Source organism: Streptomyces sp. 135 (assembly GCF_020026305.1).
In the GTDB taxonomy this organism is placed as follows: Bacteria; Actinomycetota; Actinomycetes; order Streptomycetales; family Streptomycetaceae; genus Streptomyces.
This window is the reverse complement of the sequence record NZ_CP075691.1, coordinates 7,277,656-7,508,341: the sequence shown is the minus strand read 5'-3', so window position 1 is coordinate 7,508,341 and position 230,686 is coordinate 7,277,656. Positions and strand designations below refer to the sequence as shown.

At 72.2% G+C, this 230,686-nt stretch carries 184 protein-coding genes, 1 tRNA gene and 15 pseudogenes (2 of these 200 running past the window's edge); 86 read left to right on the top strand and 114 right to left on the bottom strand.

From position 1 onward, the window contains the following. On the bottom strand, positions 1-671 hold the 5' portion of the coding sequence (locus KKZ08_RS33670; protein ID WP_223778025.1) for a 6-phospho-beta-glucosidase. It extends 676 nt beyond the left edge of the window; only the first 671 of its 1,347 coding nucleotides appear in the window; its start codon is at positions 669-671; its stop codon lies beyond the left edge, outside the window. 149 nt (positions 672-820) lie between these two features. On the opposite strand from KKZ08_RS33670, the gene KKZ08_RS33665 reads away from it, so the two are divergent. Beyond that, positions 821-1,627 carry a hypothetical protein gene (locus KKZ08_RS33665; RefSeq protein WP_223779295.1) on the top strand — a complete coding sequence of 269 codons (807 nt, stop codon included), beginning with the start codon at positions 821-823 and terminating at the stop codon, positions 1,625-1,627. A gap of 73 nt (positions 1,628-1,700) precedes the next feature. Beyond that, positions 1,701-2,999: an MFS transporter gene (locus KKZ08_RS33660; RefSeq protein ID WP_223778024.1), complete on the top strand. Its 1,299-nt coding sequence runs from the start codon at positions 1,701-1,703 to the stop codon at positions 2,997-2,999. Between the two features lie 201 nt (positions 3,000-3,200). Here the strand turns inward: KKZ08_RS33660 and KKZ08_RS33655 are convergent, their stop codons facing one another. From KKZ08_RS33655 to KKZ08_RS33640, 4 genes are all read right to left on the bottom strand, one after another. Continuing rightward, positions 3,201-3,701, bottom strand: a complete 501-nt coding sequence (locus KKZ08_RS33655; RefSeq protein WP_223778023.1) for a thioesterase family protein — start codon at positions 3,699-3,701, stop codon at positions 3,201-3,203. Continuing rightward, a complete protein-coding gene (locus KKZ08_RS33650; RefSeq protein WP_223778022.1) occupies positions 3,698-4,663 on the bottom strand; it encodes a 3-hydroxyacyl-CoA dehydrogenase NAD-binding domain-containing protein in 966 nt (321 codons plus the stop codon). The genes KKZ08_RS33655 and KKZ08_RS33650 overlap by 4 nt, the downstream gene beginning before the upstream one ends. A 122-nt stretch (positions 4,664-4,785) precedes the next feature. Then, positions 4,786-5,682 (bottom strand): 3-keto-5-aminohexanoate cleavage protein, encoded by an 897-nt coding sequence (locus KKZ08_RS33645; RefSeq protein ID WP_223779294.1) that lies wholly within the window; start codon positions 5,680-5,682, stop codon positions 4,786-4,788. Positions 5,683-5,772: 90 nt separating this feature from the next. Continuing rightward, positions 5,773-6,621 (bottom strand): TetR family transcriptional regulator C-terminal domain-containing protein, encoded by an 849-nt coding sequence (locus tag KKZ08_RS33640; protein ID WP_223778021.1) that lies wholly within the window; start codon positions 6,619-6,621, stop codon positions 5,773-5,775. A 224-nt stretch (positions 6,622-6,845) separates the two neighbouring features. Between KKZ08_RS33640 and KKZ08_RS33635 the strand changes: the two genes are divergently transcribed. Beyond that, positions 6,846-8,705: an NAD(P)-binding protein gene (locus KKZ08_RS33635; protein WP_223779293.1), complete on the top strand. Its 1,860-nt coding sequence runs from the start codon at positions 6,846-6,848 to the stop codon at positions 8,703-8,705. Between the two features lie 34 nt (positions 8,706-8,739). Here the strand turns inward: KKZ08_RS33635 and KKZ08_RS33630 are convergent, their stop codons facing one another. Both KKZ08_RS33630 and KKZ08_RS33625 read right to left on the bottom strand, forming a co-directional pair. Continuing rightward, the gene (locus KKZ08_RS33630; protein ID WP_223779292.1) at positions 8,740-9,591 is read right to left on the bottom strand and encodes a metallophosphoesterase; all 852 of its coding nucleotides are present in this window, start codon (positions 9,589-9,591) and stop codon (positions 8,740-8,742) included. Positions 9,592-9,620: 29 nt separating this feature from the next. Beyond that, positions 9,621-11,276: a cytochrome bc complex cytochrome b subunit gene (locus KKZ08_RS33625; protein ID WP_223778020.1), complete on the bottom strand. Its 1,656-nt coding sequence runs from the start codon at positions 11,274-11,276 to the stop codon at positions 9,621-9,623. A gap of 613 nt (positions 11,277-11,889) precedes the next feature. Here KKZ08_RS33625 and KKZ08_RS39060 point away from each other — a divergent pair. Further along, positions 11,890-12,387, top strand: a pseudogene (locus KKZ08_RS39060) (LysR substrate-binding domain-containing protein); the annotation flags it as partial. Between the two features lie 76 nt (positions 12,388-12,463). Further along, positions 12,464-12,709, top strand: a complete 246-nt coding sequence (locus tag KKZ08_RS39055; protein WP_346657925.1) for a LysR family transcriptional regulator substrate-binding protein — start codon at positions 12,464-12,466, stop codon at positions 12,707-12,709. Between the two features lie 104 nt (positions 12,710-12,813). On the opposite strand, the pseudogene KKZ08_RS33615 reads toward KKZ08_RS39055, so the two are convergent. After that, positions 12,814-14,716 (bottom strand): annotated as a pseudogene (locus KKZ08_RS33615) (GAF domain-containing protein). A 347-nt stretch (positions 14,717-15,063) separates the two neighbouring features. On the opposite strand from KKZ08_RS33615, the gene KKZ08_RS33610 reads away from it, so the two are divergent. The 7 genes from KKZ08_RS33610 (at position 15,064) to KKZ08_RS33580 (ending at position 25,741) form a co-directional block, all read left to right on the top strand. Next, positions 15,064-17,838: a LuxR family transcriptional regulator gene (locus KKZ08_RS33610; protein ID WP_223778019.1), complete on the top strand. Its 2,775-nt coding sequence runs from the start codon at positions 15,064-15,066 to the stop codon at positions 17,836-17,838. Between the two features lie 502 nt (positions 17,839-18,340). Then, entirely contained in the window at positions 18,341-19,051 is a 711-nt protein-coding gene (locus KKZ08_RS33605; RefSeq protein ID WP_223778018.1) for a Clp protease N-terminal domain-containing protein, read from the top strand. Between the two features lie 159 nt (positions 19,052-19,210). Continuing rightward, positions 19,211-20,416 (top strand): radical SAM protein, encoded by a 1,206-nt coding sequence (locus KKZ08_RS33600; protein ID WP_223778017.1) that lies wholly within the window; start codon positions 19,211-19,213, stop codon positions 20,414-20,416. A gap of 7 nt (positions 20,417-20,423) precedes the next feature. Beyond that, positions 20,424-22,550: a DegT/DnrJ/EryC1/StrS family aminotransferase gene (locus tag KKZ08_RS33595; RefSeq protein WP_223778016.1), complete on the top strand. Its 2,127-nt coding sequence runs from the start codon at positions 20,424-20,426 to the stop codon at positions 22,548-22,550. Further along, positions 22,547-23,728: a hypothetical protein gene (locus tag KKZ08_RS33590; protein ID WP_223778015.1), complete on the top strand. Its 1,182-nt coding sequence runs from the start codon at positions 22,547-22,549 to the stop codon at positions 23,726-23,728. Before KKZ08_RS33595 ends, KKZ08_RS33590 begins: the two co-directional genes overlap by 4 nt. Beyond that, positions 23,725-24,864, top strand: a complete 1,140-nt coding sequence (locus KKZ08_RS33585) for a hypothetical protein (protein ID WP_223778014.1) — start codon at positions 23,725-23,727, stop codon at positions 24,862-24,864. Before KKZ08_RS33590 ends, KKZ08_RS33585 begins: the two co-directional genes overlap by 4 nt. A gap of 16 nt (positions 24,865-24,880) precedes the next feature. Beyond that, positions 24,881-25,741: a phytanoyl-CoA dioxygenase family protein gene (locus KKZ08_RS33580; protein WP_223778013.1), complete on the top strand. Its 861-nt coding sequence runs from the start codon at positions 24,881-24,883 to the stop codon at positions 25,739-25,741. A gap of 22 nt (positions 25,742-25,763) precedes the next feature. Here KKZ08_RS33580 and KKZ08_RS33575 read toward each other — a convergent pair whose 3' ends face one another. Further along, entirely contained in the window at positions 25,764-26,729 is a 966-nt protein-coding gene (locus KKZ08_RS33575; RefSeq protein WP_223778012.1) for a Gfo/Idh/MocA family oxidoreductase, read from the bottom strand. Positions 26,730-26,751: 22 nt separating this feature from the next. Beyond that, a complete protein-coding gene (locus KKZ08_RS33570) occupies positions 26,752-27,753 on the bottom strand; it encodes a zinc-binding dehydrogenase (protein ID WP_223778011.1) in 1,002 nt (333 codons plus the stop codon). Between the two features lie 244 nt (positions 27,754-27,997). Here KKZ08_RS33570 and KKZ08_RS33565 point away from each other — a divergent pair, with 244 nt between their 5' ends. After that, positions 27,998-29,512 (top strand): glycoside hydrolase family 3 N-terminal domain-containing protein, encoded by a 1,515-nt coding sequence (locus KKZ08_RS33565; RefSeq protein WP_223778010.1) that lies wholly within the window; start codon positions 27,998-28,000, stop codon positions 29,510-29,512. A gap of 40 nt (positions 29,513-29,552) precedes the next feature. On the opposite strand, the gene KKZ08_RS33560 is transcribed toward KKZ08_RS33565, so the two are convergent. Together KKZ08_RS33560 and KKZ08_RS33555 are read right to left on the bottom strand one after the other, a co-directional pair. Next, complete coding sequence (locus KKZ08_RS33560; RefSeq protein ID WP_223778009.1) at positions 29,553-31,832, bottom strand: collagenase; 2,280 nt, start codon at positions 31,830-31,832, stop codon at positions 29,553-29,555. Between the two features lie 226 nt (positions 31,833-32,058). Next, positions 32,059-33,204 carry an MFS transporter gene (locus KKZ08_RS33555; protein WP_223779291.1) on the bottom strand — a complete coding sequence of 382 codons (1,146 nt, stop codon included), beginning with the start codon at positions 33,202-33,204 and terminating at the stop codon, positions 32,059-32,061. Between the two features lie 632 nt (positions 33,205-33,836). Between KKZ08_RS33555 and KKZ08_RS33550 the strand changes: the two genes are divergently transcribed. From KKZ08_RS33550 to KKZ08_RS33520, 7 genes are all read left to right on the top strand, one after another. After that, positions 33,837-34,583 carry a helix-turn-helix transcriptional regulator gene (locus KKZ08_RS33550; protein WP_223778008.1) on the top strand — a complete coding sequence of 249 codons (747 nt, stop codon included), beginning with the start codon at positions 33,837-33,839 and terminating at the stop codon, positions 34,581-34,583. Between the two features lie 76 nt (positions 34,584-34,659). Further along, complete coding sequence (locus tag KKZ08_RS33545) at positions 34,660-35,847, top strand: FAD-dependent oxidoreductase (protein WP_223778007.1); 1,188 nt, start codon at positions 34,660-34,662, stop codon at positions 35,845-35,847. A 66-nt stretch (positions 35,848-35,913) separates the two neighbouring features. After that, positions 35,914-36,240 (top strand): (2Fe-2S)-binding protein, encoded by a 327-nt coding sequence (locus KKZ08_RS33540; RefSeq protein WP_223778006.1) that lies wholly within the window; start codon positions 35,914-35,916, stop codon positions 36,238-36,240. Then, positions 36,221-37,834 (top strand): NAD(P)/FAD-dependent oxidoreductase, encoded by a 1,614-nt coding sequence (locus KKZ08_RS33535; RefSeq protein ID WP_223778005.1) that lies wholly within the window; start codon positions 36,221-36,223, stop codon positions 37,832-37,834. The genes KKZ08_RS33540 and KKZ08_RS33535 overlap by 20 nt, the downstream gene beginning before the upstream one ends. Before the next feature lie 16 nt (positions 37,835-37,850). Further along, complete coding sequence (locus tag KKZ08_RS33530; RefSeq protein WP_223778004.1) at positions 37,851-38,783, top strand: dihydrodipicolinate synthase family protein; 933 nt, start codon at positions 37,851-37,853, stop codon at positions 38,781-38,783. Between the two features lie 27 nt (positions 38,784-38,810). Continuing rightward, positions 38,811-39,815: a proline racemase family protein gene (locus KKZ08_RS33525; RefSeq protein ID WP_223778003.1), complete on the top strand. Its 1,005-nt coding sequence runs from the start codon at positions 38,811-38,813 to the stop codon at positions 39,813-39,815. 89 nt (positions 39,816-39,904) lie between these two features. After that, positions 39,905-40,585 carry a GntR family transcriptional regulator gene (locus KKZ08_RS33520; protein WP_223778002.1) on the top strand — a complete coding sequence of 227 codons (681 nt, stop codon included), beginning with the start codon at positions 39,905-39,907 and terminating at the stop codon, positions 40,583-40,585. Positions 40,586-40,665: 80 nt separating this feature from the next. Here the strand turns inward: KKZ08_RS33520 and KKZ08_RS33515 are convergent. From KKZ08_RS33515 to KKZ08_RS33430, 18 genes and pseudogenes are all read right to left on the bottom strand, one after another. Beyond that, positions 40,666-40,750 (bottom strand) — tRNA-Leu (locus KKZ08_RS33515). A 420-nt stretch (positions 40,751-41,170) separates the two neighbouring features. Beyond that, positions 41,171-42,208, bottom strand: coding sequence for a sugar phosphate isomerase/epimerase (locus KKZ08_RS33510; RefSeq protein ID WP_223778001.1), 1,038 nt, complete (start codon positions 42,206-42,208; stop codon positions 41,171-41,173). 208 nt (positions 42,209-42,416) lie between these two features. Beyond that, entirely contained in the window at positions 42,417-43,820 is a 1,404-nt protein-coding gene (locus tag KKZ08_RS33505; RefSeq protein WP_223778000.1) for a nucleotide pyrophosphatase/phosphodiesterase family protein, read from the bottom strand. Continuing rightward, positions 43,817-44,986: a metabolite traffic protein EboE gene (gene eboE, locus KKZ08_RS33500; protein ID WP_223777999.1), complete on the bottom strand. Its 1,170-nt coding sequence runs from the start codon at positions 44,984-44,986 to the stop codon at positions 43,817-43,819. The genes KKZ08_RS33505 and eboE overlap by 4 nt, the downstream gene beginning before the upstream one ends. A 3-nt stretch (positions 44,987-44,989) precedes the next feature. Further along, positions 44,990-45,838, bottom strand: coding sequence for a TatD family hydrolase (locus KKZ08_RS33495; RefSeq protein WP_223777998.1), 849 nt, complete (start codon positions 45,836-45,838; stop codon positions 44,990-44,992). Positions 45,839-45,846: 8 nt separating this feature from the next. Then, complete coding sequence (locus tag KKZ08_RS33490; protein WP_320589265.1) at positions 45,847-46,530, bottom strand: EboA domain-containing protein; 684 nt, start codon at positions 46,528-46,530, stop codon at positions 45,847-45,849. Continuing rightward, positions 46,527-47,519 carry a sugar phosphate isomerase/epimerase family protein gene (locus tag KKZ08_RS33485; protein WP_223777997.1) on the bottom strand — a complete coding sequence of 331 codons (993 nt, stop codon included), beginning with the start codon at positions 47,517-47,519 and terminating at the stop codon, positions 46,527-46,529. The genes KKZ08_RS33490 and KKZ08_RS33485 overlap by 4 nt, the downstream gene beginning before the upstream one ends. A gap of 686 nt (positions 47,520-48,205) precedes the next feature. Further along, positions 48,206-48,903 (bottom strand): annotated as a pseudogene (locus tag KKZ08_RS33480) (UbiA family prenyltransferase); the annotation flags it as partial. Beyond that, complete coding sequence (locus tag KKZ08_RS33475) at positions 48,900-50,099, bottom strand: inositol-3-phosphate synthase (RefSeq protein ID WP_223779289.1); 1,200 nt, start codon at positions 50,097-50,099, stop codon at positions 48,900-48,902. The pseudogene KKZ08_RS33480 and the gene KKZ08_RS33475, both read right to left, overlap by 4 nt. A 123-nt stretch (positions 50,100-50,222) precedes the next feature. Beyond that, positions 50,223-51,629, bottom strand: a complete 1,407-nt coding sequence (locus tag KKZ08_RS33470) for a ThuA domain-containing protein (RefSeq protein ID WP_223777996.1) — start codon at positions 51,627-51,629, stop codon at positions 50,223-50,225. Positions 51,630-51,634: 5 nt separating this feature from the next. After that, positions 51,635-54,130 carry a PQQ-dependent sugar dehydrogenase gene (locus KKZ08_RS33465; protein ID WP_223777995.1) on the bottom strand — a complete coding sequence of 832 codons (2,496 nt, stop codon included), beginning with the start codon at positions 54,128-54,130 and terminating at the stop codon, positions 51,635-51,637. Positions 54,131-54,318: 188 nt separating this feature from the next. Beyond that, positions 54,319-55,323, bottom strand: coding sequence for a sugar phosphate isomerase/epimerase family protein (locus tag KKZ08_RS33460; RefSeq protein ID WP_223777994.1), 1,005 nt, complete (start codon positions 55,321-55,323; stop codon positions 54,319-54,321). A gap of 56 nt (positions 55,324-55,379) precedes the next feature. Next, positions 55,380-56,633, bottom strand: coding sequence for a Gfo/Idh/MocA family oxidoreductase (locus KKZ08_RS33455; RefSeq protein WP_223777993.1), 1,254 nt, complete (start codon positions 56,631-56,633; stop codon positions 55,380-55,382). A 48-nt stretch (positions 56,634-56,681) separates the two neighbouring features. Continuing rightward, positions 56,682-57,722, bottom strand: a complete 1,041-nt coding sequence (locus tag KKZ08_RS33450; RefSeq protein WP_223777992.1) for a substrate-binding domain-containing protein — start codon at positions 57,720-57,722, stop codon at positions 56,682-56,684. A gap of 16 nt (positions 57,723-57,738) precedes the next feature. After that, entirely contained in the window at positions 57,739-58,761 is a 1,023-nt protein-coding gene (locus KKZ08_RS33445) for an ABC transporter permease (RefSeq protein WP_223777991.1), read from the bottom strand. Continuing rightward, positions 58,758-60,275, bottom strand: coding sequence for a sugar ABC transporter ATP-binding protein (locus tag KKZ08_RS33440; protein ID WP_223777990.1), 1,518 nt, complete (start codon positions 60,273-60,275; stop codon positions 58,758-58,760). The genes KKZ08_RS33445 and KKZ08_RS33440 overlap by 4 nt, the downstream gene beginning before the upstream one ends. Positions 60,276-60,418: 143 nt before the next feature. Continuing rightward, positions 60,419-61,600, bottom strand: coding sequence for an ROK family transcriptional regulator (locus KKZ08_RS33435; protein WP_223779288.1), 1,182 nt, complete (start codon positions 61,598-61,600; stop codon positions 60,419-60,421). A gap of 173 nt (positions 61,601-61,773) precedes the next feature. Next, positions 61,774-62,367 (bottom strand): GNAT family N-acetyltransferase, encoded by a 594-nt coding sequence (locus KKZ08_RS33430; RefSeq protein ID WP_223777989.1) that lies wholly within the window; start codon positions 62,365-62,367, stop codon positions 61,774-61,776. A gap of 127 nt (positions 62,368-62,494) precedes the next feature. Here KKZ08_RS33430 and KKZ08_RS33425 point away from each other — a divergent pair, with 127 nt between their 5' ends. After that, a complete protein-coding gene (locus KKZ08_RS33425; protein ID WP_223777988.1) occupies positions 62,495-62,920 on the top strand; it encodes a PaaI family thioesterase in 426 nt (141 codons plus the stop codon). Between the two features lie 137 nt (positions 62,921-63,057). Here the strand turns inward: KKZ08_RS33425 and KKZ08_RS33420 are convergent, their stop codons facing one another. From KKZ08_RS33420 to KKZ08_RS33410, 4 genes are all read right to left on the bottom strand, one after another. Further along, positions 63,058-64,005 (bottom strand): beta-ketoacyl-ACP synthase III, encoded by a 948-nt coding sequence (locus tag KKZ08_RS33420; protein WP_223777987.1) that lies wholly within the window; start codon positions 64,003-64,005, stop codon positions 63,058-63,060. Positions 64,006-64,127: 122 nt separating this feature from the next. Continuing rightward, a complete protein-coding gene (locus tag KKZ08_RS38770; RefSeq protein WP_263303375.1) occupies positions 64,128-64,262 on the bottom strand; it encodes a hypothetical protein in 135 nt (44 codons plus the stop codon). Next, on the bottom strand, positions 64,231-65,565 hold the full coding sequence (locus KKZ08_RS33415; protein WP_223777986.1) for an OFA family MFS transporter: 1,335 nt from the start codon (positions 65,563-65,565) through the stop codon (positions 64,231-64,233). The genes KKZ08_RS38770 and KKZ08_RS33415 overlap by 32 nt, the downstream gene beginning before the upstream one ends. A gap of 247 nt (positions 65,566-65,812) precedes the next feature. Continuing rightward, positions 65,813-66,145 carry a hypothetical protein gene (locus tag KKZ08_RS33410; RefSeq protein ID WP_223777985.1) on the bottom strand — a complete coding sequence of 111 codons (333 nt, stop codon included), beginning with the start codon at positions 66,143-66,145 and terminating at the stop codon, positions 65,813-65,815. 27 nt (positions 66,146-66,172) lie between these two features. On the opposite strand from KKZ08_RS33410, the pseudogene KKZ08_RS33405 reads away from it, so the two are divergent. Together KKZ08_RS33405 and fdhD are read left to right on the top strand one after the other, a co-directional pair. Then, positions 66,173-66,382, top strand: a pseudogene (locus tag KKZ08_RS33405) (Fe-S-binding domain-containing protein); the annotation flags it as partial. 7 nt (positions 66,383-66,389) lie between these two features. Continuing rightward, the gene (fdhD, locus tag KKZ08_RS33400; protein WP_223777984.1) at positions 66,390-67,238 is read left to right on the top strand and encodes a formate dehydrogenase accessory sulfurtransferase FdhD; all 849 of its coding nucleotides are present in this window, start codon (positions 66,390-66,392) and stop codon (positions 67,236-67,238) included. A 76-nt stretch (positions 67,239-67,314) separates the two neighbouring features. Here the strand turns inward: fdhD and KKZ08_RS33395 are convergent, their stop codons facing one another. Next, positions 67,315-67,770, bottom strand: coding sequence for a MarR family winged helix-turn-helix transcriptional regulator (locus tag KKZ08_RS33395; protein WP_223777983.1), 456 nt, complete (start codon positions 67,768-67,770; stop codon positions 67,315-67,317). Between the two features lie 96 nt (positions 67,771-67,866). On the opposite strand from KKZ08_RS33395, the gene KKZ08_RS33390 reads away from it, so the two are divergent. From KKZ08_RS33390 to KKZ08_RS33380, 3 genes are all read left to right on the top strand, one after another. Next, on the top strand, positions 67,867-68,790 hold the full coding sequence (locus KKZ08_RS33390) for a zinc-binding dehydrogenase (RefSeq protein ID WP_223777982.1): 924 nt from the start codon (positions 67,867-67,869) through the stop codon (positions 68,788-68,790). A gap of 176 nt (positions 68,791-68,966) precedes the next feature. Then, positions 68,967-70,904 (top strand): exo-alpha-sialidase, encoded by a 1,938-nt coding sequence (locus KKZ08_RS33385; protein ID WP_223777981.1) that lies wholly within the window; start codon positions 68,967-68,969, stop codon positions 70,902-70,904. 10 nt (positions 70,905-70,914) lie between these two features. Continuing rightward, positions 70,915-72,174, top strand: coding sequence for a DUF4185 domain-containing protein (locus tag KKZ08_RS33380; protein ID WP_223777980.1), 1,260 nt, complete (start codon positions 70,915-70,917; stop codon positions 72,172-72,174). Here KKZ08_RS33380 and KKZ08_RS33375 read toward each other — a convergent pair. Further along, a complete protein-coding gene (locus tag KKZ08_RS33375; RefSeq protein WP_223777979.1) occupies positions 72,110-73,165 on the bottom strand; it encodes a bile acid:sodium symporter family protein in 1,056 nt (351 codons plus the stop codon). The genes KKZ08_RS33380 and KKZ08_RS33375 overlap by 65 nt on opposite strands. Positions 73,166-73,313: 148 nt before the next feature. Between KKZ08_RS33375 and KKZ08_RS33370 the strand changes: the two genes are divergently transcribed. Beyond that, positions 73,314-74,306, top strand: coding sequence for a LysR substrate-binding domain-containing protein (locus KKZ08_RS33370; RefSeq protein WP_223777978.1), 993 nt, complete (start codon positions 73,314-73,316; stop codon positions 74,304-74,306). Between the two features lie 3 nt (positions 74,307-74,309). Here the strand turns inward: KKZ08_RS33370 and KKZ08_RS33365 are convergent, their stop codons facing one another. Genes KKZ08_RS33365 through KKZ08_RS33345 form a run of 5 tightly spaced genes read right to left on the bottom strand, consistent with a single transcriptional unit; the run spans position 74,310 to position 77,929 of the window. After that, positions 74,310-74,561 carry a Rieske 2Fe-2S domain-containing protein gene (locus tag KKZ08_RS33365; protein ID WP_223777977.1) on the bottom strand — a complete coding sequence of 84 codons (252 nt, stop codon included), beginning with the start codon at positions 74,559-74,561 and terminating at the stop codon, positions 74,310-74,312. Beyond that, positions 74,562-75,401, bottom strand: a complete 840-nt coding sequence (locus KKZ08_RS33360) for an iron-containing redox enzyme family protein (RefSeq protein WP_223777976.1) — start codon at positions 75,399-75,401, stop codon at positions 74,562-74,564. Positions 75,402-75,449: 48 nt separating this feature from the next. After that, positions 75,450-76,286 (bottom strand): dihydrodipicolinate synthase family protein, encoded by an 837-nt coding sequence (locus KKZ08_RS33355; protein WP_223777975.1) that lies wholly within the window; start codon positions 76,284-76,286, stop codon positions 75,450-75,452. Further along, positions 76,273-76,785, bottom strand: coding sequence for a DUF6190 family protein (locus tag KKZ08_RS33350; RefSeq protein ID WP_223777974.1), 513 nt, complete (start codon positions 76,783-76,785; stop codon positions 76,273-76,275). Before KKZ08_RS33350 ends, KKZ08_RS33355 begins: the two co-directional genes overlap by 14 nt. Beyond that, positions 76,775-77,929, bottom strand: coding sequence for a pyridoxal phosphate-dependent aminotransferase (locus KKZ08_RS33345; protein WP_223777973.1), 1,155 nt, complete (start codon positions 77,927-77,929; stop codon positions 76,775-76,777). The genes KKZ08_RS33350 and KKZ08_RS33345 overlap by 11 nt, the downstream gene beginning before the upstream one ends. Before the next feature lie 288 nt (positions 77,930-78,217). On the opposite strand from KKZ08_RS33345, the gene KKZ08_RS33340 reads away from it, so the two are divergent. From KKZ08_RS33340 to KKZ08_RS33315, 6 genes and pseudogenes are all read left to right on the top strand, one after another. Continuing rightward, positions 78,218-78,886, top strand: coding sequence for a GntR family transcriptional regulator (locus KKZ08_RS33340; RefSeq protein ID WP_223777972.1), 669 nt, complete (start codon positions 78,218-78,220; stop codon positions 78,884-78,886). A gap of 5 nt (positions 78,887-78,891) precedes the next feature. Further along, the gene (locus KKZ08_RS33335) at positions 78,892-79,629 is read left to right on the top strand and encodes a DsbA family protein (protein ID WP_223777971.1); all 738 of its coding nucleotides are present in this window, start codon (positions 78,892-78,894) and stop codon (positions 79,627-79,629) included. Between the two features lie 198 nt (positions 79,630-79,827). Continuing rightward, positions 79,828-82,401 carry a pyruvate dehydrogenase (acetyl-transferring), homodimeric type gene (gene aceE, locus KKZ08_RS33330; RefSeq protein WP_223777970.1) on the top strand — a complete coding sequence of 858 codons (2,574 nt, stop codon included), beginning with the start codon at positions 79,828-79,830 and terminating at the stop codon, positions 82,399-82,401. A gap of 14 nt (positions 82,402-82,415) precedes the next feature. Further along, positions 82,416-83,919: pseudogene (locus KKZ08_RS33325) on the top strand (2-oxo acid dehydrogenase subunit E2); the annotation flags it as partial. Between the two features lie 217 nt (positions 83,920-84,136). Continuing rightward, positions 84,137-85,960: an AMP-dependent synthetase/ligase gene (locus tag KKZ08_RS33320; protein ID WP_223777969.1), complete on the top strand. Its 1,824-nt coding sequence runs from the start codon at positions 84,137-84,139 to the stop codon at positions 85,958-85,960. A gap of 161 nt (positions 85,961-86,121) precedes the next feature. Further along, positions 86,122-87,648, top strand: coding sequence for an RICIN domain-containing protein (locus KKZ08_RS33315; protein WP_223777968.1), 1,527 nt, complete (start codon positions 86,122-86,124; stop codon positions 87,646-87,648). A gap of 50 nt (positions 87,649-87,698) precedes the next feature. Here the strand turns inward: KKZ08_RS33315 and KKZ08_RS33310 are convergent, their stop codons facing one another. Both KKZ08_RS33310 and KKZ08_RS33305 read right to left on the bottom strand, forming a co-directional pair. Further along, positions 87,699-88,253 carry a hypothetical protein gene (locus KKZ08_RS33310; protein WP_223777967.1) on the bottom strand — a complete coding sequence of 185 codons (555 nt, stop codon included), beginning with the start codon at positions 88,251-88,253 and terminating at the stop codon, positions 87,699-87,701. Positions 88,254-88,264: 11 nt separating this feature from the next. Further along, positions 88,265-89,380 carry a hypothetical protein gene (locus tag KKZ08_RS33305; protein ID WP_223777966.1) on the bottom strand — a complete coding sequence of 372 codons (1,116 nt, stop codon included), beginning with the start codon at positions 89,378-89,380 and terminating at the stop codon, positions 88,265-88,267. Positions 89,381-89,627: 247 nt separating this feature from the next. Here KKZ08_RS33305 and KKZ08_RS33300 point away from each other — a divergent pair, with 247 nt between their 5' ends. Both KKZ08_RS33300 and KKZ08_RS33295 read left to right on the top strand, forming a co-directional pair. Continuing rightward, positions 89,628-90,347 (top strand): hypothetical protein, encoded by a 720-nt coding sequence (locus KKZ08_RS33300; protein WP_223777965.1) that lies wholly within the window; start codon positions 89,628-89,630, stop codon positions 90,345-90,347. Positions 90,348-90,429: 82 nt separating this feature from the next. Then, the gene (locus KKZ08_RS33295) at positions 90,430-92,268 is read left to right on the top strand and encodes an FG-GAP-like repeat-containing protein (protein ID WP_223777964.1); all 1,839 of its coding nucleotides are present in this window, start codon (positions 90,430-90,432) and stop codon (positions 92,266-92,268) included. Positions 92,269-92,284: 16 nt separating this feature from the next. Here KKZ08_RS33295 and KKZ08_RS33290 read toward each other — a convergent pair whose 3' ends face one another. The 6 genes from KKZ08_RS33290 to KKZ08_RS33265 all read right to left on the bottom strand — a co-directional run bounded on the left by KKZ08_RS33290 (position 92,285) and on the right by KKZ08_RS33265 (position 96,699). Continuing rightward, positions 92,285-93,391, bottom strand: a complete 1,107-nt coding sequence (locus tag KKZ08_RS33290) for a PQQ-dependent sugar dehydrogenase (protein ID WP_223777963.1) — start codon at positions 93,389-93,391, stop codon at positions 92,285-92,287. 64 nt (positions 93,392-93,455) lie between these two features. Further along, positions 93,456-94,589 carry a pyrroloquinoline quinone biosynthesis protein PqqE gene (gene pqqE, locus KKZ08_RS33285; protein ID WP_223777962.1) on the bottom strand — a complete coding sequence of 378 codons (1,134 nt, stop codon included), beginning with the start codon at positions 94,587-94,589 and terminating at the stop codon, positions 93,456-93,458. Next, entirely contained in the window at positions 94,577-94,867 is a 291-nt protein-coding gene (gene pqqD / locus KKZ08_RS33280) for a pyrroloquinoline quinone biosynthesis peptide chaperone PqqD (RefSeq protein ID WP_223777961.1), read from the bottom strand. The genes pqqE and pqqD overlap by 13 nt, the downstream gene beginning before the upstream one ends. Next, the gene (pqqC, locus tag KKZ08_RS33275; protein ID WP_223777960.1) at positions 94,864-95,586 is read right to left on the bottom strand and encodes a pyrroloquinoline-quinone synthase PqqC; all 723 of its coding nucleotides are present in this window, start codon (positions 95,584-95,586) and stop codon (positions 94,864-94,866) included. Before pqqC ends, pqqD begins: the two co-directional genes overlap by 4 nt. Then, complete coding sequence (locus tag KKZ08_RS33270; protein WP_223777959.1) at positions 95,583-96,530, bottom strand: MBL fold metallo-hydrolase; 948 nt, start codon at positions 96,528-96,530, stop codon at positions 95,583-95,585. The genes pqqC and KKZ08_RS33270 overlap by 4 nt, the downstream gene beginning before the upstream one ends. 10 nt (positions 96,531-96,540) lie before the next feature. Then, entirely contained in the window at positions 96,541-96,699 is a 159-nt protein-coding gene (locus KKZ08_RS33265; RefSeq protein WP_223777958.1) for a pyrroloquinoline quinone precursor peptide PqqA, read from the bottom strand. Between the two features lie 362 nt (positions 96,700-97,061). Here KKZ08_RS33265 and KKZ08_RS33260 point away from each other — a divergent pair, with 362 nt between their 5' ends. Then, complete coding sequence (locus tag KKZ08_RS33260) at positions 97,062-97,853, top strand: aldo/keto reductase (protein ID WP_223779287.1); 792 nt, start codon at positions 97,062-97,064, stop codon at positions 97,851-97,853. Positions 97,854-97,895: 42 nt separating this feature from the next. Here the strand turns inward: KKZ08_RS33260 and KKZ08_RS33255 are convergent, their stop codons facing one another. The 7 genes from KKZ08_RS33255 to KKZ08_RS33225 all read right to left on the bottom strand — a co-directional run bounded on the left by KKZ08_RS33255 (position 97,896) and on the right by KKZ08_RS33225 (position 107,845). Beyond that, positions 97,896-102,290: an SAV_2336 N-terminal domain-related protein gene (locus KKZ08_RS33255; protein ID WP_223777957.1), complete on the bottom strand. Its 4,395-nt coding sequence runs from the start codon at positions 102,288-102,290 to the stop codon at positions 97,896-97,898. Beyond that, a complete protein-coding gene (locus tag KKZ08_RS33250; RefSeq protein ID WP_223779286.1) occupies positions 102,280-103,317 on the bottom strand; it encodes a MoxR family ATPase in 1,038 nt (345 codons plus the stop codon). The genes KKZ08_RS33255 and KKZ08_RS33250 overlap by 11 nt, the downstream gene beginning before the upstream one ends. A gap of 1 nt (position 103,318) precedes the next feature. Further along, a complete protein-coding gene (locus KKZ08_RS33245; RefSeq protein ID WP_223777956.1) occupies positions 103,319-105,145 on the bottom strand; it encodes a trypsin-like peptidase domain-containing protein in 1,827 nt (608 codons plus the stop codon). Between the two features lie 8 nt (positions 105,146-105,153). Continuing rightward, positions 105,154-105,597, bottom strand: a complete 444-nt coding sequence (locus tag KKZ08_RS33240) for a CU044_2847 family protein (protein ID WP_223777955.1) — start codon at positions 105,595-105,597, stop codon at positions 105,154-105,156. Between the two features lie 129 nt (positions 105,598-105,726). After that, the gene (locus KKZ08_RS33235) at positions 105,727-106,662 is read right to left on the bottom strand and encodes a class I SAM-dependent methyltransferase (RefSeq protein WP_223777954.1); all 936 of its coding nucleotides are present in this window, start codon (positions 106,660-106,662) and stop codon (positions 105,727-105,729) included. Between the two features lie 128 nt (positions 106,663-106,790). After that, a complete protein-coding gene (locus tag KKZ08_RS33230; RefSeq protein WP_223777953.1) occupies positions 106,791-107,531 on the bottom strand; it encodes a class I SAM-dependent methyltransferase in 741 nt (246 codons plus the stop codon). An 8-nt stretch (positions 107,532-107,539) separates the two neighbouring features. Then, on the bottom strand, positions 107,540-107,845 hold the full coding sequence (locus tag KKZ08_RS33225) for a 4a-hydroxytetrahydrobiopterin dehydratase (RefSeq protein WP_223777952.1): 306 nt from the start codon (positions 107,843-107,845) through the stop codon (positions 107,540-107,542). Between the two features lie 64 nt (positions 107,846-107,909). Between KKZ08_RS33225 and KKZ08_RS33220 the strand changes: the two genes are divergently transcribed. After that, positions 107,910-108,761, top strand: coding sequence for a helix-turn-helix transcriptional regulator (locus tag KKZ08_RS33220; RefSeq protein ID WP_223777951.1), 852 nt, complete (start codon positions 107,910-107,912; stop codon positions 108,759-108,761). 243 nt (positions 108,762-109,004) lie between these two features. Here KKZ08_RS33220 and KKZ08_RS33215 read toward each other — a convergent pair whose 3' ends face one another. After that, positions 109,005-109,421 carry a hypothetical protein gene (locus KKZ08_RS33215; RefSeq protein WP_223777950.1) on the bottom strand — a complete coding sequence of 139 codons (417 nt, stop codon included), beginning with the start codon at positions 109,419-109,421 and terminating at the stop codon, positions 109,005-109,007. Positions 109,422-109,717: 296 nt separating this feature from the next. Between KKZ08_RS33215 and KKZ08_RS33210 the strand changes: the two genes are divergently transcribed. The 7 genes from KKZ08_RS33210 to KKZ08_RS33180 all read left to right on the top strand — a co-directional run bounded on the left by KKZ08_RS33210 (position 109,718) and on the right by KKZ08_RS33180 (position 118,055). Further along, the gene (locus KKZ08_RS33210) at positions 109,718-113,401 is read left to right on the top strand and encodes a nitrate reductase subunit alpha (protein WP_223777949.1); all 3,684 of its coding nucleotides are present in this window, start codon (positions 109,718-109,720) and stop codon (positions 113,399-113,401) included. Then, a complete protein-coding gene (narH, locus tag KKZ08_RS33205; protein ID WP_223777948.1) occupies positions 113,401-115,038 on the top strand; it encodes a nitrate reductase subunit beta in 1,638 nt (545 codons plus the stop codon). The genes KKZ08_RS33210 and narH overlap by 1 nt, the downstream gene beginning before the upstream one ends. Next, the gene (gene narJ / locus KKZ08_RS33200) at positions 115,031-115,639 is read left to right on the top strand and encodes a nitrate reductase molybdenum cofactor assembly chaperone (RefSeq protein WP_223777947.1); all 609 of its coding nucleotides are present in this window, start codon (positions 115,031-115,033) and stop codon (positions 115,637-115,639) included. Before narH ends, narJ begins: the two co-directional genes overlap by 8 nt. After that, complete coding sequence (narI, locus tag KKZ08_RS33195; RefSeq protein ID WP_223777946.1) at positions 115,639-116,361, top strand: respiratory nitrate reductase subunit gamma; 723 nt, start codon at positions 115,639-115,641, stop codon at positions 116,359-116,361. Before narJ ends, narI begins: the two co-directional genes overlap by 1 nt. A gap of 261 nt (positions 116,362-116,622) precedes the next feature. Further along, positions 116,623-116,811, top strand: a complete 189-nt coding sequence (locus KKZ08_RS33190; protein WP_223777945.1) for a hypothetical protein — start codon at positions 116,623-116,625, stop codon at positions 116,809-116,811. Between the two features lie 27 nt (positions 116,812-116,838). Continuing rightward, positions 116,839-117,075 (top strand): hypothetical protein, encoded by a 237-nt coding sequence (locus KKZ08_RS33185; RefSeq protein WP_223777944.1) that lies wholly within the window; start codon positions 116,839-116,841, stop codon positions 117,073-117,075. Then, positions 117,072-118,055: an MvdC/MvdD family ATP grasp protein gene (locus KKZ08_RS33180; protein WP_223777943.1), complete on the top strand. Its 984-nt coding sequence runs from the start codon at positions 117,072-117,074 to the stop codon at positions 118,053-118,055. Before KKZ08_RS33185 ends, KKZ08_RS33180 begins: the two co-directional genes overlap by 4 nt. A 48-nt stretch (positions 118,056-118,103) precedes the next feature. Here the strand turns inward: KKZ08_RS33180 and KKZ08_RS33175 are convergent, their stop codons facing one another. The 4 genes from KKZ08_RS33175 to KKZ08_RS33160 form a co-directional block, all read right to left on the bottom strand. Continuing rightward, positions 118,104-118,337 (bottom strand): hypothetical protein, encoded by a 234-nt coding sequence (locus KKZ08_RS33175; protein ID WP_223777942.1) that lies wholly within the window; start codon positions 118,335-118,337, stop codon positions 118,104-118,106. Between the two features lie 451 nt (positions 118,338-118,788). Then, positions 118,789-119,070 (bottom strand): hypothetical protein, encoded by a 282-nt coding sequence (locus KKZ08_RS33170; RefSeq protein WP_223777941.1) that lies wholly within the window; start codon positions 119,068-119,070, stop codon positions 118,789-118,791. 150 nt (positions 119,071-119,220) lie between these two features. Continuing rightward, the gene (gene dnaK / locus KKZ08_RS33165; RefSeq protein ID WP_223777940.1) at positions 119,221-121,119 is read right to left on the bottom strand and encodes a molecular chaperone DnaK; all 1,899 of its coding nucleotides are present in this window, start codon (positions 121,117-121,119) and stop codon (positions 119,221-119,223) included. Positions 121,120-121,272: 153 nt separating this feature from the next. Next, a complete protein-coding gene (locus tag KKZ08_RS33160) occupies positions 121,273-121,698 on the bottom strand; it encodes an OsmC family protein (protein ID WP_223777939.1) in 426 nt (141 codons plus the stop codon). 196 nt (positions 121,699-121,894) lie between these two features. On the opposite strand from KKZ08_RS33160, the gene KKZ08_RS33155 reads away from it, so the two are divergent. From KKZ08_RS33155 to KKZ08_RS33140, 4 genes and pseudogenes are all read left to right on the top strand, one after another. Further along, complete coding sequence (locus KKZ08_RS33155; protein ID WP_223777938.1) at positions 121,895-122,173, top strand: DUF4190 domain-containing protein; 279 nt, start codon at positions 121,895-121,897, stop codon at positions 122,171-122,173. Between the two features lie 602 nt (positions 122,174-122,775). After that, on the top strand, positions 122,776-123,249 hold the full coding sequence (locus KKZ08_RS33150) for a MarR family winged helix-turn-helix transcriptional regulator (protein ID WP_223777937.1): 474 nt from the start codon (positions 122,776-122,778) through the stop codon (positions 123,247-123,249). A gap of 24 nt (positions 123,250-123,273) precedes the next feature. Next, positions 123,274-123,450: pseudogene (locus KKZ08_RS33145) on the top strand (IS5/IS1182 family transposase); the annotation flags it as partial. A 346-nt stretch (positions 123,451-123,796) separates the two neighbouring features. Continuing rightward, positions 123,797-125,428, top strand: coding sequence for a DUF6345 domain-containing protein (locus KKZ08_RS33140; protein ID WP_223777936.1), 1,632 nt, complete (start codon positions 123,797-123,799; stop codon positions 125,426-125,428). A gap of 31 nt (positions 125,429-125,459) precedes the next feature. Here the strand turns inward: KKZ08_RS33140 and KKZ08_RS33135 are convergent. The 3 genes and pseudogenes from KKZ08_RS33135 to KKZ08_RS33125 all read right to left on the bottom strand — a co-directional run bounded on the left by KKZ08_RS33135 (position 125,460) and on the right by KKZ08_RS33125 (position 129,603). Beyond that, a pseudogene (locus KKZ08_RS33135) lies at positions 125,460-126,741 on the bottom strand (amino acid permease). An 83-nt stretch (positions 126,742-126,824) separates the two neighbouring features. After that, a complete protein-coding gene (locus tag KKZ08_RS33130) occupies positions 126,825-128,999 on the bottom strand; it encodes a phage holin family protein (RefSeq protein WP_223777935.1) in 2,175 nt (724 codons plus the stop codon). Positions 129,000-129,174: 175 nt separating this feature from the next. Next, a complete protein-coding gene (locus KKZ08_RS33125; RefSeq protein ID WP_223777934.1) occupies positions 129,175-129,603 on the bottom strand; it encodes a hypothetical protein in 429 nt (142 codons plus the stop codon). Positions 129,604-129,685: 82 nt separating this feature from the next. Here KKZ08_RS33125 and KKZ08_RS33120 point away from each other — a divergent pair, with 82 nt between their 5' ends. Together KKZ08_RS33120 and KKZ08_RS33115 are read left to right on the top strand one after the other, a co-directional pair. Next, the gene (locus tag KKZ08_RS33120; protein ID WP_223777933.1) at positions 129,686-130,462 is read left to right on the top strand and encodes an MBL fold metallo-hydrolase; all 777 of its coding nucleotides are present in this window, start codon (positions 129,686-129,688) and stop codon (positions 130,460-130,462) included. Continuing rightward, positions 130,459-131,079: a DedA family protein gene (locus tag KKZ08_RS33115; protein WP_223777932.1), complete on the top strand. Its 621-nt coding sequence runs from the start codon at positions 130,459-130,461 to the stop codon at positions 131,077-131,079. The genes KKZ08_RS33120 and KKZ08_RS33115 overlap by 4 nt, the downstream gene beginning before the upstream one ends. Before the next feature lie 29 nt (positions 131,080-131,108). On the opposite strand, the gene KKZ08_RS33110 is transcribed toward KKZ08_RS33115, so the two are convergent. Then, positions 131,109-134,543 (bottom strand): CHAT domain-containing protein, encoded by a 3,435-nt coding sequence (locus KKZ08_RS33110; RefSeq protein WP_223777931.1) that lies wholly within the window; start codon positions 134,541-134,543, stop codon positions 131,109-131,111. Positions 134,544-134,655: 112 nt separating this feature from the next. On the opposite strand from KKZ08_RS33110, the gene KKZ08_RS33105 reads away from it, so the two are divergent. Together KKZ08_RS33105 and KKZ08_RS33100 are read left to right on the top strand one after the other, a co-directional pair. Further along, positions 134,656-135,048, top strand: a complete 393-nt coding sequence (locus tag KKZ08_RS33105) for a hypothetical protein (RefSeq protein WP_223777930.1) — start codon at positions 134,656-134,658, stop codon at positions 135,046-135,048. Positions 135,049-135,052: 4 nt separating this feature from the next. Then, positions 135,053-136,060 (top strand): hypothetical protein, encoded by a 1,008-nt coding sequence (locus KKZ08_RS33100; protein ID WP_223777929.1) that lies wholly within the window; start codon positions 135,053-135,055, stop codon positions 136,058-136,060. On the opposite strand, the gene KKZ08_RS33095 is transcribed toward KKZ08_RS33100, so the two are convergent. The 3 genes and pseudogenes from KKZ08_RS33095 to KKZ08_RS33085 all read right to left on the bottom strand — a co-directional run bounded on the left by KKZ08_RS33095 (position 135,948) and on the right by KKZ08_RS33085 (position 139,284). Next, positions 135,948-137,009 (bottom strand): MBL fold metallo-hydrolase, encoded by a 1,062-nt coding sequence (locus KKZ08_RS33095; protein ID WP_223777928.1) that lies wholly within the window; start codon positions 137,007-137,009, stop codon positions 135,948-135,950. The two genes, KKZ08_RS33100 and KKZ08_RS33095, sit on opposite strands and share 113 nt — an antisense overlap. Further along, positions 137,006-138,241: pseudogene (locus tag KKZ08_RS33090) on the bottom strand (aminotransferase class I/II-fold pyridoxal phosphate-dependent enzyme). The gene KKZ08_RS33095 and the pseudogene KKZ08_RS33090 overlap by 4 nt, the downstream one beginning before the upstream one ends. Before the next feature lie 335 nt (positions 138,242-138,576). Beyond that, positions 138,577-139,284: a GAF and ANTAR domain-containing protein gene (locus tag KKZ08_RS33085; RefSeq protein ID WP_223777927.1), complete on the bottom strand. Its 708-nt coding sequence runs from the start codon at positions 139,282-139,284 to the stop codon at positions 138,577-138,579. Between the two features lie 73 nt (positions 139,285-139,357). Here KKZ08_RS33085 and KKZ08_RS33080 point away from each other — a divergent pair, with 73 nt between their 5' ends. Further along, positions 139,358-140,500, top strand: coding sequence for a PAS domain-containing protein (locus KKZ08_RS33080; protein ID WP_223777926.1), 1,143 nt, complete (start codon positions 139,358-139,360; stop codon positions 140,498-140,500). Here the strand turns inward: KKZ08_RS33080 and KKZ08_RS33075 are convergent. Further along, positions 140,497-141,306 (bottom strand): RNA polymerase sigma factor SigF, encoded by an 810-nt coding sequence (locus tag KKZ08_RS33075; protein ID WP_223777925.1) that lies wholly within the window; start codon positions 141,304-141,306, stop codon positions 140,497-140,499. The two genes, KKZ08_RS33080 and KKZ08_RS33075, sit on opposite strands and share 4 nt — an antisense overlap. A 266-nt stretch (positions 141,307-141,572) precedes the next feature. Between KKZ08_RS33075 and KKZ08_RS33070 the strand changes: the two genes are divergently transcribed. Both KKZ08_RS33070 and KKZ08_RS33065 read left to right on the top strand, forming a co-directional pair. Further along, on the top strand, positions 141,573-143,393 hold the full coding sequence (locus KKZ08_RS33070) for a thiamine pyrophosphate-requiring protein (RefSeq protein WP_223777924.1): 1,821 nt from the start codon (positions 141,573-141,575) through the stop codon (positions 143,391-143,393). 142 nt (positions 143,394-143,535) lie between these two features. Beyond that, a complete protein-coding gene (locus KKZ08_RS33065) occupies positions 143,536-143,976 on the top strand; it encodes a CBS domain-containing protein (protein WP_223777923.1) in 441 nt (146 codons plus the stop codon). 16 nt (positions 143,977-143,992) lie between these two features. On the opposite strand, the gene KKZ08_RS33060 is transcribed toward KKZ08_RS33065, so the two are convergent. The 5 genes from KKZ08_RS33060 to KKZ08_RS33045 form a co-directional block, all read right to left on the bottom strand. Beyond that, positions 143,993-145,000 carry a Ppx/GppA family phosphatase gene (locus tag KKZ08_RS33060; protein ID WP_223777922.1) on the bottom strand — a complete coding sequence of 336 codons (1,008 nt, stop codon included), beginning with the start codon at positions 144,998-145,000 and terminating at the stop codon, positions 143,993-143,995. Between the two features lie 34 nt (positions 145,001-145,034). Continuing rightward, on the bottom strand, positions 145,035-145,160 hold the full coding sequence (locus tag KKZ08_RS38765; protein WP_263303374.1) for a hypothetical protein: 126 nt from the start codon (positions 145,158-145,160) through the stop codon (positions 145,035-145,037). Between the two features lie 17 nt (positions 145,161-145,177). Next, positions 145,178-145,759: a TIGR03086 family metal-binding protein gene (locus KKZ08_RS33055; RefSeq protein WP_223777921.1), complete on the bottom strand. Its 582-nt coding sequence runs from the start codon at positions 145,757-145,759 to the stop codon at positions 145,178-145,180. After that, a complete protein-coding gene (locus KKZ08_RS33050; RefSeq protein ID WP_223777920.1) occupies positions 145,756-145,992 on the bottom strand; it encodes a DUF6158 family protein in 237 nt (78 codons plus the stop codon). The genes KKZ08_RS33055 and KKZ08_RS33050 overlap by 4 nt, the downstream gene beginning before the upstream one ends. Positions 145,993-146,099: 107 nt before the next feature. Continuing rightward, entirely contained in the window at positions 146,100-147,728 is a 1,629-nt protein-coding gene (locus tag KKZ08_RS33045; RefSeq protein WP_223777919.1) for an ATP-binding cassette domain-containing protein, read from the bottom strand. Positions 147,729-147,816: 88 nt separating this feature from the next. On the opposite strand from KKZ08_RS33045, the pseudogene KKZ08_RS33040 reads away from it, so the two are divergent. From KKZ08_RS33040 to KKZ08_RS33020, 5 genes and pseudogenes are all read left to right on the top strand, one after another. After that, positions 147,817-149,330, top strand: a pseudogene (locus KKZ08_RS33040) (phosphatase PAP2 family protein). A 130-nt stretch (positions 149,331-149,460) separates the two neighbouring features. After that, on the top strand, positions 149,461-150,270 hold the full coding sequence (locus KKZ08_RS33035; RefSeq protein WP_223777918.1) for a methyltransferase domain-containing protein: 810 nt from the start codon (positions 149,461-149,463) through the stop codon (positions 150,268-150,270). A 239-nt stretch (positions 150,271-150,509) separates the two neighbouring features. Next, the gene (gene uppS, locus KKZ08_RS33030) at positions 150,510-151,190 is read left to right on the top strand and encodes a polyprenyl diphosphate synthase (protein ID WP_223777917.1); all 681 of its coding nucleotides are present in this window, start codon (positions 150,510-150,512) and stop codon (positions 151,188-151,190) included. A 173-nt stretch (positions 151,191-151,363) separates the two neighbouring features. Continuing rightward, the gene (locus KKZ08_RS33025; RefSeq protein ID WP_223777916.1) at positions 151,364-151,579 is read left to right on the top strand and encodes an EF-hand domain-containing protein; all 216 of its coding nucleotides are present in this window, start codon (positions 151,364-151,366) and stop codon (positions 151,577-151,579) included. A 17-nt stretch (positions 151,580-151,596) separates the two neighbouring features. Continuing rightward, positions 151,597-152,550, top strand: a pseudogene (locus tag KKZ08_RS33020) (AarF/ABC1/UbiB kinase family protein); the annotation flags it as partial. A gap of 1,079 nt (positions 152,551-153,629) precedes the next feature. Here KKZ08_RS33020 and KKZ08_RS33015 read toward each other — a convergent pair. After that, the gene (locus KKZ08_RS33015; RefSeq protein ID WP_223777915.1) at positions 153,630-154,064 is read right to left on the bottom strand and encodes a hypothetical protein; all 435 of its coding nucleotides are present in this window, start codon (positions 154,062-154,064) and stop codon (positions 153,630-153,632) included. Positions 154,065-154,076: 12 nt separating this feature from the next. Next, positions 154,077-154,217: a hypothetical protein gene (locus KKZ08_RS33010; RefSeq protein WP_223777914.1), complete on the bottom strand. Its 141-nt coding sequence runs from the start codon at positions 154,215-154,217 to the stop codon at positions 154,077-154,079. Positions 154,218-154,574: 357 nt separating this feature from the next. On the opposite strand from KKZ08_RS33010, the gene KKZ08_RS33005 reads away from it, so the two are divergent. Further along, on the top strand, positions 154,575-155,474 hold the full coding sequence (locus KKZ08_RS33005; protein ID WP_223777913.1) for a hypothetical protein: 900 nt from the start codon (positions 154,575-154,577) through the stop codon (positions 155,472-155,474). A gap of 111 nt (positions 155,475-155,585) precedes the next feature. Here the strand turns inward: KKZ08_RS33005 and KKZ08_RS33000 are convergent. The 12 genes and pseudogenes from KKZ08_RS33000 to ligD all read right to left on the bottom strand — a co-directional run. Further along, positions 155,586-156,088, bottom strand: a pseudogene (locus tag KKZ08_RS33000) (IS5 family transposase); the annotation flags it as partial. A gap of 101 nt (positions 156,089-156,189) precedes the next feature. Continuing rightward, positions 156,190-156,453 (bottom strand): gas vesicle protein K, encoded by a 264-nt coding sequence (locus KKZ08_RS32995; RefSeq protein ID WP_320591881.1) that lies wholly within the window; start codon positions 156,451-156,453, stop codon positions 156,190-156,192. 96 nt (positions 156,454-156,549) lie between these two features. After that, on the bottom strand, positions 156,550-156,738 hold the full coding sequence (locus tag KKZ08_RS32990; protein ID WP_223777911.1) for a gas vesicle protein: 189 nt from the start codon (positions 156,736-156,738) through the stop codon (positions 156,550-156,552). Then, positions 156,735-157,574: a GvpL/GvpF family gas vesicle protein gene (locus tag KKZ08_RS32985; protein ID WP_223777910.1), complete on the bottom strand. Its 840-nt coding sequence runs from the start codon at positions 157,572-157,574 to the stop codon at positions 156,735-156,737. The genes KKZ08_RS32990 and KKZ08_RS32985 overlap by 4 nt, the downstream gene beginning before the upstream one ends. Then, positions 157,558-157,914, bottom strand: a complete 357-nt coding sequence (locus KKZ08_RS32980) for a gas vesicle protein (protein ID WP_223777909.1) — start codon at positions 157,912-157,914, stop codon at positions 157,558-157,560. The genes KKZ08_RS32985 and KKZ08_RS32980 overlap by 17 nt, the downstream gene beginning before the upstream one ends. Continuing rightward, positions 157,911-159,095, bottom strand: a complete 1,185-nt coding sequence (locus KKZ08_RS32975; protein ID WP_223777908.1) for an SRPBCC family protein — start codon at positions 159,093-159,095, stop codon at positions 157,911-157,913. The genes KKZ08_RS32980 and KKZ08_RS32975 overlap by 4 nt, the downstream gene beginning before the upstream one ends. Further along, positions 159,088-159,858 (bottom strand): DNA primase, encoded by a 771-nt coding sequence (locus KKZ08_RS32970; protein WP_223777907.1) that lies wholly within the window; start codon positions 159,856-159,858, stop codon positions 159,088-159,090. Before KKZ08_RS32970 ends, KKZ08_RS32975 begins: the two co-directional genes overlap by 8 nt. Beyond that, positions 159,855-160,100, bottom strand: coding sequence for a gas vesicle protein GvpG (locus tag KKZ08_RS32965; protein ID WP_223777906.1), 246 nt, complete (start codon positions 160,098-160,100; stop codon positions 159,855-159,857). The genes KKZ08_RS32970 and KKZ08_RS32965 overlap by 4 nt, the downstream gene beginning before the upstream one ends. Positions 160,101-160,122: 22 nt before the next feature. Further along, positions 160,123-160,863 (bottom strand): GvpL/GvpF family gas vesicle protein, encoded by a 741-nt coding sequence (locus KKZ08_RS32960; RefSeq protein WP_223777905.1) that lies wholly within the window; start codon positions 160,861-160,863, stop codon positions 160,123-160,125. After that, complete coding sequence (locus tag KKZ08_RS32955; RefSeq protein ID WP_223777904.1) at positions 160,860-161,291, bottom strand: gas vesicle structural protein GvpA; 432 nt, start codon at positions 161,289-161,291, stop codon at positions 160,860-160,862. Before KKZ08_RS32955 ends, KKZ08_RS32960 begins: the two co-directional genes overlap by 4 nt. Before the next feature lie 57 nt (positions 161,292-161,348). Beyond that, positions 161,349-161,678, bottom strand: a complete 330-nt coding sequence (locus tag KKZ08_RS32950; protein ID WP_223777903.1) for a gas vesicle protein — start codon at positions 161,676-161,678, stop codon at positions 161,349-161,351. An 80-nt stretch (positions 161,679-161,758) separates the two neighbouring features. Further along, positions 161,759-162,693 (bottom strand): annotated as a pseudogene (gene ligD, locus KKZ08_RS32945) (non-homologous end-joining DNA ligase). Positions 162,694-162,958: 265 nt separating this feature from the next. Between ligD and KKZ08_RS32940 the strand changes: the two are divergent. Continuing rightward, entirely contained in the window at positions 162,959-163,519 is a 561-nt protein-coding gene (locus tag KKZ08_RS32940; RefSeq protein ID WP_223777902.1) for a hypothetical protein, read from the top strand. 24 nt (positions 163,520-163,543) lie between these two features. Here KKZ08_RS32940 and KKZ08_RS32935 read toward each other — a convergent pair whose 3' ends face one another. Beyond that, entirely contained in the window at positions 163,544-165,421 is a 1,878-nt protein-coding gene (locus tag KKZ08_RS32935) for a transketolase (protein WP_223777901.1), read from the bottom strand. A 428-nt stretch (positions 165,422-165,849) separates the two neighbouring features. On the opposite strand from KKZ08_RS32935, the gene KKZ08_RS32930 reads away from it, so the two are divergent. Further along, positions 165,850-166,947: an enolase C-terminal domain-like protein gene (locus tag KKZ08_RS32930; RefSeq protein WP_223777900.1), complete on the top strand. Its 1,098-nt coding sequence runs from the start codon at positions 165,850-165,852 to the stop codon at positions 166,945-166,947. Positions 166,948-166,991: 44 nt separating this feature from the next. Here KKZ08_RS32930 and KKZ08_RS32925 read toward each other — a convergent pair whose 3' ends face one another. Beyond that, a complete protein-coding gene (locus tag KKZ08_RS32925) occupies positions 166,992-167,501 on the bottom strand; it encodes a phage holin family protein (protein WP_223777899.1) in 510 nt (169 codons plus the stop codon). A gap of 411 nt (positions 167,502-167,912) precedes the next feature. Between KKZ08_RS32925 and KKZ08_RS32920 the strand changes: the two genes are divergently transcribed. Then, positions 167,913-168,269: a VOC family protein gene (locus KKZ08_RS32920; protein ID WP_223777898.1), complete on the top strand. Its 357-nt coding sequence runs from the start codon at positions 167,913-167,915 to the stop codon at positions 168,267-168,269. A 30-nt stretch (positions 168,270-168,299) separates the two neighbouring features. On the opposite strand, the gene KKZ08_RS32915 is transcribed toward KKZ08_RS32920, so the two are convergent. The 5 genes from KKZ08_RS32915 to KKZ08_RS32895 form a co-directional block, all read right to left on the bottom strand. Next, positions 168,300-170,069 (bottom strand): CocE/NonD family hydrolase, encoded by a 1,770-nt coding sequence (locus KKZ08_RS32915; RefSeq protein ID WP_223777897.1) that lies wholly within the window; start codon positions 170,067-170,069, stop codon positions 168,300-168,302. Between the two features lie 132 nt (positions 170,070-170,201). Beyond that, a complete protein-coding gene (locus tag KKZ08_RS32910) occupies positions 170,202-171,131 on the bottom strand; it encodes an LD-carboxypeptidase (RefSeq protein ID WP_223777896.1) in 930 nt (309 codons plus the stop codon). Continuing rightward, positions 171,128-173,134 carry a prolyl oligopeptidase family serine peptidase gene (locus KKZ08_RS32905; protein ID WP_223777895.1) on the bottom strand — a complete coding sequence of 669 codons (2,007 nt, stop codon included), beginning with the start codon at positions 173,132-173,134 and terminating at the stop codon, positions 171,128-171,130. Before KKZ08_RS32905 ends, KKZ08_RS32910 begins: the two co-directional genes overlap by 4 nt. 5 nt (positions 173,135-173,139) lie before the next feature. Further along, complete coding sequence (locus KKZ08_RS32900) at positions 173,140-174,501, bottom strand: M20/M25/M40 family metallo-hydrolase (protein WP_223777894.1); 1,362 nt, start codon at positions 174,499-174,501, stop codon at positions 173,140-173,142. Next, entirely contained in the window at positions 174,494-175,327 is an 834-nt protein-coding gene (locus KKZ08_RS32895; protein WP_223777893.1) for a M55 family metallopeptidase, read from the bottom strand. The genes KKZ08_RS32900 and KKZ08_RS32895 overlap by 8 nt, the downstream gene beginning before the upstream one ends. Before the next feature lie 163 nt (positions 175,328-175,490). On the opposite strand from KKZ08_RS32895, the gene KKZ08_RS32890 reads away from it, so the two are divergent. Further along, the gene (locus KKZ08_RS32890) at positions 175,491-176,252 is read left to right on the top strand and encodes an NAD(P)H-dependent oxidoreductase (protein WP_223777892.1); all 762 of its coding nucleotides are present in this window, start codon (positions 175,491-175,493) and stop codon (positions 176,250-176,252) included. A 17-nt stretch (positions 176,253-176,269) separates the two neighbouring features. On the opposite strand, the gene KKZ08_RS32885 is transcribed toward KKZ08_RS32890, so the two are convergent. Continuing rightward, the gene (locus KKZ08_RS32885) at positions 176,270-176,620 is read right to left on the bottom strand and encodes a metalloregulator ArsR/SmtB family transcription factor (RefSeq protein ID WP_223777891.1); all 351 of its coding nucleotides are present in this window, start codon (positions 176,618-176,620) and stop codon (positions 176,270-176,272) included. A gap of 100 nt (positions 176,621-176,720) precedes the next feature. Between KKZ08_RS32885 and KKZ08_RS32880 the strand changes: the two genes are divergently transcribed. Together KKZ08_RS32880 and KKZ08_RS32875 are read left to right on the top strand one after the other, a co-directional pair. Continuing rightward, positions 176,721-178,712, top strand: coding sequence for a heavy metal translocating P-type ATPase (locus KKZ08_RS32880; RefSeq protein WP_223777890.1), 1,992 nt, complete (start codon positions 176,721-176,723; stop codon positions 178,710-178,712). A 146-nt stretch (positions 178,713-178,858) separates the two neighbouring features. Further along, a complete protein-coding gene (locus tag KKZ08_RS32875) occupies positions 178,859-179,626 on the top strand; it encodes a hypothetical protein (protein WP_223777889.1) in 768 nt (255 codons plus the stop codon). 29 nt (positions 179,627-179,655) lie between these two features. Here KKZ08_RS32875 and KKZ08_RS32870 read toward each other — a convergent pair whose 3' ends face one another. Next, positions 179,656-187,287: a type I polyketide synthase gene (locus KKZ08_RS32870; RefSeq protein WP_223777888.1), complete on the bottom strand. Its 7,632-nt coding sequence runs from the start codon at positions 187,285-187,287 to the stop codon at positions 179,656-179,658. A 331-nt stretch (positions 187,288-187,618) separates the two neighbouring features. Here KKZ08_RS32870 and KKZ08_RS32865 point away from each other — a divergent pair, with 331 nt between their 5' ends. Continuing rightward, complete coding sequence (locus KKZ08_RS32865) at positions 187,619-188,764, top strand: SDR family oxidoreductase (RefSeq protein WP_223777887.1); 1,146 nt, start codon at positions 187,619-187,621, stop codon at positions 188,762-188,764. On the opposite strand, the gene KKZ08_RS32860 is transcribed toward KKZ08_RS32865, so the two are convergent. Next, complete coding sequence (locus KKZ08_RS32860; RefSeq protein WP_223777886.1) at positions 188,716-189,999, bottom strand: wax ester/triacylglycerol synthase domain-containing protein; 1,284 nt, start codon at positions 189,997-189,999, stop codon at positions 188,716-188,718. The two genes, KKZ08_RS32865 and KKZ08_RS32860, sit on opposite strands and share 49 nt — an antisense overlap. A 57-nt stretch (positions 190,000-190,056) precedes the next feature. Further along, positions 190,057-192,270 carry an MMPL family transporter gene (locus KKZ08_RS32855; RefSeq protein WP_223777885.1) on the bottom strand — a complete coding sequence of 738 codons (2,214 nt, stop codon included), beginning with the start codon at positions 192,268-192,270 and terminating at the stop codon, positions 190,057-190,059. A gap of 277 nt (positions 192,271-192,547) precedes the next feature. Between KKZ08_RS32855 and KKZ08_RS32850 the strand changes: the two genes are divergently transcribed. Then, complete coding sequence (locus KKZ08_RS32850; RefSeq protein ID WP_223779387.1) at positions 192,548-193,150, top strand: hypothetical protein; 603 nt, start codon at positions 192,548-192,550, stop codon at positions 193,148-193,150. A 102-nt stretch (positions 193,151-193,252) separates the two neighbouring features. Here the strand turns inward: KKZ08_RS32850 and KKZ08_RS32845 are convergent. Then, positions 193,253-193,516 (bottom strand): annotated as a pseudogene (locus tag KKZ08_RS32845) (transcriptional repressor); the annotation flags it as partial. A 62-nt stretch (positions 193,517-193,578) separates the two neighbouring features. Continuing rightward, entirely contained in the window at positions 193,579-194,499 is a 921-nt protein-coding gene (locus tag KKZ08_RS32840) for a kinase (RefSeq protein ID WP_223777884.1), read from the bottom strand. Between the two features lie 262 nt (positions 194,500-194,761). Here KKZ08_RS32840 and KKZ08_RS32835 point away from each other — a divergent pair, with 262 nt between their 5' ends. From KKZ08_RS32835 to KKZ08_RS32810, 6 genes are read left to right on the top strand one after another with little or no spacing between them, the layout of a single operon-like run. Beyond that, positions 194,762-195,751, top strand: coding sequence for a pyridoxal-phosphate dependent enzyme (locus tag KKZ08_RS32835; RefSeq protein ID WP_223777883.1), 990 nt, complete (start codon positions 194,762-194,764; stop codon positions 195,749-195,751). A gap of 59 nt (positions 195,752-195,810) precedes the next feature. Beyond that, positions 195,811-196,650, top strand: coding sequence for a DUF364 domain-containing protein (locus tag KKZ08_RS32830; protein ID WP_223777882.1), 840 nt, complete (start codon positions 195,811-195,813; stop codon positions 196,648-196,650). Then, positions 196,647-197,939 (top strand): MFS transporter, encoded by a 1,293-nt coding sequence (locus KKZ08_RS32825; RefSeq protein ID WP_223777881.1) that lies wholly within the window; start codon positions 196,647-196,649, stop codon positions 197,937-197,939. The genes KKZ08_RS32830 and KKZ08_RS32825 overlap by 4 nt, the downstream gene beginning before the upstream one ends. Then, entirely contained in the window at positions 197,936-199,033 is a 1,098-nt protein-coding gene (locus KKZ08_RS32820) for an iron ABC transporter permease (RefSeq protein ID WP_223777880.1), read from the top strand. The genes KKZ08_RS32825 and KKZ08_RS32820 overlap by 4 nt, the downstream gene beginning before the upstream one ends. 1 nt (position 199,034) lies before the next feature. Next, positions 199,035-199,808, top strand: a complete 774-nt coding sequence (locus KKZ08_RS32815; protein ID WP_223777879.1) for an ABC transporter ATP-binding protein — start codon at positions 199,035-199,037, stop codon at positions 199,806-199,808. 37 nt (positions 199,809-199,845) lie between these two features. Then, entirely contained in the window at positions 199,846-200,841 is a 996-nt protein-coding gene (locus tag KKZ08_RS32810) for an ABC transporter substrate-binding protein (protein WP_223777878.1), read from the top strand. Positions 200,842-200,861: 20 nt separating this feature from the next. Here the strand turns inward: KKZ08_RS32810 and KKZ08_RS32805 are convergent, their stop codons facing one another. Then, positions 200,862-201,722 carry an SMP-30/gluconolactonase/LRE family protein gene (locus tag KKZ08_RS32805; protein ID WP_223777877.1) on the bottom strand — a complete coding sequence of 287 codons (861 nt, stop codon included), beginning with the start codon at positions 201,720-201,722 and terminating at the stop codon, positions 200,862-200,864. Continuing rightward, positions 201,719-202,489 (bottom strand): IclR family transcriptional regulator, encoded by a 771-nt coding sequence (locus tag KKZ08_RS32800; RefSeq protein WP_223777876.1) that lies wholly within the window; start codon positions 202,487-202,489, stop codon positions 201,719-201,721. Before KKZ08_RS32800 ends, KKZ08_RS32805 begins: the two co-directional genes overlap by 4 nt. Positions 202,490-202,734: 245 nt before the next feature. Between KKZ08_RS32800 and KKZ08_RS32795 the strand changes: the two genes are divergently transcribed. The 7 genes from KKZ08_RS32795 (at position 202,735) to KKZ08_RS32765 (ending at position 211,172) form a co-directional block, all read left to right on the top strand. Then, entirely contained in the window at positions 202,735-203,901 is a 1,167-nt protein-coding gene (locus KKZ08_RS32795) for a mandelate racemase/muconate lactonizing enzyme family protein (RefSeq protein ID WP_223777875.1), read from the top strand. Continuing rightward, on the top strand, positions 203,898-204,911 hold the full coding sequence (locus KKZ08_RS32790; protein WP_223777874.1) for an alcohol dehydrogenase catalytic domain-containing protein: 1,014 nt from the start codon (positions 203,898-203,900) through the stop codon (positions 204,909-204,911). Before KKZ08_RS32795 ends, KKZ08_RS32790 begins: the two co-directional genes overlap by 4 nt. 151 nt (positions 204,912-205,062) lie before the next feature. Then, positions 205,063-206,031 (top strand): hypothetical protein, encoded by a 969-nt coding sequence (locus KKZ08_RS32785; protein ID WP_223777873.1) that lies wholly within the window; start codon positions 205,063-205,065, stop codon positions 206,029-206,031. 3 nt (positions 206,032-206,034) lie between these two features. Then, a complete protein-coding gene (gene chvE, locus KKZ08_RS32780) occupies positions 206,035-207,144 on the top strand; it encodes a multiple monosaccharide ABC transporter substrate-binding protein (RefSeq protein ID WP_223777872.1) in 1,110 nt (369 codons plus the stop codon). A gap of 17 nt (positions 207,145-207,161) precedes the next feature. Then, the gene (gene mmsA / locus KKZ08_RS32775) at positions 207,162-208,724 is read left to right on the top strand and encodes a multiple monosaccharide ABC transporter ATP-binding protein (RefSeq protein ID WP_276573923.1); all 1,563 of its coding nucleotides are present in this window, start codon (positions 207,162-207,164) and stop codon (positions 208,722-208,724) included. 8 nt (positions 208,725-208,732) lie between these two features. After that, positions 208,733-209,965: a multiple monosaccharide ABC transporter permease gene (mmsB, locus tag KKZ08_RS32770; RefSeq protein WP_276573913.1), complete on the top strand. Its 1,233-nt coding sequence runs from the start codon at positions 208,733-208,735 to the stop codon at positions 209,963-209,965. Between the two features lie 37 nt (positions 209,966-210,002). After that, the gene (locus KKZ08_RS32765) at positions 210,003-211,172 is read left to right on the top strand and encodes an aldose epimerase family protein (RefSeq protein ID WP_223777870.1); all 1,170 of its coding nucleotides are present in this window, start codon (positions 210,003-210,005) and stop codon (positions 211,170-211,172) included. 62 nt (positions 211,173-211,234) lie between these two features. On the opposite strand, the gene KKZ08_RS32760 is transcribed toward KKZ08_RS32765, so the two are convergent. Further along, positions 211,235-212,350 (bottom strand): glycoside hydrolase family 43 protein, encoded by a 1,116-nt coding sequence (locus tag KKZ08_RS32760; protein WP_223777869.1) that lies wholly within the window; start codon positions 212,348-212,350, stop codon positions 211,235-211,237. Further along, the gene (locus tag KKZ08_RS32755) at positions 212,347-213,714 is read right to left on the bottom strand and encodes an MFS transporter (protein WP_223777868.1); all 1,368 of its coding nucleotides are present in this window, start codon (positions 213,712-213,714) and stop codon (positions 212,347-212,349) included. The genes KKZ08_RS32760 and KKZ08_RS32755 overlap by 4 nt, the downstream gene beginning before the upstream one ends. A gap of 236 nt (positions 213,715-213,950) precedes the next feature. Between KKZ08_RS32755 and KKZ08_RS32750 the strand changes: the two genes are divergently transcribed. After that, positions 213,951-215,195, top strand: a complete 1,245-nt coding sequence (locus KKZ08_RS32750) for a D-arabinono-1,4-lactone oxidase (RefSeq protein ID WP_223777867.1) — start codon at positions 213,951-213,953, stop codon at positions 215,193-215,195. A 25-nt stretch (positions 215,196-215,220) separates the two neighbouring features. Here the strand turns inward: KKZ08_RS32750 and KKZ08_RS32745 are convergent, their stop codons facing one another. From KKZ08_RS32745 to KKZ08_RS32705, 9 genes and pseudogenes are all read right to left on the bottom strand, one after another. Then, positions 215,221-216,468 carry an MFS transporter gene (locus KKZ08_RS32745; protein ID WP_223779284.1) on the bottom strand — a complete coding sequence of 416 codons (1,248 nt, stop codon included), beginning with the start codon at positions 216,466-216,468 and terminating at the stop codon, positions 215,221-215,223. An 11-nt stretch (positions 216,469-216,479) separates the two neighbouring features. After that, on the bottom strand, positions 216,480-217,241 hold the full coding sequence (locus KKZ08_RS32740; RefSeq protein WP_223777866.1) for an ATP-binding cassette domain-containing protein: 762 nt from the start codon (positions 217,239-217,241) through the stop codon (positions 216,480-216,482). Then, positions 217,238-217,510 carry an oligopeptide/dipeptide ABC transporter ATP-binding protein gene (locus KKZ08_RS32735; RefSeq protein ID WP_223777865.1) on the bottom strand — a complete coding sequence of 91 codons (273 nt, stop codon included), beginning with the start codon at positions 217,508-217,510 and terminating at the stop codon, positions 217,238-217,240. Before KKZ08_RS32735 ends, KKZ08_RS32740 begins: the two co-directional genes overlap by 4 nt. Before the next feature lie 521 nt (positions 217,511-218,031). Further along, a pseudogene (locus KKZ08_RS32730) lies at positions 218,032-218,385 on the bottom strand (ATP-binding cassette domain-containing protein); the annotation flags it as partial. Between the two features lie 140 nt (positions 218,386-218,525). After that, a pseudogene (locus tag KKZ08_RS32725) lies at positions 218,526-220,329 on the bottom strand (ABC transporter permease subunit). 17 nt (positions 220,330-220,346) lie between these two features. Further along, complete coding sequence (locus KKZ08_RS32720) at positions 220,347-221,687, bottom strand: ABC transporter substrate-binding protein (RefSeq protein ID WP_223777864.1); 1,341 nt, start codon at positions 221,685-221,687, stop codon at positions 220,347-220,349. A 566-nt stretch (positions 221,688-222,253) separates the two neighbouring features. Beyond that, positions 222,254-223,204 carry an arabinan endo-1,5-alpha-L-arabinosidase gene (locus KKZ08_RS32715; RefSeq protein ID WP_223779283.1) on the bottom strand — a complete coding sequence of 317 codons (951 nt, stop codon included), beginning with the start codon at positions 223,202-223,204 and terminating at the stop codon, positions 222,254-222,256. A gap of 218 nt (positions 223,205-223,422) precedes the next feature. Then, positions 223,423-224,937, bottom strand: coding sequence for an alpha-N-arabinofuranosidase (locus KKZ08_RS32710; protein ID WP_223777863.1), 1,515 nt, complete (start codon positions 224,935-224,937; stop codon positions 223,423-223,425). A 125-nt stretch (positions 224,938-225,062) separates the two neighbouring features. Continuing rightward, positions 225,063-227,546 (bottom strand): alpha-L-arabinofuranosidase C-terminal domain-containing protein, encoded by a 2,484-nt coding sequence (locus tag KKZ08_RS32705; RefSeq protein WP_223777862.1) that lies wholly within the window; start codon positions 227,544-227,546, stop codon positions 225,063-225,065. 237 nt (positions 227,547-227,783) lie between these two features. Here KKZ08_RS32705 and KKZ08_RS32700 point away from each other — a divergent pair, with 237 nt between their 5' ends. The 3 genes in view from KKZ08_RS32700 to KKZ08_RS32690 are tightly spaced (each overlapping or abutting the next) and all read left to right on the top strand, a layout consistent with a single transcriptional unit that may run on beyond the window. Next, positions 227,784-229,139 (top strand): extracellular solute-binding protein, encoded by a 1,356-nt coding sequence (locus KKZ08_RS32700; protein WP_223777861.1) that lies wholly within the window; start codon positions 227,784-227,786, stop codon positions 229,137-229,139. Further along, complete coding sequence (locus KKZ08_RS32695) at positions 229,136-230,083, top strand: sugar ABC transporter permease (protein ID WP_223777860.1); 948 nt, start codon at positions 229,136-229,138, stop codon at positions 230,081-230,083. Before KKZ08_RS32700 ends, KKZ08_RS32695 begins: the two co-directional genes overlap by 4 nt. Continuing rightward, a protein-coding gene (locus tag KKZ08_RS32690) for a carbohydrate ABC transporter permease (protein WP_223777859.1) crosses the window boundary here: on the top strand, positions 230,080-230,686 show its 5' portion. The gene runs 239 nt beyond the window's last position; only the first 607 of its 846 coding nucleotides appear in the window; its start codon is at positions 230,080-230,082; its stop codon lies beyond the right edge, outside the window. The genes KKZ08_RS32695 and KKZ08_RS32690 overlap by 4 nt, the downstream gene beginning before the upstream one ends.

Sequence of the window (230,686 nt, the reverse complement as noted above, 5' to 3'; positions counted from 1 at the left end):
TCGAAGGAGGCGAGGAGGCCGTGGTCGGCGAGCAGCCGCGGCAGTTCGTCGCGGCCCCTGATGTGCAGTCCGCGCAGCCAGCCGAGGTGGTTGAGCCCCACGTAGTCGATGAAGGCCTCGTCGGGGTCGCCGCCGAGCACTTGCGCGACCCTGCGGCCGAGGCCCACGGGTGAGTCGCAGATGCCGATGACGCGGTCGCCGAGGTGGCGGGACATGGCCTCGGTGACCAGGCCCGCGGGGTTGGTGAAGTTGATGACCCAGGCGTCGGGGGCGAGCCGGGCGACGCGCCGGGCGATGTCCACCGCCACCGGCACGGTCCGCAGTCCGTACGCGATGCCGCCCGCGCCGACCGTCTCCTGGCCCAGGACGCCCTCCGCGAGGGCGACGCGTTCGTCGGCGGCGCGCCCCTCCAGGCCGCCGACGCGGATCGCGGAGAACACGAAGTCGGCGCCCCGCAGCGCCTCGTCGAGGTCGGTGGTGGCGGTGACGGCGGGCGCGTCCGCAATACCCTCCGCCTGCTCCGCGAGGACGCGGGTGATGGCACCGAGCCGCGCCGCGTCCAGGTCGTGCAGGACGACGTCGGTGACGCGGCCCTCGGCACGGTCGCCGAGGAGGGCTCCGTAGACGAGCGGCACGCGGAACCCGCCGCCGCCGAGAATTGCCAGCTTCACGTCTTCAACCGCCTTCTGTCGGACTGTTATCGCCGGGGCTCACGTTACGTACGATGGCGCGGCAGCGTTCCGACCCCCACGGAGGTAGCGCCCCGATGACCCTTTGGAAGGCATCAACCGCCCTGTTCGGTGCCGTCACTCTGGCGGTGATGACGGGCGGCGGTGCCTCGGCCGCGCCCGCCTCGCCCGGCGGCTGGCAGGAGTCCGGCACCTCGTACGTCAACTCCCTCACCGGCAGCCAGGGGCTGGCGAGCCGCGCGGACGGCTCTCTCCTCTACCGGGGCCTCGGTTCGATACCGCTGGCCCTGCGCGTCAAGGGGTGGGGGCACATAGGCGACCCGGACATCGCGAACGGCCACACCTTCGACGCCTATCAGGGCGGGGACGGCGCGACGTCGAAGATGTTCGCGGTGACCGCGCCGGACGGCAAGCGCCACCTCTACGAGCACCGGCTCGACGCGGGCGAGAAGCTCAACAACTCCTTCGCCGCCGTCTCGCCCGACGCGCGGTGGCTGGTCTCCGGTGAATGGGGCGACCAGAAGCGCCTCCAGGTCTTCCCCGCCCCGCTGCTCAACCCCTCGACGCCGCCGGCCGGCGGAGCGCTCCCCCAGGCCGGGCAGATCACGCTCGACAAGCCGGTGCGCGACATCCAGGGCTGCGACTTCGTCTCCGCGACGCGGCTGGTGTGCGCCTCCAACGACGCGTCCAGGGAGTTGTTCCCCGAGGACCGGCCCGTCCTCCAGGTCGACCTGGAGCGTGCGCTCGACGGCCGGCCGGTGACCGGCCGCGTCTCCAGCCTCTTCGCGGTGCCGCAGCGCAGCGTCTGCTCGGGCTCCTTCGAGACGGAGGGCGTGGACTACGACTCCGCGCGGCGCACGCTCCGCGTCGAGGTGGTGCCGCCGGCGCCGTGCCTGGTGACGACGGCGGTGTACGCGTACCAGCCGACGACGGGCTGAGCGGCACAAGGCCCGCTGTCCGCCTGTCGGACAGGACGTGTGGGGCGCCACCCGGCAGGGGAAAGTCGTGATCATGACACAGCACGACCAGCAGGTGACCGACGCCTCCCCCGTCCCTGAGCGGCGCCCGATACGGCAGTTGCTCGCCGCGTCGGTCGGCAACGCCGTGGAGTGGTACGACTGGTACGCGTACACCTTCCTCGCCACGTACATCGCCGGCCAGGTCTTCCCCAAGAGCGCCGACAACTCCCTGGTGCCGCTGCTCTCCACGTTCGCCGTCTTCGCCGTCGGCTTCTTCATGCGGCCGGTGGGCGGTCTGCTCATGGGCGCCGTCGCCGACCGGCGCGGCAGGCGGGCCGCGCTGACCGTCACCATTCTGCTGATGGGCGGCAGCAGCCTGCTGGTCGGCCTGACCCCGACGTACGCGTCCGTGGGCGTGCTCGCGCCGGTGGTGCTCGTCGCGGCGCGGCTGCTCCAGGGCCTGTCCGTGGGCGGTGAGTTCGCGGCGTCGACGACGTTCCTCGTGGAGTCGGCGGGACCCGGGCGGCGGGGTCTGTTCTCCAGTTTCCAGTACGTCTCCACGAGCGCGGGCCAGCTGGCCGCCTCGGGGATCGCGGCCCTGCTGGTCGCCACGCTCTCCGAGGGGCAGATGGACGGCTGGGGCTGGCGGCTGCCCTTCCTGCTCGGCGCGGTGCTCAGCCTGGTCGGTTTCTGGATCAGGCAGGGCGCGTACGAGACGCACCGGGCGCCCGCCGAACAGGCCGAGCGGCCACGGCTGTTCGACGCGCTGCGCCACCACCCGCGCCAGTCGCTGCTGATCTGCGGCATCACGGCGGGCGGCACCATCGCGTACTACACGTGGACGTCGTACCTGCCGACGTACGCCGAGCTGAACACGGACATCAGCAAAAGCCAGGCGCTGCTCGCGGGCACCCTCTCGCTCGCGTTCTTCGCCCTGCTCCAGCCGGTCGGCGGGCTGCTCTCCGACCGGCTGGGGCGCAGGCCGCTGCTGCTGTTCTTCGGCGTCGGCTTCGCGGTCCTGAGCGTGCCGCTGCTCAAGTCCCTCAACGGGTCGTTCGGTTCGCTGCTGCTTGTGAGCTGCGCGGGCATGGTGCTGCTCACCGGCTTCACGTCGATCTCGGCGGCCGTGAACGCGGAGGTGTTCCCCGCGCGGGTGCGGGCCGCCGGGATCGGCTTCCCGTACTCGCTCACCGTCGCGCTGTTCGGCGGCACGGCCCCGTACGTGGGCACCTTGTTCAAGGAGATCGGCAGGCCCGGCCTGTTCCCCTGGTACGTGGCCGTGGTCTGCCTCGCGTCGTCGGTGGTGTACCTGCGCCTACCGGAGACGGCGCACAAGGAGCTGGAGCGCTAGGGCCTGTCTGACCATTCCCGTCGTCGCCCGGAGGGCGGCCTCGCGGCGTCAGGTGCGTGCTCTCGGCGTGCCGGGCGTAGGGCCTCGTACTGGATGTACTTGGCTCTGCGCCCGGTGCGGCGAGTGGGGGCACCCCCTGCTCGAAGAGCTCGGGGGAGCGTGCATGGCGTCGCGAGGCAGGCGGGAACTGTCAGACAGGTTCTAGGAGCCGGCGCGCTGCTCGCCCTTCGGCACGGCGGCGATGGAACGGCCCGCCCACTCGGGGGCCGCTTCCGTGAGGCCGGTCAGGCGCTCGCGGATCTCGTCCGGGAAGGGGGTGGTGCGGCCCGCCTCCTGGTCCACGTGGAGGGCGAGCAGTTCGGTGGTCGCCACCGGGGCGGCGTCCGGGGCCGGTGCGTCGTCCGCGCCCTCCACCACGTACATCTCGTGCGCGAAGCGCGCCTTCTTCGCGTCGGCGCCCAACAGGCGGGTGCGGACGGCGAGATGGGCTCCCTCCGGGACGTCCTTCAAGTACCGGATGTGCGCTTCGACCGTGTAGAGGGAGCAGCCGGTGGACTCGCGGTAGCCCGCGTGCAGGCCGGTCTCGATCATCATGGCGTCGGTGGCGTAGCCGAAGACGAGGACGTAGAAGGCCTCGCTCATGTGGCCGTTGTAGTCGATCCACTCGGCGCGGACCTGTCGGTGGAGCAGGGGCAGGGTCACTTGGTGTCCTTCCGCTGTCCGGGCAGCCGGCCCGTGGCCCGCAGTACGTCGATAACGCCCTGGTCACGCTCGGCGACCAGGTCCGCGATGCTCCGCCCGGCGGCCTCCTCCTCGCATCCGGCGACCACGGCGTCGTAGAGCTTCTTGTCGAGTTCGGGTGCTTCCAGGCGCGTCCACGGCGATTTCAGGGACGGGCCGAAGTGGTCGAGCATGTGCGCCATGCCGCCCTCGCCGCCCGCGAGCGCGAAGGTGAGCATGGGGCCCATGAACGCCCAGCGCAGGCCCGGCCCCTCGGTGATGGAGTCGTCGATCTCCTGGACGGTCGCCTCGCCGCTCGCCACCATGTGCAGCGCCTCGCGCCACAGTGCCTCCTGGAGGCGGTTGGCGATGAAGCCCGGGACCTCGTTCTTCATCGTGATCACGGACTTGCCCGCGATCTCGTAGAAGCGGGAGGCCCAGGTGACGGCCTCGGCGTCGGTCCGCTCGCCGCCGACGACCTCCACCAGCGGGATCAGGTAGGGCGGGTTGAAGGGGTGACCGACGACGAGGCGGCCGGGGTCGGCGGCCTCCGTCTGCATGTCCGTCATGGGGTAGCCGGAGGTGGAGGAGGCGATGACGACCCCGGCGGGGGCGGCGGCGTCCAGCTTCGCGAGCAGGTCGCGCTTCAGCTCCAGCTTCTCGGGGGCGCTCTCCTGTACGAACTGGGCTTCGGCGACGGCCTCTTCGAGGGTCGCGGTGACGGTGAGGCGGTCCTGCGAGGCGCCCTCGGCGAGGCCGAGCTGGGTGAGCGCGGGCCAGGCCGCCGAGACGAGGCGGCGCAGCCGCGGCCCGGCGTCGGGGGCGGGGTCCCAGGCGGTGACGTCATAGCCACGGGCGAGGAAGTGGGCGACCCAGCCTCCGCCGATGACACCGGCGCCGACGCAGGCCACGCGGCGTACTTCTTCAGGGGCGATCGTGGTCATGGGGGGTCCTTTCGTTGCTGCGGGGCGCTGCTGAGCGGGGTCGTGCCCCGAAGGGGCACGGGGAGCTGCGCGACCGGCCACAGCCGGCCCGCAGCCTGATGTCCGCGCGATCCAGCGAAGCGCTACCGCTTGAGGCCCAGCTTCTGCCGGGCCTCGTCGGGGGAGGCGACCCGGGAGCCCAGGCTCTCGACGATCCGCACCGCCCGCTCCACGAGCTGCGCGTTGGTCGCCTTGTTGCCCTTGCCGAGATAGAGGTTGTCCTCCAGGCCGACGCGGACGTGCCCGCCGAGCAGGATGGACTGCGCGACCCACGGCATCTGCATGCGGCCGAGTGCGAAGCTCGCCCACTGCGCGCCTTCGGGCAGCATGTTGACCATGGACTGGAGGACGCCCGGGTCGGCGGGGGCGCCCCAGGGGATGCCCATGCAGAGCTGGAAGACGGTGGGGTCGTCGAGCAGGCCCTCGGCGAGCAGCTGCTTGGCGAACCAGAGCTGGCCGGTGTCGAAGATCTCCAGCTCGGGGCGGACGCCCAGCTCCTGGATGCGCTTGGCGCCCTGGCGGAGCATGTCGGGGGTGGAGATGTAGAGGTTGCTGCCGTCGCCGAAGTTGAGCGAGCCGCAGTCCAGGGTGCAGATGTCGGGGAGCAGGTCCTCGACGTGCGGGAGGCGGTCGAGGCCGCTGACGAGGTCGGTGCCCGGCAGGTGCTTGAGCGGTTCGTCCGGGTCGATGACGAGGTCGCCGCCCATGCCGGCCGTCAGGTTGATGACGACGTCGGTGCCGGTCTCCTTGATGCGCTCGACGACCTCGCGGTACAGGCGCGGGTCGCGGGAGGGGGCGCCGCTCCCGGGGTCGCGGACGTGGATGTGCACGACGGCGGCGCCCGCCTCGGCGGCCTCGACGGCCGAGGCGGCTATCTGCTCGGGCGTGACGGGCACGTGCGGACTCTTGCGGACGGTGTCGCCCGCGCCGGTCAGGGCGCAGGTGATGATGACGTTGTCGTTCACGGGCCTCGCAGACATCGCAGACATGCGGAACTCTCCCTCGGGGGTGGGGCGTTGCGTACGGCTCAGGTGGCTCGTACGACCCATACGGTGGGTGCGTACGGTGAATCAGCGCGCGGTCAGCGTGGCGTCCACGTGGGCGGCGAGCGCCTCGTGCATGTCGTCGGGGCTCGTGCCGGGGCCGTCGGGCGCCGAGGCGAGGACCTGCGTGGCGAGGCCGTCGATCAGCGCGGTCAGGCGCAGTGCCGCGGCCTCGGGGTCGGCGGGGCGGAAGACGCCCTCGGCGACGCCGCGCCGGATGACGTCGGCGACGGTGGCGCGCCACTGCCGGTAGTAGTCGATGTGCAGCCGGCCGACGGCGGTGGAGCGGGCGGCCTCGGCCCACAGGTCGAGCCAGACGCTCCACTGGCGGCGCTGCTGCGGGGTGCGTGGGACCTGGAGGTCGATGAGCTGGCGCAGCTCGTCGGCGGCGTCGGCCGCGTCCTGTACGCAGGCCGCGCGGCGGGCGGTGTCCTCGTCCATGCACCAGCGCACTGCGGCTTCGAGGAGGTCGTCGCGGCCGGGGAAGTGGTAGTGGATGGCGGCGGTGCTGGTGTCGCAGGCCGCGGCGATGTCCTGGACGCGGACGGCGTGGAAGCCGCGCTCCGCGATGAGGCGCACGGTCTCGCGCACGATCTGGAGCGGCCTGCCGCCCTCCGGGAGCGGCCCGGCGGTGCGCCGGCGCCGGGCGGGGGGCGCGGCGTCCGGCGTACCGAGGAGCCAGCCCGTGTCGACTCCGCCCGCCGCGGCGACGCGGGCCAGTTCGGCTGCGGTGAACCGGCGCGTGCCGCCGAGGGAGCGGGACAGCTTGGAAGGGTCCATGACGATGCGGCGCGCGAACTCGCGCTGGGTCACGCCGGCGTCGGCGATGACCTTGCGTACGCGCTCGGACACGTCGTCCCGCTGCTGTGGCTGCATGGTGGGCAACCGTACTCATGCGTTGCGGCAATCACAACATGAGCGTCTCTTTTACCTTATGGACAGCGTGATTGCGATGCTGACTGACTGGTCAGCAAGCATCGCAACCGCCCTGCCGCGGGGCCGGGCCGCCACCCTGGAGGGCGCGTTGAGGCACTCTTCTCCCTGTGTCGTACGCATCTTCGCTTCCCCCGCAGCGCCCGCCGTTCCCCGCCACCGGCCACATGGTCGTCTGCGGCGGCGACGAGGCGCTGGCGCACCGGCTCGCCGCCGAGCTCCGTGGTGTCTACGGCCAGCAGGTCGTCCTCGTCGTGCCGCCCGCGGGCGCCGGGGAGCGGGCCCCGTCGAACGCGCTGACGGGACGGGCCAGGACCACGGCACTGATCGGGCGGATCACCGCCGCCGTCTCACGCACCGCCGTGAACGGCAGCGGCGACGGCGAGGCGGAGAGCGGGGTTCCGCAGACGGTCGAAGCCGCCGAGATCGGTGACGACGCGCTCGTCGACGCGGGGATTCCGCAGGCCGGCGCCCTCGCGCTCGTGCATGACGACGACGAGACCAACATCCGCGCCGCCCTGGCCGCCCGACGCCTCAACCCCCGGCTGCGGCTGGTGATCCGGCTCTACAACCGCAAGCTGGGGCAGCACCTGGAGGAACTGCTCGACCAGGCCGCCGCCGTGGCCGGCCTGGACACCACCGACGCCACCGTCACCGTGCTGTCCGACGCCGACACCGCCGCCCCCGCGCTCGCCGCCACCGCCGTCGCGGGCACCAGCAAGGTCGTCCACGCGGACGGGCTGCTGCTGCGCGCCGTGGAGCGTACGCCGCCCGAGCCGGGCGACGTGGCACCGCGCGGTCTCGCCACCCTGGCGCTGCTCTCGGCCACCGCCAACGACCCGGCGGGCGCGGAGGGTTCGGACGAGTCGGGCGGCGGCGCGGGCCCTCGGCTGCTGCCCGACGACGACGCCGTGGCCGCCGCGCCGGGCCGGGGCGCGCTGGTCCTGGAGGCCGTGTCGTACTCCGGGTCCGCGCCGCCGCCCGGCTTCCTCGCGGGGCGCGGGGTGCCGCTGCGCCAGCTGTTCTCGTGGCGGCTGCGCTGGTCGGTGGCCGGATTCGCCGCCGCCGTCCTCGGCCTGGCGATCGCCTCGATCGTGACGTCGGGCGGCTCCCCGCTGCACGCGACGTATCTGACCCTCCTCGACCTCTTCTCGATCAACGATCCGGCGACCGAGGGGCCGATGAGCCGCCAGATCCTCCAACTCCTCGCAGGACTCATCGGATTGCTGCTGCTCCCGATCCTGTTCGCCGCCGTCCTGGAGGCCCTCGGCACCTTCCGCAGCGCGTCCTCGCTGCGCCGTCCGCCGCGCGGCCTCTCCGGCCACGTGGTCCTGCTCGGCCTCGGCAAGATCGGCACCCGGGTCCTGGCCCGGCTGCGGGAACTGGACATCCCCGTGGTGTGCGTGGAGGCGGACCCCGAGGCGCGCGGCATCTCCCTGGCGCGGCGGCTGCGCGTCCCCACCGTGATCGGCGACGTCACCGAGGAGGGCGTCCTGGAGGCGGCCAAGATCCAGCGCGCGCACGCCCTGCTCGCCGTGACCAGCGCGGACACGATCAACCTCGAAGCGGCCCTGTACGCACGCTCGGTGAAGCCCGATCTACGGGTGGCGCTGCGGCTGTACGACGACGCGTTCGCCACCGCCGTCTACCGCACCCTGCGGGCCGCGCACCCCGGCGCCCTCACGCGCAGCCGCAGCGTGTCGACGCTGGCCGCGCCCGCCTTCGCCGGGGCGATGATGGGCCGCCAGATCCTCGGCGCGCTGCCCGTCGAGCGCTCGGTGCTGCTCTTCGCGGCGCTCGACGTCTCGCTCCAGCCGCAGCTGACCGGCCGCCGCATCGCCGAGGTGTTCCGCCCCGGGGCGTGGCGCGTGGTCGCCCTGGAGCGCTCGTCGGGCGCGGAGTCGGGCCTGGAGTGGGACCTCGACCCCGAGTACGTGCTGCGGCCGCAGGACCGCGTCGTCCTGGCGGCCACCCGGCAGGGCCTGGCCGAACTCCTCGGCCGCAGACCGCTGCCGGCGCGCTCGTGACGGCCCCGCGCGGCCCCCGCCCCGCGGCCCCCGCTCAGCCCTCTTCCGGCACCGGCAGGATCTGCCGCAGGTGCGGGTCGGGGTGGAAGTCCCTGCGCCACTCGCGCGGGTAGCCGACGGACGCCTCCACGTGACGTACGCCGTCGTGCCAGGTGGTGCGCGGGATGTGCAGATGCCCGTAGACGACGGCAGCGGCGTCGTACTTCACGTGCCAGTCGGCGCTCAGCTCGGTGCCGCACCACAGGGCGAACTCGGGGTAGCGCAGGATCCGGGTGGGTTCGCGCAGCAGCGGCCAGTGGTTGATGAGGACGGTGGGCAGCCCCGCGGGCCGCTCGGTGAGCCGCTCCTCGGTGAGCTTGACCCGGGCCCGGGACCAGTCGTCGCGGGTCGCGTAGGGGTCGGGGTGCAGGAAGTACTCGTCGGTGCAGACCACGCCCGCCTCGTGCGCGACGGCGAGGGCCTCCTCCTTGGTGTGGGTCCCCTCGGGGCGGAAGCTGTAGTCGTAGAGGAGGAACAGCGGGGCGACGGTGACGGGGCCGCCCGCGCCGCGCCACACCGGGTAGGGGTCCTCGGGGGTCGAGATGCCCAGTTCGCGGCAGAGCGCGACGAGGTGCTGATAGCGCTCCTCGCCGCGCAGCTGGACCGGATCGTCCTTGGGCGTCCACAGCTCGTGGTTGCCCGGCGCCCACACCACCTTCGCGAAACGCCCGGCGAGCGTGCGCAGCGCCCACTCGATGTCGGCCATGCGTTCGGCGACGTCTCCGGCGACTATCAGCCAGTCCCCTTCGGTGCCGGGCCGGATGGTCTCGACGTACTTCCTGTTCTCCGCGTACGCGACGTGCAGGTCGCTGATCGCCAGCAGCTTCGGAGTGCTCTCGGATGCCATCACCGTGCGAGGCTAACCGAGTCGGCCCCTCAGTGGTGATCGCCCTCGCCCCGCTGGATCGCCAGGTACTCCTCCACAGTCGCCTTCGGCACCTGCGCCTTGGGGCCGTACATGGCGCGGGAGAGGCGGGAGCGCAGGCGTTCGGAGCGGGGGACCTTGCGGGCCACGCCGTTGGCGTCGACCAGGGGGCCGATCTCGTAGGGCTGAGGCTGCTCGTGGGCGGTCAGCCGGTACAGCTCCGCCTGGGGCAGCGGCTCGTGGATCTCCACGTACTCGCCGTGCGGCAGGCGTTTGATGGTGCCGGTCTCGCGGCCGTGCAGCGCCTTGTCCCGGTCCCTGCGCTGGAGGCCGAGGCAGATCCGGTGGGTGACGAGGTAGGCGATGACGGGCGCCACGAAGACGGCGATCCGCACGAACCACGTGATCGCGTTGATCGAGAGGTGCAGGTGGGTGGCGACGATGTCGTTGCCGCCGCCGATCAGCAGCACGAAGTACAGGGTCAGCCAGGCGACGCCGAGTCCGGTGCGCACGGGTACGTTGCGGGGCCGGTCCGCGATGTGGTGTTCCCGCTTGTCGCCGGTGACCCAGGCCTCGATGAACGGATAGACCGCGATCGCCATCATGATCAGCGGGAAGAGCGAGAAGGGGATGAAGACGCCCAGGGCGAGCGTGTGCCCCCAGATGTTGATCTCCCAGCTGGGCATCACCCGGATCAGCCCCTCGGAGAAGCCGAGGTACCAGTCGGGCTGGGCGCCGGTGGAGACCATGTCGGGACGGTAGGGGCCGATCGCCCAGACCGGGTTGATGGAGGCGACCGCCCCCATGATCGCGAGCACGCCGAAGACGAGGAAGAAGAAGCCGCCCGCCTTGGCGATGTAGACGGGCAGGAACGGCGCCCCGACCACGTTCTTCTCGGTCTTTCCCGGACCCGCGAACTGGGTGTGCTTGTGGTAGAAGACCAGGATCAGGTGGGCCACGACCAGCCCGAGCATGATGCCCGGCAGCAGCAGGATGTGGATCGGATAGAACCGCGCCACGATGTCCTCGCCCGGGAACTCGCCGCCGAACAGGAAGAAGGCGAGATACGTGCCCACCACGGGGATCGAGAGGATCGCGCCGTGCGCGAAGCGGACGCCGGTGCCGGAGAGCAGGTCGTCCGGGAGGGAGTAGCCGGTCAGGCCGGTGATGATGGCGAGCATCAGCAGCGTCCAGCCGAACAGCCAGTTGAGCTCGCGGGGCTTACGGAAGGCGCCGGTGAAGAACACCCGCATCATGTGGGCGAACATGGCGGCGATGAAGACGACCGCGGACCAGTGGTGGATCTGCCGGATCAGCAGGCCGCCGCGGACCTCAAGGCTGATCTCCAGCGTGGATTCGTACGCCCTCGACACCTGGAGGCCCTTGAGCGGCACGTAGGGGCCGTCGTAGGTGACCTCGGCCATGCTCGGCTCGAAGAAGAGGGTCAGGTAGGTGCCGGTGAGGATCAGGATCAGGAAGCTGTAGAGGCAGATCTCGCCGAACATGAACGACCAGTGGTCGGGAAAGATCTTGCGCATCTGGCTCTTGGCCAGGGTGTTGATGCCGAGCCGTCCGTCCGCCCAGTCCGCGACGCGCTCGCCCCTGCCGGGCCGTCCGGACCGGCCCGGTCGCCCGCGTGCCCCGGTGCGCTCGATGCTTCCGCTCATGCGACTCCCCTTCAGGCGGCTACCAGAGTAGGTCGCATGTATGACGGATCCAACAGGCCCGTTTGTGACAACTGGCCGCCGGATACGTCTCATTCACCGCAGGAGGTACCGCTCGCACCCCCTTCGGGGCCGACCCTGCTCGTCGCGTTCGGCCGCCAGGTGCCGCCGGGCAGGCTCCGCGGCGAGGCCGTGCACCACGTCGTGGCCGAGCGCCGACGTGTAGCCGCCGACCGGGGGCGTCCAGGGGTGGCGTGCGTTGTCCCTGATGTGCGCGACGAGTTCGGCGGTCGGGAACGCGGCGGCGTCCGCGCGGGGCGCAGCGGTCCGTCATGCGGTGCAGGCTGCCGCGCGCCGTGACGATTTCGAGGAGGGTCCTCGGCAGCGAGTGGCGGAAGCCGAGGGACATATGGGCGACGACCTCGCGTACGCGCCAGCCCGCGCAGAGGGAGGGGTGTCCCACTGGCTCGGGCTCCACTCGGGGCGAAGACGTCGGCGAGTTCCCGTCGTTCGGCGGCGATCTCGGCGCGGATGTGGCGCTCGTTCTCTGTCGTCCTCCCCATGACTCCAGGGTGGTCAAGGCCCGTCCAGCCGGTGGCATCTGGCGCAGCCCGGCGTGAGCGCGCAGATCCGCCGCCTGGAACGGGAGTTGGGCCACCGGCTGCTTGACCGCTCGGGCAGGACGGTGACGCCGACGGAGGCGGGCCGGGCGGTGCTGCCGTACGCGCGGGCCGCGCTCGCCGCCGTCGAGGGGGCCCGCGCCACGGCCGCCGAGTACGCGGGGCTGTTGCGCGGCCAGGTCACGCTGGGGCTCGTGTCGGGCGCCGCCACCCATGAGTTCGACGTGGTGTCCGTGGTCGCCGACTTCCATGACGCGCATCCCCAGGTCGAGATCTCCCTCAGGGAGGACGCGTCCGACCGGATGCTCGCCGCGCTGCGCCGGGGCGAGCTGGACATCGCGCTGCTCGGCCTCACGGCGAGCGAGCCGCCGCCGGGCGTCTCCCTGGCCATGGTGGTCGACGAGCCGCTGGTCGCCGTGGTGGCTCCGGGCGATCCGCTGCTGCTCCCCGAGGGCCGCACGGAGGTGCCGCTGGCCGGGCTCGCGGACCGTCCGCTGATCAGCCTCCCGCGCGGCACCGGCCTGCGCGGGGTCCTCGACGAGGCCTGCCGAGGCGGGCTTCCGGCCGCGCATCGCCTTCGAGGCGGCCTCCCCCGAGGTCCTCACGCGGCTCGCCGCACGCGGCCTCGGCGTGGCGGTGCTGCCCTCGCTGCCCGAGGAGATGACCGCCGGGCTCGGCCTGCGCACCCTGACGATCACCGACCCACGGCCACGCGGCAGAATCGCCCTGACCTGGCGCACGGACGGCCCGCCGACCCCCGCGGCCCAAGCACTCCTGTCCGCCCTCCGCAAGCACCTGACCACAGGCGCCCCATAAGGGGCCCGGGGAACCGCGCGAGCAACCACGAACAACCCGCGCCCGCCGGCAGACCGCGCCCCGGCAGACGCGACCGCGAACCAAGGCCACCCCCGCGCACCCCCTCACCCCGACGGAGTCAACCCGTGCAGCCGCAACGCAAGCTGCACCTCCAGACTCCGCGCGGGCCCGCTCCAGTCACCCCCGAGCAACCTCCCCACCCGCTCCAACCGCTGCGCCACCGTATTCACATGCACATGCAGCACCGCCTTGGCCCGCGTAAGGCTCCGGTCCTCCCCGAAATACGCCTCCAGCGTGCGCACCAGCTCCGTGCCGCGCTCGGCGTCGTAATCGAGGACGGGCCCGATCGTGGCCCGGACATAGCCGCCGAGGTCGGCCTGCCCGCCGATCAGCAGCCCGACGAAGCCCAGGTCGCCGAGGGCGGCGCCATGACCGACATGACCAAGCGCCCGCAGAGCGGACAGGCACCGCAACGCCTCGGCGTGCGCGCCGGGCAGCCCGGCGGGATCCTCCGCGGGCCCGGCGGCGCCGACCGTGACCGGGGCGCCCACGACCTGGCCCAGCTCGGCGGCGAGGGTGCGGGCGTCTTCGCCCGGCGCGCCCGTGGGGGTCACGAGCACCACGCCGTCGTGGTGGAGCCCCGCCAGGCCGCTGTGCGCACGCGCGATGCGGTGCGCCGCGGCGAGCAGCCGCTGCCGTGGCGCGCTCTCGCTGTGGGCGGCGAACACCCCGTGCGCGCTGTCGAGTCGTACGCCGAGGCGACGGGCCCGGCTCGCCAGGCTGACCGGGTCACCGGTGGTGGACAGCAGGTCGTTCAGGAGCTCGCCGCGCACCCGGTCCTCGGTCTCGGCCACGGACCGGCGCAGCAGCAGGAGCAGCGCGGTGACGACACTCGCGCGCTCGAACAGCCGCCGGTCGGCGTCGGCGAGTTCGGCGCGCCCGGTCAGGGCGATGCTGCCGAGGAGTTCGGGGCCGGCGAGGACCGCGCAGACCCAGGTGCCGTCCTGCGGGACCGCGTGTCCGCTGGCGCGTGAGGCGGCGACGGCCTGGGCGGGCGGGGGCAGCGGCTCGGCCGCGGTGCGGGCCAGTTCGACGCCGTCCGCGTCATGGATGAGGACGCCTCCGTCGAGGAGGGCGGCGATGCCGTCGGCCACGTCGCCCGCGCCGCCGCCGCCGAGGACGAGGTCGGTGAGCTGGTCGTGGGCCTGTTCGGCGCGGCGCATGGCCTGGCTGTGGGCGCGGATGGTCTCGTTGGCCGCGTTGAGGTCGACGAGCGCGGCCCGCGTCTCCTCGAGCAGGCGCGCCCCGTCGATGGCGATGGCGGCGTGGTCGGCGAGGGAGGAGAGCAGCACGATCTCCTCCGTCGCGAATGCGCGGGCGGCGCGGTCGGCGGCGTACAGCACCCCGATGACGCGGGAGCCGAGCCGCAGGGGGACGCCGAGGATGGCCCGCAGGCCCTCCTGGCGGACGGCGCTGTCGATGGCGTCGGTGTGGTGGAAGCGGGGGTCGTGCTGGTAGTCGCCGGTGACGTAGGGGCGGGCGGTCTGGGCGACGAGGCCGCCGAGGCCCTCGCCCATGCCGAGCCGGAGCTGCTGGAAGGCCGCGGCGACGCTCCCGTCGGTCACCCTCATGTAGGTGTCGCCGGCGGCCTCGTCGTTGAGCGAGAGGTACGTGACGTCCGTGCCCAGGAGCAGTTTGGCGCGGCGCACGATGGCCCGCAGCACCGCGTCGGCGTCGCGCAGCGCGGCGAGGTCGCCGGCGGTGTCGAACAGCGCGGTGAGTTCGGCCTCGCGGCGGCGGTGCGCGCCGAGGGTGCGGTGGACGCGCAGCGCCACGTCGGTGGCCTCGTCGAGCGCCGCGAGGTCGTCGGGAGCGGCGCAACTCGCGGGCGCGGGCCGCGGGGCGCGCGAAGTCCTCGGCAGGCGCGCCCCGGTCGAGCAGGTCGAGCAGGCCGCGCAGGCCTGCCCGGAGCTCGGCGTGGCCCGCGCCCTCGGTGGTGGGGAGCATGGGCCGATCGTCTCGTGGGAGGGCGGGTGCGGTCGATGGTCCGGACACGCCGACGACGTGGCGTGACCGTCGGTCAGGAACGGTCATCGGTGGGAGTTCTCTTCTGGAGGGGGCGCCGCGCTCGCGGACGGTGCCCGCGTCCCCGCACTCTTGATCGGCACCGGTTACGGCGGCTCCGTCGCCGTCCGCGCCCGACAATCGCCGGTGCCCCAGACCACCGCGGGAATCCTGCGCGGAGGCCAGCGGCAACGCCCCTCGGATGACAGAGCCGAGCCCCGGCGGCCTCAGGCGAGATACGTCCCGTTCGACGCCTCCGCGAAGTCAGGTGCCGCCGGTACGCTGGACACATGCTCCTGGGGCGTTCCTCGGAATGCGCACGTCTTCTCGCTCTCGTCGACAAGGCACGCCGGGGCGAGAGCGGCGCCCTGCTCATCCGCGGGGAGGCCGGGATCGGCAAGACCAGCCTCGTCGAGCACGTCGCCGGAGAGTCGGGTGACCTGCGGCGGCTCGGCACCCGGGGCGTGGAGGTCGAGTCGGACCTGCCCTATGTGGGGCTCGCCGATCTGCTGCGGCCCGTACTGCACTTCCTCGACCGCATCCCCGAGCGTCAAGCGGCCGCGCTCACCGGGGCGTTGGCGCTCGGGCCCGCCGTCGCCCACGACCGCTTCGCGGTGGCCGCGGGCACGCTCAGTCTGCTCGGCGCGCTCGCCGAGGAGGGCCCGGTCCTCGTCACCGTCGACGACGCGCAGTGGCTCGACCCGTACTCCCTGGACGCGCTCGCCTTCGCCACCCGCAGACTCGGCCGCGAGGGCATCGTCGTGCTCTTCACCGCGCGCGACGAACTGGACGAACCGGCCTCCCGGCTCGCCGCCATCGAGACCATGACGCTCGGCGGCCTCGACGCCGAGTCCGCGCACCGCCTGATCGCCGAGGAGGGCACCGCCGAGCTGACCGAGCGGGAGGCCGCCCGGCTGCTCGCCGAGGCACGCGGCAACCCCCTCGCCCTGATCGAACTGCCCGCCCTGCTCTCCGGGAGCGGCGCGGGCGACGACGACCCCGACTCCGCGGCGCCCCTGCCCATCGGCGAACTGCTGGCGCACACCTTCGGCAGCGCCGTGGCCCGGCTGCCCCAGGAGGCGCAGGACGCGATGCTGCTCCTCGCGGTGCTGGGCACCCGGCCGCTCGCGGGCACCGAGGCGGCCCTGCGGGCGCACGGGCTCAGCTATGAATCGCTGGAGGTGGCCGAGGCCGCGGGCCTGGTCGTCGAGGAGCAGGACGGGTACGCCTTCCGGCACCCGCTGGTCCGCTCGGCGGTCTACCACGGCGCGACCCCGGTGCGCAGACGCCGGGCGCACCACGCCATCGCCCGCTCCCTGCAAGGCGCCACCGCACCCGCCCTGGAACAGTACGCATGGCATCTGGCCGCCTCGGGCGCGGAGCCGGACGAGCATGTGGCGTCGCTCCTGGAGAACGCCGCGTCGGGAGCGCCCGACACGCTGGCCTATCCGCTGGCCTCCCGGTTGTACGAGCGGGCCGCGCGCTTCACGCCGGCCGGGCAGCGCAAGGCGGAGCGGCTGCTGTGCGCCGCCCGCGCCTCCCAGGCCGCGGGCTCCCTGGACGAGGCCGCCGCGATCCTGGACCGCTCCCTGGAGCACGCGGAACAGCTCGGCACGCGGCTCGACATCCGCCAGCTGCGCTGCTATCTCGACGTGCAGCGCGGGCAGCCGACCCGGTCGCGGGAGCTGCTGAGGGCGGCGGTCGACGAGGCGGAGAAGGTCGATCCCGCGCTCGCCGCCGTCATGCTCGGCGGCATCGCGCTCACCGAACTCGCGGTCGGCGACCTCACCGCGGCGCGCGGCACCTCGGCCGCGGCGATGGAGCTGGCCGACGCTACAAGGCAGACGCTGCTGCCGGTACGGCTCCTGCGCACCCTGGTGCTGCTGCTCGGCGGTGACGCCGACGCGGGCCGCTCGCTGCTGCGCGAGCTGGCGGGGCCCCTCGCCTCGCCCGACCCCGCCTTCCCCTACCCGCTCTCCGGTGTGGGGGGCCTGTGTCACCTCGCGGCGGAGGAACTCGACGAGGCGCATGGCCTGCTCGACCGCGCCGCGTACACCGCGCGCGCCTCCAGCGCCGTGGGCCTCCTGTCGCACCTGCTGTGCACGCTCTCCGTGGTGGAGTTCTGGCGGGGCCGCTGGAGCCCCTCGCTCGCGCACGCCGACGAGGCGGTGCGGCTCGCCGAGGCCACCGGACGGCTCATCGAGGTGCCGCGCGGCCTGGCCGCCCTGGCCAGGACGGAAGCCGCGCTCAACCGCGAGGCGGACTGCCGGCGGCACGCGGCGCAGGCCATGGAGTGGGCCGCGTCCACCGAACTGCCGATGGACGCGGCACGGGCGCGCGGTGCGCTCGGTCTGCTGGAGCTCGGCCTCGGCCGCTTCGAGGAGGCGGTGCACCGGCTCGAGGAGGTGCGGGCCTTCTCCCGGACGCACGGCCGGGGCGACGGCCTGTATCTGACGTGGGCCGCGGACCTGGCGGACGCGTACGTCCACCTGCACATGACCACCGAGGCCCGTGAGGTGCTCGACGTCCTGGAGTACGAGGCGGGGCGCGGCCACCGGCCGGTCACGGCGGGAGCGGCGGCGCGCTGCCGCGGGCTGCTCGAACCGGACGCCGCCGAGCGGCACATGCGGCGCTCCCTGGCGCTGCTCACCGAGCGGCCCGTCCCCTTCGAGCGGGGGCGCACGGAGTTCGCGTGGGGCGAGCAACTGCGCAGGCAGGGCAGGCGCAGTGAGGCCCGCCGGCTGCTGGAGCGGGCCCTCGCCACGTTCGAGCGGCTCGGGGCGTCCGGGTGGGCGGCGCGGGTGGCCGCCGAGCTGCACGCGGCGGGCGGCACCGAAGTGCGCCCGGAGCGAGCTCCTTTGGAGCGGCTGACTCCGCAGGAGATGCAGGTGGCGCTGGTGGTCGGGCGGGGTCTGACCAACCACGAGGTGGCGGAGCGGCTCTTCCTCAGCGTCAAGACGGTGGAGTTCCACCTGAGCAACATCTACCGCAAGCTCGACGGTGTGCACCGCAGGGCGCAGCTCGTGCGGCTGCTCGCCCAGGCCTCGGAGGTCGCGGCGGTCTGAGTCGCGCCCCCGTCCCGCCCACCGGGTACGCGAGGGCGGCGTGGGCGGGCGCCGAGCGGGGGTGCCTCTCACCGGCACCCCCTCCCCCGCCCTCGCGACGGTCGCCGCCGTCGCCGGACGGCCCGTCCAGACGTACACCCCCGTAGTACGTCCGGCCACCGGTCCTCCCTGCCCCCTACCGGTGTTCCGGGCCCGCCGCGGCTTCGCGACCATGGCTCCACCATGGACCCGTACGGGCCTGGGGGCGACCGTGAAAACCCTGGGGTCGCGGGGCGGGGACCGGGGTGGGTGCCGGGGGATGGCGGGACGGAAACGGGGCGTGGCGGCGCGGGCAGGGACGCCGGGAGCCGGTGGTTCCGCTGTTCAACCACCGGGGGCGGGGGCTCGACCCAGGGTTTTCCTCGGGCGGCGCGCGCGGTGCGAGGCTCACCGTCCGGCGAGCCTCGCGGACAGATGTCAACCGAGGGTTGACGGCCTCCAACTGTCAACCTACGGTTGTCACATGACGCGATCCGACAGCACCCCTCAGCCGCCCACGATCCGCCTCGACGACCTCATCGAAGCCATCAAGAAGGTCCACACCGACGCCCTCGACCAGCTCTCCGACGCGGTCATCGCCGCCGACCACCTCGGCGACGTCGCCGACCACCTGATCGGCCACTTCGTGGACCAGGCACGCCGCTCCGGCGCGTCCTGGACCGACATCGGCAAGAGCATGGGCGTCACCCGGCAGGCCGCCCAGAAGCGGTTCGTGCCCAAGAAGCCGGGCGAGACCGAGGCCCTCGACCCCAGCCAGGGCTTCGGCCGCTTCACGCCCCGGGCGAGGAACGCCGTGATGGCCGCGCACCACGAGGCCAAGGCGGCCCAGCACGACGAGATCCGCACCGAGCACCTGATCCTCGGCCTGCTGAGCGACCCCGAGGCCCTCGCCGCCAAGGCGATCACCGCGCAGGGCGTCTCCCTGGAGGACGTGCGCCGGGCCGCCCTGGACGCGCTGCCCGCGACGGCCGCCGAGGTGCCCGAGCTCGTGCCGTACGACGCGGGGGCCCGCAAGGTGCTCGAACTGACGTTCCGTGAAGCGCTGCGTCTCGGCCACGACCACGTCGGCACCGAGCACATCCTGCTCGCCCTCATCGAGTTCGAGGACGGCCGGGGGCCGCTCACCGGCCTCGGCCTCGACAAGGAGGAGATCACCGCCTCGCTCGCCGCCTGACCGCCGCCCGGCCGCAGCCCGACCGTCGCCTGCCCGCGTCCTGATGGGCCGTCAACTCCCGCATACGCCAGCGGCATTGACAGGTCTGGCGGGGCTCCCTAATGTCGCAAGGACCGTCTCGAACAGCGTAAACGCACATCCATCTTGCGTGGGGGGTTCGTGAACAGCACATCTGGTGCCGGCGACATCGAAATGGCAGCCCCCCAAAATCGCGAAGGACTGCCCCTCGTCAGTCTCGATCAGGCGCACTCACCGCAGAAGGTCCTGGCCCACGGCGAATTGCTCCGGCGGTTCGTCGCGGGCCAGGAGATCAAGCCGGTCCATATGCGGATCGGCATCATGGGCGCCTGCAATATGCGCTGCAATTTCTGCAACTTCCACTCCCCGAACGAAGAGCAGTTCTACGACCTGTTCTCGTTCAAGGACTCGATCGCCACCGACAAGGCGATCACCCTGCTGCGCGAGTTCGCCGAGAACGACGGCCGCGCCGTGACGTTCTGCGGCAGCGGCGAGTGCACCATCCACCCCGGCTACACCGAGATCTGCCGGGCCGGGCACGCGGCCGGGCTGCGGATCGGGCTGATCACCAATGGCTCGCGGCTCGGCAGGCCGAAGGTGGCCGAGTGCGTCGCCGAGACCCACACCTGGGTCCGCATCGGCCTGAACGCGGGCACCGAAGCCACCTTCGACGACATCACCCGGGACCGGGAACAGACGTTCTCGCAGTTCGTCGGGTCGGTCGGCAGGCTGAGGGAGAGCGCCCTGGACCCCGACTTCCGCATCGGCTTCAACTACGTGATCACCCTCCAGAATTACCGGGAGATCCTGCAGGCGGCCCATATCGCCCGGGATTCCGGCGCGCATTACGTCCGCTTCGAGCCGGAGTTCTACAGCGCACTCGGCCACGAGACCATCGAATCCGTGATGCCGGAGATCGCCGAGTCGCTCACCACGGCCGCGGCGCTCTCCACCGACGCCTTCGAGGTTTCGGTGCCCAAGCTGGACCGCGGCCCGATGGACCAGGTCGAGGAGGTCGAGGGCGACTTCGAGCGCTGCCACTACAGCCGTTTCGTCACGGCGGTCGGTGCCGACGGAAACCTCTATCCCTGCCCCCAGGTCCACCTCAACAGCCGTTATCTGATCGGCAATGTCGTCGAGCAGGGGTATGCCGAGGTCCTCGAAGGCGGCCCGCGCGCCGAATGGGAGGCCTCCAACCCGCGCAGGACCGACCTGTGCAAATCGTGTTTCTACCGTCCGCAGAACGAACTCCTTGAACTCCTCAAACGCGGCCAGATCAAACTGGACGAGGCGCTGGACGCGTACGCGCTGGAAGTGCCCAGCACCCTGCACGGCGATTTCGTCTGAGCCGCGGATGCAGCTCCGTCACCTCCGCCGGCTCCTCGCCGCCGAACCGGCCCTGCGCCGCGCGGCCGCCGACGGCACCGAGGGCCACAGCGCCACCGCCCGCCGGCTGCGCGCGGTGGTCGAGCGGCTGGCCCGCGTCGAGCCGGCGCCCCTCGCCGTCACCGAGACCCGCGCCCTCGTACGCGACGGCCTGCACCGCGAGCGGCTGGTCTTCGACTCGCCCGTGCGCGGCTGCTTCCACGGCACCCTCCTCGCGCCACACGGCATCGCGCGCGGCCCGGCCGTCTTGGTCCTCGGCGGCCGCAACGCCCGCCTGGACCAGCTCACCGGCGACGTGCCGCCGGACCACCCCGACCGCAACGTCGCCGAGCAGCTGGCGCGGGCGGGCTTCGTCACCCTCTCCTTCGACCACGGCATCGGCGGCGGCCTCGACGAGGAGCGCAGGGCCGGCCGGGACGAAGGCACCCTGCTGGCCCACGCGTTCGCGCTGACCGGCCGCTCCCTGCTCGGCGCGCTCGTCGGCGACGCCCTGGGCGCGCTCGGCGTACTGGCGGCGCATCCGCTCGCCGACCCCGACCGGCTCGGCCTGTTCGGTCACAGCCTCGGCGCGGCGGTCGCCCTGCACACCGCGCTGCTGGCACCCCGCCAGGGCCTCCCGCTCTGCGCGGCGAGCCACCTCGGCAGCTACCGAGCGCTGTACGAACGGCTGTTGACGGGCCACGAGGGGGCGGCGCTCCCCGGCATTCTGGAGTACGCCGACCTGGCCGACCTGTACTGCGCGCTGGCCCCGGCGCCCCTCCAGCTCCAGTACGGCACCGCCGACTCCTACCTGGAACCGGCGGACGCGCGCGCGGCGGCGGACACGGTCCGCGCGGCATACGCGGCGGCGGGCGCCTCCGCGGAGATCCATGAACTGCCCATGGGGCATGGCACGCACGTCGGCCACGCGGCGGACTTCTTCACGCGCGCCCTGTCCGGTGCGGACAACACGGCGGGCAACGATGTCCCGGCCCAGCGCATCCGATTCGAGGTGTCCGAGCGGCGCGCCGTGCTCGACCGTGTCGACGCCGCGCTCGCCTCAGGTGTGCTCACGCAGGGCCCGCAGGTCGCGCGCTTCGAGGAGCTGTCCCGCGCCTGGACCGGCACGCGGGCGGTGGCCGTGGCGTCCGGTTCGGCGGCCCTGGAGATCGCGCTGCGGATCGTCGGCGTGGCGGGCCGCACCGTTCTCGTGCCGGTCAACACGTTCTTCGCCACGGCCGCTTCCGCGGTGCGGGCGGGAGCGGCCGTCCGCTTCGTCGACATCGAGCTGGACGGCCTCGGCATGGACCCCGAGGCCCTGCGCACGGCCCTCGACCGGTACCCCGACACGGCCGCCGTGCTGCCGGTGCACATCGGCGGCATCGTCTCGCCCGCGCTGGACGCGGCCCTCGCGTACTGCCAAGAGCGCGGCGTTCCCGTGGTGGAGGACGCGGCGCACGCCTTCGGCGCCACGCTCGACGGACGCGCGGCGGGCGGGTTCGGCCGGTTCGGCGCCTTCTCGTTCTTCCCCACCAAGGTCGCCGTCAGCGGCGAGGGCGGGCTGCTGTCCGCCGCGCTGCCCGACGACCTGGAGCAGGTGCGGCGCTGGCGCGACCACGGCAAGAGCGCGCAGGGCTCCACGCTCCACGACCGCCCCGGCGGCAACTGGCGCCTGAGCGAACTCCACGCCGCCGTCGGCACGGTGGACCTGGAGCGCTTCGCGCACACCCTGGCGGTACGCCGCGAACTGGCGGCCCGCTACGACGCGTTGCTCGCCGACGTCCCCGGGATCCGGCCGCATGCCGTGCCCGGCGGATCGGAGAGCAACTTCTACAAATACCTCGCGTACCCGGCCCCGGACGGGCCGCTCGACCGCGCGCTGCTGAAGAAGCGGCTGCGGGAGCGGCACGGCGTGTCCCTGGCCGGTGAGGTGTACGACCATCTGCTCTGCGATCACCCGTACTTCGTCGCCGAGGACCACCGCATGGGCGGGGACGGACCGTTCGAGCGGGCCCGCTGGTTCGCCCGCCACCATGTCGCCCTGCCGCTCTATCCGTCCCTCACGGAGGCCGAGCAGATCCGGGTGGTCGCCGCCCTCCGCGACGAGCTGTCGTGACGGCGGTGGTCCACGCCTTCCGGCGAGGTGAGTGGCGGACGTCGCTGGACACCGCCGCGCTGCCGGGCACGGGAGGCGCCGCGTACGGCCTCGCGCTGGTCCCGGAGATCGTCACCCATGCCGACCGGCGGTGGTGGGACACCGCGCGCGCCACCTTGCCCCCGCTCACCGGCCGCCGCGAACTGCTGGCCGAGGCAGTCGAGTTGTTCGATCGGGGCACCGTCACGGTCGGCGGCGTCGGCGCGCAGGACGCCGACGGCTTCCGCGCGTCGCTGTGGAACACGGCCGGGCTGCCCGGGCCGCTGGTGGACCGGTGGTGCGCGATGCTGCGCGAGGGGCTGTCGAAGCGGGGCGGGGAGCCGGTGCCCGACGACCGGTTGAGCCTGGTCGCTCTGCCGGGCAACACGTTCACGTGCCTGGACTCCGTACTGGACCAGGCGGAGCGCTCGGGCGCCGTGTGGGTGCGGCCGAGCCGACGGGAGCCGTTCTCCGCGGCACGCCTCGTCGCCGCGCTGCTCGCCGTCGGCTGGCCCACTGCCCGCATCGGCCTCTACCCGGGTGAACAGCGGGCGCTGCACGGCCTGTTGAAGCTCGCGGACCGGCGGATCGTCTACGGCGGCGCGGGCCTCGCCGCCTCGGTCCGTGACGCGGACTCGCTCACCCTGCACGGTCCGGGCCGCGGCTGCGCCCTGGTGCCGCCCGGAATGCCGGTCGAGGCGGCCGTGGACTGGCTGCTGCCCCTGATCGCGGCCGACTCGGGGCGGTTCTGCCGCAACGTACGCACCGTCACCTGCACGGACCCCGCGCAGAGCCGTGCCCTGGCGTTGTCCCTCGCCGCCGCGCTCGACGCCATCCCGCCGGACCCGGCTGCCCGCGACTGGCCGCTCACCGTCTTCCGCGATGCGGAGACGGCACACCGTGCGCTGCGCTCCATCCAGGAGCGCATGCGTCCGGGCGACCGTCTGCTCACCCGCCGCGATCCCGTCACCGAGGTCGACGGCGCCCCCTGCGTGCTGCCCGGCCTCGTACTGCTCGAGGCGTACGAAGGTCATCCCCTGGTCGGTCACGAGGTCCCCTTCCCTTTCGCCGCCGTCCTCACCGCGACGCCCGAGACGGTGCGTGCCATCACCGCCGAGTCCCTGTTCGTGCACCGCCCAGCGAAGCGAGGCCCCGCATGACGACCTCCCGGCTGCCGACCGACTTCAGCACGCTGACCGACACGCTGCGCACCCGTGTGCCGGAGCTGGGCGTGGACCTCGACACCTGGACGCGCCGGATGATGCGCTGGCACTTCGGCCCCGACACCGCGAGCCCCTTCTGGGCCGCCCGGCGCCCGACGCTCGGCTTCGATCCCCTCAAGGACGTCGACGGCTTCGCCTCGCTGGAGCTCTTCGGCCTCTTCGACAAGGCCGAGCTGCGCGCCGCGCACGCCCGCGACCTCCTCCCCCGCGGCTACCGCGGCCGTCCCTTCCGCGTCTTCGAGACCGGCGGCACCACGGGCGCACCCTGCCGGATCGTCAACGTCACGCGTCTCGCGTACGACGTGGAGATCTACCGCACCGTGCTTGAGGCTCGTGGTGTGGCCGGCGGTGACGTCCTCGCCATGACGCCGAGCGGCCCGCACGCGTACGGGCACTTCGTGGAGGGCCTCGCGGACAGCTGGTGCGGCGCGGTGCACTCCATCGACTTCGATCCGCGCTGGGTGAAGGCCGCGCTGCGGTCGGGCGGCGAGGCGGACGCGTACACGGCGCATCTGATCGACCAGACGCTGACGCTGCTGGCCGCCGAGCGCCCTTCGCTGCTCTTCACGACCGCGCGGCTGCTCCTGGAACTGGCGATGCGGCTGCCGCGCCCGCTGCACACGTACGGCATCCGGGCGGTGTGCACGGGCGGCACCTCGTGCACCGCCGCCGAGGCGCAGTTCCTGCGCGAGGAGCACCTGCCGGGCGTGCAGTGGATCGACACCTACGGCAACACGCTGGTCGGGCACGCGCTCCAGGCCGACGTGACGGACCGGGACGCGGCGGACGGCGTGCCTGCCGGAGCCGGGCACTCCTACCATCTCCCGCCGCCCTTCGCGGTGTTGAAGGTCGTCGACCCGGCGGACCCGTGGCGCGAGGTCGCCGTCGGGCGGCGCGGCCGCGTACGGGCCACCACCCTCCTCGAAGACCTCTTCCTGCCCAACCTCCTGGAACGGGACAGCGCGGTCAGAACCGGCCCGCACCCGTGGTTCCCCTGGGACGGCGTCGCCGCGGTGCGGCCCTTCCAGGAGGACGGCGAGGGCCGTGCCGAGGCGGTGGAAGGCGTCTACTGACCGAAGGGCACATACCGTGAACCTGTCGTCGAACGGCGTACCGATACCCTTCACGCCGGATCTCTTCGGCCCGCTGCGCCGCAGCGCGGACCTGCTGCCGCCGAGGGACCCGGCCGCGCTCCGCGCGCGGCTGCACGCCGACGGTTATCTGTACCTGCCGGGGCTGCTCGACCGTGCGGAGGTCCTGCGGCTGCGCGGCCGGTACTTCTCGCTCTTCCCGCCGGGCCTCCTCGCGGCGGGCAGCTCCGTCGAGGACGGGGTCTTCTCCGGCCAGGTGCCCGCCGAGGTACCGGAGTACGGCATCGCGGGGCATCCCGCGTACACGTTCGTGCGGTCGGCGGCCTTCGACCGGTTCGTGGGCGATCCGGCCCTCGCCGCCCTCGCCGCGCTCCTCCTCGGCGCCGAGGCACGGATGCTGCCGCGCCGCATCCTGCGCCACTTCCACCGGGGCACGCGCCGGGCCTCCCGCGCCCATGTCGACTTCGACTACATGGACCGGGGTTCGCCCGCCGTCGTCACCCTGTGGATCCCGGTGGGCGACTGCCCGCCGCGGACCGGCGCGCTCGTGTACCTGGAGGGCTCCCACCGGCTGCCGCCCGAGGAGTACGCGCCGCTGCGCGACGTCACCGACCGGCCGGGCGACCGCCGCCAGATCTGTCACGACCTGGAGCTGACCGCCCGCACGCTCGGCCGGCGCTGGCTGTGGGCCGACTTCGCGGCGGGCGACGTGATGGTGCACCTGCCGCGCGTCATCCACGCCTCCCTGGATACCACCACGGACGCCATGCGGCTCTCGGCCGACGTGCGTTTCGTACGCGCCGCCGACACACCCGACCCGCGCTGGCTCACGCCGTGGTCGGCGGATGACGGGGCGTGAGATGCCCGCGCCATTGCCCCGTTCAGTGCACCAGGCGGACCGGGGCGCCGCCCGCCGCGTCCGAGCGCTCCGCCGCCACGATCACGTCGTCGACGAGCCGGGCCTCCGCCACCGGGCACACCGGCGTACCACCGGTCGCGACGGCCGCCGCGAAGTCGGCGAGCAGCGGCTGGTGGGGGTTGGCCGCCGGGGGCAGGAGGAGCGGCGTTCCGGCAAGGCCCGTGAGCCGGCCCGCGTCGAGCGGGTCGAGCGTCACCGTCCGCCCGCCGCCGGTCAGTTCGACGCGGTCCACCGGCGGCCCCTCACCCCACTCCATGAGGCAGTGCGCCCGCAGACCGGTCCGCCAGCGCAGGGTGAGGTCGGCCCGCCGCTCCGCGCCCCGGGGGAAGCGGCCGCCGAGCCGGGCCGTCATCTCGTACGGCCGCCCGAAGAGGTGGAGCAGCAGGTCGATCCGGTGGCTTCCGGCGTCGGCGAGCACTCCGCCGCCCGACACGGCGGGGTCGGTGCGCCAGCGCATCGGATCGTCGGGGCCCGGTTCGAAGGCGCACCGGAAGTGTGCCTCCACCCGCTCGGGCGTCCACCCGGCCAGTTCGGCACGGAGTCGGCGCACGGCGGGCGCGAGCCTGCGGTAATAGGCGACGCCCGCGCACGGCCAGGCGGTATCCGGCGCGGCGGTATCGAACGCGGCGCCGGTCGCGAGTCCCCCGGCGAGCGGCTTCTCGACGAGGACCGGGATACCGGCGGCCAGCACGGCCCGGGCGAGCGGCACATGGGTGGCGACGGGCGTGGCCACGTACACGGCGTCGACGTCCGAGAGAAGGACCCTCGGGTCGGCGCCGGACCTGGCGACGGCGTGCCGCTCGGCGACCAGTGCCGCGCGGTGCGGGTCGCGGCCCCAGAGGGCGACCGGTTGCTCGCCGAGCGCGTGCAGGGCGGGCAGCGCGCGGCGCGTCACGATGTCGCCGTATCCGGCGATGCCCCACCTCACGCCGCGCCCGGCCGTCTCGCGCTCACGGGACGATCGCCACCTTCAGCGTCTCGTGCGGCGGCCCGGCGTAGGGGGCGTCCTCGGCGTCCGGGTACAGCGCGCGGCTCGCGGAGAGCTGCTCCATGGCCTTCGGGAGTTCGTCGAGGGGGTAGGTGTGCGTGTGGAGGTCGGCGAGGCGCAGGGCGTCGGTGCGTCGGTGGGCGAGGCGTTCGGCGACGGCGAGGGCCTCGGCGCGCGCGGTGTCCAGGGGCTCGGCGGAGCTGTGCACCCGCAGTCCTCTGCGCTCCCAGGTGACCAGGTCGACGCTGACGTGGGTGTCGATGTGGTGCGTGCCGAGGAGGACGACGAGGCCGTTCTGCCGTACGAGTTCCACGCAGGCGTTGAGGGTGGTGGGGGTGCCGACAGCGTCCACGGCCACGTCGAAGTCGGCGCCGACGGCGCGCAGTTGTTCCCGGGTGCCGTCCACGCGGCGTACCGCGTCGGCCCCCGCGGCGCCGGAGCGCTCCAGGCGCCAGTCGTCGAGGTCGACGGCGACGGTCTCGGCGGCGCCGCGCGCCACCGCCACGCGCAGCGCCATCTGCCCGACGGGTCCCTGACCGACGATCACGACGCGGTCGCCGAGGCGGATGCCGCGGGTGGCGTGCACGGCCAGCGGCAGCAGTTGCAGGAGCGCGCCCTGCTCGAAGGGGACGGCGTCGGGCAGCGCGCCGACGCAGATCTCGCGGGCCAGCGCGAAGTCGGCGTAGCCGGTGGTGAGCGGTGTCCGCACGAAGACCCGCTGTCCGGGCACGACCCGGCTCACGGCCTCGCCTGCCGCCTCGACGACCCCGGCGATCTCGTGACCGAAACAGCCCTGGGAGCAGTGGTCGCGCAGACCGTGGTAGTGGAAGTAGGCGAGGTCGCTGCGGTTGCAGACCGTGCAGGCGCGCACGCGCACGAGGACTTCCAGCGGTCCGGGGTCCGGTACCGCCACGTCGGTGACCAGCCTGATGTCGCGCCTGCCGACAAGTTCGTACCTGCGCATGGCCCACTCCCTCACCGGGTGCGATCAGCGGAAGTCACCAGGATTCCCCAACTCCACGCTCGGGATGCTGAATTCGCCCGTCTCGGCCGGTTCGGACTCCTTGACAGCCCCGATCGATACGAGCCAATATCCACTATCCGATTGGCCTGGACCAATCAGCAGGGGCCCCGCGTCACGCACCACGTCACACGAGTCACGCAGCACGTCACACGAGTCACGTATCCGCAACTTCGGAGGTCGCGCCATGGCATCGAGCAGTGACCCGACGCTGGAGCACCTTGCCAACTCCGTGCTGCAACCCGGCTTCGAGGGCACCACGGCCCCCGACTGGGTGCGCCGCAGGATCTCCGAGGGCCTGGGCTCCGTCGTGCTGTTCTCACGGAACATCGAGACTCCCGAGCAGGTGGCGCGGCTCACCGAGGCCCTGCGTGCGGAGAACCCCGACCTGATCGTGGCCATCGACGAGGAGGCGGGCGACGTGACCCGCCTGGAGGCGTGGACCGGCTCGTCCCGGCCCGGCAACCTCGCCCTCGGCGCGGTCGACGACATCGACCTGACCGAGCGCGTGGCCCACGACATCGGGTGCGACCTGCACGCCGCGGGCGTCTCGCTCAACTTCGCGCCCAGCGCGGACGTGAACTCCAACCCGCTCAACCCGGTGATCGGCGTACGCTCCTTCGGCTCCCGCACCGACCTCGTCTCCCGGCACACGGCCGCCTGGATCCGCGGCCTCCAAGGGGCCGGTGTCGCCGCCTGCGCCAAGCACTTCCCCGGCCACGGCGACACGGTCGTCGACTCGCACTACGGCCTGCCGCAGATCCAGGGCTCCGCCGAGGAGATCGCGCTCACCGCGCTGCCGCCGTTCATCGCGGCGATGGAGGCGGGCGTCCGCGCGGTGATGACCGCCCATCTGCTGGCGCCCGCGTACGACCCGGACCTGCCCGCGACCCTCAGCAGCCGCATCCTCGTGGACCTGCTGCGCGGGGAGCTCGGCTTCGACGGGCTGCTGGTCACGGACGGCATCGAGATGGGCGCTGTCACCGACCGCTACGGCATCGACGGCGCCACGGTCAGGGCGGTCGCGGGCGGCGTCGACGCGGTGTGCGTCGGTGGCGAGAGCGCCGACGAGGCCACGGCCGACCTGCTCGCCACGGCCCTGGTGAAGGCCGTCCTCGACGGCACGCTGCCCGAGGAGCGGCTGACCGAGGCGAGCACCCGGGTGCGGGACTTCGCGGCCTGGTCGGGCGAGCGGTCCCGGGCCGTGGCGCGCGCCGCGCGGGACTCCGGCATCGGCCTGGTGGCGGCCCGCCGCGCGGTGCGCGTGCGGCACGGTTCCGGCTCGGCCGCGCTCCCCCTCGCCGGGGCGCCGCACGTCGTGGAGCTCTCCCCGACGATGAACCTCGCCGTCGACGGCCGCACCCCCTGGGGCGTCGCCGAACCCCTGCGCGACCTGCGCCCGGGCACGACGTCCGTCAGGCTGACGGAGCCCGAAATCGCCCACGCGGGCGACCTTCTGCACCGCGAGGCGCTGGCCCCGGCGGTAGGCCGCGCCCTGGTGGTCGTGGTCCGCGACGCGGCCCGCCACCGCTGGATGACCGACACGCTGACCCGCCTCCTGCGCAGCCGCCCCGATGCCCTGGTCGTCGAGATGGGCGTCCCGGCGGGCGACACCCTCGGCGCCGCGCATCTGATCACGCACGGCGCGACCCGCGTGTCGGGCATCGCGGCGGCGGAGCTGCTGGTGGGCGCCACCGCCTGACCTCGCGGACGGACGGTGGCGCCGGCGCGCCCGGCGGGGATCAACCCCGGAGCGGGCCCTCACAGCTGAAGTCCGCGCTGCCGGCGCGGCCGTCGGTCCAGATGTCCACCTCGCCGAACGAGCAGTTCATGTCGGCCAGGTTGTTGTGACCCGCCGCGGCCCGTTCGAGCAGGAAGTAGTCCACGGTCTGCGACATGTCCTTGAAGACGGCGTCGGGGTCGTCGGCCGCGCTCAGACCGGCGGTGATCCGGCCCGTGCAGGTGTAGCGCGGGCGCTCCGGTGCGCCGTTCGAGCGGCACTGGGGTGTGGCGCCCGTGGTGGCCTTGAAGGAAGCACGGACCTGGGCGGCGGTGGTGTCGCGCAGCCGGTCGACCGGCACGTACGTGGTGTCGGGCACGAAGAGGTCGTCGACGTGCGCGATCTGCTTGTCGAGGAAGGCGTCGTACGCGCTCTGCAGGCCGCCGTCCTTGCCGAGCCGGTCGCGCCAGGCGTCGAAGGCGGCGGGGTCGTCGGCGCGCAGATGACGGTACATCTCCTTGATCAGCGCCGGGCGTTCGGTCCACAGGAACTCGAAGAACGTGCCGGCGTAGTCATAGAAGCGGAAGCCGTCGCCTTCGTACGTGGCGTGCAGGATCTGGTCCACGGTCATCCGCGGGCCGCCGTTCGCCGTGTCGTCGATGACGCCCTGCACCAGGGACTTGCGGACCTTGATGCCGTCGTCGCGGGTGGCGCCGTCGAAGAACTCGGCGGTGCCCTCGTCCATCGCGGTGGTCCGATCGCCCTCGTACCAGGGGCCCTCGCCGAAGAATCCGGGCACGGCCCAGCGGCCGTTGAGGTAGTGCGTGTACTCGTGGCGGAAGAGCTCCTCCAGCGTCAGCGACGAGTCCTGCGGGACGCGCCGCTGGTAGGTGTAGAAGGTCGCGCCGCGCTCGATGTAGACACCGCCGTTGTCCGTGCCCATCCCGGTGAGCAGGGGGTGATAGTTCTCGTACTCGGCGCGTGAGGCGTAAAGGACGGTCGTGAGACCGGTGTTGGGGTCCCCGGCGAGCGGTTCCAGGGTGCCGAGGACGCGGTGGAACTGCGCCTTGACCTGCTTGGCGGCGTAGTAGAGCTGATCGACGGTCTTGCGGTCGAGCGCGGTGCGGACCCTCATCCCGCCCTTGTCGTACGTGTAGGTGCTCGGGAAGAGGCGGCGCTCGATGTCGGCCTTGCAGACGTTGTACGGCGCGCAGGCGTCGAACTCGTTGAGCCAGGTGGCGACCTTCGCCCAAGGGGCACTGCCCTCACCGAAGTTGCGGGCCGTGACGGCGACGAGGCCGCCGAGGCCGGGGACGATCTCCTCCCTGAGCCCGGCTATCTGGCCGAACCGGCCGTACTCGCTCAGCGCGTCACGCACCACCCAGGCGTTGGCCGTGCCCTTGAGGTGGGTGTGACCGGCGAAGGCCTTGAAGGCGGCGCGGTAGGAGGCGTCGGCCTTGACCGCCGCGTGGAAGGCGGTGTCCTTGTTCCCGGGGTAGACACCGAGGTAGCTGAGGGAGAGGGCGGCGAGCGCGGAACCGGCCCACGCGGTGTCCTTGGCCGTGTCCGGGTGGGCGGCGTCCATCGTGGTCAGGACGCGCTTGACGAGCGGGAGTTGGTGCTGCCGGAGCCCTGGGGCACTGGCCGCGTACAGCGCCTCGCGCAGGGATTCGGCGTTGGCCCGGGTCGCGTCGAAGGTACGGGGCGCCCTGCCGAAGGCGTCGACGGCGCGGCGCATGGCGTCGACGGTCGGGCCGTCGGTGACGTCGATCTCGTCGTGCGAGAAGTCCTGGTAGGCGACGGCGTGGAGATACGTGAGCATCTCCAGGAGGTTGCTGCCGTTCTTGCCGTCATGGGCGGCGGCGAGCCGGGTGACGCGCACGGAGACCGCCTGGACGTGGGCGTCCGACATGACGGGGGCGAGGCGCTGGTCCCAGGTCCAGATGAGCGTGCGCAGGCAACCGTCCGCGGTGACGGCCGGATCGCCGAGGAAGTCCGCGAACGGCTCGGGCGCGAGGCCGGTGACGCCGTCGAGGGTGCAGGGCGCGGCCTGGGCCCCGGCCGCCTCCCTCTCCTTCGACTTGGGGGTACGGGCGCCCGGGGTACGGCCTCCCGCGATGTCGCCGGGTGCCGGGATCCGGTAGGCGCCCGGCTTGGGAGCGCGTGCCCTGCGGTCGACCACGTCCAAGGGGTTCGGCCCGGCGGGCGCCTTCGCCTGGGCGGTGCGGCGCTCGGGGGCGGGGGCGGGTTCTGCGGCTTGTACGAGAGGGGTGGCCGTGAGGCAGAGAGTCGCCGCTGTCACGCCGGCGAGCACGGATCTGCGCAGGGTTCGTGGACGTAGCTGGGACACCGCGGGCTCCTGTGTGGGAGGTGGGGGATTGACACGTCGGTCAACTGGTGGGCGCCCAGCGGCACTTGAGCGTCACCCGCCGCTGAGCCATGTGATGCGTAACGTAGTAATGTGAAATTGCACTGACAACCCCTCAGGAGCCAGGAACTCTTCCGGACCCCTGTCTCAGACGTCGGGCTCAGGCGCCGGGCGGGCCCTGCGCCCCCGGTTCGCGCAGGGTGCGCAAGAGGAACCGGCCGAGGGCGGGCAGGACTATCAGCGGTGCGAGTGCGATGCCCAGGGAGGTGGCGTCGGCGAGCGCACCGATGAGCGGGCTGGCGAGGCCGCCGATGCTGACCGTCAGACCGAGCGTGACCCCGCTGGCGGTGCCGATCCGGCGGGGCAGGTAGTCCTGGCCGAGGGTGATGTGCAGGGAGAACGGCACGTAGAGGCCGGCCGAGGCGAGGACGACGAAGAGGAAGAGCGCCGGCCCCGGCACCACCACGACACCCGCCACCGCGAGGACCGTCAGCGCGTACGACCACCGCACCACCGGCAGGCGGCCATGACGGGCGGCGAGCCTCCCGCCCGCGACCGTACCGGCGGCGCCGCCGAGGTAGAGCACGAACAGGGCGACGGTTCCCGCCACTTCACCGCCTCCGGTGCGCTGGCGCGCGTACAGCGAGATGAACGTGCTCAAGCCGGCGAACACGATCGAGCGGCAGACGACGGCGCCGGACAGCCTGAGGAAGGAGGGCCAGTCGTCGGCGGGGGCCACCTGGGCGGGCGCCGCGCTCTTCGGTACGGCGGCCTCCGCGGCCCTGACGCCCCGCAACGCGGCCACGCACAGCACCGCCCCCGCGAGGGCGGGGGCCACGAGGAGCGGCGAGGCGCGCAGGCCGCCCGTGGCGACGATGGCGGCGGTCAGCACAGGGGCGGTAGCGAAGCCGAGGTTGCCGCCGAGCGAGAACCAGCTCATGGCGGTATGACTCCCGCGGCTCGCCCGCCGCGCGGCCCGCGCGGCCTCCGGGTGGTACGCGGCGACGCCGATGCCGGACACGGCTACGGCGAGCAGGGTGAGGGCGTAGGAGCCGCCGACCCCGGCAAACGCGACGCCGGCCCCGCCCACCAGCGTGCTGACCGGCAGCAGCCATGGCATGGCCCATTTGTCGGTGAGCGCCCCGAAGAGCGGCTGCACCACGGAGGACAACAGCGACGCGGCGAGCACGATGCCGGACGCGGCGGCATAGGTGTAGGCGCGCTCCGCCACGAAGAAGGGGACAAGCGCGGCGACGGCTCCTTGGTAGACGTCGACGCAGGCGTGAGCGAGGGCGAGGAGAAGGATGGGGCGGCGGGGGCGACGGGGGTGGCGGGGGTGGCGGGCACCTCGTGTGGTGGGTGGGGGTTGGAGCGCGGTGGGTGGGGGTGGGGTGTTGGGGTTGGGGGGTGGCTTGGTGTGGTTGAGGGGTGGCGTGGAGTGGCTGGGGGGCAAGGCGTTGCGGCTGGGGGGCAAGGCGATGCAGCTGAGGGGCGGGGCGATGCGGCTGAGGGCTGGTTCGACACGGCCGAGGGGTGGTTCGACACGGCCGAGGGGTGGCTTGCTGCGGCTGAGGACTGGTCCGCTCCGGCTGGAGGCTGGATCGACACGGCCGAAGGGTGGCCTGCCAGGGCTGCGGGCGGGATCGGCATGGCAGAGGACTGGTCCGCTGCGGCTGGGGGCTGATTCGACACGGCCGAGGGGTGGCTTGCTGCGGCTGAGGACTGGTCCGCTCCAGCTGCGGGCTGGATCGACACCGCCGAGGGCTGGCCCGCTGCGGCTGAGGACTGGCCCGCTCCAGCTGCGGGCTGATTCGACACCGCCGAGGGCTGGCCCGCTGCCGCTGCGGGCTGGTTCGCCGGGACTGAGGGCTGGTTCGCTGGCACCGCCCCATCGTCGCCACGCCGCCCGGTGGCGCGCTTCCGATAAAATGCCAACCTATGCCGGACATCCGCCACACCCCCGAGGCACCCACCCGCACCCAGGTACTGGCCCCCGGCGACCGCATCGACGCGCACCGCCACGACGACCACCAGATCATCTACGCGGGCTCCGGCGTCGTGGCCGTAACCACCGAAGCCGGCACCTGGTTCGCACCCGGCACCCGCGCCATCTGGGTCCCCGCCGGCTGCGTCCATGCGCACCGCGCCCACGGCCACCTGGCGCTGCACCTGCTCGGTCTGCCCGCCGGCACGAACCCGCTCGGCCTCGACGTGCCGACCGTCCTCACCGTCAGCCCGCTGCTGCGCGAACTGATCCTCGCCTGGACCCGGGGCCCGTACGAGGACACTCCCGAGCGGCGGCGCCTTCGCGCGGTGCTCCTCGACCAACTGCGCGCGTCACCCCAGCAACCCGTCCAGCTGCCCACCCCCTCGGACCCACGCCTCGCCGCCGTCTGCACCCTGCTGCACGACGACCCGGCCGACACCCGGGGCCTCGCCCAACTCGCCGCCGCGGCCGGGGCGGGCGAGCGCACCCTCAGCCGCCTCTTCCGCCGCGAGCTGGGCATGACCTTCCCGCAGTGGCGCACGCAGCTGCGCCTCTACCACGCCCTGCGCATGCTGGCCGACGGCACGCCGGTCACCGCGGTCGCACACCGCTGCGGATGGGCGTCCACCAGCGCCTTCATCGATGTGTTCCGCCGCGCGTTCGGTTACACGCCGGGAGCGCACCACCGCCGCGGCTGATCCGCTCCCAAGGTCATCAACTCCCGTACTCTTACGCCCCCTTGGCAGGCCCAGTGCCATGTGAAATATTACTGGCGTGCTCACGAGACACCCTTCCGGACGTCCGGAACACTCGGACGTCATCGTCGTGGGAGCCGGGGTGGTCGGCGCGGCCTGCGCCTACTACGCCTCCCTCTCCGGCCTCCGAGTCACCGTCGTCGACCGCGGACCCGTCGCGGGCGGCACGACGGGAGCAGGCGAGGGCAACCTCCTCGTCTCCGACAAGGAGCCCGGCCCCGAGCTCGAACTGGCGCTGTTCTCAGCCCGGTTGTGGCAAGACCTGGCGGCCGGGCTCCCCTCGCGCATCGAGTACGAGAGAAAGGGCGGCCTCGTCGTCGCCTCCACCGAGGCGGGGATGAACGCGCTGCGGGGCTTCGCTGCGGGACAGGAGCAGGCGGGCGTCGAGGCGATCGAGGTCCCCGCCGACGGCCTCGCCGACCTGGAACCGCACCTGGCCCCCGGCCTCACGGGCGGCTTCCACTACCCGCAGGACGCCCAGGTGCAACCGGCCCTGGCGGCGGCCCACCTGTTGAGGGCGGCCGCCGGCGCGGGACGCCTGACACTGCGGCTCGGCGAGGAGGTCACCGCGGTCCTCACCGGGCCGGGCGGCGAGGTGCGCGGCGTACGGACCCCGGCGGGCGACGTGAAGGCTCCGCACGTGGTCAACGCCGCCGGCACCTGGGGTGGCCGACTCGCCCGCATGGCGGGAGTGGAACTGCCCGTGCTCCCCCGGCGGGGCTTCGTGCTCGTCACGGAACCGCTGCCGCGCGTCGTACGGCACAAGGTGTACTCCGCGGACTACGTCGCCGACATCGCCAGCGACTCCGCCGGGCTCCAGACGTCCGCCGTGGTGGAGGGCACCCCGGCGGGCCCGGTGCTCATCGGCGCGAGCCGGGAGCGGGTGGGCTTCGACCGCAGCCTGTCCGTCGAGGTGCTGCGGCGCCTCGCGGCACAGGCCACGCGGCTCTTCCCCGTCCTCGCCGAAGTCAGGGCGATCCGTACGTACGCGGGCTTCCGCCCCTACCTCCCCGATCATCTCCCGGCGATCGGCCCCGACCCGCGCGTCCCGGGCCTGCTGCACGCGTGCGGTCACGAGGGCGCGGGCATCGGCCTCGCCCCGGCCACGGGGCTGCTCGTCGCCGTGATGCTGACGGGGCGTGAACCCCCGTTGTCAACAGGCCCGTTCGCACCCGAGCGTTTCACGGAAGAGGCGGCCACAGGGTGAGCACGCACAGCCCCCACGTTTCCGTATCCGTAGTCGAGTCCGTACCCGAGAGGAGTGAGCCGCCTCATGAAGCGTGACGAACGGACACCCGCCGGGCTCGTGGGTGCCTCCCCGCACGCCGCCGCCTTCACGATCACCTTCGACGGCCGCGAACTGCCCGTCCTGCCGGGCCAGTCCATCGCCGCCGCGCTCTGGGCCGCCGGCATCCTCGCCTGGCGGAGCACCCGCGTCGGCGGTCGCCCGCGCGGGGCGTTCTGCGGGATCGGCCAGTGCTACGACTGCCTCGCCACCGTCAACGGCCGCCCCAACCGGCGGGCGTGCCTGGTCACCGCCCGGCCCGGCGACGCGGTGACCACGCAGGAAGGACACGGCCATGCCGGGCTCGACACCTGAGGCGTACGACGTCGCGGTGCTGGGCGCGGGACCCGCGGGCCTCGCGGGTGCCGTGACAGCCGCCGAACTTGGCCTCTCCGTCGCGCTGTTGGACGCTTCGGACCGGCCCGGCGGCCAGTTCTACCGGCACCCCGCCCCGGCCACGGGCGCCACCCGCCCAGAGGCCCTGCACCACGACTGGGCCGCCTACGCCGACCTGCGCGACCGCCTGGCGGCGAGCGACGTCACCCAGCTCTTCGGCCACCACGTCTGGACGGTGACGCGCGAGACGGCCGGGGAACGGTGGGCCGTCCACGCGCTCACCGGTGAGGAGGACGGAGAGGACGGCACGCACACGGACGTGCTCAGGGACGGGCACGGGCTGGTACCAGGGCAGCGGCCGGTGACCGTCCGGGCCCGCGCGATCCTCCTCGCGACCGGCTCGTACGAACGCCACCTGCCCTTCCCCGGCTGGACCCTGCCGGGCGTCGTGGGCGCGGGCGGCGCCCAGGCCGTGCTCAAGTCCGGTCTCGCCCTGCCCGGCAGCCGCGTCGTCGTCGCGGGCAGCGGACCGCTGCTGCTCGCCGTCGCCACCTCGCTCGCCGCAGCCGGGGCCGAGGTCCCGGAGGTGGTCGAGGCGTCGGGCTACCTCGGTTACGCCCGCCGCCCGGGCGCGCTCGCCGCCAACCCGCACAAGCTCGCGGAGGCAGCGCTCCACGGCACGGCGCTGCTGCGCCACCGGGTGTGTCTGCGCACCCGCAGCGCGGTGACCGAGGCGCACGGCACGGACCGGGTGGAGGCGGTGACGGTCTCCCGCCTGGACCGCGACTGGCGACCGGTGCCGGGCACGGCCCGCCGCGTCACCTGCGACGCGCTGGCGGTCGGCCACGGCCTGGTCCCGCACATCGACCTGGCGACCGCCCTGGGCTGCGCCACCCGCCGTGCCGCCGACGGCACGCACGCCCTCGCCCTGAGCCCGCTCCAGGAGACATCACTCCCGGGCATGTGGGCGGCGGGCGAGACGTCGGGCATCGGAGGGGCGCAATCGGCCCGCGCGGAGGGCGAGTTGGCGGCGGTGGCGATCGCCGCCCGACTGACCGGGGAGCGCCCGTCGCCCCTTCCCCGGCTGCGCGCCCTGCGACGCCGCCGTGACCGCATGCGCGCCTTCGCCGAGACGATGACCGCCGCGCACGCGCCGGGCCCCGGCTGGACGGGGTGGCTCAGCGACGACACGGACGTGTGCCGCTGCGAGGAGGTGACGGCGGGCCGCGTACGGGAGGCCGTGGCCGACTACGGCGCCCGCGACGCCCGCACCGTCAAGCTCCTCACCCGGGCGGGCATGGGCTGGTGCCAGGGCCGCATGTGCGGAACGGCGGTGGCCTCCCTCACCGCACCGGCCACCACCATCCCCACACCCCCCGACCGCCGCCCACTCGCCACGCCCATCCCTCTCACCACCCTCGCCGACCTCCCGATCCCTGCCGCGGAACCCACCGGGCGCACCGACCACACCGATCCGGGCGGCTCGGATGACCTGGATGACCTGGATGGCCCGGCCGGCCCGGATGGCCCGGATGGCCCGGGTGACCCAAACCCGAACCCGCACCCCCGATGAAGGGCAGGCAGCCATCATGACCACCACCCCCCGAACCCCCACCTGGACGCCGACCTGGACACCGCACCGCCCCTGGCGCGGCATCATGGTCGCCACCGCGCTCCCCCTCCGCGATGACCTCTCCATCGACCACGACGCCTACGCCGCGCACATCCGCCACCTCCTCGCGAACGGCTGCGACGGCGTCGTCCCCAACGGATCCCTCGGCGAGTACCAGACCCTCACCGACGACGAACGCGCCCACGTCGTCCGCACCGCCGTCGAGGCGGCGGGCGACGGAGCCCGGGTGATGCCCGGCGTCTCCGCCTACGGCAGCGCCGAGTCCCGCCGCTGGGCCGAGCAGGCGGCACAGGCGGGCTGCGGCTCGGTGCTGCTCCTGCCGCCGAACGCCTACCGCGCCGACGAGGATTCCGTGCGCGCCCACTACGCCGAGGTCGCCAAGGCCGGCGTGCCCGTGGTCGCGTACAACAACCCCCTCGACACGAGGGTCGACCTGGTGCCCGACCTGCTCGCCCGGCTGCACGGCGACGGCAGCATCGTGGCGGTGAAGGAGTTCAGCGGCGATGTGCGCAGGGCGTACGAGATCGCCGAGCTGGCCCCGGACCTCGATCTGCTGATCGGCGCGGACGACGTCCTGGTGGAGCTGGCCGTCGCGGGCGCGGTGGGCTGGATCGCCGGATATCCGAACGCGTTCCCCGCCGCCTGCGCGGAGCTCTACCACGCCGCCTGCGCGCGGGACCTGGACACGGCACTGCCGCTCTACCGCTCACTGCACCCGCTCCTGCGCCAGGACTCCAAGACCGAGTTCGTGCAGTCCATCAAGCTCTCGATGGATCTCGTGGGCCGCCGCGGCGGCCCGACCCGCCCCCCGCGCGCCCCCCTGTCCGGCGCCACGGAGGCGCTGGTGCGGGCGGCCACCGAGAAGGCGCTGGCGGCAGGCCACCGCTAGAGACGCCCGCACCCTCCGAGGAGATCCATGCGCACCCGACACGTCTTCCACGCCGTCGACTCTCACACCGAGGGCATGCCCACCCGGGTGATCACCGGCGGCGTAGGGGTGGTCCCCGGCGCCACCATGGCCGAGCGCCGGCTCCACTTCATCGAACACCTGGACCATCTGCGTACGCTCCTGATGTACGAGCCGCGCGGCCACTCCGCCATGAGCGGCGCGATCCTCCAGCCCCCGACCCGCCCCGACGCCGATTACGGCGTCCTCTACATCGAGGTGTCCGGCCTGCTGCCCATGTGCGGCCACGGCACCATCGGCGTCGCGACGGTCCTCGTCGAGACGGGCATGGTGCCGGTCACCGAGCCCGTCACCACGGTCCGTCTGGACACCCCGGCGGGCTTGATCTCCGTAGACGTGCAGGTCAGCGACGGCGCGGCGACATCGGTGACGCTCACCAACGTCCCCGCGTTCTGTGTCGCCCTGGACCGTGAGATCGACGTGCCGGGCCACGGCACGGTGACGTACGACCTGGCCTTCGGAGGGAACTTCTACGCGTTCGTCCCCCTCGACGCACTGGGGCTGCCGTTCGACCGCGCCCGCAAGGACGACCTGCTCGCGGCGGGTCTCGCCGTGATGGACGCGATCAACGCCTCACCGGACCGCCCGACCCACCCCGAGCAGCCGGACATCTCCGGCGTCAAGCACGTCTACCTCGCGGCACCGGGCTCGGACGCGTACCGCTCCCGGCACGCGATGGCGATCCACCCCGGCTGGTTCGACCGCTCCCCGTGCGGAACGGGCACCTCCGCGCGGATGGCGCAGCTGCACGCCCGCGGCGAACTCCCCTTGGACCGCGACTTCGTCAACGAGTCCTTCATCGGTACGGAGTTCACCGGCCGGCTGATCGCACGGACAGAGGTGGCGGGTCTGCCCGCGGTCGTCCCCCGGATCACCGGACGGGCCTGGATCACCGGCACGGCCCAGTACTTCCTGGACCCCGACGATCCGTTCCCCGCGGGGTTCACCCTCTGACCCCGGCGGCTCCCCGACCGCCCAACTGGCAACGTGACATTGTACTTTGGTGCTCCGCGCGGGCGCGGGTACCACCGGAGGGGAGCACCATGGGGCACCTGAAGCACAAGAACCTCATCACGACCAGGGAGCGACTGCGCGATCAGGTCGCCCACGCCCTGCGGGCCGCCCTGATCTCCGGCGAGCTGCGGCCCGGCGAGATCTACTCCGCACCCGGCCTCGCCGAGGACTTCGGCATCTCGGCGACGCCGGTGCGCGAGGCGATGCTCGATCTGGCCCGGGAGGGCCTCGTCGAGCCGGTCCGCAACAAGGGCTTTCGCGTCACGGAGGTCAATGAGCGCGACCTCGACCAGTACTCGGAGATCCGCGCCCTGATCGAGGTGCCCGTGATCGGCCGCATCACCCGCACCGCGGCCCGCGAGGAACTGGAGGCGCTGCGCCCGGTCGCCGAGGAGATCGTGCGCGCCGCCCGGAGCCATGACCTGATCGCCTACCTGGAGGCCGACCGCCGCTTCCACCTGTCACTGCTCGCCCTCTCGGGCAACGACCGCCTGGTCGAGACGGTCGGCGACCTGCGCAAGCGCTCCCGTCTCTACGGCCTGACGGCCCTGGACGAGAACGACCAGCTGACCCCGTCGGCCGAGGAGCACATCGAGCTCCTCGACCTGATGCTGTCGGGCGACGCGGGGGCGGCGGAGCGGTGCATGGCCCGGCACCTCGGCCATGTGCGGTCGCTGTGGGCGGAGGGTGCGGCGGCGATCCCGCGATAGATCCTCACACGAAAAATCCCCACGATCTCTGGGAGATCGTGGGGATCGCGACGCGCCGTGAAACCGCTCTGTCGCCTCTGTGTCCGAGGGGGGACTTGAACCCCCACGCCCGTTAAAGGGCACTAGCACCTCAAGCTAGCGCGTCTGCCATTCCGCCACCCGGACTAGGTGTCTGCCGCCGTGCGGGGTGTTCCCCGCGGCGACATGGACAACAATACCAAGGTTTCGGAGTGCCTTTCACCTGCATATCCGTCCGCCGACCGCCGGATGCACGGTGGGCGGCGCCAGCCCCCAGTCCCTACGTCACCGTGGGTCACGTAGGGGTTACGGAGACGTCACCTCCGCCATGATGTAGCTCACCGTCGACGAACGCTCCGCGCCAGGACGCGCGGCTATAGGACCGGCCGAGGCGCACCACGATCGCACGGTGACCGCGAGGAGCTCTTCGGTGGCTTCGGCACGTCATGGCGGCGAGCAGCTCCGCGCAGCCCCTCGGGGAGGAGATGGCTTGACCTCGCCTCCTGAAGGGGCCCTCCCGGCGGCGGGAGGGCCCTCCGTGTCGAGCAGGGGGTGTCGGTGCCTGGTTCAGTCCCCGCAGCGCCCGGAACGCAGGGAGTGCAGGTGTTCGCTGGACTTGCGGGCGAAGGCGTAGGACTCGACCGGGTTGTCGTGCTCGGTCTGCCAGTGGTGGTAGCGCCGTCCGTGGTGGGTGCGCGCGGTCACCTTCGAAAGGAACTTCTTGTAGTCGATGTCGCCGTCCCCGACATCCGACATGCGGTAACCGTCGCGGGTCGTCTCGTCACGCACGCCGTCCTTGACGTGGAACAGCGGATAGCGATGCGGCTGCTTCAGTACGTAGTCGACCGGCTCGAAGGGGGCGGGCGTGCCGTCGGGGCGCTTGCCGAAGCGAAATTGGGCGCAGTAGGCCCAGTAGATGTCCATCTCCAGAAACACGTGATCGGGGTCGGTCTCTGCGAGCAGTACGTCGTAGAGGCGCACGCCCGGCTTGTCCGTGGCGAAGGAGAACTCCTCCGCGTGGTTGTGCTGGTAGAACTTCATGCCGCGCTTGCGGGCCGCCTCGCCATACGTGTTGAAGTCGTCCGCCGCGCGCTTCCAGGCGTCGACCGTCGAGCCGTAGCGGAAGGGGCCCGAGGCCGTCCCGATGTGCTTCAGACCGAGCGCCTCCGCGTCGTCCAGGACCTTGGTGAGGTTCTGCGCGAACGTGTACGCGTTCGGGTTGTTGTTGTCGTAATAGCCGACGTGGGACCCGATGGGGTGCAGTCCGTGGTCGCGGGCGAGTGCCTTCAGCTGGGCGAGGCTGATGGCGCCCGCCGAGCCCTGGCTGTAACCGGCGAACTCGATCTCGTCATAGCCGTACTTCTTCAATTCGGCGAATACGGCGGCGAATCCGAGGGCGGAGACCTTGTCGCGGAGGCTGTAGAGCTGGATGCCGAGGCGTCCCGGCGGCAGGACGGGGCGGCCTCGACCCTTCTCTCCCGCCGCGGCCGGCGTCGCGGTGCCGAGGAGGGCCGCGGCGGTGGCGCCCGCCGCGACGCCAAGCATGCCGCGTCGGCTGAGTCTGTGGGCGAGTTCGGGGTCGGCGGGGGTCTGCTTGCGGCTCATGCGGTTCTCCTCGACTGGTTCAGGCTGGATCAGGGCGGATTAGGGTGAATCAGGGTGGATCGGGGCGAATCAGGGCGGATCAGGGTCGTGTCAGGGATCGGTTCGACCTACGGTTCAGGGTTCGCTGGGGGTCGGACCCTGATGGCAGAGGTCGAGCCGTCTGGTTCAGTGGAGATCAAGCAGACGCAGCGACGCGGGCAGGCCGAGGTCAGTGCAGGCCCGCGAGACGGAGCAGGAGCGATTTCACATCGGTGGCCGCGACGCGGCCGCTGACGGCGCGGGGGGTGGAGCACAGAATGAGCGGACCTTCGTCCTCGCTCGTGGGGAGGCGGCCATGGCTGCCTCGAATAGGTGAGGGATCCAGGGGCACGACCGCCATGCGGTAACGCATGCCGAGCCTCTTCCGGGCCAGTGCGCCCGCGGCCTTGACGCGGACGTAGGGGTCCTCGGGGTCCATGAAGAGCTCGACGGGGTCGTAGCCGGGTTTGCGGTGGATCTCGACGAGCCGCGCGAAGTCGGGCGCGCGGTCGTCGTCGAGCCAGTAGTAGTACGTGAACCAGGCGTCCGGTTCCGCGAGGGCGACGAGTTCGCCCGAGCGCGGATGGTCCAGGTGGTGTGTCTTCTTGCCCTCGTCATCGAGGAGTTGCTCGATGCCGGGGACGTCCTTTAGGGCGGCGCGGGTGATGTCGAGGTCTTCCGGCCGGCGCACGTAGACGTGGGCGATCTGGTGGTCGGCGACGGCGAAGGCGCGCGAGGCCATCGGGTCGAGGTACTCCATGCCGTCCTGGGTGTGCACTTCCAGCAGGCCAGCGCGGCGCAGCACGCGGTTGATGTCGACGGGCCGGTTCACGCGGGTGATGCCGTACTCGGAGAGCGCGACGACGGTGCGGCCCTCGGCTCGGGCGTCGTCGAGGAGCGGAGTGAGGGTCGCGTCCAGGTCGGCGGCCGCTCGGCGGGAGCGCGGGTCGTCGGGGCCGAAGCGCTGGAGGTCGTAGTCGAGGTGAGGGAGGTAGCACAGGGCGAGGTCGGGTCGGCGGGTGTCGATGATGTGCCGGGTGGCGTCGACGATCCAGCGGCTGGAGACGAGGTCGGCGCCCGGCCCCCAGAAGTGGAAGAGGGGGAACGTGCCGAGTTTCCCGGTGAGTTCGTCGTGCAGGGCAGGGGGTCGGGTGTAGCAGTCCGGTTCCTTACGGCCGTCGGCGTAGTAGACGGGGCGGGGGGTGACGGTGAAGTCGGTGTCGGCGCCCATGGCGTACCACCAGCAGATGTTGGCGACGGTGTAACCGGGATGCGCGCGGCGGGCGGCGTCCCACAGCTTGTCGCCGGCGACGAGGCCGTTGTGCTGCCTCCACAGGAGCACATCGCCGAGTTCGCGGAAGTACCAGCCGTTGCCGACGATGCCGTGCTCGGCGGGAGTGGTGCCGGTGAGGAAGGTGGACTGGGCGGCGCAGGTCACGGCGGGCAGGACGGTGCCGAGCGGTGCCCGGGATCCGGACTGCCCGAGGGCCTTGAGGTGCGGCATGTGTTCGAGAAGGCGGGGGGTGAGGCCGACGACGTCCAGGACGAGGAGCGGGGTGGGGCCGTTGCGCGGGTCGCTCTGGGGCTGGCTCATGGGAGTTCCTTCAGGCCGAGGTCCGTCAGGAGGTCACGGGCGAGGGTGAGTTCCGCGGCGATGCCCTCGGCGAGCTGGGAGCGCCCGCGGGGGCGCAGCGCGGGAGGCAGGGCCTGCCAGGTGTAGGTCTCGACCTCCAGATGGCGGGTGAGAGGGACGGTGCCGCCGACGAGTCGGGTCAGGGCGTCCTGGAGCACGGGGAGGGTGGAGGTGAGCGGCGCGGCCGGGTCCGCGTGGAGGGGGACGTGGAAGTGGGCCCGCCAGGGGGACGTGTCGGGCAGGGCGTGGCCACTGAGTGCTTCGCCGAGGTCGTCGACGGAGCGCAGCCCGCAGCTGGTCAGGGCGCGGGTCTGGTGGAGGAAGCGGGGCTCGTCGAAGGCGGCGAGGGCCTCACGTACATCGGGGAGATGGGGGTGTTCGGCATGCAGGGCGGCGGAGAGCTGGGATTTGACGACGGGGATGCCCGCGTCGGTGAGGGCGTCGAGGGCGGTCTTCGGGTCCTCGAAAGAGGTGGCGAGATGGCAGGTGTCGACGCAGACACCGATGCGGTCGTTGCCGACTGCGGTGAGGGGGGCGATGGCGTCGGCGGTCGTCTCGACGGTGCAGCCCGGTTCCGGTTCCAGGCCGATGCGGATGGAGCGGCCGGTCAGTTCGTCGAGGGCGTCCAGTCGCTGGGCGAGCGTGGTGAGGGCGGTGCGGGCGGTCTCGGCGCGGGTGGCGTCGAAGGGGGTGCGCCAGGCCAGCGGCAGGGTGGAGATGGTGCCTTCGGTGACGTCGTCGGGGAGCAGGGCGGCGAGCAGCCGGGCCAGGTCGGTGGTGTGGGCGAGGCGCTCCGGGTCGGTCCAGTCCGGCTTGTACACGCGGTACTTGACCTCTTCGGCGCCGAAGCCCTCATAGGGGAAGCCGTTGAGCGTGACGACTTCGAGGCCGCGCCGGTCGAGTTCGGTGCGCAGGCCGCGCAGGGCCGCGGGGTCGGTGACGAGGGCGCGGGTGGCGTCCTTGGCGAGCCAGAGGCCGATTCCGATGCGGTCCCTGCCGAGTCTCTTGCGCACGGGTTCGCAGTGGTCACGGAGTTGCGCGAGGACGCCTTCGAGGGTCTCGGCCGGGTGGACGTTGGTGCAGTAGGCGAGGTGGACGGTGGAACCGTCGGGGTGCCGGAAGCGCATGGCTCACGCCCCGCCGCGCAGGATGGAGTTGCCCTCGTGGGCGGCGTCCGTGCCGGTGACGTCCAGGGCGAGGCGGCCGCTGAGTCCGTAGAAGGCGACCGGGTTGCGCCACAGGACCAGGTCGACGTCGTCCTCGCCGTAGCCGGCCGCGAGCATGGCATCGGCGACCTTGCGTGTCTTGAGCGGGTCGCTCTTCCCCCAGTCGGCCGCGGAGTTGACCAGGACCCGCTCGGGGCCGAATTCCCGCAGGATCTCGACCATTCTCCCCTCGTCCATCTTGGTGTCGGGATAGACGGAGAACCCGAGCCAGCAGCCGCTGTCCTTGGCTTCTTTGATGGTGGTCTCGTTGAGGTGGTCGATCAGCACGCGGTCCAGGGGCAGCGCGGACTCCCGGATGACATCGATCGTGCGGCGCAGGCCGGCGAGCTTGTCGCGGTGCGGGGTGTGCACGAGGGCCGGCAGTTCGTGGTCGGCGGCCAGTTGGAGCTGGGCGCTGAGCGCGGTGTCCTCGGCGGGCGTCATGGAGTCGTAGCCGATCTCGCCGACGGCGACGACGTTGTCCTTGACGAGGTAGCGGGGCAGTTCGTCGAGGACGGGGGTGCAGCGGGGGTCGTTCGCCTCCTTCGGGTTGAGGGCGATCGTGCAGTGGTGGGCGATGCCGTACTGGGCGGCGCGGAAGGGTTCCCAGCCGAGGAGGGAGTCGAAGTAGTCGAAGAAGGAGGCGGGCGAGGTGCGGGGCTGGCCGAGCCAGAAGGCAGGCTCCACGACCGCGCGGACACCCGCCGCGTACATCGCCTGGTAGTCGTCGGTGGTGCGGGAGGTCATATGGATGTGGGGATCGAAGATGCGCATCGGGACTCCTACTCCTCGCCGGTCGAAGGGGCCTCGGGGCCCGAGGGAGCCGTGGGGTGCGATACCGCCCCGGGGGCGGTCAGGGCCAGGACGCGATGCAGGTCACCGGGGACGGGGCGGCCCGCCGCCGTGCGTTCGCTCGCGTAGTCGCCGAGCATGCGGGCGAGTTCTCCGTCGCCTCGGGCACGCCTCGGGAGGTCGGCGACGGCGTCCACGGGCACACCGGTGAACAGGCACTTGAGGACGGCGTGGCGCCAGTCGTGCGGTGCCAGGTGTGCGGCGGCGTACGGGCCGACGGCCGCGGCGACGAGCCGGGTGTCGTTGGTGCGCAGGGCGTCCTCGACCAGCGGCAGGGCTTCGGGGCCCGGCACCAGGTGCGGCAGGGCGTGCAGGATGGCGCGGCGTTCGGGGGCGGTGCCCTGGGCGTAGACACGGGTGAGGGTGGCCGGGTCCGCGGACGCCGCGTGCAGCAGCAGGACGCGGGCGGCGTCGGCGTGGTCGGGCCCGCAGCGTCGTCCCGCCTCGGCGATCCGCAATTCCCATGTGGGGATGGGCCCTCCCTGCTGCGATTCCCTCCGCTCGGCGTGGGCCGCGGCCTCGGCGGTGGCCTGGTCGAGCCAGGCGCGGGCGGCTCCGCCGAGGTCGGCTTCGAGACGGGTGCGGAGGGCGGCGATTCCGGGGGTGTCGGTCACGGGGTTCCTCCTTCGGCGGCAGTGGGGGCAGGGGCGGGGGCTCGGGGCAGCGGCACGCGCTCCGGGGGCACCGGCTTCTCGGCGTCTGCCGCCGCTCGGCGGAGGAAGTCGAGGGAGTCCGCGGCGAGCCGGGGGCCTGCGTGGGAGTGGCGGGGCAGTTCGACGACGGTGAGGCCTTGGTAGCCGGTGGCCGCCAGGGCCGCGAGGACGGGCGGGAAGTCGATCTCCCCGTCCCCGAACGGCAGGTGCTCGTGGACGCCGCGCCGCATGTCCTCGATCTGGACGTGCCGCAGCCAGGGGGCGACGGCGCGCACGCAGTCGGCGGGCGAGAGCGGTTCGAGGCACTGGCAGTGGCCGATGTCGAGGGTGAGGCCGAGGAGTTCGGGCGCGGGATCGCCCAGTTCGCCGCGGAGGTGGTGGAAGTCGTTGATCGAGGAGAGGAGGTGGCCGGGTTCGGGTTCGACGGCGAGCGGGACACCGGCCCCGGACGCGGCGTCGAGGACGGGTCCGAGGGCGCCGGCGAGCCGCTTCCACGCGACGTCGTCGGGGGTGTCGTCCGGGCGGATGCCGCTGAAGCAGTGCACGGCGTGGGCGCCCAGGTCTGCGGCGACGTGGACGGCGCGGATCAGCAGGTGTACGCGGTCGGCCCGCCGCTGCGGGTCGCGGTCGAGGAGGGAGGGGCCGTGTTTGAGGCGCGGGTCGAGGACATAGCGGGCGCCCGTTTCGACGGTGGCGGTCAGACCGAGGCGGTCGAGGGTGCGGGCCACATGTCGGGTGCGGGAGGCGAGATCAGGGGCGAGGGGATCGAGGTGCATGTGGTCGAGGGTCAGACCGACACCGGAGTAGCCGAGGTCGGCGAGGAGACCGAGGGCGTCGTCGAGACGGAGGTCGGTGAGGCCGTTGGTGCCGTAGCCGAAGCGGAGGGTGTCGATCGGGCGGTCGGGCGGGGTCCCGGCCGGGTTCGGGTGCCGGGGCGTGGTGCCGCTCATGTGACGCTCACCTTCCGTGCGAACTTCCGGGCGGCCGGGGCGAGGGCGGCCGTCAGCAGGGCGGTACCGACGGCGCCCGACCGGGCGGCGAGCGCGGCTTGCAGCGGGATCATGGCGCGGATCCCGCCGCCGACGGCTCGTTGGGTGAGGGGAGGTGAAGGGTTGAGGACGGCGTGGAAGAGGGCTTTGGCGGCGGTCCCGAGGTAGGCGAGAGCGAGGGCGGCTCGCAGGGGGTGGCGGGGGGCGCGGGAGGGGGTTCCGGTACCGACACCGGCCCTGGCGGCGGCACCGACTCTGGCGCGGTTTCCGGCACCGGTTCCAGCCCGAGCTGCGGCTCCGGCTCTGGCACCGGAACCGACCCTGGCTCGGATTCCACCACCGGTTCCAGCTCCATCACCAGCTCCCGCTCCCGCTCCAGCCCGAGCTCCGGCACCAGCACCAGTGCCAACTCCAGCCCCGGTCCCGGCCCCGGCTCCGGCTCCGGCTGGAGCTCTCATACCAGCCCCCGCCCCGCCCCCGGCCCCAGCCCCGGTACAGGCCCCGCCAGCACCGCAGGCACCCCCGTCGGCCGACCGCGCGCCCGGTCTTCCGGCGACGAGCCGTGCCAGGGCCGTCGTCACTGCCAGTGCGGCCAAGGGGGCTGCCGAGGAGCCGCCCTCGGCTTCGCGGCGGGAGACCACCGTGACGGCCAGCGTGTGGGCGGCGAGGGCGCCGGCGGAGGGCACGGCGTGCTTGGCGGCGCGCAGGCTGTCGCCCGGCCCGCCGTGGCGGTCGCACCGAGGAGCAGGTCGAGGCCCCGCGCGGCGGCCATGGCCGCGGGGCCCGCCGGGGTGTGCTTCAGGCCCAGGTCGTACGCCCACACCGTGCCCGCCAAGGTGCCCGCCACCGCCAGGGCGGGGCGGCCGGCACGGGAGGCGAGGGCCAGGCCCGCCGCGGTGAGGGCGGCCGCCGCCGTGAGGGCAGCGGGCGGGCTGATGCGGCCCGATGGCAGGGGGCGTTCGGGGCGCTCGACGGCGTCGTCGGCTCGGTCCGCCCAGTCGTTGAGGGCCATGCCGGCTTCGTACAGGCAGAGAGAGGAGGTGAGGGCGAGGAGGGTGCGGCGGTTGGGGCGCATGCCGGTCGCGCAGGCCCCGGCGAGTGCGTCACCGGGGACGGTGAACAGGGCCGGGAGCCGCAACAGTTCGGCCCAGTCCCGCGCGGCCGAGCGCGCGACGGACCCGTCGGCCGACCCCACGGCAGAGCTCACGCCAGGCCCCGCACCGGAGCCACCCCCCTCCCCTACAGCCGACCCCACGCCAGAGCCACCCCAACGCCCACCCCCAGCACCTGCACCTGCACCTGCACCTGCACCCGCACCCAACCCCGCACCCGCCCCCACCCTCATCGCCCACCCCTCAGCCGCGCGGCGAAGCCGAGCAACGCTGCGTACTGGTCTCCGAGCGCGGCACGTGCGTCGCCGTCCGGGTCCTTGAAGTAGAAGGCGAGTTCCGGCAGAGGGCCCGCGAGGCCCTGCTCGTGGGCACGGGAGGTCAGCCGTGCCAGGTCGAGGATCAGGGGGGCCGCGAGAGAGGAGTCGCAGCCCTGCCAGGTGGTCTGGAGGACCATGCGGGTGCCGAGGAAGCCGTCGAAGGCGATGTGGTCCCAGGCGGTCTTCCAGTCGCCGAGGGAAGGGACGTCGTCGATGTGGACCTCGCCCTCGGGGACGGTGCCGAGGGTGTCGGCGAGGACGCGTTCCTTGCCGGCGTTCTTGGCCGCCGCTGCGGCGGGATCGGCGAGGGCCGCGCCGTCGCCGCCGCCCAGGAGGTTCGTGCCGGACCAGGCGCGTACGGCGAGCCCCCGCTGCGCGAACATCGGGCCGAGCACCGAGCGCAGGAGGGTCTGCCCGGTCTTGCCGTCGCGGCCGGCGTAGGGCAGCCCTGCGGCGCGGGCGGCCTCGGCAAGGCGGGGGTGGTGCAGGCCGGCGGAGGGGGTGAAGTTCACGTAGGGGCAGCCGGCCCGCAGCGCCGCCGCGGCGTAGAGGGAGCTGGCGGGCAGCCGCGCCCCGCCCGCCGAGGCCGCCCCGCCCGAGCCCGCAGCTTCCCGCCCCTCGTCAACACCCGAAAGGACCGGTTCCGTGGAGGCGACGTTGATGACGGTCGCACGGGTCAGCCCCCGGCGGCGCAGGAAGTCGCGCAGATCGGCGGCGAAGGCGTCGATCAGCTCCTCGTCCGTGCGGGAGTCGCCCGGCAGGGGGCCGCCGGGACGAATCTCGGCGTCCGCGGCGGCGAGTTCGGCGTGCACGGCCGAGGGAAGGCCGTGCGGCAGTACGCCACCGGCGGTGAGTTCCTCGGCGCGTTTGGGCAGCGGGCAGTTCGCGGTGTCGTGGCCGCCGAAGACGAGCGACGGCAGCGTCGGCAGGCCGCAGTCCGTGAAGGGCGGTGTCTCGGTCACCATGCCGATCGGCGGATGCAGACCGGCCGCCACGGCCGCGCACCCCGCGACGGCCGTGGTCGCGACCGACCCCCGGGCACCGATCAGCCAGACCCCTACGGAGGAGACGGAAGGCGTGGCATGACGGACGGCGGCGGACTCGGCGGGCACGGGGGACTCGGACACGGCTGCCTCCTGCATGACTCAAGAGCTCACGCGCTCACGAGCTCACGAAACGTGGCTGTGTGGTGCGAGACGGCGAGCGGAGGTCCGGCGTCCTCCGCCCGCCGCCGTCTAGTGACCGGCGCCCGGTCGCGCCGCGGGCAGGTCCTTCACCCGGATGTCCCGGAAGGAGACCTCATCGGCATCGCCGTGGTTCTGGATGCCGATATGCCCTTGGCGCAGGCTCCGCGCCGGATCGGTGTTGGTGAAATCGTTGATCTTCACGCCGTTGAGGTAGACGCGAAGGCGTTCGCCCTCGACGCGGATCTCGTAGGTGTTCCACTCCCCCGGCGGATTCAGCGCCTTGTCGCGCTTCTTCAGGTCGGCGGACTTGAAGCCGTAGACGGAGCCCGTGGTCTTCGCGGGGACGTCCGTGGCGTCGATCTGGATCTCATAGCCGTTGTTCACGGCCGACCAGGGGTCGTCGGATGCCGGGAAGCCGACGAAGATCCCGGAGTTGTCGTCGCCGCGCATCCGCCAGTCGAGCTTGAGCGAGTACGCGCCGAGCTGGCGCCGCTCGTACCAGAGCATGCCCATGCCGCCGACGGTGGTGAGCGTTCCGTCGTCCTCGTTCAGGGCGAAGGATCCCGGACCGGCCTGTTTCCAGCCCGACAGGGACGCCGCCTTGCCGTCGAAGATCGACGTGTAGCCCTTCTCGGGACGGCAGTCGGCCTGCGCGGCGCCGACCGCCCAGCGGATGCCGCCGAGCAGGTGACGGCGGAACTCCGGTTCGGCGTACGACTCCTTGGTGTGACCGCCGCCCGTGTAGAAGGAGCGGCCTCCGTGGTAGTTGCTCTGGCACCAGGCGATGGGGTGGTCGCCCGACATCGTGCCGCCCGCGTACGACGACTCGTCGAGCGAGGCGAGGACCCGGGCCCGCGCGCGCGGATTGGAGCGGTAGTTGTACCACTCGTCGGTGCGCTCCCAGGCCCCGGCGCCCAGGTGGGACGTGGCCGGGTGCGCGTGGTCCTCCACATGGACCCGCGCCTTCTGGATCGCGGGGTGCGACTGGAAGTAGGCGCCCGCGAGGCCCGCGTAGAAGGGCCAGTCGTACTCGGTGTCGGCGGCGGCGTGCACGCCGACGTATGCGCCGCCGCCGCGGATGTAGCCCTCGAACGCCCGCTGTTGCTCTCCGTTGAGGACGTCCCCGGTGGTCGACATCCAGACCACGGCGTCGTACCGGGCGAGGTTGGCGGCGGTGAAGGCGCCCGCGTCCTCGGTCGCGTCGACGGTGAAGCCGCCCTCGGCGCCGAGTTCCCTGACGGCCTCCACCCCGGCCGGGATCGAGTCGTGCCGGAAGCCCGCCGTCTTGGAGAAGACCAGGACGCGCTCACCGTCCTTGCCCGTACCCACACCCACACCCCTGCCCACACCGGCACCTGTACCCGGGCCCGGCTCGGAGGACGCCGTGCCCGCGACGCACCCGATGAGCAGGGCGGCCGCCGCCGTCGCGGTGAGGAGCCGCGCTCGTCCACGCATCGCGCTCACCTCTTCCCGCCGACCGTTGACCTGGTCGTGAACGTGAAGTCGTCCACGTCGTAGAGCGCCCCGGTGCCCGTGCCCTTGAAGACCAGGTAGAGCGTCGTGGTCCTCGACGGCGCCTTGGTGATCGCGGTGCTGACGTCCTTGTACGTCTCCCACGAGCCGGTCGGCTCGACCTTCGCGGTACCGAGCAGCCTGCCGCTCACCGATCCGCTGCGGACCTCCAGGGTGCCACCGGAGCCGGCGGAGGCGACCCGCGCGGTCAGCTTGGTGGCGTCGCCGAGGATGTACGGCTTGAAGGAGATCCAGTCGCCGTTGTGGATGTCGCCGACGGTCTTGCCGCCGTGCGCCGGGGTGTGGTTGATCACGGAGACGCCCTTGGAGTCGCCGTAGTGCTCGCCCTGGCGGTGCTTGGGCTGGACGACGTTCTGGTCGTGGGTGGTCAGCGCGGGCTGGCCGTTCGCGCCCTTGTCGGTGTACTCGGCGTCGAAGACCCCGAAGATGTTGGCGTTCGGGTCGTGCTCGCCGTCCGCGGAGGTCTGGATGGTGCCCGAGCAGCCGTTGGCCGAGGTGACCGGGTGGCCGTGGCTGTCATGGCCGAGGATGTGGGTGACCTTGACCTTCGAGCAGTCGATGGGTCCGGCGGCGCCGTCTTCGGGGTCGGTCACCTTCACCTTGAAGGGCACCTTGTCGCCGAAGGTGAACAACTGCCCGTCGCCGGGCAGTTCGAGGGTGACCTTGGGCGCGGTGTTGCCAACGGTGATGTGCGCGCTGGCCGAGCCGGTGCGGCCGGTGGAGTCCTTCACGGTCACGGTGGCGGTGTAGACGCCGTTCTTCTTGTACGTGTATGTGGGGTGCTGCTGGGTCGACTTGCCGCCGTCGCCGAAGTCCCAGGCGTAGGTCAGCGTGCCGCCGTCGGCGTCCGTGGCCTTGGCCGTGAACTTGGTGCGCAGCGGGGCCTGGCCGCTGGTCACCGACGCGCTCGCCTCGGCGACCGGCGAGTGCCCTGTCGTGGCGTTCTCGATGCGGAAGAGACCGGAGTTCTCGTCGCCGCCGAACCAGGCCGTGCCGTAGTCCAGGACGTAGAGCGCGCCGTCGGGGCCGAACTCCATGTCCATCACCTGGGTGCCCGTCCACGGGAACGGGTTGATCTTCGAGACCGTGCCGTCCGCGCCCTGTTCGATGCGCTTGATCCAGCGGCGGCCGAACTCGCCCGCGAAGAAGTCGCCGTCGTACGCCTCCGGGAACTTCACCGGGGAGTCGTTCGCCGCGTCGTAGCGGTAGACCGGACCGGCCATCGGGGACTCGGAACCGGAGCCGAGCTCCGGGACGGAACCGCCGTCGTACGGGATCCAGGCCTCCTGGGCGGCCGGCAGGTCGGTGAGGCCGGTGTTGTACGGCGAGTCGTTCTTCGGATTGGCGCAGTCGAAGGGCGCGCCCGAGGTGCCGGTGGCGAAGTCGTAGTCGACGTAGGCGTCGTTCTTGCCGGTGCAGAACGGCCAGCCGAAGTTGCCCGGCTTGGTCACGCGGGCGAACTCCACCTGCCCGGCGGGGCCGCGCTTGGGGTCGGCCGCGCCCGCGTCGGGACCGTAGTCACCGACGTAGACCACGCCGGTCGGCTTGTCGACGCTCATCCGGAAGGGGTTGCGGAAGCCCATCGCGTAGATCTCGGGACGGGTCTTCTCGGTGCCCTTGGGGAAGAGGTTGCCGTCCGGGACCGTGTACGAGCCGTCGTCGGCGACCTTGATGCGCAGGATCTTGCCGCGCAGGTCGTTGGTGTTCCCGGCGCCGCGCCGGGCGTCGTAGGCGGGGTTGCGGCCCGCGCGCTCATCGATGGGGGTGAAGCCGTCCGAGGCGAAGGGGTTGGAGTCGTCGCCCGTCGAGAGGTAGAGGTTGCCGTCCTTGTCGAAGTCGATGTCGCCGCCGACGTGGCAGCAGATGCCGCGGCTGGCGGGGACGTCGAGGACCTTCTTCTCGCTGGCGGTGTCCAGGGTGCCGTCGGCCTTCAGGACGAACCGGGAGAGCCGGTTGACGCCGTCGAACTTCTTGAAGTCCTCGGCCGTGCCGTTCTCCGGGGCGTCGCCCGCCGGGGTGTCGAGGGGCGGCGCGTAGTAGAGGAAGATGACGCGGTTCTCGCTGAACTTCGGGTCGACTGCGACGCCTTGGAGGCCCTCTTCGTCGTGCGTGTAGACCGGTATCTTGCCCGCGATCTCGGTGTTGCCCGCGGCGTCCGTCAGACGCAGCGTGCCGTCGCGGGAGGTGTGCAGGACCGAGCGGTCGGGGAGCACGGAGAGCGTCATGGGCTCGCCGACCTCCGGCTCGCCCTTGGCAAGGGTGACCTGCTGGAAGTCCTCGGCGGCGGGCGCGGCCGTCGCGGGCGGGTCGGCGGGCACGGCCCCGGCCGTCGGTGCGGCGAGGGTCAGCGAGGCACCGGTGAGCAGCGCGCCGGTGAGCAGGGCGAGAGCCTGGTGGCGAAGTCTTGGGCGTTTCCTGTGCACGGGGTTCCTCCGGAGGGGACAGTCGTACGCGGGTGTCTGCGCCGTGCGCCGGGGTGCGCCGTCACCCCGGACCTTCATGTCCTGTACACATCAGGGACGGTAGCCACGTTTGTCCCGGGCGGAAAGCCCTTACGCAGCATTGAAGTTCAGCTTTTTCCCGTCACTGGACAAACGTGGTGCGGCGACGGCTAGTCGGAGCCGCCGAACGCGGCGTCGAACGAGGCGGTCGGCGCCTCGAAGTCGTACGCCTTCAAACGCGCGAGGGCCTCCGGGGCGCCCTGGAGGCGGTCCATGCCGGCGTCCTCCCACTCCACCGAGACCGGCCCCTCGTACGCGATGGAACCGAGCATGCGGAAGACGTCCTCCCAGGGGACGTCCCCGTGGCCCGCCGACACGAAGTCCCAGCCACGCCGCGGGTCGCCCCACGGGAGGTGCGAACCCAGGCGGCCGTTACGGCCGTCCAGGCGGCGCCGGGCCTCCTTGCAGTCGACGTGGTAGATGCGGTCCCGGAAGTCGTAGAGGAAGCCCACCGGGTCGAGGTCCTGCCAGACGAAGTGCGAGGGGTCGAAGTTGAGGCCGAAGGCCGGGCGGTGGCCGACGGCCTCCAAGGCCCTGTGCGTCGTCCAGTAGTCGTACGCGATCTCGGACGGATGCACCTCGTGGGCGAACCGCACGCCGTGCTCGTCGAAGACGTCCAGGATCGGGTTCCAGCGCTCGGCGAAGTCCTCGTACCCACGCTCGATCATGGAGTCAGGAACCGGCGGGAACATCGCGACCAGATGCCAGATCGCCGAGCCGGTGAAGCCGACGACGGTGTCCACGCCGAAGGCGGCGGCGGCCCGTGCCGTGTCCTTGATCTCGGCGGCGGCCCGCTGCCGCACGCCCTCCGCCTCGCCGTCGCCCCAGATCCGGGCGGGCAGGATCGCGCGGTGCCGCTCGTCGATGATCGCGTCGCAGACGGCCTGGCCGACCAGGTGGTTGGAGACGGCCCAGCACTTCAGGCCGTACTTGTCGAGCAGGGCGTGCCGACCGTCCAGATAGGACGGGTCGGTGAGCGCCTTGTCGACCTCGAAGTGGTCGCCCCAGCAGGCGAGTTCGAGGCCGTCGTAGCCGAAGTCGCGGGCGAGCCGGCAGACCTCTTCGAGCGGCAGGTCGGCCCACTGGCCGGTGAAGAGCGTGAACCTACGGGGCATGTCCGGGCCTCCTCAAGCAAGGGCGTGGGTACTCGGGCGGGGATCGGCGCGACGGCTCACGCCGTCACCGGCGTGTACACGGAGTTCTTCGCCGCGCTCTCCTCCACCGCCGCGAGCACTCGCTGCACGGAGAGCCCGTCGGCGAAGGAGGGTTCGGGCCGCGCCCCGGTGGCGATGGCGTGCAGCAGGTCGCGGGCCTGGTGCACGAAGGTGTGCTCGTAGCCGAGTCCGTGCCCCGGCGGCCACCAGGCCGCCAGATACGGATGCTCGGGCTCGGTCACCAGGATCCTGCGGAAGCCGGAGGACGCGGCGGGCTCGGTGTGGTCGTGGAAGGACAGTTCGTTCAGGCGCTCCAGGTCGAAGGCCAACGAGCCGTCGCTGCCGTTGAGTTCGAGCCGCAGCGCGTTCTTGCGGCCCGCCGCGAAGCGCGTCGCCTCGAAGGAGGCCAGCGCCCCGTTGGGGAAGCGGCCGGTGAAGACGGCCGCGTCGTCCACCGTGACGGCGCCGCGCCGCGCGCCGCCCGCCGCGGTAAGGCCGCTGGACGCGCCCTCAAGCAGCGGCCGTTCCCTGACGAAGGTCTCGGTGAGTGCGGAGACCCCCGCCACCTGCTCCCCCACCAGGTACTGCGCGAGGTCGACGATGTGCGCCCCCAGGTCCCCGAGCGCGCCGGAGCCGGCGTGCTCCTTGATCAGCCGCCACGTCAGCGGGAACTCGGCGTCCACGAGCCAGTCCTGAAGGTACGTCAGGCGAACGTGCCGCAACGCCCCGAGCCTACCCTCGGCGACCATCCGGCGGGCGAGCGCGAGGGCGGGCACCCGGCGGTAGTTGAAGCCGACCATGGCCACCTGCCCCCGGGCGCGGGCCCGTTCGGCCGCCTCGGCCATGGCCTCGGCCTCCTCGACGGTGTTGGCGAGCGGCTTCTCGCACAGCACGTGCTTGCCCGCCTCCAGGGCGGCGACGGCGATCTCCGCATGGCTGTCGCCGGGGGTGCAGATGTCGACGAGGTCGACGTCGTCCCGCGCGATCAGGGCCCGCCAGTCTGTCTCGGCGGCGGCCCAGCCGAGCCGGTCGGCGGCGGCGCGCACGGCGCCCCCGTCACGGCCGCAGACGGCCGCGAGCACCGGCTCGACCGGCAGGTCGAAGACGCGCCCCACGGTGCGCCAGCCCTGGGAATGGGCGGCGCCCATGAACGCGTAGCCGACCATGCCCACCCCCAGCGGCCTCTTCCCCGCGCTCCCGGCATCGGCCCCGGCATCGGCCCCGGCCTCGGGTCCGGCCTCGGCCCCGGCATCGGGTCCCGTCTCACGCATGCGGTACTCCTCCTCGTCGACGCTCTGTGGGGGGTGCGGACGCGCGCATCACTTGAAGCCGGTGGACATGTACTGACCGACGTTCTCCTTGTCGACGACCGCCGAGTACAGCGTGATGAAGGCCGGGATCTCGAATTCGGCCATGCCGCTGACGCCCTTGCCCTGGCCGAGGGCGCGCGCGAGGTCGATGGCGGACGCGGCCATGGTGGGCGGATAGAGGACGGTGGCCTTCAGGACGCTGTTGTCCGCCTCGATGGCCTGGAAGGCGGAGAGCGCGCCCGCGCCACCGACCATCATGAAGTCGTCGCGGCCCGCCTGCTTGATCGCGCGCAGGGCGCCCACGCCCTGGTCGTCGTCGTGGTTCCACAGCGCGTCGAAGTTCTTCTGCGCCTGGAGGAGCTGGGACATCTTCGACTGCCCCGACTCGACGGTGAACTCGGCGGCCTGGCGGGCGACCTTCTTGATGTTCGGGTAGTTCTTGAGGGCGTCGTCGAAGCCCTTGGTGCGCTGCTTGGTCAGTTCGAGGTTGTCGAGCCCGGCCAGCTCCACCACGCGCGCGTTCTCCCTGCCCTTGAGCTTCTCGCCGATGTAGTGGCCGGCGCTCAGGCCCATGCCGTAGTTGTCGCCGCCGATCCAGCAGCGGTAGGCCTGCGGGGAGGCGAAGACGCGGTCGAGGTTGACGACGGGGATGTTCGCCTTCATCGCCTTCAGGCCGACCTGCGTGAGCGCCTTGCCGTCGGCCGGCAGGATCACCAGGACGTCGACCTTCTTGTTGATGAGCGTCTCGACCTGGCCGATCTGGGCGGCGGTGTCGTTGGAGCCCTCGGTGGCCTCCAGGGTGACGTCGGAGTACTTCTCCGCCCGCCGCCTGGCGTTGTCGTTGATGGCGTTGAGCCAGCCATGGTCGGCCTGTGGGCCCGCGAAGCCGATGGTGACCTCCTTGCCCGGCTTGTCGTCGGCGACCGGCTGGTCCTTGGCGTCGTCGCCCTCGTCCTTCGGCTCGTTGCTGGTGCACCCCGTGATCAGGGCTCCGGTGGACAGGGCGGCGGCTCCGAAGAGGAGCCCTCTGCGGCTCGCGTTCGTTGGCATGGGTGAACCCCTCAGCTCAGGAAGTGTTGGCCGTGCGTCGTTGGACGAGGACCGCGGCGACGATGATCGCGCCCTTGGCGATCTGCTGGGTCGCGGTCTCCAGGTTGTTGAGCGCGAAGATGTTGGTGATCGTGGTGAAGATCAGCACACCGAGCACGGAGCCGGTGATGGTGCCGCGGCCACCGCTGAGCAGGGTGCCGCCGATGATCGCCGCGGCGATGGCGTCGAGTTCGTACAGATTGCCGTTGGTGTTCTGTCCCGAACCGGAGAGGATGATCAGCAGGAACGCCGCGATGCCGCAGCACAGCCCCGAGAGCAGGTACAGATACAGCCGCTGCCTGCGTACGTCGATGCCGGCGAGGCGCGCCGCTTCCGCGTTGCCGCCGACCGCGACGGAGCGGCGGCCGAACGTGGTGCGGTTGAGCAGCAGCCAGCCGACGACGGTGACGGCGGCGAAGACCAGGACGAGCGGTGGGATGCCGAGGACGTAGGAGTCGCGCTCGCCGAGCTTCAGCACCCCGTCCACGGTGACCATCTGGGTCTTGCCGTCGGTGATCTGGAGGGCGAGTCCGCGGCCCGCCGCCAGCATGGCGAGGGTGGCGATGAACGGCACCATGCCGCCGTACGCGATGAGCAGGCCGTTGACCAGGCCGCATCCCATGCCGACGACGACGGCGGTGAAGAGGATGCCCGCGAAGCCGTACTCCTGGGTGGCGACGGTCGTCGCCCAGACCGAGGCCAGCGCGACGATCGCGCCGACCGACAGGTCGATGCCGCCGGAGATGATCACGAAGGTCATGCCGACGGTGACGACGCCGATGACGGACGCCTGGGTGAGGATCAGCTGGACGTTGTCGCCGTCCAGGAAGGAGTCGGGCTGGGTGATGCCGCCGATCACGATCAGCGCGGCGAGCACGCCGAGCAGTGACAGGGTGCGCACGTCGGCGCGGGCGAGCGTGGCGCGCCACGGGCTGCCGCCGTCGTCGGCCGGTGCGGGCTTGCGGTCGGCGGCCTCGGCCGCCGGGGCGGGCTGGGTCATGACGCCGGGCTCCCTTCGAGGACGAGGTCGAGTACGCGGTGTTCGTCGAGGTCACGGGCGGGCGCGGTGTGGACGACGCGGCCTTCGCGGAGCACCAGGACGCGGTCGGCGAGGCCGAGCACCTCGGGCACCTCGCTGGAGACGAGGAGCACGGCGAGGCCTTCGTCGGCGAGGCGGCGGATCACCGCGTACAGCTCGGCGCGGGCACCGACGTCCACACCGCGGGTCGGCTCGTCGAGCAGCAGGACGCGGCAGCCGCGCAGCAGCCAGCGGGCGAGGACCGCCTTCTGTTGGTTGCCGCCGGAGAGGGTGCGCACGGGGGCGGACGGCTGGTCGGGGCGGAGCGACAGCTCGCGGGTGGCGGCGCGGGCGGCCTCCCGCTCGGCGCCCCGGTCGAGCCAGCCGCCGCGCGAGAAGCGGGACATGGAGGAGACCGATACGTTGCGGGTGACGGACTCCAGCATGAGCAGGGCCTGTGCCTTGCGCTCCTCGGGGGCGAGGCCGAGGCCCGCGCGGACGGCGGCGCGGACGCTGCCGGGCCGCAGCGGCCGTCCGTCGACGCTCACGTGGCCGGCGCTCGGCTTGCGGGCGCCGTAGATCGTCTCCAGGATCTCGGAGCGTCCGGAGCCGACGAGTCCGGCGAGGCCGACGATCTCGCCGGGGCGCAGGTCGAGGTCGAGGGGTGCGAACTCGCCGTGCCGGGTGAGGCCGCGGGTCGTCAACACCGGCTGGCCCGCCGGCCGTTGCGTGGGGCGGTCGGGGAAGACGTATTCGACGTTGCGTCCGGTCATGAGCGCCACGACGTCCTTGGTAGGCGTGGACTTCGCGGGCAGGCCGCCCGCGACGGCACGCCCGTCCTTGAGGACGGTGACGCGGTCGCCGATGCGGCGGATCTCCTCGAGGCGGTGCGAGATGTAGACGACGGCGACGCCGTCCCCGGTGAGGTCGCCGACGATGCGGAAGAGGTTGTCGACCTCGTCGGGGTCGAGGGCCGCGGACGGCTCGTCCATGACGATGAGACGCACCTCGTGGGAGAGCGCGCGGGCCATCGAGACGATCTGCCGCTGCGCGGCGGAGAGTTCGCCGACGAGCCGCCCCGGATCTATCTCGGCGTGCCCAAGTCGCTTGAGCAGGGCGGCCGTCGACGCCTTGGCCTCCCGGCCGCGCACCACGAACCCGGCGGCGGTCGGCTCGTGCCCGAGGTGGACGTTCTCGGCGACGGACAGGCCCTCCACCAGGTCGAGTTCCTGGTAGATGGTGGCGATGCCCAGCCGCATGGCCGTGATGGGCGAGCGCAGGGCGGTGCGCTCGCCGCGCCAGCGGATCTCGCCGCCGTCGGGCTGGTGGGCGCCGGCGAGGACCTTGATGAGCGTGGACTTCCCGGCGCCGTTCTGGCCGAGGAGGCAGTGCACTTCCCCGGCCTGGACCTGGAGGTCGACGCCGTCGAGGGCACGGACGCCGGGGAACGACTTGGTGATGCCGGACATGGTGAGCAGCGGTGGTTCTGGTGCCATGACGGTTCCCCCAGGCGAGTGCGTACGTGCCGGTCTCAGGGCAGGGCAGGGCAGAGCAGGCAGAGCAGAGCAGTGCGCTGTGCTGGGTGCGGTGCTGGGTGAGGTGCGGGGTGCGGTGCTGGGTGAGGTGCTGTACGTGCCGGTCAGGCCGGCGAGAACAGGTGGTCGCTGATGAGCCGGGCGCCGCCGATGACTCCGGCGGTGGGGCCGAGTTCGCCGAGCACGATGGGAAGGTTGCCGGTCGCCAGCGGCAGGGACTGGCGGTAGACCTGGGTGCGGATCGCGGCGAGCAGGGTGTGGCCGAGCCCGGTCACACCGCCGCCGATCACCACGAGGCCGGGGTTGAAGAAGCTGACGAGGGCGGCGAGGACCTGGCCGGTGCGGTTGCCGCCCTCGCGGATGAGGTCGAGCGCGGCGGCGTCGCCCGCGGCGGCGGCCGCCGCGACGTCGACTGCGCTCAGGCGCCCCGCCTCGTCGAGCCGCGCGGCGAGCTCCGCAGAACGCCCCTGGGTGGCCGCCTCCTCGGCGTCGCGGGCGAGCGCCGCACCGCTGAAGTAGGCCTCCAGGCAGCCCCTGTTGCCGCAGGCGCAGGGGCGTCCGTCCGGCTCCGCCTGGATGTGGCCGATGTCGCCGGCGCTGCCCGTCGTACCGCGGTGGACCTCGCCGCCGACGACGATGCCGCAGCCGATGCCGGTGCCGATCTTGACGCAGAGGAAGTCGCCGACGGAGCGTGCGACGCCCGCGTGCTGCTCCCCCATCGCCATGAGGTTCACGTCGTTGTCGACCATGACCGGGCAGCCCAGCTCCTGGCTGAGGGCCTCCCTGACGGGAAAGCCGTCCCACCCCGGCATGATCGGCGGGGCGACCGGGACGCCTTCGGGGAAGCGGACGGGCCCGGGGACGCCGATGCCCGCGCCGTCGAACCCCTCCGCGAGCCCGGAGGCCTTCAACTTGGCGGCCATGGCGAGGACTTGCTCGAAGACCGCGACCGGACCCTCGCGTACGTCCATGGGCTGGTTGATGTGGCCGAGGACCTCCAGCTCGGCGTTGGTCACCGCGACGTCGACCGAGGTCGCGCCGATGTCCACGCCGAGGAAGCGCAGCGCCGGTGCCAGGCGGATGTTGTGCGAGCGGCGGCCGCCGCGCGAGGCGGCGAGTCCGTCGGCGACCACGAGCCCGGTCTCCAGGAGCCGGTCCACCTCGACGGCCAGTTTGGACCGCGAGAGGTCGACCTGGTCACCCAGCTGGGCGCGGGAGTTGGGCCCGCCGTCGCGCAACAGCCGCAGCAGTCGCGCCTGGTGCGCGTTGGCGGGTCGAGCCGTCATACGTCTCACGCGCCCCTCCCCGCCTCATCGGGCTTCCTCCGAGCTTTCGAGGGGAACGTAGCAGCGCGTGCCGGGAGTGGGAAGAAGTTGCGCGGAAAATGCCCCCGACTTTCTCCAGTCACAGGACAAAGGCCGCTCCACCCTCCGGACCAAGGGGGACGGGCGGCGCGCGGCTACGCGGGCTCGCGCAGCATGCACCACGTGCGCGGGCCGTCGTCCGGCAGCGCGACCTCCGCCGTGACGGCGAAGCCGAGCCGCTCGTAGAACGCGACGTTGCGCTCGCTCGACGTCTCCAGGAACGCCGGGCACCCCGCGCGGTCGGCGGCCTCCAGGCCGGGCCGGAGCACCGCGCTGCCGAGCCCCTGGCCCTGCGCCGCCGGGTCGACCCCGACCGTGGCGAGGAACCACACCGGGCGATCGGGACGGTGTGCCTCCAGGGCGCGCTCGGCCGACTCGAACCAGGGGGCGCGGTCCCCGGCGAGTTCCCCGATCCGCGGGCCGACCTCGGCGAAGCCGGGCCCCGGGTCCTGGTCCGGCGTGGTCCAGACGGCTACGGCACGTCCGGCGTCCGCGACCCAGACGCGTCCGTAGACCATGCCGACACGGGTGAGGAAGAGTTCCTGGAAGCCGCGTATCCGCTCCTCGTGGCCGTCGGCCGCGACGACGTACCGCGTGAAGGGGTAGTCGGCGAAGGCCCGGGCGAGGGTGTCCACGGCCGTCGGCACGTCCTCCTCGGTCGCGGGGCGTACGCGGTGCTCCGTATTCATGTGCTTCTCCCGGTGTCGCTGTCGTGCCGTGGCGGTGCCGTGGTGGCTTACCTCCGGGGTAATCGACGCCCTGGGGGGCCGTGCCGCACGATGGTGGTCGCCACGCCCCCCAGTGGAAGGTCACCCCATGTCGGACACCTTGCCCCAGAACGATCTCCGGGCCCAACTGCTTTCCGCCGTCCCCTTCGCCGCCCATCTCGGCATCGCCTTCGACGAGGCGGGACCCGAGCGCGTGGAGGGCACCCTGCCGTGGTCCTCCCAGCTGTGCACGGCGGGCGGCGTGCTGCACGGCGGGGCGCTGATGACCCTCGCGGACACGGTCGGCGCGGTGTGCGCGTACCTCAATCTGCCCGAGGGCGAGGCCACCTCGACGATCGAGTCCAAGACCAACTTCCTGCGGGCCGTGCGCTCCGGGACGGCCCGCGCCGTGGCCCGCCCGCTGCACGTCGGCGGCTCCTTCATCGTCGTACAGACCGAGGTGTACGACGATCAGGGGCGCCTCGCGGGACAGACCACGCAGACGCAGGCGGTGCTGGCTCCCAGGAGCAAGTGAGCCCCTGGCCCGCGGCGAGCCCCGTCGTTGGTCCGCCTCCTCCTCGGTCGGCTCGTGCACGAACGCGCCCTGGGCGGGCCTCAGGTCGGCCGAGCGGCCCGGGGCGCGAGCCGGTCACACGGCGGGGCGTGGCCCGTTCACGGGCAGCGGACGACCTGGCCCGCGTACGAGAGGTTGCCGCCGAAGCCGAACAGCAGGACCGGGTCGCCGGAGCGCAGCTCCCCGCGCTCCACCAGCTTGGACAGCGCCATCGGGATGGAGCCCGCCGAGGTGTTCCCGGAGTCGACGACATCGCGGGCGACGACGGCGTTCACCGCGCCGATGCGCTCGGCGAGCGGCTCGATGATACGGAGGTTGGCCTGGTGCAGGACGACTCCTGCGAGGTCGGCGGGGGTGAGCCCGGCGCGTTCGCAGGCCGCGCGGGCCAGCGGCGGCAACTGGGTCGTCGCCCAGCGGTAGACGCTCTGTCCCTCCTGGGCGAAGCGCGGCGGGGTGCCCTCGATCCGGACGGCGTTGCCCATCCCGGGTACCGAGCCCCACAGCACGGGGCCGATGCCGGGCTCCTGGCCGGGCCCGCACGCCTCGACGACGGCGGCGCCCGCGCCGTCACCGGTCAGCACGCAGGTGGTGCGGTCCGTCCAGTCGGTGACCTCGGACATCTTGTCCGCGCCGATGACCAGGGCGCGGGTGGCGGCCCCTGCCCGCAGGGTGTGGTCGGCCGTGGCGAGCGCGTGCGTGAAGCCCGCGCACACGACGTTGATGTCCATGGCGGCCGGCGAGGGGATGCCGAGCCGGGCCGCCACGCGGGCGGCCATGTTCGGCGAGCGGTCGATGGCCGTGGAGGTGGCGACCAGGACCAGGTCGACCGCGTCGGGGGTCAGACCCGCGGCGGCCAGGGCCTTGCCGCCGGCGTGCGCGGCCAGCTCGTCGACCGGCTCCTGGGGACCCGCGATGTGTCGGGTGCGGATGCCCACCCGGGAGCGGATCCACTCGTCGCTCGTGTCCACGATGCCCGCCAGATCCTCGTTGGTGAGGATCTTGGCGGGTTGGTAGTGGCCGACGGCGGCGATGCGCGAGCCGTGCATGTACGGGTCCCCCTTGTTGCCGGAGATGCGGGACCCTCCAGTGTGGTCAGCGACTCACCGGTAACAGGACACGTAAAGCGACAGGAAAGGCGCGCCCCCTTTGGATGCTTCTCATGAGCCGGTCACCCTCTGAAGAGCTGGGTGACCTTGTGTACGAGTTCGTACAGTCCGTAGCCGAGCGGTGCCCCGACCCAGAGCCAGGCGAACACGGTGAGTGAGCGGCGGTCACGCGGTGGTGTGCTCGGCGGCGTGGTCATCGCCGGCCTCCCTCGGGGCGGGGATGTGGTGGCGGGGGTGGACGGGGCGGACGAGTTCGTTGGCCACGAAGCCGACGAGCAGCAGTCCGATCATGATGGCGAAGGAGAGGCCGTAGAGCCCGGACCCGTGTCGGCCCGCCCCCTCCTGGTGGTCGGCCACCCGGTTCACGATCAGCGGCCCGAGGACGCCCGCCGTGGACCAGGCGGTGAGCAGCCGGCCGTGGATGGCGCCCACCTGGTAGGTGCCGAAGAGGTCCTTCAGATAGGCGGGGACGGTCGCGAAACCGCCTCCGTAGAAGGAGAGGATGACCAGCGCGCAGATGATGAACAGCGGTTTCGAGGTGTCACCGAAGCGGGCGATGAGCAGATACATCAGCGCGCCCACGCCGAGGTAGACGCGGTACACGTTCTTGCGGCCGATCAGGTCGGAGGCCGAGGACCAGCCGATGCGACCGGCCATGTTGGCGGCCGAGAGCAGGGCGACGAAGCCGGCCGCGGCGGAGACCGAGACAGGGGTCGCGGTGTCCGCGAAGAAGTCCGTGATCATCGGGGCGGCCTTCTCCAGGATGCCGATGCCCGCGGTCACATTCATGCACAGGACCACCCACAGGCACCAGAACTGCGGGGTGCGGACGGCCTGCCGCGCCGACACCTGCGGTCCTTCGAGCACGCCGGGGACGCCGGGCCCGCGCGCGCCCTCCGTACGCGGTACACGGACCAGGAGCACGCCGAGTGCCATGAAGACGGCGTACGTGAGGCCGTGCACGAGGAAGGCGAGCGCGATGCCGTCCGTGTCCGCGCCGAAGGCGTCCAGCATCCGCGCCGACCACGGCGAGGCGATGAGCGCGCCGCCACCAAAGCCCATGATCGCGATGCCGGTGGCCATGCCCGGGCGGTCGGGGAACCACTTGATGAGGGTGGAGACGGGCGAGATGTAGCCGATGCCCAGGCCGATCCCGCCGACGAAGCCGTAGCCGAACACGATCAGCCAGTACTGGCTGATCGCGGCGCCGAGCGCGGCGATCAGGAAGCCCGAGGAGAAGCAGACGAGCGCCACGGTCATCGCCCAGCGCGGGCCGTTGCGCTCGACGAGCGTGCCGCCGAAGGCGGCGGACAGGCCCAGCATGACGATGCCGAGCTGGAAGGGCAGCGCGCTCTGGGTGCCGCTGAGGTGCAGCGCTGATTCGAGGGGCGGTTTGAAGACGCTCCAGGCATACGCCTGGCCTATGGAGAGGTGCACCGAAAGGGCGGCCGGCGGCACGAGCCAGCGACTCCAGCCGGGGGGTGCGACGGGGGGCTTCATGATCCCGAACGCTAGGAACCGTGCGGCGGCTTGGGAAGGGGACGCACGGAATTGGCCGCTGCGCGGTCCTCTTCGACCGCTGTCCCCGCCTCGTATACCTGACCCGCCTGTTCCGGCGGTGGCAGGGGGACGTCGCTGCGCGTGCCGTCGGGCCAGGTGATGACAGCCAGGTGGCCGCCCTCGCAGTCCTGGTGCGCGGTCAGGGCGGGCGCCGGGCAGTCGGTTGTCGGCGCCGCCTTGGTGAGGGTCACGACCGCCGCGAGGTCCGCTCCTCGGTGAGCACGCCCGCCTCAGGGAAGCCGCCGCCCAGCGACGTCAGGGTGGAGCGCAGGGCGGCGGTGGCCGCCTCGGCCCGGCCGGAGCCGACGGCCTCCGCTCGCGGCCGCGCGTCCCCCGCGATCGGCCGGCCGCCCATCCGGACGCGGAGCCCGGGAGCGAGCCCGTCGGCGTGGGCCAGGCGGACCTCGACGCCCTCCCGTACGACGGAGGCGACGGTGAGGGCCGGTCCGGGGCGGGTGGTGCCGGTGCGGCCCGAGCCGTGGTCGGGCGAGCCGTCCTCCTCGCCCGCGACCCAGTGCACGGTGCGGATCCCGAACCGCTCCTCCAGGACATGCGCGCCGCCGGAACCTGGGACGAGGCGGCGCAGACCGGGACGACGACCGTGTGCGCGTACTGCGGAGCCGGCTGCGACCTCACCCTGCACGTGCAGGACAATGAGATCGTGAAGGTCACCTCCCCGCACCACGATCCGGTGACCCACGGCAATCTCCGCATCAAGGGCCGCTTCGGCTACCAGCACGTACAGAACCGGGGCTGATCAGGACATGGGACGAGTCACGGAGCGACGCAAGGTCATCCGGATCCGGGACGGGCACGTCTCCGAGCGGCCCGACACCCTGGTCGCCGAGGAACCCCTGGAGATCCGGCTGAACGGCAGGCCGCTCGCCATCACCATGCGCACGCCGGGCGACGACTTCGCGCTCGCGGCGGGGTTCCTGGTCAGTGAGGGCGTGCTCGGCGCGGCCGACGAGCTCCAGTCGATCGTGTACTGCGCCGGGGCGACCGCCGACGGTTCCAACACGTACAACGTCGTCGACGTGAGGACCGCCCCGGGTGTCGTGCTCCCCGACATCACGCTGGAGCGCAACGTCTACACCACTTCGTCCTGCGGCCTGTGCGGCAAGGCGAGCCTGGACGCGGTCCGCACCACGGCCCGCTTCCCGATCGCCGACACCCCACCGGTGCGGCTCGGTGTGGAGCTCCTCGCGGTCCTGCCCGACCGGCTGCGCGCGGCGCAGCGGGTCTTCGACAGGACCGGGGGCCTGCACGCGGCGGCGCTCTTCTCCGAGGAGGGGGAGCTGCTCGACGTACGGGAGGACGTGGGGCGGCACAACGCCGTCGACAAGCTCGTCGGCCGGGCCCTTCAGGAGGGGCGGCTCCCGCTGTCGCGCGCGATCCTGCTCGTCTCGGGCCGGGCCTCCTTCGAGCTCGCCCAGAAGGCGGTGATGGCGGGCATACCGGTGCTCGCCGCGGTCTCGGCGCCGTCCTCGCTCGCGGTCGACCTGGCCGCCGAGACCGGTCTGACGCTGATCGGTTTCCTGCGCGGCTCCTCCATGAACGTGTACGCGGGCGAGCACCGCGTCGCCCTGCGGGCCGCGGCCGCCCAGGGCTGACCCCGGGCCACCCACCGCACGGCGGCGCCGTCCCGGCCGGCGGGGAGCGCCCCCTGCGCCGACCGGGCCACCCGCCTCAGGACGCGCCGTCCTCCGGGATTCCTGAGACCCGGGTCAGCATCTCCAGGAACCGCTCGCGCTCGCCGGCCGAAAGGGGCGCGAGGAGGGCGTCGTTGGCCCGCTCGGCGGCCCGGGTGCAGCGGGCCACGAGCCGCTTTCCCTCGGCGGTGACGGTGATGGCGTTCTTGCGGCGGTCCGTGGGATCGGGCGCGCGGTCGACGAAGCCGCCTGCCTGGAGGTCGTTGATCACCCCGACCATGTCCTTCGGGTCGAGCAGGACGCTGCGGCCCAGCTCCGCCTGGGCGACCGGGCCGAGGTCCGCGACGGCGGCGAGCACCACGTGGTGCCACATCTTCAGCCCCTCCTGCGCGAGCGCTTCGGCGACGAGGCTCCGGCCGCGGGCGGCCGCGCGGCCGAGCAGCCAGCTGGGGAGGGTGCGGATGGTGCTGGGGGCGGGCGGCGTCGTGGGCATGGACCGAGCCTAGCGAAGATTCATTGGACTTCCCAACGAAACACACTTACCGTTGGGACTCCCAATGATTGCCTGGCCACTCTGGAGGTGGTGCGGATGCGTCGCGTCCGGTACGAACACGGCGGCGGCCCCGAGGTCCTGTTCCTGGAGGAGGCCCCCGTCCCCGAGCCGGGCCCCGGCGAACTGCTCGTGCGCGTCGAGGCCGCCGGCGTCACGCTGCCCGTCGTCCGCAAGGTCCGTGAGCAGCGCGAGCCGATCGCGCTCGGCGGCGAGATCGCCGGGGAGGTCGTCGCGCTCGGCGAGGGCGCCCGCGGCCATGCGCCGGGCGACCGGGTGACAGGGCTCGTCTTCGGGCACGGGTACGCCGACTACGCCCTGCTGCACACCGCCATGGCCTCCCCGGTCCCGGACGGGGCGAGCGCGGTCGACGCCGTCGCGCTGGTCCGCTCAGGGCTCGTCGCGTTCGGCGCGCTGGAGGCCGCGCGCCCCGCACCCGGCGAGGCCGCGCTCGTCACGGCCGCGGCGAGCGGGGTCGGCCATCTCGCCGTGCAGCTGGCGAAGGCGCGGGGGGCCGGGCGCGTCGTGGGCGCCGTGTCCGACTCCGGCAAGGCCGGCTTCGTGCGCGGGCTCGGCGCCGATGACATCATCACGTACGACCGCGAGGACTGGGGCGAGCCGGTCGACTACGTCCTGGACGCGGTGGGCGGCGGCCTGCTGTCACCCGCCGTCAGATCCCTTGCCCCGCACGGCCGGCTGGTGGCCTACAGCTCGGGCGGCGGCACCGTGGCGGCGTACGACCTGCTCGTCGGCGCCAAGTCGGTCATCGGCTTCCGGATGGCGCTGATCGCGCGCGGCAGGCCTGCGGTGTACGAGGCGTGGCGGCGGGAGCTGTGGCGCCTGTTCGAGGCGGGTGAGCTGCGGCCCGCCGTGCACGGGCGGTTCGCGCTGGAGGACGCGGCCCTCGCCCACGCGGCGATCGAGGGGCGGAGCAATCTCGGGAAGGTGGTCCTCGTGCCGTGACCGACGCGCGGTTGCCCGACGCATGGTTCTTGTGAGGTGCGGTGGCCCTCAGTACCGTCTATGGCTCGCACATAGGACGTGGGATGTCCAGATGTCCAGTCGCAGTCGGTCATATCGCTGTCAAGCAGTCGCTGTCGCCGTCGCCATCGCAGTCGCCACGAAAGGCGGGCCGCACCATGTCGTCGCTGTCGCCGCACCCAACGAGCCCTTCGGATCCATCGAGATCCAGCCTCCGCGTACGTCTCAGATCCCTCCGCACCGCCACCGCCGCCCTGACCGCCGCGGCCGTCGTGTCCGTCGGGGCCCTGCTGCCCGCTCCCGGGGCGCAGGCCGCGCCCGAACGGACGGCGCCGTTCGAGGAGCAGGTGCTGTTCAAGGCCTCCCAGGACCCGGGATACGCCTGCTTCCGCATCCCGGCCGTCGTGAGGACGACCAAGGGCACGCTGCTCGCCTTCGCCGAGGGCCGGGTCGACAACTGCGGCGACGCGGGCGACATAGACCTGGTGCTCAAGCGCTCGCACGACGGGGGCCGCACCTGGGGCCCGCTCCAGGTCATCAACGAGGGCGGGGGCGACACCCACGGCAATCCGGCGCCCGTCGTGGACCGCGAGAGCGGCCGGATCCTGCTCGCGGAGACCTTCAACACCGGACGCACGGACGGCAAGAACTGCGACATCCCCTGCGACCGCACGCCCCACCTCCAGTACAGCGACGACGACGGCCGCACCTGGTCGCCGCCGCGCGACCTGAGCGAGGAGATCCTGCCGGAGAACTGGAACTCCTGGTACGCGACCGGCCCCGTGCACGGCGTCCAGCTGACCCGCGGCCGGCACGCGGGACGGCTCGTCCTCGCCGTCAACGCCGAGACGTGGGACGGCAGCCGGATAAGCGCCAACCACGCGGCGCTGGTCGTCAGCGACGACGGCGGCGACCACTGGCGGATCGGCGCCACGGACTCGTACCCGGTCGCCGCCGACGGCACGTTCCGCCAGAAGCCGTCCGAGATGACCGTCACCGAGCGGCCCGACGGGGCGCTCCACGTCAGCGGGCGCGAGCAGGACGGCACCGACCTCGGCCACCGCACCCAGGCGGTCAGCCGGAACGGCGGCGACTCCTTCACCGCCCCCTTCCGGGCGGTCCCGGACCTCTACGCGCCCCAAGTGCAGTGCTCCACCCTCCCGTCGGGCAAGCGGATGCTGCTCGCCTGCCCCGGCGACCCCGACCGGCGCCGCACGATGCAGATCCGCTCCTCCTACGACGGCGGCCGGACCTGGGACAGCGTCGACCGGGGCACGACGGTGACCACGGACTGGTCCGGCTACTCCGACCTGGTGCGGGCCGACGGCTCGCATACCGGCCTGCTGTACGAGGCCGGCGCGGTCGACGCGCGTGACGAGATCCGCTTCGCCCGCTTCACGGAGGACTGGCTGAAGCCGCGCCGGGGCACCGACCCGACGACCCGCGACCACGCCCCGGGTGCCCGCGCCGCGGCCGTGCTCGGCGGGGCACGAGCGGCCCCGGGACGCTTCGGCGGGGCGCTCTCCCTCGACGGCGCGGACGACGCCGTACGCCTGCCCTTCCACCGCCAACTGCCGCTCGGCACCAAGGACTTCACCGCCTCGATGTGGTTCCGCTACACCGCGACCAGCGGTGAGCAGCCGCTGCTGTGGATGGGCGGCATCGGCACCAACCAGCCGCAGGTGTGGCTGCGCGGCGAGCCGGCGAGCGACCGCGTCACCGGCCTGATCACCACGCGCGAGGGCGCCGCGCCGCCGAGGTCCGCCTTCGTGCGCACCACGGGCGCGTACAACGACGGCGAGTGGCACCACATCGCACTGCGGCGCGGCGACGGGCGGCTCACGCTCTTCCTCGACGGGGAGCAGGTCACCGCCGCGGACGTGCCGGGCTCGGTCAGCCGCAACTCCGCCTTCGGCGTGCACATCGGGCAACGCATGGACAGCCGCGCCCACTTCACCGGGTCGGTCGACGACGTGGCGGTGTACGACAAAGCCCTGAGCGACGCGGAGGTGGAAGCCCTGCGCACCGGTGAGGCTCCTGTGACACGGGACACCGTCACCCGGCTCCCCATGGACCGCGTGCGCGGCAGCAACTAACGTCCCCGGCGTGTCCGACCGAGAACGGCGCGGTGGCGCGGGCGGCGGGATCTGGCTGGTCCTGCTGCTCGCCGTCGCCTGCGCGGCCGTCCTGCTCATCGCCCTCCCGGAAGACGACCGGGAGGGCGCGCCCGACGCGGCGTGCCGCCCCAAGGCCGTGGCGTCCTGGTCGGCCGACGACAAGGCGACGGGGGAGTTCGCGCGCTACGGCGACGACGGGACGCGGTCCGACGACTGGACCGGCGGGGACGGCACCCATTCGGTGCGGCTGCCGGACGGGCGCGTCCTGTGGCTGTTCTCCGACACCTTCCTCGGCCAGGTCCACGCCCCGCCCAACCCGGCGGGCCAACCCCACACCTGGCGGGACACCAACGCGCCGATGGTGCGCAACTCCGCCGTGGTGATGTCCCGCTCGGGCACCCTCAGCCGCACCCTCCCCACTCCCCTCTTCGCCGACCCGGCCCCCCAGCAGTGGCGCTGGCCGGTGGCGGCGCGCGTCGAGCCCCGCTCGCCGGGCTCGGACGAGCAGGTCGTACGCGTACTGCTGTGGACCCGCATGGCGAGCCAGGGCCCCTGGATCTACGGCGTCCCCCTCGCCACGGAGGTCGCCACGCTCTCCCTGCCCGACCTGCGCGTCGAGGGCATCGTGAAGGTCTCCGACCAGCAGGGCGTGAAGGACCCGGAGAAGCGGGTCCTGTACGGCGCGGCGGCGGTCGACGACGACGGCTGGACGTACGTCTTCGGCGGCACGGACGCCCAGGCCACCTCGCGGCCGTCCTCGCACGCCCATGTCGCGCGGGTCCCGCACGGCAGGCTCGCCGAGGCGGACGCGTGGGAGTACTGGGACGGCGAGGAGTGGGGGCGCGGGGCCACGTCACGGCCGGTCCTCGGGGACGGGAAGCGCAAGGGGGTGGGCAGCGCGTTCACCGTGGTGCGGGACGAGGGCACGTATGTGCTGTTCACCATGGCCGCGGGCACCGAGGGGCTGACCACCGTCACGTCGTACTGGTCCTGCTCCCCCACCGGGCCCTGGCACGGCCCCGCCAAGGGGTTCGAGGCGCCGCTGCCGAAGGACGCCGCGCCGCGTCAGGACACGGCGGCGTACAACCCGCAGGCCCACCCGGCGCTCGGCGGGGACGGGCGCGTGGTGCTGAGCTACGACGTGAACTGGCTGGACCCGGTGCCCGCGAGCGCGCAGGCGAACGTCAACCGGAACGTGGCGCTGTACCGGCCGCGGTTCGTGACGCTGCGCCTTGCGGAGCCGCGCTGAGCGGCTCCTCGCCGTCGAAGTCGCGCGGATCGCGCGAGCGGCGCTTGGCGATGACCGCGCAGACCATCAGCTGCATCTGGTGGAAGAGCATCAGCGGCAGGACGGCGAGGGAGGCGTGCGCCCCGAACAGGACGCTCGCCATGGGCAGCCCGGCGGCCAGGGACTTCTTCGACCCGGCGAACTGGATGGCGACGCGGTCGCCGCGGCCGAAGCCGAGCCGCTTGGCGCCGTACCAGGTCAGCGTCAGCATCACGGTGAGCAGCACCGCCTCGACGCCGAGCAGCGCGAGCAGCCGCCACGGGGTGACCTGGCTCCAGATGCCCTGCACCATGCCCTGGCTGAAGGCGGTGTAGACGACGAGCAGGATCGAGCCGCGGTCCACGTACCCGAGGACCTTCTTGTGCCGTGTGACGAAGCCGCCGATCCAGCGGCGCAGGAGCTGCCCGGCGACGAACGGCACGAGCAGTTGCAGCACGATCTTGACGACGGAGTCCGCCGAGAAGCCGCCGCCCCTGCTGCCGAGCAGGGCCGCCGCGAGCAGCGGGGTGAGCAGGATGCCGGCGAGCGAGGAGAAGGAGCCCGCGCAGATGGCCGCGGGGACGTTGCCGCGGGCGATGGAGGTGAAGGCGATGGACGACTGGATCGTCGACGGCACCAGCGTGAGGAAGAGGAAACCGCTGTAGAGGGCGGGTGTCAGGACGTAGGGCACGAGCCCCTTCGCCGCGAGTCCGAGCAGCGGGAAGACGAGGAACGTACAGACGAGGACCGTGACGTGCAGCCGCCAGTGCTTGAGCCCGTCGAGCGCCTCGCGGGTCGACAGCCGGGCCCCGTAGAGGAAGAAGAGGAACGAGACGGCGGCGGTGGAGGCCCCGGAGGCGACATCGGCGGCGGTGCCGCGGGCGGGCACCAGGGCCGCGATCCCGACGATCGCGAGCAGCGCCACGATGTAGGGGTCGACCGGCATCCACGACGGCCACTTCAGGCGTTTCACGGTGCTCCATGCTCTCGGTGGGGGGCGAAATCCGGCCTTCGGCCGGAACGTGCCCTCTCCATGATCCTCCTGTCCGGTGCGATCGGGAATCCAGTACACCGCTCTCACTGTCATCACGGATCGCGATGAGCGGTACTACGCTGGTGGCGTGTACGACCCTTCGCAGCTCCGCACCTTCCTCGCGGTGGCCCAGACGCTGAGCTTCACGCAGGCCGCCCGGCGTCTCGGCCTGCGCCAGTCGACGGTGAGCCAGCACGTGCGCCGCCTGGAGGACGCCACCGGGCGGCCGCTGTTCACCCGTGACACCCACACCGTCGAGCTGACCGAGGACGGCGAGGCGATGCTCGGCTTCGCCCGGCGGATCCTCGCGGTGCACGAGCAGGCGGCGGCGTTCTTCACCCGGACGCGGCTCGGCGGGCGGCTGCGGTTCGGGGCGTCGGAGGACTTCGTCCTCACCCGGCTCACCGACATCCTGGAGTCCTTCCGGCACGACCACCCGGACGTCGACCTGGAGCTGACCGTCGAGCTCTCCGGCACGCTCCACGAGCGGCTGGACGCGGGCAAGCTCGACCTGGTGCTCGCCAAGCGGCGCCCGGAGGACCCGCGCGGCGAACTGGTCCGCCACGACCAGCTGGTGTGGATCGGCTCCGAACGGCTGCGCCTGGACCCCGAACGCCCGGTGCCGCTGATCGTCTATCCGCCGCCGGGCATCACCCGCGCCCTCGCCTTCGAGGCGCTGGAGCGGCGCGGCCGTGCCTGGCGCGTGGCGTGCACCAGCGGCAGCCTCAACGGCCTGGTGGCGGCGGCCCGCGCGGGCCTCGGCGTGATGGCGCACTCGCGCGGGCTGATCCCGCCGGGCCTGGTCCGCGTCCCGGACCGGGCGGGCCTGCCGGAGCTCGGCTCGGTCGACTTCGTCCTGCTGCACGGCGAGCGGCGCGCCGCCGAGCAGGGCGCGCCGGGCGCCGCGGACGCGCTGGCGGCGGCGATCCTGGCGGGCGGGGACGGCTGCGGCGCGACGCTGAGGCGGCGGTCGCGGGTGGGTGAGTTCCTTGCGGCGGCGCGGGAGCGGCGCCTACTCGATGTGCCGGACGGCGGATTCCGGGGCGGCGGCCCGGCGCCCGCCGCCCTGTTGCAGCCGTAGGGGTCAGCCGGCGGGTGGGGTGGTCTCCCGGGTGCACAGGCGCCGGTCGGTGGGCCCGGTGATCGCCTCGCCCGTCTCCAGCGAGAAGCTGGAGTGGTGCAGGGGGCAGGTGATCCGCAGCCGCGCGGCGTTCACATAGCCGTGGGCGAGGAAGCCCTTGCGGTGCGGGCAGGCCGCGTCCACCTCGAACTCCCGCCCGCCGACCCGCACCCGGAGCTTGTCATCGCCCACCTGCTCGATGGTGGCGTCGTCCACTCAGGCCGCCTTGAGCGCGGAGGCGACCGCCGCCTCGGTGGCGCCGCCGATGACCTCGCTGGCCATCTTGAACCCGGCCCATACCTTCACCGGGTGCAGGTCGGCCTCGGCGTCGAACTCCCTGATGGCGACCTGGAGTTCCTTGGCGTGGAAGTGGTCGATGTGCAGGTGCTCGGTGTAGTAGCGGGCGCCCTTGAGGTCGAGCCGCTGCGCCGCCGCGGCGAAGCACTTGAAGGCGTAGAGGATGCTGGACTCCAGGTAGCAGAGCGTGCCGAGGAAGTACTCGGGGCGCGGGGCCCGGGCCGCCGCCCAGAAGAACGTGTTGACGTACGCGTACGTCTCCTCGTTCGTGCGGTCGAGATAGTCCTCGACCTGCAGGGACATGCCCAGTTCGGTCATCAGGTCGCGGTAGATGTTGAAGTGCGCCTGGTCGAGGTTGCCGCAGCCGAACTCGTCGATGAGGACCCGGAACACGGCCATCTTGGCCTTCTTCGGGAGCCGCCAGACGATCGGCAGGAACGACTCGGACTCGGTCAGGCCGTCCACCGCGAACTGCGCGACGACCTCCTTGAACTGTTCGAGGTCCAGGTCCTCGGCCATGACGCGCTCGAACTCCGGCGGGTCGGCCTCCTCGGCCTTGAGCAGTTCCTTCATCTGCCGGCCGAGGGCGGCGCGGTCCGGCAGGTCCGGTGCCGCGGCCTCGATCTCGCGGACCCGGGAGGCGATCAGCCGCTCTTCGAGGTCGTGCAGTTCACGCAGTTCCTCGGGGCTGGGGATGGTGCGGTTGAGGACGAACAGGCGGCTGCCCGCGGTGCGTTCCGCGGTGGCGTTCGCTGTCACTGGGGCGCTCCTTCGCGCTTGGCGGGAATGCGGGAATGGGGGGCGAGGTCAGCCGACGGCCAGCGCCGTGCTGATGACGCCGCGCCGGGCCAGCTCGGTCTTGACGTGCAGGTACCAGTCGTCCGCCAACAGGCCGTACTGCTCCGACAGTTCGTCGACCCGCTCCTGGGAGAGGCGGGAGAAGGACGTCACGGCCTCGTCGCAGGTGTCGGGTTCGAGGTTGGCCAGTGGGCCGACGAAGCCCTGCACGCCGGGGACGTCGGCGATCTGGTGCTCCCAGCCCTGGAACACCGGCACCGGCACCCCGCCGGCCAGCAGTTCCTTGGTGAACCGGGCGTCACCGCTGGACTCCTTGACGCCGATGACGCCCGGCAGCGCGCACACCTCGCGCAGCGCGGTCACGTCCAGGTCCATCTTGGAGACCGCGTTCTCGTGGTAGACGAAGACCGGCAGCGGGCTCTTGTCGACGATCTCCCGGAAGTGCTCGACGAGCGTGGGGCGCGGCGTGTCTGCGGCCGGGAACGGCGGCGGTACGACGATGGCGTCGGCGCCCAGGGCCTCGGCGAGGGCGGCCCGCGCCAGGATGCCGGCGGGCCGGCCGACCTCCACGCCGGCGAGGACCGGGGCGCCGTCGGCGTGCTCGACGGTCAGGTGCACGATGTCGATCCACTGCTTGAGGGAGAGCTTCCAGCCCTCCCCGGTGCTGAGCGCCGGCATGTACCCCGCGACCCGGCCCCGCAGGCTGTCCATCAGCCGGGCGACGCTCCGCTCGCACACCTTGTGCCGCGCGTCGACGGGGGTCACGAGCGGCACGACGACGCCGCGCAGCCGCTTCAGCTCCTCCACGGCGGCGTACCGGTTCTCGGCTGCTTCAGACGGCGGCATGGTCGACCTCCAGGGTCAGGGACGTGCGGTACAGGCCGTCGAGTACGTCGTCGGCGTCGGCGAACCGCACCGCTCCGTCCGCCGGTCGCGGGGCGTGCACCGGGAGTCCGTCCGCGGCGAGCGCCGTGAGGCGGGGGTTGACGGTGACCAGTTCGCCCTCGGTGGCCAGGACGGACGCCAGCAGCATCCGCTCGCGCGGGGCGAGGGTGCCGGCGCGGGCCGGCAGCCGGTCCAGCGCCGCCCAGTCGGCGGCGGTGTAGGCGCGCCGCCGGATCGGCATGAGGGAGTGCAGCACGTCCATGAAGGGGTAGTAGACGTCCTGCTCGTGGCGCGAGTGACTCCACACCAGGTCGTCGCACCGGCCGACTTCCTCGTACGTCATCACGACCGGCCGGTGGAGGTGTTCGGCGAAGAAGGCGGCGCAGGCGGCGCGCACGGCCGGATCGGCGCTGTGCATCCCCATGAACAGGGACGCGTCCACGTAGACGTCACGCGGCATAGCTGTCCACCGCCTCGCGCAGGCGGGTGAGGGAGTCCGCGAACTCCTGGGGGTCGCGGGCGAGCGCGATGCGGACGTAAGCCTCGCCGCGCTCCGGCTCGTTCCAGTAGAAGTACGTGCCGGGCAGCACGTAGACCTCGTACTCGATGAGGTGGGCCTGGAGTTCGGTCGCCTTGATCCGGTCGTCGGTGATCCGGAACCAGGCGACGCTGACGTTGACCGCGGGGTCGAGGTGTTCGAGGAGGCTGCCCTCCAGGGCCTTGAGGGCGGTCTCGCGGTTGCGGGTGATGACGTCGCGGACCGAGGCCATGCCGTCCTCGATGGAGTCCTCGACGTAGCGGGCGAGGAAGTTGAGGACGAACGGCGAGACGTCGAGCAGGACGCTGGTGTGGATGTTGTAGACGTCCTCGTACAGGTCGCGGCTGCACGTGAGCAGGGCACACTTGGCGTCCTGGAGCGGCCAGGTCTTCCCGGTGTCCTCCAGGGCGATGTAGCGCACTCCGGAGGCGTCGAGGAGTTCGTAGAGGTCGAACCGGCCGAAGCGCGGGTCGGCGAGGGCGAAGGCGGCGAAGCAGAGGTCGACGACGAGGAGTTTGTCGTGGTCGACGCAGTAGCGGACGACTTCCTCGAAACCCTTGCGGCCATGGCTGAGCAGCGAGAAACCCGTGGGGTTGTTGGGGTCCACGAGGAACAGCGCGTCGGTGGTGACGGACTCGGCGAGGCGGTCGTAGATGCGGTCGGCGTCGTGCAGGGCGTCCTCGGGGACCGGCACCGGGTGGACGCCGACGTTGCGCAGGACGTCGGGGAGGTTGTCGAAGCAGGGTTCGACGAGGCTGACGCTGATGTCGTTGCGCCGCAGGTACATGCCCGCGACGAGCGTGGAGATGGAAGCCGCGTAGGAGAGCATCGTCGTCTCGGCGCGCACGCTGTTCTGGCCGTGCAGCCGGAAGAAGACCTCCTTGAAACGGTCTTCCAGGTCCGCCTGGCGCGTCTCCTCGGCTTCGTACCAGAGGGCGGGCAGGGCCGACACGATCTCGCGCTGGCCCGGGGACTGCTGCTGGTGGGTGTGGGCGTCGGCGAGGTTGAACCGGGTCTTCAGTGCCTGGATCTCGTGCTGGGTGAGGTCGAGAAGCTGCTCGGTCACAGGAGTCCTTGGGGGAAGAGGGCGACGCGCGAGGGCTGGGGCATGCCCGCACGGCACGGCGGCTGGGCCCGTTCGGCGCGTCGGTGTCGGGAAGAAGGTGGAGATCTGCTCGGAAACGCGCGTCATCGCGGAGAGCAGCCGGGCCCGCACCCGGCTGGGCCGCAACAGGGTTTGCCTCTGAGGGTTTTGAACCTGGTGCGGCGTGACCACCGTGACGTACGTTAGACGATGATCGATCATCGCTCAACCCTTCCGGGCCGCCGCCCGCCCGTTCCGACCGGAGTCCCCATGTCAGGTGAGAGAGTCACCGAAGTCCCGGCGTCCGCCGCCTCGTTGAAGCGCGTCCCGTTGAGCGAACAGGTGCGGCGCGCCCTCCTCGACGGGCTGCTGAACGGCCGCTGGCGCCCCGGCGACCGCATCATCGAGCGGCACATCGCCCAGGAACTCGACGTCAGCCACGGACCCGTGCGCGAGGCGCTGCGCGACCTCCAGGCCATGCAGCTCGTGGACATGATCCCCAACAAGGGTGTACGAGTACGGGAGTTGACCCCGGACTACCTGCCCGCGGTCTATCCGGTGCGTGCCGCCCTGGAGCGCCTCGCCGGCCAGCTGGCCGTACGCCGGCTCGCGGGGGACGTGTCGGAGCTGGAACCGCACCTGGAGCTGCTGCACCAAGCGGCGCGGGACGGGGACCCCGATCTCCAGATCCACTGCGCGGTCGAGTTCCACCGGGAGATCGTCCGGGCGGCGGGGAACGAAGTACTGCTGCGCAACTGGGAGTCCCTGGCCATCGAGCTGTGGACCCGCCTCTCCCTGAAGTGGCTGCGCACCGAACTGCACGAGAACGCCGAGGACCACATCGCCATCGTGGACGCCTTCCGGCGCCAGGACCCCTACGTCGGCCGCATGCTCGAACTGCACGTCCTGGACTACGCACACAAGCCGATAGGAACGTGAACGCCTTGACCACCACACCCGCCGCCCCCACTACACCGCACCCCCGTGAGCGGGTCGCGCCGCACACCATCACCGTGTTCTCCGACATCTGGTGCTCCTTCGCCCACGTGGCGCTGTACAGGCTGCACACCACGCGGGCCAGGCTCGGCCTGGAGAGCCGGGTCCGGTTCGACCACCGGGCCTTCCCCCTGGAGCTGTTCAACAACGGGCCGAGCCCGCGGCCGGGCACGGACTCCGAGGTCGGCGGGGTGGCGCACATCGAGCCCGACGCCGGCTGGCAGCTGTGGCGGGCGCCGGACTGGAAGTTCCCGTCCTCGTCGCTGCCGGCGCTCGAAGCCGTGCAACTGGCCAAGCGGCAGGGCCTGGAGGTATCCGAACGGCTCGATCTCGCGCTGCGCCGGGCCTTCTGGGCCGAGAGCCGGTCCATCGGTGCCCGCTCGGTGGTCCTCGACGTGGCGCAGGAGACCCCGGGCGTCGACGCGTCGGCGATCGCCGAGGGCCTGGACGACGGGCGGGCGCGCCGCGTCATCACGGAGGACTTCGCGTGCGCCCAAGAGCACCAGGTCCAGTGCAGCCCGCATCTCTACCTGCCGGACGGCTCGGACCACGCCAACCCCGGGGTGACGGCCCGCTGGCACGGCAAGTACGGCACCGGCTTCCCCGAGGTGACGGGCAACGACCCCTCGGTCTATGAGGAGTTGCTCCGCCGGGCCGCCGCCGGGGTCTCGCATCGTGAGAAATGATCGATCATCGCTCATTACTCGCCGGTAAGTGTTGACTGCATCTAACAACGGCTTCTAGGTTCTGAAAACGGAAACACGCTTCCGCATGACGAAAGCGGCGTCAGCGTCAGCCAGGGTGTGCGTCGCCGCCCTCGTACACCGGCCGGACCACCCGTATATCCGGCCCCGCTCACCCAGGAATGTGAAAGGGGATCATCCGTGTCCCAGCTCGACCAGCTTCCCGACAAGGACCCGTCCGAGGTCGCCGAGTGGCGTGAATCCCTCGACGCGGCAGCCGAGTTCGGGGGTCCGCAACGGGCCGCACAGCTTCTGCAGCGCGTGAACGAACACGCGCGGCGCACCGGCATCGACGTCCCGCCGTTCCTGGAGACGCCGTACATCAACACCATCCCCACCGCCGCCGAACCGGCCTACCCCGGCGACGAGGCGATGGAGGCCAGGATCACCGCCTGGAACCGCTGGAACGCGGCGGCGATGGTCACGCGCGGCAACCAGCGCGGAGGCCTCGGCGGGCACATGGCGACCTTCGCCTCGGCGGCCTGGCTGTACGAAGTGGGCTTCCAGCACTTCTTCCGCGGCAAGGAGGCCGACGGCTCCGGTGACCAGCTGTACGTCCAGGGTCACGCCTCCCCCGGCGTCTACGCCCGCGCGTTCCTCGAAGGGCGCCTGAGCGAGGGGCAGTTGGACCGCTTCCGGCAGGAGGCCGGCGGTGACGGGCTGCCGTCCTACCCGCACCCGCGCCGCCTGCCCTGGCTGTGGGAGTTCCCGACCGTCTCCATGGGCCTCGGCCCGCTCTCCGCCATCTACCAGGCGCGCTTCAACCGCTACCTCACCAACCGCGGCATCAAGGACACCTCCGGCTCACACGTGTGGGCGTTCCTCGGCGACGGCGAGATGGACGAGCCCGAGTCGACGGCGGCCCTCGCCCTCGCCGCGCGCGAGAAGCTGGACAACCTCACCTTCGTCATCAACTGCAACCTCCAGCGCCTCGACGGCCCCGTGCGCGGCAACTACAAGATCGTGCAGGAGCTGGAGCGGCAGTTCCGCGCGGCCGGCTGGAACGTCGTCAAGTCCCTGTGGGGACAGGCCTGGGACGAGCTGCTCGCCGACGACACCGAAGGCGCTCTGGTGCGCCGCCTCGGGAGCGTCCCCGACGGGCAGTTCCAGACCTTCGCGGCGCGCGACGGCGCGTACATCCGCGAGCGGTTCCTCGGCGCGGACCCCGCGCTCGCCCCGCTCGCCGACCGGTTGAGCGACGCACGCCTCCAGGAGATCGTCGGCACCTCGCGGGCCGGTCACGAACCGCGCAAGGTGTACGCCGCCTACCGCGCCGCCCTGGAACACGAGGGCGCGCCCACGGTCGTCCTGGTCCAGACGGTGAAGGGCTGGACGCTCGGCCCCGGCTTCGAGTCGCGCAACGCCAACCACCAGATGAAGAAGCTCTCGGGCAAGGAGTTCCGCGCCATGCGGGATCTGCTCGAACTGCCCATCCCCGACAAGGCGTTGGACGACTCCCTGGTGCCGTACTGGCACCCGGGGCCCGACTCCCCCGAGGCCCGCTACCTCAAGGAGCGCCGCGCCGCCCTCGGCGGTCCGGCCCCCGCGCGCAAGGTCGTCCCCAAGCCGCTGCCGATGCCGTCCGCGAAGCCGTTCGACGCGCTGAAGAAGGGTTCGGGCAACCAGGAGATCGCCACCACCATGGCGTTCGTCCGGCTGGTGAAGGAGCTGATGCGGGACAAGGAGACCGGCGGGCGCTGGGTCCCCGTCGTCCCCGACGAGGCCCGCACCTTCGGCATGGAGTCGCTGTTCCCCTCGGCCGGCATCTACTCGCCGGTGGGCCAGACCTACGACCCCGTCGACCGCGACCAGCTCCTCTACTACAAGGAGTCCAAGGACGGGCAGATCCTCAACGAGGGCATCACGGAAGCCGGTTCGCTGGCCTCGCTGACGGCAGCGGCCACGTCGTACGCGACGCACGCCGAACCGATGATCCCCTTCTACATCTTCTACTCGATGTTCGGCTGGCAGCGCACGGCCGACCAGTTCTGGGCGCTCGCCGACCAGCTGGGCCGCGGCTTCGTCATCGGAGCGACCGCGGGTCGCACGACCATGACGGGCGAGGGCCTCCAGCACGCCGACGGGCACTCGCACCTGATCGCGTCCACCAACCCGGCCGCGGTCAGCTACGACCCCGCGTTCGCGTACGAGGTCGCCGTCATCGTCCGTGAGGGGCTGCGCCGCATGTACGGCCCCGACGCCGAGGACGTCTTCTACTACCTCACCGTCTACAACGAGACGAAGGTCCAGCCGCCCATGCCGTCCGGCGAGGGCGTGGAGGAAGGCATCCTGCGCGGCCTCTACCGGTACCAGGAGGCCGTCGACGCGGCCGCCGACAGCCCGCGCCTGCAACTTCTGGCCTCCGGCACCGCCGTCCACTGGGCCCTGGAGGCCCAGCGGCTCCTGCGCGAGGACTGGGGTGTCGCCGCCGACGTGTGGTCCGCCCCGTCCTGGACGGAGCTGCGGCGCGAGGCGCTCGACGCGGAGGCGGAGAACCTCCGCGCGGCCACGGGCGGCGTCCCGGGCCGTGCGAGCGGCCGTGGGGTCGCGGGCCGTCCCGTACGTCCATGCGGTCGGCCTCAGAACGTCCGCCGCCACTTCGGTGTGGACGCTCCCTCGATCGTGGTCGCCGTCCTCGCGACGCTCGCCCGGCGCGGCGAGGTCAAGCAGGAGACGGTACGTCAGGCCGCGGCGCGTTACGGGGTGGAGGCGTGAGCATGTCCGAGGTCATCACGTTGCCCGCGCTCGGTGAGTCCGTCACCGAGGGCACGGTCACCCGCTGGCTGAAGGAGGTCGGCGAGGAGGTCGCGGCCGACGAGCCCCTCCTGGAGGTCTCGACGGACAAGGTCGACACGGAGATTCCGTCGCCGGTGGCCGGGGTGCTGCTGGAGATCGTGGTCGGCGAGGACGAGACGGCGGAGGTGGGCGCGAAACTGGCGGTGGTCGGCGCGCCGGGCTCTGCCGGGGCGGAGGAACCGGGGGCGGATTCGGCCGGGGCAGGCCCCGCGAGGGCGGCGGAGCCAGTGGCTCCGGTTGCCGCGCCCACCGCTGCCGCCGCGGCACCGGCGACTCCGGCTGCGCCGACCGCCACGGCTTCGGCTGCGGCTTCGGCGACATCGGCCGGGGCAGGCCCGCGAGGGCGGCGGAGCCAGTGGCTCCGGTTGTCGCACCGCCGCTGCCGCTGCGGCACCGGCGGCGGCTTCGGCTGCGGCTCCCACCGCTGCGGCTCCGGGACCGGCTACCGCCGCGGCCCAGCCGTCGGTTTCCGCCACGCGGCCGGGCCTCACCGCGCCCGCCGCCCCCACCTCGCCGCCCACCGCCGACGACGGCGCCTACGTGACCCCGCTGGTCCGCAAGCTGGCGTCCGAGAACGGCGTGAACCTCTCCGAGGTCACCGGTTCCGGTGTCGGCGGCCGCATCCGCAAGCAGGACGTCATCGCCGCCGCCGAGGCCAAGAAGGCCGCCCCGGCACAGGACAGGGGTGCGACGCCGGCCCTGGAGGCGTCCCCGCTGCGCGGGCAGACCGTCAAGATGACCCGCATGCGCAAGGTCATCGGCGACAACATGATGAAGGCCCTGCACTCGCAGGCCCAGCTGACCTCGGTCGTCGAGGTCGACATCACCAAGCTGATGAAGCTGCGCGCCAAGGCCAAGGACGCCTTCGCCGCCCGCGAGGGCGTCAAGCTGTCCCCGATGCCGTTCTTCGTCAAGGCCGCCGCCCAGGCACTGAAGGCCCACCCGGTCATCAACGCCCGCATCAACGACGACGAAGGAACCATCACCTACTTCGACGCGGAGAACATCGGCATCGCCGTCGACGCCGAGAAGGGCCTGATGACCCCGGTCATCAAGGGCGCGGGCGACCTCAACATCGCCGGCATCTCCAAGAAGACCGCCGAACTGGCCGGCAAGGCCCGCGGCGGCGGCCTCACCCCGGACGACATGTCGGGCGCCACCTTCACCATCTCCAACACCGGCTCGCGCGGCGCCCTGTTCGACACGGTCATCGTGCCGCCGAACCAGGCCGCCATCCTCGGCATCGGCGCCACCGTCAAGCGCCCGGTCGTCATCAACCACCCCGACCTCGGCGAGACCATCGCCGTACGGGACATGACGCACCTCTCGCTCTCCTACGACCACCGCCTGGTCGACGGAGCCGACGCCGCCCGCTACCTGACCGCCGTCAAGGCGATCCTGGAAGCCGGCGAGTTCGAGGTCGAGCTCGGTCTGTAGCACCGCATCTCTGCACGCCGCGTACAGATTCGGTGGAGATTACGCCACCGAAACTTACTCCAGCGTAAGTAGATCTGTCCGACCCTTCCCTTTGTGGCCGTATTTTTACCGCCTGACCTGTGCCGATGGTCCGTACCACCGCGTTTCGGCCCCCTCCCGGGGGGCCGCGCCGTGGGGTACGGTCCAGGCGCTGTGCGGAGCGCCACAAGGAGCATCATTGCGCGAGTTCACGAACCCCCCGATGGCGTCGGCGCCACTGGTGGGCGGCCTTGCCGACGCCGTTTTCGACCATGCCCTCGACGACCCTGCGCACGTCGCCCTCGGCCGCAAGGTCGACGGACGCTGGCACGACGTCACCTCGGCCGCGTTCCGCGACGAGGTGCTGGCGCTGGCGAAGGGCCTGATCGCGCAGGGCGTACGGTTCGGCGACCGCGTGGCCATCATGTCCCGCACCCGGTACGAGTGGACGCTCTTCGACTTCGCCCTGTGGACCATCGGCGCCCAGGTCGTGCCGGTCTACCCGACCTCCTCGGCCGAGCAGGTCTTCTGGATGCTGCACGACGCCCAGGTGTCCGCCGCGATGGTCGAGCACGAGGACCACGCGATGACCATCGGCTCGGTCATCGACCGGCTGCCGCAGCTGCGCCGACTGTGGCAGCTGGACGCCGACGCCGTCGGTGAACTGACCGGCACGGGCCGGGACATCGACGACGAGGTGGTGCACCGCCACCGCCGCGCGGTGACCCCCGACTCGATCGCCACGATCATCTACACCTCGGGTACCACGGGCCGCCCCAAGGGCTGTCTGATCTCCCACGCGAACTTCATGTTCGAGGCGGACGTGATGGTCGGGCGCTGGGAGCCGGTCTTCCACTCCAAGCGCGGCGACGAGGCCACCACGCTGCTGTTCCTGCCGCTGGCGCACGTCTTCGGCCGCATGGTGCAGGTCGCGGCGGTGCGCGGCCGGGTCAAGATGGGCCACCAGCCGAACCTCAACGCGGCGGCGCTGCTGCCCGACCTGGCCGCGTTCCGACCGTCGTTCATCCTGGCCGTGCCGTACATCTTCGAGAAGGTCTTCAACGCGGCGCGGCGCAAGGCGGAGAAGGAGGGGAAGGCGGGCGCGTTCGACAAGGCCGTCGAGTGCGCGGTGCGGTACGCGGACGCGATGGAGGCCAAGGCGTTCGGGTCGGGGCCCGGGCCTTCGGCGGGGCTGCGCATGCAGCACCAGTTCTTCGAGAAGCTCGTCTACTCCAAGGTGCGCGACGCGATGGGCGGCCGGGTGCGGCACGCGATGTCGGGCGGCTCGGGCATGGACCGGCGGCTCGGGCTGTTCTTCGCGGGCGCGGGCGTGACGATCTACGAGGGGTACGGGCTGACCGAGTCGACGGCCGCTGCGACCGCCAACCCGCCCGAGCGCACCCGCTACGGCACGGTCGGCCAGGCCATCCCCGGCACCACCGTGCACATCGCGGAGGACGGCGAGGTCTGGCTGCGCGGCGGCAACGTCTTCCAGGGCTATCTCAACAACCCGGCGGCCACCGAGGCGTCCCTGCGCGACGGCTGGCTGGCCACCGGCGACCTGGGCTCGCTCGACGAGGACGGCTATCTGACGATCACGGGCCGCAAGAAGGAGATCCTCGTGACCTCCGGCGGCAAGAGCGTCTCGCCGGCCCAACTGGAGGAGCGTGTGCGTGACCATCCGCTGGTCGCGCAGTGCATCCTCGTGGGCAACGACCGGCCCTACATCGCGGCGCTCGTCACGCTGGACGCCGAGGCCGTGGAGCACTGGCTGGCCATGCGCCGCAAGCCCCTGCTGCCCCCCGGTGAGCTGGTGCGCGACCCGGATCTGGAGACGGAGGTGCGCAGGGCCGTGGTCGCGGCGAACACCCTGGTCTCACAGGCCGAGTCGATCCGTACGTTCCGGATACTGGCGCATCAGTTCAGCGAGGAGCACGGCCTGCTCACGCCCTCCCTGAAGTTGAAGCGCAAGGCGATCGAGACGGTGTACTCGGCGGAGGTCGAGGCGCTGTACCGCAGCTAGCGGGGCCATGGGCCCGCTCCTGGCGCTGCGGCGTGCCCTCGGCGTGCCGCACCCAAACCACCCGTAAGGGATCTTGTCACCTCTCTGGTTCATGTGACTTTCTGGAGTTGACCGAGTACCGCTCGCAGTCAGCGGTCGGGGTGGACCGTGAAGGGATGACCATGAGCACTGCCCAAGCAGCAGCCACGGGTGGCGAGGACTTCGCTCCTTCGATCAGCACGGTCGCGGGCACCGGGGCCGCGGGGACCAGAGGGGACAACGAGCCCGCGACGACAGTCCAGTTGGACGTTCCGTACGGGATCGCGGTGGACAGCATCGGCAACCTCTACGTCGCCGAGTACAACAACCACCGGGTCAGGAAGATCACGACGGACGGAAAGATCCGTACGGTGGCCGGGACCGGGCGCGCGGGAGGCGGAGGAGACGACGCCACCGCCGTGTCCGCCCAGTTGAACTGCCCGCGCGAGGTGGCGGTGGACGGCGCGGGCAACCTCTACATCACCGATTCCAGCAACCACCGGGTCCGCAAGGTCACGGCCGACGGAAAGATCAGCACAGTCGCCGGCACCGGCACCGCGGGTTTCACCCCTGACGGGGGCCAGGCCAGCGGCACCCGGTTGCACTACCCGTTGGGGGTGGCGGTCGACAGCACCGGCGACCTCTACATCTCCGACTGCGACAACCACCGGGTCAGGAAGGTCACGGCCGACGGGAAGATCAGCACGGTCGCCGGGAACGGGGCCGCTGGGTCCCAGGGGGACGGCGGCCCAGCGGTTTCCGCCCAACTGAACGGCCCGCGTGCGCTGGCGTTCGATGGCGCGGGCAACCTCTACATCGCCGATGGCAACAACCACCGGGTCAGGAAGGTCACAACCGACGGGAAGATCAGCACGGTCGCCGGCGGGGGCACCGCCGGCTCCAGCGATGACGGAGGCCCCGCCACCGACGCCCGGTTGCGTCTCCCCATGGGCTTGGCGGTGGACAGCGTCGGCAACTTCTACGTCTCCGAGTACGAGAACCACCGGGTCAGGAAGGTCACGCCCGACGGAAAGATCAGCACGGTCGCCGGCACGGGCAGCGCCAACTACGGCGGTGACGGCGGCCCGGCCGCTTCGGCCCTGCTGAAAAAGCCGCGCGGGCTCGCCGTGGACTGCGTCGACACCCTCTACATCGCCGATGGCGACAACCACCGGGTCAGGAAGATCGCGTCACCGAGGATGGCCGCCCTGCCCGAGTCGGGAACGGTGGTCACCTGGGCCAACACCCGCAGCAAGCTGCGCATGGCGGTCGCGCGGGAGTCCCTCGACGACGGGGCCGAGGTCCACCAGCTCCTCGCCGTTCCCCGGGACCACCAGCGGTGGCGGCTGGTCGCGACGGGCCAGGACAACGGCGATGTCCTGTACCGGATCGAGAACGTGCGCAGCGGCAAGGTCCTGGAGGTCGTCGCGGAGCAGAAGAGGCCCGGGGCGGTGGTCGCGCAGCGCGCCTACGAGGGTGCGGACGCGCACCACCAGCAGTGGCGGCTGATCCCGGTGGGCTCGGTGGCCGATACCCCGCGGGTGTACGAGATCGCGAACCGGAACAGCGGTCTCTTGCTGTACGTCGGCACCAACGCCCGCACGGTGATCAAACAGCACGGGGCGGAGGGCGACCACCGGGGTCGGCAGTGGCAGTTGCTTCCCGTATGACGCACGGGGGGCAGGGGCGGCGTCGCCCCTGCCCCCCCGTGAGCGGGGTGTCATCGAGGATCGGGCGGGCCCCCGCCGGTCGCCTTGTCCGTCTTGGTCTCCCCCAGGGTCTTGGGGGTCTCGGCGGTCGTCATGGACGCCGCGGGAGGCGCCGGGGGCTCGGGGGCCTCCGGGGTATCGGGAAGTTTGGTGTAGTCGCTTTTCGTGGGCTTGTCCTGCAAGTCCCCGTTCTTCTGGAGGCCGCTGTGCTCCGTCACCGTCGGGCTCGCCGTCTGCATGCGGGCGGACGCCCCCGTGGACACCGAACTCGGATCGTTGGCGAACTCGGCCTGCGTGCCGGCCGATTCCTGGGTGGCCTGGATGAAGGAGCCGAGGAAGCCCAGGACGATCCGCGCTTCGGGTGACTGTTCCCGCACGATTTTCGCCCGGGAGGTGGCTCCGTGGATCCCACTGGTGAACAGGCTCGTGCTCGTGTCGTCGTAAGTGCCCTCTTGGGAGTCCTCGAAGTCGACGTCCGCACCCGGCTGCGGCCTGACGCCGTCGGTGTTCACGGAGAAGAGTCCCGCGCCCGTGCTCGCGGATCGGAAGATGTTGTCGAACACCACGATGGTCACTCCTATGCGTCCGGCGAAGTCTGCTTGTGCAGCGCTCGTTGGTTGTCGATCAGGTGCTCGCAGTCGAACATCGTGTGGTGGACGTCGAGGGCGGAGACGACCTCGGCCAGCCCATGCATCCGGAAGCCTCCGCCGGCCAGGTCGAGGTCGCTGATGGGCCGGGCGACCAGGTGGTCCAGGCCGGGGTGGTCGCCGGGCTGCGGAGGAGACAGGACGGCGACCGGAACGTCGTACTTCACCGCGATCAGGCCGGAGAAGGTCACCGGGATCTCGTACGTGTACTGCCTGCGGCAGCGCCGCTGCGTGACCATGGTCTCCACTCGGGAGTTCGGCGGGACCGTGCCGGAGATCTGCGATTTCGAGGCCCAGCTGGTGGTCAGGGAGCCGCCGACGGACGCCGCGATGCCCAGCGCCAACTGCGCGTTGAGCGACGCGGTGCCGGTCGCGCTGCCCGTGGTGGTGAACGCCACCGAGTTCGTCACCGAGTTCGTCGCGGTGTTCGTCGCCGCGCTCCGGGTGGCCGACTCGCTGGCGTTGGCATTGTCCACCCCGATGTTGTCCTTGCTGTTCTTGTTGGTCACCGTGTTGGCGTTCTTGCCCGACACTTCGCTCTGGCACTGCGCCTGGAGTTGTGACTGGAGGTCCATCTTGAGCTGATTCTGGAGCTGCAATTGCAGCTGCGCGCTGACGGTGCCGCCGAAGGTGAGCTTGGCGTCTCCGCTGAGCGACCACGTGACGCCGTTCGACACGGTGAAATCGACCGAGTCGGTGAAAGTCATCGGGTCCGTCTGGCTGCGGTTGACGTAGGCGCGCGAGGAGAACGTGTCGGGCGGGGGCTGGCCGATGTCGCTCCGCTCCTCGATCAGCGGCTCCCCGAGATTCATATAGGCGAGCCAGCCCAGCTGGAACGCGGACAGCTGCGCGGGGAAAGCGCCGAAGCTCGACTTGTTCACGGAGAAACCGACGGGCTTGTGCCGCACGCCGTAGTCGTCCACGTAGACCAGGTTGGGGTGGTTCAGAAGGGATTTCCAGATCTGGTCGATGGCCAGTTCCCGCAGGTTCTTCTTCGTCAGCGGCTGGCGCTTGGCCCGGTCCAGGTTGTACGCGTTGGAAGGCATTCCCCGTCCTCGACTGAGTCTGACAGAACCGCACTTGGCGAAACATGAAAACGGTGACGACGCGTGTGCAGAAATACTGTGCATGCGTCCAGAAAAGCGAAGCTAGCACGGGCTCAAATTCTCGGGAAGACAGCCTTCGCGCATCACGCTCAATCGAGTGAATCGACTTCCCCGCCTGTCCCCAACTCCCTTGCCACGGCGGTAAGTTGAAGCACTTCCGAATTCAGAAAGAGGCGAGGTTTCCGCGATGTACACCCAAGAACGCACGACGATGTCGAATTTGGTGGTCGGCGGCCCGGTGGCGGTGAACAGCTACGACAACGCGATCGTGGCCGCGCTCGTCGAGAACCGCCCGGTCATGCTCATCCATGCCTTCAACGGCGGCTTTCTGCGGCCCGCCGAGCTGAAGGCGAGCGTCCACAACAAGGGGGTTCAGCTGGCCACCGCACTCGACCCGGACCTCAAGGAGGCGAAGGGCCACCTCTGGCACATCACCCCCGCCGGCTTCTTCGGGCAGCGGCCGCTGTACTTCATCGAGAGCGCCGCGGGCCAGGTGCCGCCCCAGCCGGCGCCCGCGGGCGCGGCCGACACCGGGCGCGGCGACGACGGCGCGCCCAAGCCGCAGCGCAGGCGCATCACCGTCCACCAGGACGCCCCCAAGAGCACGGCGGACACCGTCCAGGTCGGCCTGCCCGACAAGGTGGACGACAAGTGGCGCGGGAAGAACGGCGCGCCCGAGGACACCCAGCTGTGGGTGGTCACGGTGACGCCGTGGGGTGGGATCACGTTCGTGCCGATCACCCATCCCGACGCCATCCTCGGGTTCGCGGACCACGCGGTGGCGCCCGGCAGCGAGGTGCGTCTCACCTACAACTGGGGCGGCGACTTCACCGGGACGGTCATCAACACGTTCTATCCGCGGCTGCCCAACGAGTGGAGCGTCCCCTACCACCACGTCTTCACGTGATCCGCGGCCACCACCGCGCCACAGCCGTCCGGGTCACATCCGTCCCGAGCCCACGCCCGCACCGCCTGGAAGAGGCACCACGATGCCCGTGCCCACGCAAGAACTGAAACTGGAGATCGTCAACGCCGCCACGGGAAAGACCCTCGGCGCCAAGGCCGCGTCAGGCGCGGACGGAGCGCTCGTCGCCCGCGACTTCCCCGACGGCGGCCCGAGCCCGGAGCGATGGCAGCTCACCCCCGTGCAGGCCGCGCAAGGAGATCGGGCGCAGGACCAGCAGGCCTACGTGATCCGCAACGTGGCCGGCGGCAAGGTGCTCGACGACCCCGCCGCCGCGGACCACGGCGTCCGCCAGGTGGCCGCCGTCGCCGGCAAGAAGAGCCAGCAGTGGCACGTCGTACCCGTGGACGGTGAACCGGGCCTCTACCTCATCGAGGGCGCGACCGATGGCGCCGTCCTCGACCTCGACGATCCCGCGGCGGCGGACGACAGCCGGGTCGTCCTGCGCGCGTACGACGGCAACACGGAGAGCCAGCGCTGGCGGTTCGTCACGGCCGAGCCCGAGCGCACCAGCGACCCCGTGCTGCGCTGGGCGCCGCTGAGCCACTGGAACGGCCGCCGGTCCTGGCGGCTGGCCCGCTCCGCCGCGCTGCGGCCCGCACCGGGCGCGACGCCTCCCTTCAGTGACATCCTGCTCGTCCTCAAACGGTTCGGGAGCGACCAGGCCGCCGGAGGCTGGAAGAGCGTCGGCCCCGTCGGGCAGCCGGGCCGGTGGTCCGGGCTCGGTGACCGGATCCTCGCCGACACCACGGGAACAGGGCGCGTGGACATCGTGGGTCTCAAACCCGCCAAGGGGCCCGTGGCCGCCTCCGGCCATGGCGATGGCACGTTCGACGACGACGAGCGCGTCCTGCACCAACCCGGGCCCTCGGCGAGCCCCAAGGACCTGTGGACCCTCGCGGACACCACGGGCGGCGGCCGGCCCCACGCCGTGGTGCTCGCCGCCGACGGCGTCCGGATGTTCGTACAGGACGAGGGCGGGACCTTCGCGTCCGCGGGCAACGAACCGGTCCTCAAGGCGTTCGGACACGGCCCGCAGGCCGGCGAGTGGCTCGCCGACAAGCACCCCCGCTTCCTCGCCGACACCACCGGCGACGGCAGGCTCGACATCGTCGGCTGCCATGAGGACGGCGTCTGGATCTCGCGCCAGGACGAGCAAGGGAAGTTCGCGCCCCTGGCCGACGCGCCCGCGCTGAGGGCCTTCGGCCACCGCGCGGAAGCGGGCGGCTGGCTCATCGACAAGCACCCGCGGTTCCTCGCCGACACCACCGGCGACGGCAGGCTCGACATCGTCGGCATCCACGCGGACGGCGTCTGGGTGTCCCTCCAGGGCGAGGACGGTACGTTCGCCGAACCGCTGTACGTCCTCGACGACTTCGGGGTCGATCAGGGGTGGAGTTCGGTCGCGGAGCATCCCAGGTACCTGGTCGGCATGGCCGCCGGTGGCACGGTGGACGTCGTCGGGTTCGGCCCGCAGGGCGTCGTCGTCGCACGCGGGCGCGGCGACGGCACGTTCGAGCCCGCCAAGCTCGTCCTGAACGATTTCGGGCTCGCCCAGGGGTGGACCGGCGGCAAGCACCTCCGCCTGGTCGCCGACGTCACCGGCGACGGCAACCCCGACATCGTCGGCTTCGGCGACGAAGGGGTCTGGGTGTCGCGCAACCGCGGCGACTGCCAGTTCGAGCAGGCTCAACTGGTGTGCCGCGCCTTCGGATACCACGAGGACGCGGGAGCCTGGCGGGTCGGGCACCATCCCCGCTTCCTCACCGACATCACCGGTGACGGACGCGTCGACATCGTCGGTTTCGGCGGCCCGGGCGTCTACGTGGCCCGCAACCTCTTCCGTCACTTCAGGACCCGGTAACCCCGAAGGCCGCGTGCTAGCCGATCGGCACGCGGAAGATCTTGTCCACGCCGTCTGGCTGACCGCCATTGGCGTCGGCGTTCGTGGTCGACAGCCACAGCGCGTTGGCGCCGGGCACGGTGGTGACGGAGCGCAGACGGCCGTACTCACCGATGTAGTACGCCTTCGCGGCGCCCACGTTCTCGTTGTCGGCGTTGATCGGGATGCGCCACAGGCGCTTGCCCCGCAGCGCCGCCATGTAGACCGCGCCGTCGACGACGGCCACCCCGCTCGGCGAGGCCTCGGCGACGGTCCACGTCTTCTTGGGGTTGGTCATGCCGGCGACGTTGCAGGCACCCTCGCAGGTGGGCCAGCCATAGTTCCCGCCGGGCTTGATGAGGTTCAGCTCGTCCTGCCTGCTGTCCCCGAACTCCGCTTCCCAGAGCCGCCCCTGGGCGTCGAAGGCGAGGCCCTGCGGGTTGCGGTGCCCCAGGCTGTATACGTAGTTGCCGAAGGGGTTGCCGGGGGCGGGCCTGCCGTCCTTCGTCAGGCGCAGGATCTTGCCGCTGAGGGAGTTCTTGTCCTGCGCGAGGGGCTTGTCCTGGGCGTCGCCGGTGGTGGCGTAGAGGTGGCCGTCGGGGCCGAAGGCGAGGCGGCCGCCGTTGTGGTACCGGTTCTTCTTGATCCCCTTGAGCAGCGGCTTGTAGCCGGTCAGGGACGTGCCGTCGTACGTCATGCGGGCTATGCGGTTGCCCTCGGCCGAGGTGTGCATCACATACACGTAGTGGTTGGTGTTCCAGTCGGGGTCGACCGCTATCCCCATCAGGCCGCCCTCCCCACCGGTGGTCTGCGACTCGGGGACAGTGCCCAGCAGTTGCTTGTCCTTGCCGTCCTTCGACAGGCGCCATACCCGGAAGTCGTCGCGCTCGGTGATCAGGGCTGCGGAACCGTCCGGCAGCCAGGACATGCCCCAGGGGACGGTCCAGCCGGTGGAGACGGTGGTGGGCCGGCCGGGCTCCCCGGCCGCGGCGGCCGGGGCGGGGCGGTCGGCCGGAGCCGAGTGGGCGGACGGTCCGGTGGCCAGGGTGAGCGAGGTCGCGGCGACGGCGCCTGCGGCTGCCAGGGCGGTGAGAGTTCTTGGCATGTTGCCGGTCTCCATCTCTGCATTTGTGTGTGTGGGGGGGCGGGAGAAGTGGCGTCGCGGCAGGTCACCGCGCGTTGGTGCGGTAGGCGTACGCGGGCGGCTCGCCGTCACGCGCACGGGCCGAGGAGGCGTCGTCCACCAGGGACCGGACGACGCCGTGGTCGGGCGAGCGGTGGCAGGCGGGGTCCGTGCGCGTGGCGTCGCCGGTCAGGGCGTACGCCTGGCAGCGGCACCCCCCGAAGTCGAGGGTGCGCAGCTCGCAGCCGCGGCAGGGATCGCTCATCCACGCCTCGCCGCGGTAGCGGCCGAAGGCGTCCGACTCCCGCCAGATCCAGCCCAGCCGGTGGTCACGGATGTTCGGTGCATCCGGGCCGAGCAGGTCCGCGGCGGCCGGGCAGGGCAGGACGGTGCCGTCGGGGGCGACGGTCAGCGAGACCGCGCCCCAGCCGCCCATGCATGGCTTCGCGACTCCGTCGACGTAGTCGGGCGCCACCCACACGAGTTCCATGCGGCCCGCGAGCCGCTCGCGCCAGTGTTCGACGCGCTCGCGGGCGCGGGCGACCTGCGCGCGGGAGGGCAGCAGGGCGTCGCGGTTGCGCAGCGCCCAGCCGTAGAACTGGGTGTTGGCGAGTTCGACGCGGTCGGCGCCCCAGGCCAGGGCGAGTTCCACGAGGGCGTCCAGCGCGTCGAGGTTGGCGCGGTGCAGTACGGCGTTGAGGCCGAGCGGCAGGCCCGCGGCCCGCACGAGCCGGGCCGCGCGTTCCTTCGCGGTGAACGCCCGGGCGCCCGCGATGCGCGCCGCGGCCCGCGGGTCGGCGTGCTGCACGGAGAGCTGGACGCTGCGCAGCCCGACGTCACGGAGGTGGCCGAGGCGCTCGCGGTGCAGGCCGACGCCGCTGGTCACGAGCTGCGTGTGGATGCCCGCGGAGTCGGCCGCGGCGACGATCTCCGCGAGGTCGCGGCGCAGCAGCGGCTCCCCGCCGGACAGATGGCTCTGCACGACGCCGAGGCCGGCCGCCTGGTTGAACACGTCCGCCCATTCGTCGGTCGTCAACTCGGCGGCCCTGCCAGCGAGTTGTGTCGGGTTGGAGCAGTAGGCGCAGCGCAGGGGGCAGCCGTGGGTGAGTTCGGCGAGGAGGGCCCAGGGCGGATCGGGGTCGGAGATGGGGGCGGGGTCCGTGGCGTTCATCGCAGCCATCCCTCGGACCTCAACCGGGCGAGGAACAGCGGTACTTCCTCGGCCACGGGTGCGTCGGGGTGGCGGCGCGCCAGCTCGGTGACGATGCCGGTGACGTCGCGCTCGCCGTCGCACAGGGCCACGATGGATCCCCCGGCGCCCCGCAGTACGACGACGCGTTCGGGCAGCACCAGGAGGTCGACGCCGCGTACCCGGTCGTGCCGGAGCAGGACGGAGCGGACGAGCGCGGGGCGCCATGTGCGGCGTACCCCTTCGCGTACGCCGTCGGGGGCGGTCATGTGATGCCTCCCGGCCCGTGGTCGACGGCGTCGAGCAGTGACCAGAGGACGTCGCACTTGAACGCGAGGGCGGCGACCGCCCGTTCCTGTTCCTCGCGGGTGCGCGCCCACGCCAGGACGAGGCCGAGCGCCTCCTGCCCGTCGCGGCCGCCCTGTCCGACGCGTGTGCGGAAGTAGGCGAGGCCGGCCGCGTCGATCCACGGGTAGTGCCGTTCGAATGCGGCGATCCGGGTCCGCATCAGGCCGGGCGCGGAGAGCTCGGTGAGGGAGGCGGCGACGGCGTCGAGGGCGGGGCTGAGCCGGCAGAAGTTGACGTAGCCGTCGACGGCGAGCCGTACGCCGGGCAACACCTGTGACGCGTCGCGGAGTTGCCGCCGGTCGATCCCGGCGGCCTCGCCGAGCCGCAGCCAGCGTTCGATGCCGCCGGTGCCGTCCCGCTCCCCGTCGTGGTCCTGGATCCGGCGCAGCCAGCCCCGGCGGAGCGCGGGGTCGTCGAACTTGGCGAGGATCAGGGCGTCCTTGACGGGGATGTGCCGCTGGTAGTGGAACCGGTTGGTGATCCAGCGGCGCAGCTCCTCACGGGTGAGGGTGCCTTCGTGCATGCGTACGTTGAAGGGGTGCCGGTCGTGATAGCGCGCGGCGGAGACGGCGCGCAGCCGGTCGGTGAGTTCGTCCGGGGTCCATGGGGCCTCGTCCGTCAGGGTGGCCGTGGTCGTCACAGCTCGATCACCATCCCGTCGGCGGCGACTTCCAGTCCCCACCGGGCGAGGAGTCCGTGCTGCTCGGCGTGCGGGTCGCCGAGGGGGTTGGTGTTGTTGAGGTGGGTGTAGAGGCAGCGGCCCGGCAGTTCGGCCAGGCGGTGTGCCGTTCCGGCGGGGCCCGTGACGGGGAGGTGGCCCATCGCGGTGGCGGTGCGGTCGGTGAATCCGGCGCGCACCGGTTCGCCGTCGTCCCAGAAGGTGCCGTCGACGATGACGCAGTCGGCGTCCCGGGCGGCCTTCTCGAAGGCCTCGCTCCAGACGGCGAGGGCCGGGGCGTAGAGCGCGGTGCGGCCGGTGGCGGTCTCGGTCAGGCGCAGCGCGACCGACCAGGTGTCGGTCTCGGGCCCTGTCCCGGCGGCGTACCGCGGCCGCTTGGCCGAAACCGGCACGGCGGCGACGTGGATCCCGCCGCTCCCGTCCAGCGGCAGTCCGGGGTCGGCGGTCAGCTCCCGCCACCGTACGGGCGTGTAGGGCTCCAGGAGCGCGTCGAGCCGCAGCCCTTCGCGCACCGCGTCGCGCACGGGCGCGGTCGCGATGACGTCGACGCCGTCGCGGGCCTCGCGGAGCCGGGCGAGGCCCAGGGTGTGGTCGAGTTCGGCGTCGGTCAGGACGACTCCGGCGACGGGGGTGTGCCGCGTGTCGGGGGTCTGACCGGCGGGGCCCGCACCGGAGCCCGTACCGGGTCCCGCGCCGGGGTGCAGGTCCGGGGTTGCCTCGATCTGGTCGGCGAGGTCGGGGGTGGCGTTGACGAGGTACCAGCGGTCCTCGCCCGCGCGGACGGCGAGCGCGGCGTGCCGGCGGCGGCGTGCCGGGTGGGCGCGTGCCCCGGCGCAACCGGGGCACGCGCAGTTCCACTGGGGCAGTCCGCCGCCCGCCGCGGTGCCGAGCACCTGCAGCAGCATGGCGGCGGGTCTACCGGTCGGCGAGACGGTAGGCGGTGACTTCGAGCGCGGTGTCGACGACGGCGTAGTCGGGGCTCTGCCAGTCGCCGTGCGCGGGAGCGGCGCGGTGCGGGAGCGTCGGCCGGGACTGCTCGGGCCGGATGGTGGGCATGATGGTGGACGCGGGCATGGACGTCGTGGGTGTAGGCATGGACATAGACATCGGCATGACGCCGCCTTTCCTGAAGAGGTGGGGGTTCAGGACGAGCCACGGAGCGCGGGGCGGGGACATGCTTGTAGCGTTCACATGAGTGTCCCGCGTTCAGTGCCGCGTCATAGGGTCTCGGCATGACGGGACACCGTCAATGGTCCGGACCGACTTGACCTCCGGGTCGCTTCGACATCCGGCCAATCGGCGGTCGGGATCGCGTCGCCCGGTTCAGGAATGCGGCACCGGTCCTGATCGTTGACCATGGGAGTACCACCCGACGACTTAAGGATCGAGAGCTCGTGAGCAAGGTCCCCCCGATCATCCTGAACAACGGCGTCGAGATGCCCCAGCTCGGTTTCGGTGTCTGGCAGGTGCCGGACGACGAGGCGGCAACGGCGGTCGCGACGGCCCTGGAGGCCGGGTACCGCAGTATCGACACCGCGGCGATCTACGGCAATGAAGAGGGCACGGGCAAGGCCATCGCCGCCTCCGGCGTGGCCCGCGAGGAGCTGTTCGTCACCACGAAGCTCTGGAACGGCGACCAGGGCTACGACTCGACGCTCCGCGCCTTCGACACCTCGCTGGAGAAGCTGGGTCTCGACTATGTCGACCTGTACCTGATCCACTGGCCGCTGCCCTCCAAGGACAGCTACGTGGACACCTACAAGGCGTTCGAGAAGATCCACGCCGATGGCCGCGCCACGTCCATCGGTGTCTCGAACTTCCTGCCCGAGCACCTGGAGCGGCTGCTCGCCGAGACGTCGGTCATCCCCGCCGTCAACCAGATCGAGCTGCACCCGCACCTCCAGCAGCACGTCTCCCGCGAGTACCACGCCGAGCAGGGCATCGCCACCGAGGCGTGGTCGCCGCTCGGCCAGGGCAAGGGGCTCCTGGAGGTTCCCGCGATCGTCGCGATCGCGCGGAAGCACGGCCGCACGCCCGCGCAGATCGTCCTGCGCTGGCACATCCAGCTGGGCAACGTCGTGATCCCCAAGTCCGTGACCCCGTCCCGGATCAAGGAGAACATCGACGTCTTCGACTTCGAGCTCGACCCCGAGGACATGGCGGCCATCTCCGCCCTGAACGAGGACCGTCGCATCGGCCCGGACCCGGCGACGTTCGACGTCGTGTAACCCTCCGGTCGCGTACGGCCCGTCCGCGCCGGCCCTTCGGGGTCAGCGGGGGCGGGCCGACCGCTTTTTCAGGGCGCGCACTTCGCGGTGGCGGGGGCCGAGGACGGACTTCAGGTGCGCCAGGGCCCGCTCCAGCAGGACATCCGCCGCCGGCCCCTCCCCGAGGACGGTCCTCGCGTATTCGTAGGCTTCCGCGTACACGGCGGCCGCGCGCGAGGGGTCGCCGTCGCTCAAGTGGATCTGCGCCAGTGTCCCGAGCACCCGCAGGGCGGCGGAGTCGGCGGGCCTCCCGGTGGCACGTCGCAGGTCCAGGGAGTGCCGCAGCAGCGAGAGCGCCTCGGCCGTGTCGCCCGCCTCCAGCCGCGCGTACGCGAGTCGGTCCAGCGCGTCCAGGGTCTCCGGATGGTCCTCTCCCAGCGTCCGCACCCGGCCGTGATGGGCCTTGGAGCGGAGCGCGATCTCCCGGCCGTCCCCGGCGTCCACGGCGTTGGCGAGCCGGTCGTAGGACTTCAGGGTCTCGGGGTCGTTCTCCGTCAGCACCCTGAGGCGAGCGGTGAGGGCGCGTTCGTAGAGGGCCGCCTGCTTGTGCCGGGCGCCGCCGGCACCGTACGCCGCCGCGAGGGAGTCGACGGTCAGGAGCGTGTCCGGATGGTCTTCCCCCAGCGCCGGTTCCCTGACGGAGAGCACGTGCTCCAGCAGCGGGACCGCCCGTGCCGCGTCCCCGTGGCTCAGCCAGGCCTCGGCCAGTGACTGCCGCACGGCGAGTGTGTACGGGTGGAGCTCCCCGAAGAGGGCGGTACCGCGGGCCAGTACCTCGTCGTACAACTCGACGGCATGACCGGTCATGTCGGCGCGCGCGTACCACGAGGCAAGGTCGGACAGGGCCGTGAACGTGCGGGGGTGGTCCAGGCCGTGCAGCCGCCGGCAGTCCAGCGCCACCTGCTCCAGGAGCTCCGTCGCATGGGGCATGTCGCCGGCCGCCCCGTGAGCGAAGGCCAGCTCCGTGCGCACGGCGAGCGTGTGCGGGGCGTCGTCGCCGTAGATCCGCCGACAGGCGGCGGCCGTCTGTTCGTACAGGGCGACGGCGGCGCCGGGCTCCCCCGCCGCCAGGTGGGCGTCGGCGAGCCGTGCCCGCATCGTCAGGGTCTTCGGGTGGTCGTCGCCGAGGACGCGGCCGGCGATGTGGCACACCTCGCGCAGTTCGCTCACGGCGTGGTCCGGCTCTCCCGACAGGTGGTGGGTGACGGCGAGTTCCGCCCTCAGCTCCAGGACGTCGGGATCTTCCTCGCCGCGCCCCTTCGCGCGCAGCGCGTCCAGGACGTTCTCGTACTGGCGGATCGCCCGGATCGTCGTGCCGTTCGCGCGGTACGCGCCCGCGAGCTGCGCCGCCACCGCGAGCGTCTTCGGCGCCTGGGGGCCGGACATCCTCTCGCGGTCGCGCACCGCCCGCCACAAGAAGGCCACGGCCTTCTCCGATTCGCCCTGGGACAGCAGGAATCGGGCCGAACGCGTCAGGAGCGAGACGAAGTGGCGGTTGTCGTCCACGGACCTGCCGTGTTCGAGCAGGGCGTCGATGTGCGGCAGCAACTGCCGCCAGCGGGGCCAGGTCCGGGGGTCCTCCACCTCCTGCGGGAGCGCGTTCCGGAGGCAGAGGGCCGCCGTGAGCCGGGCGTCGTCGATCATCCTCGGACTACGGACGCGGTGATCGTCGTCCGGGGTACGCGCCTCGGCGGCGACCAGGACGGGCAGGACCACCGCGTCGGAGGAGAGCTGGATCAGCTCGCGGGCGGCCAGGAAATCCAGGGCGTGGAGACCGTCGCGCCCGGACGCCGCGGGGGGCAGCAGGTCACGGGGGACGGGCTCCGGGCCGTACCAGGCGAGGACCAGGAGGATCCGGCCCGCCACGGTGTCGGCGGCGACGGCGCGCAGCCGCGCCCTGATGCCGTCCTCGCCGCTCAGGTCTTCACCGACCTCCAGCATGGCCGGCTCCGTCCGGTACCGGTCGGCGGAGCCGGTTGTCCCGCCGAGGTACATCCCGGCGTTCACCACGGCGAGCGGCAGCCGGCCGAGTTCTTCGCACAGGACGTCCGCGCCGGGCACCGCTCTGCCCGCGTACTCGTTCAACAGCGCGACGGCCTCGTCCAGTTCGGGTACGCGCAGCTCCACCGGCTCGGCGATGCCTTCCCAGCCGTCGGCGGCCCGACTGGTGATCAGGACGGCGCCGCCCGTGCCGAGGCGCGGCAGGAGGTCGGATACGTCGGCCGGGTCCCCCACCCCGTCGAGAACCAGGGTCCAGCCCCAGTGGCCGAACAGCCACCGCACGGCCCATTCCGCGCCTCCTCCCCCGGCGAAGGCATCGGGCGCGGACGGCTGCAAGGCGCGGGTGAGGCCCGAAAGGCCGTCGGCGATCGACGCGCGCGACTCTGCCGTCACCCACCACACGGGGCCGGGCAGGTCACCGGCGGCCACTCCCCTCGCCCACACGGCTGCCAGCGCCGACTTGCCGACGCCCGCCGGGCCGTGGACGACGATCGCTCGCCGAGGGCTGTGGGGAGAGTCCATGGGAAGCAACTCGAGGTCGAGGCGGCGGCGTTCACTGTCCCTGCCGATGAAACGCGCGGGCTCCGGGACATTCGTGAGCCCCGGCGGACTCGTCACCGAGCCGACCGGACGGAACTCGCCGGACGCGACGAACTCGTTGATCGCGGGGAACTCGCTGGGCGGCCACGGCACCTCCACGCCCCCGGCGGGCACCCCCGGCACGGCCCCGTCCCGGGGCTCCTCCACCGGCCGCTTCGCCACCCGGATCGCCCGCCCCCGCAGCAGCCCCAACGCCTCCTCGCTGACCAGCGCGAACGGCTGTGCCGCCGGGCCGAGGCCACGGCTCCCGGTGCCCTGCGCCACCTCCACCACGGCCCGGAAGGCGCGGCTCGCCGAACCCGCCCTGGCCTCGATCTCCTCACCGAGGCGCCCCAGGAGGTCGGCCACCGCCAGCGATTCGGGGCGGGGCAGGGTCTCCAGAAGGGCGGTTCTCGCACCCGGCACGAAGTCGTAGAGGCCGCGCTCCGCGTCGACGGGCTCCAGGAGGCCGCTCAGCAGGATCTCGGCCAGGTCGCTGGGGCGTGAACCGGGCGTGACCCGCTGCTGGATCAGCCGCATCACCGGCAGCGCGGGCACCGAAAGCGCGACGTGCGCCGCCAGGTCCGCCGCCGTGGGCGAGGCCGCGGCCTGGAAGCGCAGGACGCGTTCGGTGATCGGCAGGTCGCCCTCGGCGGTGAGCGGGCGGCCGGGGGGAGCGGGCGCGCAGCTGACATACGTGACCGCCGTGTCCCGGCGGTGGTCACCGGAGGCGGTCACCAGCCCGGCCCAGTCGGCCAGCCACTCCGGGGCCAGTTCGAGGACCGGCACGGGGAGCGCGTCGGCCGCCGGGAGCCGCACGCGGCCGTCGTGCGGGGTGAAGCGCAGCACCGTGTTGGGGGCGCCGGCGCGGGAGGCGATCGCCCTGCCGGGGACGGCGGGGGCGGCGGTGCGGCGCCACAGGCGTTCCGGGAGCGGCTGGAGGATCGCCGTGGGGCCGCGCCGCGCCCACAGGTGCAGGGCGGGGGCCGCGTGGCCGGCCCACCAGTGCGGGCCCGAGCAGTCGCTGAGGACCAGGGTGACCTGGCGGCCCGTGGCGTCGACGAGGGCCGCCGGGTCGCGCGCCGGACCGCCGGGCGAGGACCGGACGCCGACGCGCCCGCCGAGGTCGGTCAGCTGCCACACGCGTACGTCGCGGAACGCGCCGGTGCGCTGCATCGCCTCCCGCAGCTCGCGGACGAGGGGGCGCCATACCGTCATGGCCGGGCCCGTGTCGGCGACCAGCGCCAGGCTCAGGAGGCGGTCGGTGGCGGGGACCATGACGGGGGCCCAGGGGCGCGGCCGGGGGTGGCGGGAGGCTCGCTCGGCGGTGGCCCGCTCGTCCAGGGTACGGCGGTGCCGGTCGGGGACGCGCTGCTTGAGGGGGCGCAGGGCACGCTGGATCGCGAGTTCGTGGCGCAGGGCCTGCGGGGCGGGGACGAGGACTTCGTCGGCGTCGCTGCCGGGGTGCGGGCCGCCTCGCGGGACGTGCAGGGCGGCACGGGGCGCGCCGCTGTCCGTGTCGTCGTGCCCGTCGTCGTCCCCGCCGTCGTGCCCGTCGTCGGCTCCGCTCCCGTCCGGGGCGACCGGGCAGGACGCGAAGTCCGCGCTCCGCGCCAGGGCGGAGTCGAGGGCACCGGCCGTGCCCCGGAGACCGAACGGCCCCCGGGCGTCCCGGCGTTCCCCTCGGCCCTCGCCCCGCCCCTCGGCGTCCTCGCCGGGCGGCAGCCGCTCCGCGAGCCACAGCATCTCCGCCAGCTCCAGCGGCGTGACCGGCGGCCCAAGGGCCTCCAAGGCATCCCGCAGCCGGTCAATCGCCATCGGCGCCTGCCACCTCGCCGCTCAGGAAGGGCATCACCTGGTCCGCCAACTCCCGCACGGTCTGGGGCTGTTCGCTGAAGGAGGCGTGGTGGCACATGTAGATGGCGTTCAGGAGCTGGTCGTTGGCGAGCAGGCCGCTGGTACGCCGCTCGAAGAAGCGCTGGATGATCTCCTGGGCGGCGGCGGGAAGCGCTGCGTCCTCCTCGCCGCCGATCACCGGGCCGAGGTGCCCGCGGACGATCGCGGTCAGCTCCCCGATGCTTGCCGGCTGCTTCAGGTCCACGGTCACGCACCGGCGCAGGAAGGCGGGCGGGAACTCGCGCTCGCCGTTGCTCGTCATGACGACGAGCGGGAAGGCCCGGCAGGTGACCGTGCCATCGCGGATTTCGACGCGTTCAGTGGTGCTGTCGGCCGTCATCACCTTGGCGGTGGGGGCCGCGCGGCGGGCCAGCTCGACGAGTTCGTACGACCCCTTCTCGAAGATGGTGAGGAGGTCGTTGGGCAGGTCGATGTCGCTCTTGTCGATCTCGTCGACGAGCAGGACGCGGGGGCGGTCGTAGGGAAGCAGCGCCGTGCCGAGCGGGCCAAGGCGCAGGTAGTCGCCGATGTCGTCGTCCTTCGCCCCGGCACCCGCGTGGCGGGCGCGGTCGGCGGCGTACAGGCGGGTCAGCGGGTCGTACTCGTAGAGGCCGTCGCGCAGGGTGACGCGGCTGGTGATGGGCCAGTGCAGGACCTTGCCGAGGCGCAGCTCGTGGGCCACGGCATAGGCGAGGGAGGACTTGCCGGTGCCGGGGGCGCCCGTGACGAGGAGCGGCCTGCGGAGGTAGAGCGCGGCGTTGACCTGGCGGACGGCGTCCGTGCCGGGGCGGTAACTGGTGGCGGCGTGGGCGTTTCCGCAGTCGCCGGGCGGGGTGCGCAGGGGCGGGCCGCCCGTGAAGGTGCGCCAGGGGGGTGGGGCGGGGAGGCGGTCGATGCCGTCGTGCGGGACGCGGCTTCCCGAGTAGATCTGCCAGGACGTCTCGGTCATCTCAGCCACTTCCACTTCCGCTTCCGCTTCCCGTGCTCGTGCTCTGCGTACCAGTGGTATGCGCCGCGCCCGCGGCATGTGCCGTACGTGTTCCGCTCGCGCTCGCCGTACCCGCCGCGAGTGGTGGGTCCGCCCTGCCCTCCGCGCCGTCCCAGAACAGGGTCAGCCGGTGTCCGCAGTGCTCGGCGTCGCCCTTGTCCGGCGAGCGGGCCTCCTTGCGCAGCCGCATGACCTCGTGGGGCAGCCGGGCCGGGTCCAGCGAGGCGACCGCCTCCGTGATCCGGTCCAGGAACTTCTCGGGCGCGCAGTGCGCGTGATTCCCCTCGCCATTCCCCACCCCGCAGTCGCGGCGCCGCCACAGCATGATGGGCACGCCGGTGTCGAGCGCCGCGGAGAGCCAGTCGGGGGCCGGTGTCGCGGCGTACGCGAGGGCGCACAGCTGGTCGTCGGCGTCGAGCCAGTCGTGGAACTCCTCGTAGCCGTAGGGCAGTCCGCACTCCACACGCCGGGGGCGGGTCTCACCACGGGCGCGGACGGTGGCCCAGCGGCGCCCGGCCAGATGGGAGGCGAGGAGCGGCTCCAGGCGGTCCAGGTGGCGGACCACCACGGGCACCATGCGCATGGGGCGGGGGCGTGCGGCGCCCGGTTCGCGGATCTGCCACTCCTCGAAGGGCTCGCTCATCAGGCCCTCCGGGACGACGAACTCCAGCATCCAGTCTACGCCGTGGACGCCGCCGATCTGCTCGGCGAGCAACGCCTCGGTCTTCGTGCGCAGATGCTGGCGGCGGACCCTGACGGGCCCCGCCCTGCCGACGGGCACGCCGTCGACCACCGTCGACACGGAGAGGTCGATGGCGCCCCCGCGGGTCATGGACTGGGCGCGGAACACGACGGAGCCGGTGGGCGGGGCCGCCGGGCGCGCGGCGGGCCCGGCGTGGGCGGCCTCGTCGTACCGCTCGGGCATCCAGCGCCGCAGCCACGGGCCGGCGTCCACACCGGCGGCGCCCGTGCGGCCCAGCTCGCGCAGCAGCCGCGACAGCCGCTCCTCGCCGGTCAGTTCCTCGCCGACGTACCGGATGGCGTGCCAGGCGGAGTGGAAGGCGGGCAGCGGGCGGCGGAAGGTGGGGAAGGCGCGGCGGACGGTCAGCTCCAGGGTGCCGGGGTCGAGGCGTACGCCGTCGAACAGGGCCCGCAGTTCGCGGCGCGGCATGTCCGGCAGCCAGTCCAGCGGCAGCAGGTCGTCCAGGGCTTCCCAGTGGCGGCGGATGGTGTCAAGCGGCAGCATCCGGCCGATGTAGCCCTCCTGGTCGCCGTCGAGCAGCGCGTCGGTGACGATGCCGACGACGAGGCGGCTGCCCGGGTCATAGACGGCGGCGCCGCTGAACCCCTCGCCGAGGCGCTGGAGGTGGGCCTGTTCCACGTCGATCTCCAGCCACTCCTGGCCGAGCAGCCGGTCGGCGCTGGTGCGCAGGGTGACGTGCGTGCCGTCCTTCTCGTGGCCGAACGGGAAGCCGAGGGCGCGCAGTTCGCGGGTGCCCTGTCCCTCGCGCGGGCGCAGCAGGTCGAGGGGCGCGAAGGCGCACGGCGGTACGCCCACGGGTTCGCCGAGCTCCACGACGGCCACATCGCCGCGGTCGCCGAGGCACCGCCAGTCCCCGGTCCACGCCACGGCCGCGGGCAGCGCCTCGGCGACGCCGGGCAGCGTCACGGAGACCTCCGTCAGCCCGTCGACGACGTGGGCGCAGGTGATGAGCCGCGCGCCGTCGACGAGCACGCCCGCGCCTCGCGGGACGCCGTCGGCCGTGGCGATGCGGGCCCGCCAGTGCATGCCCGCCATTATTCGCCTTGCGCGTCCTGTCGTACGTCTCGCTGCACGCCTTGCCGTACGTCCTCCCGTACGCCTTGCTGTACGTCCTGACGCACGCCCGACTGGGCGGGGAGGCCGGCCTGCGGCTCCTGACGCTCGCGTGACCAGGTGAGCCGGACCGTCAGATGCCCCTCGGCCGACGTCTTGGCGATGACGGCGCCCGCGGCCGCGGTGAGCTTGACGCCGAACTCCAACTCGATCGCGTCGGGGTCGAGTGCACGCTCCCGGAAGGTCCGCAGCGCGGAGAGCGCGGCACCACGCACATGCCCCAACGCCGACTCGAACCGCCCCTCCACGTCGTGCACCTCGCCGCTGTCCCCACGTCGCGACACCGACCTGAACCCCGGGTCCCGGGAGTCGACCTCGACCACGACGGGTCCTTCGTCGGACTCCCAGCGGATCAGGTCGGTCACGGTGGCTCCCTCGCTCACTCGGCCGGCACGGACGCACGGCGCTCGCGACGAACTTACGTCAACCGGCCGCGCCGCACAGGCCGGTTGACGGAACAGCGAGCGTCGGGAAGGGAGCGGGGAGCAGCGGCCTCAGGCGTCCTTGACCGCTACATGCACCGTCTGCGCCGCCAGCAGGAACAGATCCGGGCGGTGGTGCAGGCTCTGCGGGTCGTCCTTGTCCAGGAGGCGGTCGAGGGTGGTGAAGTCGTCGGGGGTCAGGCGGTCGTCGTGCATCTCCCGGCGGCGGGTGAACTCCTCCACGATGTGGGCGCGGGCGTCCTCGGAGAGCGGGGCCGGCAGGTCGAGGAGGAAGGTGCGCGTGGCCGTGTGGCGCAGGCCCGCGTCGGTCAGGAGTGCCGGCCAGTTCTCCGCCGCGTCCTTCGAGTCCGGCAGGCCGGCGCGCATGCCGGCGAACCACTCCTCGTCGGAGGCCTCCAGGCGGGAGAGGAGCCCGGGACGGCCGAAGCCGATGTCGCGCGGGAGGTAGCGGGCGTTGAGGCCGCCCTCCAGAAGGGCGATCGCGCCGCCCGGTGCGAGGCGGTCGGCGAGGGCCGCGAGCGCGGCGCCCTGGTCACCGACGTGGTGCAGGGACCTGCACAGCCACAGCAGGTCGGCGGTCGGTACGTCGTCGATGGCGTCCGGGAGCGCCGCGCGCACCGTGTCGAAGCGGTCGGTCAGGCCCTCCCGGGCGGCGCGGTCGCGTGCCCGCTCCAGGAGGGGCTCCTCCGGGTCCGCCGCGACGATCCGCGCCTCGGGGAAGGCCTCGGCCAGCAGGAAGGAGACGGCGCCGGGGCCGCTGCCGACGTCGACGACGACTCCGGGGTCCGGGGTCCACCGGCGCAGCCAGGCCGCCATCTCGCCGTACATGGGCGCGGCGATGCGCGCGTACCGCTCCAGCATGACGCCCATGGCGGCCCAGTCCATGTCGTGGTCCTCGCCATGACCATGACCATGACCGTGGCCGTGGCCCTCTCCGTGCGCGTGGCCGTGCCCCTGCGCCTGCCCGTGCCCGTGGTGGTGCCCCATCGCTGTGCCGCCTTCCGGTTCCGCTGCTGTCGTCGTCGTGACAGGGACCAGCCTGCTCCCGCTTCCGGTTTCGGGCCAGCGACGTTGCCGTTTCCGCAAAAGGTGGCAGGGCGTGCGCCCGCCTGCCGTCAGCCCCGCTTCCGGAAGGCGCGCAGGGTGAACCGGGGGTCCGGGCGCCGTACGTCCTGGTCAGGGAGCGTCGCGAGCCCGGCGGCCAGCCGCGCGGCCAGGGGGCCGTCGGGCGGGAGCTGCGTGAACCAGCCCCGGTGGATGTCGTCGACCGTGGAGCGGGGCGAGCGGCCCTGGCCGTGGCCGGTGAACCCGGCGCGGCCCGCGGGCGCCATGCCGTGCTCGGCGGCGTACACCTCGACGGCCGGCCCGCGGTCGACGGCGGGGCGCACCGGGCGCGGGGCGAGCACGGTGTCGATGTCGCTGCCCACGTCGTGCGAGGCGGCCTTGTCGACGGTGGTGACGTAGACCCCGCCGGGCCGCAGCACCCGAGCGCACTCCCCGACGACCGACGACGCCTCCTCGGGGCCGGACAGCAGATGCAGCAGCCACACCGTGCTGACGGCGTCGAACGCCCCGTCGGGGAAGGGCAGCCGGCGGCTGTCACCGAGCACGACGGCGCCCGGTACCCGGTCCGCCGCCATCCGCACCATGCGGTGGGCCGCGTCCACGCCCGTCACGCGCAGGCCGTCGCGGGCGGCCAGGCGCCGCGTGACGAGGCCGGTGCCGCAGGCGACGTCGAGCAGGGTGCGGGCCTCGGAGGGTATGAGACCGAGGACGGCGGCCGCCGCGGCCCGCGCGCGGGGTTCGCCGCCGCGCGAGGCGTCGTAGCGGTCGGCCTCTTTGCTGTAGTCCAGCATGCCGGTGCTCACTCGGCGCCGTGAGCGGGCGCCAACTCCTCGACGCGGCGGGCGAGTTCGAAGTCCAGGGCGGTGAGTGCGCCGCCCGCGCTGTGCGTGTGCACGGACAGCGTGACGGTGTGGTAGCCGAGCGTCAGGTCGGAGTGGTGGTCGAGCTCGTCCTGCGTCCGCGCGATGTGCACGACCAGGCCGGTCGCCGCGAAGTGCGAACCGAGCCGGTACGACCGGGTGAGCTTGCCGCCGTCGAGGGACCAGCCGGGCAGTTCGCCGAGGCGGTCCTCGATCTCCTTCTGCGAGAGCGGTTCGGAGGTCATGGTCAGGGCTCCTTCCACGGAATCACCTCACCTTGCCACAACGCGTTTCGATTACCGTCTAGGTATGACAACCGCCGCGCCCGCCAAGGGGAACACCAAAGGCAAGGCCAGGGGCACCGTTAAGGAGAACGCCACGGGAGTCGGCCCGCTGCTGCGCGGCTGGCGCGAGCGGCGCCGGGTCAGCCAGCTGGAGCTGGCCCTGCGCGCCGACTCCTCCGCCCGGCACATCAGCTTCATCGAGACGGGCAGGTCCCGCCCGAGCGAGGAGCTCGTCCTGCGCCTCGCCGACCACCTCGACGTACCGGTGCGGGACCGCAACTCGCTGCTCCTGGCGGCGGGTTACGCCCCGCGCTTTCGCGAGACGCCGCTTGCGGATCCGTCGATGGGCACGCTGCGCGAGGGCCTCGAACAGCTCCTGACCGGCTATGAGCCCTATCCGGCGCTGGTCGTCGACGCGCGGTACGACGTGATCGCGGCCAACCGCGGCATCGCGATGTTCCTCGAAGGCGTCCCGGAGCACGTCCTCACGCCGCCGCTGAACGCGATGCGGCTGACCCTCCACCCCGAGGGTCTCGCCCCGAAGATCCGCAACCTGCGGGAGTGGCGCGGCCATCTGCTGCACCAGATGGAGCGGCAGATCGCGTTGCAGCGCTCGGACGGCCTGCGGGCGGTGTACGAGGAGGTGGCCGCGTATCCGGTGGCGGATCCGGGGGTGGACGCCTTCGAGGCGGGGACGGACGTGCCGTATTTCGCGCTGCCGCTGCGGGTCGAGCACGACGGGCAGATCCTGTCCTTCATCTCGTCGATCTCGACGTTCAACACCCCGATGGACGTGACCGTCGCCGAGCTGGCCATCGAGACGCTGCTCCCGGCCGACCCGGCGACGGTCAAGTACCTCCAGACCCGCATGGCCTAGGGCCTTCTGACCATTCCCGGCGTCGCCCGGAGGGCGGCCTCGCGGCGTCAGGTGCGTGCTCTCGGCGTGCCGGGCGTAGGGCCTCGTACTGGATGTACTTGGCCCTGCGCCCGGTGCGGCGAGTGGGGGCACCCCCTGCTCGAAGAGCTCGGGGGAGCGTGCATGGCGTCGCGAGGCAGGCGGGAACTGTCAGACAGGCCCTAGCGGCCGGGAGCCTCGGGGGCGTCCCGGCCGCCGGGCGGCTCAGTCCCGCGGCGCCCGCAGCGCCGCGTACTGCAGGGCGGCGAAGCCGCCGACGGTGAGGGCCTGGAGCGGGATCCAGACCGCGCCGGCCGTGCTGGGCGAGAGCCAGACGACGAGGGCGACGACGCTGAGCAGCGCCCAGGCGGCGTTGCCCTCGATCACCGCTCGCACGCCGAGCGTCGGCGGGCTCTTGCGGGCGGCGAGGTAGCCGACGCCCGCGCCGTAGAGGGTGAGGAAGACGCCGAGCCCGAGCAGCAGCCCGGAGTCGACGCCGAGGAAGCGTCCGAGGGGCCCTGAGGCGGCGACGTACGCGAGGCCGTTGCCGGCGGTCACCACCGCGTCGAGGCCGAGGAAGCGGCGCAGCATCGTGGTCGGGTCGGTGGTGCGGGCCAGGGCGGTGAGCTGGTAGGTCGTCATGGCGGGCTGCCTCCAGGCGCGGGGACGGGCGGGCTTCGGTGGGCGGATCAGGGACCGCGGTACGCGGCCCGTTCCGTTGACACCACTGTGTCGCCCCCGCGCCGCCCGGTCGATTACGTCCCAGGTAATGCCGCTCCCGGCCCCGGCCAGTGCCGCCCCCGGCACCGCGTCATGCCGCCCCCCCGGCCCCCGGTCGCGCACACCCCCGCCCCCGCAACCCATACGGCGGCGGCCGAAGGGTGCCGCGCCGCCCTCGCCCCTAGGTTCGTTGAAAGGCAGACCTAGGGAGCTCCACGGTGACAGAGACGACCGAGCCCGCCGCCGCCCTGCTGCGGGCGGGGAAGTTCTTCCGGCGCGGCACCACCGCCCCCGACCTGCACAGTGTCGCGCTGACCGGGGGCCGCGACGCGGACGCCTTCTACCGGGACCGCTGGAGCCACGACAAGGTCGTGAACTCCACGCACGGCGTGAACTGCACCGGCTCGTGCCGCTGGAAGGTGTACGTCAAGGACGGCATCATCACGTGGGAGTCGCAGGCGACGGACTACCCGAGCGTCGGTCCGGACCGCCCCGAGTACGAGCCGCGCGGCTGTCCCCGGGGCGCCGCGTTCTCCTGGTACACGTACTCCCCCACCCGCGTCCGCTACCCCTATCTGCGCGGGGTCCTCCTGGAGATGTACCGGGAGGCCAAGGCGCGCCTGAGGGATCCGGTGCTGGCCTGGGCGGACATCCAGGGCGACCCGGAGCGCCGCCGCCGGTACCAACAGGCGCGCGGCAAGGGCGGGTTGGTGCGGGCGAGCTGGGACGAGGCGGTCGAGATCATCGCGGCCGCGCACGTGCACACGATCAAGACGTACGGCCCTGACCGGGTGGCCGGCTTCTCGCCGATCCCCGCGATGTCGATGGTGTCGCATGCCGCCGGGGCCCGTTTCATGGGGCTGATCGGCGCGCCGATGCTCTCCTTCTACGACTGGTACGCGGACCTTCCGGTGGCCTCGCCGCAGGTGTTCGGCGACCAGACCGACGTACCGGAGTCGGGTGACTGGTGGGACGCCGCGTATCTGATGATGTGGGGTTCCAATGTGCCGGTGACGCGGACGCCCGACGCGCACTGGATGGCCGAGGCCCGCTATCGGGGGCAGAAGGTCGTGGTCGTCGCGCCGGACTACGCCGACAACGCCAAGTTCGCCGACGAGTGGCTGCACCCGCACCCGGGCACGGACGGCGCGCTCGCCATCGCCATGGGGCACGTCGTCCTCAAGGAGTTCTTCGTCGAGCGGCCGACGGACTTCTTCACCGAGTACGTCCGCACGTACACCGACCTGCCCTTCCTGGTGACGCTGACCGAACGCGACGGCGCGTACGTGCCCTCGAAGTTCCTGCGCGCCACCGACCTCGGCGAGGACGGTGAGGGCGGCGACTGGAAGACGGCGGTGCTCGACGAGAACACCGGCCGGCCGGCCGTGCCCAACGGCTCGCTCGGCTTCCGCTGGACCGAGTCCGGCAAGGGCAAGTGGAACCTCGACCTCGGCGACATCAAGCCGCTCCTGTCGCTGCACGGCTCGCCGGTCGCGGCGGGCGTCGAGGTGCTGCTGCCCCGCTTCGACACCGAGGGCGGCGCGCACGGCCAGGGGCGCGGTGAGGTGCTGCGGCGCGGGGTGCCCGCGACGCGGCTCGGCGGGCAGGACGGGCCGCTGGTCACCACCGTCTTCGACCTGCTCCTCGCGCAGTACGGCGTCGGGCGCGACGGGCTGCCGGGCACGTGGCCCTCCTCGTACGACGACGCGGACGCGCCCGGTACACCCGCCTGGCAGGAGGCGCACACCTCCGTGCCCGCCGCCAAGTGCGTGAAGATCGCCCGGGAGTTCGCCGCGACGGCGGAGAAGTCGCGCGGGCGCTGCATGATCCTGATGGGCGCGGGCACGAACCACTGGTTCCACTCCGAGACGATCTACCGCGCCTTCCTCGCACTGCTCCAGCTGACGGGCTGCCAGGGCCGTAACGGGGGCGGCTGGGCGCACTACGTCGGGCAGGAGAAGTGCCGCCCGGTGACCGGCTGGGCGACGCTGGCGGGCGGCATCGACTGGAGCAGGCCGCCGCGGCAGATGATCGGCACCGCCTACTGGTTCCTCAACACCGACCAGTGGCGCTATGACAAGTTCGCCGCCGACGTGCTCGCCTCACCGCTGGGCGAGGGCCGCTTCGCGGGGATGACGGGGGCCGACTGCCTGGCCCTGTCGGCGCGCTCCGGCTGGATGCCGTCGTACCCGACGTTCGACCGCAACCCCCTGGACCTCGCGGAGACGACGGACGACCCGGTGGCCAATGTCGTCGGCGAACTCAAGGCGGGCACCCTCAAGTTCGCCTGCGAGGACCCGGACGCCCCGGAGAACTGGCCGCGTGTGCTGACCCTGTGGCGCGCCAACCTCCTCGGCTCGTCCGCGAAGGGCGCCGAGTACTTCACGAAGCATCTGCTGGGTACGCACTCGTCGCTGCGCGCCGAGGAGGCGGCACCGAACGAGCGGCCCTCGACGGTCACTTGGCGTGACGAGGCCCCGGAGGGCAAGCTCGACCTCCTCGTCTCCCTCGACTTCCGGCAGACGTCCTCCACGCTGCTCTCCGACGTCGTGCTGCCCGCCGCGACGTGGTACGAGAAGCACGACCTGTCGACGACGGACATGCACCCCTACGTGCACTCCTTCACCCCGGCGGTCGACCCGCCGTGGCAGGCGCGCACCGACTTCGACACGTTCCGCGAGATCGCGGACCGGCTGAGCGAACTGGCGGTGGACCATCTCGGCGTCCGCAGGGACCTCGTCGCCACCGCGCTCCAGCACGACACGCCGGGTGAGACGGCGCAGCCCGGCGGGGTCGTCCTGGACTGGCGCGAGGGCGAGTGCGAGCCGGTCCCGGGGCGGACCATGCCGAACCTCGCGGTCGTGGAACGCGACTACACGGCGATCGGCGCGAAGTTCGCCGCGCTCGGACCGCTCGTGGAGCAACTGGGCCTGCCCGCCAAGGGCATCGCCCTGCACCCCGACAGGGAGGTCGAGGAGCTGAAGGAGCGCAACGGCGTGGTGCTCGGCGGGCCCGCCGACGGCCGCCCCGCGCTGAACACCGCCGTGAAGGCGGCCAACGCCATCCTCGCGCTGTCCGGCACGACGAACGGACGCCTGGCCACGCAGGGTTTCCACACCCTGGAGGAGCGCACCGGCCAGGAGATGGCGCACCTGGCCGCCGAGCACGAGGGCAAGCGCATCACGTACGCCGACACGCAGGCCGCGCCCGTGCCGGTGATCACCTCGCCGGAGTGGTCGGGCAGCGAGTCGGGCGGGCGCCGCTACACCGCGTTCACACTCAACACGGAGCATCTGAAGCCGTGGCACACCCTGACCGGACGCCAGCACTTCTTCATCGACCACGACTGGATGCACGAGCTGGGCGAGGCGATGCCCGTCTACCGGCCGCCCCTGGACATGAACCGCCTCTTCGGCGAGCCGCGACTCGGCCCCGACGGGGAAAGGGAGGTGACGGTCCGTTACCTCACGCCGCACAACAAGTGGTCGATCCACTCCGAGTACCAGGACAACCTGTTCATGCTGTCGCTCTCGCGCGGCGGGCAGTCCATCTGGATGGCGCCGCAGGACGCGGACGCGATCGGCGTACGGGACAACGACTGGATCGAGGCGGTGAACCGCAACGGCGTCGTGGTGGCACGCGCGATCGTCTCGCACCGCATGCCGGCCGGCACGGTCTACATGCACCACGCGCAGGAACGCACGGTGAACGTACCGAAGACGGAGACCACCGGAAAGCGCGGCGGCATCCACAACTCCCTGACCCGCCTCATCCTCAAGCCGTCCCATCTCATCGGCGGCTACGCGCAGTTGTCATGGGCGTTCAACTACCTCGGTCCGACGGGGAACCAGCGCGACGAGGTCACCGTCATCCGCCGCCGCGCCCAGGAGGTGACGTACTGATGCGCGTCATGGCACAGATCGCGATGGTCATGAACCTCGACAAGTGCATCGGCTGCCATACGTGTTCGGTCACGTGCAAGCAGGCGTGGACCAACCGGGACGGCATGGAGTACGTCTGGTTCAACAACGTCGAGACCCGCCCCGGCCAGGGATATCCGCGCCGCTACGAGGACCAGGAGAAGTGGCGCGGCGGCTGGGAGCTGAACAGGCGCGGCGCCCTGAAGCTGAAGAACGGCGGCCGGATCAAGTCGCTCCTGGAGATCTTCTCCAACCCCAAGTTGCCCGAGATCAAGGACTACTACGAACCCTGGACGTACGAGTACCGCAACCTCACCGACGCCCCGCTCGGTGACGACTACCCGGTGGCCGAGCCGCGCTCCCTGATCAGCGGCAAGCCGATGAAGATCGAGTGGTCGTCGAACTGGGACGACAACCTCGGCGGCGCGACCGAGCACGGCCACCTGGACCCGATGGTCGCCAAGACCCGCCAACAGGCTTCCGAAAAGGTGAAGTTCGCCTTCGAGCAGACCTTCATGTTCTATCTGCCGCGCATCTGCGAGCACTGCCTGAACCCGTCGTGCGTGGCGTCCTGCCCGTCGGGGGCGATGTACAAGCGCGAGGAGGACGGCATCGTCCTCGTCGACCAGGACCACTGCCGGGGCTGGCGCAAGTGCGTGACCGGCTGCCCGTACAAGAAGGTCTACTTCAACCACCGCACCGGCAAGGCCGAGAAGTGCACGATGTGCTACCCACGCGTCGAGGTGGGCCTGCCCACCGTCTGCTCGGAGACATGCGTGGGCCGCCTGCGCTACCTCGGGGTGATCCTGTACGACGCCGACAAGGTGACGGCGGCGGCCTCCGAACCGGACGAACACAGGCTGTACCAAGCCCAGTTGGACGTCTTCCTTGATCCAGCCGACCCCGAGGTGCGCCGCGCGGCCGAGCGGGCCGGCATCTCCCACGACTGGATCGAGGCGGCGCGCCGCTCCCCCGTGCACGCCCTGATCAGCACGTACAAGGTGGCGCTCCCGCTGCATCCGGAGTACCGCACGATGCCGATGGTCTGGTACATCCCGCCGCTGTCGCCGGTGGTGGACGCGCTGACGGAGACCGGGCACGACGGCGAGGACGCGGCGAACCTCTTCGGCGCCATCGACACCCTGCGCATCCCCCTCGAATACCTCGCGGAGATCTTCACCGCCGGGGACGTCGGCCCGGTGCGGTCCAGCCTGGAGAAGCTGGCCGCGATGCGGGCGCACATGCGGGCCATCAACCTCGGTGACACGCCGGACGGTGACGTGGCGCGCTCGGTCGGGATGTCCGGTCCCCAGGTCGAGGAGATGTACCGCCTGCTGGCCATCGCCAAGTACGAGGACCGGTACGTCATCCCGACCGCCGCGGTCGGTGACGCGCGGCGCCTGGAGGAGTCGGCGGTCCCCGACACGTGCAGCCTCGACCACCAGGACGGTCCGGGAATGGGCGGCGACGGCCCGTTCGGCCAAGACTCCGGCAGCCGCCGGAACCTGCCGCTGGTCACCCTGGAGAACTTCCACGCGCTGCGGGCCCGCCAGACCGCCGACGAACAGCCGAGCGCGGCCGAGAAGGCCAACGCGGCCAAGGAGGACGACAGTGACTGAGCACGCGGTGCTCCACCAGGCCGCGGCGCTCTGCCTCGGCTATCCCGACGACGAGTTCCACGAGCGGCTGCCCCTGCTGCGCGCCGCCGCTCCCCCGCAGCTCGCCGACTTCCTGACGTACGCCACGACCACCGCGCCCCAGGAGCTGGCGGCGCACTACGTACGGGTCTTCGACTTCAAGAACCGGCACAGCCTGTACCTGAGCTGGTGGCGGGACGGCGACACCCGGCGGCGCGGCATGGCCCTGGTCCGCTTCAAGGAGGTCTACCGCGAGCACGGCCTGGAGTTCACCGGCGAGGAGCTGCCGGACTTCCTGCCCGCGGTCCTTGAGTTCTCCGCGCGGGCGGGGCCCGTGCTGCTGCTGGAGCACCGCAGCGGCCTGGAGCTGCTACGGCTCGCGCTGCGCGAGCACGGCACGCCGTACGCGGGCGTGCTGGAGGCGGTGTGCGCGAGCCTTCCGGGCCCCACCCCCAAGGACCGCGCGGAGGCGCTCGCGCTGGCCCGCTCGGGGCCGCCACGCGAGGACGTGGGCCTCGTACCGTTCACACCCTTCGCATCCTCCTCATCCTCCGCACCCTCCGCACTCATCGGGGAACACTGATGAAAACGCTGCTCTGGGGCGCCCTTCCCTACATCGCCTTCGTCCTGCTCGTCGCGGGCACCATCTGGCGCTACCGCTACGACAAGTTCGGCTGGACGACCCGCTCCTCGCAGGTCTACGAGTCCAAGCTCCTGAACATCGCCTCGCCGATGTTCCACTACGGGATCCTCTTCGTGCTCGTCGGCCACCTGGTGGGCCTGTTCCTCCCCGAGTCGTGGACGGACAAGGTGGGCGTCAGCGAGCACACGTACCACCTGTTCTCGCTGTACGGCGGCACCGCGGCCGGTGTCCTGCTCGTCCTCGGCATCCTGCTGCTGCTCTACCGGCGGCGGACCAACACCCCGGTGTTCCGGGCGACGACCGCGAACGACAAGCTCATGTACCTGGTGCTGTTCGCGGCGATCGTGCTCGGCATGGTCGCCAAGCTGATGCACACCTCCGGCGACGGCTACAACTACCGCGATTCCATCGCGCCTTGGGCCCGCAGCCTCTTCACGCTCCGGCCCGACATCGACGCGATGACGGGCGTGCCGCTGATGTACGAGATCCACGCGGTGGTCGGGATGGTGCTCTTCGCCCTGGTGCCGTTCACCCGCCTGATCCACATGTTCAGCGCGCCGCTCCAGTACCTCTTCCGGCCCTACGTGGTCTACCGCGCCCGGGACCAGGAGCGGATCGGGGCGCGGCCGGAGCGGCGCGGCTGGGAACGGACGGGGTCCTAGGCGGTTCTCGGAATACGTCGCCGCCCCGCGTGGATGCGCGTGCGGACGCCCGGGCCCGGACCGCTGGTCCACTGCTCCTGCGCGACGGAGAGCGACTATTGCAGCGGCTCCTGGCGACGCGGGGGCCGCACCATCGTGCAGAAAGGCAGGCGCCCTCGATCCAGGGGGCCATCGGATGCGTACACCCAGGGGACAAGCGTAGATTCGTAAGAGCGTGGCGCGCGCCATCCGGACAGGCCGGAAATAGAATGGAGCACCGTCATGACCGAATCGTACGACGCGTCCGAGGAACTCCTGATGCTCACTGTCGAGCCAGGACAAATGGAAGCGACCCTGAGGGCACTGGCGGACGCCGGAATGGTGCGCACCAGTGGCCAGAGCACGGGAACCAGTTGTTCGAAGTCGGGGCCCGGCTGGACGTGTGGCGACCGCGATCAGGACCAGACCTGACCGAAAAAAAGGGGGGGCTCACCAACGATGTCAGCAGAGATCCGGCCCCGTCCGGCAAGAACGGAAGATGCTCGCGAGCATCCCGGCGAACGCCCCATCCCCTTTACCTTGCGTGTAGCCGTCGAATGGATCGAATTCAAGGACTTTGACGAACTGTCGGAAGGCACGGGCTATTTCATGAAGCGCGCACGCCTGACCGGATCCTTGAACGTCACTTCCCATGGCCAGGATGTCGAGTTCTCAGATCTGAGTTGCACGCGTTGATTCTGATCGTATCCAATCCAGAACTGGACGGGCACGTCAAGCCTGTCACCTCCGAGCTCTCCCGCAGAGGCGTGGAATGGACGGTGTACGACCCCGCGAAGTTCCCGGGGAGTTCCCGCGTCGCCATCGAGACCACCAGGACAGGCGTGCGAGCGTTTCTTGCCCGCGACGACGGTGACTTCCTCGACCTCTCGGACGTCACGGCGGTCTGGCATCGGCGACCGGGTGATTTCGAGCTTTCAGACCTGTTGCTGCCCGAGGAGAGGGAATGGGTGCGCAATGAGTGCGCTCACCTGATCCGCAGCCTGTGGGGAGGTGGCTTCCTGCGCGGCTGGGTGAGTGATCCGGAGGCCGTGAGAAGGTCTTCCGTCAAGGTGACGCAACTCAGGATCGCCGGCGACATGGGCTTCCTCATCCCCCGCTTCACCATTACGAACGACGTGGAAAAGGCCTCTGCCTTCATTTCCGCGTGCAGCCAGGGCGTCATCGTCAAGGTGCTTGCCGACCCGGGGATTCTGTACCCGAATCGAGCAGGTACGATCTACACTCACCTGGTCACGGACGCCGACATGAGTGAGATTCGGTCAGTCCGCTTCGGGCCCACCTACCTGCAAGAATTCATCCCGAAAGCGATGGACATCCGCGTTACCGTCATGGGGCACGATGTCTTCGCGGTGGGTATTTCCTCTCAGGGGGTACGGGAGTCACGGGTGGACTTTCGTCGAGCGCCCGCCTACACACTCCCCCACGAGCCGGTGGAACTGCCGCAAGACGTCAGCTCGCTCTGCGTCCGGCTCGTGCGGCACCTCGGACTGCATTTCGGCGCCATCGACCTCGTGCTGACCCCCGACCACGAATATGTTTTTCTTGAGATCAATCCCAACGGACAGTGGTACTGGCTCGAAGAGGTGACAGGGATTCCACTGACTGCGGCGCTGTGTGATCTCCTGATCGCGCAAGGAAGCGGGACAGGCCGGTGAGCTTTGGCGGCATTCCCGCTCGCCAAGGACTGCGTTGCGCACAGAGGATCAGTCCGCGATGCCCTGCTCGACATCGCCGAAGTACATCCTCAGCTTGCCGCCCGACTCCGTGATCCACACCTGGGTCACGTCGAGAACCGGTGAACCCTCCTGGAGGCACCGGAGGTGGTCGGCGACCGCATCCGGCAGAGCGATGACCTGCGTGCCGACCGGAATCCGGACGTGCTCGACGGGGTCAGGCGGAAGGGGCGTCCTCTTCGGCGGGCCGGCTCTGGAAGTCATGCACGTCCTTCCGGGGTGATCCGCCGGGCCGGTAGACGATGACCGGGCAGACGGCGCAGGCACCCACGCCTTCCTGGGCGAACCACCGGCAGTCGGCCCGGATGGCGCACCGCGGCAGGCCCCGGTCCGTTGCTTCCAGCCCCGTAGCGGCCCTGGCACCGATCAAGCGGCCGACGAGAGAACACTTCCTACCACTCCAGTGCTCACAGCCGGCCTGGCGGCATGTATCGGCGAACCGGAACCGCGATTCGGGGTCACCGTGTTTCTTGGAGGCCTCCGAGAACGCCTCATCGACAGTGAGCGGAGGCCGCAGGTACCCGAGGCGCCCGTCCTCTCCCAGCACGGCGATGAGCACCGCGCCCTCGTGGCACGTCGAGCTGGGGCAGGTGGCGCCTCGCGCTGCCGCCGTGGGGAGGGGTGGCGAGCCTGAACCGGCATCCGGGCCGGGCATTCAGGCCTTCGCCTTCCTCACTCGGATGCCCTGCGTGTGGCCCGGCCCTCCCAGCGACTCCACGGCCATGCCCTCTCCGAGCAGGTCGGTGGCACGGCCGTGGAGGTCGATGGTGGCCAACTCGGTGAGTACCGCCTTTCGGATGGCCGCGTCGATGGCCCGCACCACTTCGTCAGGCACATCGATCCCATCGATGTCGACCTGGAACCTCTGACCCTTGCTCGGCATGCTGAACGTCTCCTTCTCCCCCGGTCCGCGCTCTCGACGAAGGTCGAGGAGCATGCGACCGGTGGTGACCGCTTCCGGTCAGCTGAACATCGTGCTGGGCGCAGCGCCACTGATTGCGCGCGCACGGGTGACGCTCCCGCCCGCTCGGCTGAACACCCCGAGCCGTTACCGCCACGCCCTTCCACCACGGCTGCCGAGACGCGCCTAGTCCGTCCTGCCCCGTGCATTGCCGTGCTTGTCGTCCTCGTCCACGATCTCCGCGTCCACCACGCCCTCCTCGGTGGTGGATGCCGTGGCCGCCCCTTGCTGTGCGTCGCCGCCGGAGGCCGCGTACATCGCCTGGCCCATCTTCTGGCTGACCGCCGCCAGCTTCTCGGTGCCGGCGCGCAGGGCCGCCGTGTCGTCGGAGCGGTCCTTGAGGAGGCCCTTCACCTCGGCGACGGCGGCCTCCACTTCGGCCTTGGTCTCCGCGGGAATCCGGGCGCCGCCACCGTCACCGCCGTCGCCGCTGCCACCGCTGTCCCGCAGGAACCGCTCCGTCTGGTAGACGAGCTGCTCGGCCTGGTTGCGGGTCTCGGCCGCCTCGCGCCGCCTGCGGTCCTCCTCCGCGTGCTGCTCGGCCTCCTGGACCATGCGGTTGATGTCGTCCTTGGGCAGCGCGGAGCCGCCGGTGACCGTCATGCGCTGCTCGCGGCCGGTCGCCTCGTCCTTCGCCGAGACGTGCATGATCCCGTTGGCGTCGATGTCGAAGGTGACCTCGATCTTGGGGACACCGCGCGGGGCCGGCGGCAGCCCGGTCAGGTCGAAGACGCCGAGCTTCTTGTTGTACGCGGCGATCTCCCGCTCGCCCTGGAAGACCTGGATGCCGACCGAGGGCTGGTTGTCCTCGGCGGTGGAGAACGTCTCCGAACGCCGGGTGGGAATCGTGGTGTTGCGCTCGATCAGCTTGGTCATGATGCCGCCCTTGGTCTCGATGCCGAGGGAGAGCGGGGTCACGTCGAGCAGCAGCACGTCCTTGACGTCGCCGCGGATGACACCGGCCTGGAGGGCCGCGCCGAGGGCCACCACCTCGTCGGGGTTGACGCCCTTGTGGGGGTCCTTGCCGGTGAGTTCCCTGACCAGCTCGGTCACCGCGGGCATCCGGGTCGAGCCGCCCACCAGGATCACGTGGTCGATGGCGGACAGCTTGACGCCCGCGTCCTTGACGGCCTGGTGGAAGGGTTCCTTGCAGCGGTCGAGCAGGTCGGACGTCAGCTCCTGGAACTGGGCCCGCGTCAGCTTCTCGGCCAGGTGCAGGGGGCCTTCCGAGGAGGCGGTGATGTAGGGGAGGTTGATGTCCGTCTCACTCGACGAGGACAGCTCGATCTTCGCCTTCTCGGCGCCCTCGCGCAGCCGCTGGACCGCCATCTTGTCCTTGCCGAGGTCCACGCCGTGCGCGTTCTTGAACTGCCGTACCAGGTATTCGACGATCCGCTGGTCCCAGTCGTCGCCGCCGAGCCGGGTGTCGCCGTTGGTGGCCTTCACCTCGATGACGCCCTCGCCCATCTCCAGAAGCGATACGTCGAAGGTGCCGCCGCCCAGGTCGAAGACGAGGACGGTCTGGTCCTCGCCCTTGTCCAGGCCGTACGCGAGGGCCGCCGCCGTCGGTTCGTTGACGATGCGCAGGACGTTGAGGCCCGCGATCTCGCCGGCCTCCTTGGTGGCCTGGCGCTGCGTGTCGTCGAAGTACGCGGGGACGGTGACCACCGCGTCGGTGACGTCCTCGCCGAGGTAGGACTCGGCGTCCCGCTTGAGTTTCTGCAGGACGCGCGCGGAGAGTTCCTGCGCGGTGTAGCGGGTGCCGTCCACGGAGCCGCTCTCCGGGAAGCGCCAGCCCCCGTCGCCCATGTGGCGTTTGACGGAGCGTGCGGTGCGCTCCACGTTGGTGACCGCCTGCCGTTTGGCGACCTCGCCCACCAGGACGTCGCCGTTCTTCGCGAAGGCGACGACCGAGGGGGTGGTGCGCGCGCCCTCCGCGTTGGCGACGACGGTGGGCTCACCGCCCTCCAGTACGGCCACCACTGAGTTCGTCGTCCCGAGATCGATCCCGACCGCTCGTGCCATGGTCCAGTCCCTTCCGCCGCGAGCTCACGTCCCCCGTGTCCAGGTCTACTCCGTCTTCCATCACAAAACTTGAGCGGTCTCTTGTCAATGCCGCACGTGACGATGCCGCCATCCCGGAGCGGGGCGGCGGCATCGGCCGTGGGCGCCGTCGCGTCAGGCCAGCTTGGCCGTGAGCGTGATCGTCGTACCCGTCAGCGCCTGGCTCACCGGGCAGTTGGCCTTGGCGTCCTCGGCGGCGGCGACGAAGGTGTCCTCGTCGATGCCCGGCACGGTGCCCTCGACCGTGAGGTGGATGCCGGTGATGCCCGTGCCCGGCTGGAAGGTGACGTCGGCCGAGGTGGTGAGGCGGCTCGGCGGGGTGCCGGCGCCGGTGAGGCCGTGCGACAGGGCCATGGAGAAGCAGCTGGAGTGGGCGGCGGCGATCAGCTCCTCCGGGCTGGTCTTGCCGTTCGCCTGCTCGGCGCGGGCGGGCCAGGACACCGCCTGCTCCCCGATGCCCGAGGAGTCGAAGGTGACGGTGCCCGAGCCCTCCATCAGAGAGCCTTCCCAGACCGTGTGCGCGGAGCGCGTGGTTGCCACGATGCAGTTCCCTTCAGTGCGGTTCCGTGATCGGAGGTTCCGTTGCCACCATCCGATCACACTCGGGGCGCGAACGGGGCGCGGGGCGGCTCCGGAAGCGGGCGCGGGCGCCGGTCCTCGGGAGTACGCGGCGCGTTCCGGGGCACTCGCGGTCTCGTCACGCACGACTGGAACGCGACCTCCAAGGAGTGTGGCCATGTCGGCTTACGGAAGTCCGTCAGCGACTTCTTCCGGGTCCCGCACGAACGGCCTCGCGGTGGCCGGACTCGTCTGCGGCATCGTCGGACTGTTCTTTCTCAGCATCATCCTGGGACCGCTCGCGATCATCTTCGGTGCGGTCGCCCTGCGTCAGAAGACCGGCAGCGGCGGCATGGCGAAGGCCGCCGTCATCCTGGGCGTCATCGACGTGATCCTGTTCATCGTCCTGATGGTGCTCGCCGCGTCCGGCGAGTTCAGCTGGTACGTCGGCGGCTGACCGAAACCCATCACCCGGCCGGATCCCCGACGGAGGTGGAGGCCACCGCCGGCCTCCACCTCCGCCGCGCTCCGGCACCACGGCGGCCCGGCGGCCCGGCGGCCCGGCGGCCCGGCGCAACCGTGGCGGCCTTTCGCGTGTCCAAGTACTGAGTGCCGGCAGGAGATGCGGCCGGCCACGGGGGACGCGAGCCATGCGGAAGCACTCGGTCGTCCGGCGCGTCACGCGGATCTCACTCCGGTGGGACGACGCGCTCAACGGCTCCCACCTCGTGACGATGACGCTTCTCCTCCACGTCGTCGACGACCTCGTCGAAGGGGTACGGAACCGCTGGTCGGCCGCGCTGGCCGCGGGGGCCGTACTGTGGGTCGCAGCCACGCCGAGCCAAGCCCGCCGGTGGCGCCGATGGGCAGACGGCCAGGAAGGTTCGACTAGGTTCTGCCTCTCCGATCATGGTCGGAGAGAGAGATGCTGCGGCGTAACGGTGCCGAGGTGGACCTGTCAGCCCTTGTCGTAGTGCGTTGCGACGGCTCCCTGGATCAGGGGCCGGGGTCGAAACCGGCCTTGCCCTCAACCGCAGTTGAGGTTCTAGCTTAGTGATCATGACGAACGTGAGCACCTCGCAGAACGGCACCACAAATAGCCCGCAGAAAGGCACCACCGCACCCGACCAACGGCCCATCGCCCTCGTCGCCTGGCAGGTCACCGAGGCGATCCTGCGGCACACGCAGGCCGCCCTGGCGCGCATCGACCTGACCCAGCCCCAATGGTGGGCGCTCAACAACATCGTCCGGGCCGAGCACGGCCTGACCAGGGAAGAAATTCGTGCCCTGGACGTGCCGTACGGACTGGGCACCGAGGTGATGGCCCTCGGCGCCGATGCGCTCGTGTACCGGGGCTGGCTCACCGGTGGCGCGGACGGCCGACTGACCCTCACGGACCAGGGCCGCGCGGGCCTCGCGACGGCGAAGGAGCACATGGCCCGAGTACGCGCGGAACTCGTCGGTGACATCACGGAGGAGGAGTACGCGGCGACGGTATCCGTGCTCCAGCGCGTCACCGACAACCTCACCTGAGCCGTTTCTCTCCGATCATGTGCGGGACCTGGCCGACCGCGCCGGAGGCCGGACAGCGTCAGCGCTGACCGGGCCCCATGCAACGGCGTCATCCGTGCCTACCTGCGACGCCGAGGCATCGGGCACGTGATTCCGGAGAAGAGCGACAGCCGGGCCGTCCGTCTGCGCAAAGGCTCCATCGGCGGGCGGCCTGCGGCCTTCACCCCGGCACCGTTACCGCCGCAGCACTCCTCATCTGGCTGCGATCATGATCGGAGAGACAGAACCCAGCTGTCGCGTTTCGATGCCGGGAGCCCCGGGGCGAAAACGGGCCGCGCGGGGCCCGGCGGTCCCCCGCGAGGTGTTCGAGCGGGGCACGCAGGTACGCGTCCGCCGATACGAACAAGGCCCTGTGCGCCGCCTCGCCACAGAGGCCGCTGAGGTGCGGGAACAGGTCCGTTGCGGGAGGCCTATGGCCGGAATCCCAACTGGGCAAGCCGTGTCCGCGGTGACACTTCGAGGCCCCCTCGCGCACCACAGCGAGGAGTTCCTCTCAGGGGGTATGGCCATGCGCATCAACTACTCGGACCGCGGTCCTTCGCCGCTGGAACCGGAGAAGCCGGGAGCCGCGGGCGAGCGAGACTCGACCTTCGGCTGGTGGGGGGCCTTCAGCATCCAGAAGTTCGTCAACCAGTCGCCGCTCTTCCACACCCACGCCGACGCCACAGGCTGGCTGGCGTACCTCCAGCAGTTCTACGACCGCAACTTCTGGTTCGCCGACGGCGGCGCCCAGGTGTGGGCGTACGAGGAGACGTACGACAACTGGCAGGACCGGTACGGGATGGACGCCGTCTGCGCCGTCTACCACTCCGGTCACGGGGGCATGGACGGCGACGGCGTGTTCTTCGCGCCGCTCGGTGCCGCCTGGGACGGGCGCAGCGACGCCGTCTCGAACAGGATGGCGCTCGGCAACGAGAAGGCGAACTATGTCTTCTGGTCGACCTGTGACTCGCTGAAGGTCACCGGGGGCCATTCGCCGATCCGTACGTGGGCCGGGCCCAACATCGGTTTCCGGATGATCTTCGGGTTCGAGACCGTCAGCATCGACAGCCCGGACTACGGCAAGAAGTTCTGGGAGAAGTGGCGGGCCGGGCAGACGTACTGCGACGCCTGGCTGAACGCCAGCTGGGACATCCACCACGGGCAGGCGCCCTCGGTCGCCGCGGCCGGCGCCACCCAGGCCGAGGCCGTCAACCGCCTCGACACCGAGCGCAACTTCTACCGCGAGCACGTGCCGGACAACTGGTACGCGTGGCGCTGGTACAACGCCCGCGAAGGCATCAGGGAGCCGCTCACCCAACTGCCCGGACAGCGGCGGATCGTACGGCTGGCGCCCCGCGGCGCGGGCACCGAGCTGGCCCGGCTCGGGCAGCTGGCCGACTTCCCGTCGGCGGCGCTGCAAGAGGTGCAGGTCGAACAGCTCGGCGTGCTCAACGCCTCCTCCGGTGACCGCGTCGTCTCCACCGACCCGCACGGCATCCGCTGGGTCAGGCTCGCCGCGCCCAACCACCGCAACACCCAGCAGCTGGCCACCGACCGCGCGATCCAGGCGGCGCGGGCGTTCGCCGAGCGGTACGTGGAGGGCGCCGAACTGGTCGTCGACGGCGTGCACGACCTGATGCAGAACTCCGGGGCCAAGGACGGCTCCGAGACCGGGCGCCCGGTCTCCCTGGAGACGCACGTGACGTTCCGGCAGGTCTTCGACGGCGTACCCGTCATCACGCCGGACCGCGGCCTGATCCGCGTCGGTCTCGACAACGACGGCACGGTCGTCCAGTCGCAGATCGCGACCCGCGAGGCCACCGGCGTGACGCGCGAGCCGAGTACGGACGTCGCGCCGCCCGAGCCTGGAGCGGCAGGCCCGCGGCGGCGCCGGGAGCGCGACCCGCGCGAGGCGCTCGACGCGGCGCAGCGGACGCTGCTCGCCCACCTCGCGGCGGTCACCGCCGACGAGCCGGAGCGCCAGGGCGCCGCTTCGGCGCGGGACCTCCAGGTCCAGGACGTGCCGGGCACCTTCGAGGTCGGCTATGAACTGGAGGGCGACGAGGCCTACCCCGTTGCCCGCAAGCTGATCCAGATCGGGGCGCCGGACAGCATGTTCCGGACCCGGCGCTGGGTCGTGGCGCCGCTGGCGCGGTAGCCGGGACGGGCCGGACCGGCCCGGGTGCCGATCAGGCGTGAGAGGTGGCGGTCCGCTGCTTGCGGGCCGCCATCACCGCGTACACGAGCACGCCGACGAAGAGGAACAGCACGCCCTGGTAGACCGCCGCGTACCCGGACCCGGCGACCAGCCACATGGAGAACGCGAAGGCGATGCCCGCGAGGACCGCGTCCCGCACCAGGCGCCCCCGGTGGACGCGCTCGCGCTGCCCGGAGACGAGGAAGTAGATCTGGGCGACGGTGGCCAGGAGGTAGGGCACGGTCGCCGTGAACGTGGTGATCAGGACCAGGGACTCGAAGACGCCGCCGGAACCCGCCGCGTAGTTGTAGACGGTCAGCAGCGAGGCGAGGACGACGGTGACGAGGACGCCGACGGTCGGCACGCCCCGCTTCTTGCGACCGAACGCGCTCGGGAACAGGCCGTCCTTCGCGGCGGCGTACGGCGTCTGGGCGCTCAGCAGCGTCCAGCCGTTGAGGGCGCCGACCATCGAGACCAGCGCGGCGAGCGCGACGGCGGTGCCGCCCCAGGAGCCGCCGAACATGACGTTGACGGCGTCCGAGAAGGGCGCGGTGGAGCCCACCAGCTTGTCGTGCGCGACGGTCCCGAAGACGGCGAGCGTGCCGAGCAGATAGACGAGGGCCGCGCCGAGCGTGCCGAGGATGGTGGCCCGTCCGACGTTGCGGCGCGGGTCGCGGACCTCGCCCGCGCTGACGGCGGCCGACTCCACGCCGAGGTAGGAGAAGAGCAGGATGGCGGCGGACGCCGAGACGGCGCCGACCGCGCTGTCGTCGCTCGCCCGGAAGGGCCCGAGGTTGGCGCTGTCGAAGAAGAAGAGACCGCCGACCGCGACGAGCAGCAGCGGCAGGAACTTCAGTACGGTGGCGACGAGCTGGACCGCGCCGACGTACCGCGTGCCCGCGAGGTTCGCGAGGGCGGGCAGGAGTTGCAGGGTCAGGGCGGCCAGGCAGGCGGTCCACTTGTGTTCGCCGACGGGGATGAGCACGTCGAGGTAGCCCACGGCCGCGACGGCGAGGGCCGCGTTGGACACCCAGGTGGTGATCCAGGCGTACGAGCGCCAGGGCTATCGCCCCCGCGGTCAGCACGCCGAAGGCGACCAGGCTGATCGTGCCGAACGGGGCGACGGAGGCCGGGAGCAGGAAGATGCCGCCGCCGATGATGTTCCCCATCACGAGGCAGGTGGCGATCGGGAGCCCAAAGCGCCGGGCGTGCCTGCTCTGCCCTTCCTGCTCGGGGGCCGGAGCCGACTGCGGTGCGGTTCCGGTGTCGTGCATGGGGTCCTGCGCCTCTCGTCGTGCCAGGTGCCCGGGATCGCCGGGCGGAAGCCATGGTCGGGCACGGCGGGCGCCGCTCCAAATCAGCGCGTTTTGTCCTGCGGGGCATGGTCGACGACCGCAAGAGCTGCGCCCGTGGGGGCGCCGGACGGGGAATCATCCACCGGAACGGAAGCCTCCGCCGGGAGCGGAGCGGCGCCGGTCACCGGCATCAGGGGCTCCAGGGCCTCGCCGAGCCAGCGCCGCAGGACGCGGTGGACCTGTTCGGCGCCGACCAGCTCCTCGCCGTCCGCCACCGGCTCGGAGAGGACGAGCGGTGACAGGAGGAAGGGGCGGGACTGCGCGCCGCCGAGCCCGCCGTGCGAGCCGATCTGCTCCTCGAAGGCGAGGACTTCACCGTCCTGCGGGTCGTACCAGGAGTTGACCATGATGTCGGCGGTGTGCGGAAAGCCGTCGGTGCGCCGCACGGCCTCCAGGGCGCCCGGCCCGAAGTCGGCAAGCGGCCCGAGATCGGCCGGGTCCTCGTCCAGGTACACCTCGGCCCCGCGCGCGCCCAGCACCAGCGGGCCGCGCTCCGCACTGCGTACGAGGAGGAAGCCGACGCCCGGATGGTTGGCGAGGGTCGGCAGCAGCGCCGGGTGGCGGCGGTCGATCTCCTCGCGGGTCATGCGGTGCCGTACGTCGGGGAAGGAGACGAGCCCGAGGTTGCCGGAGGCGAGCACGATCGGCTCCGCGCGCCGGGCCGGGCGGTGCTCGTCGGCGCCCTCCTCGACCGGGCGGCGCAACGCGGCCCGCACCGCGGCACGGGCCTCGGCGCCGCTGTGCGTACGCTGCGCCCTGCGCGGCACGGGCAGTCCGCAGCCGGCCCGGACGAGGTCGGCGAGGGTCAGGCCGTAGCGGGCGCGGAAGGTCTCCCCCGGGCTCTGACCGTGGTCGGAGAGCAGCACGATGCGGTAGGCGCGCGGCGCGTGCTCGGCGACCTGGGCGAGCAGGGCGAGCGAGCGGTCCAGGCGCCTGAGGACCTTCTCCACGTCGCGGCCGGTGGGCCCCGAGTGGTGCGCCACCTCGTCGTACGCGACGAGGTCGGCGTAGACGGCGCTGCGCCCGGCGAGCATGTCCCCGATGACGGCGGCGACCACCACGTCCCGTTCCACGACGGTCGCGAAGGCGCGGATGAACGGATAGAGCCCGCCGCGGCTCACGCGCGGGCGGCGCCGCTCGACGCGGGCGCGGGTGGACTCGCCGATCTCGCGGAAGACCTCCGCCACGAAGGACAGGGCGGTGCGCACCGCGTTGGCGGGGTCGGAGAAGTAGGCGAAGTACCCGGCCCGCGACCGGTTCTCCTTGCCCCGCCTCGCGGCCACGGAGAGCACGAGGGCGAGCTGTCCGGCGCCGCCGCTGAAGAGGTTGCCGCGGCTGGCGCCGTCGACGGTGAGCAGACCGCTGTCGCCGGTGCGCCGCACGGCCCGGCGCTGGAGTTCGACGGCGGAGGCGGGGCGGTTGCTGACCATGACCTCGCCGGTGTCCTTCTCGTACCACCGGAAGGCGGGCACGTCGAAGTTGGAGCCGTGCAGGATGCCGAGCTGGCTGGCGCCGGTCTGGCTGGACCAGTCGGTGCGCCACGGGGTGAGCCGGTGGGTGGGGAGGCTGCCCGCGGGGCTCTGGCCCAGCCAGCGGGCGACGGTGGGCATCAGGCCCTTGGCGACGGCGGCGGTCAGGACGTCGTGGCCGACGCCGTCGAGCTGGATGAAGACCGTGCCGGGGGCGATGGGGCCCGGCTGCCCCGGGGTGCCGCGCCGCCGGCGGCGGTCGGCGAGGCGGTAGAGCCGGCGCCGGTAGGCGTCGTCGTCCCGGACGGCGAGGGCGCCGCCCGCGGCCGAGGCGACGGCCGACATGACCGCGGCGACGACCACGGCGGTCTCCGCGCCAGCTTCGCCGCGGCCCTCGGGGATGAGGCTCAGGGCGAGCAGCAGCAGCGAGCCGTTGAGGAAGAAGGCGAGCAGGCCGAGCACCAGGGCGGGTACGAGCAGCAGGGCGCGGACCAGCAGCGGCCACACCAGCGCGGAGAGCAGACCGAAGGCGCCCGCGCCCCAGGCGGCGGTGACCGCGATCCGGGTGGCGCTGTCGCCGTCGTCGGACTGGAGCTTGAAGTCCGGCAGGATCCCGGCGAGTACGAGCATCGTCAGCGTGCTGACGGCCCATACGGCGACCACCCGCCACAGAGCACTGCCGGCCCTGCGCCATCGCCCTCTCCCCACGCCTCACCCCTTCGCTTTTCACCCGGAACCGGACACCAGCGTGTCACAGGCCCCTGTCCCGGGGCCCACGCCCCCGTCCCTACCCCGTCCCGCGACGCCGACCACGCCGCGGCGCCGGGCGCGCGGAAGGGAAGGGTGCCGTGAAGGGGTCGCGAGGGGGTGCGGAGCGGCGCGCTCAGCGGCCGTCGTAACCCGCGGTGGGCATGGACAGGCGGCGGTGCACCCGCGCCTTCATCCGTGAGTCGTACGCGGGCTCCGCGAACCCGGCCGTCTCCACCCGCACCCCGCGCCGCGCGCACTCCGCGGTGAACTCCTCAGGGCACCGCAGCGCCCGCTCGAGGACCCGGTGGCTCGGTACGACGAAGAGGTCCACGAGGCCCGCCTCGACGTCGCCCCACAGCACCACGTGGTCGGCGCGCAGCTCTCGTACGACGAGTTCCCGCGTGACGACGTAGCCGTGGTCGGCCGCCCACCGCGCGCACATCGCGTGCTGGCTGCGCGAGTCGACCAGGAAGGGGTCGGCGTCGAGCTCCTCCAGGGGCGTCAGGCTGGCGATCGACGCCACCCGCACCACGGCGGTGTCCATGCCCACGACCTCTCCCATGGCGTCCCCCTCACCTCGGTCCTGGCCGCCGACCCTACTCCTGGCCGTACGCTCGGAGACAGTCGCCATAAGGAGGAACCGGGTGCCCGTCGAGGTCACATGGTGGGGTCACGCCACTTGCACGGTCGAGGACTCGGGCGTCCGCGTACTCACCGACCCCCTCTTCGCCCGCCGGCTCGCGCATCTGCGGCGCCGCAGGGGTGCGTTGCCGCCGCCCGGCGCCGCCGTCGCCGACGTCGTGCTGATCTCGCATCTGCACGCCGATCACCTGCACGTCCCCTCGCTCGCCCGGCTCGCCCCCGGCACCCGCGCCCTGGTCCCGCGCGGCACGGCGCGCTCAGTGCCCGGTCTCGCCCGCAGGCTGCCCCAGCTGCGGTTCACCGAGGTCGCGCCGGGTGACGAGATCCCGGTCGGCGACGTCGTCGTGCGGGCGGTGCCGGCGCTGCACGACGGGCGACGGCTCCCGGTCGGCCCGCGGCTCTCCCCGGCCCTCGGCTATGTGATCAGCGGCGAGGCGCGCACCTACTTCGCGGGCGACACCGGGCTCTTCGACTCGATGGCCGCGGAGGTCGGGGACGTGGACGTGGCGCTGCTGCCGGTCGGCGGCTGGGGCCCCTACCTGGGGCACGGGCATCTGGACGCGGGGCGCGCCGCCGAGGCGCTCGCCCGGATCGCGCCGAGCAGCGCGATCCCGGTGCACTACGGCACGTACTGGCCGATCGGCATGGACGCGGTGCGCCCGCACGAATTCCACGCGCCCGGCCTGGAGTTCGTGCGCCAGGCGGCCCGTCTCGCACCCGCGGTGGCCGTGCACCGGCTCCTGCACGGCGAGAGCGTGCGGCCGAAGGCGGCCCGGTGAACCTCGCCGCGGCGGCCCAGGTGGCGCCCGCGAGCACCCAGCAGGCGGTCGCCTATCCGTCGCTGTTCCTGCTGGTGGTGATCGGCGCGCTGGTGCCGGTGGTGCCGACGGGCGCGCTGGTCAGTTCGGCGGCGGTCGTGGCCCTGCACCAGGAGACGCCGTCGCTCTCGCTGCCCGTCGTCTTCGGCGTCGCGGCGCTCGCGGCGTTCCTCGGCGACATCGCCCTGTACTGGCTGGGGCAGCGCGGAATGCGGTCGAAGAACGGTTCGCGCTGGCTCCAGGCGATCCGTGACCGGGCGCCCGAGGAGCGGCTCGCGCAGGCGCAGGCCAAGCTGGAGGACCACGGGGTGATGGTCCTCGTGCTGTCCCGGCTGGTCCCCGCCGGGCGGATCCCGGTGATGCTGGCGTGCCTGATGGCGAAGATGCCGGTGCGGCGGTTCGCGCGCGGGGACGTGCCCGCGTGCCTCGCGTGGGCGGTGACGTACCAGTTGATCGGCATCCTCGGCGGCTCGCTGTTCAAGGAGCCGTGGGAGGGCGTCGTGCTCGCGGTCGCGCTGACGGTGCTGATCAGCGCGGCGCCGACCGTGTGGCGCAAGGTCCGGCGGGCCCCGGCGTAGCCGCAGGACGTCGGAGCCGGGGCCGTCGCCTACGCGCCCGCGTGCAGGTGGCCCGCCCAGAGGGACGGCGTCGCCGGGTAGCGGTCGCGGATCGCCCGGATGGTGTGGTGCAGGGCCGTGGCGGACCGGGCAGGGGTGAGCGTGCCGCCGGGCGGGTCGGGGGTCAGGTGGGTGTAGAAGGACTCGGCGATGTCGGCGGCCAGGCGGTCGCTGACCGGCCACAGTGTCCCGATGACGTGGGGGAAGCCCGCGAGCTGGAACGCGCTGGTGAGATGGATGGCCTCGTCCAGCAGATCGAAGCTGCCGGGGTCCGCGGTGCTACAGGCAGAGAGGTAGGCCAGCTGTGCGTGGGTGAGGTCCATCCGGGCCAGTGCGGCGACGGTCAGCGGGGTGGTGGCGTGGTCGTTCAGGAGCAGGCGGCTCTGGGCGGGGTCGGTGTGGTCGCTCTCGGCATGGCAGGCGAAGTGGGCCACGGCGTACTGCGGAAGGCAGGCGAGGACGGTGTCCGTGGTCGGGGTTCCGCGGCTCGGCGGGGGCGGGGCGCCGTCGGCGGTGGGGCCGGGTGCCGTGAGGTGGACCGGGCGGGGCAGCAGGGGGTGGATCCGGCGGGCTTCCTCGGCGGCGTGCGCCAAGGGGCTGAGGCCGGGCGTGTTCGGCATGGCGATGATCAGGGACCGGGGCTCGTCGGCGGGCGACGGCAGGAGGCGGCTCCTGCGGGCGTGGCGCAGGGCTCGGACGGTGGGCGTGTAGGAGGAGATCACCCGGTCCAGGACCGTGCGGCGCCGTGCCGCGTCGCCCTGGTCGGTGTGGAAGCCCGCCGCGTGCAGGGGCAGCAGTCCCAGCAGACCGCCCGGCGCCCACCACACCCGCGGCAGCTCCCCGGGCCGAGCCCTCGCGGCCATGTCCGACGTCGCCGCCAGGGCCGAGAGGACCGGCTCCGCGGCCGCCTCCCAGAGCCATTCCAGTACGCCGCGCAGGGACCGCTGCGCGGCGATCCGGTCGCCGTCGGGCGCTGTCACCTCGCCCAATGCCTGGTGGAAGGTCTCCAGTTGGGTGTAGAGGGCCTTCTCCGTGAGGAGGGGCAGGGGGCAGGAGGTGATGCCCTCGCCGGTGAGGAGCAGCGCGTCGCTGCGGTAGCGGCTGATGTTGTACGTCACCACAGGGCCGTGGGCGGCTTCGCTCAGGAGGGCGTCGAGGGTCGGGGGCAGGCCGAAGCCGGTGAAGCCTTCGAGGGTCCGGATGCGGTCCATCAGCTCTTCCAACTCGGCCGCCAGGCGGTGCCGTTCGTGGCCCGCGCCCGCGGCCGCCTCCTCGGCCGCGGTCTGCTCCCGGTCCAGCAGGTCACGCAAGACGACGAAGCGCGAGGCCAGTTCGGGATGCCGGACGTGCAACTCGGACAGGTCGTCCCGGGTGTCCAGCGCCTGGGACAGGAGCACGGCCCGGCCCGCCTCCACCAGGCGCAGCGCCCGCGCGGCCCGTTGTGACGCGGTGCCGCCGGGGGCGGTCAGGGCCAGGGCCGCCGCGTCGGCGGCGAGATCGACGGCGTCGGTGCCGAGGGCGTGCTGCTGGTCGCCTCGCCGCAGGCGGCGCGGTGCCACCTGCGGCAGCGTCAGTACGGCCCGCTCCAGGAACGCGGCCGCCCGGCCGGGGTCCGAGGACGCGGCCAGGCGCGCCGCCCCCCGCGCCGCACGGATGCGTATCCACGGTGGAGCGGCGGCCGACTCGGCAGCGCCTTCCCAGACGGACCGCTCCTCCGCCGAGTCGGCCGCCGCTCCGGTGCGCTCGAACCGCAGTCGCAGGGCGCTCGCGAGGTTCATCAGGGCGCCGGCACGTTGGGGGTGGTCGGCGGGCATCACCCGGCGGGCCGCGCGGCCCGCCTCCACCGCTTCGTCCAGGTCACGCGGGTCCCCGCCGCGCTCGAACCTCGTCCGCAGGGCGATACAGAGGCTGACCAGGTGCATGGTCCGGGGGTGGCCGTCAGGAGTGAGCCTGCCGGCGGCGCGACTCGCCTCCACCGCCTCATCCAGGTCCCCGAGGGCTCCGCCGCGCTCGAACCGCAGCTGCGAGGCGACCGCGAACTCGGCCAGGTACGCCGCGCGTTGAGGGTGGCCGTCGGGGACGATCCGCAGGACGGCGCGCCCCGCCTCCACGGCCTCGTGCACGTCCCCCGGGTCCCCGGTGCGCTCGAACCGCATCCGCAGGCAGGCGCCGAGGCCCGCCAGGCGTGCCGCGCGTTCTGGGTGCCGGTCGGGGGTGGCCCGGACGGCGGCGCGGCCCGCCTCCACGGCCTCGTCCACGTCCGCGAGCATCCCGGTGCCCTGGAAGCGGAACCTCAGGGCGGAACTGAGACCGGTCAGGCTCACGGCCTGGTCGGGGTGTCCGTCGGGCGCCGCCCGGACGGCGGCGCGGCCCGCCTCCACCGCTTCGTCCACGTCCGCGAGCATCCCGGTGCGGTTGAAGCGGTCCAGCAGGACGAGGCAGAGGTTGGACAGGAAGCCCGCACTCCGCGGACCGGTCCGGACGGCGGCGCGGCTCGCCTCCACGGCCTCGTGCACATCCGTGAGCGTCCCGGTGCGCTGGAACCGGGACTGCAGGGCGACGGCGAGGTTGGTCAGGAACAGGCCCCGGCGAGGGTCGTCCGCGCGTGCGGCCGAGGCGGCGGCGCGGCTCGCCTCCACCGCCTCGTCGATGTCGCCCGGCTCGCCGGCCCGTTGGAACCGCGCCCGCAGGGCCGCACCGAGGTTGGTCAGGTACCGGGCCCGCTCGGAGTCGTCCTCGCCGCCGCCCCGGGCGGCGGCGCGGCCGGTGGCCACCGCTTCGTCCATGTCCCGCAGGTCACCGGTGCGCTTGGAGCGGTTCAGCAGCGCGGCGCAGAGGTTGGACAGGTAGCCCGCGCGCTGCGGCCGGCCGTCAGGGGTGGCCCGGACGGCGGCACGGCCCGCCCGCACCGCCTCGTCCGCGTCCGTCAGGTCCCCGCCACGCGCGAACCGTGTGTCCAGGGCGGCGCAGAGGAGGGAAAGGGTGTGCGCGTGGCGCGGATGGCCTTCGGGCAGCCTGCGCTCGATACGTCGTGCCAGGTCCACGGTGGTGTCCAGGAGTGCCGGATCGGTGGTGGTGAACGAGCGGGTGAGCAGGTCCATCAGGTCGGGGACCGCCCGCTCGGCGACGGCCGGGCGCAGGGACTCCGGTACGGTTTCCTCCGCCACGACGAAGCACTGCCCGAAGAGGCGGACCGCCTCTTTCCACTCCCGTTCGGCCCGCGCCCGCGGGAGTGCCTGGGAGCGCAGGTAATGCAGCCAGGCCAAGGCGTGCGCGGCTTCCAGGTCGCCCTCGGCGGCGAACGCCGCCAGATCGCGCGCGGCGGTCAGCGCGGCCGGATCCAGGGCGTGGGACAGGTCCCGCCTGTCGCCCGCCCGTTCCACGCCGCTCATGACCGCTGCCAGCAGCCTTTCGCGCTGTCCCATCAGTTCCCCCTGTCGTTGACGGCTCGTCAACCGGCAAGGCTAGATCGGCTGTTGCCGCGGACGGGTGGCTTCGGACAGCATGGCCGCGTCAGTACGGACAGGGGGCTCGGAAGTGGCGGAACAGCACAGCGGTGTCGACACGAGGGTGCGGGAGGCGATCGCCCACGTCTGCGGGCGTTTGGAGCGCATCCGCGCGGACCTGGAGACGTACGCGACCGAGGGCGCCGCCCCGTTGGAGCGCCTCCTCGCCGACCTGCGCGCCGGAGAGGACCCCGCCCCCGCGCTGGACGCCCTGCACGAGGCGCTGCTCGCGGCGGGCGACGCCGTGGGGGTGCACGGCGGCGCCGTCCGGGGCATGACCCCGCTCGGGGTCGACCCCGCCCTGCCCGGCGAGCGGGTGCTGCTCTGCCCGACGCGCCAGTGCTCCCGGCACGCCTGGCCCGACGGCTCCGACGCGCCGCGCTGCCGCGTCAGCGGCCGACCCCTGCGCGGGGAACGGCTGTAGCGCGGTGAACGGATTCCTCGGCGCACTGGGGCAGAAGCTCGCCGAGCGCTGGCTCACGTTGCTGGTGCTGCCCGGGGCGCTCCTGCTCGCCACGGCCACCGTCGCCGCTTCCCTCGGCCACGCCCATGCCCTGGACCACCAGCGCCTCGTCGACCGGATCGGCCGGTGGGCCCAGTCCCCCGTCGCCTCCGGTACCGGCGGGCAGGTCGTGCTGCTCGGCGCGGTTCTCGCCGCGGCCGGGGCGGCGGGGCTGGCCGCCCAGGGGCTGGGTTCGGTGCTCCGGCGCGCCGTCCTTGCCGCCGGGTGGCGGGCCTGGCCGCGGCCGTTCCGGCAGTGGGCGTACGGACGTGTCATACGCCGCCGGGCGCGCTGGGAGGACGCCGCGCTGCGCTACCGGCGGCAGCTGGACGCCGACGCCCGGTCCCTGGCGCTGCGGGGCGAGCGGGCCGACCCCGCGCCGCGTCACGCCGCGCACCAGGCCATGCGGCGCGTCGGCGCGGAGGAACCGGACCGGCCGACGTGGAGCGGCGATCGTGTCCACGCCGTCGCCGTCCGCCTGGAGCGCGACCACCACCTGGACCTGCCGGTGCTCTGGCCGCACCTGTGGCTCATGCTGCCCGAGACCACCCGCGCGGAGATCACCGCCGCCGAGCAGTCGCTCACGCGTGCGTCCACGCTGGGCGGCTGGGGGGTGTTGTACGCGCCGCTGGCGGTGTGGTGGTGGCCCGCGGCGCCGGTCGCGGGCGTGCTCGCGCTGACCGCGAGGTCCCGGCTCCGCGGTGCGGTCGAGGCCTACGCCCAGTTGCTGGAGGCCGCCGTCCGACTGCACGCCGTCGAGCTTGCCGGTCAGCTGGGCATCGAGCACGGCGGCCCGTTGGACCAGGCCCTGGGGGACGCGCTCACCCGGCAGCTGCGGAGCTTCGATCCAGCACCCGCGAGGCTCCCACCGGCAGGTCCCACAGGTCCTCGCGGGGGCGCCCCGTCCGCTCCCAGGCGGCCCGCACCCGGGTGAGCGGTTCGAGGACCGGCTCGGCGGAGAGCAGGAACGTGCCCCAGTGCATGGGGGCCATCCGCCGCGCGCCCAGGTCGATCGCCGCCCGGACGGCCTCCTCGGGGTCGCAGTGGACGTCGCTGAGCCACCAGCGCGGGTCGTACGCCCCGATGGGCAGCAGCGCGAGGTCGATGCCGGGGTAGCGGTCGCCGATCCGCTCGAACCAGTGGCCGTAGCCGGTGTCGCCCGCGAAGTAGACGCGCTGCCCCTGGCCGTCCGTCATGACCCAGCCGCCCCACAGCGTGCGGCAAGTGTCGAGCAGGCTCCGCTTGGACCAGTGGTGGGCGGGCACGAAGTCGAAGCGCACGCCGTCCACTTCCGCGCCCTCCCACCAGTCGAGCTCGGTGACGCGGCTGAAGCGGCGGCGGGTGAACCAGCGGCCGAGCCCGGCGGGGACGAGAACGGGCGTGTCCCTCGGGAGCCTGCGCAGGGTCGGGGCGTCCAGGTGGTCGTAGTGGTTGTGGCTGATGACGACCGCGTCGACGCGGGGCAGCGCGCTCCAGGCGACGCCCACGGGGGTGACGCGGGCCGGCGTGCCGAGGATCTTGCGGGACCAGACGGGGTCCGTGAGGACTGTGAGGCCACCGATGCGTACGACCCAACTGGCGTGCCCGGCCCAGGTGACGGCGACGGTGCGGTGGTCGACGCGGGGCAGCGGGCCCGGTTCGTACGGCAGCCGCCGGATGTCGGCGAGGCCTTCGGGCCCGGGCCGCAGGGCGCCCTCGCGGGCGAACCGGGCGAACGCGCGCAGTCCGGGCAGCGGCGCGGTCAGCCGGTCGGCGAACGACCGCGGCCACCGGCGCGCGCCGCCGGGCGGGCGTGGCGGGACGAGCGGGCCGGGGCCTTGGCCGGGGCCCTGCCGTGTCCTCGCCTGCCGTGTCGTCGTCTGCTGCTCCGCCTGCTGGGTCACCGAGGATGCTCCATTCGCTGTGCTTCCGCGCGGAGATCGTCGAAGGCCGATCCGAACGTGTTCAACGCTCGTTGTACGTGCGGCGATTCCAGGGGATCCGGCGCGCCGAGGGACGCCAGGCGCTCCTCGGGGGTCGCGCCGAGGAGCGGGCCCGTGGAGAGGCGTACCCGCAGGGCGTCGATGTCGTCGCCGAAGCGGTGGCCGCCGGGTGTGGGCATGCCGAGCCGTTCGCCGAGGAAGTCCTCCAGGTCCTGTGCGTCGCCGACGCCGCGCGCGGCGAGCGCGGACCGCAGGGGGCCGAGGTCGGCGTAGAGGTGGCGGCCCGCGGGGGCCGGGCCAGGGCGCCCGCGGCGAGCACGGCGTGCCGCGCGGCCTCGGCCACGCGCGCGTGCAGGCGCACGGCGGCGGTCAGCCGCTCGGTGACGTCGTCCGGTTCGTCGAGCGCGTACGTCGCCGCGGCGGCGGCCGGGCGGCGAGGGTCGCGCCGAGCGCGGTGAGCACGTCGAGGGTGCGGGCGCGCAGGACGGCGCCCAGCGGGGTGTCGGGGAAGCGGGCGACGGCGGCGGGCAGCGCCGTGGGCAGAAAGGGCCCGGCGAGGTCGCAGACGACGGTGACGCGCTCGTGGTCCATCTCGGCGGGGCCGACCAGGACGGTGTCGTGGGGGCGGTGCAGGGTGTCGCGCCAGGTCTCGTCACTGACGACGTGCAGGCCCTCGTCGGCGGCGGCTTCGACGGCCTCGTGCAGCACTTCCGGGGGCGGCACGGTGGCGGTCGGGTCGTCGGCGACGCTCAGCACGAGCAGCCGGGGCCTGCCTCCTTCCGCGCGCACGCGGCGGACGGTCTCCAGGAGGGCGTACGGGTCCGGGACGCCGCCGCACTCGGCGGGCGTCGGCACGTGGTAGACGCCGTGGCCGAGCAGCCGTGCCTGGGGCGCCCACCAGGCGGGGCAGGGGCGGGGCAGCAGGACGTCGCCGCCGAGGGCGGCGGTGAGGGCGAGCAGGAGGGCGGGGCGCCGGGGCGGCGGCGACGTGGTCGCGCTCCACGGGCAGTCCGCGCTCCAGTAGCCGCTCGCGGCGTCCAGGAGGGCGGGGCCGCCGCCGGGAGGTTCGCCGTGCGGGCGGGCGGCGGCCGAGGCGGCGGCGGACGCTTACCGGGCAGGACCGGGAGGCCCAGCTCCGGCACAGGCGGGCCGTACCGCACCGGGCCGCGGCCCTCGGTGTCCGTCCGCCTCATGCGTACCTCCGTGCACTCGCGTGAGTGTCTCCTGCCCCGTCGAACGGGTGTGTACCCGGGGCATGGCCGTACCCGCCCATCACAGCGCGCTCCCTCACCCGGCGCCCGCGCTGGGCCCCGGCCGGGTGAGCGTCCCCGGCGCGGTGCGGTGCGGTGCGAACGACCGGACGCGATCCGGCCCGTACACGCCGTACACGCGGACAGGGGCGGCGCGGACCCACGGGCGGCGCTCATTCCAGCCCCTGCCTCCGTCCGGCCGGGGACGAGGGCCGGGCTCGCGGAAGGGGCCCGGCCCCGGTCGGTGGCGACCGGGGCCGGGCCCCTGGACGGTGGGCTCAGCGAGCCAAGGAGACCAGTTCGCGTTCCAGGCCGCGTCCCTTCGTCTCGACCAGCGCCGCCGCGACGTCGGCCAGTTTCCGGTTCGTCGTCTGGGAGACCCGCCGCAGCACCGAGAACGCGGCGTCCGCCTCGCAGCCAAGGACGTGCATGACGATCCCGCACGCCTGGTCCACGACGGGTCGTGTGCGCAGGGCCGTGCCCATCTGGTCGAGCTCGGTCAGGGCGGCGCGGTAGTGCCGGTCGCGCACGAAGCTCGCCGTGGCGAGGTCGCCGAGGGCCTGGGCGGGGCCGTGCCGCGCGTCGTCGAGCGCGCCGGGGCGGAAGCTGAACAGGGTCAGGGTGACCGTGAGCCCCGCGCGCTGGAAGGGCAGCGTGACGCTGGAACGTACGCCCGAGTCGAGGGCCAGCGCGCGGTACGCGGGCCAGCGCTCGTCCCGCAGCAGGTCCTCGGAGTCGACCGGCGCACCCCCCTGCTCGGCGGCGGGGATGGGGCCCTCGCCCGTGCGCAGCTGCACCGAGACGAGCCCGGCCAGGTCGGGGTGGGTGACGGCGACGGGGTATTCGTCGCCGCCGTCGGTGACGGTGGTGCTCGCGCCGCAGCACCCGTGGGTGCAGCGCACGGCTTGTTCGGAGAGTTCGGAGAGCCTGCGTCCGGGCAGTGCGGTCTCCGGTCGGAGCAGGTCCGGGTCCGGCAATGGCGCCATGGGGAGTTCCTCCTCTCTTTCCGGCTTCCCTCACGGTCCTCCGGAAAACAGCCGCACCGGCTAGGTTCGACGCATGTCGCAGACGGAGGAGTTCGGTGAAGACCTCGCGGATTTCGTGCGCCGCGTCGCGGAGTTGAAGTCGGCGCGGTCCCTTCCGCCGGACGACCTCGGCACGGTGCTCGACGCGGCGATCTTCGAACTGGACCATGTGGCCGAGCACTTGTGGCCCACGTACGAGCGTCTGAGCGCCGACGGGCTGCCGGGCGCCGGCGCGCCGGACCGGGACGAGCAGCGGCTGCTGCGGACCATCTTCCAGCGGATGCCGCTGCCGGTGGCGCTGATCGACCGCGAGACCGTGGTGCGGCGCATGAACGGCGCGGGGACGGCGCTGACCGGTGTCCGCGCGGGCTTCGCCGCGGGCCGGCCGCTGACCGGGCTCCTGGTGCACGCGGACCGGGTGGCGTTCCGCTCGCAGACCGCCGCCGTCGCCCGCGGCGAGGGCGACCGCAGCCTCGTCGTCCACCTCCAGCGGAGCCCGGGCACACCGGTCCGCGCGACGCTCACGGCGCTGCGGCCCGGCACCGAGCCGCGCACGGCGGTCCTCGTCGTGCTCCAGCCCTCGGTGACCCGCGCCCAACAGCAGCCGAGCGCGCCACGGCCCGTCCCCGACCTCGGCGAGGCGACCCGGCACGCGGCCCAGCTCGACCTGGCGGACGCGATGACGACGGCGCTGCTCACGGCGCCCGCCGGGGACCGTGCGGCGATATTCGAGCGGGCGGCGGCGGTGCTGCACGAGCGGTTCGCCGACTGGGTGATAGCGGACGACGGCGCGGCGCGGCCGCGGCGAAGAATTGTGCTCGGGCCGCCGGACGCGCCGGTCGCCGACGTCCACGCGCAGGACCCCGCCGCGTGCCCCCTCGTCGTCGAGGCGGCACGCGGCGGGGCCGCGTCGCTCCAGGTGCGCCCGGCGGACCCGGACGCCTTCGGCCGGGACGCGAGTGGCGCGCACGTCCTGGTCCGCGCCGAGGTCACGTCCCTGTTGTGCGTGCCGCTCGCCGCCCGCGCCGACGGGCCCGTGGAGGGGGTCCTCACGCTGTTCCGGTGCGGTGCGCGGCTCGCCTTCTCGATGGCCGAGGCGCGCGCGGTCGACGTGCTGTCCCGGCACCTGGCCCTGGCCCTGCGGCGCGAGGGCGGCACCGGGCGGGCCGGGCGTTAGGCGGCGTCACGCATCACCTGGTCGCGCAGGCGGTCGCAGCAGCGGCTGATGAGCCGTGAGACGTGCATCTGGGAGATGCCCATCTCGTCGGCGATGCGGCTCTGCGTCATGTCGCCGAAGAAGCGCATGTAGAGGATGGTCCGTTCACGCTCGGGCAGTTGCGCGAGGCGCGGCTTGACGGCCTCGCGGTCGACGATGATGTCGAGCGCCGGGTCGGGGCCGCCGAGGGCGTCGCTGAGCGAGTAGCCGTCCTCGCTGCCGGGGAGTTCGGCGTCCAGGGAGAGCGCGGTGAAGCTGTCGAGCGCTTCGAGGCCCGCCTTGGCCTCCTCCTCGCTCATCTGCGCGTGCTCGGCGATCTCGGCGGTGGTGGGGACGCGCCCGGAGACCTGGGAGAGGTCCTGGCGGGCGAAGCGCACCCGGTTGCGCAGGTCCTGGACGCGGCGCGGCACGTGCAGGGTCCACATGTGGTCGCGGAAGTGCCGCTTGATCTCACCGGTGACGGTCGGTACGGCGTAGCTCTCGAAGGCCGTGCCGCGCCGCGGGTCGTAGCGGTCGACGGCCTTGACCAGGCCGAGGGCCGCGACCTGGCGCAGGTCGTCCAGGGACTCGCCGCGGTTGCGGAAGCGGCCCGCGAGGCGCTGTGCCATGGGCAGCCAGGCCTCGACGATCTCCTGGCGCAGGGCGTCCCGTTCGGGTCCCTCCTCCAGCTCGACCAGGCGCTCGAAGGCGGCGGTGGTGTCCGGTGCGTCATCGTGCGTGTGACGCTTGCTCTTGGCGGGTACCGGGGTGCTCGGGTGGGATCGCATGGTGCGTCGCAACTCCCTATGGGGGGGTGCCTGGGGATGGACAGTCACCGTGGGAGTGCGCGCGGACGTTCGAACCAGAACGGGGCACACCCGGGGCGCGATGCGACCGCTCCCACGGACGTGCCTCCGGTCCGAAGCACTGTTCCTTCGCCTGCCCCGCGTGTGCTGGGCCAAACGCCCCCTTCTCCGCCGTAGGTTTCCCTCCGGGCCCCGCCGGACACCCGGAGGGGTGACCCTCGATCCCGATCACCGCGGAAGGCCACGTCATGAGCGTCAAGGTCGCCGACCACATTCTGGAGAGGCTGCGTGCCTGGGGCGTCGAGCAGGTCTTCGGCTATCCGGGCGACGGCATCAACGGCCTCCTCGCCGCGTGGGGCAGGGCGCAGGACCAGCCGCGGTTCGTGCAGGCGCGGCACGAGGAGATGGCGGCGTTCGAAGCGGTGGGGTACGCCAAGTTCGGCAAGCGCCTCGGCGTGTGCGTGGCGACGTCGGGGCCGGGCGCCGTTCATCTGCTCAACGGCCTGTACGACGCGAAGCTCGACCATGTGCCGGTGCTCGCCATCGTCGGGCAGACGCACCGCAGCGCGATGGGCGGCTCGTACCAGCAGGAGGTCGATCTGCACACCCTGTTCAAGGATGTGGCGTCCGACTTCGTGGAGACGGTGACGGTGCCCGAGCAGCTGCCGAACGTCATCGACCGGGCGATCCGTACCGCGTACGCACGCCGCTGCCCGACCGCGGTGATCATCCCCGGTGACGTGCAGGAGCTGGACTACTCCCCGCCCTCCCACGAGTTCAAGATGGTCCCCTCCAGCCTGGACCGCAGCGGCTGGACGGCGCTGCCCTCGCCGACGGCCCTGGAGCGGGCGGCGGAGGTTCTCAACGCCGGCGACAAGGCGGCGATCCTGATCGGCCAGGGCGCCGCGGGCGCGCGCGCCGAGGTCGAGGAAATCGCGGAGCTGCTCGGCGCGGGCGTCGCGAAGGCGCTGCTCGGCAAGGACGCGCTGAGCGATGAACTCCCCTATGTCACCGGTTCGATCGGCCTCCTTGGCACCCGGCCCTCGTACGAGATGATGCGCGACTGCGACACGCTCCTGACGATCGGGTCGAGCTTCCCCTACGCGCAGTTCCTGCCGGAGTTCGGCTCGGCGCGGGGCGTGCAGATCGACATCGACCCGCACATGGTCGGCATGCGTTATCCCTACGAGGTGAATCTCGTGGGTGACGCGCGGGCGACGCTGCGCGAGCTGATCCCGCTGATCGACAAGGACCGCCGGTCGGTCAGCCGTGAGTGGCAGGCGGAGATCTGCGCGAACGTCAGGCGCTGGCACGAGGTGATGCGGCGCAGGGCCGAGCAGTCCGCTGACCCGGTCAACCCGGAGTACGTGGCGCACGCCCTGGATCCGCTGCTGCCCGACAACGCGCTCATCACGTCCGACTCCGGCTCGGTGGCGAACTGGTACGCGCGCCATCTGACGATGCGCGGTGACATGCGCGCCTCGCTCTCCGGGACGCTGGCCACGATGGGGTGCGGTGTGCCGTACGCCATCGGGGCGAAGTTCGCGCACCCCAACCGTCCCGTCATCGCCCTGGTCGGGGACGGCGCGATGCAGATGAACGGCATGGCGGAGCTGATCACGGCCGCCAAGTACCGGCACCGCTGGGATGATCCGCGGCTGGTCGTCGCCGTCTGGAACAACCAGGACCTGAACCAGGTCACGTGGGAGCTGCGGGCCATGGGCGGCGCCCCGTCCTTCCTGCCGTCGCAGTCGCTGCCCGATGTGCCGTACGCCGACTTCGCCCGCTCCATCGGCCTCACGGGCATCCGGGTGGAGCGGCCCGAGGACGTGGAGGGCGCGTGGCGGGCCGCCCTGGCCGCGGAGGGCCCCGCGGTCCTGGACTTCCGCACCGACCCGGCGGTGCCGCCCATCCCGCCGCACGCGACGTGGGAGCAGATGGAGGCGACGGCGGAGTCGCTCGTCAAGGGCGACGCGGACCGGGCCTCGGTGCTGAAGCAGGGCCTGAAGACGAAGATGCAGGAGTTCCTGCCGGGGGTGGGCGAGCGGCGCGGGCGCGAAGACGACTAGCACCGAGGTGACGACCGGCAGCGAGGTATGGCCCCGCCCGACAGGGGTACTGCGGGTGGGGTCCCCCGACGGAAGACGGACCTCCGCCGACGAACGAACCTCAGGTGAACGCACGCAGCACGCATCCAGGAAAGGCTCTGCCATGGCCGATTACGTAAGGGACGTCATGACCCCGGGGGTCGTGGCGGTGCGCCCCGATGCCTCTCTCGTCGAAGCCGCGCAGCTCATGCGCGCCCAGGACATCGGGGACGTGCTGGTCGCCGCCGACGGGCAGGTGGTCGGCGTGCTCACCGACCGGGACATCGCGTTGCGCGCCGTGGCCGACGGGGCCGATCCGCTGACGGTCAGCGCGGAGGCCGTCTGCACGCCCAACCCCGTGGTGGTGGCCCCTGACGACCCGGTGTCGGACGCGGTGGGGCTGATGCGGGACCACGCGGTCCGCAGGCTGCCCGTCGTCGAGGACGGGCACCCGGTGGGGATGGTCAGCCTCGGCGATCTGGCGCTCTCCCAGGACCCGTCGTCCGCGCTGGCGGACATCAGCCGCGCCGACCCGGACAACTGGCCGGGGATCCACCAGGCCTGACCGGGCGCGGCCCGGCTCAGGTCGAGCCGGCGAGGCGGAGCGGCGCGCCACCGCCACGCGCGCCCTTGGGGGCCCTGTGGTCCTCCTGGGTCCACCAGGCGGCGTCGCCGTCCTCGATGTAGCGCAGCAGGATTCCCTCGCGCAGGGCCCAGGGGCAGACGGTCAGCTCTTCGAGGCCGGTCAGCTTCATCGCCGTGTGCGCGACCACCGCGCCCGCCAGGCACTGGCCGGCCCGCGCGGCCGAGATCCCCGGCAGCTGCGCCCGGTGCTCGGCGGGCAGCCGCGCGAGTTCCTGGAGCGCGACGCCCAGTTCACGGCGGCCCAGCTCCCGCTGGACGAACGGGCCGTAGCGCCCCGGCGCGGCGCCGCACAGGCGGGCCAGCTGCTGGAACGTGCGCGAGGTGGCGACCGCCGTGTGCGGCATCTCCCAGCGGATCCGCGCGGCCACGTCCCGCAGCTGGTGGCGCACCTGGCGGCGTACGGCCTTGATGTCCCGGGGGCGCGGCGGGTCCTGGACGTCGAAGTACTCCCGGGTGAGCCGACCGGCGCCCAGCGGCAGCGAGGCCGCGTAGTCGGGCAGCCTGCTGCGGCCGAAGGCCACCTCGAACGTGCCGCCGCCGATGTCGAAGAGCACCAGCGGACCCGCCCGCCACCCCATCCAGCGGCGGGCGGCGAGGAACGTCAGCTCCGCCTCGGCCTCACCGGAGAGCGTACGCAGCCGCAGTCCCGTCCCGGCCTCCACGGCGTCGAGCACCTCGGCCCGGTTCGGCGCGTCGCGCACGATGGACGTGGCGAAGGCGAACGGCTCCGTCACTCCCCAGCGGTGCGCTTCCTCCTGGACGTCGCGCACCGCGTCCGTGAGCCTGTGGACGGGCTCTTCGCCGAGCCGCCCGTCCCGGTCCACGTCCTGGGCGAGCCGCAGCCGCCGCTTCACCGTGTGGACCGGCAGCGGCACCTGCCCGTCGGCATCAGCGACCACGAGCCGCACCGTGTTCGACCCCACGTCCACCACGCCCACTCTCATGAAGGGTGGGGTACCCGGGTACGCGCGAAAAGAATCAGCCGCCGACCGCGGCCGCGCCGGGGGCCGGCGTCACGTCCTGGGCGCCGAGCGGCACGCCGTCGTGGAGCGAGCGCCACGGGTGCTGCCCGGCGGCGGCGACTGGTCGGACAACCGCGGCCACGTCTGTCGGACGGGCCTTCACACCCTGCGCCCGACCATGCTCAGCAGTCGTGTCTGGGCGTCGGCGCCCGGCGGGGGTTCCACCGGTGGGTCGAAGAGGCCGCTCTTCTCCAGTTCCTGCGCGTACGGCGAGATCTCCCCCAAGGAGAAGTCGACCAGGGCATCGGGCAGCGTCTCGTCGGCGCCGATCGCCCGGGACAGGTCCCAGGCGTGCACCACGAGGTCCGTGGTCATCTGACCGCAGTAGAACGTGGCGGGGGTCTCGCCGAAGGAGAGGTGGACGGCGCGGTCCAGGGCGCCCGGTTCGCGGAACGCGGCGCGGGACGCGGCGGCCGCGGTGTCCCAGGAGGCGACCGGGTCGGGGCCGAGCATGTCACCGTCGAAGGAGTCGCCGACGGAGTCGACGGTCGCGCCGTCGCGGAGCAAGGGCGGCACCCACAGCTGCTCGGCGGTGAGGTGGTTGACCAGGTCGCGCACGGTCCAGTCGGTGCACGGGGTGGGCGCGTCCCACTGGTCGGGGCGCACGGCGCGCACCCGCTCGGTGAAGAGGTCGAGTGCCTCGCCGTGCCGGACCAGCACGGGTGGCCGGGCGGCTGTCATGAGTCCGTTCCTCCCCTCTCCCTCGCCCCTGAGCGGGTCCGCCCCGGGGCGATGGACCGGCGCGGATGCCGGCGCAGGTACTCGGTCTCCAGCTCGGCCATCCGTTCGTCATGGGTTTGCAGGGCGTCGTCCGAGCCGTGCAGGAAGGTGGTGTGCCGGGTCCGGTGGATCGCCTCCAGCTCCTTGACGAGCTGCTGGTCGTCCAGCTGACCCGGGTCGACTCCGTTGCTCATGGATCGCTCCTTGTCGCGTCGCTCCGGTGCCCCCCGGGTACCCTCTCGGCGCGTACTACCCCAGGATGCACCGCGCCCGGCGCGGGCGCGCGCGGCGCGTGGGCCGCCTAGCGGGCGCGCTCCACCCTGCGCTCGTCCCAGACCGGCTCGGGCGTCTCGCGGACCCGGCCGTCGCTGCCGAAGACCAGGTAGCGGTCGAAGGAGCGGGCGAACCAGCGGTCGTGGGTGACGGCGAGGACCGTGCCCTGGAAGGCTTCGAGGCCCTCCTGGAGAGCCTCCGCGGACTCCAGGTCGAGGTTGTCGGTCGGCTCGTCGAGGAGCAGGGCCGTGCAGCCCTCCAGCTCCAGGAGGAGGATCTGGAAGCGGGCCTGCTGGCCTCCGGAGAGGCGCTCGAACTTCTGCTCGGCCTGACCGGTCAGCTCGTAGCGCCGTAGCCGGGACATGGCGGCGCCGCGGGCCTGCGCGTGCTCGCGCCACAGGATGTCGAGGAGGGTGCGGCCGGCCAGCTCGGGGTGGGCGTGGGTCTGCGCGAAGTGGCCCGGCACGACGCGCGCGCCGAGCTTCCAGTGGCCGGTGTGCGGGACCGGGTTGTCGGTGTCGCCCGCGAGCAGGCGCAGGAAGTGCGACTTGCCGGAGCCGTTCGAGCCGAGGACGGCGACCCGCTCGCCGTAGAAGACCTCCAGGTCGAAGGGTTTCATCAGGCCGGTGAGCTCAAGGTTCTCGCAGGTCACGGCCCGTACGCCGGTACGTCCGCCCTGGAGGCGCATCGTGATGTCCTGCTCGCGCGGCGGCTCGGGCGGCGGTCCGGCCTCCTCGAACTTGCGGAGCCTGGTCTGCGCCGCGTGGTAGCGCGAGGCCATCTCGTGGCTGACGTCGGCGGCCTGGCGCAGGGTGCGCACCAGCTTCTTCAGCTGCTCGTGCTTCTCGTCCCAGCGGCGGCGCAGCTCCTCGAAGCGGGCGAAGCGCTGCTTGCGGGCCTCGTGGAACGTCTCGAAGCCGCCGCCGTGCACCCACGCGTCGGCGCCCTCGGGGCTCGGCTCCACGCTGATGATCTTCTGGGCGGCGCGGGCGAGCAGCTCCCGGTCGTGGGAGACGAAGAGCACGGTCTTGCGGGTCTCCCGCAGCCGCTCCTCCAGCCAGCGCTTGCCGGGCACGTCGAGGTAGTTGTCCGGCTCGTCCAGGAGCAGGACCTCGTCGGAGCCGCGCAGCAGCGCCTCCAGGACGAGGCGTTTCTGTTCGCCGCCGGAGAGGGTGCGGACCTCGCGGAACTGGGCCTTGTCGTAGGGGATGCCGAGGGCGGCCGTGGTGCAGATGTCCCACAGCGTCTCGGCCTCGTAGCCCTGCGCCTCCGCCCAGTCGGAGAGCGCCTGGGCGTAGCTCATCTGGGCGGCCTCGTCGTCGACCGTCATGATCGCGTGCTCGGCCGCGTCCACCGCCTTCGCGGCTTCCCGTATCCGCGGGTGGGAGACCGAGACCAGCAGGTCACGCACGGTGCTCTCGTCCCGCACGGAACCCACGAACTGCGGCATCACGCCGAGCCCGCCGCTCACGGTGACACTGCCGCCGTGCGGCTGCAGCTCGCCGGAGACCAGCCGCAGAAGGGTCGTCTTGCCCGCGCCGTTGGCCCCGACCAGGGCGACGACGGCGCCCTCGCCGACCCGGAAGGAGACATCACCGAGCAGCGCCCGCCCGTCCGGCAAGTAGTACTCCAGGTGCGCGGCTTCCAGATGTCCCATGGGCCGGATTGTCCGTGCCGGGCACCCGCGAGGGCAAACCGGTTTCCCCGCGGTGGTGGCGGCGACCGCCCCGGGGTACCCGCACCGTATGACCACAGATGTCTCCGCTCCACGTCAGGACGGTCTGCGTGCCAGGCTGCTCGCGCTCGACTGCCGCGCCTTCGAAGCCGTCGCCTCCCGACACTGGCCCGGCGCGGACCGCTTCCTCCCCCGGCTCAGCCGCAGCGCCAACCACGGGGTGCTGTGGTTCGCCGCGGCCGGGGCCATCGCGGCGACCGGCTCGCCGCGGGCCCGCCGCGCCGCCGTGCGCGGGTCGCCTCGCTCGCGCTGGCCTCCGCGACCATCAACACGCTCGGCAAGCGCTCGGTGCGCCGCGCCCGGCCCGTGCTCGATTCGGTGCCGCTGATCCGGCAGCTGAAGCGGCAGCCCATCACCACGTCGTTCCCCTCGGGCCACTCCGCCTCCGCCGCGGCCTTCGCGACCGGGGTGGCGCTGGAGTCGCGGGGCTGGGGCGCGGGGGTCGCGCCCGTCGCGGGCGCGGTGGCGCTCTCCCGCGTCTACACCGGCGTGCACTTCCCGAGCGACGTCCTCGCGGGCGCGGCCCTCGGCGCGGGCGCCGCCTTCGCGGTGCGCGGCCTCGCGCCGACCCGCACCCAGCTGCCCTCGCCCGGCAGGCCGCGCGCCGACACCCCGCGCTGCCGGGCGGCGACGGCCTGGTCCTGGTCGCCGAGGCCGGGGCCGCGCGGACGAGCGTACGAAGGCCCTGCGCGAGGCCCTGCCGCTCGCGGAGGTCATCACCTGCGACCGGGAGGCGATGCCCGCCGAGCTGGAGAAGGCGGCGGCTCGCGCGCGGGCCCTCGGGTGTGCGGCGGCGACGGCCGCGTCAACGCCGCGGCCGGTGTCGCCCTGCGCCACGGGCTGCCGCTCGCGGTGCTGCCGGGCGGCGGCCTGAACCACTTCGCGTACGACATCGGGGTGGAGGAGCCGCGTGACCTGTGCCGCGCCGTGGAGGAGGGCGGTGCGGTGGCGGTCGACGTGGGGCGCTTCACCTCGCCGGATGACGGGGACGGCCTCGCCGCCGCGCGGGAGCGGACCGAGGGGATCTTCCTCAACACCTTCAGCATCGGCGTCCATCCGGAACTCGTGCGCGGGCGTGAGCGCTGGGCCCACCGTCTCGGCGACCGGCCCGCGGCCGTCCTCGCCGCCCTCCGGGTGCCGCGGTCCGCTCGGGAGCCGATGACCGCCGAATTCCGTGGGCGCGAGCGGCCGTTGTGGCTGCTCTTCGCGGGCAACGGCACGTACCACCGCTATGGGCTCGGGCCGGGCCGCCGGCTCGACATGGCGGACGGGCTGCTGGACCTGCGGATCGTGCACGGCGGTCACCGGCCGCGCGCACGGCTGCTCGCCGCCGCGCTCGCCGGTCCGGCGGTCCGCTCCCCCGCCCAGGCGGCGCTGCGGCTGCGCGGCCTGCGGGTGGACGGCGTCAGCCCCGGCACAGTCGTGGCGTACGACGGTGAAGTCGCCGAAGTGCGGGGCGCGTTGGTGCTCGACAAGCTGCCCGAGGCGCTGACGGTGTACCGCCCGCTCCCCACCACCGGCTGACCACACGCCTGACCACATGGATTGCCCTCACGTTGACCACATAATGATACGCGGGTCTCATATTTCGGCATGGCGGCATACGGTTCGGCGTACCGCAGCAAGCACGCAGCGAACCTTGAGGAGTTCCGCCATGCCGAAGGAGACCGCCGTCTACACGCACGGGCACCACGAGTCCGTCCTGCGTTCCCACACCTGGCGCACCGCCGCCAACTCGGCCGCGTACCTCATCGGTTCGCTGAAGCCGCACATGAAGATCCTCGACATCGGCTGCGGCCCCGGCACCATCACCGCCGACCTGGCGGAGCTGGTCCCGGACGGCCATGTCACGGGCGTGGACCACGCGCCCGACATCCTCGGCACGGCGCGCGACACGGCCGCCGAACGCGGTCTGGCCAACGTGGAGTTCGCCGTCGCCGACGTGCACGACCTCGACTATCCCGACGACACCTTCTGCGTCGTCCACGCCCATCAGGTGCTCCAGCACGTGGGCGACCCGGTGCGGGCGCTGAGCGAGATGCGGCGGGTCTGCAGGCCGGGCGGTCTCATCGCGGTCCGTGACGCGGACTACGCGGCGATGACCTGGTACCCGAACGCGCCGGCCATGGACGGCTGGCTGGACCTCTACCGGCGGGTGGCCCGCGCCAACGGCGGCGAGCCCGACGCCGGGCGCCGCCTCAAGTCCTGGGCCCTGGAGGCCGGTTTGACGGACATCACCGCGAGCGCCGCCACGTGGTGCTACTCCTCCGACGAGGAACGCGCCTGGTGGAGCGAGCTGTGGGCGGACCGCACCGTCGCCTCCTCGTACGCCGAGCGCGCGCTGTCGGGCGGCCACGCGGACGCACGACAGCTGCGGGACATCGCGGCGGCGTGGCGGGCGTGGGGCGACCAGGAGGACGGCTGGTTCGTGGTGCTCCACGGCGAGATCCTGTGCCGGAAATGACGCGCCAATTACTCCTTCGACAGTTCCGTGTGGGGAGGAACTCTGAAATTCACCCCGCATGAGCGAAATGGCCTGCCTATTTCGCGCGTGCGTTCCATCGCGACTCTTCCGGCGGCTCTTCCCGCAGCTCTTCCCGCTGCTCTTCTCCACGTAATTCGCGCCTGAATTCGGGGCGATTCAGCGTGCGGAGGCCTGGGTGCGAACGAGGCCGGGAGCAGCGCGAAAGAGAGTGGAACAAAATGGCCGGTGCCTCATCGCCGTCATTGCCGTCATTGCCGTCATTGCCGTCATTGACATCGGAGTCTCATCCGTCCAGAGGCCGGCCGCCTCTCCCGGCACCGGAGCGGGTGCCCGCACACGTGGCCTTGATCGTCGACGGCAATGGCCGGTGGGCCGCTCGCCGCCGCCGTGCCCCGCCTGCTCGACACCATCGACGGTGCCGTGGAGGCAGGGGTCCGGTACCTGTCGTTCTATCTGTTCTCCACCGAGAACTGTGGTGCGGCCGGCGCGACCGCGTGCCCGCCGCCCTCGGCCGTACCCTCGCCGACTTCGAACAGCTCACCCGGGGCAACCGGACCCTGGACCTGGTCTTCTGCGTCGACTACGGCGCCTGCGACGAACTACTGCGCGCGGCCGCCGAGTTGGCACGGGACGCCGCCGACGGACGGCTGCGCCCGGACCGCATCGACGTCGCGTCACTGGCCAGCAGGCTGTACCAGCCCGGCGTACCCGATGTGGACCTGCTCATCCGCACCTCGGGCGAGCACCGGATCAGCAACTTCCTGCTGTGGCAGTGCGCTTACGCGGAGCTGTACTTCACCGACGTCCTCTTCCCGGGCTTCGACCGCTTCGCCCTGTGGCAGGCGGTGGCCGACTACGCCGGGCGCGAGCGCCGCTTCGGATACGCGGGGGCGGCCTGAATGAGGCCTCTGCCGCCCGCGTCCTACCGGGCCACGCTGGACCGCGCCGGAGTCCACGAGCTTCCGGTGCGCGACACCTACCGGGACATCGCCCGCGAGGTCCGCCGCCTCGAACCCCCCTACTACGCCGCCACCCGGCTCCTCGCCCCCGCCCGGCTGCAACCGCACATCCTGTGCCTGTACGCCTTCGCCCACGCGACGGACACGGCTGCCGACCGGTGTTCTCGGTCGGCCGCATCGACCCCGGTGACCTCGACCGCGGTTTCGACGAACTCGACGTCGACAAGGACGGCACGATCAGCCTCTCCGAACTCCTGGACGATTTCACCGCGTTCTTCATGGCCCGGGAGTCGAATGTGTCCGGAGCCCGATTGCTGGGGCGGGCCTGAGGCAAGGGGCAGCGGTCATGGAGGCGGTACGGGGCGTTCATGTGGTCCGGCTTGCCGGACTGCTCGCGCACGACGTGCTCACGGCGCGGGACGGAGCCGATGCGGCTGCGGGCAGGGAGGAGGCGCACCGCCGCCGGGCGCGGCGGATCCGGGAGACGATGGAGGCGCTGGGGCCCTTCTACGTCAAGGTCAAGCAGGTGCTCGCCACCCGGCCGGATCTGGTCTCCGGCGCCCTGACGGCGGAGCTCGAGCGGCTGCACGGCACGGTGAAGGTCGCGCCGTTCGCCGTTCTCGAGCCGGTCCTGGAGCAGGAACTGGGCCGCGGCTGGCGGCAGTTGTCCCGCGAGGTCGACACGGGCCGGCCCTGCGGTTCCGCGTCCCTGGCGCAGGCGTACCCGGTGGTACTGCACGACGGCAGCCATGCGGTGCTCAAGGTGCAGCGGCCCGGGATCGAGGGCCGGATGCGGGCGGACATGGCGGCGGTGCGGCGGGCGGCCCGCATGGCGGGGCGGGCGGTTCCCCGGCTGGCGGAGGTGCTTGACCTGGACGCGGTTCTCCAGGGCATCTTCGACCGCATGCGCCCGGAGCTGGACTTCACCGCCGAGGCCGCCCACATGGAGGCCGGGCGCCAGGCGGCCGAGGGCTTCACGTACCTCACGGTGCCCGAGGTGCGGCGGGCCGGGCGGCGGGTGCTGATCCAGAGCGTGGCGCCCGGGCGGGCGCTCAGTGCGGGGGCGGCGGGCGACCTGTGCGAGGAGCAGCGTGAGCGGGTGGGCGCGGAACTCCTCAGGTACATGTACCGGGGCTACTTCGTCGAGCACTTCTTTCACGCCGACCCCCACCCGGGGAACGTCTTCCCGCACCCCGGGACAGGGGCGACTCTGATCGACTGGGGAATGGCCGGACGCGTCGACCGGCACACCGGAACGCTGGGAGCGCTCGCGTTCGCCGCCATCGCCCAGAACGACGCGCGCGGGCTGGCCGCCGCCTGGCTCGAACTCGGTCGGTCGACCCCGCGCACGGACCTGCCGGGTTTCCGTGCCGATCTCACCCGTCTCGTACCGCGATTGGCCATGAGCCGGCTCGAAGACATGAACTTCGGCGCGGCCCTGTCCACGATCCTGCGCTGCGCCGCCCGGCGCGGGATCCACACCAACCCGATGATCGGCATGCTGGGCAAGCCCATGGCCAACGTCGAGGGCACGGTGCGCGGCATGGCCCCGGGCCTGTCGGCCACGGAGGTGTTCCGGGAAGCGCTGATGGACGTCATGGGCGAACTGGCCCGGCAGCACCTGTCACAGGATCAGGTGGCCCGCAGGGGCGTGGAGTTGCTCGCGGTCGGTGACAGCGCCATGAACGAGGCGCGGGCCGCGCTGCGGGTGCTCGGCGGCCAGGAGAGCACCGTGCGCGGGGACCCCTCGCCCTGTCACGGTACCGGCGGCGGTGCAGGACGTGGCCCCTTGGGGGGCTACGGCGCCGCGGCTCAGTGGGCGCTCGCGCTGTGGGCGGTGCACAGAGTGACGCGGCAGGGCCCCCGACGCCAAGTCCTGTCTTCAAACCCTCTCGCGGGGGTGCGTGCGCCACCGAGGAAGGCCGCGAGCCCGGTGTCGAAGTCCATGGCGGACGGGACGAACAGGACGGTCCGGCCCGGTGCGACGTACACCTTGCCGCCGCCACGCCCGGTCTGTACGACGCACACGCCCGCGCCGTCCGCCAGTCCGACGACGTTCACCCCCGCGCCCGGTGCGAGGCCGAGGAATGCCTTGCCGACCTCGGTCAGTCGTTCCGTACGTGCCCGCGGCGGTGGGGGAGGAAGAGGCAGGTCGGTCACGCGTGCCTTCAGGTTCCGGGGCCTGCAGCCGCACCCGCCGGGCGGCCAGGCGCGTGAACTCGCCGCCCCCTGCTTGGGGAAGCATGCCTCCTCGTTGCTGTGCACGTGGATCTGTCCCGTGCAGGGCGGGCCGCCGAGCGGCGGCTGCCGACACATGACCTCACGCCGGCAATACGCACACCGCATGACTTCTCCTCGTCCCCCGGTCATGTCCGCCTCTCAGCTCGCCTCGATGCCGCGGGTCGCGAAGGTCTCCCGCTTGCCCGGTGCGACCAGGGTGCCGTCGTCCACGGCGGTGACGCGCTTCAGGTTCGGCAGCAGCGCGAGGTCGTCGAGGGAGTGGATGTCGAAGAGGTCGTCCTCGCCGCCCCAGGCCGGGGCGCAGTGCCGGTAGATCTCGTGGCCGGCGTCGAAGCAGAGCGTCTCGACCTCGGCCAGGAGCTTGTCGCCGATCTCCAGTTCCTCGAAGAAGGTGCGCGACTCGTCGAGGACCTTGTCGTCGACGTCGTTCTCCAGTACGTACACGGCGGGTATGTCGATGCCCCGCTCCCGCATGCGGGTATCGAGATCGAAGGCGGGCGTGAGGAGGTCTCGCCGGTACATGAGCGCGTCGATCACGACGAGCTTGAAGTTGAAGTCCTTGAATGCGGCCATGCGGTAGAACTATCACGCGCCTCCGAAACCGTCGGCGGCACGGCCGACGCCCGCCCTGTCCAGGTGCTGGTGCAACGTGACCGCGCCGAGGCAGGCGTCGCCACCGGTACGACAGGCCACCCAGTCCTCCTCCAGGAGCAGGAGCCGCCCCACCAGGTCGGAGGGGAGGTGCCCGGCGCCCTTCGTGACCGTGCCGATAGTGACTGGCCGTCGACGACTCCGCCCCGACCTCCGGCGCTGCCGCCGGTCTGCCGGATGGAGGCCCCCCACCGCGGTCCGGGACGCATCCTGCTCAGTGGCGGAAACGTGCCCACCTGATCGGATGATCTCTTCTCTTCTAGCGGCAGGCCACCAGAAGGGGCTGGGCGCCGGGAGAGGGTCTTCCGGGGTGATGCCGCCGGCGGCCCTCGCCCCGAGCCGGCGGAAGTACCACCAGCGCGAAATCAAGCCACGTTAAGCAATGTCACAATCACTGAACGTTATCTCCGTAGGCTCGTCGAGAGAGGTCTCATGCGCATTCTGAAGAGGGCCCGGGTCGTTGCGGCCGCCCTGGGGGTGGTGGCCGGCACGCTGATGGCTTCGGCCGGCCCGGGGGCGTCGGTCTCGCAAGCGGCGGCACCCGCGGACGGAGCCACCGCCGCGGCATCGCGTATCTACGGCGTCGAGATCGTCAAACAGGGCGGCGGGGTCAGCGACCTGCAGACGCAGAGCGTTCGCTGCCCGCAGCGCAAGGTCCCGATCGGCGGAGGCGCCGAAGCCGGTTTCGGTTACACCCCCTGGGGCCACGACATCCAGCTCGTCAGCAGCGCCCCGCTGATCGAGGGCGGCCAGCCCACCGGCTGGAGGGCGTCCGCCTACAAGACCGTTTCCCCCGACATGACCCTGACGACCTATGCCGTCTGCGCCTACCCGCCCAGCGGATACCAGATCGTTCAGAGCGCCCCCATGCCTGCACCCAACGACAAGCTGACCACATTGTCGTGTCCGGCAGGGAAGGTCGCCCTGGGTGGAGGAGGTGAGGCCATCGGGTCTGGCTCCTGGCTGAGCAAGTCGTATCCCACCCCGGTCAGCGGCACCGCCCAGCCCACCCAGTGGGCACTCGGCACCGCCGGATGGGATACGACCACCGCCGTGGTCCACGCGGTCTGCACCGACCCCGTCTACGCCCTGACCGTCACCCGCTTCAACACCGCCTCCGAAAGCCCCTACGGCGGCCTGCTCAAATGCCCCGCCGGGACCGTCGTCGCCGGTGGAGGCGCCTCGGCCAACGGGCCTATCGCCAGCCTCATCTCCAGCCGCCCCGCCAAGGCGGCCGAGACCGGCTCACGCGACGGCTGGTGGGCCCAGGGCAGCGACAACCTGGAGAGCTCCAACATCGACCTCTACGTCATGTGCACCGAGCCCGTCTAGGTTCTGTCGTCCAATGTCACGCCCACATCAGGAGTGATACGAGGGTGACGGCGGCTTCGTAGGACCGGGCGGTCTTGTCGTAGCGGGTGGCGATGCCGCGCCTTGCTTGAGGCGGGGCACCCGGATCGCTTCCATCACGGCGGTGAACCGGGTGCAGTCGTTGGTGTTGCCGCCCGTCACGACGAAGGCGAGCGGACGGCCCCTGCCGTCACAGGCCAGGTGAATCTTGCTGGTCTGACCGCCTCTGGACCGGCCGAGGGCCGGGTTGCGGAGCCCCCTTTTCGGGCTCCCGCCGCGTGCTGGTGGGCCCGGACGACCGTGGAGTCGACGGACACCAGCCACTCGATGTCGCCCGCCGCGTCCGCCTTCGCCTGCGCGGCCCGCAGCATCCTCTCGAACGTCCCGTCCGCCGCCCACCTGCGAAAACGCGTATGCGGCGTGGCCCACGGACCGTAACGCTCGGGCACATCCCGCCAGGCCGTCCCGGTCCGGAACTTCCACACGATCCCGTTCAGGACCCTCCGGTCGTCCAGCCGCTTCCGCCCCCGCAACGACACGGGCAGCAGAGGCCGGACGAACTCCCACTCGGCATCGGACAGTTCATGGCGACGCATCACGACACCATGATCCACCAGCGATGATCATTTGAAGACACTGCCTAGCGGACGCTGGACGTAGGACCCGGGATGCGGCGGGGTACTGGGCGGGACGGCGGTCAGTCCCGGGGCAGCAGGGGGCCCAGCGGGCCGAGGTCCAGATTCAGGTCCTCGGCCCGCAGCCCGTACCGGTCCCGCAGCTCCGCCATCCGGTCCTCCAGGAGCATCAGGGTCAACCCGATGCGCTCCTCCTGGTCCTCGGTCAGGTCACCGGTGTCGAAGCGGCGCACGGCCTGGCGCTCCATGAGCTGCCGCAGGAGCTCGATGATGGTCAGGACCAGCTTCACCAGGTCCCGCTCCACCGTGTCCGGGTCGAGGTCCATGCGGGTGCGGTTGCCGCGGCCCGTTTCCGTTTCCGCGTGCGTAGGCTCGTCCGCGAGGTCACTGGGCTCGGGCCCGGGCTCAGTGGACTCCATGGGTCACTCCAATTCCGGCCACGGTGAGGGCACTTGCTCGTTCACGGAGCTGATCAGGGCGTTCAGGTCGATGCGTACGAGGTCCACGTCCGCGATCCGCAGCGTGATGTCACCCGTGATGACGACCCCGCCCGCGAGGAGGCGGTCGAGCAGGTCGACCAGGGCTATCTCCCGGTGCTCGACGACCGTCATCGCGAGCGCTCCGTTCCCCCGGCGGCGGGCTCTTCGGCGGTCGGGTCATCGGTGGTGAAGGAGTAGGCCGCCCAGGGTCCCGTCAGCTCCACCCGCAGGCCCGACGACTCCCGCTCCTCGTCCTTCGTCCCGTCCACGAGCTCGACGAATTCCTCGGAGTGCACGCGGGGCACCAGATAGGCGGCGTTGAGGATGTTCTGCCCCGGCGCCTTGGAGAGCGCCGAGTTCTGCGGGGCGTGCAGCCGGGCGTCGTCGGCCCGCCGCGCCAGCTTCTCGTGCAGACTCTGGGCGAAGGCCTCGGCCCGCTGCCGGCCCTCCTCCTGGGCCGTCTGGCGGCTGCGCCGCTGACGCAGGTAGTCGCGGCCCGTCCGCGGCTTGTCCGGCGCCGGAGCCGACGTCCCGGCGGACCGCTCGCGCGACGAATCCTCACTCTCCAGGTGGACCTTGACACCCCACTCCACGCATCCGTCGATCCGCTCCAGCACACGCCGGAAACGGTCCGCGCCCTCCTGGAGCATGGTGCGTACGCCGCTGTCGTCCCGGAAGACGGTCGCGAGCCGCAGCGGCAGCGGGCAGGTGACGCTGGTGAGCGCCGCGATCACCCGCTGGTGGGCGCGGGCCGTGTCGGCGAGCCAGTCCAGGTCTTCCAGGTGCCTGCGCAGCGGCTCCTCCGCGAAGTCCCGCTCCGGCACCGGGCCCACGACGGCGACGAGGCCCTCATGGGCGAGCTGGCGGGGCGGCTCGCCGCCGACCCCGGTCAGGTCGGCGGCGAGCGGCGCGTCCAGCGGGCGGCATACCGCGTAGACGTAGCGCAGTTCCTCACTCGCGAGGCTCACGTGACTCCTTCTCGGCGGGGGCCAGGGCTGCCTGGGACTCCAGTTCCTCCAGCCGCCGCCTCAGCTCGGCGTTCTCCTGGGAGAGCTCCTTGTGGCGCGCGCCGGACGACAGCGCCGGGTCCTGCTCCCACCAGTCGATGCCCATCTCCTTGGCCTTGTCGACCGAGGCGACGATGAGGCGCAGCTTGATGGTGAGCAGTTCGATGTCGAGCAAGTTGATCTTGATGTCGCCGGCGATGACCACGCCCTTGTCCAGGACGCGTTCGAGGATGTCGGCGAGGTTGGCCCCGCTGCCACCGCCGCCGTAGGGACCGGGCAGTCCCCCTGCGGACGAAGTCATCGACGCCCCCGTCCGGCACCGGCCGAATCGGCGTACTCGCGATGCTTGTCCTCGTCGGCGTCGGCGTCGACTTCGTCCTCATACTCGTCGGCGTCGGCCTCGGCTTCGGCGTCTGTCTCGCGCTCGTCGGCCTCGTCGGCGTCCTCGTCCTCGATGTCGTCGTCGTACTCGCCCTCGGCCTCCTCGTCCGCCTCGGCCTCGGCCTCATCGTCGTATTCGCCCTCCGGCTCGTCCTCGAACTCCTCTTCCGGCTCGCCGTCCTCTTCCTCGTACTCGGCGTCCGCGTCCGCCTCGGCGTCGCGCTCGTCCCGGTCCTCGGGCTCCATGGACTCCTCGGGCGCTTCGGACTCCTCCTCGGCCACGGCGTCCTCGTGGCTGCGGACGACCTCACCGTCGCGGATCTCGCCGCGCCAGCCGTCGCTCGCCTCGCCGCGCAGCGAGATGTGCCGGGCGAAGTGCTTGAGGTCCAGGCGTGCCCTGCGGCCCTGGGCGCGCCAGATGTTGCCGGTCTTCTCGAAGAGACCCTTCGGGTAGTACTCGATGACCAGCAGCACCCGGGTGAGGTTCTCCGCGAGCGCGTGGAAGGTCACGACGCCCTTCGTGGTCCCCTTGGCGCCCTCCGACGTCCAGGTGATCCGCTGGTCCGGCACCTGTTCGGTGGTGTGCGCCTTCCAACTGCGGCTGGACCAGAAGACCTTCACCTTCCAGTCGGAGTCCGTGTCGCTCGCCACGGTGGCGCTCTTGACGCCCTTGGCGAAGGTGGAGAACTCCTGGTACTGGGTCCACTGGTCGTACGCCTCGCGGACCGGGACGCCCACGTCGACGTGTTCCAGGATGACCGTGGGCTTCTGGCCCGCGCCGCCCTTCTTGCGCTTGCCGCCGCCGAGGCCCTTGACGGCGTCGGTGACCTTGTCCTTGAGGTGGCTGCCGCCCAGTTCGAGCGCGCCGCGCACCGGTCCCTTGCCCTCGGCGACCTTCTTGCCCGCGTTGAGTGCGAGCTTGCCGAAGCCGGGGCTCTTGCCGTCCGCGATGTCGTTCAGCTTGACGGTGGCGTCGCCGAGCCGGTGGCCCACGCCGACGAGCATGCGCTCGACCTGGGCCATGAGGTAGGCCTGTGCCTCCTCCTTCAGGCGGTCGGCGGCGGGGCTGCGCGCGATGTCCTTCAGGGGTGACTCAGCCATGGTCGCGGCCTCCCTTCGCCCTGCCGCCCGTGCGGGCCGCCGACGCGGTCTTCTTCTGGGCGGTCTTCGCGTTCTGGGCGGTCTTCGAGGCGGTCTTGCGCGCGGGCTTCTGGGCCGTCTTGCGGCCCGTCTCCCGGGTGGACTTCCGGGCGGTCTGCTGGGCGGTCTTCTTCGCCGGGGCCTTCTTCGCGGCCGTCTTCTTCGCGGCGGTTCCGCGCGCGGCGCGTGACGCCGGCTTCCGGGCGGACGGCTTCTTGTCCGTCTCGCCGTCCGGGTCGCCGTCCGGGTCGCCGTCCGCGTCCTCGCCCCGGTCCTCGTCCCTGCTCTCGCTCTGATCCTCGTCCCTGTCCTCGTCCAAGTCAGGGTCTGTTTCGGCGTCGGCTTCGCCGTCCGCCTCGTCGTCCTCGTCCTCATCCCTCGTCGCGCCCTTGACGCCATCCGGCACCACACCGGAGATGCGGTCCTGGACGTCGAGGGTGCGGTCGTGCAGCCGGTCGGCGAGGCCTTCCAGCTGCCGGTTGAGGAGGGAGCCGGTGGCCGCCTTGCCCACGCCCCGCAGATCCTGCCGGAGCTGGTCGCCGATCTCCTTGAACTGCGGGTTGTTCTCCAGCTGTTGGGTCACCAGCGACCCCAGCGCCTTTGGGCTCAGGTTCAGCTTCTTGCCGGCGACCATCGTGCCCACGGCGAACGCGAACTTCGCCTTCTTCGTGCGGCCGAGGACATATCCCGCGCCCACGGCCAGGCCCATTGCCATTCGGTTCATTGTCTGAAGTCCTGTCCTGTGCTGTGTTGCAGCCGGTCGAGGAGCTCGTCCTCGGCCCGCTCGAACTCGTCCTCGTCGATCTCGCCCGACTCGAGGAGTTCCTCGAGCCGGGCGAGTTCACGACGGATGGCCGAGGGGTCGTAGTACTGCCGCTCCGCCTCGTCGACCACCTGCCTCAGCACCCAGAGGGAGCCGCGGGCCGGGGCCAGGGGCAGCAGGAGCAGTTCTCCGAGCAGTCCCATACCGTCACTCCCGTCACTGCTGTCACTCCGCGGGCTCGGCGGGCCCCGGGTCGACGAAGCTGTACGGCGGCAGCGGCCCGTGCACCTTGAGGTCCAAGTGCGGCTGCGTGGACTTGAGTTCCTCCACCGCGGCGACGAAGCCGTCGGCCGCCTTGCGGCTCACCAGGAACGAGACGTTGGCGAGCCAGCCGGTGCCCTCAGGGCCCTCGGCGACCGCTTCGGCCGCCGGTTCCAGCGCGCGCCGCACCTCGACGGAGTCGCTGGCCTCGCGGGCCCGCACCGCGGAGGTGACCGCCTCGCCGAGCTTCAGCTTCTGCTCGTGGCTGCCGCCGCCCTCGCGCCGGTTGGCCTCCACCATGGCGCGCAGCTCCGGGTTCTCCGCGAGAACCTGGTGCAGCACGGCCTGTTCGTTGTGCGAGGCCTTCACGTTGTACTCGACCCTGCCGTCGAGGGTGCGCAGCCGCTCCGCGTAGTGGTCGGCCCGCTCTCCGAGCACGCTGATGACGGTCTCGTCGTCCGGCGCGAGGCTGCCGAAGCGCATGGGCAGTACGGAACCCGCGGCGCCCGCCTCCGACAGCACGTTCTGGTGGGCGAGCAGGTCACGCCGCTTGGGCTTGAGGTCCTCGGGGGCGTCGCTCACGATCGCGGCGAGGTCACCCTGCTTGAGGATGCGCACCGGGCACGCCGGCTTCCCGATGCCTTCCATGCCGTCCGGCAGGCCCGGATGGGATGCGGCGGCGATGCCGTAGACGTAGGTCGTCACTCCTTCTCCTCCTTCCGGCGAGAGGTCGTGGAACGCCGGGCCCTCGGACGGTCCTCGGTCTGGCGCTGGCCTTCCTCACGGGACTGCTTGAAGGCGTCCGAGATGGTCTCGGCCGCCCCGGAGAGCGCGCCCTTGGACTTGCCCTTGGCGCCGGACTCCGTGATCTCGCCCACGAGGTCGGGCAGGCCCGGGTCCTTCTTCGGCCCGGATTCCAGGTCGAGGCGGTTGCACGCCTCGGCGAAACGCAGATAGGTGTCGACGCTCGCGACGACGACACGGACGTCGACCTTCAGGATCTCGATGCCGACGAGTGAGACGCGTACGAAGGCGTCGATGACGAGTCCTCGGTCGAGGATGAGCTCCACGACGTCGTACAGGCCGCTGGAGCCGCCTCCGCCGCCGGACTGTTGTGCCGGGACCACGGTCATACCGACTGAGCCTCCTTGCTTGTCCGTGCTTCTCTTTGCCTGGCTGTCTTGCTTTTCCTACTTCTTGTGCGGGTCCGAACGTCCGCGCTCGTACCGGCGGACCCGCCGGTAACCGGTGAGTTCACCCTGCGGATCGAGCCGCACCTCGTAACTCGCGAGCAGGCTCATCGTGTCGGGGACACGGGCGAGTTCGAGGACCTCGATCTCCAACAGCCAGCCCTCCTCGGTGCGTTCGAAGGACGACACCGATTCGGCCGTCATGCCGGTGAGTTCGGCGAGCTGGGTCTGGGCGGCCCGCAGAACCGCCATCGGACCCGGCAGTTCGTTCTGCTCGTTCTCTTGGTTCTGTTGGTTCTGGTCTGTCGTCTTACGTGGTGTATTGGCCATGTCCACCTCCCGGTACGTGTGTCCCGACGGCCCTTGGCCAAACCCCGCCGTTCCGTATCCGCGGCGGGGGACGGGCGTGTTCAGCCGCGCAGGGCACTCAGCTTGCGGCGGGCCGGTCCGAGGGCGCGTCCGGTGCGCGGTACGCCGGCCCACGGGTCGGAGCGGGCCTGCTCCACGGCGTTCTCGATGGTCCAGCGGCGGGCGTGCACGGCCGGGTCGTCGAGCTGCTCCCAGGCGATCGGTACGGCCACCGGCGCACCCGGCGCGGCGCGTACGGAGAAGGGGGCGACGGCGGTCTGCGCGTACCCGTTGCGCTGCACGTCGAGGTAGAGCCGGTCGCCGCGCGCTTGCGGGCGGCCGTGGTGAACCGCTCGGGGTGGGCGGCGGCGAGGGTGTCGGCGACGTCCTTGGCGAAGTCGCGTACGTCGTCGAAGTCTTGGTGGCCGTTGAGGGGCACCACGACGTGCAGTCCGCGTGAGCCCGTCGTCATCAGGGCCGAGAACAGGCCCATGTGGTCGAGGAGTTCACCGAGCAGCCGGGCCGCGTCGCGCACGGCGCCGAAGTCGTCCTTGGCGGGGTCGAGGTCGAAGACCAGCCGGTCGGGGTGGTCGATCCTGCCGGTGCGCGAGAGCCAGCGGTGCAGGGTCAGGCAGGCCTGGTCGGCGAGGAAGAGCAGGGTCGCGGTGTCGTCGCACACGGTGTGGGTGACGGTGCCGCCCTGCTTGGCGACCTCGGCGCGGGTGATCCAGTCCGGGTAGTGCTCCGGGGTGTCCTTCTGCATGAAGCGGGGGCCGTCGACGCCGTCGGGGTGGCGTTCCAGCATCAGGGGGCGGCCGCGTAGGTGGGGCAGCATGAAGGGGGCGACGGACCGGTAGTAGTCGAAGAGATCCGCTTTGGTGTAGCCCGGGTCGGTGCGGGCCGGGGCGTCGGCGTCGCGGGCCGGGAAGAGGATCTTCTCCGGCCGGTGGAGTGCCACGGCGCGGCGGCCGACCCGCACCGTCCGTGCGTCGTTCATGGGGGTCCCCTTCGCTCGGTCCGTCAGGTCGGACGGGCCGGGCGGGTACCCAGAGGCCGCCCCGGTAGTCGCCCTGGCCCCCCGGGCACGGTGGTGTTCACCCAGGTCGGGAGGGTGGCTGGCCCCACCCGGAATCCGGGGGACGGCGGGCGTGTCCCAAGACGCCCGGCCCGGAAGGATCGACGGCATCGCACAGTCGTCGCACCCCGGCTCGGCGACCGCCGGACCACGCCACCCAACAGCGACCCCGCAGTGAGGCAACGCCATGACACACGCCCCCGAGTCACGCCCCCGCCACGCCGACCTGCCTCGCCCCCGCCCGCGCTCCCAGGACCCGCGCCCGCTGCCCCGGATGCTGCCGGGAACCGACGAGCCGCCGGCGCCCGCCACGGTCAGGGCGGCCTTCGCGCTCTGGCTCACCGCGGTCGCCGCCGGCGTCTTCGAGACGGTGCTCGCGGTCATCAGGGCGATGACGGACGGCGACGCGTCCACCGGTGACCTCGCGGGCGGCCTCGCGCTGCGCGTCGCCGTGTACTCGGCGGTCGTACTGGTCGCGGTACGGATGCGGCGCGGCGGGAACGGCGCACGGCTGGCCCTTGCGGGCGTGCTCGGCGTCCTCGGCACGCTGTCCCTGGTGATCGAACCCGTGCGGTGGCTCGCCGACGGGCATGCGCTCGGCGCCGCCTTCCACGACCTCGGGGCGGTCGACGTGCTGTTCGGCGGGAGCCGCGCGCTGCATGTGGCGGCCGTACTCGCGGCGGTGGCCCTGATGTTCCGTCCCTCGGCGAACGCGTGGTTCAGGGCGGCCCGCCGCCCCCGCCGCTGACGGCGGCGCCGCCCGGCGGCCGTGTCAGCGCACCACCGCCTCCTCCACCAGGAGCCGCGCCGCCGCCGCGATCGACTGGGCGTCGATGCCCGCCGCGCGCAGCTGCTCCTCGGGCGACGCCGAGCCCGGCATCGTACGGACGGCGAGCCGCACCAGGCGCGGCACGGGAGAGCCGTCGGTGAACGCGTCGAGGACCGCGTCGCCGAGGCCGCCCTCCTCGCGGTGGTCCTCGACGGTGACCAGGCAGCCGGTCTGTTCGGCCGCCTCGCGCAGGGTGCGCCGGTCGACGGGCTTGACGGAGTACAGGTCGATGACGCGCACCGCGATGCCCTCGCCTTCGAGCAGCTCCGCGGCGGACAGCGCCTCGTGGAGGGTCACGCCGGCGGCGACGAGCGTGAGCCGGTCCGCGTCGCTGGAGCGCAGGACCTTGGAGCCGCCGATGGGGAACTCCTCGCCGGGGCCGTAGATGACGGGCGTGGCCCCGCGCGACGTACGCAGGTAGCGCACGCCGTCGAGTTCGGCCATCTGGGCGATGAGCCGCCCGGTCTGGTGGGCGTCGCACGGGTACAGGACGGTGGAGCCGTGTACCGCGCGGAAGAGCGCCAGGTCCTCCAGGCCCATCTGGGAGGGGCCGTCCTCGCCGATCGCGACGCCCGCGTGCGAGCCGACGAGGTTGATGCCCGAACCGCTGATCGCCGCCATCCGTACGAAGTCGTGGGCGCGGGTGAGGAACGCCGCGAACGTCGTCGCGTACGGCACCCAGCCGCGCGCCGCGAGGCCGACGGCGGAGGCCACGAGCTGCTGTTCGGCGATGTAGCACTCGAAGTACCGCTCGGGGTGTTCCTTGGCGAAGTACTCCGTGCGCGTGGAGTCGCCGACCTCGCCGTCCACGGCCACCACGTCGCCGCGCGCGCTGCCCAGCGCGGTGAGCGCCTGACCGTAGGCGTCGCGGGTGGCGATGTCCTCGCCCACCTCGTGGCGGGGCAGTTCGAGGTGGCCGCTGCGCACCGTGTGCATGGTCCGCGCCGCGGCGGGCTTGCGCACCTCCACGCTCACCTCGCGTACGCCGCCCAGCTCCTCGATGGCCTCGTCGGCGTCCGGCAGCGGCTTGCCGTGCTTGCCCTCGCGGTCCTCGACGGCGGCGACGCCCTTGCCCTTGCGGGTGCGGGCGAGGATCACGGTCGGCTGCCCCGCGGTGGAGCCCGCCTCCTGGCAGGCGCGGTCGATGGCGTCGACGTCGTGACCGTCGATCTCGATGACGTGCCAGTCGAAGGCCTTGAAGCGGTCCGCGTAGGCCTTGAGGTTCCACTCGTGGCGGGTCGGGCCGCGCTGGCCGAGGCGGTTGACGTCGACGATCGCGGTCAAGTTGTCGAGGTGTTCGAACCCGGCGTGCTCGGCCGCCTCCCAGATGGAGCCCTCGGCCAGTTCGCTGTCGCCGCACATCACCCAGACGCGGTAGGGGATCCGTTCGAGCCGCTTGCCCGAGAGCGCCATGCCGACGGCGACGGGGAGGCCCTGCCCGAGCGAGCCCGTGGCGACCTCGACCCAGGGCAGGGCGCGGGGCGTCGGATGCCCCTGGAGGCGGCTGCCCTCCTTGCGGAAGGTCAGCAGTTCGTCGTCGGTGAGGGCGCCGGCCGCCTTGTACGCCGCGTAGAGCAGCGGTGAGGCGTGGCCCTTGGAGAGGATGAAGCGGTCGTTGCCCGGATGGTCGGGGCGGTCGAAGTCGTAGCGGAGGTGGCGGCCGAGGAGCACCGCCATCAGGTCGGCTGCGGACATCGAGGAGGTGGGGTGCCCGGAGCCGGCGGCGGCCGCGGCACGGACCGAGTCGACGCGCAGCTGCTGGGCGAGGGCGGCGAGTTCACCGCTGTTCAGTTCACTGCTTTTCAGATCGCTGCTGGTCATGGGGGTCTCCTTGGTGTGCGGCGGCCTCCGGGGGCGCGGAGGTACGGCTCCAGGAGCCAGTCTGCGGGGGCGCTCACACGCTCGCCCGGCGTGGCCGCCCAGGTGGGAGGTCGGAACCTCCCGCGTGCCCGGCCCGGCGGGCACCAAACTCGGGGGCGGGCAGGCGCGGGGGCCCGGGGCGGCGCGCGTACGGGCCCGCCCGCGGGGTGTCGAAATCCGAGGTCGGCACCGCTGCGGACGCCGTTTGTCGCCGCTCCTCCGGGTTACCCGAAGCCGTATCCGACCAGCTTCGCCCACCGCACCGGAGGCACCTTTCCGTGCCCTCGGCCGCCGCGCCCTGCCCGCCCCCGCTCCCCCGCTCCCCCGGGCGTTCGCCCCGTACGGCCACCGCATCCCCGCGCCATGAACCATGAACCGAGGAAGTCCAGATGAAGGACGCAGTCTCCATCGAACGGCCCGTCGTCTCCGCGTACACGGTGCCCGCGGACGCGCCAGAGGCGGACGGCACCTTCGCCTGGGACACGACGACGATCGTCATCGTCGAGATCACCGCGGGCGACGCGACGGGCACCGGCTGGACCTACGCACCCGTTTCCGTCGCCGCCCTGGTCGACGAGCAGCTGACCCCGGTCATCGTGGGGCGCGACGCCCTCGACGTGCCCGCCGCGCACGACGCCATGGTGCAGGCGGTCCGCAACACCGGCCGCCCCGGCGCCGCGGCCTGCGCGATCTCGGCGGTCGACATCGCCCTGTGGGATCTGAAGGCCCGCCTCCTGGAGCTGCCTCTCGTACGTCTCCTCGGGGCGGCCCGCGACGAGGTGCCCGTCTACGGCAGCGGCGGCTTCACCACGTACCACGACACGCATCTGGCGGCGCAGCTCAACGGCTGGGTGCACGGTCAGCGCATCCCGCGCGTCAAGATCAAGGTCGGGGAGCGCTGGGGGCGGGCGGCGGCCCGTGACGTGTCGCGGGTCCGCACCGCGCGTGAAGTCATCGGGCCCCAGGCCGAGTTGTACGTCGACGCCAACGGCGGCTACACGCGCAAGCAGGCGGTGCGGGTGGGCAGGGTGCTCGCCGAGCACGGCGTGGGCTGGTTCGAGGAACCGGTGTCCTCGGACGACCTGCAAGGGCTCGCGCAGGTCAGGGACGCGCTGGTGTGTGACGTGACGGCGGGCGCGTACGGCTACGACCTGCCCTACTTCGCGCGCATGATCCCCTCCGTGGACTGCCTCCAGGTCGACGCGACGCGCTGCGGCGGCCTGACGGAGTGGTTACGCGCGGCGGCCCTGGCGCAGGCGCACGGCCTGGAGGTCTCGGCACTGGGCGCGCCGCACGCGCATGCCGCGGTCGCCGCGTGCGTGCCCAATCTGCGGCACGTCGAGTGGTTCCACGACCATGTGCGGATCGAGTCGATGTTCTTCGACGGCGCGCTGGACCCGACCGGCGGCGTGGTCCGCCCCGAGGGCGGCGTCGGGCTCGGCCTGGAGCTGCGCACGGACGAGGTGGAGGAGTTCCGGGTGGTGTGAACACGCGCCCACCCACGGGAGCGATCCCAGGCGGGAAGTGCCTGTCAGCGCTCCCCGCGCTCCCCGTCACCCCCGCCCGGCGTCTCCCGGGGGACGGTGGGGGCCGTGGGCGGCATCGGCGGGGCCGCGGGGGCGGAGGGGCCGCCCTGGGGGGCGCCGGGGGCGGTGAGGCCGTCCGGGGAGAGGCCGGGGCGACCGGTATGCTTACCGCGGGTCCGCGTACCGGTAAGCGTCGGGCGCCCCGCACGCGGTCGTGCCGCGTTGCGCAGCAGCAGCGCCGCGACGCCGAGCAGTGCGGCCACGATCAGGGCCGCCGCCCAGTCCGGCAGGGCAAGGTCCAGGGCGAGCCCGGCGGCGAGTGCGATCGCGGCGCCCGCGTAGAGCGCGGTGGCGCCCGACGCGGCGTACAGCGTGGCCTTGCGCCGCTGCTTCTTGGTCTGCTCGCGGAACTCCTCGCGCAGTTCGGTGCGGATCGTGCGGACCAGCTCGTCGGTCAGGGCCTTGTCGAACGGCTGCTTGTCGAGGCCGGTCAGAGGTTTCTCGGGGCCAGTCATGGCCGCCGGGTACCCGAAGGCCCCGGCCGGTAACGGCACGCCGCGGCGCGGCACGCGGCGGCGTGACGCAGGCCACACCTTGGCAGGTGCGCCGACTGGGTAGGCGGCGCGTGATCGCCTGGGTCCGCACCCGGGAAGCACCACAGATACACGGAGGTATCCATGTCCTCGAAGCGACGCCGCAAGAAGAAGGCCCGCCGCAAGAACGGCGCGAACCACGGCAGCCGTCCCCAGTCCTGAACGGCGGGCGAGACGGTCGGAGGGCGGCACCGGACGGTGCCGCCCTCCATCGCGCCCGGCGGACCGGCGAGTTGAGGTCACCTCCTCGCCGGAGGCGGTGGCGAGGGGGCGGGCAATCATGAAATCGTTGCTGAGCCGTTGGCCGGTCACAGAGGTGAGGGCGTTCCAATCATGGAGATCCTGGGAACCACGCTGCGCGTCTGCGTCGAGGACCTGGAGTCCTCGGTCGCGTTCTACGAGCGCCTCGCGGGCGGCAAGGCGATGCGCTTCGAACGCGGCGGCGTGTCCGTGGCCGCGGTCGGCTGCTTCCTGCTGATGAGCGGCCCCGAGCAGGAACTGGAAGTGCTCCGCAAGGTCACGGCGACCATCGCGGTGCGGGACGTGGATGAGGCGTACGCCGTGCTGAACGCCTCCGGCGCCCGGGTCATCGCGGGCCCGGTCCCGACCCCCGCCGGGCGCAACCTCATCGCGATGCACCCGGACGGCGCCGTCTTCGAGTACGTGGACCGCCGCGTCGCCGCGACCTGACCCGCATCCTCCACGGCGGGGCGGGTGGCATCAGTGGCGGACCACGGGCAGGTCGAGGACGCCGGTTTCCTTGGGCGCGCTGGTCACCGTGACCGGCTTGACGCCCTTGTTGCCGAGGTACGCGCCGTCGCTCGCCGCCACCACGAACCGCAGCCGGTGGCCCTTCTCGTAGCGGTGCACGATGCCCGGCAGCGACACGGTGAACGGCTTCGTCACGTCCGGCACCCGCACGGGTGAGACGAGCCGGTGGACGAGCGTCTTCTTGCCGTCGGGCGCCACGTCGTAGAGCTTGGCGAAGAGGACCAGCTTGTCGGCCGCGTCACCGGAGTGCTGCACGCGCTCGGTCCTCGGCGAGATCACCTTCAGGGTGGCCCTGGGGGCGCCGACGACGTCCATATCCTCCGTGAGGGGCTCGGTCGTCCAGTCCAGGTAGGTGCCCCTGGTGTCGTACGGGGCGGGGTCGGGCAGGCCGATCAGTCCCGCGAGTGAGGACTCCGAATGGCTCGTCGGGACGAGCCGGTTGCGGTACTCGCGGCTGCCGCGCGCCACCTTCGCGCGGTTGTCGACCAGCTTGCCGTCGCCGGACAGGTACAGCTTGCGGTCGAGCGGCGGGACCTTGGAGGCGGTGGCGTAGGTGGTGTCCGGGTCGCCGATCCAGTCGCGGCGGTAGGCGAAGGCGGGGCCGGTGTCGACGCCCTTCTTCTTCTGGAGGTAGCGGTCGAACCAGGCGAGGATCCGCCGCCCCACATACGACGTCTCCAAGTTCCCCTCTTCCAGGTTGAGTTCGCCCGACGCCGCGTCCCGCACGCCGCCGCTGTGGCCCCAGGACTGCCAGATCATCTTCGCCGGGGTGCCCTGCGCCGTGAGCGTCCTGTACGTCGCCTCGGCCTCGTTGAGGTTGAAGAGAGTGTCGGCCTGGCCCTGCACGAGGAGCGTGGGCGCCTTCACCTTGTCGAGGTACGAGACCGGGGAGACGCCGCGCGCGAACTCCTGGAGGGCCTTGGTGCGGTCCGCCGGATAGCGGCCGGAGTTGAGCGTGCGGATCGTCTCGCAGGCCTTGGTGACGAAGTGCAGGCAGCCGAGGCGGTTGACGCGCGACGGATCGAGGTTCGGGACGAGCAGCGGCTGACCCTCGCCGATGAGGTAGAAGCCGTTCATCCACTGCCACTTGGCGGCGCCGGGCACGCTCCGGTCGGCGGCGTTGTTCGGATCGAGGGAGTACGCCAGGTCGTGCCAGGTGATCATCGGGACGAGGGCGTCGACCCGGCGGTCCACGGCGGCGGTCGCGAGCTGGACGGCGCCGCCGTACGAACCGCCGATCATGCCGACACGCGGGTCGCCCACACGGTCGGCGGTGACGTAGTCGACCTTGGTGCCGTCGTCGGCGGCCCGCTCACCGGCGAGGAAGTCGACGAGCCCGGAGGCGGCCCTGCCGTCGATCTCCGGGTCGTCCAGGGAGATCAGGCAGCCGGACCTGCCGAAGCCGAGGCCGGAGTAGACGAGACCGACGTAGCCGCGCTCGGCGAACGCCTTGCCGACCGCGGCGGTCGATCCGTCGGACTTGCTGCCGCCGAAGCCGTTGGTGGAGAGCACCGCGGGGGCGGGATGCGCGGCGTCCACCCCGGCGGGCCGGTACAGGTCGGCGTCGACGGTGCAGCTCCTGCCGCCCGCCTGGACGGTGAACTTCAGCGCGGTGACGGTGTATCGCTCCGCCGCGCCGGCCGGGGCGGGCGCGGCGACGGCGAGCGGCGCGGCGAGCGCCGCCGCTGCGGCGAGGGTCAGGGCACGGCGACGGGACAAGGGGACCTCCACGCTGAGGACATCCGACAACTGGCGACTACTGACCGGTAAGTGCCGGCCCCGCTCATGTTGTGACACGTGTCAGAGCCAGGTCAACGACCGTGACAGCGGTTTCTTCCGGGAGCGCGCGTGTCAGGTCAGCGCGGGGACATCCAGCGTCAACGTCCCCGCGTCCGCGTCCAGTTCACCGGCCACCCCGAACGGCACCGTCAGCGCCCCGTCGCAGTGCCCGAAGCCGAACTCCTCGACCACGGGCACGCCGAGTCCGCCGAGCCGGTCGGCGAAGAGGCGGCGCACTGTGTCGTACGGCCCGCACAGCTCCCAGGAGCCGAGGGCGATCCCTGCGACACCGTCCAGCCGGCCGGCGCGCAGGAGCTGGGTGAGGATGCGGTCCAGGCGGTACGCCTCCTCGCCGATGTCCTCCAGGAACAGCAGGCCGCCACGCGCACCGGCCCGCGCCCCCGGCGTCCCGATCTCGGCGGCGAGCAGCGAAACGCAGCCGCCGAGCGTGACGCCCCTGGCCCGGCCGCCGACCAGGGGTGTGGCACGCGCGGGCGCGGTGATCACCCGCACTTCCTCCGGGGTGAACAGCGTGGCGCGCAGGTGGTCCTGGGCGTCCGCGTTCTTGAGGAAGTCGGCCGTGGCGGTCATCGGGCCGTGCAGGGTGGCGAGCCCGAGCCGCGTGGCGAACGCCTCGTGCAGCGCGGTGATGTCGCTGTAGCCGAGGAACACCTTCGGCCCGGCCGCCCGCAGGGCGGTCCAGTCGACGAGGTCGACCATGCGCTGGACGCCGTACCCGCCGCGGGCGCAGAACACGGCGGCGACGGCCGGGTCGCACCACGCCCGCTCCAGGTCGCGCGCGCGGTCGGCGTCCGTCCCCGCGAGGTAGTCGAACTCCGGGTGGCGGTCAAGGACATGGGGCATGACGACCGGGTCCAGGTCCCAGCCGCGCAGGATGTCCAGGCCCGCCTCCAGGCGCTCCTCGGGGACGGGGCCGCTCGGCGCGACGACGGCGACGCGCGCGCCGGGGGTCAGGCGCGCGGGCCGTACGAGGGGTCTCACTTGGCGAGCTCCAGGGTCGGCGGCGGTCCCGCGAGGTCGATTCCGAACACCTGGGCGTAGAGGGAGAGTTCGGCCTCCAGGGCGCGGACCATCGTGTCGGCGCGGCGGAAGCCGTGCCCCTCCCCCTCGAAGGCGATGTAGGCGTGCGGGATGCCGCGCCCCTCCATCTCGGCGAGGAACCGTTCGCATTGGGCGGGCGGACAGACCACGTCGTCGAGCCCCTGGAGCAGCAGGAAGGGGACGGTGACACCCTCGGCGTGCTCCAGCGGCGACCGCTCCGCGTACCGCCCCGGCACCTCGTCGAGCGGGCCGACGATGGATTCCAGGTAGCGCGATTCCAGGTCGTGGGTCTCCCCCGAGGCGAACGCCGCGAGGTCGAGAACGGGGTAGATGATGGTCCCGCAGGCGTAGACGTCGGTGGTGGCCAGGGACACGGCCGTGGTCCAGCCGCCCGCGCTGCCGCCGCGGATCGCGAGGCGGGCGCGGTCGGCCGTGCCCTCGTCGGCCAGGGCCAGGGCGACGGCCGCGCAGTCCTCCACGTCCACGATGCCCCACTGCTCGCGCAGCCGGTCGCGGTAGGCGCGCCCGTACCCCGTGGAGCCGCCGTAGTTGACCTCGGCGACGCCGATGCCGCGCGAGGTGAAGTAGGCGATGGCCAGGTCGAGGACGAGCGGCGAGCGGCCGGTGGGGCCGCCGTGCGCCCACACCACGTACGGCGGCAGCTCCTCGTCGGGCGCGACGTGGCCGGGGTGGTGCGGCGGGTAGATGTGGGCGTGGACGGTGCGTCCGGCGGGGCCCGCGAAGGTGCGGATCTGGGGTTCGGGGTAGTACGTGGGGTCCACCGGGTCGTCGTGGCAGGCGCCGACGACGCGGGCGTGGCCGGTGCCGGTGTCCAGTTCCACGACCTCGTACGCGCTGCGCGGGCTGGCGGCGACGCCGAGCACGCGGGGGCCGTGCGCGGCGACGGTGGAGGCCCACTCCGTCCAGGGGCCCGCCGCGTCGACGACCTCGCCGGTCTCGGGGTCGAGTATGCCGAGCGCGGTGGCGCCCTTGCCGTGCACGACGGCGATCAGTCCGCTGTCCAGCGGCGCGAACCAGGTGAGGCCGGTCTGCCACAGGGGCCCGGCGAACTCCTCCTCGCGCGGGCAGAGCGGGCGTACGCTGCCCGCGTCGTCCGGCACCGCGCGGTACAGGTTCCACCAGCCGGTGCGGTCGCTGGAGAACAGCAGACGTCCGTCCGGCGCCCATTCGACCTGCGCGACGGACTCCTCGGGGCCGCCGGCGAAGGTGCGGGCCGCTGCGAAGGTGCCGTCGTCCCGCACGTCGGCGAGGACCAGGTCCGTGCCGTCCCACGGCATGCGGGGATGGTCCCAGCCGATCCAGGCGGCGCGGGTTCCGTCCGGCGACAGACGCGGGCCCGTGATGAACCGGTGGGCGCCGTCGGACAGTTCGCGCACCGCGCCGCGGTCCTCGGCCGCCGAGCCGTCGAGGGGCACCGCGGCGATGACGCGGCGCACGTCGGTGGGGTGCGGCCCGGTGAACTCCTCAAGGACGCACCACACCTCGCCCCGGTCGGGGCGGAGCACCGGTTCGGCCCAGCGCAGGCCGCCGCCGATGTCGCCGAGCGGCGTCAGGGGGCGCGGCGCCGCGTCCGGGGCGTCGGGTTCGTACGCGTACAGGCGCTGGTCGGCGAAGTTCGCGAAGACGAGCAGCGGGCCCTCGGGTCCCTCGGCCCCGGTCCAGGGGCGGCCGCCGTACTCGACGACGCGGCTGCGCACGTTCCACGGCGGGGGCAGCACCGAGCGCTCCGCGCCGTCGGGGAGCCGTCTCACCAGGGCGCGGCGGCCGCCCTCGGTGGGGCGCGGTTCGGTCCACCACGCCTCGCCGCCGACGAAGCCCACGTACCCCGGCGCGCCGTCGTGGGTGGCGGCCAGCTCGGCGTCGATCGGCGACGGCCATGATCCGTACGCGCGGGTCTGCATCATGTCCTGTACTTCCCCCATTTTTCCTAGGCCGTGCGCAGAAAGCGGTCGAGGACACGGACGCCGAAGTGCAGTGCGTCGACGGGGACGCGCTCGTCGACTCCGTGGAAGAGCGCCTGGTAGTCGAAGCCCTCCGGTGTTCTCAGCGGCGAGAAGCCGTAGCCGGTGATGCCGAGCCGCGAGAACTGCTTCGCGTCCGTACCGCCCGACATGCAGTACGGCACGACGTGCCCCTCGGGCGCGAACTCCTCGACGGCCGCCCGCATCCTCGCGTACGTCGGCGAGTCGACCGGCGCCTGGAGCGCCACCTCGCGGTGGTGGAACTCCCAGTCGACGTCAGGGCCGGTGAGCAGGTCAAGCGTGTGGCGGAACTCTTCCTCGCCGCCGGGCAGAAAGCGGCCGTCGACGTAGGCCACGGCCTCCCCAGGAATCACATTGACCTTGTAACCCGACTGGAGCATCGTCGGGTTCGCGCTGTTGCGGACGGTGGGTTCGACGAGCGCGGCGGTCGGGCCGAGCTTCTCCAGGAAGGCGTCGACGTCGAAGCCGGGCGCCTCGGGGTCGCTCTCCAGGCCGTAGAGCGCGGCCAGTTCGACGAGCGAGGCGCGCACGGTCGGCGTGAGCCGGACCGGCCAGCGGTGCTCGCCGATGCGGGCGATGGCGGCGGCCAGCCGGCTCACGGCGTTGGCGCGGTTCACCTTGGAGCCATGGCCCGCCTTGCCGCGGGCGGTCAGCTTGAGCCAGCCCGTGCCGCGCTCGCCCGCCGCGATCGGGTACAGCTGGTTGCCGCGCCCGTCGTGGAAGGTGAAGGCCCCCGACTCGCTGATGCCTTCCGTGCAGCCCTCGAAGAGCGGCGCGTGCCGGTCGGCGAGGAACCCGGAGCCGTCGGCGGCGCTGGCCTCCTCGTCGGCGGTGAAGGCGACCACGATGTCCCGCCGGGGCCGCACCCCGGCGCGCGCCCACCTCCGTACGACCGCGAGGATCATCGCGTCCATGTTCTTCATGTCGATCGCGCCGCGGCCCCAGACGACGCCGTCGCGGATCTCGCCGGAGAACGGGTCCACGCTCCAGTCGGCCGCCTCCGCGGGTACGACGTCGAGGTGGCCGTGGACGAGCAGCGCGTCGGCGCCCGGGTCGGTGCCCTCGATGCGGGCGACGACGTTCGTGCGGCCCGGGGCGCGTTCCAGGAGCGTGGGGGTGAGGCCCGCGTCGGCGAGGCGTTCGGCGGCGTACTCGGCGGCGGGCCGCTCGCGGCAGTCGCCGCCGCCGCGGTTGGTGGTGTCGATGCGGATGAGTTCGGAGGTGAAGGTGACGACCTCGTCGAGCGCCCGCGCGTCCACCTGGTCGTGGTCGGCCTGACCCCCGGGCTCCTGCTGCTGGCTAGCCATACTGCTCCTCCACGGCGGCGGAGGCGATCGTCGTAACCGCCTTGAAGGTACGGATCCCCTCGTACATCGTCTCGCTGTCGTACGCGACCTTGCGCTCCCCCGTACGGCGCACTCCCGGCACGACCGTCGAGGCCATCGCCAGGTGCTCGGCGTCGAACTCGACCTCCACGGTGAACGGTCCGCCCACGACCGGTTCGTGGCGCACCGCGAGTGCGGCGGCGTCCTTGGCGGCGGCCCGGATGTCGGCGGCGGTGCGGGCCGGGGTGCGGCAGACGGCGGCGTAGCGCGACACGTGGTCCTTGACGGCGACCTTCAAGGCGCCGGGCGCGTACCCGAGGGCGTCCTCGCAGGCCAGGTCGTCGCCGGTGACGAGCACCACGGGGACGCCGTACTCGGCGACGACATGGGAGTTGAGCAGCCCTTCGCTGGCGCGTACGCCGTTGACCCAGACGCCGGTGATCTGGTTGGCGAGGTAGGTGTGCGCGAGGACGCCCTCCATGCCGGCGCCCGCGTGGTAGCCGAGGAACGCGATGCCGTCCACGTCACCGTGCTGGACGCCCTCGACCATGGACAGCGACTTGTGCCGCCCGGTGAGCATCTGGGCCCGCTCGTCCAGCTCTTCGAGGAGCAGGTTGCGCATGGTCCAGTGCGCTTCGTTGATGAGCACCTCGTCGGCACCGCCGTCGAAGAAACCGAGCACGGCGGCGTTCACGTCCGAGGTGAACATCGTCCGGCACCGCTCCCACTGCGCGGTGCCCGGCAGCACGTCGGCCGGCCAGGTCACTCCGGTGGCGCCCTCCATGTCGGCGCTGATGAGGATCTTCACCCGTCCCTCTCTTCACTGCCGTGTCTCGTACCTGCCGGTCGAACACCAACCCTAACCAGGGCCTCACGTGGGGCACGCGGCATGGCGGGAGTGGCCAGATCCTTGCGGCACCTGGCCTTCTGGCCACTCGTTGCCGCCGAGAGGGGCCCCGCACGATCGGGGCATGAAGGTTCTCTGGATTTTCGCCCACCCCGAACAGCGCTCCCTGAACGGCTCCCTGATGCGCGACGGGCTGCGTACCCTGGAGGCGCTCGGGCACGAGCACCGCGTCTCCGATCTGTACGCCATGGGCTGGAAGGCCACCGTGGACGCCGACGACTTCGGGGACCCGCCGCGCGAGCGTCTCTTCGTGGGGGCGGAGCAGGAACGCGCCCACGCGTCCGGGACGTTGAGCGCGGACATCGTCGGCGAGCAGGAGAAGATCGCCTGGGCGGACACGCTCGTCTTCCACTTCCCGCTCTGGTGGTTCGGGCCGCCCGCGATCCTCAAGGGCTGGTTCGACCGCGTCCTGGTCCAGGGCTTCGGCTTCGGTGTCGCGGGCCCCGACGGCCGCGCCCTGCGCTACGGCGACGGCGGCCTGGCAGGGAAGCGCGCGCTGATCGTCACGTCGGTCGGCGCCCGGGAGTCCGGCTTCGGCCCGCGCGGCATCCACGGGCACCTGGAGGAGGTGCTGTTCCCGCTGCTGCACGGGACGTTCTGGTACACCGGCATGGCGGCGCTCCCGCCGTTCGTGGTGTACGGCGCGGACCGGCTCACGGCGGCGGACCACGCGCGGGACGCGGCGGCCCTGCGCGAACGCCTGCGCACGCTGCCCACCGAGCGGCCGCTGCCTTTCCGCCACGAGAACGCGGGGGCGTACGACGAGGATCTGGTGCTGCGGCCGGAGTTCGCCCCGGGCCGGTCAGGAGTCGGCGTACACCGCTGAGGCCGTCGGCCCCCTGGTCACGGGAGGTCCCGCGCGCCGAGGCGCAGGTGCTCGATGTGGTAGACGGCCTCGTCAAGGAGCTGGGCCACGTGGTTGTCGTAGAGGCTGTAGACGATGCGGCGGCCCTGCCGGGAACCGGTGACGAGGCCGAGGGCACGCAGCAGGCGCAACTGGTGGGAGACCGCCGACTGTTCCATGCCGACCGCCTCGGCGAGCGCGCCGACGCCGCACGGGCCCTGGCGCAGCTTGGTGAGGATCATCAGGCGGGACGGTGTGGCGAGCGCTTGCAGCGTGGCGGCGATCGTGGCGGCGGAGTCCGCGTCGAGGTGCGTCGCAGGGGTGATCTCGCTGTCGGCTCCGTGTCCCATGCGGCAATCCTACTCGTCGCATAATTGAAGACCTCTTCATGTGTTCCGCTATGGTGGAAGGACCGTCCCCGAAGCGTCCCCGAACACGAGGTGTGCCCCGATGTCTTCCGCCCTGGTGGGCGACCGGCCCCGTCCGGCCGCCACCGCCGCGCCCGCGCCGGCGCGCCGCACCCGGCTCGTCGCCCTGCCCGAGGTCCGCTGGGCCGCGCTGGCCACGGCCGCGTTCCTGCTCGCGTTCCCGCTGGACCTCGCCGGGGCCCCCGCCTGGGCGTGGGGCCCCCTCTACGCGCTCTGTTACGCGGCCGGCGGCTGGGAGCCGGGCGTGGCGGGGCTCCGGGCGCTGCGGGAGCGGAGCCTGGACGTCGATCTTCTGATGGTGGTGGCGGCCCTCGGCGCCGCGGCCATCGGGCAGTACCTCGACGGCGGCCTGCTCATCGTGATCTTCGCGGTCTCCGGGGCCCTTGAGGCCCTCGCGACCCGGCGCACGGCGGACTCCGTGCGCGGGCTGCTGGACCTCGCGCCCGCGATGGCGCTGCGGATCGACGCGGAGGGCGGCGAGGAGCGGGTGGCGGCGGACGCGCTGCGGATCGGCGACATCGTTCTCGTACGGCCCGGCGAGAGGCTGCCCGCCGACGGCGCCGTGCTCGACGGCAGCAGCGAGGTCGACCAGGCCACCATCACCGGTGAGCCGCTGCCGGTGGCGAAGGAGGTGGCCGACGAGGTGTTCGCGGGCACCCTCAACGGCACGGGCGCGCTGCGCGTACGCGTCGGCCGGGACCCGGCGGACTCCGTCATCGCCCGCATCGTGACGATGGTCGAGGAGGCCAGCGAGACCAAGGCGCCCACGCAGCTGTTCATCGAGAAGGTCGAGCAGCGGTACTCGGTGGGCGTGGTGGTCGCCACGCTCGCGTTGTTCGCCGTGCCGCTCGCCCTCGGTGCCGCGTTCACCGAGACGCTGCTGCGGGCCATGACCTTCATGATCGTGGCCTCGCCGTGCGCGGTGGTGCTGGCGACGATGCCGCCGCTGCTCTCCGCGATCGCCAACGCGGGCCGGCACGGCGTGCTCGTGAAGTCCGCCGTCGTGATGGAGCGGCTCGGCGCGGTGACCAAGGTCGCCCTGGACAAGACGGGGACGCTCACCGAGGGCGCACCCCGCCTCACGGACATCCGGACGCTGCCGGGCGCCGGCCTCACCGAGGACGAGGTGCTGGCGCTGGCCGCGGCCGCCGAGCACCCCAGCGAACACCCGCTCGCCCGCGCCGTGGTCGGCGCCGCCCGCGAGCGCGGTCTCGCCCTGGCGGCCGCGGGTGACTTCGCCGCCGCTCCGGGGCGCGGCGTGCGCGCGGTCGTCGCGGGCCGCGTCGTCCGGGTCGGCAGCCCGGACCGGCTCCTCGCCGCCGCCGACGAAGCTTCCCGTACGTCGGTCATGGCGGTGGACGCGATGACGCGGGCCGCGGCGGACGGCGACGCCCGCACGGTCGTCCTGGTCGTGGTCGACGACGTCCCCGCGGCCCTGCTGCGCCTCGCCGACCTGCCGCGCGCCGGGGCCGCGGAGGCGGTCGCGGGCCTGCGTGGACTGACCGGCTCCTCCCCGGTACTGCTGACCGGCGACACCTCCGACGCCGCGGCGCGCCTCGCGCGGGAGACCGGCATCGAGGACGTCCGGGCGGGGCTCCTGCCGCAGGACAAGGTGGCGGCCGTACGGGAGTGGGAGGAGCGGGGCGAGCGGGTGCTCGTCGTCGGCGACGGCGTGAACGACGCGCCCGCGCTCGCCGCCGCGCACAGCGGCATCGCCATGGGCAGGACCGGCTCCGACCTGACCCTGGAGACCGCCGACGCGGTGGTGGTCCGGGACGAACTCGCCACGGTCCCCGCCGTCGTGGCCCTCTCCCGGCGGGCCCGCCGCGTGGTGGTGCAGAACCTGGTCATCGCCTCCGTCTGCATCGGCGCACTGGTGATCTGGGACCTGGCGGGCCATCTGCCACTGCCCCTCGGCGTCGCGGGCCACGAGGGTTCGACCATCCTGGTCGGTCTCAACGGCCTGCGGCTGCTGCGGAGTTCGGCGTGGCGGCAAGGAGGCGACACGACTTGAGGGGCGCCGTGTCGTTCGAGGTGGCGCCGGCGGAGGCGGCCCGGCCGTGCGTGCCTGCTCCATGCGAGCGAAGCGCCGACCGTATGTCGCCCGGATGCACCAGTGGACGGCCCCGCCCGCGACGGGTGCTGAAAGAGTGCCTGCCCGTGCTCGATCTCACCTCCCCCGGGGCACGCTCGCGCCCCGACACCGCCTGGGCGCGCGTGGCGGCCGCCGCCGCTGCCCATCTGCACCGGCTCCTTCAACTGCGGGCCACGGCACTGCGCGGGCCCACCCGCCCCTCGTACCGCGTCGGCTGCAAACGCATCCTGCTCGCGAGCGACTACTATCCGGCCCTCCGGCAGCCCAACGTCGACGTCGTCGCCCAGGGCGTCGAGAAGATCGGCCCCCGCACCATCACCACCGCCGACGGCAACCGACGGCCCGCGGACGTCATCGTGTTCGCCACCGGCTTCCGCGTCTTCGACCCTCCGGTCTCCCACCGCGTCACCGGTACGGACGGCCGGACGCTGGCGGAGCACTGGGGCGAGGGCATGGCGGCGCACAACAACGTCACCGTGCCCGGCTTGCCCAATCTGTTCCTCCTGCTCGGCCCCAACAGCGGACTGGGCCACTCCTCCCTGGTCCTCATGCTGGAGGCGCAACTCGACCACGTGCTGGCCTGCCTGGGTCACCTGGAGCGCACCGGGGCCCAGGCGATCGAAGCCACCCGGGAGGCGTGGCACACGTACCGACGGCAGCTGCGCGACCACACGTCCGGTTCGACGTGGGCGACCGGCTGCGACAGCTGGTACCTCAACCCGCGGACAGGGCACAACACCGCCCTGTGGCCGCGGTCCGTCATCGCGTACCGAAACCTGCTCCGCACCTTCCGCCCGCAGGACCACACCCTGACCCGGCGCCCGGTCCCTTGACGGGGCCGGGCCGCGCGTGCCGGGCGCCCTCAGGTGGCCGGCACGCTCGTCTCTTCCGCGTGGGCCTTACGTGCCTGGTGCGGGACGGTGGGCAGGCTCGGCGCGGGCCCTTCGGAGGAGCGCAGGCCCAACCGGAGGTACAGCGTCTGAGCGACGTCGGTGAGCGTGCCCGTGCTGCTGCGCAGGAGTTCCATGGGCGGGATGTCCACTGCGAAGCGCCGGTTCAGGGTGACCAGGAGTTCGGTCCCCATCAGGGAGTCCATCCCGTAGGAGTCCAATCGCTGGTGCGGGTCCATCTGGTCGGCGTCCATCTGCAAAATCCCCGCCAGGACTCTGGCGAGGGCCTCGGTCAGGTAGGCGATGGCCTCTTCGCCGGACATCTGGGAGAGCGTGCGCAGCAGTTCCTCCTGGTCCATGTCCCCTGCCTCGCCCTGTTCCGGTACCAGTGGCGACAGGCGTGGGCTGGAGACGGACGGCATGACCTTCATCAGCCGGCCCAACTCGCCCCGGAAGACGCCGGTGACCTCGGCATCGCTCCCCAGGAGGGTCTCGGCGACGGTGAAGGCCTCCGCCGGGCGGAGCAGTCCGAAGCCCATGGTGGACAGGGAGTGGCCCAGGCCGTTGCGGGCCACATAACCGGTCTCCCCGACGGCTCCCCAGGCGAGGGCCAGGCCGGCCAGACCGTCGCGGCGCCGGCGTCGGACGAGGGCTTCGAGGTAGAGGTTGCCCGCCGCGTACGGCGCCTGCTTGACATTCCCGAAGGTCGCCGTCTCGGAGGAGTACATCAGGAACAGGTCGCACTCCCGTTCCCGCAGCAGGAGGTCGAGGACCGCCGCCCCAGTGATCTTGGGTGCCATGACCGCGGCCAGGCGCTCCCCGGTCAGCTCGGTGAGCAGGGCGTCGTCGAGGTGCATCGCGCAGTGCACGACGCCGCGCAGGGGATGCCCGGTGGCATCGATGCGGGCCACGACCTCACGCATGGCGTGCGGGTCCGTGACGTCGGCCGCGTACGCCGTGGCCGTCACGCCCCGCCCTGTCAGCGCCGCCAGCACGTCCGCCGCCTCCGGGGCCTCGGCGCCCCGGCGGCTGACCAGCGCGACGTGGCGTGCGCCGAGTCCGGCGAGCCACAGGGCGGTGGCCGCGCCGAATCCGCCGGTGCCCCCGGTGACCAGATAGGTGGCCGTCGCGTCGAGGCGGGTGACCGGCGGTGTCCGTTCGATCAGAGGCGGCTCGTCCAGCGGGTCGAAGGTGACGACGACTTTTCCGATGTGCCGGGAGTGCTGCATGAGACGGAAGGCGTCATCGACGCGTGTCGCGGGGTACGCGGTGTGCAGCAGCGGGCGGAAGGACTTGTCCGTGAGCTCCTTCTTCGTCGTGGCGAGAAGTTGTTCGGCCTCCCGTTCGTCCTGGAGCACCTGGATGAGGTCCAGACCGAAGAAGGCGATGTTCTTGCGGAACGGGCGCAGCGGCAGCGACTTGTTCTCGTAGATGTCCCGCTTGCCCAGCTCGACGAACCGGCCGCCCGGCCTGAGCAGTTCCAGGCTGCGGACCATGGCTTCCCCGGCCAGCGAGTTGAGGACCACGTCGACGCCGCGGCCTTCGGTGATCTCCTGGACCTCCGCGGCGAAGTCGAGGGTGCGGGAGTCCAGTACGTGCCGCGCGCCGAGTGAGCGCAGGAGGTCGCGCTTCAGCTCGCTGCCCGCGGTGGCGATCACGTGGGCGCCGCATGCTTCCGCGTACTGGAGGGCGGCGAGGCCGACGCCACCGGCCGCGCCGTGCACCAGGACGGTTTCACCTGGCTGCAGCCGCGCGAGGGTGCCCAGACCGTAGCGGACGGTCGAGCAGGCGACGGGCAGGGTGGCGGCTTCGGCGAAACCGACGTCGTCGGGCAGCGGCCACAACGCGCGTTGGTCGGCCACCACGTGGGAGGCGAGCGAGGCGGGGGCCAGGCCCACCACCCGGTCGCCGGGTGCCAGGTCCGTGGCGCCCTCTCCGCAGGCGATGACGATGCCCGAGCACTCCATGCCGAGGCCGTCGGCTGTCGGTGTGCCCTCGACGGCCTCCATCGGGAGCAGGCCGACGCTCTGCATGAGGTCGCGGTAGTTCAGCGCGGTGGCCCGCACGGCCACCAGCACCTCGCCCGGGCCGGGTTGCGGCAGCGGGCGCTCTTCCCAGGCGAGCCGGTAGGACAGGCCGGGGTTGTCCACCCGCAGTGCGAACGGCACGGTGCCGTCACAGGGCTGGGCGAGGGGGCGGGGCAGTTCCCGGGGCACGAAGCGGTCCTCGGCGGTGAGCAGGACCTCGTCCTCTTCCGTGGGCCGCAGCAGTTCCCGCGCCAGCCGCTGTGCGTCGGCGGCCTGGTCCGCGGTGCGTTCCAGACCGACTCGGCGGCTGACCAGCCCGATCACCTCGTTGACCAGGCTGCGGGTCATCCCCCACAGGGCGGCGTCCAGTTCGTGCGTGACCTCGGGTGAGGGGATGGCGCCGCAGGGCCGGGTGACGAGCCACAGCTGCGGGGGTTCGGCGGGGGACGCTTCGTCCATCGCTGCGGTCAGCGAGCGCAGCGCCTCGGCGCGGTGGACGGCCTGGGCCGTCAGTTCGCGCGGTGCGGTTGCGGAGGTGTCGCCGAGGACGAGGACGACGGCGACGGTGTCCGTGCCGGGCTCACCGTGCGCCTCCCGTAGCACCTGTGCCCAGGTCGGATCGTCGTCGGTCATGGCGATGACGCGGGCCGGGCTGCCGTGGTGGCACAGCGCGTCGGCGGTGGCGGCGGCCAGGTCCCGCTCGGCCTCCGCCTCGATGGCCACGACGAAGGCGGTGCCGCTCCGATACGGAGGCTCCGTCCCTGCTTCGGTGTCGGCCGTGTCGGCGGCGGCCTCGGAGGGGAGACCGGCGGCCGCGGGGGCGTCGGCCGCGTCCTCGAAGGGGGTGGCGGCGAGCAGGACGGAGATGTCGCCTTGTCCCGAGGGCGTCTCGTGGCCCGTCTGGAACACCTGGCTGTAGCCGCAGTCCCGCAACAGGGTGGGCCAGGCCTCGCTCGGCAGCAGCAAGGAGTGAGGGCGCAGCTCGGTGTCGGTGTTGCCGTAGAAGCTGTCCAGGAACCCGAAGTAGCTCACCAGCTCCATCGGGTCGTGGGGTTCCATGGCCAGGAGGTGCCCGCCGGGTGCCAGGAGCGTGGCCACGTTGCGCAGGGCGTCGGCCAGGTCCGGTGCCGTGTGCAGGGAGTATCCGGCGACGACGAGGTCGTAGCTGTGCGGCGTGTACCCCTGCGCCGCGGGGTCCTCGGCCAGGTCCAGGGTGCGGTACTCGACGAAGTCGTAGGCGGCGAAACGGCTCTGGGCGCGGGGGAAGAAGAAGCCGGAGACGTCGCTGAAGGTGTAGTGCGTGCGGTCGCTCGGCAGCAGCGGCAGCAGCGCGGCGGTGGCGCCGCCCGTCCCGGCCCCGACCTCCAGAATGCGCAGGGTCCGCCCCCGCGGCCACTGGGCGACGATCTCACGGACGAGGGCCTGAGCGACCTGATTGAGGAATCGGGTGACCGGCAGGACGTCGTAGAACTGTTCCATCGCCTGGGCGCTGTGATCGGCTACCAGGAGTTCCATGGGGTCGGCCTGTCCGCGCAGGACACGCTCCATCGCTCGCCCCTGGTGGACGGCGAGGCCGAGCGCGCAGGCGAAGCCCGGGCTGTCCGCGACCGCCCGACGCGCCAGGTGTTCGGTCGGGAACCGCGACGCGGTCAACCGCCACCGCCCGGCACCGACGGGTTCGAGCAGTCCATGCCGTTCCATCAGGGGGAAGAGGATCGGCCAGAGACGCGCGTGCTTCTCAAGGGCTCCGCCCGCCACCAGATCCGCCGTGGTGAAGGGCTGTGCGGGGTCGGACACCAGCCCGGCGACGGCTTGTGCCGTCCACCGCGCGAAGTGCTCCTTCACCAGCTCCGCCGGAACCGCCAGGCCGGCGCGCCGCTCCGTCAACTCATCGATCGTCCTGGCCGCCCCTTCCGCGACGCGCCGGGGCGAGGGCAGCGGAGAGGGCGCGGCCGGCCTGTCGAGGCGGGGGGCCGCGCGCAGTTCGGTGCGGTGCACCAGGACGGGGGCGCGCCGCGTCGCCGCGACGCGCCTCAGCCGGCAGCCCTCCAACTCCACGTGCACCTGGCCGTTCTCATCGGCCAGGACGATGTCCCAGCACACCTCGTCCGGTGTGCGGCTGCGTTCGCTGACCCACACCACGCCCTCGGGTGACGGCTCGTCCCACACGCGGACGGCGCCGATGGCCGCGGGCAGGAACGCGGCCCCGTCCTCGACGAGGTCCCCGAGCAGCGGGGCCCCCGCCTGCAGGGCGCCGTCGAGCAGGGCGGGGTGGGCGGTGTACGGGTGGCCCGGCGCGTCGTGCCGGTAGCGGGCCAGCACCTGGCCCGTGCCGGTGTCGAGGCCGGTGAGGACCTGGAACGTCGGCCCGTAGTCGAGACCACCGTCCGCGCAGGCCCGGTAGTGCTCCTCACCCGTGAGGTGCCGCGGGCAGCGCTCCGCCAGCGCGTCGAGGTCCAGCGGCGTGGGGCGGGTGCCCAGCAACGCCCGCACGCGGGCCCTGATGTGCGCGCGGGGCTCCGGGTTGTGGTGGGTGGTGCTGGTGACCGTCAGCATCCCGTCGTCCGGGTGCAGCGCCACCTGGGTCCGGGTGCCGGGCGCCTCGGCCCAGGGCACGACCAGAGCGGTGAGGATGTCCAGGTGCCTCACCTCGACCGCGTGGCCGAACGTGGCTCTCCCGGCCGCGAGGGCCATCTCCGCATAGCCCGTGGCGGGCATGACGACGGAGCCGGCGACGCGGTGGTCGGTCAGCCACGGGAGGAGCGCGGGTTCGATGCTGCCCTCCCAGACGGGGTGCGGTGCGGTGACGCGTCCGCCGAGCAGGGGGTGCACGAGGGCGCCGTTGCGGTGCCAGGCGTCCGCGTCGCCGTTCCAGTGCCGCTCGCGCTGCCAGGGGTAGGCGGGCAGGGTCGCGACGCGTCCGGGCCGGGGGAAGTACCGGTCCCAGTCCGTGGTGGCTCCGGCGGCGAGCAACGCGGCGGGTACCGCGGCCAGTTGCCCACTGCCGCTCGTGTCGCGGCTCAGGGTGGGCACGACGACCGCGTGCGTGCCGGCCCGCGTGGCGATGATCCGGCGCAGGTAGGTGCGGAGCACGGGGTGCGGGCCGATCTCGACGAGGACGTCTCCGCCGTCGTCCAGGGCCCGCTCGACGGCGGCCGTGAAGCACACCGGCTCCCGTACGTTGTGCCACCAGTACGAGGCGTCCAGCGCGGTGCCCGAGATGCGGCCTCCGGTCACGGTCGAGTACAGCGCGATGTCGCTCTCGCGTGGGGTGAGTCCCTGGAGCGCGGTGTCGAGTGGCTCGCGCTGACCGTCCATGGCCCGGCTGTGGAAGGCGTAGTCGAGGCCCAGGTCACGGACGAACACGCCGCGTTCGGTGAGCCGGGCGCCGAGGTCGGCCAGCGCGTCGGCGTCACCGGCGATGGTGACGTCCTTGGGACCGTTGGCACCGGCGATCTCCAGCGCACCGCCCCAGGGGGCGATCTCCTCGGCCGCCTGCTCGGGCCCGAGTCCGACGGCCGCCATGCGCCCGAGGCCCGCCGTCCGAGCCTGCACCCGGCTGCGTTCGGCGATCACCCGGGCCGCCTGGGCAAGGGTCAGGGCGCCGCCTGCGTACGCGGCGGCCACCTCACCGACGCTGTGCCCCAGCACCATCGCGGGCGTGACCCCCCGGTCACGCAGAACGGCCACGATGCCGATCTGCACGGCGAACAGCAGCGGCTGCGCCACCTCGGTGGCGGCCAGGGACCACTTCTCGGCGGGCAGCGCGAGTTCGTCCAGGACCGACCAGCCGAGCCGGGGCGCGAGTTCGGCGTCCGCCTCCTCGACGGCCTTGCGGAACACCGGCTCCTCGCGCAGCAGGTCGGTCGCCATGCCCGCCCACTGCGAGCCGTTCCCGGAGAAGACGAACGCGACCCGCCCGCACATCGTGGCCTGGGCGACAGCGGCGGACACGGCGTCGGCGCCGCCCGCTCCAGGCACCTCGTCGGCCTCCCGCACGTCCGCGTGCGCGTCCCCGGCCAGCGACGCGAAGCCGCGGGCCGCTTCCCGCGGCGACCGGGCGAGGACGGCCGCGCGGTGCTCGTGCGCGCCACGGCGCAGGCACGAGGTGTAGGCGAGGTCGTAGAACGTGTCGTCGTCCGCGTCGCGCAGCCGTTCGGCCATGGCCGCGGCGGCGGCCGACAGCGCCCGTGGCGTGCGGGCACTGACCATCAGGGGCAGCCCCTCGACCGGCGGGCTGTACGCCACGGGACCCGGGGGCGGCGGTGCCGAGGTGAGCGTGACGTGGGCGTTGGCCCCGCCGAAACCGAAGGAGTTGACGCCGACGACGGGCCGGCCGGTCGGACTCGCGGGGAGCGGCTGCCGAGAGGTGGTGAGTCCGAGGCCGAGACCCGTGAAGTCGATGTCCGGATGCGGGGTGTCGGCGTGCAACATCGGGGGAATGGTGCGGTGCCGCAGCACCAGCAGGGCCTTGCACAACCCCGCCATGCCCGACGCCGGTTCGAGGTGGCCGAGGTTCGTCTTCACCGAACCGACGGGCAGCGCCCCGCTGATGCGGCGTACGCCGAGCGCCCGTCCGATGGCCTGCGCCTCCAAGGGGTCTCCGACGGGGGTGCCGGTGCCGTGGGCCTCGAAGTAGACGACCTCGTCCGGGTCGACGCCCGCTCGCGCGTACACCTGGCGCAGCAGCTCCTCCTGCGCCTCGGCGCTGGGCAGCGCGAGGCCCATCGTGCGGCCGTCGCTGTTGCTGCCGCTGCCGAGGATGACGCCGAGCACCCGGTCACCGGCGGCCAGGGCGTCCGCCAGCGGTTTGAGGACCACCATGCCGCCGCCCTCGGCGCGTACGAATCCGTCGGCCTCGGCGGAGAACGCGGCGCAGTGTCCCCGCCTCGACAGCATGGACGCCTGCGAGAACCCCACGTAGTGGTAGGGGCTGAGCAGGATGTTCGCTCCGCCGCACAGGGCCACCCGGCTCGTGCCCGCCCACAGGGTGTGGCAGGCACGGTCCAGGGCGACGAGGGAGGAGGAACAGGCGGTGTCCACCGCCATGCTGGGGCCGCGCAGATCGAACGCGTGGGAGAGGCGGTTGGCCGCGATAGAGGAGGCCGCGCCCGCCATCGTGTACGGGCTGACCGTTTCCAGCGACATCATCTGGAGCGCCCCGTAGGAGGCGTCGGAGATGCCGACGTAGACAGCGGTGTCGGTGCCGGCGATGCGCTCGGGCGCGATGGCCGCGTCGTCCAGCGCCTCGGCCGCCAGTTCCAGCAGCAGCCGGTGCTGCGGGTCCATGTGGGCGGCTTCCTTGGGCGAGATGCCGAAGTACGCGGCGTCGAAGCCGGCGATGTCGTCGAGAAAACCGCCGGCCGAGGTGTAGCTCCGGCCGGTGCGCGGCATGTCGCCGGCCGCGAACCGGCGGGCGTCGAACCGGTCCTTCGGCGCCTCGCCGACCGCGTCCCGCCCCTCGCACAGAGCCGTCCACAGCCCGTCCATGTCGTGGATGCCGCCCGGCAGGCGACAGGAGACGCCGACGACGGCGATGGCTCTCTCGGGTGCGGCGGAAACCAGATCCTGGGTCACAGGGCGGCCTTTCAGCGAACAGCGGGCAGCAACGGGGTAACAGGTAGTAATGGGTAGTAATGAGGAGCAGTGGGCAGCAATGAACAGCAACAGGGAGCAAAACGCCACAGATCGCTCAGCACCGTAGCCACCTCCGGCTCGAACGCTGGTAGAAATCACCGGAGTTCGGGTGTTTTCCTCGCAATCACCTTTACGAGTGAAGGGCCCCGCATCGACGCCGACCACTCGTCCGAGTGACTGTGCCGAGGCGCGACCTGAGCGGCGGTTCGGACCCGAGACGGCGCCGTAGCGTCTGGTGCCGTCACTCCCCCCTCTTCCTCAGGAGACCCCGTTGTCCGTCCTGCTCACCGGCGCGACCGGCTTCCTCGGCTGCCGCATCCTGCGCGAACTCCTCGCCCGCGGCGAGGAGGTCACCGTCCTGGGCCGTGGCACACCCGACGAACTGCGCGCCCGCGTCGACGCCGCCGTGACGTGGCTCGAGGCCCCGCCATTGGCCGCCGACGCCCTCGCCGGCGTCCGCTACGTCCGCGGCGACCTCACACAGCCAGGCCTCGGCCTGACACCGGAGGACCGGGCCCGCGTCACTCGGGGCCTCACCGCTCTGTGGCACTGCGCCGCGATGATCGCCCTTGAGGCGGAGCCGGCCCCGCTGCACCATGCCAACGTCATCGGCACCCGGCGCGTCCTGGAACTGGCGGACGAGGCTCCCGGGTCGCGCGTGCTCTTCGTGAGCACCGCGTACGTGGCCGGACGGCGCCGCACAGGGCACGTGAGGGAAACCGACCTGCGGGACGGGGACGGGTTCCAGACGCTGTACGAGGAGTCCAAGTACACCGCCGAGCGCCTGCTGCACGCCTGGGCGCGCGAGGGGGGCCGGGACGTCACCGTGTTCCGCCCCAGTCTGCTGGTCACCGACCGCCCGGCGCCCGAGGGGCTGCCCGGCCAGCCGACCGACGTGGCGGTCCGGCTCATCGAGAACGTCCTGCTCGGCCGTGCGGCCGAGCAGGACGCGATGCGGGTGCTGCTGGGTGGCCCGCGCAGCGCTGACACCCGGCGGCCCGAGATCATGCAGCACCGCGTCGAGGGCGACCCCGAGGGCGCGCTCAACCTGCTCCAGGCCGACTACGCGGCCCATGCCATGGTGCTGGCGGCATCGCGCGACGAACCCGCACCAGGCGTCCGCACGCTGCACGTCACCCATCCGCAGAGCGTGAGACTGTCGACGATGGCCACCGCCATGCGAACCCGCTTCCCCGGCCTGCTGATCCGCTTCACCCCCGTACTGTCCCACCCCACGATGCCGGAGCGGCTCCTCGCGAAGCACGGCACGCGCCTGCTGACGTTCAGCGCCCACCGGCGCACGTACGACCGGAGCAACCTCCTGGCGGCCGTCGGTGACCTTCCCGTCCCCGACCCCGTCGACCACGACTACCTGGTACGCGCCTTCGGGGGAGCCAAGGCGCCGCTGCACGTGTGAGCCCCTGGGCCGGGGGCGCCGCACAGGGCGTCGACCTCCGCGTTCCAGAGTGCTCCCACCCGAGCGGCGTCCGGCAGGGCCGCATCGTGCACCACGGCGAGCCGGGCGACAGAGCGGTGGTACGTGAGAGCCGTGTAGAGCAGATGCCCGTCCATGAGCGCCCCCACCGAGGTGACGTCGAGGGCGCGGCTGCCGTCGAAGGACAGCTCCGGCTCCCGGTAGGGCACGTAGTTGCAGCACACCGGCGCGGTACGCGCGTCCATGAGCGCCCTGGCGGTGGCCTCGGAGATCCGGTGCGGGGCATGCTCCTGGAGGAAGCGGGAGGTGGCCGCGCGTCCTTGCCGCTTCGCGCGGGCCGTCGCCCGGTGCACGCGGGCCAACCGCTGCCACGGGTCGGGCAGATGGCAGGGCAGCAGGACACGGGCCGTCGCCAGATGATTGCCCGGCAGGCCCTCCTCGCCTGCGCGGCGCGTCGACATGGGCATGGACACCGGCAGGGCGCACAGCTCGTCGGGGCCGGTACCCCTTTCCAGCGCCAACTGGCGCATCACGCCCGCCATGGCCGCGAGATAGACGTCGTTGGTGGTGACCCCCGCGGCTCGTCCCACCTGGGACAGCCGCTCGTAGGGAAGGGAAACGCAGCTGAGGCGGGAGGAGCCGCTCGTGGGCCCGTACAGCCACCGCCAGGGCGGTGCGGCAACAGGGCCGGGCAGCAGCCCGGACACGGCATCGGCGAGCAGACGCGCCGCGCACGTGAGGGAGAACCCGCCCCGTGACACCGCGGGGCCTGGCCGCGGAGCGCTCCCGAACAGACTGTTGATCAGATGTGCGCGCCCCGTCCCGTCGGTGAGCGCGTGGTGGGAGCGGAAGAAGAGCAGCCACTCGTCGGCGTGGTGGCCGTCGGCGAGCCAGACGTCCCACGGCACGGCCGGTGGCGGCGGCAGGGGGAGGGCGTGCAGCGCGTCGGCCACCTCCTCCCACGTCCGGCCGGGAGGCGCCGCGTGGTGCCGTACGTGGTCCTGCGGACGCACATCGGCCGGCACGCGGCAGGTGCGGCCCCCGACCTCCTCCAGACGGTGACGCAGGACGGGCTGCTCGGCGAAGTGCGCGGCGAAGTGCTCCCGGAGCCGGCCGAGCTCGGGAGCCGCGCCCCGGAACCGCAGCAAGGTCCCCACGATCTGCGGGTGCGCGCTCCGGTACCGGTGGTAGACGGCGTCCACTGGGTTGGCGTACATGCGGCTCTGTCCCCTGTCACGCGGGTGGTCGACTACTTGTGTCACGAGGGTGGTCGGTCACTTGTCGGACACCGGCGCGGACACGGTTCCCCGCTCGCGCGCCGCGGGAAGCCGCGCGTGCGTGCCGGGAGCCGTGCGGCGGTGCCGCCGGTCCAGGCCGACGCGCCGGTGGAGTGCGGCGAGAGGGCGCGGCGCCCACCAGTTGGCGTGCCCGGTCAGCTGCATGAACGCCGGGACCAGCACGCCGCGTACGACGGTGGCGTCGACCAGGACCGCGAGCGCGAGCCCGCAGCCGACGAGTTTGAGCAGGGTGATGCCGGAGGAGATCAGGGGCAGCAGGGCGACCGCGAAGATCACCGCCGCCACAGTGATCATCCTGCCGGTGCGGGCGAGCCCGGTGACGATCGCCGTCCGGTGATCGCCGGTGCTCCGGTACTCCTCCTGGATACGGGAGATGAGGAACAGCTCGTAGTCGACGGAGAGGGCGAACGCCGCGCCGAAGACCAGGATCGGCATCGACGTCTCCAGCTCACCGGTCACGGTGAAGTCCCCCACGAGAGCGCGCAGATGTCCGTCCTGGAAGACGTACACCATCGCCCCGAAGGTGGCGCTCAGGCTCAACGCGCCCATGAGCACGGCCTTCACGGGGATGAGGACCGAGCCGGTGAAGAGGAACAGCAGCAGCAACACCGCTCCGACCACGAGGGCCGCGGCCGTGGGCAGGGCCCCGAGGACGGCGTCCTTGGTGTCCAGTACGCGGGCCGGACGTCCGGAGACGTGATGCCGGCCGGGAGAGGGCAGTGCGCGCAGCTCCCGCACCAGCGGTTCGTCGGCCGACGGCGGCCCGTCGGCGGTCACCGACAGCCAGGTCGATCCGTCGGCGACATAGAGCAGCGCGTCCATGGACGGCCCGGTCGTGCGGCGTCCGTCGTGGTACGTGCCCAGAGCGGTCCCGACCTCGCCCGCCGTGGGCAGGGCGGAGACCCTTCGGGCATAGGCGTCCAGGGCCTGCCGCTGGTCGACGGCGTCGGTGTCGGGCAGCAGTACGGCCAGCGTCCGGGTCCACGGCAGGGGGAACTCGCGGCCGACGCGCGTGGCCGTGGCGTGGGACTCCGCCTTCTCGGGCAGGACCCGCTCGTCGGTGACACCGAAGCGGGCGTGGGTGAACGGCACGGCCAGGGCCAGCAGGAACAGGGCCGCGCAGCCGCCCGCCAGAACCGGTCGGCCGGTGGCGAGGCGCGCCACGCGTGACCACGACGGGCTCCGGCCGGCACGTGCGCCGCGCCGCAGCGGAGCGAACGGGTCAAGCCGGTCGATCCGACCACCGATGACCAGGAGCATGGCGGGCAGCACCACACGCGTGGCCACGGCCGCCAGCACGACGACGCTGATGCCGGCCAGCGCCAAGGAGCGCAGGAACCCCAGCGGGAAGAGCAGGAGCGCGGCGAGGCAGACCACGACCGTGCCCGCGGAGAACAGCACGGTCCGGCCGACCGTGCGCATGGTCGTCCCGACCGCTTCGGGCGGCGTGGCGCCCGCGGCCAGCTCCTCGCGGTAGCGGCTGACCACGAACAGGCCGTAGTCGACGGCCAGTCCGAAGCCGAGGGCGGTGGTGAGGTTGAAGGCGAACGCCGACAGCGGCATGTACGCGGCCAGCACCTGGAGAACGGCGAAGGTGCCGGCCACGGAGAGCGCGCCGACCACCGCGGGCAGCAGCGCCGCCGTGAGTGATCCGAAGGCGAACAGCAGCACGAGGACGGCGAGGGGGGCGCCGATGAGTTCGGCGCGGATCAGTTCCTCGCGGCTCAACTCGGTCACCTGGGCCATCACCCAGGCCGGCCCGGTCGCCGTGACGGTGAACGGACCCTGCCCACCGGTCAGCCGTGGCACCAGGTCCGCCGCCCGGCGCGCCGCCGCGTCCTCGTTCCCCCGCAGGTCCACGGTGACCAGGGCGGCCCGGCCGTCCTCACTGAGCAGCCTGCGGTCCCCCACGGCCCAGTAGGAGACGACTTCCCGCACGCCCGGTTCGTGGGCGACCCGGTCGGCGAACTCCTGGCCCGCGCGCCGCACTTCAGGGGCGTCGGCAGGCTGGGGTGCGCGCGCGTACAGGACCAGGTCGGGAATCCCCGCGCCGAAGCGCTGCTGGATCAGCGCGTCCGTACGGGTGGCCTCGGTCCCCTCGGCGATGTAACCGCCGTTGGACAGCCGGCCCGGCGCCGCGAACGCGGTCAGTGCCAGCACGGTGCCGATGCCGGCGGTGGCGAGCAGCACCCACCACGGGCGCCGCGCGCTCCGTGGAGCCGTCCCGCACCGCCCGCGAGCGGTATCGCGCCTCCGGCCGAGCAGACCGCTTCCGGGAAACCATCGCATGACGGTCCTTTCCTCGACGCGGCAATCCTGTCCAAAGCGGCATTCGAGGGTCAAACACTCATTAGGCCTGAAGAGTGACGAGTAGCATCGAACTTCACGTTGAGGGAGATTTACTCGCAGAGAACGCGAACGATGGGAACCACACCACGTGTTGTCACCCCGACCAGAGGAGAACCGCATGCGTGCCGTGCATCACCTGCGAGCCGCCGCCGTGACGGCGACCGCAGTCCTGACCCTGTTCGCCACGGGCACCACCAGCCAGGCCGGACCGCAGACGGCCGGCGCCCCGTCAGCCGCCGTCGCCGCCCCCCGGGCCACCCTCAAGTGCTCCCTGCGGACCGGCCCCGGCCAGCGCATCACCTTCAGCCCCGCCGTCACCAGCACCCCCCGCAAGATCTCGGCCCGCGGCAGCGCGAACCTGGACAACTGCACGTCCCCCAACGGCCGTCAGCCCCGCATCAGCTCCGGCCGGCTCACCGTGAAGGGCAGCGCGCACGCCAGCTGCTCGCGTGCCAGGTCGATCAAGGGCAGGGCCACGGTCACCTGGTACTCCGGCCCCCACCGCACCGGCCGGATCCTCGGACGTTCCACGCTCCGCCCGGCCCCGCACGGCACGCGCGGATACACCGCGGCCGACTCCTTCCTCAACGGAACCGTCGCCTCCGGTCGCATGGCCCACCGTTCCTTCTCCGGCACGGCGGTGCCCACCAACAACGTGCGCCGCTGCTACAGCAGGGGTGTCGGCTACATCGAGGGTCGGGGCAGCCTCACCATCCGCTGACCCGCGCCCGGGAGGACGGCGGCACCGCCCGCAGACTCCGGTGAGTTCGAGGGTGTGTTCCAGTTCCGCGAAGCCCGTGCTCTCGGTGAGGCGTTCCGCCCACGTCTCGACCTCGCGTGCGTCGACCGGCTGGCTGCGGCCGCAGCGGCGGCAGATGAGGTAGTGGCGGTGCTCGTCGGTGGGGCGCCGGAGGTAGAGCCGCTCGCCGGACTCGTCCCGTACGACGTCGACGAGGCCGGCGCGGTCGAGGTCCCGCAGCGCGCGGTAGACGGTGGTGAGTCCGACCGTGCTGCCGAGTCCGGCGAGCAGGGCGTGCAGTTCCTGGGCGGAGACGAACTCCCGGCAGCGGCCGAGGGTTTCGAGCACGGCGGCGCGCTGCGGTGTCCTGCGTACGCCGGTCGCCGCGCGCCCGCCCGCCGACCCGCCCGTCACGGCACGCCCTCCCCCGCCGTCACCGCCACGCGCGAGGCGCCCCGGAAGCTCAGCGTCCGGTAGACCGAGACGGCGCCCGCCAGCTCCGCGCACGCCTGCGAGGCCGCCGTCACGCGGCGCGTGTACGCGGGGTCGGTGGCGTCGAGCAGGACGCCGAGGGTCGTGCCGCTGTGTCCGACCGCCACGCCGAGGCCGCCGACCTCACGGCAGACGGCCCGCATCGGCTCCAACAGCCGTTTGTGGCGCAGGTTTTGGTTCATCAGGGCGCTGCGGGTGGCGACGCGGCCGACCTCCGCGAGGTCCCGGGCACGCACGGCGTCGGTGAGCCGGGCGAGCAGGGCGGCGTACGCGTGCCGGTCCGCCGCGGTGAACGGCTTGGGGATGCGGTTGAAGTCCACGGTGTCGACCGAGCCGCCCTCGTCGACGCCGACCACGGCCATGGCGGGCAGCGACCCGAGGACCGCGCGCAGCCGCACGCTGCGGTGGTGGAAGGCGACGATCGCGGGGTAGAGCACGCCGTCGGTGGGTTCGATGCGGGACAGGAGCCGTTCGATGCGGACGGGCGGCATGGGGACACCGAGGGCCCGGCCGACCGCCCGCGCGGTCGCGACGAGGTCGGCGGAGGAGCTGGCGAGCCCCTTGCCCTCGGGGATCACGCTGCTGACGGTGAGGGTCCCGCCACGCGCGGACCGCACACCACGTGGCGCCAAGTCGACGATCATCCGGGCCAGTTGGAGCGCCTTCGTCTTGCGCGGCGGCCAGACCTCCAGCTCGCCGGAGTCGGACTCCTGCCGGTAGGTGGCCATGCTCCAGCGGGCGACGGGCAGCGTCACGAGGAAGTCGCCGTCCTCCTCGGGCAGCACGCCCTGGAGGAGCTCACCGAAGGTGCCGAAGGCGGTGCCCACACCGGTGGCCACCCCCGGCCCGGCCCCTCTCGGACGCGGCTCCTGTCGCGGCAGGCGAGCCCTGGCTCCGGGCTCCTGGGACAGCTTCACGCGGCTCCTCTCGACACGGCGGGGCACTGAACGGCGCACCGCCTCCCATGGACACACCGCCCCTCAGGGACGCACCACCCTCAGGGACAGTGTGACGACCTTACCCGGTCTTGACAATCATTTTCATCTAGTGTGATGCTCTCGGCGTCTTCCGCTCCGACGTCCCAACGGGGGGATCCACGCCATGCACCCACACATCGCCGAAGCGGTGAAGAAACCCGATCTCATATCCCTGGAACCGGACCTCGCCTGCCTCCGGTTCGAGACCATGAAGATCTACTCGGCTCTCGGAGCCGTCCGCCATCTGCTCGAAACGGGAGCCGTCCGACCCGGTGACACCCTCATCGACAGCTCCAGCGGCATCTACGCGCAGGCCCTGGCACTGGCCTGTCACCGCTACGGCATGAAGTGCCACATCGTCGGCTCCACCACGGTGGACCGCTCGACCCGCGTCCAGCTGGAGATACTGGGCGCCACCCTGGAACAGGTCGCTCCCTCCAAGGACCTGCGCCTGGACCAGGAGTTGAGGGTGCGGCGCATCGCCGAGATCCTGGCCGCCAACCCCTCGTACCACTGGATGCGGCAGTACCACGACGCCATCCACTACTACGGCTACCGCGAGGTCGCCGAGTCGATCGACGCGGACATCCCGACGGGCCCCCTCGCGCTCGTCGGCGGCGTGGGGTCGGGTGCCTCCACCGGGGCCCTCGCCACGTATCTGCGCGAGGCCGGCCGTGACGTGACGCTCGTCGGCGTGCAGCCCTTCGGCAGTGTCACCTTCGGCTCCGAGCACGTCGCGGACCCGGACATGATCATCGCCGGGATCGGCAGCGCCATCGAGTTCCAGAACGTCCGGCACGACCTGTACGACCGCGTGCACTGGGTCAACTTCGACAGCGCCGTCTCCGGAGCCGTCGCCCTGCTGCGCACCAGCGGCATCTTCGCCGGGCTCTCCGCGGGCGCCGCGTACCTGAGCGCCCTGTGGGAGCGGCGCGGGGACGGCTCGCGCACCTACGTCTTCATCGCGGCCGACACGGGCCACCGCTACGTCGAGAGCGCCTACGCCCGGCACGAACAGGCCCTGGACATCGAGACGTTGAAGCCGCACGAGGTCACCTCGCTCGACCAGCTGCGCCACCCCTGGTCCACCACGGCCTGGCCCGCCACCGCCTGACGTTCCGGCAGCGTGCCGCCGCCCCGCCTTCAACACCCCCGCAGATCAAGAGAGAAACCATGTCGCGTCCCATATCCCACACATCCGTCGCGGAGCTGACAGAGGCCGTCCTCGCGGGCGAGCACGGCCCCGACCCGGCCGGCCTCACCGTCACCAGCGCGTTCTGGCTGTACAACACGACCCGGCTTGCCGGCGGTGATGTCACCTACCACAACCACTACTTGCTGCTTCGCGTCGGCGACTCCTTCGGCGCGTGCTCCTTCGAGGCGGGTGAAATCGCCCCGGAATTCTGCGAGAACGCCTCCGGCCACTGTCTGGACAAGCTGCTGCGCGACGAGTCCGCGCCGGTGCGGACCGCCGCACTCGACGCCTATCTGGCCCGGGTGCGCCCGCACCGGGACGCCGATGACGCCGAGCGCGTCATGCTGCCCACCGGCACTCCGGAGGTCCGCGCCGAGGCGCGCGACGCCGCCGTGGCGGGGCTGCTCGACATCGAGCCCGGCGCCAAGGTCGCCCTGATCGGCGTCGTCAACCCGCTGGTCGCGGCGATCCGGGAGCGGGGCGGCGTCTGCCTGCCCTGCGACCTGAACCTGCGGACGACCGCGTGGGGCGACCCCGTCACCGACGACATGACCGAGGTCCTCGCGCAGGCCGACGCGGTGGTCGCCACCGGCATGACGCTCAGCAACGGCACCTTCGACCTGATCCTGCGGCACTGCGTCGAGCACCGCGTCCCGCTGACCGTCTACGCCCAGAGCGGCAGCGCCGTCGCCCGCGCCTTCCTCGGCGCCGGAGTCACCGGTCTGAACGCCGAGCCGTTCACGTTCTCCCAGTTCAGCGCGGACGCCACGCCGATGTACCGCTACCGCGCCGCCCTCGCGGACGGAGCGGGTGCGTGAGCGTCGACGCCGTGAAGGGCCCCACGACGGACAGGGCCGAGGAGCCGGTCCCGGGCGATCTGCGCATGGCCCGCACCCTGTGGCCGGTCCTGCTCGCCTCGGCGGTGGGCCTGCTGCCGTTCACCGTCTTCAGCACCTACCTCGTGCCGATCGCCGACGACGCCGGCAGCAGCGTCGCCGCGATGGGCGGCCTGCGCGGACTCGGCGGCCTCGCCGCCCTGCTGGTGGGCACGGCCCTGGCCCCGCTGATCGACCGGGTGCCCAAGGAGTGGGCGGCGGCGGGCGCGCTCGTCGCCCTCGGGGCCTCCTCCGCGCTCGGCGCCAGCGGCGACTTCGTCATGCTCGCCGTCTTCTGCCTGCTCATCGGCGCGAGTACGTCCGTCCTGAACCCGGCGCTGACGGCCGCCGCCGCCGACCGCTTCGGCACCGGCAAGGCCGCCGGGCGCGCGGCGACCCTGGTCACGGCCACGCAGTCGATGACCGCCATGCTCGCGGCGCCCGTCATCGCGCTGCCCGCGCTGTTCTGGGGCTGGCAGGGCGACCTGTTCGGCGTGACGGTGGTGTCGCTGCTGCTCGCCGTGGTCTTCGTGGCCCGCCGCAAGAAGGAGGCATCCGCAGACAACGCTGCCAACGCCCCCGCCGGGCAGCGCCTCGGCTACCTCGCCTCGTTCAAGGCCCTGGCGGCCGTCCGTGGTGCGGTGCCGCTGCTGCTCATCGGGTTTCTGCGCACCGCCGTGTTCATGGGCTACCTGTCGTACCTCGCGGCCTTCTACGAGCAGCGGTTCGACCTCGACGCCGGTCTCTTCGCGTTCGTGTGGACGCTCAGCGGCGCGTCGTTCTTCGTCAGCAACCTCCTCACCGGCCGGATCACCAACTCCGCCGCGCCGCGCGTCGCCACGGAACGCATGCTCGGCATCGGTCTGGTCGCCGCCCTCGTCTCCGTCGTGGGCTTCTACTTCACGCACTGGCTGCCGCTCGCCCTCGCCATGACCGCGCTGCACGCGGCCAGCCACGCCATCGTCGCCGCGTGCGTCGTCAGCCTCATCGTGCGGCGCTGCGGCACCTCGCTGCGCGGCTCGGCGCTGAGTCTCAACGCCGCGGGGCAGAGCCTCGGCGTGTTCGTCGGCGCGGCGCTCGGCGGCGCGGGCCTCGGCCTCGCCGGCTACCCCGGCACCGCCGCCGTCTTCGGCGCCCTGGTCGTCGCGGCGCTCGGCGCGGCCGTCCTGGTGCGGCGCGGGTCCCCGAGCGACGACGAGGCCGAAGCCGAAACGGAGGCAGGAACAGCATGAGCACCGTCACGGAGGCGGCACCCGCGCGCCCCAGGGCCGCCGTGCGGGACCGGCTCGCCTCACCCGGGGCCCTGGTCCTGACCTGCGTCGCGCTCTTCCTCGTCCTGGTCGCGTCCGTCGTCGTGGCCATCGGGCTCGGCGCCGCCTTCGTGACGCCCGCCGAGACCGCCCGCTATCTGTGGGCGGCGCTCACGGGCGGGCGCATCGGCGCCGACGAGACGACGACGTACCAGATCATCTGGCAGATCCGCACGCCGCGTGTCCTGCTCGCCGCGCTGGTGGGCGCCGGGCTCAGCGCGGTCGGCGTCGCCATCCAGGCCATGGTGCGCAACGCCCTCGCCGACCCCTTCGTGCTCGGCGTCTCCTCCGGGGCGTCGGTGGGCGCCGTCGCGGTGACGGTCACCGGCGGCCTGGCCGCGCTCGGGGTGTACGCGGTGTCGGCGGGGGCGTTCATCGGCGCGCTCGTCGCGTCGTTCCTCGTGTACGTCGCCTCGTCCAGCGGGGGCGTCCTGTCACCGCTGCGTCTCGTCCTGACGGGCGTCGCCATGTCCCTGGGCTTCCAGGCCGTGATGAGCGTCATCATCTACTTCGCGCCGGACAGCGAGGCGACCGGCATGGTCCTGTACTGGACCATGGGCAGCTTCGGCGCCGCCAGTTGGGCCGCGCTGCCCGTCGTCGCCGCCGTCGTCCTGCTCGGCCTCGTCGTGCTGTACCGCCACGGCCGTGCCCTGGACGTGCTCGCGCTCGGCGACGAGACCGCGGCGAGCCTCGGCCTGAGCCCCGACCGGCACCGCAGGTCGCTGCTCGTCCTCGTCTCGCTGGTCACCGGCGTGATGGTGGCGGTGAGCGGCGCCATCAGCTTCGTGGGGCTCGTCATGCCGCACCTGGTGCGCATGGTGGTCGGCGCCGGGCACGCCCGGGTTCTCGCCGTGGCCCCGCTGGTCGGCGCGGTCTTCATGGTCTGGGTCGATCTGCTGTCCCGGACGGTGGTCGCGCCGCGCGAACTGCCGCTGGGTGTCATCACCGCGCTCGTCGGAGTACCGGTGTTCATCGCGCTGATGCGCCGCAAGGGCTATGTGTTCGGGGGCCGTTGAGATGGACTTGCGAATCGAGGGGCTCGGCGTCGTCATCGACGGCAAGAGCCTGGTGCGGGACCTCTCGCTCGACGCGGGCAGCGGCGAGGTCGTCGGCCTCGTCGGCCCGAACGGCAGCGGTAAGTCGACCGCGCTGCGCTGCGTCTACCGCGCGCTGCGGCCGGCCACCGGGACGGTGCGGGTGGGCGGTGACGACATCGCGGGCTTTTCGATGCGGCGCAGCGCGCAGCTCGTCGCGGCGATGACGCAGGACGGCGCCGTCGAGCTCGACTTCACCGTCGAGGAGGTCGTCGCGCTCGGACGCGCTCCGCACCAGCGGGGCAACCAGGCGCTCAGCGGGCGTGAAAGGGAGCTGTGCGTACGGGCGATGGAGCGGCTCGACATCCGGCATCTGGCCAAGCGCGGCGTCCTGACCTTGTCGGGCGGGGAGCGCCAGCGCGTGCTGCTCGCCCGGGCGCTCGTCCAGGAGCCGCGGGTGCTCGTCCTCGACGAGCCGACCAACCACCTGGACGTGCGCCATCAGATCGAGGTCCTGTCGCATCTGCGGGGCGCCGGGCCGACCGTCCTCGTCGTGCTGCACGACCTCAACCTCGCGGCCGCCGCCTGCGACCGGCTCGGGGTCCTGTCGCAGGGGAGCCTGGTCGCGGCCGGGACGCCCGAGGAGGTCCTCACCGAGGAGCTGGTCGCCGATGTGTTCGGCGTGAAGGCCACCGTCGTACCGCATCCGCTGACCGGCGGCCCCCAGCTGCTCTACTCCCTCCACCCCACCCTCTGACCACCCCACCCCACCTTTGGAAAGGCACCACATACCCATGTCACACACCCGGTCCATCGCCCTGGGCTCCGCGCTCGCGGCCGCGCTGCTGCTGAGCGGCTGCGGCGCGGAGGTCGAGGCGGACGGCGACGCCAAGGCGTCCGAGAAGGTCACCGTCAAGCGGTGCGGCGAGCCCGTCTCCTACCAGGTGCCCGAGCGTGCCGTGGCCTACGAGGGCGGCAGCGCCGACAAGCTGTTCAGCCTCGGTCTGACGAAGCACGTCCACGGGTACGTGATGCCGCCCGCCAATCCGCCGGTGAGCGAGTCGCCCTGGGCGTCGGAGTACGCCAAGGTGAAGATGCTCAGCGACGACCTGCTCAACAAGGAGATCGTCGTCGAGGCCAAGTCCGACTTCGTCGTGGCGGGCTGGAACTCCGGCTTCAGCGACCAGCGCGGCATCACCCCGAAGATCCTGGACAAGCTCGGCGTCCAGAGCTTCATGCACACGGAGAGCTGCTTCAACTATCCCGGGTATCCGCAGAAGGTCACGCCGTTCAACGCGCTCTACAGCGACCTTGAGCGGCTCGGGAAGATCTTCCACGTCGAGAAGAAGGCCGGTCAGGTCGTCGGGGACCTGAAGAAGCGCGTGGCGGCCGTGAAGGAGAAGGCACCCAAGGGTGATCCGGTGCCGGTCTTCCTCTACGACTCCGGGACCGACCAGCCCTTCACCGCGGGCAGCCAGGTCCCGCCGAACGACATCATCAAGACCGCGGGCGGCAGGAACATCTTCGACGGGCTCGACGAGCGCTGGACGCAGGTGAACTGGGAGGCCGTCACCAAGGCCGAGCCCGAGGTCGTCATCATCTTCGACTACGGCGACCAGCCCGCGGAGAAGAAGATCGAGTTCCTGAAGAAGTCCCCGCACACGAAGGAGCTGCCCGCCGTCAAGAAGAACAACTTCTTCGTCCTCGACTACAACGAGGGCATCAGCGGGCCGCGCAACATCGACGGCCTGGAGAAGTTCGGGAAGTACCTGCGCGAACTGAAGCGCTGACCCTCTTGTGGCCGGCCGGTTCAGCCTGCGAAGGGCGTGCCCGGCAGCCCCTGGCCCGCGTCCGGCACCACGAGCACCGAGCCCGCCAGTGGGTGCGGGCGGGGCTGGCCGGCTCGGGCCGTGGTGATGTAGAGGTCGCGCAGGTCGGGGCCGCCGAAGGCGCAGGCCGTGGGGCGGGGTGTCGGCAGGGGCACGGTCAGGTCGAGCCGCCCGTCGGGGGTGTACCTGCGGACGGCTCCGCCGTTCCAGAGGGCGATCCAGACGCAGCCCTCGGCGTCGACGGTGAGTCCGTCGGGGTCGCCCGCGCCGTCCTCGATCACCACGAACGGGCGCCGGTTCCGCGCGTGCCGGCCGTCGAAGTCGAGGACGTCGACCCGGCGCGTGGGGCTGTCGGCGTAGTACATGAGCCGCCCGTCGGGGCTCCAGCCCGTGCCGTTGCTGACGGCGACGTCGCCGAGGGACGCGGACTGCTCGGTGACGGTGCCGTCGGGGTCGACGCGGGTGAGGCCGCCGCCGCCCGGCGCCTCGTCGTAGCGCATGGTGCCCGCCCAGAGCGCGCCGTCGGGCGCGACGGCGGCGTCATTGCCCCGGCGGCCCGGCACGGGGTCGCGCACCAGCCAGGAGAAGGACGCGCCGCCGGGGCCGTACAGGCCGATCCCGTCGCGGAGGTTGACCACCAGGCCGCCGCCCGCCCGGGGCTTGGCGGCGCCGACGTGCTGGTCGGTGGCCATGACCGTACGGCGGCCGTCGCCGGGTGCGTACGTATGGACGCGTGCGGCGAGGATGTCGACCCAGATGAGGCGCTCGCCGACCGCGTCCCAGGTGGGGCCCTCGCCGAGCAGTGCCTGCTCGCGCACCGCCACCTCGAACCCGCCGCTCATCGCCGGCCCCGGTGACCGAGGCGGACCGAGAGGTCACCGGCTCCCTTGGCGGCCAGCTCGGCCAGTTCCCGCTCGCGCTCCTCGCTCCAGCGGATCATCGGCACGGAGATGGACAGGGCGGCGACGACCCGTCCCGCGCTGTCGCGCACCGGCGCGGCCACGCAGCTGACGTCCGGGTTGGACTCCCGGTGCTCGACCGCGACGCCCCGCTCCCGGATGTCCGCGAGCGCGGCGGCCAGCTCGTCGGGGTCGGTGATGCTGTCGGGGGTCATCGCCGCGAACACCCGGCCCTGGAGGCGGGACTCAAGCTCCGGCTGCGGCAGCGAGGCCAGCAGCATCTTGCCGACCGAGGTGCAGTGCGCCGGAAGCCGGCGGCCCGCCGCGGAGACCATGCGCACGGCGTGCGTGGAGTCGACCTTGGCGATGTAGATGACGTCGGTGTCCTCGAGAATGGCGACGTGGACGGTCTCGTCGCAGGTCTCGGCGACCTCGCGGGCCACCTGCTGCCCCTCGGCCGCGAGGTCGAGCTGCTCGGCGTAGCGGCTGCCGAGCTGGTAGGTGCGCACGCCGAGGCGGTAGCGGCCCGGCTGGTCCGGGATCTGCGCGAGGTACGAACGGGCCGCCAGGGTGGTGAGCAGTTCGTGCACGGTGGTGCGCGGCAGCTGAAGCCTGCGGGTCACCTCTGGCGCGGAGAGCGTCCCGTCCCCTTCCAGGAACAGTTCGAGTATGTCCAGCGACCTGGTCACCGCGGGAACCAGTCGTCCCATGAGGCCTCCCACCCTGTGGCGTCCGAAACCTCGGCCGCTGATCGGTATGACGAACACAGGTTAGGCATGGCGCCGTTCGCGGCGCAATGGCCGCCGGACCGCTTCGAGGCTCCGGCGACTCGCCCCCACCGCCCTCTCAAGACCGTTTCGCGCGAACCATTGACACGTTCCGGCCACCGTGAATACCGTCACGCCAACATTTCGAACGTGTGACGAAATACCGAACAAGTCAAGGGACAACTGCCTTGCGCATCACGGGAATCAGCACGCATGTGGTCGGAACGCCCTGGCGTAACCTCACTTACGTCCAGGTCCACACCGACGAAGGCCTGACCGGCATCGGCGAGACGCGCATGCTCGGCCACACCGACGCACTCATCGGATACCTCCGTGAGGCGGAGGCCAACCACATCAAGGGGTCGGACCCGTTCGCGGTCGAGGACCTCGTGCGCCGGATGAAGTACGGCGACTACGGCCGGGCCGGCGAGATCGTCATGTCGGGCATCGCGGTCATCGAGATGGCCTGCTGGGACATCAAGGGCAAGGCGCTCGGCGTCCCCGTGTGGCAGCTGCTCGGCGGCAGGGTCACCGACCGCGTCAAGGCGTACGCCAACGGCTGGTACACCACGGAGCGCACCCCGGAGGCGTACCACAAGGCGGCCCAGGGGGTCATGGAGCGCGGCTACCGCGCGCTGAAGATCGACCCCTTCGGCACCGGGCACTACGAGCTGGACCACGAACAGAGCCTGTACGCCGTGTCGTTGATCGAGGCCGTGCGGGACGCGATCGGTCCTGACGCCGAGCTGATGCTGGAGATGCACGGCCGCTTCTCGCCCGCCACGGCGGTCCGCCTCGCCCGCGACCTCGCGCCGTTCCGCCCCGCCTGGCTGGAGGAGCCGGTCCCGCCGGAGAACCTCAAGGCCCTGGAGAAGGTCGCCGCCAAGGTGGACATGCCGGTGGCCACCGGTGAGCGGATCCACGACCGGATCGAGTTCCGGGAGCTGTTCGAGAGCCAGGCCGTGGACATCATCCAGCCGGACGTCGGCCACATCGGCGGCATCTGGGAGACCCGCAAGCTCGCGGCGACCGCCGAGACGCACTACATGCTGGTCGCCCCGCACAACGTGGGCGGGCCCGTGCTGACCGCCGCCTCGCTCCAAGTCGGCTTCTCCGCGCCGAACTTCAAGATCCTCGAACACTTCAACGACTTCGCGGACGCGGACATCAAGAAGGTCGTCAAGGGAGCGCCCCAGGTCGACCCGGAGACGGGCTGCTTCGAGCTGTCGCACGAGCCCGGCCTCGGCGTCGAGCTCGACACCGACGCGGCCGCCGAGTTCCCGCAGCAGCAGGCCCGGTTCGACCTGTGGGCCGAGGGCTGGGAGAAGCGTTCCCCCGGCGGGGCCAAGAAGTGAGCAGCCGCGCGATCGTCGTCGACCGGCCCGGCGAACACCGCCTCGTCACCGGTGACACGCCGCAGCCGGGCCCCGGCGAGGTCCTCGTGCGGGTGGCCGCCGCCGGGATCTGCATGAGCGACCGCGAGGTGTACGACGGCCACCGCGACGCCGCGTACGTGCGCTACCCCGTGACGCCGGGCCACGAGTGGTCCGGGACCGTGGCTGCGGTGGGCGCGGGCGTCGACCCCGCCCTCGTCGGCCGCAGGACCGTCGCGGAGGGGTTCCGGGCCTGCGGTGTCTGCGAGCGCTGCCGGTGTGGGGAGACCAGCCTGTGCACCGGCGGCTACGCCGAGACCGGGTTCACCGAGCCGGGCGCCTTCGCCGACCACCTCACCGTGCCCGCCCGGCTCCTGCACCTCCTGCGGGACGACGCCGACCTGCGCGCGGCCGCCCTGCTCGAACCGTCCGCGGTGATCGCCGCCGCGGTGCGGGCGGGCCGCCCGGGGCCCGGTGAGCGCGTCGCGGTGGTCGGCGCGGGCACCCTCGGGCTGCTCGCGGTGCAGCTGCTCGCCGCGTCGAGTCCCGCCGAGCTGATTGTGGTGGACCCGCGGGCGGCCCGCGGTGAGCAGGCGCGGGACTTCGGGGCCACCGCTGCCCTCTCCCCCGACGAGGCCCGGTCGGCGCACGGCCGCTTCGACCTGGTCGTGGAGACGGCGGGCGCGCCGACCACCGCGGCCTCGTCGTGCCTGCTCGCCCGCAGGGGCGGCAGGGTCGTGCTCACCGGCATGTTCACGCCGGGGGCGGTCGGCATCGACCCGGTGCATCTGTCGCTGAGCCAGCTGGAGGTGCGCTCCGTCTTCGGCGCGTCCTCCTCGGCCTGGTCGGACGCCGTGCGGGCGTTCGGCCTCGGACTGCTCGACCCGGCGCCGCTGATCACGCACGAGTTCCCGCTGGAGCGGTTCGGCGAGGCCGTCGCGCTGGTCGGCGGCGGCGATCCGAAGACCGGGAAGGTGCTGCTGCGGCCCTGAGGCCGGCCGGACCGTGTCCCCGGCGGTCCTTCCCCCTGCACGTACGGCGGTACGGGCGCGCCTGACCGCCCCGTGCCGCCGTACACCCAACCGGGCGGCGCCGCACGACGATCCACCCGAACCACATCGACACACCGATCATTGGAGTCCCGTGACCGCCCCGTCAGCAACCCGGCGCCCCGGCGCCGACGCCCTCGCCCGCATCGGTCATCCGGTGCCCGCCGCCGACCCGGCCGACGCCTCCCCGCACACGTTCCCCGACGGCGGCACGTGGCGCACCGAGATCCCCTCCGTCGAGGGTCCCGAGGCGCTCGCCGTCGTCCTCAAGGAGAGCGCGCGCCTGGACGTGCCCGTCCACCGGATCAGCCAGGGCAGCGGCGTCTGGATGCTCGGTGACGACGAGATCACCGAGATGGTGGAGTCCTGTGCCGAGCGCGACATCGAGCTGTGCCTGTTCACGGGGCCGCGCGGCACCTGGGACATCGGCGCCTCGACCCGCACCGACTCCGGCGGCGCGGGGCTGCGCGCCCGTGGCCACGACGCGCTCGCGGGCTGCGTCGAGGACGCCGTGCGCGCCACCGGGCTCGGCGTGAAGTGCCTGCTCGTCGCCGACGAGGGCGTGCTGTGGACGCTGCACAGACTCCGCGCCGCCGGGGTGCTCCCCGCCGACACCACCTTCAAGCTGTCCGCGCTGACCGGTCCGGTCAACCCGGCCTCGTACGCGGTGTACGAGCGTCTTGGCGCCGACTCCCTGAACGTGCCGTCCGATCTGACCCCCGCCCATCTCACGGAGATCCGCCGGGTCAGCCGGGCGCCGATGGACATGTACGTCGAGGCCCCCGACGACCTCGGCGGCTACGTCCGGATGTACGAGGTCGCCGAGCTGATCCGGCGCGGCGCCCCGCTGTATGTGAAGTTCGGCCTCGCCAAGGCCACCGGCATCTACCCGTACGGCGCCCACCTGCGCGAGCACGCCCTCGCCACGGCCCGGGAGCGGGTCAGGCGCGGCCGTCTCGCCCTGGATCTGCTGGCCCGCCACGGCGCGGACGGCGGCATGTCGCCGCTCGGCTCGCGGCTCCCGGGCGAGCTGTGCCGTTTCCCCGTCCCGGAAGGGGACTGACCCATGCGCACCCGCACTCTCGGCATCGCCGTCACCACCGCGCTGCTCGCCGTCTCGCTGACCGCCTGCGGGCAGGAGGCCAAGGGCGGCAGCCGCTACAAGCCGGACGACGGGAAGGGCGGCACCATCGGTCTCGCCATGCCCACCAAGTCCTCCGAGCGGTGGATCGCCGACGGCAAGAACATGGCGGCGCAGTTCAAGAAGGCCGGTTACGACACGGACCTCCAGTACGGCGACGACAAGGTGGAGAACCAGGTCGCCCAGATCGAGAACATGATCACGAAGGGGCACCGGCTCCTGGTGGTCGCCGCGATCAACGGCTCGGCGCTCACCGACGTCCTGAAGCGCGCGCACGACGCGGGGATCCCCGTGATCTCGTACGACCGCCTCATCCTCGGCACGAAGAACGTCAACTACTACGCGTCGTTCGACAACGAACGCGTGGGCCGGCTCCAGGGCCAGTACCTGGTCGACAAGTTGAAGCTCGGCAAGCCCGACAAGGACGCCGACGACACGCGGTCCATCGAGCTGTTCGCGGGCGACCCGGACGACAACAACACCAAGTACTTCTGGAACGGCGCCATGAAGGTGCTGAAGCCGTACTTCGAGTCCGGTCAGCTCGTGGTGCGCAGCAAGCAGACGCGGCTGAACCAGGCCACGACGCTGAAGTGGGACGGCGGCACGGCGCAGAAGCGCATGGACGACCTGATCAGCAAGAGCTACGGCGACAAGCGCGTCGACGCGGTGCTCTCGCCCTACGACGGGATCTCCATCGGCATCATCTCAGCGCTCAAGAGCGCGGGTTACGGCAGCAAGAGCCAGCCGCTGCCGGTCATCACCGGTCAGGACGCGGAGCTCGCGTCGGTGAAGTCGATCATCCGGGGCGAGCAGACGCAGACCGTGTTCAAGGACACGCGCAAGCTGGCCGCGCAGACGGTGAAGATGGGTGACGCGGTCCTGACGGGCAAGAAGGTCCAGGTCAACAACACCAAGGACTACAACAACGGCGAGAAGACCGTGCCGGCCTTCCTCCTGGAGCCGGTCAGCGTCGACAAGTCCAACACCAAGCTCCTCGTGGACGAGGGGTACTTCACGGCGGGGCAGCTCAAGTGAGCGCGCCCATCCTGGAGATGCGCGGGATCACCAAGACGTTTCCCGGCGTCAAGGCTCTCTCCGGTGTGGATTTGACGGTGCGGTCGGGGGAGATCCACGCGATCTGCGGCGAGAACGGCGCCGGCAAGTCGACGCTGATGAAGGTCCTCAGCGGCGTGTACCCGCACGGCAGTTACGACGGCGAGATCCTCTTCGAGGGCGAGCGGATGGCCTTCAAGGACATCCGGGCCAGCGAGCGCCACGGCATCGTGATCATCCATCAGGAACTGGCGCTTGTCCCCTATCTGTCGATCGCCGAGAACATCTTCCTCGGCAACGAACAGACCAGGCGTGGCTTCATCGACTGGAACGACACCCTGCGCCGGGCGAGCGCCCTGCTCAAGCGGGTCGGGCTGCGCGAGAAGCCGCAGACGCCGGTCTCCGACATCGGGGTGGGCAAGCAGCAGCTGGTGGAGATCGCCAAGGCCCTGTCGAAGGAGGTGAAGCTGCTGATCCTCGACGAGCCGACGGCCGCGCTCAACGACGAGGACAGCGCGAAGCTGCTCGACCTGATCGTGGAACTGCGCGAGCAGGGCATCTCCAGCATCATCATCTCGCACAAGCTCAACGAGATCCGGCAGATCACCGACGCCGTGACCATCCTGCGCGACGGCTGCTCCTTCGAATCCCTGACGGTCCGCCAGAGCCCGGAGCACGAGCCGGAGTTGTCGGAGGACCGGATCATCCGCGGCATGGTCGGCCGCGACCTCGACCACCGCTTCCCCGAGCGCACGCCGTACGCGGGCGCCGACGCGGGCGAACTCGCCCTGGCGGTGCAGGGCTGGACGGTGCGCCATCCCGTCGACCACCAGCGCACGGTCGTCGACGACGTGTCGCTGACGGTGCGGCGCGGTGAGATCGTCGGCATCGCGGGCCTGATGGGCGCGGGCCGCACCGAACTCGCCATGTCCGTCTTCGGGCGCTCCTACGGGCAGTACGTCGCAGGGACCGTGGCGGTGAACGGCCGACCGGTGGTCACCAAGACGGTCCCGGCCGCGGTCGACGCCGGCATCGCGTACGTCACCGAGGACCGCAAGCGCTACGGCCTGAACCTCATCGACAACATCAACCGCAATGTGTCGCTGGCCTCGCTGCCGGGCATGCGGCGGCGCGGCGGCATCGGCGGCTTCGTGGACGAACACCACGAGCGGCAGGTCTCCGAGCGCTACCGCAAGTCGATGAACATCAAGACCCCCACCGTCTTCGAGCAGGTGGGCCGGCTCTCCGGCGGCAATCAGCAGAAGGTCGTCCTGAGCAAGTGGATCCACGCCGACCCCGAGGTGCTGATCCTCGACGAGCCGACGCGCGGCATCGACGTGGGCGCCAAGTACGAGATCTACACCGTCATCGACCAGCTCGCGGCGCAGGGCAAGGCGGTCCTGTTCATCTCCTCGGAGCTGCCGGAGCTGCTCGGGATGTGCGACCGGATCTACACGATGGCCGAGGGCCGCCTGACCGGCGAGGTCACGCGCGCGGAGGCCACCCAGGAAGTCCTGATGCGCCATATGACCAAGACCAGAAGCACCGGAAGCAAGAGCTGAGGCCCGCCATGACCACCACGACCACGCCCCCACGGGACTCGTCCTCCGCGCCGCCGCCCGCCGTGCGGTCGGCCGGTGCGCTGCTGATCGAGAGCATGCGCTCCAACATGCGCCAGTACGGCATGCTGATCGCCCTGGCCTTCATCGTCGTCCTGTTCCAGATCTGGACCGACGGCACGCTGCTGCTGCCGAACAACGTCTCCAACCTGATCCAGCAGAACGGCTACATCCTCATCCTGGCCATCGGCATGATGATCGTCATCATCGCGGGCCACATCGACCTGTCCGTCGGCTCGCTGGTCGCCTTCGTCGGCGCCATGTCGGCGGTGATGATGGTCAAACACGACATGCCGTGGGTGCTCGCCCTCGTCCTCTCGCTGCTGATCGGCGCGGTCGCCGGCGCCTGGCAGGGCTTCTTCATCGCCTACGTCGGCATCCCGTCGTTCATCGTGACGCTGGCCGGCATGCTGCTCTTCCGCGGTCTCACCCAGATCGTCCTGGAGGGGCAGTCGCTCGCCCCCTTCCCGGACGGCTTCCAGAACATCGCCAAGGGCTTCATCCCGGAGATGGGCCCGTACACGCAGTACCACAACCCGACGCTGCTCCTCGGCCTCGCGACCATCGTCTTCCTGCTCTTCCGCGAGTGGCGGGACCGCAAGCGGCAGCTGGCGTTCGAGCTGGACGTCCTGCCCACCGGGCTGTGGGCGGCCAAGTGCGTGGCGATGACGGCGGCCATCGTGGCGTTCACGCTGACCCTCGCCAGCTTCCACGGCGTGCCGGTCGTCATGCTCATCATGTGCGCGCTGCTCATCGGCCTCGGCTATGTCATGCGCAACGCCGTCGTGGGCCGTCATGTGTACGCGCTCGGTGGCAACAAGGCCGCCGCCAAGCTCTCCGGCGTCAAGGACAAGCGCGTCACCTTCCTGGTCTTCGTCAACATGGGCGTCCTCGCGGCCCTCGCGGGCTGTGTGTACGCCGCCCGTCTCAACGCGGGCACCCCGCAGGCCGGTCTGAACTTCGAACTGGAGGCGATCGCGGCGTCGTTCATCGGCGGCGCCTCCATGAGCGGCGGCGTCGGCACGGTGATGGGCGCGGTCATCGGCGGCCTGGTGCTCGGCGTGCTCAACAACGGCATGTCCCTGGTCGGCATCGGCACGGACTACCAACAGGTCATCAAGGGCCTGGTGCTGCTCGCCGCGGTCGGGTTCGACGTATGGAACAAGCGCAAGGTCGGCCGGTAACAACACCGCCCCTCAACCCCCCGAACTGGAGCCGCACATGGAAACCAGCAGACGCACCGTCCTGGCCACCGCCGCCGCGGCGGGCCTCACCGCCGCCGTCGCCGGCACCTCGTACGCATCATCGGAAGGCGGCAGGTCCGTGCGCTTCGCGAAGCCCACCAAGGAGCTCTTCGGCACCCTCGCCGACGGCACGAAGGTCCACCGCTGGACGCTGGCGAACGGCGGCACGCGGCTGAAGGTCCTCTCCTACGGCGGCATCGTGCAGTCCCTCGAACTGCCGGACCGCCACGGCCGGTACCGCAACGTCTCCCTCGGGTACGACACGATCGAGGCGTACGCGGCGGGCACGACCTTCTTCGGCGCGCTGATCGGCCGCTACGGCAACCGCATCGCCCGCGGCCGCTTCACCCTGGACGGCAAGACCCACCAGCTCTCCGTGAACGACGGGGAGAACAGCCTGCACGGTGGCGCCAAGGGCTTCGACACCCGGGTGTGGGACGTGGAGCCGTTCACGGACTCCACCGGTGTCGGCCTGGTGCTGCGGTATGTGAGCGCCGACGGCGAGATGGGCTATCCGGGGACGCTGCGGGTGAAGGTGACGTACACCCTCACGGCGCGCGGCGACTGGCGGATCGACTACGCGGCGAGGACCGACAAGGCCACCGTCGTGAACCTCACCAACCACACGTACTACAACCTGGCGGGTGAGGGCAGCGGTGGCGTCCACGACCACGAACTGACCCTGGCGGCGGGCCGGTTCACGCCGACCGACGCCGGGCTGATCCCCACGGGAGAGCTGGCGAAGGTGGCGGGCACGCCGTTCGACTTCCGGCGGGCGAAGCCGGTCGGCGAGGACATACGGGTCGCGCACCCCCAGTTGGTGACCGCCAAGGGGTACGACCACAACTGGGTCCTCGACAAGGGGATCACGGACCGCCCGGAGCACTTCGCGACGCTGCGGGACCCGGAGTCGGGCCGCACGATGAGGATCGCCACGACGGAGCCCGGGGTGCAGTTCTACTCCGGCAACTTCCTGGACGGCACCCTGACCGGCCCCTCGGGCCGCACCTACCGTCAGGGCGACGGCCTGTGCCTGGAGACCCAGCACTTCCCGGACTCCCCGAACCAGCCGTCGTTCCCCTCGACGGTGCTGCGCCCCGGCGACACCTACCGGTCGAGCACGGTGCACAGCTTCTCGGCGCGCTGAGGGGAGCTGGGAGCTTCCGCGGAGAAGGGCTTCGCCCCGCCCCTGAGGGCGGGGCGATCGGCTTACCTCGGGCCTTCGAGGACCGGTACCGGCCCGTCCGCCACGGGGACGCCGAAGTCCGGGGTGCCGTCCGCCTTCCAGCCGAGGCGCTGGACGCGGGTGTGCCGGTTCGGGTCGTTCAGCGGGTCGCCGACGATGTCCTCGTACTGGCGGGCGTGGTAGACGAGGACGTCGGTGCGGCCGTCCTCGGCGACGGTGAAGGAGTTGTGGCCGGGGCCGTACTGCTTGGTCCTGTCGTTGCTGGTGAAGACCGGCCGCGGCGACTTGGTCCAGGACCTCGGGTCCATCAGGTCGCAGCCGGCCTCGGCGGTGAGCAGGCCCATGCAGTAATTGGCGTCGGTGGCGCTCGCCGAGTACGTCATGAAGACGCGTCCGTTGCGCTGGAGGAACGAGGCGCCCTCGTTCACCTTGAAGCCGACGCACTCCCAGTCGTACTCGGGTGTGGTGAGCCGGACCTGGGGGCCGGTCAGCGTCCAGGGGTTCGCCATCCTGGAGAGGAAGACGCCGGTGTTGTTGTCCATGCCGGGCTCGTGCTGCGCCCACGACAGGTAGCGCGATCCCTGGTACGTGAAGGTGGTCGCGTCGAGCGAGAAGGTGTCCCAGGCCGTGGTGAGCTGCCCCTTCTCCACCCAGGTGCCCTTGAACGGGTCGCGGTGGGAGTTCTCCAGGACCCACATGCGGATCTTCCACACGTCGTGGGCGGGCGCTGCGGCGAAGTAGATGTACCACTTGCCGTCGATGTGGTGGATCTCCGGCGCCCAGATGTGCGCGGCCATCTCACCGCTGGTGTGGCGCCGCCATACGACGGACTCCTCGGCGGTGGCGATGCCGTGCAGGGTGCGGGAGCGGCGCAGGATGATGCGGTCGTACTCGGGGGCGGTGGCGGTGAAGTAGTAGCGGCCGTCGCGGTGGCGGTGGATGTGGGGGTCGGCGCGGTTCGGGACGAGGGGGTTGACGGGGCGGGTGGCCTTGGCCGCTGCGGGCGCGGCGGCTGCCGAGGGGGCGGCCGCATGGGCGCTGCCCCGGGCCACGGTCAGGGTGCCCGCCGCCGCGGCCGTGGCGGCCAGCGAGCCCTTCAACAGTACTCTGCGGCTCGGGAGTTCATGGCCGTTGTTCATGTGGTCTGCCTTTCCGGAGTGGTGGAGCTGGACGGATCTGCGGTCGTGCCGGGGCCGGGCCCGCCGCCGCCGAGCGCGCGGCGCAGCAGCGGCACGGCGACGAGACCGAGCAGGGCGACGGCGAGCAGGAACAGGAGGCCGGTCAGCGCGCTGCCGGTCGAGTCGACGACGGCGGCGATGCCGAGGGGACCGAAGCCGCCGCCGAGGTTGCCGACGGCGTTGACGGCGGCGATGCCCGCGGCCGCCGCCGCGCCGGTGAGGAAGCGTGGGATGAGCGCCCAGAAGGCGGGCTGTGCGGCGTAGCCGCCGACGGCGGCGGCGCACAGCCCGAGCATCTGGACGACGGGCGAGCCGAAGAGGGCGGCGACGGTGAACCCGGCGACGGCCAGGCCGAGCATGGCCGCGATCCAGGTGTACGGGGTGTCGCGGCGCGCCACGAGCCGCGGTACGACGACGAGTCCGGCGGCGACACACACGTAGGGGATCGCGGAGACGAGGCCGACCTCGGTGGTCGTCAGCTCACCGAAGCCGTCGATGATGGTCGGCAGCCAGAACGAGAGCCCGTACGTGGACAGCGGGAACGCCAGGAAGAACAGCGCCGCCACGAGCACCCGCCGGTCGCGCAGGACGGCGAGGGTGCGGTGCGGCTGCTCCCCCGCCGTCGCGCGGTCGGCCGCGAGCGCCTCGACGAGGGCCCGCCGCTCCTCGGGGGCGAGCCAGCGCACGCGCCCGGGGCCGCTCGGCAGCAGCACCAGGACGAGCGGCGCGACGAGCACCGCGGGGACGCCGGTGATGAGGAAGACCCACTGCCAGCCGTCGAGCCCCCACGCGCCGTCGAGGTCCATCAGCAGGCCCATGAGCGGGTTGCCGAGGATGAAGGAGAGGGGCGCTGCGAGCATGAACGCCCCGATGGCGGGCCCGCGGGTGCTGCCCGGGAACCACTGGGAGAGGTAGTACAGGACCCCGGGGAAGAAGCCCGCCTCGGCCGCGCCGAGCGCGAACCTGGCGAGGTAGAACTGCCAGGTGGTGTGCGCGAGCATGGTCGCGACGGTCACCAGGCCCCAGGTGAACAGGATCCGCGCGATCCAGCGGTGGGCGCCCGCGCGGTGCAGCATGAGGTTGCTGGGCACCTCGAAGATCGCGTAGGCGGTGAAGAAGAAGACCTGCCCCAGTGTGAACGCGGTGGCGCTGACGCCCAGTTCGGCCTGGAGCTCCAGTTTGGCGAAGCCGACGTTGGAGCGGTCGATGTAGGCGATCACATACAGCAGGCCGAGGAACGGCAGCAGCCGCCACGCGGTCTTGCGCAGGGCGGCGCGCAGGGTGGCGTCGCCGTCGGCTCCGTGGTCCAGGACTCCGCGGTCCATGCGTGCGCGCCCCTCCGGTGGTTCGAATGGTTCGGTATGGCTCGGTGCGGTTCGGTATTTCGGACGACATCTGCTATGTCGAACGCCGAAACGGTAAGGGCGCGTTACGAGGAGGTCAACGGGTCGGGACGGACTTCTGCGGGAGGCGCCGCCGCGCGGGACGGACGTGCCACCCTGTGGCTCCGACGAGGCCTGCGGCTTCGTGAGGACAGCGCGACGAAAGGCGGACGGGACAGATGACCGTGACCAACTGGGCGGGGAACATCACGTTCTCGGCGGACGAGGTGCACCGCCCCGGCTCCACCGACGCGCTGCGCGCGCTGATCGCGCGCAGCCGCCAGGTCCGGATCCTGGGCAGCGGGCACTCGTTCAACCGCATAGCCGACATCGACCCGGACGCGGACGGGGCCGCGCTGGTCTCGCTCGCCGCGCTGCCGCCCTCCGTCGACATCGACACGGCGGCGCGCACGGTCCGCGTGGCCGGCGGCGTACGCTACGCCGAGCTGGCGCGCCGCCTCCACACGCAAGGCCTCGCGCTGCCCAACATGGCGTCGCTGCCCCATATCTCGGTGGCGGGGTCGGTCGCCACCGGCACGCACGGTTCGGGCGACGCGAACCCGCCGCTGTCCTCGCAGGTCCGCGCCGTCGACCTGGTCACGGCGGACGGCGACTCCCTCGCCCTGCGCCGCGGCGACGCCGGCTTCGACGGCGCCGTGGTCGCGCTCGGCGCCCTCGGCGCGGTCACCTCGCTCACGCTCGACGTGACGCCCGCCTTCGAGATGACCCAGCACGTCTTCACCGGACTGCCCCTGGCGGAACTGGACTTCGCGGCGGTGAGCGCGGCGGCGTACAGCGTGAGCCTCTTCACGGACTGGCGGGGGCCGCGCTTCACGCAGGTGTGGCTCAAGCAGCTGCGGGGCGCGCCGGTCGCCTTCCCCTGGGCCGCGCCCGCCACCGAGCCCGCGCATCCCGTGCCGGGCATGCCCGCGAGCCGCTGCACGCCCCAGCTCGGCGCGCCGGGGCCGTGGCACGAGCGGCTGCCGCACTTCCGCGCGGGGTTCACGCCGAGCAACGGCGACGAGCTCCAGTCGGAGTACCTGCTGCCGCGCGAGCACGCTGCGGCCGCCCTGGACGCGCTGGACGCGATCCGGACCACCATCGCGCCCGTCCTCCAGGTGTGCGAGGTCCGTACGGTGGCGGCGGACACCCAGTGGCTGAGTCCGGCGCACGGGCGGGACACGGTGGCGTTCCACTTCACCTGGAGCCCGGACACGGCGGCCGTACTGCCCGTCGTCACCGCTGTCGAAGACGCCCTGGCGCCGTTCGCGCCCCGCCCGCACTGGGGCAAGGTCTTCGCCGTGTCGCCGGGCGAACTCCACGCCCGCTACCCGCAGTTGAAGGACTTCGCGGAGCTGGCCGCCCGGCTGGACCCGGCGGGGACGTTCCGCAACGCGTTCGTGCGGGACGTACTGGGCGGGTGACGAGGCCCGCACCCGCCGCGTCGCGTCACTTGCGCGGCACCACCGCGAGGCCCGCCAGGGGCACCGCCGCGAGTGCCAGCCACGGCAGCGCCCCGCCCCGCTCAAGGAGCGCGCCCACCGGCGCGCCGCCCGCCAGCACGACCACGCCCGACAGCGAGGACAGCGCGCCGGTGAAGAAGCCGAGCCTGCGGTCCTCCACCAGGTCGGGCAGCCAGGCGCGGGCGGCCGGGACCACCAGCATCTGCCCCGAGGTGAGCAGCACGACGAACGTCAGCGCGGGAACGATGCCGCCCACCGGCAGCAGCGCCCCCGCCCCAGCGAAGGCCGCGGCGATCAGCGCGAGGCCGCAGCGCAGCGCCGCCCGATGGGACAGCCGGGCCGACACCGCGCGCGACAAGGGCAATTGGGCCGCCACGACCAGGGCGGACGACAGGGCGAAGAGCCAGCCGAGGGCGGCCTGTGAGCCGAGGGCCCGGTCCAGCTCGGCGGGCAGGGCGAGGTAGAGCTGGTTGTACGCGAGGAGGTAGGTGCTGTAGGCGAGACAGAGGGCGAGGAAGGCGCGGTTGCGGACCAGTTGGCGTACGCCGTCCCGGAGCGAGGGGCTGGACGGGGCGGTGGCGGTCGCGTCGGCCCGTGTGTCCGGCATCAGGCGCCAGTGCGCGGCGAGGATCACGGCGAACACCGCCGCGCCCGCGAGGCACGCGGCGCGGAAGCCGCCCGCGAGGAGCGCCGCGCCGATGACGGGGCCGAGCAGGGCGCCGGCCTGGCCGCCCGCGGAGAACAGGCCGAGCACGCGGGTGCGTTCGACGCCGGTCGCCTCCTCATGGCGTACCGCCTGGCGGGCGATCTCGGTCTCGACGGCGGGCGAGAACAGCGCCGCCGCGAACCCGACGAGCAGCACCGCGCCGATCACCGACCAGGTGGCTTCGGCGAAGGCCAGCCAGCCGAGGCCTGCGACGCGCAGGACGCAGCCGGCGAGGACGACGGGACGCGGCCCGTAGCGGTCGGTGAGCGCGCCGCCGACGACGAAGAGCCCCTGTTGGCTGAAGGTGCGCAGGCCGAGGATGAGGCCCACGAGCCAGCCCGCGAGGCCGAGGGCGCCGCTGAGGTGGTCGGCGAGGTAGGGCAGGACCGCGAAGAAACCGATGTTGAACGCGCATTGGGTGACGACGAGGAGCTTGGGGAGGGCGGGCAGCGTCCGCAGGAGGCGGACGCGGACGCGTACGCGGGGACGGCGTGGGCGTGGGCGTTCGGAGGTGGCGGCAGCAGACATGCGGGGCGGACTCAGACTGTCGGGCGGGCGTGGTGGACGGCGACGGCGAGCAGGTCTCGGGTGTACGGGTCCTGGGGCGCGGTGAAGAGTGCGTGTGCCGTGGCGGTCTCGACGACGCGGCCGCCCGGGGCCATGACGGCGACGCGGTGCGCGATGTGCCGTACGAGGGGCAGGTCGTGGCAGATGAAGAGGTAGCCGAGGCCGAGCCGGTCCTGGAGGCCGGTGAGGAGGTTGACGATGCCGGAGCGCACGGAGGGGTCGAGGGCGGAGACCGGTTCGTCGAGGACGAGGAGCCGGGGCCCGAGGGCGAGCGCGCGGGCGATCCCGACGCGCTGGCACTGCCCGCCGGACAGCTCGTGCGGCAGCCGGTCCGCGAGGGCGGGGTCCAGCCCTACGAGCTCCATCAGCTCGGCGGCGCGCCCGGCGACGGGTCTGCGGTGCACGCGCAGCGGCTCGGTGATGGTGTCGCCGATGGTCTTGCGCGGGGCGAGGCAGCTGTAAGGATCCTGGAAGACGGGCTGGAACTGAGCCCGTAGCCCTCGCATCTGACGCCCCGACAGGCCGACCGTCTCCCGCCCGTCGAAACGCACACTGCTGCCGGGCTCGGGCCGCAGCAGCCCGAGGACGGCGAGGGCGGTGGACGATTTCCCGGCCCCCGACTCGCCGATGAGCGCGAGCGTCTCCCCCGCGTCGACGCGGAAGGAGACACGGTCGACGACGGTGCGGTCGCCGTGCCGGACGACGAGATCGGTGACGTCGAGCAACGGTTTCACGAGAGGGGCTCTCCGGGGGGTTGTGTGGGGCCGAGGAAGAGGGTGGTGGCGGGCACGGGCAGTTCCGACCCCCGGTGACAGGCGACGAGCCGCCCGCCCCCGGTGTCCTCCAGCGGCGGTTCCACTTCCCGGCACAGCCCGACCGCCATCGGACAACGAGACGCGAAGGCGCACCCCGCGGGGACCTCGAACGGGGAGGGCGGCGCCCCCGCGATGGCGGGCAGCCACCGGTCGCGCCGCGGACCTGCGGGATCCCTGGGCAGCGGCACGGAGGCTGGGCCTGCGCCCACATCGGCGGCACCGGCCGCCGCACCGCCCGCCCCGGGCGCCGGGCCCCTGGGGCGGGGCCTCCAGCCGGGTCGGACCCACGCGCCGAGCCACCAGCCACGCGGTCGCCGGGGCCTGCGGCGGCGGCGCCGCCAGCCGGGGCCGAGGCGGGGGCACCCGGCTTCCGGCCGTCGAAGCCTCCCTCCACCCCGGTGGCGCCCGCGCCCCACCCCGGCGGCAGCGACGCCACCAAGCCCGCCGTGTAGGGCGAGCCCGGCGCGGTGAAGATCTGGCGTGCGGGGCCCGTCTCGGTGACTCGGCCTGCGTACAGCACCACCGCGTGGTCCGCGTGTGCCGTCGCGAGGGGCAGGTCGTGGGTGATCAGGAGCAGCGCCGCGCCCGTGGCCTCGCGGGAGCGGGTCAGGGCGTCGAGGACCTGTTCCCGTACCCGCGGGTCGAGCGCGGTGGTCGGCTCGTCGGCGACGATCAGGCGGGGGCCGTTGATCAGGGCCATGGCGATCACGGCGCGCTGCCGCATGCCGCCGGAGAACTCGTGCGGCAGGGCGCGGGCGCGGCGCGCGGCGTCCGCGATGCCGACGGCGTCCAGCGCGGCGACCGCCCTGGCCCGCGCCTCGGCGCGGGGCACGCGGGCCACGGAGCGTACGGCGGCGGCCAGTTGGTCGCCGACCGGGTGCACGGGGCTGAGGACGGCGAGCGCGTCCTGCGGGACGTACGCGACGCGACGCCCCCACAGCCTCCGGTACACGGCCGGTCCCGCCCCGGCGATCTCCTCGCCGTCGAGACGGACGCTGCCGAGGATCCGGGCACCGTGCGGCGCCAGGCCCAGGACAGCCCTGGCGGTCAGGGACTTGCCCGCACCCGACTCGCCGACCAGGGCGGTCACCTGCCCCGCGGGTACGTCGAAGGAGACGCCCCGCACGGCGGGCACCGCGCCGACGGTCACCCTCAGGTCGCGCACGGACAGCACCGGCGGCATGGTTTCGTGAGTCGTCGTCATCAACGTGCCCCGTACACGGCGTTGACGGGCCCCTGGGCGGCATCGCCCCGCACCGCCCGGCGCGCCTGGGGCCGCAGCCCCGCCAGCGTCACCGCGAGGCCCGCGAGGAGTGCGAGCGCCGCCGCCGGGCGAGGGCGGCGAGCGGCGCCCTCTCCACGTACAGCCGCGACTCGTCGAGCAGCAGACCCCACTCGGGGCGGGCGGCCGCGCGCCGAGGCCGAGGAAGCCGAGCGCGGCGAGCGCGAGGGCGACGCCGGGCAGGCGCAGCACCGCGTGCCGGGCGACGGGCCCCGCCACCGCCGGCAGCACGTGCCGCGCCAGGATCCACGCGGGGCCCGCCCCGACCGCGCGCAGGGCGGTCAAGTGGGCGCTCGCGCGCACCTCTTGGACCAGCGCGGCCGCGTGCGCGGCGAGCGGCGGCCAGGAGATGAGCGCGACCGCGAGGGACGCGCCGAAGGTGCTCGGCCCGGTGAGGGCGGCGACGAGCACGCCTGCGATGACGGGCGGCAGTGCGTTGGCGATGTCGGCGAGACCGGCCCCGGCGTTCGGCAGGAACCCGATCGCGAGGGCGAGGAGGAAGGAGACGGCGCACACGCCGAGCGCCACGCCGACGGTGCTCGCGGCGCCGTGCCCGAGCCGGGCGAGCACATCACGGCCGAGCCCGTCCGTGCCCAGGGGGTGCGCGGCGGACGGCCCGGCGAGGCGCAGGGCGGTGTCGACCGTGTAGGGGTCGCGCAGCAGTCCCGCCCCGATGACCAGCGCGAGCACGGCGCCGAGCGTGGCGGGCACCCATGCCCGTACGCGGCCGGGCGGCGGCGCGGGCAGCGTCAGCGCGCCGCCCTTGAGCGCGGCGCCGAACAGCCGCAGCCGGACCAGGGCCGCGCAGCCGCCCGCCGTCAGGGCGAGCAGCAGCAGCGCGAGGACGGAGCCCTGGAGCAGCGGCAGGTCCTGGGACTTGGCGGCGCCCAGCGCGGTGCGACCGAGGCCGGGCACGGCGAAGACGGTCTCGACGGCGACCGCGCCGCCGGTGAGACCGACCACGACCAGGCCGACCTGCGGCACGAGAGCGGGCAGGGCGCGCCGCAGCGCCGCGGCGACGACCCGGGTCCTGCTCACCCCGGAGGCCCGCCACACATCGGTCCAGCGTTCGCGGAAGACGGCGGGCAGCGCGTCGTCCACGAGCCTGCCGAGCAGCCCGCCCGCGGGGATGCCCATCGCGAGGGCGGGCAGCACGAGGTGTTCGGGGCCGCGCCAGCCGGAGACGGGCAGCAGGCCCCACCACACGCCGAAGGCGATCAGCAGGACGGTGCCGAGCAGGAATTCGGGGACTGCGGCGAGCATCGCCCCGCCCGCGCCGCCCCCGCCGCGCAGCGTTCCGCGGGCGCCCCGCACCAGGGTGGCCGTGCACAGCGCGCTGGCGACGAGCGCCGCCACCGCGAGCGAGGCGGCCATGAGCGTGAGCGAGACGCCGAGCCCGGACAGCACCGAGGGCAGCACGTCGGCACCGGAGACCCAGGACGTGCCGAGGTCCCCGCGCGCGAGGTCGCCCGCCCAGCCGCCGAGCAGCGCGAGCGGACCGGCGTCCAAGCCGAGGTCACGACGGACGGCGCCCAACGCCTCGGCGGTGGGCTCCTGTTCGGCCGACCTGGCCCGCAGCACGCTCAGCGCCGGGTCCTTGCCGGAGAGCCAGGGCAGCAGGCCCACGGTGGCGACGACGGCGAGGAGCGCGCCGAGCCGGGCGAGACCGGCCCTGAGGGTGGGCCCGTGAGGGGCGGCACCCGACCGCTCGGCTCGCTTCCGCATCACTTGGGTCCGCATGGCTACTTGACGTACGTGTCGGCGGTGATCAGCTCGCGTTCACGCGGGTCCTTGACCGACCCCACGACATCCGTGGCGTCGCCCTGGATGACCCGCTCGTGGAGCATCGGGATCGCGGCGTCGGTGTTGAGGACGGCCGTCTCGGCGTCGAGCACCGCGGCCCGGCGGGCGTCCCCCGACGCGGTCTCCTCGGCCTTGCGGACGGCCTTGTCCACGCCGGGGTCGGCGAGTCGGGAGATGTTGAAGGAGCCGTCGCCCGCGAAGTCGCTGCGCAGATACGCGGCCGGGTCCCCGGAGTCGATGACGGTGGCGCGGGAGAGGATGAACGCGTCGAACTTGCCCGCGAGCGCGTCGGCCTCGATGTTGGCGTACTCGCGCACCTCCAGCTTGACCTTGAACCCCGCGTCCTTCAACTGTTGCTGGAGGGTGGCGGCCACCTCGGGCAGTTCGGCGCGGTCGGTGAAGGTGCCGATGGTGACCGTGTCGCCGGACGGCTCGGCGGCCTTCGCGGCGTCGGTGCGCCCCGCACGCCGGTCCGCCCAGGGCAGGGCCGGGCCGAGCAGGCCTTCCGCCACGTCGGCGCGCCCTTCGTAGACACCCTTCACGAGGGCTTCGGCGTCGATGGCCTCGCGTACGGCCGCCCGCTGCCCGGCGTCCTTGAAGACGCCCTTCTCGGTGTTCAGGTACAGGGTGTTGGTGCGCGGCATCGGCACTTCGGTGATCTGGTCCGCGGCGAGGAGCGAGGCCTGGGAGACGGGGATCGCCTCCACGATGTCGGCGTCGCCGCCGCGCAGGGCGGCGGCGCGCGCGGCGCCGTCCGGGATGAAGGTGACGTCGATCCCGGCGGCCTTCACGGGGCCGCCCCAGTACTTCTCGTTGCGGTCGAGGGTGGCGGACGAGGTGCCGTCGGCCTCCTTCAGGACGAAGGCGCCGGTGCCTGCGCCCACCGGGTCGACCGTCTTGCCGCGGTACGCCTTGGCGGCCAGGACGGAGAGCTGCGGCGAGGAGAGGCGCTGCGGTACGAGCGGGTCGGGCTCGCCGGTGGTGACGGTGACGGTCCTGCCCTTGGCCTCGGCCTTGAAGTCGACGCCGTCGAGGATGCGCGGCTTGGGCGCCGCGCCGGCCGCCCTGGTCAGGGACCGCTCGACGGCCTCGGCGGTGAGCGGCGTCCCGTCGTGGAACCGTACGCCGTCGCGGACGGTGAACGCCCAGGTCCGCTCGCCGGTGCGCTTCCACCGGGTGGCCAGCGCGGGCCGTGCGTCGCCCTCCCGGTCCAGGGTGACGAGGGTTTCGGCGGTGGACCAGCGCGACAGTTTGAAGGCGTCGTCGCCGGAGCCGGGCACGCGCGGGTCGAGTCGAGGGGCTCGCGGCGAAGCAGCCGCTGAGCGTGAGTACGCAGGCCAGGGCGAGGGCGGCGGGGGGTATGGAGCTACGGAGGCGCACGGCACTTCTTCCGGGGACGGGGCGGGCGGGACGGCCTGCGGGACGGGCGGCGGCCGGGACCACAGGAGCGACCACAGACGCGACCACGGGGTGCGATCACGGGCTCGCCGGTAGGCCCGGCGGCATGCGGAACGCCCTGGCGGCACGGCACGGCCCACCCGGCTTTGCGTTCGCTTGACCCTAGCAGCATGACAATCATTTTCACTAGCGCCCTCGCGGTGCGCCGCCGCGGGCCCGCGGGCAGGGCCGCGGTCGTCGTCGCGCAGGCCACCACTCCACGGGCCCGAAAGCGGCGACCCATGGAACTCCATTCCGGCAGTACACGGCTCTTCCCACCGAGCCACCGATCTCGCCTCCGGCCGGTGGACGCCGACCCAGGGTGCCGTGCCGCCCGCGAGCGTCCGGCACGGCACCGTGCTGCCGGTGACGCAGGCCGAGTACCGCCACCCGCTTCCCGGCAGGGGCGTCAGTAGGCCACGGGCCAGCCGCTGCTCCAGTTCAGGAGGTTCACGCCGAGCTTGGGCTTACCGCCGTCCTGGCCGTCGTAGTAGTGGTAGACGAGCAGGTCGCCGTCCACGTCCTTCATGACGGACTGGCCGCCGGGGCCGATGTAGCGGCCGTGTGACTCCAGGACGGGCGTGCCGCCGTTGTCCGTCATCGCGACGCCGTTCTTGTCCCGGTAGGGCCCGGTCACGCTCGTGGCGCGCCCCACCTTGATCTTGTACGTGGAGCTGGTGCCCGCGCAGCACGTGTCGTACGACGCGAACAGGTAGTAGTAGCCGTTGCGTTTGACGATGTAGGGCGCTTCGACGGCCTTGGTGCCCGTCGGCCGGGACGCGAGGGAACGCCGCGCCGTGTCGCCCGCGTACTGCTTGCCGGTCGCCGGGTCGACGCGGATCATCTTGATGCCCGTCCACCAACTGCCGAAGGACAGCCACCACTTGCCGTCGTCGTCCACGAAGAGGTTCGGGTCGATGGCGTTGTAGTCGCTCGCCGTGCCCGACGTGTAGACCACGCCCTGGTCGCTCCAGCTGCCCGGCTCGCCCGTGGCCGACGTCGCGAGTCCTATCGCGGACGTGTTGGAGCCGAAGCTGGAGACGGAGTAGTACATCAGGTACTTGCCGCCGTGGTACGAGATGTCGGGCGCCCAGGCCTCCGGCACGGTGGAGTACCGCGACCACCAGGCGGGCCGGCTGCCGAAGGCGTCCGCGCCGCCCCGGAAGGCGGTGCGGTCGGCGGAGGACCGGTGGCTGATGCCGCCGCCGGTCGCGTAGAGCAGGTACTTGCCCGCCGGGGTGCGGACCATCGTCGGGTCGTGGAGGACGGTGTCCCCCGTGACGGTCCCGGGGTTGGGGTAGGCCGCCGCGGTGCCCGGCACGAGGGCGAGCAGCGCGGCGGCGGGGAGGGCGAGAAGCATGCGGCGTCTCGCGGGGCGGACGGTGCGGGTGATGCGCAGGAGGGTGCGGCTCACACGGGTCTCCTAGGGCCGATGTTCTCGACTGTCCGAGATTTCGGACGTCGGTCGTGTCATCGGACGGGACCGTAGAGTCGCGGCCCTCCCGCGTCAATGGTTCGCGCGTCAACCGTTGCGGTTCGGCCAGCGGACGCCCGCCGCCCGCGGTCACGGCCCGCGGCTCAGCCCAGCCTGATCACGTTCCAGGACAGCGGCTCCAGGGTGGCGGTCAGGACGCCGTCCACGAGCCGCGCGCCCGGCACGTCGTGCGGGGTGACCCGCTCCGGGTCCTCCAGCGTGTTGCGGGCCTCGGGGTCCGCGTCGGCCACGGCGCTGTGCTCGATGACGGTGCCCAAATCCAGGCCGCTCAGGGCCACTTCGATCGGCAGCGGCTCGGTCTGGCCGCGGTTGACGGCGAAGACGGTGACGGTGCCGTCCTCGGCGCGTACCGCCGTGGCGTGCAGCAGGGGCACCTCGCCGAACTTCGCCGTGTCGTACGTGGGTGAGTCCACGCGTACGTCGAGGACCCGGCCGCGGCCGTGCCGGGAGGCCTGCGCGAAGGGGAAGAACGTCGTCTGGCGCCAGGCGGGGCCACCCGGTTCGGTGAGGATCGGCGCGATGACGTTGACGAGCTGGGCGAGGCAGGCGACGGTCACCCGGTCGGCGTGGCGCAGCAGGGCGATCAGCAGGGAGCCGAAGACGACGGCGTCGGTGACGGTGTAGTTGTCCTCCAGGAGGCGCGGGGCCTCCTGCCAGTCCTCTTCCGGCTGGAGGGCGGTGCGCCGCTGGTACCAGACGTTCCACTCGTCGAAGGAGAGGTTGATCCGCTTCTTCGACTTGAGCCGGGCGCCGACGTGGTCGCAGGTCGCGACGACGTTCTCGATGAAGGACTCCATGTCGACGGCCGAGGCGAGGAAGGAGTCCCGGTCGCCGTCGATCTCCTCGTAGTAGGCGTGCAGCGACACGTGGTCGACGAGGTCGTACGTCTCGGCGAGGACGGTCGCCTCCCAGGCCGCGAAGGTCTCCATGGACTGCCCGGAGGAGCCGCAGGCGACGAGTTCCAGGGACGGGTCGATCTGCCGCATGGCGCGGGCGGTCTCGGCGGCGAGACGGCCGTACTCCTCGGCGGTCTTGTGCCCGGTCTGCCAGGGCCCGTCCATCTCGTTGCCGAGGCACCAGAGGCGGATGCCGTAGGGGTCCTTGTCGCCGTGGGCGGCGCGCAGGTCCGAAAGAGCCGTGCCCGAGGGGTGGTTGGCGTACTCCTGGAGTTCGAGGGCCTCGGCCACTCCCCTGGTGCCGAGGTTGACGGCCATCATCGGCTCCGCCTGCGGGCCCACGCTGCGGACGAAGCGGATGAACTCGGAGAGGCCGAAGCGGTTGGACTCCGTGGAGCGCCAGGCGAGGTCGAGCCGGCGCGGCCGTTCGTCGACGGGGCCGACGGAGTCCTCCCACTTGTAGCCGGAGACGAAGTTGCCGCCGGGGTAGCGGATGGCGGTGACGCCCAGTTCGCGGATGAGGCCGAGGACGTCGCCGCGCAGGCCCGCCTCGTCCGCGGTGGGGTGGCCGGGCTCGTGGATGCCGGTGTAGACGCAGCGGCCGAGGTGCTCGACGAAGGAGCCGAAGAGCCGCGGGTCGACGTCGCCGACGGCGAAGTCCGGGTGGACGGTGAAGCGGGCGGGGCGGTCGGGTCGCGTCATGGGTTCCTCAACAGGTCGGTTGCCGGGCGGGGTTCGGTACAGCGGGCGTGGAGCGGTGGTGCGCGCGGAAGGGCCGCACAGGCCGGGAAGGGACCTGTGCGGCCGGTCGGTGGTGCGTCGGCCGGTCAGCCGGTCTTGATCCGCAGGAACGTCACGGAGTGCGCGGGGAAGGTGTACGAGAACGAGTCGTCGACCCCGTTGAAGACCGAGTCGACCGGCTTCACCGGCGACTCGTCCTTCGTGTTCTCGGCGGCCGGGTCCGCGGCCAGCGTGGTCACGCGTGCCTTCGGCGCGACCTTCGCGCCCCGGCCGAGGTCGACCTTCGTGCGGGCCTGCGTCGCCTGGGCGTTGACCACCTTCACGATGAGGTCGCCGGTCGCCTTGTCGCGCGTGACGACCTGGCGGAAGGGCTCGGCGGGCTTGTCGTCGGTGAAGGAGCCCCACTTCTTGCCGTCGAGGTAGAGCGTCACCTGGCGGCCGCGCACCTCGACGCGGAGGTCGTAGCTGCGGCCCGCCTCGATCTTGGTGGTGTCCTGGATCACCGTCTGCTTGGCGCCGTCGACGGTCTTCTCGACGGCGGACTGGGTGTTGTTCCAGCCGCCGAGGTTCCACCAGTAGTGGTTCCCGGTGTCCTTGACGCCGAAGGCGACCATGAAGCCCTCCTTGCCGGACTTCTTGGTGGCCTTCACCTTCAGGTCGTAGTTCTGCCAGCCCTTGTCGCCGGCGGTGACCAGGGTGTTCTCAGCCGTCTCGTCGGACTGGACGTACGCGCCGTCCCGGACGGTCCACGTGCCCTTGCCGGCCGCCTTGGTCCACCGGCCGTCACCGGCGGAGAAGTCGTCGGAGAACAGGGGCTTGCCGTCCGCGCCGGTGACGGAGACGTCGTCGTAGGCGGCGCTGGTGGCCCAGGTGGACAGACCGACGGCGCCGGTGATCGGTCCCGAGGTGGCGGGCGTACCGGAGGCCTTGGAGGGCACGACCTCGTCGCCGACGTTGCGCATGAAGAGCTTCTGCGTCTCGTAGTTCGCCGAGCCCCACGACTGGTCGTTGTCGAACCAGATCATGTTCGGCTTCCACTGGACGTAGTCCTCGTTGGCGAGCAGCGGCGCGTACGAGGCGAGCTTCACGACGTCCGCGTTGCGCTCCAGGCCGGTCATGAACGCGGCCTCGGACAGGGCGTTGCCGAAGGTGTTGCCCTGCGAGGCGTACTCACCGAGGAAGACCTTGGGGCCGCCCCGGTCGTAGGAGTCGTAGCGGTCGTTGTTCTCCAGGAACCACTGCGGGCTGTTGTAGTAGTGCTCGTCGACCATCGCCACGTTCGCGTCGCGGTTGAGCTGCCACGCCTTGTCAAAAATCGAACCGCTGTCGTCGGGCCCGGAGTTGGAGATGACGGTGATCTCCGGGTGCTTGGCCTCGATGGCGGCCCGGAACTCCTTGAAGCGGGCGAAGAACTCCTCGGGGAGGTTCTCCTCGTTGCCGACCGCCAGATGTGTGAGGCCGAAGGGCTTGGGGTGGCCCATGCGGGCGCGCTTCTTGCCCCACTCGCTGCTCACCGGGCCGTTGGCGAACTCGATGAGGTCAAGGGTGTCCTGGATGTGGCGCTTGAGCAGGGCCGGGTCGTCGGTGGCCTTGTTCTGGCCGCAGCCGGTCACCAGGGCGGGCACCACGGGCAGCGGCATGGCGCCGGTGTCCTCGGCGAACTGGAAGTACTCGTAGTAGCCGAGCCCGTAACTCTGGTTGTAGCCCCAGAAGTTGGCGTTGGTGGCGCGCTGCTCGACCGGGCCTATGGTGTCCTTCCACTGGTAGGAGCGCTTGCGCTGCCAGCCGGACTTCTCGTCGTACGCCTCATGGCTGCCGGTGTTGACGAGGCAGCCGCCGGGGAAGCGCAGGAACCCGGGCTCCAGGGCGGCGATCTTCTCGGCGAGGTCCTTGCGCAGGCCGTTCTCGCGGCCCTTGTAGGTGTCGCGGGGGAAGAGGGAGATCATGTCGAGGGCGGCGTCCGCCCCCGAGGCGACCGTCAGCCGGCCCGCGGTGGAGGTCCGGGTGGCGGTGAAGGACGCCTTGTACTTGGCCCAGCCGCCGCGCGCGGTGACCCGGCGGGCCGCGGCGAGCTCGCCCGAGGCGTCGTGCAGGGTGAGGGTGAGCGGCGCTCCGCCGGCGCGGTCCGTGCGGGCCCAGACCGAGAAGTCGTACCGCTTGCCCTTCTCGACCGCGATGCCGGTGTTGTATCCGGAGTTGGTGACGGACGAACCGGCTGCCAGGGAGAGGTAGTTGCGGTTGCGCTCGTGGAGGCGGCCGCCGTCGTTCACGACCTTCGCGGTGCCCTTGGTGTCCCACGAGGTCAACGGTGTGTAGTTCCGGTTGTCCGCGGGCTCGTACTCGAAGGACCTGTTCTGGACGAGTTCGGCGTACAGCCCGCCGTCCGCGGCGCGGTTGATGTCCTCGTAGAAGACGCCGTACATCGTGTCGTCGATCTTCGCGCCGGCGCCGGCGGTGTCGACGTCGATCGTGTAGTCGGTCGGCTCGGCCGCGGCGCTCGGACCGACGGCGAGCGTGCCGGCCAGCAGGGCGGTGACGGTGAGCGCGAGGCTCCCTCGTCTACGTGCCATGTCATCCCCAGATGTTCGAGATATCGGACGTTGGTCAGCACTTCGAACGGAAACTTAGGAAGCGGAGGGATCTCCCGTCAACGCCTGGGACCAACCCTGCGCAAAGCGTTGACGCGCGAGGAGTTCGACTCTACGGTCCGTTCGAACTGACGAGCATCATTCGATATTTCGAACATAGGGCAGGGCGAACGTGCCCGTCCCGGAACCATCCCGTCTCAGAGAGAGGGACGTACCACCGTGCCTCCATCCCTTCCGACCCGCCGCGGCGTCCTCGGCGGTCTCGGAGCGCTCGCCGTCGCGGGCAGCTTCGGCCTCGCGGCAGCGGGGCGCAGCGCCTCCGCCATCGCCTCGGACGCCGACGTCCGCGTCCGCTACTGGAACCTCTTCAGCGGCGGCGACGGCGTCAACATGATCGCCATGCTGGACGCGTTCCGGCGGGCCAACCCCCGTGTCGACGTGAAGGATTCGACGCTCCAGTGGGGCAATCCGTACTACACCAAGCTGGCCATGGCGGCCGCCGGGCAGCGCGCCCCCGACCTCGCCGTGATGCACCTGGGCCGCATCCCGGGCTTCGCACCCGGCCGCCTCCTCGACCCCTGGGACGTGGGCCTCCTCGCCCGGTACGGCGTGCGCGAGGCGGACTTCGACCCGCTGCTGTGGAAACGCGCCGTCGTCGACGGCAAGCTCTACGGCCTGCCGCTCGACATCCACGCCCAGCTCTGCTTCTACCGCCGTGACGTCTGCGCGAAGGCCGGACTCCTCGGCGACGACGGTGACCTGGCCGCCGTCTCCTCGCCCGAGGAGTGGTTCAAGGCCCTCAAGGCCGCCGGGAAGGCGACCAAAGGCGGGCTCCAGACCCTCGGCATGAAGGCCAACGAACCCAACTTCAGCTGGTGGTTCTTCCTGTCCTTCTACACCCAGCTCGGCGGCACGTGCCTGAGCGCCGACGGCCGCGACCTCACCTTCGACACCGACAAGGCCGTCGAGGTCCTCCAGTTCCTCCGGCAGCACGTCACGGACGGCTACACCACGCCCGTCGGCATCGCCGACGGCGAGATGTTCATCAACGGCTCGCCCTTCACCTGGGAGGGCAACTGGTCCGTGCCGGTCTTCGGCGGCGCGAAGCTCGACTACGGCGCGGCGCCGCTGCCGGCCGTCTTCGGCAGGGCGGCCACCCACGCCGAGTCGCACTGCTTCGTCCTGCCCCACCAGGAGGGCCGTGGCGGCCCCACCGACGAGGGCGCCCACCAACTGGCGGCGTACGTCGTCCGGCACGCCCTCGACTGGTCGCGCGGCGGCCATATCCCCGCGTACAAGCCGACGTTGAAGGACGAGAAGTACCGGGCTCTCAAGCCGCAGTCCGAGTACGTCTCCGCCATGGACCACATGGCGGTCGAGCCCGACGTCTGGTTCGCGGGCTCCACCGGCATCCTCGCCCAGCGCGTCGGACCGGCCGTCGCCGCCTCCAACTCCGGCTCCGCGAGCCCCGATGCCACCGCCCGGCGCATGCGCGGCATCTTCGAGAAGCTCCTGACGATGAAGGACCCGATGGCCGGCCGGGCCGCGGCCGCGGCGGGAGGTGGCACCGCGTGAGCACCGTCGGCACCGCCCTGCGACCGCCCGCCGCCCGCCCGGCGGCCACCGTCCACGCCGACTCGGCGCGGACCCGCCTCGCCCGCCGCTTCCAGCACGGCGGCTGGTTCGTCGCCCCGTTCCTCGTGCTGTTCGCGCTGTTCGTGCTGCTGCCGATCGGGCGCGGCCTGTGGCTGAGCTTCACCGACGCCAACATCTCCGGCACCGGCGAGCGCTTCGTGGGCCTCGACAACTACCGGGAGGCCCTCGACACCCCGCTGATGTGGGAATCGCTCGGCCACAGCGCGTACTTCACGCTGCTCGTGGTCCCGTGCATCGTCGTGCTCGCCTTCCTCCTCGCGATGCTCGCCCACCACATCGAGCGCGCCAAGTGGCTGTGGCGGCTGTGCTTCTTCGCGCCGTTCCTGCTGCCGTCCACCGTCGCCGCGAACCTCTGGCAGTGGCTGTTCAACCCCGGCACCGGGATGATCAACCACGTCTTCGGCCTGGACACGCCGTGGCTGACCGACAAGTCCACCGCCATGCTCGCCGTGGTCATCACCACCCTGTGGTGGACGGTCGGCTTCAGCTTCCTGCTGTTCCTCGCCGCGCTCCAGAACATCCCGCGACACCTGTACGAGGCGGCCGCCCTGGACGGCGCGGGCGCCTGGCAGCGCATGGTGCACATCACCCTGCCGATGCTGCGCACCATCACCGGCCTCGTCATCACCCTCCAGGTCCTTGCCTCGCTCCAGGTGTTCGACCAGGTCGTGGTGATGCAGGACTTCGGTCCCGGGCCCGAGGAATCGACCCGGACCTTCGTGCAGTACACCCTCGAAGAGGGCTTCACCAGCTACCGCGTGGGCTTCGCCTCCGCGATCTCCATCATCTTCTTCGTGCTCATCGCGACCGTCGCCCTCGGCCGCATGTGGCTGCTGCGCAAGCGCGAGGAGGGTGTGCGATGAGCGGAGGACACGCGATGCGGAAGTGGACCGCGGGCCAGATCGTGCTCACGGCCGTCGGGACGATCGTCTCCGCGGTGTGGCTCTCGCCCCTGCTGTGGGCGCTCCTGACCTCCCTGAAGTCGGAGACCGAGGCCGTCGCCGTGCCCACCCACTGGGTACCCGAGGACTTCACGTTCCAGGCGTGGCGGGCCATCTTCGAGACCGGCAACATCACCGACTGGTTCGTGAACTCCGTCGTCGTCTCGGTCTGCGTCACGTTCATCGTGGTGCTGGTGAGCGCGCTCGCCGGGTACGGCTTCGCGCGCACCGAGTTCCGCGGCAAGAACGCGCTGCTCGGTCTGGTCATGGCGGGCCTCATGGTGTCGCCCGCGGTGCTCGGCGTACCGCTGTTCAGCACCGTCCAGTCGATGGGGATGGTCGACACGTACTGGGGCATGATCCTGCCGCAGTGCGCGCCCGCCGCGATGGTCTATATCCTCTACAAGTTCTTCCAGGGCATCCCCAAGGAACTGGAGGAGGCGGCGTTCATCGACGGCGCCGGGCGGTGGCGGGTCTTCTTCACCATCGTCCTGCCGCTGTCACGGCCCTCCCTCGCGGCGGTCG

Bases quoted from the DNA above. Each gene is read 5' to 3' on its own strand.
- KKZ08_RS33665 (WP_223779295.1), top strand. From the start codon at position 821: ATGACGGGCGGCGGTGCCTCGGCCGCGCCCGCCTCGCCCGGCGGCTGG.
- KKZ08_RS33660 (WP_223778024.1), top strand. From the start codon at position 1,701: ATGACACAGCACGACCAGCAGGTGACCGACGCCTCCCCCGTCCCTGAG.
- KKZ08_RS33650 (WP_223778022.1), bottom strand. From the start codon at position 4,663: ATGACCACGATCGCCCCTGAAGAAGTACGCCGCGTGGCCTGCGTCGGC.
- KKZ08_RS33645 (WP_223779294.1), bottom strand. From the start codon at position 5,682: ATGTCTGCGAGGCCCGTGAACGACAACGTCATCATCACCTGCGCCCTG.
- KKZ08_RS33640 (WP_223778021.1), bottom strand. From the start codon at position 6,621: ATGCAGCCACAGCAGCGGGACGACGTGTCCGAGCGCGTACGCAAGGTC.
- KKZ08_RS33635 (WP_223779293.1), top strand. From the start codon at position 6,846: ATGGTCGTCTGCGGCGGCGACGAGGCGCTGGCGCACCGGCTCGCCGCC.
- KKZ08_RS33630 (WP_223779292.1), bottom strand. From the start codon at position 9,591: ATGGCATCCGAGAGCACTCCGAAGCTGCTGGCGATCAGCGACCTGCAC.
- KKZ08_RS33625 (WP_223778020.1), bottom strand. From the start codon at position 11,276: ATGAGCGGAAGCATCGAGCGCACCGGGGCACGCGGGCGACCGGGCCGG.
- KKZ08_RS33610 (WP_223778019.1), top strand. From the start codon at position 15,064: ATGCTCCTGGGGCGTTCCTCGGAATGCGCACGTCTTCTCGCTCTCGTC.
- KKZ08_RS33605 (WP_223778018.1), top strand. From the start codon at position 18,341: ATGACGCGATCCGACAGCACCCCTCAGCCGCCCACGATCCGCCTCGAC.
- KKZ08_RS33595 (WP_223778016.1), top strand. From the start codon at position 20,424: ATGCAGCTCCGTCACCTCCGCCGGCTCCTCGCCGCCGAACCGGCCCTG.
- KKZ08_RS33585 (WP_223778014.1), top strand. From the start codon at position 23,725: ATGACGACCTCCCGGCTGCCGACCGACTTCAGCACGCTGACCGACACG.
- KKZ08_RS33570 (WP_223778011.1), bottom strand. From the start codon at position 27,753: ATGCGCAGGTACGAACTTGTCGGCAGGCGCGACATCAGGCTGGTCACC.
- KKZ08_RS33565 (WP_223778010.1), top strand. From the start codon at position 27,998: ATGGCATCGAGCAGTGACCCGACGCTGGAGCACCTTGCCAACTCCGTG.
- KKZ08_RS33550 (WP_223778008.1), top strand. From the start codon at position 33,837: ATGCCGGACATCCGCCACACCCCCGAGGCACCCACCCGCACCCAGGTA.
- KKZ08_RS33540 (WP_223778006.1), top strand. From the start codon at position 35,914: ATGAAGCGTGACGAACGGACACCCGCCGGGCTCGTGGGTGCCTCCCCG.
- KKZ08_RS33535 (WP_223778005.1), top strand. From the start codon at position 36,221: ATGCCGGGCTCGACACCTGAGGCGTACGACGTCGCGGTGCTGGGCGCG.
- KKZ08_RS33530 (WP_223778004.1), top strand. From the start codon at position 37,851: ATGACCACCACCCCCCGAACCCCCACCTGGACGCCGACCTGGACACCG.
- KKZ08_RS33525 (WP_223778003.1), top strand. From the start codon at position 38,811: ATGCGCACCCGACACGTCTTCCACGCCGTCGACTCTCACACCGAGGGC.
- KKZ08_RS33520 (WP_223778002.1), top strand. From the start codon at position 39,905: ATGGGGCACCTGAAGCACAAGAACCTCATCACGACCAGGGAGCGACTG.
- KKZ08_RS33510 (WP_223778001.1), bottom strand. From the start codon at position 42,208: ATGAGCCGCAAGCAGACCCCCGCCGACCCCGAACTCGCCCACAGACTC.
- KKZ08_RS33505 (WP_223778000.1), bottom strand. From the start codon at position 43,820: ATGAGCCAGCCCCAGAGCGACCCGCGCAACGGCCCCACCCCGCTCCTC.
- eboE (WP_223777999.1), bottom strand. From the start codon at position 44,986: ATGCGCTTCCGGCACCCCGACGGTTCCACCGTCCACCTCGCCTACTGC.
- KKZ08_RS33495 (WP_223777998.1), bottom strand. From the start codon at position 45,838: ATGCGCATCTTCGATCCCCACATCCATATGACCTCCCGCACCACCGAC.
- KKZ08_RS33485 (WP_223777997.1), bottom strand. From the start codon at position 47,519: ATGAGCGGCACCACGCCCCGGCACCCGAACCCGGCCGGGACCCCGCCC.
- KKZ08_RS33470 (WP_223777996.1), bottom strand. From the start codon at position 51,629: ATGCGTGGACGAGCGCGGCTCCTCACCGCGACGGCGGCGGCCGCCCTG.
- KKZ08_RS33460 (WP_223777994.1), bottom strand. From the start codon at position 55,323: ATGCCCCGTAGGTTCACGCTCTTCACCGGCCAGTGGGCCGACCTGCCG.
- KKZ08_RS33455 (WP_223777993.1), bottom strand. From the start codon at position 56,633: ATGCGTGAGACGGGACCCGATGCCGGGGCCGAGGCCGGACCCGAGGCC.
- KKZ08_RS33450 (WP_223777992.1), bottom strand. From the start codon at position 57,722: ATGCCAACGAACGCGAGCCGCAGAGGGCTCCTCTTCGGAGCCGCCGCC.
- KKZ08_RS33445 (WP_223777991.1), bottom strand. From the start codon at position 58,761: ATGACCCAGCCCGCCCCGGCGGCCGAGGCCGCCGACCGCAAGCCCGCA.
- KKZ08_RS33440 (WP_223777990.1), bottom strand. From the start codon at position 60,275: ATGGCACCAGAACCACCGCTGCTCACCATGTCCGGCATCACCAAGTCG.
- KKZ08_RS33435 (WP_223779288.1), bottom strand. From the start codon at position 61,600: ATGACGGCTCGACCCGCCAACGCGCACCAGGCGCGACTGCTGCGGCTG.
- KKZ08_RS33430 (WP_223777989.1), bottom strand. From the start codon at position 62,367: ATGAATACGGAGCACCGCGTACGCCCCGCGACCGAGGAGGACGTGCCG.
- KKZ08_RS33425 (WP_223777988.1), top strand. From the start codon at position 62,495: ATGTCGGACACCTTGCCCCAGAACGATCTCCGGGCCCAACTGCTTTCC.
- KKZ08_RS33420 (WP_223777987.1), bottom strand. From the start codon at position 64,005: ATGCACGGCTCGCGCATCGCCGCCGTCGGCCACTACCAACCCGCCAAG.
- KKZ08_RS38770 (WP_263303375.1), bottom strand. From the start codon at position 64,262: ATGACCACGCCGCCGAGCACACCACCGCGTGACCGCCGCTCACTCACC.
- KKZ08_RS33415 (WP_223777986.1), bottom strand. From the start codon at position 65,565: ATGAAGCCCCCCGTCGCACCCCCCGGCTGGAGTCGCTGGCTCGTGCCG.
- fdhD (WP_223777984.1), top strand. From the start codon at position 66,390: ATGGGACGAGTCACGGAGCGACGCAAGGTCATCCGGATCCGGGACGGG.
- KKZ08_RS33395 (WP_223777983.1), bottom strand. From the start codon at position 67,770: ATGCCCACGACGCCGCCCGCCCCCAGCACCATCCGCACCCTCCCCAGC.
- KKZ08_RS33390 (WP_223777982.1), top strand. From the start codon at position 67,867: ATGCGTCGCGTCCGGTACGAACACGGCGGCGGCCCCGAGGTCCTGTTC.
- KKZ08_RS33385 (WP_223777981.1), top strand. From the start codon at position 68,967: ATGTCGTCGCTGTCGCCGCACCCAACGAGCCCTTCGGATCCATCGAGA.
- KKZ08_RS33355 (WP_223777975.1), bottom strand. From the start codon at position 76,286: ATGCCGCCGTCTGAAGCAGCCGAGAACCGGTACGCCGCCGTGGAGGAG.
- KKZ08_RS33350 (WP_223777974.1), bottom strand. From the start codon at position 76,785: ATGCCGCGTGACGTCTACGTGGACGCGTCCCTGTTCATGGGGATGCAC.
- KKZ08_RS33340 (WP_223777972.1), top strand. From the start codon at position 78,218: ATGTCAGGTGAGAGAGTCACCGAAGTCCCGGCGTCCGCCGCCTCGTTG.
- KKZ08_RS33315 (WP_223777968.1), top strand. From the start codon at position 86,122: ATGAGCACTGCCCAAGCAGCAGCCACGGGTGGCGAGGACTTCGCTCCT.
- KKZ08_RS33305 (WP_223777966.1), bottom strand. From the start codon at position 89,380: ATGCCTTCCAACGCGTACAACCTGGACCGGGCCAAGCGCCAGCCGCTG.
- KKZ08_RS33300 (WP_223777965.1), top strand. From the start codon at position 89,628: ATGTACACCCAAGAACGCACGACGATGTCGAATTTGGTGGTCGGCGGC.
- KKZ08_RS33295 (WP_223777964.1), top strand. From the start codon at position 90,430: ATGCCCGTGCCCACGCAAGAACTGAAACTGGAGATCGTCAACGCCGCC.
- KKZ08_RS33290 (WP_223777963.1), bottom strand. From the start codon at position 93,391: ATGCCAAGAACTCTCACCGCCCTGGCAGCCGCAGGCGCCGTCGCCGCG.
- pqqE (WP_223777962.1), bottom strand. From the start codon at position 94,589: ATGGCTGCGATGAACGCCACGGACCCCGCCCCCATCTCCGACCCCGAT.
- pqqD (WP_223777961.1), bottom strand. From the start codon at position 94,867: ATGACCGCCCCCGACGGCGTACGCGAAGGGGTACGCCGCACATGGCGC.
- KKZ08_RS33270 (WP_223777959.1), bottom strand. From the start codon at position 96,530: ATGCTGCTGCAGGTGCTCGGCACCGCGGCGGGCGGCGGACTGCCCCAG.
- KKZ08_RS33265 (WP_223777958.1), bottom strand. From the start codon at position 96,699: ATGCCCGCGTCCACCATCATGCCCACCATCCGGCCCGAGCAGTCCCGG.
- KKZ08_RS33260 (WP_223779287.1), top strand. From the start codon at position 97,062: ATGCCCCAGCTCGGTTTCGGTGTCTGGCAGGTGCCGGACGACGAGGCG.
- KKZ08_RS33255 (WP_223777957.1), bottom strand. From the start codon at position 102,290: ATGGCGATTGACCGGCTGCGGGATGCCTTGGAGGCCCTTGGGCCGCCG.
- KKZ08_RS33250 (WP_223779286.1), bottom strand. From the start codon at position 103,317: ATGACCGAGACGTCCTGGCAGATCTACTCGGGAAGCCGCGTCCCGCAC.
- KKZ08_RS33245 (WP_223777956.1), bottom strand. From the start codon at position 105,145: ATGCACTGGCGGGCCCGCATCGCCACGGCCGACGGCGTCCCGCGAGGC.
- KKZ08_RS33235 (WP_223777954.1), bottom strand. From the start codon at position 106,662: ATGGGGCACCACCACGGGCACGGGCAGGCGCAGGGGCACGGCCACGCG.
- KKZ08_RS33230 (WP_223777953.1), bottom strand. From the start codon at position 107,531: ATGCTGGACTACAGCAAAGAGGCCGACCGCTACGACGCCTCGCGCGGC.
- KKZ08_RS33225 (WP_223777952.1), bottom strand. From the start codon at position 107,845: ATGACCTCCGAACCGCTCTCGCAGAAGGAGATCGAGGACCGCCTCGGC.
- KKZ08_RS33220 (WP_223777951.1), top strand. From the start codon at position 107,910: ATGACAACCGCCGCGCCCGCCAAGGGGAACACCAAAGGCAAGGCCAGG.
- KKZ08_RS33215 (WP_223777950.1), bottom strand. From the start codon at position 109,421: ATGACGACCTACCAGCTCACCGCCCTGGCCCGCACCACCGACCCGACC.
- narH (WP_223777948.1), top strand. From the start codon at position 113,401: ATGCGCGTCATGGCACAGATCGCGATGGTCATGAACCTCGACAAGTGC.
- narI (WP_223777946.1), top strand. From the start codon at position 115,639: ATGAAAACGCTGCTCTGGGGCGCCCTTCCCTACATCGCCTTCGTCCTG.
- KKZ08_RS33190 (WP_223777945.1), top strand. From the start codon at position 116,623: ATGACCGAATCGTACGACGCGTCCGAGGAACTCCTGATGCTCACTGTC.
- KKZ08_RS33185 (WP_223777944.1), top strand. From the start codon at position 116,839: ATGTCAGCAGAGATCCGGCCCCGTCCGGCAAGAACGGAAGATGCTCGC.
- KKZ08_RS33175 (WP_223777942.1), bottom strand. From the start codon at position 118,337: ATGACTTCCAGAGCCGGCCCGCCGAAGAGGACGCCCCTTCCGCCTGAC.
- KKZ08_RS33170 (WP_223777941.1), bottom strand. From the start codon at position 119,070: ATGCTCCTCGACCTTCGTCGAGAGCGCGGACCGGGGGAGAAGGAGACG.
- dnaK (WP_223777940.1), bottom strand. From the start codon at position 121,119: ATGGCACGAGCGGTCGGGATCGATCTCGGGACGACGAACTCAGTGGTG.
- KKZ08_RS33155 (WP_223777938.1), top strand. From the start codon at position 121,895: ATGTCGGCTTACGGAAGTCCGTCAGCGACTTCTTCCGGGTCCCGCACG.
- KKZ08_RS33150 (WP_223777937.1), top strand. From the start codon at position 122,776: ATGACGAACGTGAGCACCTCGCAGAACGGCACCACAAATAGCCCGCAG.
- KKZ08_RS33140 (WP_223777936.1), top strand. From the start codon at position 123,797: ATGCGCATCAACTACTCGGACCGCGGTCCTTCGCCGCTGGAACCGGAG.
- KKZ08_RS33125 (WP_223777934.1), bottom strand. From the start codon at position 129,603: ATGGGAGAGGTCGTGGGCATGGACACCGCCGTGGTGCGGGTGGCGTCG.
- KKZ08_RS33110 (WP_223777931.1), bottom strand. From the start codon at position 134,543: ATGGGACAGCGCGAAAGGCTGCTGGCAGCGGTCATGAGCGGCGTGGAA.
- KKZ08_RS33085 (WP_223777927.1), bottom strand. From the start codon at position 139,284: ATGGCGCCATTGCCGGACCCGGACCTGCTCCGACCGGAGACCGCACTG.
- KKZ08_RS33080 (WP_223777926.1), top strand. From the start codon at position 139,358: ATGTCGCAGACGGAGGAGTTCGGTGAAGACCTCGCGGATTTCGTGCGC.
- KKZ08_RS33075 (WP_223777925.1), bottom strand. From the start codon at position 141,306: ATGCGATCCCACCCGAGCACCCCGGTACCCGCCAAGAGCAAGCGTCAC.
- KKZ08_RS33070 (WP_223777924.1), top strand. From the start codon at position 141,573: ATGAGCGTCAAGGTCGCCGACCACATTCTGGAGAGGCTGCGTGCCTGG.
- KKZ08_RS33065 (WP_223777923.1), top strand. From the start codon at position 143,536: ATGGCCGATTACGTAAGGGACGTCATGACCCCGGGGGTCGTGGCGGTG.
- KKZ08_RS33060 (WP_223777922.1), bottom strand. From the start codon at position 145,000: ATGAGAGTGGGCGTGGTGGACGTGGGGTCGAACACGGTGCGGCTCGTG.
- KKZ08_RS33055 (WP_223777921.1), bottom strand. From the start codon at position 145,759: ATGACAGCCGCCCGGCCACCCGTGCTGGTCCGGCACGGCGAGGCACTC.
- KKZ08_RS33050 (WP_223777920.1), bottom strand. From the start codon at position 145,992: ATGAGCAACGGAGTCGACCCGGGTCAGCTGGACGACCAGCAGCTCGTC.
- KKZ08_RS33045 (WP_223777919.1), bottom strand. From the start codon at position 147,728: ATGGGACATCTGGAAGCCGCGCACCTGGAGTACTACTTGCCGGACGGG.
- KKZ08_RS33035 (WP_223777918.1), top strand. From the start codon at position 149,461: ATGCCGAAGGAGACCGCCGTCTACACGCACGGGCACCACGAGTCCGTC.
- uppS (WP_223777917.1), top strand. From the start codon at position 150,510: ATGGCCGGTGCCTCATCGCCGTCATTGCCGTCATTGCCGTCATTGCCG.
- KKZ08_RS33015 (WP_223777915.1), bottom strand. From the start codon at position 154,064: ATGGCCGCATTCAAGGACTTCAACTTCAAGCTCGTCGTGATCGACGCG.
- KKZ08_RS33005 (WP_223777913.1), top strand. From the start codon at position 154,575: ATGCGCATTCTGAAGAGGGCCCGGGTCGTTGCGGCCGCCCTGGGGGTG.
- KKZ08_RS32995 (WP_320591881.1), bottom strand. From the start codon at position 156,453: ATGGACCTCGACCCGGACACGGTGGAGCGGGACCTGGTGAAGCTGGTC.
- KKZ08_RS32990 (WP_223777911.1), bottom strand. From the start codon at position 156,738: ATGACGGTCGTCGAGCACCGGGAGATAGCCCTGGTCGACCTGCTCGAC.
- KKZ08_RS32980 (WP_223777909.1), bottom strand. From the start codon at position 157,914: ATGACTTCGTCCGCAGGGGGACTGCCCGGTCCCTACGGCGGCGGTGGC.
- KKZ08_RS32975 (WP_223777908.1), bottom strand. From the start codon at position 159,095: ATGGCTGAGTCACCCCTGAAGGACATCGCGCGCAGCCCCGCCGCCGAC.
- KKZ08_RS32970 (WP_223777907.1), bottom strand. From the start codon at position 159,858: ATGAACCGAATGGCAATGGGCCTGGCCGTGGGCGCGGGATATGTCCTC.
- KKZ08_RS32965 (WP_223777906.1), bottom strand. From the start codon at position 160,100: ATGGGACTGCTCGGAGAACTGCTCCTGCTGCCCCTGGCCCCGGCCCGC.
- KKZ08_RS32955 (WP_223777904.1), bottom strand. From the start codon at position 161,291: ATGACCGTGGTCCCGGCACAACAGTCCGGCGGCGGAGGCGGCTCCAGC.
- KKZ08_RS32950 (WP_223777903.1), bottom strand. From the start codon at position 161,678: ATGGCCAATACACCACGTAAGACGACAGACCAGAACCAACAGAACCAA.
- KKZ08_RS32940 (WP_223777902.1), top strand. From the start codon at position 162,959: ATGACACACGCCCCCGAGTCACGCCCCCGCCACGCCGACCTGCCTCGC.
- KKZ08_RS32935 (WP_223777901.1), bottom strand. From the start codon at position 165,421: ATGACCAGCAGCGATCTGAAAAGCAGTGAACTGAACAGCGGTGAACTC.
- KKZ08_RS32930 (WP_223777900.1), top strand. From the start codon at position 165,850: ATGAAGGACGCAGTCTCCATCGAACGGCCCGTCGTCTCCGCGTACACG.
- KKZ08_RS32925 (WP_223777899.1), bottom strand. From the start codon at position 167,501: ATGACTGGCCCCGAGAAACCTCTGACCGGCCTCGACAAGCAGCCGTTC.
- KKZ08_RS32920 (WP_223777898.1), top strand. From the start codon at position 167,913: ATGGAGATCCTGGGAACCACGCTGCGCGTCTGCGTCGAGGACCTGGAG.
- KKZ08_RS32905 (WP_223777895.1), bottom strand. From the start codon at position 173,134: ATGGGGGAAGTACAGGACATGATGCAGACCCGCGCGTACGGATCATGG.
- KKZ08_RS32900 (WP_223777894.1), bottom strand. From the start codon at position 174,501: ATGGCTAGCCAGCAGCAGGAGCCCGGGGGTCAGGCCGACCACGACCAG.
- KKZ08_RS32890 (WP_223777892.1), top strand. From the start codon at position 175,491: ATGAAGGTTCTCTGGATTTTCGCCCACCCCGAACAGCGCTCCCTGAAC.
- KKZ08_RS32885 (WP_223777891.1), bottom strand. From the start codon at position 176,620: ATGGGACACGGAGCCGACAGCGAGATCACCCCTGCGACGCACCTCGAC.
- KKZ08_RS32880 (WP_223777890.1), top strand. From the start codon at position 176,721: ATGTCTTCCGCCCTGGTGGGCGACCGGCCCCGTCCGGCCGCCACCGCC.
- KKZ08_RS32860 (WP_223777886.1), bottom strand. From the start codon at position 189,999: ATGTACGCCAACCCAGTGGACGCCGTCTACCACCGGTACCGGAGCGCG.
- KKZ08_RS32850 (WP_223779387.1), top strand. From the start codon at position 192,548: ATGCGTGCCGTGCATCACCTGCGAGCCGCCGCCGTGACGGCGACCGCA.
- KKZ08_RS32835 (WP_223777883.1), top strand. From the start codon at position 194,762: ATGCACCCACACATCGCCGAAGCGGTGAAGAAACCCGATCTCATATCC.
- KKZ08_RS32830 (WP_223777882.1), top strand. From the start codon at position 195,811: ATGTCGCGTCCCATATCCCACACATCCGTCGCGGAGCTGACAGAGGCC.
- KKZ08_RS32820 (WP_223777880.1), top strand. From the start codon at position 197,936: ATGAGCACCGTCACGGAGGCGGCACCCGCGCGCCCCAGGGCCGCCGTG.
- KKZ08_RS32815 (WP_223777879.1), top strand. From the start codon at position 199,035: ATGGACTTGCGAATCGAGGGGCTCGGCGTCGTCATCGACGGCAAGAGC.
- KKZ08_RS32810 (WP_223777878.1), top strand. From the start codon at position 199,846: ATGTCACACACCCGGTCCATCGCCCTGGGCTCCGCGCTCGCGGCCGCG.
- KKZ08_RS32805 (WP_223777877.1), bottom strand. From the start codon at position 201,722: ATGAGCGGCGGGTTCGAGGTGGCGGTGCGCGAGCAGGCACTGCTCGGC.
- KKZ08_RS32800 (WP_223777876.1), bottom strand. From the start codon at position 202,489: ATGGGACGACTGGTTCCCGCGGTGACCAGGTCGCTGGACATACTCGAA.
- chvE (WP_223777872.1), top strand. From the start codon at position 206,035: ATGCGCACCCGCACTCTCGGCATCGCCGTCACCACCGCGCTGCTCGCC.
- mmsA (WP_276573923.1), top strand. From the start codon at position 207,162: ATGCGCGGGATCACCAAGACGTTTCCCGGCGTCAAGGCTCTCTCCGGT.
- mmsB (WP_276573913.1), top strand. From the start codon at position 208,733: ATGACCACCACGACCACGCCCCCACGGGACTCGTCCTCCGCGCCGCCG.
- KKZ08_RS32765 (WP_223777870.1), top strand. From the start codon at position 210,003: ATGGAAACCAGCAGACGCACCGTCCTGGCCACCGCCGCCGCGGCGGGC.
- KKZ08_RS32760 (WP_223777869.1), bottom strand. From the start codon at position 212,350: ATGAACAACGGCCATGAACTCCCGAGCCGCAGAGTACTGTTGAAGGGC.
- KKZ08_RS32755 (WP_223777868.1), bottom strand. From the start codon at position 213,714: ATGGACCGCGGAGTCCTGGACCACGGAGCCGACGGCGACGCCACCCTG.
- KKZ08_RS32750 (WP_223777867.1), top strand. From the start codon at position 213,951: ATGACCGTGACCAACTGGGCGGGGAACATCACGTTCTCGGCGGACGAG.
- KKZ08_RS32745 (WP_223779284.1), bottom strand. From the start codon at position 216,468: ATGTCTGCTGCCGCCACCTCCGAACGCCCACGCCCACGCCGTCCCCGC.
- KKZ08_RS32715 (WP_223779283.1), bottom strand. From the start codon at position 223,204: ATGCTTCTCGCCCTCCCCGCCGCCGCGCTGCTCGCCCTCGTGCCGGGC.
- KKZ08_RS32710 (WP_223777863.1), bottom strand. From the start codon at position 224,937: ATGACGCGACCCGACCGCCCCGCCCGCTTCACCGTCCACCCGGACTTC.
- KKZ08_RS32705 (WP_223777862.1), bottom strand. From the start codon at position 227,546: ATGGCACGTAGACGAGGGAGCCTCGCGCTCACCGTCACCGCCCTGCTG.